The organism is Variovorax sp. J2P1-31 (genome assembly GCF_030317215.1).
Classification (GTDB): Bacteria; Pseudomonadota; Gammaproteobacteria; order Burkholderiales; family Burkholderiaceae_C; genus Variovorax.
Window position 1 is genome coordinate 1,790,848 of record NZ_JASZYA010000001.1, and the last position, 224,886, is coordinate 2,015,733.

Here is a 224,886-nt window from a genome sequence, read left to right on the forward strand (position 1 = left end):
GGGCTCAACGTGCGGGCCGCACCCGCGGCATCGGCTGAAAAGAACACACCGGCGACGGCAACGCGTGCCGCGGCACCGGCGGCCGCCCCAGCGCTGCCCGCGGGCGCGCGCTACACCGCCTGGACCTTCGGCGAGCTGCCCGAGCTGATGGAGGTGCGCCGCGGCGCGCAATCGCTGATCGGCTTCCCGGCGCTGCTCGACGGCGGCGACGGCGTCACGATCGAGGTGTTCGACGAGCCGGCCGTGGCCGCCGCCAGGCACCGCGCCGGCCTGCGCCGGCTGTTCGCGCTGCAGCTCAAGGACGCGCTCAAGTACCTCGAGAAGAACATCCCGGAGCTGCAGAAGATGGCCGTGGCCTACATGCCGCTGGGCACCTCCGACGAGCTGCGCGCGCAGCTCATCGACGTGGCGCTGGACCGCGCCTTCCTGCAGGAGCCGCTGCCCACCGACGAGTTCGCCTTCAAGCGCCGCATCGAGGAAGGCCGCGGCCGGCTGACGCTGATCGCCAACGAGGTGGCGCGGCTGGCCGGCGTGATCCTGGTCGACTACGCGACGGCGGTGCGCAAGATCAAGGACACCAAGGTCCAGCCCGAGGCCACGGCCGACGCGGCCCAGCAGTTGCAGAAGCTGATGGGCAAGCGCTTCGTGATCGACACCCCCTGGCCGCAGCTGCAGCACTTCTCGCGCTACCTCAAGGCGATCACCGCGCGGCTCGACAAGCTGCGCGCCGACCCGGCGCGCGATGCCGCCAAGCTGGCCGAGCTGCGGCCGCAGGAGCAGCGCTACTGGCGGCTGGTGGCCGAGCGCAAGGGCGCGGTCGACGATCGCATGCTGGAATTCCGCTGGCTGCTCGAAGAGCTGCGCGTGAGCTTCTTCGCGCAGGAGCTGCGCACGCCGCAGCCGGTGAGCGTCAAGCGGCTGGACAAGGCCTGGGCCCAGCTGCAGGCATGAAAAAGCCCGCGCGAGCGGGCTTTTTCATGGCGCGGGCGAGGCGGCTCATGGCGTCATATGCGGCCCATGACCAGCAGCACGATCACGACGATCAGCACCAGGCCCAGGCCGCCGCTCGGCCCGTAGCCCCAGTTGCGGCTGTGACCCCAGGTCGGCAGCACCCCGATGAGCAACAGAATCAGGATGACCAGCAGTATTGTCGACATGAACTTCTCCTAAGGGCTTCGTATGGAAGCCCCATGGTCGCCCCGATCGGGGCGCCGGCAAAGGGAAAGCAGCCCCTGTGCCGGTCAGGCCAAACCGACGCGCCGTGTCAGAGCTTCGCCAGTCGCTCCAGCGCATGCACCAGGGTTTCGTCCTTCTTGGCGAAGCAGAAGCGCACCACGCGCTGGTCGAAGCCGCCGCCGTAGAAGGCCGACAGCGGAATCGCGGCCACGCCGATCTCGCGCGTGAGCCACTGGCAGAAGTCGGCTTCGCCCAGGTCGCTCACGGCCGTGATGTCCACGCACTGGAAGTAGGTGCCGGCGCTGGGCAGCAGCTTGAAGCGGGTCTTGGCCAGGCCGGCGGCGAACAGGTCGCGCTTGCGCTGGTAGAAGGCCGGCAGTTCCAGGTAGGGCGCCGGATCGGCCATGTAGCTGGCCAGCGCATGCTGCATCGGCGTGTTGACGGTGAACACGTTGAACTGGTGCACCTTGCGGAACTCGGCCGTGAGCGCGGCCGGCGCGGCCACGGTGCCGACCTTCCAGCCGGTCACGTGGTAGGTCTTGCCGAAGCTGCCCACGATGAAGCTGCGCGCGGCCAGGCCGGGGTAGCGCGCCACGCTCTCGTGCGGCGCGCCGTCGAACACCATGTGCTCGTAGACCTCGTCGCTGATCACCAGCACCTCGGTCGGCGCCAGCAGATCCTCCAGCGCGCGCATCTCGGCGGCGGTCCAGACCGTGGCGCTGGGGTTGTGCGGCGTGTTGATCACGATCGCGCGCGTCCTGGGCGTGATCGCGGCGCCGATCTGGCCGAAGTCGGGCCGGAAGGTGCCCGGCGTGAGCGGCACCCGCACCACCACGCCGCCGGCCAGTTCGATGTTGGGCACGTAGCTGTCGTAGCAGGGCTCGAGCACGATCACCTCGTCGCCCGGATGCACCACGGCCAGGATCGCGGTGATGATGGCTTGCGTGGCGCCGGCCGTGACCGTGATCTCGCTCGCGGCGTCGTAGCGGCGGCCGTAGAGCGCCTCGATCTTGGCCGCCATCGCCTCGCGCAGCGCCGGGATGCCCGGCATCGGCGGGTACTGGTTGTGGCCGGCCGCCATCGCGTGGTTCACCGCCTCGAGCAGCTTGGGATCGCAATGGAAATCCGGAAAACCCTGGCCCAGGTTGACCGCGTTCTTCTCGGCCGCCAGCGCCGACATCACGGTGAAGATGGTGGTGCCGACGGCGGGCAGCTTGCTGGCGATCGCGGGCGTGCGGGCGGAAGAAGGATCGATGCTCATGATGCTCGTGGGTTCGATGATGCGATGTCCAAGGGACACCGCGGAACCGGCTTCGCCGGGCCGCCGGTGTCGCCCCCGGAAGGGGGAAGGCGCGCGCGACACGAAGTGCGCGAAGCCCTCGGGGGAGAGCTTAAAGCTCGTAGTCCTGCTGCTGCCCGCTCAGGGCCTTGGCGATCAGGTTGCGGTCGAGCCGGTCGCTCAGCAGCTCGGCGAACTTGAACACGAAGTTGCGCAGGTAGGCGCTGCGCTTGAAGGCGATGCGCGCGATGTTCTGGCCGAAGATGTGGCCCATGGGCTTGACCACCAGATCGTCGTTGGTGCTGTCGCGCACCGCCATCTCGGCCACGATGCCCACGCCCAGCCCGAGCCGCACGTAGGTCTTGATCACGTCGGAGTCGATGGCTTCCAGCGCGATGCGCGGCGTGAGCTTCTTCTGCGCGAACGCATGGTCGATGCGGGTGCGGCCGGTGAAGGACGGGTGGTAGGTGATGATCGGCTCGGTCGCCAGGTCCTCGAGCGACACGCGCTCCTTGTCGGCCAGCGGGTGGTCCTTGGGCAGCACCAGCACGTGCTGCCATTCGTAGCAGGGCAGGGTCACGAGCTCGGCGTAGTCCCACAGCGACTCGGTCGCGATGCCGATCTCGGCGATCTCGTCGATCACCATGCGCGCCACCTGGTCGGGCGAGCCCTGGTGCAGGCTCACGTTGACCTTGGGATAGGCCTCGCGCAGCCGGGCCACCGGCACCGGCAGCACATAGCGGGCCTGGGTGTGGGTGGTGGCGATCGACAGCGTGCCGCTGTCCTGGGCGCTGAACTGCTCGCCGATGCGCTTCAGATTGCCGACCTCGCGCATGATCAATTCGATGCTCGCGATCACATGCTGGCCCGGCTCGGTCACGCGCTTGAGCCGCTTGCCGTGGCGCGCGAAGATTTCCACGCCCAGCTCTTCCTCGAGTTCGATGATGGCCTTGGACACGCCCGGCTGCGAGGTGTGCAGCGCCTTGGCGGCCTCGGTCAGGTTCAGGTTGCGGCGCACGGCCTCCTGCACGAACTTGAATTGGTGGAGATTCATAACAAATTCCGTCTTATTGTTCTATTCATTATGCCGTATCGGTCTATCGATTTGCGCAAAAAATCAGTTGCGCAAGGCCACCCGTGCCAGCAGATCGATCACCTCGGCCGTCTCTCCCACGGCCGGCACCAAGGAAAACGCCACCTCCGGATGCGCGGACCGCAGCGCGTCGAGCAGCTGCGGAAGGTCTTCGCGCACATGCTTGCCCATGCCCAGGAACAGCGGCACCACGCGCAAGCTGCGCGCGCCGTCCGCGATCAGCCGCGCGGCGGCCGTGGGCAGGTCGGGCTCGACCAGTTCGAGGTAGGCGCAGGCGACGGCCACCCCGGGCTGCAGTTCGCCCATGCGGCGCGCCACGGCTTCGACCGGTTCGCGCCAGCGCGCATCGCGCGAGCCGTGCGCGAACAGCACCACGGCCGATGGTTGCGGGCCGGCCACGCTAGCGCCTGAGCACCAGCCACCCGAAGGCGGCCAGCGAGAGCAGGGTGTAGATCAGCCCCGGCGCGGCCGCCGTGAGCCATGGCATCCAGTTGCTCAGGTTGCCGATGTAGCCGAAGACGTTGTTGAGCAGGAAGAAGCTGATGCCGATCAGCACGCCGCCGAACACATAGCTGGTGATGCCGCTCTGGCGGAAATGCAGGTAGGCGAAGGGCAGGGCCAGCACCACCATCACCAGGCAGGACAGCGGATAGAACACCTTGCGCCAGAACTGGATCTCGTAGCGCTGCGCGGTCTGGCCGTTGGCCTCGAGGTGGTTGATGTACTCGAACAGGTCGAGCGTGCGCATGCGCTCTGGCTTGAGCAGCGCCACCGACACCATCTCGCTGGTCAGCGAGGTCGGCCAGCGGTATTCGGCCACCTGGTCGGTCACGACACGGGCGGTGTTGCCCGAGCGCGTGTCGTACTGCTGGTGCTCGGCGTTGGCCAGGATCCAGGCGCCGTCGACGATGCGGGCGGTCGGCGCCAGCGTCTGCGTGGTCACGAAGCCCTTGTCGTCGAATTCGAAGATGCGCGGCGAGGTCAGCGACCCGTCGCGGTTCATGGCCGACACGTTGACCGCATAGGACATGGTGCCCTGCCGTTCCTTGAGCCATGCACCGGTGGCACCGCCGGCCGCCAGGATGTCGCCCCGGAAGCTGGCCTTGAGCGTCTGGGCGGTCCGGTCGGCCAGGGGCGCCATGTAGTCGCCGACGGCGAAGGTGAGGGCCACGAAGCCCGCGCCGAGCACCAGCAGCGAGCGCAGCGCGCGCCAGGGGCCCAGGCCGCTGGTGCGCAGGATGGTGTACTCGGAACTCTGGGCCAGCCGCGACATCACGAAGATGGTGCCGATCAGCACCGTGATCGGCAGCAGTTCGTAGAGGTGGCTGGGGATCAGCAGCGTCACATAGGCCAGGGCCTGCGGCGTGCCGTAGCCCACGCTGTCGGGCCGGCCGATGTCGCCGAGTTCGTCGACGAAGTCGAAGAAGAAGAAGAGGGCGAGGAAGCCGAGGGTCACGAAACCCACGGACTTGAGCACCTCGCTGTAGATCAGTCGACGGATGGTCTTCACGCGCGCGGCACCGAAGGTGAGGGCACCGCGGCACGGCGCCGCAGTCCCCAGTTGTTGTTGCGTTTGGCGAGCCAGAGGCTGGTGGCCACCAGGATGCCGCCGTGCACCAGCAGCATGAAGGTGCCGATGCCGATGCGCCCGGACCCGATCCAGCTCTGCCCGAGGTTCAGCAGGTTGAAATAGACGACGAAGGCGAACAGCGCGAGCAGCAGATTGCCGCTCCGGCCGGCGCGCGGGTTCACGTTCGACAGCGTGAGCGCCAGCAGCACGAAATTGAAGCCGGCGAACAGCAGGCCGATGCGCCAGGCCAATTCACCGAGGGCGACCGGCGTGCGTTCCATCAGCAGCGTCCGGGTGCTGCGCGCCCGCACCGGCGCCGCGTCGGCCGACGAAGACACGTTGTCGCCGACCTTGGCGCCGTAGGTCTCGAACTCGCTGATCTTCAGGCGCTTCTCGTCGAGCGAGCGCTCCAGGCGCTGGCCGTTGGACAGCAGCAGGTAGCGCGCCTCGCCCACGTCGTCGATGCGGCCGCTGCGCGCCGAGGTGATGATCTGCAGGTTGCGTTCGATCGAGGAGATGAACACGTTGTTGGCGGTGGTGCCGTCGGGCGTGTCCTTGTCGATGAAGAACACGCGGTTGCGGCCCGCCGACTCGCGGAACTCGCCCGGGGCGATGCGTTCCAGGTCGCCGCGGCGTTCGTACTGCGCCCGCATGCCCTGGGTCTGCGAGTTGGCCCAGGGCCATCCCACCAGCGCCAGCACCGCGATCAGCAGCAGCACCGGCCAGGAGAAGCGGAACAGCGGGCTCACGAAGTCGAACAGGCCGCGGCCGCTGGAGAACCAGATCACCATCTCGCTGTCGCGGTACATGCGCGAGAGCGTGCCCACGATGGCGACGAACAGGCTCAGGCTCAGGATGGTCGGCATGTAGCCGAGCACCGTGTAGGCCATCACGAGCAGCACGTCGGACGGGTTCACGCTGCCCTTCGAAGCCAGGCCGAGCGTGCGGATCAGCATCATGGTCATCACGATGGTGACCAGGACGACGAGCGTGGCGCCGAAGCTGCGGGACAGCTCTTTGCGCAGGGAGGAATGGAATAACATCGTCAAGGGAAAGAAAAGGATTATGGACTTTCAACTCAAGACCCTCAGCACCGCCCAGGCGGCCAACGAAAAGACCGATGCCCTGGTCGTGCTTTTCGCCGAGTCAGAACCCTCCGGGGCGCTGTCGAAATCCAGCCGGTCCGATGCGCTGACCGCCCTCATGGAGGACGTGCGCAAGGCCGGTGATCTTCCATCCAAGGCCGGCAAGCTGCTCGCGCTGTACCGGCCGGCGGGCATTGCGGCCCCGCGCGTGCTGCTGGCCTGCGCCGGCGATGGATCGGCCGCGGCCGTGCGCACCGCCGTGCTGGCGGCCGTGCAGGCCGCCAAGGCCCATGCGCCCAAGCGCCTGACCATCGCCTTCGCCCAGGAGGCCACGGCGCCGGCGGTCCGCGCGGCCGTGCTCGCGGCCGCCGACGCCAGCTACGTCTACACCACCACCAAGCCCAAGGCCGACGCGCGCAGCATCCGCCAGCTGGTGCTCGGCGTGGCCGATGCGAAGGCCCTGTCGTCCGCCTTTGCCGAGGCCAGCGCCACCGTGGCGGGCATCGAGCTGGCCAAGGAATGGGGCAATCGCCCGGGCAACCACAGCACCCCGACGCTGCTGGCGGGCGCCGCCCAGGAGCTGGGCCGGCTGCCGCGCATCCAGTGCGAGGTGCTGGGTCCCAAGGAAGTGGCGAAGCTGGGCATGGGTTCCTTCGCCGCCGTGGCGCAGGGCTCGTCCGAGCCGCTGCGCTTCATCGTGCTGCGCTACCAGGGCGCGGCCAAGAGCGCGGCGCCGGTCGTGCTGGTAGGCAAGGGCATCACCTTCGACACCGGCGGCGTGTCGCTCAAGCCGGCGGCCGAGATGGACGAGATGAAGTTCGACATGTGCGGCGCGGCCAGCGTGCTGGGCGTGTTCCGCGCGCTGGCCGAGATCAAGCCCGAGATCAACGTGGTCGGCCTGATCCCTTCCTGCGAGAACATGAACGACGGCAAGGCGCTCAAGCCCGGCGACGTCGTGACCAGCCTGAGCGGCCAGACCATCGAGGTGCTCAACACCGATGCCGAAGGCCGGCTGATCCTGTGCGACGCGCTGAGCTATGCCGAGCGCTTCTCGCCCGCGGCGGTGATCGACATCGCCACGCTGACTGGCGCCTGCGTGGTCGCGCTGGGCGGCGTGCGCAGCGGCCTGTTCTCGTCCGACGACACCCTGGCCGCGGCGCTCTCGGCGGCCGGCGAGCAATCGCAGGACCTCTGCTGGCGCCTGCCGCTGGACGACGAATACGGCGAGGGTCTGAAGAGCAACTTCGCCGACGTCGCCAACATCGCCGGCCGCGCGGGCGGCGCGATCACGGCGGCCAAGTTCCTGCAGCGCTTCACCAGCGCCTTCCCCTGGGCCCACCTCGACATCGCCGGCACGGCCTGGAAGAGCGGCGCGGCCAAGGGCTCGACCGGTCGCCCGGTCGGCCTGCTGGTCAGCTACCTGCTCGCGCGCGCGGCCGACGCCGGTGCACCCGCCGACACAGCGCCGCGCAAGGCCGCCCGCAAGGCACGCGCCACGACGTGACCGAGATCGACTTCCACTTCAACACGCCCGACAAGGTCCACTACGCCTGCCGCTTGCTGCGCAAGGCCGTCGGGGCTCGCGGCGCGCGCGTGGTGGTGGTGGCGCCGCCGGCCGTGATCGAGGCCATCGACCTGGCGCTGTGGCAGGTGTCGCCGGTGGACTTCGTGGCGCATTGCCGCGCCAGCGCGGAGCCGGCCGTGCTGTCGCGCTCCCCGGTGGTGCTGATGGACGGCGATGCTGGTGCATTGCCGCACCAGCAGGTGCTGCTGAACCTGGCCTCGGAGATCCCGGCGGGCTTCGAACGCTTCGAGCGCCTGATCGACATCGTGACCGACGACGAGGACGATCGACTCTCCGCGCGCCTGCGCTGGCGCCACTATGCGGACCGCGGCTACGCGATCACGCGCCATCAGTTCCAGGGGAGCGCCGCGCGATGAACACCCCGCGCATTCCACCGCGCTTCGTGCCCACGCTCACCACGGTGCTCGAAGTGCCCGCGCCGGCGCCGCCAGCGGTGGCCGACGACCCGCGCGAAGCGGTCGCGCTCGGCCCGGCCGCGCGCCTGTCCGAGTTGGAAAGTTTCGCGCTGGAGGAGCAGTTGATGCACCGCGTTCTGCAGCGCATCGACGGGGCGCTCGAGGAGCGGCTCAGCGACGTGGTGTCGGCCGCGGTGCAGGTGCAACTCGACGCCATGGTGCCGCGCCTGCGCAGCGAAATCGAGGCCGTTCTGCGCACGCTGGTGGTCGAATCCCTGGCCCAGGAACTGGGTGAAACACTCGGGTCGAACCCACCCAAAGACGCGTCATCCTTGGGCTAAACTGCGCCCGGTTCGACGGCGCGAGGGCGCTGGAAGACACGGTCCGGCGCGGAATTTGCTCTGCAGGGGTATCCGGTCAGAAGGCCGTTTTTTTACTCTATTCATCCTGTTCTGGAGGTTCCCATGCAATTGAAATGGACTGCGGTCGCACTGGCTGCTCTCACGTTGGTGGCTTGCGGTAAGAAGGAGGAGGCCGCGGCACCCGCTGCGGCGCCAGCCCCCACGGCCGCCGCGCCCGCAGCAGCACCTCCGGCCGAAACGCTGGTCGTGAAGATCGGCCATGTCGCCCCGACCAGCGGCGCCATCGCTCACCTCGGCAAGGACAATGAATTGGGCGCCAAGATGGCCATCGAGGACCTGAACGCCAAGGGCGTGAAGATCGGCGAGAAGGTCGCGAAGTTCGAACTGCTGGCCGAAGACGACGCCGCCGATCCGAAGCAGGGCACCGCGGTCGCCCAGAAGCTGGTCGACAGCAAGGTCAACGGCGTGGTGGGCCACCTGAACTCGGGCACCACCATCCCCGCATCCAAGCTGTACAGCGACGCCGGCATTCCGCAGATCTCGCCGTCGGCGACCAACCCGAAGTACACGCGCCAGGGCTTCAAGACCACCTTCCGCGTAGTGGCCGACGACACGCAACTGGGCGGCACGCTCGGCAAGTACGCGGTCGAGACGCTCAAGGGCAAGAACATCGCCGTGATCGACGACCGCACGGCCTACGGCCAGGGCGTGGCCGACGAATTCGAGAAGGCCGCCAAGGCAGCCGGCGCGACTATCGTGGGCCGCGAGTTCACCACCGACAAGTCGACCGACTTCAACGCCATCCTGACCAAGCTCAAGGGCGCCAAGCCCGACGTGCTGTTCTTCGGCGGCATGGACGCCGTCGGCGGCCCGATGCTCAAGCAGGTCAAGCAGCTGGGCATGAACGTCAAGTTCATGGGCGGCGACGGCCTGTGCACCGCCGAACTGGCCAAGCTGGCCGGCGACGCGATCGGCGAGGAAGTGGTCGTGTGCGCCGAAGCCGGCGGTGTCGACGGCGACTTCAAGGGCCCGCTGGATGCCTGGAAGACCAAGTTCAAGGAAAAGAACGGCGTCGAAGTCCAGATCTACGCACCCTACGTCTATGACGCCGTGCAGGTGCTGGCCGCCGCGATGGTCAAGGCCGGCTCCGCCGAGCCGGAGAAGTACCTGCCCGAAGTCGGCAAGGTCGACTACAAGGGCCTGACCGGCCCGATCACCTTCGACGAGAAGGGCGACATCAAGAACGGCGCCCTGACGCTCTTCACCTACAAGGGTGGCGTGCGCACGCAGATCGCCGTGGTCCGCTGAGCGGCGCTTCGCCGAAAAGAGAAAAGGGCCTTCGGGCCCTTTTTTCATGGGCGCGCCGATGGCCCGCGCGCTCGCGGTGCCCAGGGTGCGGGGCGCGCGGACCGGGCACCTCGCGTTCTGACATCATCGCCATCACCGATCCCTGCCCCACGATGAACTCCTCCGCCCCCGCCCGCGCGCAGAGACTGCGCGATTTCCTTCTCGGCTTCTGGCCCGCGCCGGTGCAGGTCTCGGCACCCGAGCGCTGGCGCGCGCTGGCCGGCGCCGGCGTGGGCATCCTGTTCACGGCCCTGCTCAGCCGATGGTGGAACGGCGCCGGCACGGCCGTGCCCTGGCTGGCCGCGCCGCTGGGTGCCAGCGCGGTGCTGGTGTTCGCGCTGCCCGCGAGCCCGCTGGCCCAGCCCTGGGCCGTGGTCGGCGGCAACACGCTGTCGGCGCTGGTGGGCGCGGCCTGCGCCATGCTGATCCCGGACCCGGCCTGGGCGGGCGCGGTGGCGGTGGCGGCGGCCATCGGGCTGATGTTCGTGCTGCGCTGCCTGCATCCGCCGGGCGGCGCGACCGCGCTGCTCACCGCCATGGCCGCGAGCAGCTTTCATTTCGCGGTCTTTCCGATGCTGGTCGATTCGCTGTTGCTGGCCTTCGCCGGCGTGCTCTACAACAGCCTGACCGGCAGGCGCTATCCGCACACGCAACGGCAGCCGGCCGCCTCGGTCACACCCGTGGCCTCGCGCTTCACCACCGCCGACCTCGATGCGGCGCTGCGCCACTACAACCAGGTGCTCGACGTGAGCCGCGACGACCTCGAGGCCTTGCTGCAGCACGCCGAAGCCGCGGCCTACCAACGCAACTTCGGCCAGCTCCAGTGCCGCGACATCATGTCGCGCGCGCCCTGGACCGTGCAGTTCGGCACGCCGCTCGGCGAGGCCTGGGCCCTGATGCGCGAACGGCGCATCAAGGCGCTGCCGGTGATCGACCGCGCGCAGCGCATCGTGGGCATCGTGACCGTGGCCGACTTCATGCGCCATGCCGACTTCGATCGGCACGACGGCATCGCCGATCGCCTGCGCGCGCTGATCCGGCCCAGCACGCGCACGCATGACGACAAACCCGACGCCGTGGGCCAGATCATGACGCGCGAGGTGCGGGTCGCGAGCGAGCACCGGCCGGTGGCGGAGCTGGTGCCGCTGTTCTCGGACGCCGGACACCACCACATCCCGATCATCGATGCCGACCAGCGCCTGGTCGGCGTGATCACGCAGTCGGACCTGGTGCGCGCGCTGTACCGGGCCGCGCAGCCGGGCGGGTAGCGCTCAGGCCACCGGCTGCAGCGCCTCGGCCAGCGCCCGCACGCTCAGCGGCGCCGAGCCCTCGGCCTTGTTGCTGATCGTGACGTAGACCTTCTGTCCCGCGCGCGCCGTGCCGGTGATGACGCGGGCCAGCGCGGTGCGGGTCTCGACGTCGGGGTCGACCATGCGGTCGAAGGGCTGGTAGAGCTTCTCGGCCTCTTCGTAGCCGTAGGCGCCGTGCAGCGGGTTGACGTTCCAGCGGCACACCAGCGGCCCCGGCCACAGCGCGCGCAGCAGCGGCAGCTGCTCGGCGATGGGCGGCAGCTTGGGGTGCAGGCCGAGGCAGTAGGTGGCGCCGGCGCCGCGCAGCACCTCGACCAGCGCGGGTGTCAGCAGCTCGGGGTTGCGCACCTCGACGGCGATCACGCCGTCGGGTGCCGTGGGCTGCAGCGAGGGCAGGGCGTGCAGCATCGCCGCGAGTCGCTCGAACACCCGCGGCCATTGCGCCAGCAGCGAGACGGGCAGGGGACTCAGCTGGAACACCAGCGCGCCGACGCGCTCGCCGAGGCCTTCGAGCGCGGGCAGCACGAACTCCTGCAGCGCGAGCTCCGGGCTCAGGAAAGCCGGATTCGGCTGCCGGCCCCGTCCCGCTTCACCGCGCACCAGCGCGTCGGTCACGAGCGCCGGCGCCTTGACCACGAAGCGGAAGTCGGGCGGCACCATGGCGGCGAGCTGCGCATACTGGCTCGCGCTCAGGGGCCGGTAGAAGGCGCGGTCCACGCACACGGTGCGCAGCAGCGGATGCCGGGCATAGGCCGTGAGTCCGCGCTTGGCCAGCAGGGCTTCGGAATAGTCGCGGTCCCAGACCATGCCGGCCCAGCCCGGATACGACCAGGTCGAGGTGCCCAACCGCACCAGGGGCGGCAGGCCCGCGGCCAGCGCCTGCAAGGCCGGATCGACGGGTGCGGCCTCGATGGTCGTCGCACGGGAGGCGCGGCGCACCGGCGCGACGTCCGTCGCCGCATCGGGGCGGGAGGGCGGCTCGGCCTTGGCGGCCGGCGGCGCATCGGCGTCGGGAAAGAGCGAATCCTGCATGATCGAAAAGATGCGGCATTCTCGCCGGACCGCGTCCCCGCCATCGGCCACTCGGGGACAATCGTCGCTCTTTCCACGAGCTTCCCACGAGCGCCCACGCCATGTACCTGCCACCCTTCTTCAACGCCAAGGATCGCGCCAGCGCATTGACGCTGATGCGGGAGCACCCCTTCGCCAGCCTGATCTCCAACGACGACACCGGCCTGCCTTTCATCACGCACCTGCCGCTGGTGGTGGACGAGCGCGCCGACGGCGAGCTCGTGCTGCTGGGCCATTGCGCCAAGCCGAACCCGCATTGGCGCTACCTGCAAGCCCGACCGCAGGCGGTGGTGTGCTTCCAGGGGCCGCATGCCTACCTGTCGCCCACGGTCTACCCCGACCTCACGCGCGTGCCGACCTGGAACTACCTGGCGGTGCATTGCACGGTGGACGCCGCGCTGGTCGAAACGCCCGAGGCCAAGGACGCGTTGCTCAAGCGGCTGATCCATGACCACGAACCCGCCTATGCCCAGCAATGGCGCGACCTGGGAGAGGAATTCCAGCACAAGATGCTGGCCGGCATCGTGGGCTTCGAACTGCGCGTGACGGCGCTGCAATGCAAGCTCAAGCTCAACCAGCACCGGCCCGAGTCGCATGCCGCGATGCAGGCGCAGTACAGCGCGGGCTCGGCGGACGAACGCGCGCTGGCCGTCTGGATGCAGCGCCTGGGCATGGTGGCCGGCCCGGAGGCGGGCTGAGATGCGGGTCTTCGGCCTGGTCGGCCTGGTGCTCGCGCTGCTGATCGTGGGCGTGCTGGCCAAGAAGCAGCTGGCCACGCCGCTGGCCGTGGTGCCGGGCCAGGCCGCGCCCGCGGTGCGCGCGCAGACGCAGCAGTTGCAGCAGGACATCCAGAAATCCCTGGATGCCGCCGCCCAGCAGCAGCGCCGGGCCATGCCCGAGGAAGCGAACTGAACGCCGATGAGCCGCGACCTCGAATGGATGCAGCGGGCCCTGGCCGAGGCGCGCCTCGCGGGCGCCGCGGGCGAGGTGCCGGTCGGTGCGGTGCTGGTGAAGGACGGCGTGTGCATCGCGAGCGGCCGCAACGCGCCCGTCGCCACGCACGACCCCAGCGCGCATGCCGAGATCGCGGCCCTGCGCGCGGGTGCCCTGGCGCTCGGCAACTATCGGCTCGACGGCTGCGAACTGTTCGTCACGCTCGAGCCCTGTGCGATGTGTGCCGGTGCGATGCTGCACGCCCGGCTCGCGCGCGTGGTCTACGGCGCGACCGACCCCAAGACCGGCGCGGCCGGCTCGGTGCTCGACCTGTTCGCGCAGCCGCAGCTCAACCACCGCACGCAGGTCGAGGGGGGCGTGCTGGCGGCCGAGTGCGCGGCCGTGCTGCAGGACTTCTTCCAGCAGCGGCGCACGCTGGCGCGCGTCACCGCGCAGCCGCTGCGCGACGACGCGCTGCGCACGCCGGACGTGCGCTTCGCCGGCCTCGATACCGAGCGTTTCGCGCCGCACTACATCGCCGACCTGCCGGGCCAGCGCGGCTGGCGCCTGCACTACCTCGATGAAGGCCCGCACGATGCGCCTGCCACCGTGCTCTGCCTGCATGGACCGAACCGCTGGAGCCACCAGTTCCGCCACCTGATCGGCCTGCCCGGACCGCGCTGGCTGGTGCCCGACCTGATCGGCTTCGGCCGCAGCGACAAGCCCAAGCGCGAGGCCGCGCATGCGCTGGACTGGCACCGCGACCTGCTGCTCGCCTGGCTGGACCGGCTGCAGCCCGGCCCGGTGCTGCTGGCGCACGCGGAAGGCGCGCAGGCGCTGGCGGCACTGCTGCACGCGGCCGCTCCGCAGCGCTTCGTCGGCGTGTCGCCCGTGCCCGAGGCGCCGGATCGCGCGCTGCGTGCCGCCTGGCAGGCACCGTTTCCCGACCGCGGCTACGAGGCCGCGCTGCGCGCCTGGGGACGCGGCGCCGGCGATGCCGCGGGCCCGTCGCCGGCGCAGGCCGCGGCATGGGTCGCAACCGCAATGGGATACTTCGCGCCGTGAGCAAACATATCTACATCTATTCGCCCTCCAGCGCGGTCCGTGACAAGGCCGCTTTCCGTCGTGGCGTGAAGCGCCTGCAGGCGCTCGGCCACGCGGTCGAGATCGACGAGGCCGCGCTGAGCAGCCACCAGCGCTTCGCCGGCGACGACGCCACCCGGCTGGCCGCCATCACGCGCGCGGCCGCCAGCGGCGCCGATGTGGCGTTGATCGCGCGCGGCGGCTACGGCCTCACGCGCATCCTCGATGCCATCCCCTACAAGGCCGTCGCCAAGGCTATTCACCACGGCACCGAGTTCGTCGGACTCAGCGACTTCACCGCCTTCCAGAGCGCACTGCTCGCCAAGACCGGCGCGGTGACCTGGGCCGGTCCGTCGCTGGGCGAGGACTTCGGCGCCGAGGACGGCCCCGACGACATCATGGAAGCCTGCTTCGACGACCTGGTCTGCGGCCAGGGCGAAGGCACGGGATGGCGCATTCCCGCGCGCGACATCGACGCGAGCACGGCGCTGAAGCCTCTGAAGGATGCGGTGCTCTGGGGCGGCAACCTCTCGGTGCTGGTCGGCCTGCTCGGCACGCCGTACTTCCCGGCCATCAACAAGGGCGTGCTGTTCCTCGAAGACGTGCATGAGCATCCCTACCGGCTCGAGCGCATGCTCGACCAGCTGCGCCATGCGGGCGTGCTGGCGAAGCAGCGCGCGGTGGTGCTGGGCCAGTTCACCTCCTTCAAGAAGGTGCCGCACGACCGCGGCTTCGGACTCCAGACGGTGGTCGACCGGCTGCGCACGCTGCTCAAGGTGCCGGTGCTGACCGGGCTGCCTTTCGGCCATGTGCCGACCAAGGTGCTGCTGCCGGTGGGCGCGAAGATCGAGATGGCGGCCGAGGGACGCGAGCTCTTCATGGTCTGGGGCCATCGGCACGGCCATCACCACTGAGGCCGGGGCCCGGCCGCGGGCCGTCGAGCGCCGGCGTCAGACCGTGAAGCGATGGTGGACGCGCGGCCCCATGGTCTGCGGCAGGCCGTGCCTGAAGAGGCGGTTGATCTGCTGCATGCGCCGCTGCGCCGCCGCTTCCCCTTCGGTCGCGGACACGGCCACCAGCACGTCCTGGCGCAGATACCAGAGCGTCTCCAGGTCGCTCGCGAAGCGCACGCGCTGGGCGATGCGCTGGGCGCTCGGCCCGCCGCTGGCTTCAAGCAGGCCCAGCATGGCCGAACGGATCCGCCGCATCTGGCGGTCCGGCGATCCGCGAAAAGTCCGGCCGGCGAGCGTGAAAAAGCGAGAGAAAAGTCCAGCAGACATGGCGCAAAGAGGCGTTTCGACAGCGCTACCTTAAATGTCGCCTCAGCGCCTCACAAGCCAAGAAACCATTGGATATGGTTTAAAACAACATTCGTCACAGTCGCCCGGAGGAGGGCGAAAGAAATGAATTCCAATGGCTTACAGAATTAGGGCGACTTGAGCGCAAAGCCAGGTCTTGACCTGACGGCGCGCCAGGTCACAACTGTTAATCAATCATTCAAAGCGCTGTGCAAGCGAAAGTTTGTACGTCCCACTCACGTCCCGCGATGGCTTTGCCATAATCGGACGGCAATTGCTACCAAAAACTGCACAACATGGGCGCCAATTCGACAGTCATCTTTGCGGACTTGACAGGGAGCACCCGAGTCTTCGAGGCGATGGGGAATGAGCGCGCCACCGACACGGTGACGCGCCTGACCCAGTGGATCGCGGGCGTCTGCGAGGCCCACAGCGGGCGGGTGGTGAAGATGCTGGGCGATGGCGTGCTGGCCATCTTTTCCGCCGCCGACGCGGCCACGGCCGCGGTGCTCGAGCTCCAGCGCAACCACCAGAAACGCCTGCAGGCCTGGCCCATCCAGCTGCGCATGGACCTGCAGATCGGCGTGGCCAACGGCGAAGTGCTGGAGGTCGACGGCGACTGCTATGGCGACGCGGTCAACCTCGCCTCGCGGCTCAGCGATCTGGCGGGGCCGGGCCAGATCTGGGCCACCGCGTCGGTGATCACCCAATTGCGCGAAGGCGAAGTCCGGCACCGCAGCCTGGGCCCGATCAACATCCGCGGCAAGAATGAAATGCCGATCGTGCACCGCATCGATTGGCAGGAAGAGCATTCGGAATTCCTCACCATGCCGGCCGCGCTGGCCCTCAGCGGCCGGGTGCAGGATTCCACCTTCGGACAGATCGAACTGTCGTGGCTGGATGTGCGCTCGATGTTCAGCGCGTCGCAATTGCCGATCCACCTGGGGCGGGTCGACGACGCGCAGTTCGTGGTCAACGACCCCCGCGTCTCCCGGCTGCATGCGCGGATCGAGGCGCGGCAGGGCGGCTGCGTGCTGGTCGACGTCAGCACCTACGGCACCTGGGTCCGCTTCCACGGCAGCGCGGGCGTGAGCGGCGAGATCTCTCTGCGCCGCGACGAATGCGTGCTGCACGGCAGCGGCGAGATCGGCCTCGGCGCGCCGCTGAGCGACTTCACCGCCCCCACCATCTCCTTCAACACCACCGGCGGGAACCTGCTGCTGTCGCGCCGCGACGCGCGCTGAGCCGCGGCCGGGCTACTGCCGGCAGATGCCGAGCACCACCTCCTGCTCGGTGCAGGTGCGCGCCGCCGGCACGACCCTCGCCGCGGGGCGCACGGCCACGCTGGCGCGGCTGGCGATGCAGGCCCGCAGCCGCCTCTCCATCGGCGCGAAGTAACGCCAGCCCTGGCCGAGGGTGGGCAGCGCGAGGCGCACCTGCTTCCACTTCGGATGACCCTTGGCCTGCAGCACGTCGAAGTTGGCGCACAGCGAGTCCGCGAAGTTGACCAGGTTCACCACCGTCGACTTCATGCCGTAGTCGTAGGTGACCAGGTAGGCCTTCACGGTCAGCGTCGGCACATCGGCGGTCAGCCAGCTCGCATAGTTCTCGGCCCGGATGGCGGACGGGAAGTAGGTCTTGCGGGCACGCGCCGATTCCGGCGCCGCCTCGTCGAACTTGAGCAGCTTGATGTACTTGCGCGCCTCGGGCTTCATCTCCGAGAACAGCTTGGCCGGCTGCCCGGCGACGATGATCGCGACGTCGATGGATTTGTCCACGGTGAGCTTGGCCAGGGCCTCCTCGTTGCTCAGGTACTGCCGGTTGGCCGTCGGCATGGGCGCCTCGAACATCAGCTGGTAGAGGGTCCGCGCCGTCAACGCCGTGCCGCTGCCCAGCGGGCCGACGCCGATCCGCTGGTCCTTGATCTGGTGGATGGCGTTGAGCGGCGAATCGGCGCGCACCACGAAGTAGATCTCCTCGTCGTAGAGCGGCATGACCAGGCGCAACGGCTGGATCAGGTTGCCGGCCTCGGCATTGCCGGCCCGGGCTTCGTCCAGGAAGGCCTGGTACACGTCGGACTGCACCAGCGCCAGCTTGACGCCGGGTTCGAAGCGCATGCGCTGCACGTTCTCCGCCGAGCCCTTGGACTCGAGCACCTCCAGCTCCAACCCGGCCGGCTCGGCCACCCAGGTGGCCAGGTCGCGGCCGATCTCGATGTAGGTGCCGGTCTTCGATGCGGTGACGATCTTGTACTTGGCCGGCGGCGCGGCCAGCGCCGCACTCATGCAGGCCATGAGCATCAGTCCTGCCGCGATGGTTTTCAGGGCCATGGGTCGCCTCTTTTCGTAATGACCGGAACGGAACGATCGCCAGGCCTTCGCAGACCTGCCGATGACGTGTGCCTCATGGCTCGCGGCACAGCGACAGCGCCGCCAGCGCCTCGCCGCATCGCTTCGGTGATTCGGTGCCGCCCGGCGCGTCGGCGGCCGGCGCGGCGCGCGGGACGACGGGGGGCTCCGGCGCCGCGACGACCGGCTCGGCACGCGCGCCCAGACCCAGCGCGGCGGCGATCGTTCGCGCCTCGTCATCGGCCCGCGCCGGCGGGCTCGCCTGCGGGAGCGCCGGCAGCGGTGGTGCTGGCTCCGGGTCCGGAACGGCTTCGTGATCGCGCTCGCCCGCGGCCGTGCCGGGGGCCGGCGACAACCCCGCCGAAACGAGCGCCGCCCCGGTCTTCGGCGCGGTGCCGGGCCTGAGAGAGAAGCCGTTCGCGTTCAGCAGCACCGCCGTCAGCGCCGCCAGGGCCGTGACGGCCGCCCCGGCGCCCAGCACACGGCGGGACAGCGAGGAGGGCAGGCGCAAGGGGCTCGCGTGGGACAGGGCCGAAGCCTGCTGCGGCAGTGCGGTGACGGAGGGCGCCTGCACCAGCGCCGGCGGGCCGGGTTGCAGGAACGGGCCGAGCGCGGGATGCGCGGCCTTGGGCTTGGCCGCGGCGATGGCCATCATGGCCTCCAGCACATGGTCGTTCGGCGTGTTCGCCGAGGCCTCCTCGAACCACGAGGCATCGGCAAGGCCGCCGTCGGCGGAAGGATCCTCACCACAGCTGGGGCACACCCGTGCGCTGGGGTTCAACGGCGTGGCGCAATGCACGCAGGACGCCAGTGATGTGTCCGACTTCGCCTGGGGGTTCATGGGGTTTCCTAAGACACGCTCCTTTTGTACACCTAAGTACTCATTTGAACAACACGAAAACCCTGGATACACCGACGATCGCGGCGCAGGTCGATCTCGGGCGGGGCGATGAGGGACGGAGCCAGTCGCTGGCGGGCGCGTTCAGGAACCGGCCGTCGACGCATCGCCGCGTCGCACGCGGCCGAAGCGGCCGTTTTGTCGAAAGCCTGGTGCGCTGAGCGGCCTGAAGCCGTGCGTCAGCCGCCCGGCGTCGCGCCCCTGATCCGGGGCTTCGCCGGCGGCTTGCCTTTGCCGCTGCGGGGCGCGGCATTGGCGGTCGCCACCAGGGCCATCGCCTGCGTCAGCAGCGCCCGGGTGGCGGCATGGGCCGTGGACTCGGCCGCCAGCGACGCCTGCAGGGCCTGGCCGCCGGTTTCCGCGCCGGCGAGCCGCGCCTGCAGCGCGGCGTGGGCGGTGCTCAGCGCGGCCGCCTGCTCATGCGCGGAGGCTGCCATCTGTTCCTGCGCACGCAGCGCCTCGACCGCGTGGTCGCGGGCCTGCGCGAGCTTCGCCTGCGCTTCCGTGGCACGTGCCGCCTCGCGCACGCCACGGGCCACGGCCTGGCGCGCTTCCTCGCGCGCCCGATCGATCTCGAGCAGCGCGCGGCGCTCGACCGCATCGTGGCGCTGCTGCGCTTCCGCCATCGTGGCGTCCTTCCGGGCCAGTTCGGCCGCGTGTTCCGCGTGCAGCGCCTCCTGCCGGCGCTGGGAGGTGGCGAGGGCTTCGCGCAGCGGCTCGACCTGGGCTTCCACGGCGGCCTGACGCTGCTGCGCCGCATCGAGCTGGCGCTGCAATCCGGCGACGGTGTCGTTGCCACGCAGGACCGATTCTTCGAGCGATGCCTGGGTCGACGCAAAGGCCTGCTCGCGGCGCTGGAACTCGGCCTCGGCCACCGTGAGCGCCTCCTCGCGGCGATCCAGGGCGCTGCGCTGCGCCTCGTGGGCCTGGCGCGCGAGCGCGCCGGCATCGCGGCAGGCGAGCGCCCACAGGGCCTGCGCCGCATCGGCAACCTCGGGCGGCAGGCGGTGGCCTGCGGCGCCTTCGGCCGGCGCCCCCACGCCCAGGCGCGCAGGCAGCGTGCGATACCAGGCATCGAGCATCGGGCTCACCGTGTTCGGCGAACCGCTGCCGATCTTCTGCCGCACGCGCTCGATGGTCGGCCGGTCGCCCGCCGCGATCAGCGCATCGGCCGCGGCCCACACATCGGCCTGCTGGACCCCCCTCGAACGCTTCTGCGTCATGGTTTCGCTCCTGGCTCAAAATAGCTCACGATTACTGAAACTTATCGTGACCTGTTAAATTTACACGTAAGATATCATACGTCACACATGCGATTTAATACGAATATGCACGAAAACAGGTCTGGAGGCCGACCATGGGCGATCTGATGGCCCTGAAAAAGCTGCCGGTGCTCGACCCGGGCGAGATCTCGTCGCTGACCGCGTCGGCCGTCCAGGAATTGCTGGAGGAGGGCGAGTCGGCCAACACCGTGGCGACCTACCGCTCCGCGCTGAAATACTGGGCCGCGTGGTTTTCGGTGCGCTACGGTCGGAAGCTCGAGCTGCCGGTCGCCGTGCCCGTGGTGATCCAGTTCCTGGTCGACCACCTCGAGCGCAGCACGCCCAGGGGCCTGGTCACGCAACTGCCGCCGGCGGCCGACCAGGCCCTGGTGGCAGGGCGCTACAAGGGCGCCCTGGGTCCGCTCGCGCTGGCCACGGTGACGCACCGCATCGCGGTGCTCAGCAAGGCCCATCAGACCGCCGGCATGCCGAATCCCTGCGCGACCGAAGCCGTGCGCGACCTGGTGGCCAAGAGCCGGCGCGCGTACGCCAAACGCGGCGTGGTGCAGCGCAAGCAGCGGGCGCTGACGAAGGAGCCGCTGCAGGCGCTGCTCGCCACCTGCGACGACAGCCTCAAGGGCTTGCGCGACCAGGCCTTGCTGCTGTTCGCCTGGTCCTCCGGCGGGCGCCGGCGCTCCGAGGTGGCGGCCGCGGACATGGCGCACCTGGAACGCATCGGCGAAGACACCTATGTCTACACGCTCGGCTTCTCGAAGACCAACCAGAGCGGCGCCGATCGAGCCGAGAACGCCAAGCCGATCGCGGGCAGGGCAGGGCAGGCGCTCACCGCCTGGCTCCAGGCCAGCGGCATCGGCGAGGGCCGGATCTTCCGGCAGGTGCGACGCGGCGGCCACCTCGGCGCGCCGCTGGCCGACGGGTCCGTGCGCGACATCGTCAAGGCGCGCTGCCTGGCGGCAGGGCTCGAGGGCGATTTCTCGGCCCATTCGCTGCGCGCCGGCTTCGTGACCGAGGCCGGACGCCAGCAGGTCCCGCTGGCCGACACCATGGCCATGACCGGGCACCGGGGCGTGGGGTCGGTGCTGGGGTACTTCCGGACGGAAGCGCTGGCGCAGGCGGCCGTCTCGAAACTGATCGACTGAAGGCCGTCCCGCCCGGATCTCAGGAGGTGCCGTCGACGACCGCCGCGCGCGCGGCGCGGAACGAGCGCATGTTGATGGCCGCGGCCGCCAGCGCCAGCAACGCGCCTGTCGCCGCGAGCCCGGCCCAGCCGGCCCGGTGGGCGCCGTAGGCCCCCAGGGCGGCGCCGGCCGAGCCCCCGAGGAAGTAGGCGCCCATGAAGACCGTGTTCAGCCGGCTGCGCGCCTCGGGCCGCAGCGCATAGACCCGGGTCTGGTTCGCCACCAGCCCCGCGCGGTTGCCGAAATCGAGCAGCACCATGCCGGCGATCAACCAGCCCAGGCCGCGCCCGCCGGCCGCGATGAACGCGAAGCCGAGGGCCAGCGCGAGCGCACCCGCCAGGAGCAGGGCGCGCGCATCGAGCCGATCGGCGAGGGCGCCGATGCGCGGCGACGCAGCGATGCCCAGCAGCGCCACCAGCCCGAACGCGCCGATGGCGGCGGGGCCGAAGCCGTAAGGCGGCTGCGCCAGCAGCGCGGCGAGCGTGGCCCACAGCGCGCTGAAGGCGGCGAACATCATGAAGGCGGTGGCGGCCGAGAGGCGCAGCACGCGCTCCTCCCGCACCAGCCGGCCCAGCGAGCGGAGCAGCGCGCCGTAGCCGAGGCTCGTCAGGGTCGAGACCGCGGGCAGCTTCCGCGCGACGATCGCCCACAGCCCCAGGTCGACCAGCGCGGCGGCGAGGAACACGGTGCGCCAGCCCGTGGCCGCGCCGACGAAGCCGCTCGCCGTGCGCGCCAGCAGCAGGCCGGCGGACAGGCCGCCCAGCAGGATGCCCGCGGTGCGGCCACGCAGGGCCGGCGGCGCCAGGCCCGAAACGGTGGGAATGATGATCTGCGCGGTGATGGCCGTCACCCCGACGGCGAAGCTGGCGGCGCACAGCAGCGCGAAGCTGGGCGCCGCCGCACAGGCGAGCAGCGCGACCGCGTTCGCGGCGACGGCCAGCGACGCGAGCTTGCGCGGCTGCTGGCGGTCCGCCAGCGGCACGATCAGCAACAGGCCGATCGCGTAGCCGAGTTGCGTCAGCGTCGCGATCAGGCTGGCCTGCGTGGGCGGGACGCCGAACGAAGAGGCGATCCGGGGCAGCAGCGGCTGGTGGTAGTAGATGGTCGACACCGCGAGCGCGCAGCTCAGCGCCATCAGCGAAACCAGGCGGCCGGAGAGCCCGGCCGCACCGTCGGAGGAGGGCGTCATGCGCGGCCCGCTCAAGCGCTGGGCAGCGCCTGGAGGAGCGCGCGGGTGTCCACGATGCTGTGGGCATAGGTGGGACCGTTGAGCGCGTGCGCGGCGTGCATCATTTCGCGCTGGAACGCGGCGGTGGCGTCCTTCACGAGCGTCACGTGGTAGCCCAGCTCCTGCGCGTAGCGCGCGGTGGTCTCGACGCAGGTGTTGGCCAGCAGGCCCACCAGGATCACATGCGAGATGCCATGCTGCTTCAGCTGGAAATCGAGGTCGGTGTTCGCGAAGCCGCTGGAGGCCCAGTGCTCGTGCACCACGATGTCGCCGGCTTGGGGGCCGAACTCGGGGTGCCATTCGCCGCCCCAGCTGTCCTTGGCAAAGGTCTTGCGGGTCATCAGCAGGCGCTGCGTGGGGCTGGGATGGCACCAGCATTCGTAGTCGCCGGGCTGCCAGCGCCGGTGCGGCACGATCACCTTCTGGATGCCGGCCTTGCGGGTCGCGCCCTGGATCGCGCGCAGGTTGTCCAGCAGGTGCACTTCCTCCGCGATCGGCTGGATCGCGGGCCAGAGCTTGCCGCCTTCGGACAGGAAATCGTTGTAGGGGTCGACGAAGAGAAGCGCGGTCTTGCGCGCGTCGTAGCGTGGGGTGTCCATGGTGGAATTCCTTTCTCGGTGGATGAAGAGCCAGTCGCCTGGCTCGGCCGTGTCGGGAATTTAGGCTTCGGGCTGCCATGGAAAAAGAGAGCGCGCGCAGACGCAGCGTCTCGATCCATCGCACAGTGGCCGCGGGCCGGACGCTAGGGCCGCACCCTCGGCGCCTTCAGCGTGCGCGCGCAAAGGTCGGCGACCCAGTCGATGAACACCCGCAGCTTGACGCTCACATGCCGATGGGGCGGATAGACCACGTACAACGGCCAGGCGCCAGCCGACCATTCCGGCAGCACGGCCGTCAGGGTGCCCGCCGCCAGGTGCGGCGCCGCCATGAACGGGGCGGTGCGCGCGATGCCCAGGCCCGCCAGCCCGGCGGCCAGCATCGCACCGGAGTCGTTCACCGCGACGCTCGACCGCGCATGGACCTCGTACTGCTCCGCGCCCCGCTGCAGCACATAGGTCAGGCGTTCCGAGCCATGCGAGAAGTAGCTGATCGCATGGTGGCGATCGCTCTCGAGGTCCGACGGATGCTGCGGCACGCCGTGCCGGGCCAGATAGGCGGGCGACGCGCACACGATGCGGTCGATCTCGGCGATGCGTCGGGCCACGAGCGAGGGGTCGGCAATCTCTCCCGCACGGAGCACGCAATCCACGTTCTCGCCGATCAGGTCGATGGGCTTGTCGCTCACGCCGACGTCGACGTGGATGTCCGGGTAGCGCGCACAGAAATCGGGCAGCGCCGGGATGAGGATCAGGCTGGCGATCGCCGACGGTGCGTCGACCCGCAACCTCCCGCGCGGCGCGGCTTTGGCGCGCGACAGGCTCGACTCGAGTTCATCGAGTTCGTCGAGCAGGCGCACCGCGCGCTCGTAGTAGGCCGCGCCGTCCGCGGTGACCGTGACCCGTCGCGTGGTGCGGTTGAGCAGTTGCGTCTTGAGCTCTTTTTCCAGCAGCAGCACCAGGCGGCTCATCTGGCCTTTGGGCACACCCACCGAATCCGCAGCCTTGGTGAAGTTGCCGGCTTCGACGACGCGCACGAAGGCCCGCATCGCGCTGAACTTGTCCATGGTCGGTCCTTTGTGCCTCTCTCCGCGCCGGCCGGCCGGGCAGGGGGCGGATCGGAATTATCCGCTCGACGGACCGGGCGTCCGCACGGTTTCCTGGACGCCTTGCCAGCTCGCGGACACGGGCTCGCCCGTCGCCTGCGCAGCGCTGCTGCGGGCACGGCCGCGCAGCGCCGCACGCCGCTTGCGCGCCCAGATCATCACGCCGGTCACGCTGAGCATGGCCACCCCCAGGCCCAGCGCGCTCATCGCCACCCGGCCGGCCGTGCCGGCAATGCGGCCGGTGTGCAGCGGCAGTTGGGCCTGCAGGAACAGGTCGCCCGCGGTGCCCGTGCCCGGCACGCGGTCGCCCAGGTAGGCGCCGGTCTGGGCATCCAGATAGAGCCATGGATTGCCCAGCCCCCAGCTCGCATGGTCGTCGCCGGGCTCGAAGAAGTTCACGCCATAGAGACGGTAGGGCGCGCTGTAGAACACGGCGCCCGCGGGGGCCGACCAACCGCGCCGGACCGCTTCCTGCCGGGCCAGCGCCAGCGCCTCTTCGCGGCGGATGCCCGGCTCGACGAAGCGCGCCACGGGCACGGGTGCACGCAGGGCGAAGATGTCGGGCGTCAGGGTCGACACGCGTTCGACCAGCGGACGCACCACCTCGCGGCGCAGGTTCATGCTGACCGAGGTGATCGCCACGGTCAGCAGCAGCGCCCACGCCCAGAGGCCCCCGGCGCGGTGCAGGTCGAAGGTGCGCTTGTGCCCGCCCTGGCGCCATCGGAAGCTGAAGGACTTGCGCCACGATTTGCGCCAGGCGCGCCGGCCCGGCAGCGAGATGCACAGCGCGAGGAAGCAGTCCAGCACCCAGACCATGGAGACCATGCCCATGAACCAGGTGCCGAGCTCCAGCGCCCCCGCATTGGGGATGTGCAGGCTGTAGTGCAGCTTGTAGAGGAAGGGCATCAGGTTCTCGCGCGACAGCGAGACCGCACCCCACAATCGCGTGCCCTGCACTTCGCCGGTGTAGGGGTTGAGCGTGACCTGGTTGAAGCCCAGCACATGGGGCTGGCCGGTGGCCGGATCGACGCGCGGCACCACCGACACGCCCAGCGCGTGGCCGTCCTCGACCTCCAGCGGCGCGAAGGCCACGCGCAGGCGCGGGTCGGCCGCCTCCAGGCCGTCGACCAGTTCCAGCGCGCCGCGCTTGCGCGCCTCGGGCGAAGGCGCGGGCGCATCGAAGAGCTGCGGATTCAGCCATTCGTCGAGTTCGTGGTCCCAGGAGATCACCGCGCCGGTGAGCCCGGCCACGAACAGGAAGGCGGCCATGAACAGGCCGGCCCAGCGGTGCAGCCGCGTCATCCAGGCGCGCATGCCGGCTTACCAGCGGTAGGTGCCGCTGAGCAGCACGCTGCGCACCGGACCGTAGTAGCAGGCGCTGAGGGGTGAACCACCGCAGGGGTTGGCCACGTAGAGCTTGTCGAACAGGTTGTTCACCTTGAGCTGGAAGCGCCAGTTCGCGTTCGGCTCGTAGCCCAGCGCCAGGTCGTACACGGTGTAGGCCGGCGTCTTGGCCTGGAAGGAATAGGCATTGTCCGGTGCGGTGGGCGATGCGCCGTAGTCGATGGTGCGGCCCATGTAGCGTGCGCCGCCGCCGATGGTCACGCCGCGCAGGGTGCTGTCGGCAAAGCGGTAGTGGGCCCAGATCGACGCCATGTTGCTGGGCGAGGTGGTGCCCCAGGCGTCGCGCGGCCGGGTGCCGGTTTCACCCAGGATGTTGCTGCGCGTCACCGCCGCGTCCATGTAGGTGTAGCTGGCCATCACGGTCAGTTGGCGCGTGACTTCCCACACGCCCTCCAGCTCCAGCCCGCGGGAACGCACTGCGCCGGTCTGTACCGAGTAGCGGCTGTCGCTCGGGTCCTGCGTCAGCACGTTGCGCTGGCGGATGTCGTAGACCGAGGCGGTGAACATGCTGCGGCTGTGGTCCGGCTGGTAGCGCACGCCGGCCTCCACGCTCTTGCCTTCGGTGGGATCGAAGGGCGCGCCCGATTTGCTGGCCTGTGCCGTCGGCTGGAAGGATTCGGCATAGTTTACGAACGGCGTCCAGCCGTTGCCCGCCTTGTAGAGCGCGCCCGCCTGGAAGGTGGTCGCGCCGTTCTTCTGGCGCAGCGCCAGCGTGCCCAGCGGGTCGGTGGTGTCGGTACGGGCCCAGTCGTGGCGGATGCCGCCGCGCACGATCCAGCGCTCGCCCAGGTTGATGCGGTCCTGCAGGTAGACGCCGGTCTGGCGGGCCTTCACGTCGCGCGACCAGGGATCGGTGGGCTCGCTGATCGGCTGGCCGTACTGCGGGTTGCGGATGTCCAGCAGCGGGGCATTGCCCGAGAGCTGGCGGTCGGTGTAGCGGGTCAGGCTGCTGTCGAGGCCGGCCAGCAGGCGGTGCTGCAGGCCGCCGGCCTGCCAGTTCCAGGCCAGCTGGTTGTCGATCGCGTACACGTCCGAATCCAGGCGGCCGCGGTTGGCATCGCGGAACAGCAGGTAGCCGTTGTCGTCGATCTGGCCGCGGGTGTTGATCAGGCCCCGGCCGCGCACATAGGCCGCGTCGTAGTCCATGTGCTCGACGCGCAGGCTCTGGCGGAACACGGCGCCGTTGTCGAGCCTGCGCTCGAACAGGCTGGCGACCGAATACTGCTCGCGCTTGAACTGGTTGAAGTCGGGCTCGCCGGGATAGAAGCCCGGCTGGATCCGGCCCCAGGGGCCGGGGTTGAGCGTGCCGGCGCGCGGATACCACAGGCCCCAGGCCGCACGGTCCTTCTGGTAGTTGGCCAGCACGGTGAGCGAGGTGTCGGCATCGGGCCTCCAGGTGATGGCCGGCGCGATGTAGACGTGATCGTCGGGCGCGAAATTCATCTGCGTGTTGCTGTCGCGCAGGTTGCCGGTCAGGCGGTACGAGAGCGTTTCGCTGCCGGCCAGCGGGCCGCCGAGGTCGAACTGCGCCTGCTTGCGGTCGTGCGAACCGAAGCCGATCGAAAGCTCGTGCAGCGGCTCGCTCGTGGGGCGCTTGGTCACGTTGTTGATCAGGCCGCCGGGCGCGTTCTGGCCATACAGCACCGAGGTCGGTCCCTTGAGCACTTCGATGCGTTCCAGCCCGTAGGGGTCGATGCGCATGCCGATCTTGCTGCCCGAGGCCCGCAGGCCGTCGCGGTACATGCCGAACACCGACTGGTTGAAGCCGCGCACGGTGATCCAGTCGTAGCGCGGGTCCTCGCCGTAGGCCGAGGTGTTGACGCCCGCCACGTAGCGCAGGGCGTCGGTCACGGTCTGCGCGCCCTGGTCGTCCATCTGGTCGCGGGTCACGACCGAGATCGACTGCGGGGTTTCGTTGAGCGCTGCGTCGTCCTTGGCGGCCGACATCGCGCGCCGAGCGGCGTAGCCGTACACCGGGCCCCAGGGCGTTTCGCGGTTCGAGGCCGTCACCAGCACCTCCGACAGGGTGGCCGTGCCGCTGGGCGCGGTTCTGATGACCAGCATGTTCGCATCGCGCACCGCGACCAGGCCGGTGCCGGCCAACAGGCGGTCGATGGCCTGCTGCAGCGTGAAGGTGCCCTGCAGGGCCGCGGCGGACTTGCCCGCCACCAGCGCGGGCTGCACCATCAATTCCAGTTTCGACTGGCGCGCCAGTTCGTTGAGCGCTTGGCCCAGCGGCTGGGCCGCAAGACGCAGCTGCAGCACCGCAGGGGCGGCTGTCTGGGCATGGGCGAGCAACGGCAGCGCACTTGCGGCACCGAAAGCCAGTGCCAGCGAGAGCGTCAGGGGCGCGGGTTGCAGAAAAGGGCGAGGCATGAACACGTACTCCAAGAGAAGAAATGGGAATCCTTCTCATGTAGACGGGCTACCCGGCACGGGCCCTACCTTCCGCGCGCAAATAAATTCAGGAAAGTTTCGATGCAGGACCGCGCTCAGCGCCCGACCACCAGCCACGGCCCCGCTGACGTGGACGCCGCCGTCCCGGCCTTCGCCATCGGATCGGGCACCAGACGCACGGGCAGCACCTGCGGCAGCGCGCGCACGAAGTTCTCCAGGTGCAGCGGATCGAAGGTGCCGGTGAGGCGCAAGGCGGCCACCGCCGGGTCCTGCACCCGCAAACGCGTGGCGCCATAGCGCTCGAACTCGGCCAGGGCCTGGTCGAGCGGCGTGTTGTCGAAACTCACGCGGTTGTCACGCCAGGGAGCAATGCCGGTCGCCGGCACGGCGCTGACGGCACCCAGGCCGCCGTGGGCGTCGCTGGCGATCTGCTCGCCGGCAGTCAGTTCCACCCCTTGCTTCGCCGATCCTTCAGGCGAAGCGACGGGCTCGATCGGTTCGACCCGCACCCGGCCTTCCTCCACCGCCACCCGCACGTCGGACCGACCGGGGGTGCCGGCGGTGTAGCGCACGGAGAAGCGCGTGCCGACGACGGTGATGCGCAAGGGCCCGGCCAGCACCTGGAAAGGGCGACTGGCATCGTGCGTGACCTGGAACACCACTTGGCCTTCGGACAGCCGCACCTCGCGGCGCTGGCGGTACAGCGTCACATCGGTTTGGGTCAAGGTGTCGAGCCGCATCATCGAGCCGTCGGGCAGTTGCACACGGCTTTGCTGTCCGCGCGCGGTCACGTGCTCCGCGCTGTAGAGAGGCTGACGTTGCCAGGAAGCCCAGCCGCCATAGCCGCCGGCCAGCATCAGCAGCACCAGCGCAGGCGCGGCCCAGCGCAAGGGCCGCGCGGCGCGGCCTGGCGCGGAAGGCTTGCCGCCCAGCAGCCCCTTCGCCCACTGGCGCCAGCCGCCGCGGCGGGCAGTAGAAGACCGGGGGAGGGCAGGACTGGACGCCGGCGGCGCGACCAGCAAATCTGACGCCCCGAGCGCCTGCAGGTCCTTTGCCAACTGCGCGTTGAGCGCCGCCAAGCCATCGGCGGGCAGCTGGTCGAGCGTGTCCCAGCTGGCCTGCCACCGTGCATAGGCGGCCCGGTGCGCCTCGTCGCTGGCGAGCCACGCGCGGTGTTGCGCCTGCTCTTCGCGGGACAGTCCCCGTTGCTGGCGCACAAACCAGTCCAGCGCCTGCTCGTCCGACAGAGAGGCCGTGGGGGGCGGGGGCGACAGGTGGCTCATGGTGAAAAGGGCGCTCCTCCCTCGGTAGACGAACGAAACGCGTTCGACCCTACCTCCGGCAGATGAAAATAAAGGCGCGCCTTCATGGCCGGCCCCCGGGCGATACATCGCGGGCGCCGGGCGGCGAGCTTGCCGTCTCCTGCTGCGCCAGGCAGCCGCGGCAGGCTTGCAGACCCATCTTGATGTGTTTCTCGACCATCTTGACCGAGATCCCCATCTGCTCGGCGACCTCGGCGTGTGACAGGCCCTCGAACTTGTGCAGCATGAAGGCCTGGCGACAACGCACCGGCAGCCCGCCGATGGTGGCCAGGAGCGCCTGCACGCTCTGCTGCGATGCCACCGCCACCTCGGGCTCGAACGCCGCGGGCGCCGCCAGACGGCTCAGGGCATCGCCGTCATCATCGTCGCCCTCTTGCGGCACCTCGCCGTGCACGGCACGGCGCACCTGGCTGTGGCGATGGCGATCGATCAGCAGGTTGCGCGCGGTGCGATAGAGCAGGGCGCGCGGGTCGGTGATGTCTTCGCCATTCTTCTGCGCCGCCAACACCCTGGCATAGCTCTCCTGCGCCAGGTCCGCTGCCGTGTGATGGTCGTTGACCGAGCGCCCCAAAAAATGGAGCAGTTCGCGGTAGTAGCGGGTGAACACGGGACGAGATCGAGCAGAACGCGGGGCAGGGGAGGGCCGTCAGGGGAGGCGCTCTTCCGAAAGGGCGCGGCCGGTATTGTGTGGCAAATGCTTATTGTTCTCATCGTGCCGCCGAATCCCGCCGGCGCCCCATGACCCAGGGGGCGCATCGAAGAGGCCTGGCGCGCCGCTGCGCCGGACGTTCGAATCTCACTTTGCGCTGGCGCAAGAACGGTTTGTCGGAGGGTCGGCGCCGCCTACGGCCATTTCCTGCGCAGCATGGCCCTGAGCACGAGATAACCCGCCGCCCAGGCCGCCGCGGGGTCCGAGAAGGGTTCGCTGAAACGCTGCGGCGTGTAGGTCAGGAGTTCGTCCGCGGACTCCTCCTCGTGCAGCAGGATCCAATGAAACTCGCCGAGCTCCAGTTCCTTCACGGCCAATGCGCTGGAGATGCCCGATGTCATCGCTGTCCTTTCCGTAAAGAGCCCAGTCTGACGCCGAGGCCCGACGGGCCTCAAGGCAGATGTTCACACTTGTTAACCCATTCGCACGATGGCGCACATGACTTGGGCAGATCGCGCATTCCGACACACATGGCTTGCGCCCACAGCGCTCGACATGGGGCAGGGCGATCGCCGAACCGCTCGCCGCCGGTCGGGTTCTCAACCCGCGAGCGCGGCTTCGATCGCGGCGATGTCGATCTTCTTCATGGTCATCATGGCGTCGAAAGCCCGCTTGGACGCCGCGCGATCCGGATTCGCGAGCGACGCCGTCAGGATCCTGGGAGTGATCTGCCAGGACAGGCCCCAGCGGTCCCGGCACCAGCCGCACTCGCTCTCCTGGCCGCCATTGCCGACGATGGCGTTCCACAGGCGGTCCGTCTCGGCCTGGTCGTCGGTCGCGATCTGGAAAGAGAAGGCCTCGCTGTGCTTGAACTGCGGGCCGCCGTTCAAGCCGATGCAAGGGATGCCGGCGACGGTGAACTCGACCACCAGCACATCGCCTTGCTGGCCCGAGGGATAGTCGCCCGGCGCGCGATGGACCGCACCGACACGGCTGTCGGGAAAGGTCTGCGCATAGAACCGCGCCGCCTCCTCGGCGGTGCCGTCGTACCAAAGACAGATCGTGTTCTTGGCGGTCATGGTGTCTCCTGAGTTCAGTGAGCCGCAGGCTCGCAGCGGGCGGACAAGCTACTGCGCGCCCGACGGCCTGTCAACGTACGGCCGAGGCGCACATCCCATGGCGCGGAGGAGGGCGATCGGCCGCTGCCCGGCGCCAGGACGCGAGAAAATCGAGGAACGGATCGATCGCGCCGATAGCCAGGCGCCGCGCGTGTGACCTGAGTCCAGGACGCGCAATCGGGGAACTGCACCTGCTGCAGCGAAACCCGCATGGCCTACCCGTACTTTTTTGATGACGAATGCGCTGGTGGATGAACCAGCGTGAACCGAGGTTTTGATTTGAGAACGAAGAGAGCTGCCCGGCGGCGTGGCGATGTCACGCGGCTCATGCGCAGAAGCATGCTTGGCGTCGTGTTGGCGGTGGTTGCCGCGGTCCAGGTTCCGGGTTGCAGCCTGGAACCTTCGGCCACACCCCCATCGGTTTCCGTGGAATCGCCGGCCCGCTCACGGGCCGCCGTCGAAGGTTTCGCACAGTGCCCGCAGCACTTTCCCGGCCCGGCCCCGACGGTCGCGTGGCCCGGCCGCCAGCGGGCCTTGTGTTTCGACGGCTTCGCCGCCCTGTACTCGGGCGAGAGCAAGACGCCGCTCTACACCGTCCAGAAGCTCACGCGCGCCAGCGTCGAAGCCGCGAAAGGCCTCAAGCGCGTGGACCGTTTCTATCCCGAGGCGCGACTGCCCGCGGCCGACCGTGCGCAACTCGCCGACTACGCCGGCAGCGGCTACGACCGCGGCCATCTTTCGCCGGCCGGCGACATGCCCAGCGTGACGGCCAAGGCGCAATCCTTCTCGCTGGCGAACATGGTGCCGCAGGCGCCCCAGCTCAACCAGGGCGCCTGGAACCAGATCGAGCAGTCGACGCGCAAGTACGCGGCGCGCGCGAACGGCGCCGTCTTCGTGTTCACCGGGCCCAGTTTCGATCGGCAGCCGGCCACGATCGGCCCGGGCAATGTCTGGGTCCCGAGCCATACCTGGAAGGTGGTCTACAGCAGCGGCGATGGACGGGCCTGGGCCTACTGGACGGTCAACCGCGGCGGCACGCACAGCCTGCAGCCCATCGGTTATCGGGAGTTCGAGCAGCGCTCCGGGCTGGCCTTGCTGCCGGAGGCGATGCACTAGGACGCGGCCGGGGCCCGGTGTGGAAGGGTCGTGGGGCTTCGAATCCGATCCTCGATCCCCAGGGGACCGGGGAGCACCGTCCTTACGCCTCAGTTATTTAACATAATATACATTGTATTTTTTCCATAGAGATCGCACGGCCGCTTGGCCACGCACGCCCCAATCACGCATTTTGAGATGCCTCCCGCAGTCATTCAGGAGTCGCAATCCACGTTCATGCTTGCGCCTTTTTAAGGTTCCGTTTCAGCATGGAAAGCGCCCGGCGCGCCATCGTCCTGTTCACGGTGATCGCCTGCACGTCGATGGGGTGCACCGCAGTTCCGACGGCTGCATTCACGACGTCGCCAACCGTCCCAGGATCGACCATCGGTCCCGCTGGAAACGACGCCGTTGCCGCAGACGCCGCCGAGCCGCCCCGAACCGTTCTCAGGGTGCTGGTGGGCGTCGATGGCGCCCCACAAAAAGTCGAGCTCAAGTCGTCCAGCGGCCAGGAGCGCTTCGACAAGGCATCGATCGATGCGGCGAGCGGGTGGAGATACGTTCCGGGCAAACGCAATGGCGTGCCGGAGGCGATGTGGATGGACATTCCGGTCACGTTCCGATCCCGCGCTGCGGGGAACGGCCCGTAGCGCGCGCGGGCTCGCCTGAAACAAGCGGCCGCCCCATGCCGGCGCATCGCCGCGGACGGGCCGCCCTCCTCCCTCGCCTCGCGAAGCCGCGCCGACCTGGAATCGAGCGATCAGGCGGGCCGCCCCGGCCCGCCTTTCCTCACCACTGGTAACGCATCGACAAGCGCCCGGTCAGCGTCCGCGTATGGCGGCCGAACTCGCCGAACGCGTCCACGCCGAAGCTCAGGCCCGTCGCCAGCCGCAGCTCGGCCCGCAGCGACAGCAGGCCCAGATCGGACACCGGCTGGATGCCCGCGCCGCGGAAGCTGCCGCCCTGCAGCGTTTGGAACGACGCGTCGACGGAGGTCCGGTTGGCCCGGTCGTGCGCCCAGGCGGCCGAGGTGCGGACCGTCAGCGTCTTGCCGCCCTGCAGCGCGAAGTTCTGGTCCAGCGATGCGCCCAGCTCGGTGCGCGTCAGGGTCACCGAACGGCGGTCGTAGTTCAGCGCCAGGTGCGGCGCCGAACGGCCGTTGGCCTGCTCGCCGTAAGACGGCGTGACCATGTTCTGCACCTGCAGCGCGGCATAGGGCGTGACACCGAAGGACGCGGCCTGGAGCCGGTAGCCGGCCTCGGCGCGCGTGGCCAGGCTGTGCGCGTCGAAGTCCGCGCCGTACGTGGCCTCGATCAGCTCCAGCGCGCGCGTGGTCTTCATGCGGTGCACCGAGTACGACACCGCGGCCGACGCATAGGCCGGGCCGAATTCGTGCGTCGCATAGGCGCCCAGTTGCAGCGCGTTGTCGCGGCCGCTGAAGGCGCGCGTCAGGTCGAAGTCGGCCACCGCGGTGCCCAGGGCGAAGCCGACCCGGGTGTCGGGCGTGACCTGGCGGTCATGCCCCACGGCCACGCCGTAGCTGCGCGCGCTCAGCTCGGCACCGGTGCTGCCCGAATCCACCGTCGTCTTGCTGTTGTCGCCGTAGATCTGCGCCCAGGTGTTGCTGCGCCGGTCGGTCCAGTCGCCGCTGGCCGGGTCGGCCACGAGGGCCGCACGGCTGTTGGCGACGTCGTTGCCGCGTTGCAGCAGCGTCTGGCCGAAGGCGGTGTTCATCTGCGCGCCCACGTTGGTGACCGACGAAGCCGCCGCGCCGCTGACGTTCCAGTAGGCCTGGGCCAGGCGGTCGACCGTCGGCACCTCGACCAGCCGCGCGGTCAGCGCCTGGAAGTTGGGCAGGCCCAGGCCCTGGGCGCCGCCGATCAGCGCGCCGATCCGGTGGCCGTCCGCACCCAATCCCTGCGGGCTGAAGTTGGCGGTCGACGACAGGCCGACCGTGCCGCCCTGCTGGCTGAGGGCGAAGGTCATGATGGCCGTGTGGCCCAGCGCCAGGCGCGAGACGTCGGCGCCGCTGGCGGCGCGCAGGAAGGAGCCCAGCGACGCCGTGCCCGGTGCGATCAGCCCGCCGTTGACGAAGGCCGGCTTCAGCGTGCCCTGCAGCTGCGCCGTGCCGCTGACCTCGAAGGCATCGACCGCCGCCTTGGCATGGTCGACGCGCAGTTCCAGCGCGCCGGTGCCCGACTGCACCAGCGAGCCCACGATGGCGGTGGGGGTGTGCATCGCGCCCGCGCTCTTGAGCAGCCCGTCGTTCTGCAGCAGCCCACCGGCCAGGTCGATCGACGAACCGGCCAGGAGGGTGCCGCCGGCCTGGTTGTGCAGCAGGTTGCTGGCGCCCTGCGCCAGGCTGAAGTTGCCCAGCAGCGTGCCGGCGTTCTTCACCGTGGTGTCGCCGGTCAGTGTGCGCACGGCCATGCCGGCCGCACCGTCGACGGTCGAGACCGTGCCGCTGTTGTGCAGCTCGTTGGTCGGGCCCTCGAACTCCAGCGCCGCGCCGCCCGCGCCGCCGGTCACCGACACGCCCGAAGCGACGTTCACGATCGGGTCGGTCGATGACATGGTCTTGACCGCCACCGCGCCCGCGCCCGTGGCCGAGACATTGGCGCGCAGGTTGACGGTCACCAGGCCGCTGGTGCCGGAGCTGCCGCCCAGGAAGGTCGTGGTGGTGCCGTTGGTCACCACGCCGCCGCCGCCGCGCACCGATTGCGCGACCACGCCGTGCGCGCCCGCGCCGGTGGTGGTGATGGCGGCGTTGACGTTCACCGTCACCGCGCCTGCGTTGCCCGAGCCGGCGGTCCAGCTCGACGTCAGCGCGTCGCCGGTGGAGAGCACCGCCCCGCCGCCACCGCCCACGCTCTGCGCCAGGATGCCGAAGGCGTTGACGCCCGAGGTGCTGATGCTGCCGTTGCTGTCGACCTGCACCGCGCTGGCGTTCGAGCCGGCGGCCGAGCCGCCCAGCTTGGCGGTCGCGGTCGCATAGCCCAGGCCGCCACCGCCGCCGATGCTCTGCGCCACGATGCCGACGGAGCCGTCGCCGTGGGTCACGAGGGTCGCCGCGTTGGACACCGTCGTGGCCGAGGCGCTGCCCGCCGTCGCGCCGCTCAGCCGCACATTGCTCACGCGGCTCAGGCTCACGCCGCCGCCGCTGCCGATGCTCTGCGCCACGATGGCCGGCGAGAGCGCGCCTTGCGTGCTCACGCTGCCGCCGGTGGTGGTCACGGTGGCCTTGCCGCCGGTCCCGCCGCTGCCGCCGGCCGCACCCAGCCGCATGTCGCCGCTGAAGCCGCCGGTGCCGGCGCTCGAGGCGGAACTCAGGCCGCCGCCGCCGCCCACGCTCTGCGCCAGCAGGCCGATGGACTGCACCCCGTAGGTGCTGACGGCCTGTGCGCTGGTGATCTCGACCGTGCCGCCATTGCCGCCGCTGCCGCCGGTACCCCCCAACGTGCCGCTGAGGCTGCCGCTGCTCGCCGACGCCGCGCCCAGGCTGGCGACGCCGCCGCCGCCGCCGATGGACTGCGCCACCACGCCGCTGGCGTTGGCACCCGAGGTGAACAAGGCCGCCGCCGTGCCGTTGAGGCTGCCCGGGTTCAGGTGCACCGACACCGCGCCGCCGTAGCCGCCGTTGCCGCCCGCCCCGCCCAGGTTCAGGCCCGCGCTCAGCGACTGGTCGCTGCCGGCGTTGGCCACCGTGCTGCCGCTCGCGCCGCCGCCGCCGCCCACCGACTGGGCCAGGATGCCGGTCGACAGGTCGCCCAGCGTCTCCACCCGCACGGCGGAATTGACCGTGACCGCGCCGTAGACGTTGCCGCCACCACCCGCCTTGCCGCCCACGCTGGTCGACAGCGAGGTCCCGCCACTGCCGCCGGTGCTGGACGCACTGTTGGCGCTGCCGCCGATGCCGCCGCCGCCGCCGATGGCCTGGGCCACGATGCCCTGGGAATGGCTGCCGGTGGTCAGGATGGCCGCGCCGCTCAGGTTCACCACGGCCGAGAACGCGCCGCCGCCGGTGGCACCCGAGCCGCCCAGGGCCATGCCCAGCGCGTTGTTGCCGCCCGACTGCGCCGTGCTGCTGGACGCGCTCGCGCGACCGCCGCCCCCGCCCACCGACTGGGCCAGGATGCCGGCCGAATCGGCGCCGTTCGTCACGATCGCTGCCGTGTACAGCAGGCTGCCGTCGGCGCGCGTCACGCGCGCGCCGGTGGTCGCGTTGCCGGTCACCGACACGTCGGTGCCGAGGCCGCCGCCCTGGCCGGCACCGCCCAGCGACAGGGACAGCGCCGGGCTGCCGCCGCTGCCATTGCCCAGCGCGGTGGCCGAGGTGGCCGAAGCGCCCGAACCGCCGCCGCCGCCGACCGACTGCGCGACGATGCCGGCCGCGCTGTCGCCGCGGGTGACGACCGCGTTGCTGAAGTTCACCGTCACGCCGCCGCCGTTGCCGCCGGAGCCGCCGTTGCCGCCCAGGCCCATCGACACCGCCACCTTGCCCGACGAGGCGCTGCTGCTGCTGGAGCCGCCGCTGCCGCCGCCACCGGCGATCGACTGCGCCAGGATGCCGTCGGCGCCGAAGCCCTTGGTCTCGATCGCGCCGGCATGCGACACGGTCACCTGGCCGCCGTCGAGCCAGCCGCCGCCGCCCGCGCCGCCGATCGCCATCGACACCGTGGTGTCGCCGCCCGTGGCGGTGGTGCTGCTGGCCGAGCCCGCCAGGCCGCCGCCGCCGGCCACCGACTGGGCCAGGATGCCGTAGGCCAGCGCACCGTCGGTGCGCAGGGTGCTGCCGGCCGCCGTGCCCACCAGCACCGCGCCGCCCGCACCGCCGTTGCCGCCGGTGCCGCCCAGCGCCAGGCCGAGCGCATAGGCGCCGCTGTTGGCATTGCTGCTGGTCGAGCCGCCGATGCCGCCGCCACCGCCCACCGACTGCGCGACCAGCGCCGAGGCCTGGTCGCCGTAGGTCGTGATGTTGCCGGCCTGCGAGACCGACACCTTGCCGCCCGCGCCGCCGCCGCCGCCGCTGCCGCCCAGCCCGGCCGACACGGCCACGCCCTTGGTGGCGCTGGCCGAGTTGGAGCCGCCGCCGCCGGTCGACGCGGCATTGCTGCCCGAGGCGGAACTGCTGCCCGCCGTCGCCGCGGTCACGACCGAGCCGCCCGCGCCGCCGCCGCCGCCCACCGACTGGGCCAGCACGCCGTACGACTGGGCGCCGTGGGTTTCGATGGCCGTGAGGTTGCTGGTGGCGCAATCGCTGCCCGACACCGTGGCGCAGACCAGCACCGTGCCGCCGGCACCGCCGCCCGCCCCCGCGCCGCCCAGGCCCAGCGCGGCCGAGACCGAGCCGCCGCTGCCCGTGGTCGACGAGGCCGAGCCGCCATTGCCGCCGCCCCCGCCCACCGACTGCGCGAAGATGCCGGCCGAACTGTGGCCGTAGGTGACCAAGTTGCCACCGGTGGCGTTCACCTGCACCTGGCCGGCCGCGCCCGCGCCGCCGCCCAAGCCGCCCAGCGACAGGGCCACGCTGGCCTTGCCCGCGTCCGCATTGGCGCTGCTGGCGCCGCCGTTGCCGCCGCCGCCGCCCACCGACTGCGCGAAGATCGCGGCCGACTGCACGCCCGTGTCGGGCCGGTTCAGCGTGCCGGTGACGATGTTGCCGCTGTTGCTCACCAGGACGTTGCCGCTCTGGTTGCCGCCGCCGCCAGCGCCGCCCAGGCTCAGGCCCGCCGCATAGCCGCCGTCGGAGCCCGCGCCCGAACCCTTGGTGCCGTCGGGCGCCGTGCCCGCCGCCGCCGAATTGCTGGTGTTGGTCGGGCCGGAAGTGCTGGAAAGCGCACCCGTCGAGGCATGCGTGCCTTCCGAGGCATCCGACGCCGCCGCGGCCTTGGCCGCGCTCGACGCCGCCCCGCCATTGCCGCCGCCGCCGCCCACCGACTGCGCGAACACGCCGGCCGAATGGTTGCCCAGCGTCGAGATGGTGTTGGCGTTGACCACCGTCACCTCGCCGCCCGTGCCGCCGCCGCCGCCGCTGCCGCCCAGGCCGACCGAGACGGCCGCCTTGCCGCCGCTGTCGGCGCTGCTGCTGGCCGAGCCGCCGTTGCCGCCGCCGCCGCCGATGGACTGCGCGATCACGCCCATGGCCTGCGAACCCTGGGTCTGGATGATGCCGTCGTTGCGCACGTTGACCTGCGCCGCGCCACCGCCGGTGGCGCCCGAACCGCCCAGGCTCAGCGACGCCGAGGCATTGGCGCCGCTGGCGTTGGCGCTCGAGGAGCCGCCATTGCCGCCGCCGCCGCCCACCGACTGCGCGAACACGCCATGCGACAGGTCGCCGCTGGTCAGGATCGTCCCGCTGGTGTAGACGCCCACCGCGCCGCCGACCCCGCCCGCGCCCCCGGCGCCGCCGATGCTCAGCGAGGCGCCGGCGCCGTTGTCGCTCTTCTTGCCGGAAGAATCGGCACCGTCGCTCTGGGTGAACTTCTTCGCCACCGACACGGTGGCCTTGCCCACGGTCGGGCCGACGTAGCTGGTGTAGGCCGCCACGCCCGCCGCCTCGACCGCGCCCGGGGCGCCGTCCGACGAGGTCGACGACGCGCCGCCGTTGCCGCCGCCGCCGCCGATGGACTGGGCCACGATGCCCGTGGACTGCGCACCGTGCGTGGTCAGCGCATTGCGCGACACGACCGCGACCGTGTCGCCGTTGCCGCCGCCGCCGCCGAAGCCGCCGATGGCCACCGCGCCCGCGTACTTGTTGCTGGTGGCGCTGGCGCTGGACGCGCCGCCGTTGCCGCCGCCGCCGCCGATCGATTGCGCCACGATGGCCGCCGCCTGGTGGCCCCAGGTGGTCACGCTGCCGGTGGTGGGCATTGCGACCGGCGCCACGCCCGGCAGGGCCTGGTCGGTGCGGCCTTCGCGCTTGCCGTTGGTGATGAAGTGGCTCGCCGCGGCCAGCAGGTCCTGCCCGAAGGCGGCGCGCAGGTCCGCATAGTTCGCCAGGTACTGGGCCGCGTTGAACAGATCCGGCGCGCGCGTCTCGCGAATGCCGTTGCTCACGTAGTGCTGCAGGCCGCTGGTCGCGTTGTTGCCGAAGGCGTTGATCAGGTCGGAATAGCCGGCGATGTATTCGTAGCCGTGCAAGCCGACCCCCACCGTGCCACCGTTGCTGCCCGCGCCGCCGCCGCCGCCCACCGCCACCGCCATTGAGGCGGTGCCGGAGACGGCGTTGGCCATCGCCGAGCCGCCATTGCCACCGCTGCCGCCGATGCTCTGGGCCAGGATGCCGATCGCCTGGTCGCTGTTGATCGCGCCCGCGCTCGCGGGGTTGGCGCCGGTGGTGATCGCGCCGTAGGACATCACTTCCACCGCCGACGCGTTGCCGCCCGCGGCACCCTTGCCGCCGACCGCGACCGACGCCGAGGTGCTCTTGTTGCTGCCGGCCGAGAGCGAGACGCTGAAGGCCGCACTGTTGCCGCCGTTGCCGCCGCCGCCGCCGATGGACTGCGCCACGATGCCCACCGAGCGCACGCCGGCGGTCTGGATGCTGCCGCGGTTGACCACGTTCACCGCCTGGCCCGCCTGGCCGGTGCCTCCGGTGCCGCCCAGCGCCGATGCCGCGCCGACCGACACCTTCGCGTCCGGATTGCCCGTGGCCACCGTCGCCGACATGGCCGAACCGCCGTTGCCGCCGTTGCCGCCGATGGACTGCGCCACGATGCCGGCCGACTGGTCCATGCGGGTGCTGATCGCGCCGTACGAGGTCACGCCCACCGCGCCGGCCGTGCTGCCCGCACCGCCGGGGCCGCCCATCGACAGAGTCAGGCCCACGGTGGCGCTGGCCGACAGCGCGGAGCTGAAGCCGCCGCTGCCGCCGCTGCCGCCGATGGACTGCGCCAGGATGGCCGGCGAGAGCTTGCCATGGGTCGACAGGTTCTCGGCCGAGGTCACCGACACCGTGCCGGCGCGCCCGCCCGTGCCGCCGGAGCCGCCCAGGCTGATGGCCGGCGCGGCCGCCAGCGCCGCCGCGGCGGACACCGCCCAGCCGCCCGTGCCGCCGCTGCCGCCGATGGACTGCGCCAGCAAGGCGGGCGACTGGTCGCCCTCGGTCGAGACCGTCTTGTCGCCGCCGCTGGTGTTGAGGGTCACCGCGCCGGCGGTGCCGCCATGGCCGCCGCCGCCACCGACCGAAGCCGCCAGGCTGGCGCCCTCGGCCAGCGCGCCCGACACCGCGAAGCCGCCGGTGCCGCCGTTGCCGCCGATGCTCTGTGCCGCCACGCCGGGCGACATTGCGCCGCGGACCGTCACGTTGGCCGCGTTGTTCACCGTCACGCTGCCGGCGTTGCCGCCATTGCCGCCGCCACCGCCCACCGCCACCGCGGCGGCGCCCGTGAGGGCCGCCGCACCCGCGGCCGCGAAACCGCCGGAGCCGCCGCCGCCGCCGATCGACTGCGCCAGGATGCCGGGTGCGTTGCCTGCCGTGGTCGCCGTGACGTCGATCGCGCCGCGGTTGTCCACCTGGACCGCGCCGCCGTTCGAGCCGGCGCCGCCCGCGCCGCCGATGCCGATGCTGACGCCCAGGAACTGGCTCATCGCGGCCGCATAGGCGTAGCCGCCCGAGCCGCCGCCGCCGCCGATGGACTGGGCCTGTAGCGCCGCCGCGCCGCCGCCCGTGGTGGTCAGCGCGCCGCTGTTGCTCACCGTCACGGTGCTGGCGTGGTTGCCCGAACCGCCCGAGCCGCCGACCGCCGCCGCGCCCGCGGCCACCAGGCCCAGCGAAGCCGCCACCGTGTAGCCGCCGTGGCCGCCGCCGCCGCCGATCGATTGCGCCAGGATGGCGCTTGCGGCATAGCCGTGGGTGGTGATGGCGCCGTTGCCGAAGGCCGCGTTGTCCGCGCTGCTCTCGTTGAGCACATGCACCTCGCCGCCGGTGCCGCCGTTGGCGCCCGAGCCGCCCACCGACACCGCCGCCGCCATGTCGGTCGAGGCCGCCACCGTGATCGCCGCGCCGCCGTTGCCGCCGCCGCCGCCGATCGATTGCGCCGCCAGGCCCTGCGAGCCGGTGCCTTCGGTGGTGATGGTGCCGCCCGCGTTGTAGACCCGCACCTGGTTGCCCGCGGTGCCCGAGCCGCCCGCGCCGCCCACGCCCACCGAGGCCGACGAGCCCAGCGCCGCCACGCTCAGGTCCATGGTGCTGCCGCCGCTGCCGCCGCCGCCGCCGATCGACTGCGCCAGCACGCCCTGGGAATGGTCGCCCTGGGTCGCGATGCTGCCGCCGTTGGTGCTGGCGAAGACGTTGCCGCCGACACCGCCGGCCCCGCCCTTGCCGCCGAAGCCCATCGCGAGCGAGCCGACCAGGCTGCCGGACAGGGAGGTGGCATAGCCGCCGGCCCCGCCGCCGCCGCCGATGGACTGCGCCAGGATGCCCGCCGAGGACAGGCCGGACGTGCGGATGGTCGAAGCGCGCGACACCGACCCGAGCTGGGCTTGGCCGACGCAGGGGCTGAAGCCACTGGAGAAGCCGTTGTAGCTGTTGCAGTTGACCGCCACCTCGCCGCCCGAACCGCCCGCGCCGCCCGAGGCGCCGAAGGCCATCGCGCCCGAGGCGCCGAAGATGGCGGTGGAGAAGGCCACCGCGCCGCCGCCCGCGCCGCCGCCGCCGCCGATGGACTGCGCCATGATGCCGGCCGAGGCGATTTCCGCCGTGGCGATGGAGCCCGTGTTGAGCACGCTCACGCGTCCGCCGGTACCGCCGCCGCCGCCCTCGCCGCCGATGGCCAGCGCCGAGGTGTTGCCGAAGATCAGGTTGGTGTGGCCGCGGGCCTTGGCATAGCCGCCGATGCCGCCGCCGCCGCCGATCGACTGCGCCAGGATGCCCATCGCGCCGCCGGCGCTCTCGTTGTTGGCCACGCCCGTGGTGCAGCCGGTGCCGGTGCAGATGTCGCCGTAGTTCTCCACCGCGACCCGGCTGCCGTTGCCGCCGTCGCCGCCGCTGCCGCCGATGGCCGTGGTGTGCTTGCCCGACGACACCGCCATGCCGCCGCTGCCGCCGCCGCCGCCGATCGACTGCGCGTAGATGCCGACGGACGATGCGCCGTAGACCTTGATCGGGCCGTAGTTGTACAGGTAGGCCTCGCCGCCGTGGCCGGCCGTGCCGCCGCTGGCGCCCAGCGCGTTCAGGCCCGCGGCCGCGCCCGCGTTGCCGCCGCCGCCGCCCACCGACTGGATGGCGAAGCCGTAGGCGCCCGCGGGGTTGGCCGCGCCGGCCGAGCCCACCGTCAGCGCGCCCGAGTTCCAGCCCCAGGTCCAGCCGCCGTTGCCGCCATAGCCGCCACCGCCGCCGTAGCCCTTGGTGTTGACGCCCGCATCGCCGCCGAAGCCGCCGATGCTCTGGATCGCGATGGCGGTGCCGCCATCGGTCTGGATGTTGCCCGTGTTGGCGAGCGCGATCGCGCCGCCCGCGCCGCCCGGCAGCCCGCTGCCGCCCTTGGCCTTGCCGTTGGCGGCGTCGCCGCCCTCCCCGCCCTGCCCGCCCGCGCTCTGCGCCACGATGCCGAAGGCCGTGGCGCCGCCCGTCACGTTCAGCGAAACGTGGCTGTTCACGTTCAACGTCCCACCGTTGCCGGCCGCGCCGCCGTCGCCCGCGCTGTACTCGGCCTTGGCGCGGGTGTTGTCACCGCCCTTGCCGCCGGTGCCGCCGTGGCTGAGCACCACGATGGCGGTGTTGGTCACCGCATAGCCCGCGGCCGGCGCATTCGCGCCGAGGTCCACCACCACGGTCACGTTGCCGCCGTTGCCGCCGGCCATGCCGTAGAAATCGCCCGCGCCGCAATGGCCACCGCCGTCGCCGTTGCCGCCCGCACCGCCGGTGCCGCCGGAACTGCCCGCGGCGATGATGGTGCCGGTGGAGGCGCCCGCCGCGGGCGCATAGGTCACCGTGCGGTTGATGGTGGGCCCGGTGGCACCGGCCGAGCCGGGAATCGGACCCCGGTGGCACTTGCCGCCGTGACCGTCGGCATCGATGCCGGCCGCGCCGGCCGCACCCACCAGGAAGGTGCTGTGGGGATCGACGTAGTAGTGAGGCCCGGTGGTGACCGTCTGCGCCGCCACGCCCAGCGGTGCGCAGCAGCACAGCAGCGTCCAGCCCGGGACCAGCAGCCGATGCAGGGGCTTGCCCTGGTCGCTCATCGCGCGGCTCCCGTGACGAAGGTGGCGAGGCCACGGAGGAAGCAGGCGAGAACGGGCGCGGGCTGGAGCATGCGGTGGCTTTTCTACGAAGCGGAGGGGAAGGGCCCCAGAACCACGCCCGCGCAGGCCATCGACACTTCCGTCCATGGCCTTCGCAGGCCATGCTCCGGGTCCACGTGCAACGATTGTTACATGTTTTTAATTAATGTAACCATCTGTGTGTGCTGCCCGCTGCAGCTTTCGCAGGGCCTTCGCAGCCTCGTCGGGCCGCCCTACCACTTGCCCGCGTTGGGCTGCTTGCTGCGCACCGCGGCCGCCAGCAGGTCCGCCGCTTCCTGCCGCTGCGCGCGTTGGGCGAACTGCGTGGCCGTCATGCCTTGCTGGTTCTTCATCAGCGGATCGGCGCCCTCGTCGAGCAGCAGCTTCACGCTCTCGAGCGAGCCGTACATCGCGGCCATCATCAGCGGCGTGGTGCCGTTGGGCGACTGGGCGTCGATGAAGGCGTACTTGTCGAGCAGCAGCTTCATGATCGTCAGCTGCCCGCTCGAGGCCGCATAGTGCAGCGGCGTCCAGCCCGGCTTGTTGATGTCGGCGTCGCGCGCCATAAGCTTGGCGACCAGCTCCTTCTGGCCCTTGATGGCGGCCAGCATCAGCGGGCTCTCGTCGCTGGCGTTGCGCGACTCGACATCCGTCTTGGGCGAGGCCAGCAGCACCTCGATCACCTTCGGCGAGGGCTCGCGGATGGCGATCAGCAGGCCCGTGAGCCCGTTGGCGTCGCGCGTGTTCGGGTCGAAGCCCCGGTTCAGCAGCGACTGCACGCCGCTGGCGTTGTCGGCGCGCACGGCCCGGAAGAAGTCGTCGAATGAGTCGGCTCTGGCCGTAAAAGATGCCAACAGGACAAGAAGATAGAAGAATTTCTTCATGTGATTTCTCAAGCTTTCACGCCCGCGAAGAGCGTTTCGAAATTCCGACTGGTGGCCGCCGCGATCTCTTCCACAGGCAGCTGGCGCAGTTGCGCGATCTGCTGCGCCACGAAAGGCACATAGGACGGGTTGTTGGTCTTGCCGCGGTAGGGCACCGGCGCCAGGTAGGGGCTGTCGGTCTCGATCAACATGCGGTCGAGCGGGACGAAGGCCGCCACGTCGCGCAGGCCCTGCGCCTTCTTGAAGGTCAGGATGCCCGAGAAGGAAATGTAGAAACCGAGGTCGAGCGCGGCGCGGGCCACCTCTGCCGTTTCGGTGAAGCAATGGAACACGCCGCCGGCCGCCGGGCCGGTGCCGTCCTCGCCCTCCTCCCGGAGGATGGCCAGCGTGTCGGCCGAGGCCTCGCGGGTGTGGATCACCAGCGGCATCCGCACCTGCTGGGCCGCGCGGATGTGGACCCGGAAGCGGTCGCGCTGCCATTCCATGTCGGCGATGCTGCGGCCGCCCTTGCGCTCTTCCATCTGGTAGTAGTCGAGGCCGGTCTCGCCGATGGCCACCACCTTGGGCAGCGCGGCGCGACGCACCAGGTCCTCGATGCTGGGTTCGGCGATGTCCTCGTTGTCGGGGTGCACGCCCACGCTGGCCCAGAAGTTGTCGTACTGCGCGGCCAGCGCCTGCACGTCGGCGAATTCCTCGAGCTTGGTGCAGATGCACAGCGCGCGGTCGACCTGCGCGGCCGCCATGGCGGCGCGGATCTGCGGCATCTCCGAAGCGAATTCCGGAAAGGTGAGGTGGCAATGGGAGTCGGTGAACATCGGTACGGCGGCTGCGGAAATGAAGAGGCCATCGCAACGCGCGCGACGAAGGTCGCGCGGCGATGGCTCAGATGGTCTGGGTCGGGCGGTCGGAGGCCATCGAGCCGCCCAGGGCTTCCTCGATGCGGGCCTTGAGCTGACGCGATTTCTCGTCGGCCGGGAAGCGCACGCCGACACCAGGGGCACGGCTGCCGGCCGCACGGGCCGGCGTGATCCAGGCGACCTTGCCGGCCACGGGGTAGCGCTGCGGGTCGTCGGGGAGGGTCAGCAGCACGTAGACGTCGTCGCCCAGCCGGTACTCGCGCGAGGTGGGAATGAAGATGCCGCCTTCGGCGAACAGCGGGATGTAGGCCGCATAGAGCGCGCCCTTCTCCTTGATCGCCAGCTGGATCACGCTGGGCCGTTGGGGCGCGGAGGCGGGGCTGGGGCTGTTCATGGGCGTCGGGCCGAGTTTAGGGTGCTTCGCGCTTCGCTCACAAGCGCTTCCAGCATCAGGCCCGCGTTGAAGGGATGCTCGGCGGTCCGGGCGGCCGCGGCCAGCGATCTGGACCAGCGCGCCAGCGCCACGTTCGAGGGCGCGGGCGGCAGCTCGGCGGCCGCGAAGAAGCGCGGCTCGGCGCCGCTGCCCACGGCCATCAGGTCGTGGCACAGCTTCTGCAGCGCGCCGATGGCCTGCGCCGGCGCCTGGTCCGTCAGCGCCGCGACCTCGCCGCGCTGCATGGCCTTGGGCAGCAGCGACCAGGCCTTGGGCGAAGCACCGCTGCGCGCCAATCTCAAGGCGTCGCTGGGCCGGCCGCCCGCCGCGCGCAGCAGGGCCGGCGCATCGGCGGCCCCCACCTGGTGCGCGACCAGCCAGTCGACCGCCTCGGCGGGTTCGGGCCAGGGCAGCGTGAAGCCCAGGCAGCGGCTGCGGATGGTCGGCAGCAGCTGCCAGGCCGCCTCGCTGGCGAGCACGAAGCGCACGTCGCCCACGGGTTCCTCCAGCGTCTTGAGCAGGGCGTTGGCGGTGATCGCGTTCATGCGCTCGGCCGGATAGACGAACACCACCTTGCCGCGGCCGCGCGCGCTGGTGCGCTGGGCGAAGCCAACCGCCTCGCGCATCGCTTCCACCCGGATCTCGCGGCTGGGCTTGCGCTTCTTGTCGTCGATGTCGGCCTGCGCCTTCTCGTCCAGCGGCCAGCCCAGCTCCATCATGGCCGTCTCTGGCATCAGCACGCACAGGTCGGCATGGGTGCGGACCTCGATCGCGTGGCAGCTGGTGCAATGGCCGCAGGCGCCCTGCTCGGTGGGCGTCTCGCACAGCCAGGCCGAGGCCAGCGCCAGCGCCAGGTCGTACTGGCCCAGGCCGGACGGGCCCTGCAGCAGCCAGGCATGGCCGCGCTGGCGCAGCAGGTCCGCCAGCGGGCGCGCGAGCCAGGGCGACAGCGGCGTCATGCGCGCTCTCCGATCAGCCCGCGCTGGCGCAGCACGGTCTCGACCTGGTGCCAGACCTGGTCGCGCGGCTGGTCGGCATCGATGCGCGCGAAGCGCGGGGCCTTCGCGCGTTCGGCATAGCCGGCCGCCACCTGCCGGAAGAAGGCCACGGGCTGGGCCTCGAACTTGTCGGGCAGGCGCGCGCCGGCCAGGCGGGCCGCGGCGACTTCGGGCCGCAGGTCGAACCACAGCGTGAGATCGGGCTGCAGCAGGGCCTCGCCGCCCGCGGCGCCCTGCCCGGCCTGCGCCCAGCGTTCGAGGGTGCCGAGCACCGCCGGGTCGAAACCGCGGCCGGCGCCCTGGTAGGCGAAGGTGGCGTCGGTGAAGCGGTCGCACAGCACCACCTCGCCGCGCGCCAGCGCGGGCGCGATCACGTTCACGATGTGGTCGCGGCGCGCCGCGAAGACCAGCAGCGATTCGGTCAGCGCATCCATCGGCTGCGCCAGGATCAGGCCGCGCAGGGTTTCGGCCAGCGGCGTGCCGCCGGGTTCGCGCGTGCGGGTGACGGTGCGGCCGGCCACCGTGAACAGCGCTTCGAGCGCGTCGATGTGGCTCGACTTGCCCGCGCCGTCGATGCCTTCCAGCGTCAGGAAAAGTCCGCTCATGGTCCGTTGTTCTTGGGTTTGGGTTCGATGCCGCGCTGGTAGCGGTTCACCGCCCGGTTGTGGTCGTCCAGCGTGGTGCTGAACTGGCTCGAGCCGTCGCCGCGCGAGACGAAGTACAGCGACTTGCTCTGCGCCGGCTGGATGGTGGCCAGCAGCGCCGCCTTGCCCGGCATGGAGATCGGCGTGGGCGGCAGGCCACCGCGGGTGTAGGTGTTCCAGGGCGTGTCGGTCTGCAGATCCTTCTTGCGCAGGTTGCCTTCGTAGGCCGTGCCCATGCCGTAGATCACCGTCGGGTCGGTCTGCAGCGGCATGCCGATGCGCAGCCGGTTGATGAACACGGCCGCGACCTCGGGCCGGTCCTTGGCCTGGCCTGTCTCCTTTTCGACAATGCTGGCCAGGATCAGCAGCTCGTCGGACGTCTTGAGCGGCAGGTCGCTGGCGCGCGCGGCCCAGGCGGCCTCCAGCTTCTTGTCCATGGCCCGCATGGCGCGCTGCAGCACGGCGAAGTCGGTCGAGCCCTTCGAGTAGGTGTAGGTGTCGGGGAAGAAACGGCCTTCGGGGTGCACGCCGGGCTTGCCCAGCCGCGCCATGAGCGCCGCGTCGTCCTCGCCCACGGTCTCGGGCTTGAGCTGCTCGGCCTTGGCCAGCGCGGCGCGCACCTGGCGGAAGTTCCAGCCCTCGACCAGCACCAGGCTGCGCGTGGCCTCCTCGCCGCGCACCAGCATGTTGAGCAGCGTGCGCGGGGTCACGCCGCGTTCGAGTTCGTAGCTGCCGGCGCGGATCTGACGGTCCTGGCCCGAGAAGCGGAACCAGGCGTAGAGCAGCTGCGGCTGCACCCGCGTGCCGGCCGCGGCCACCGCTTCGGCCACGCCGCGCGGCGTGGTGCCGGGCTCCACCGACAGGTCGACGTTGGGGGCCGCGAGGTCGAGCGGGCGGTGGACCCACCACAGGCCCCAGGCGCCCGCGCCCAGCGCGCCGAGCGCGCCCAGAAGAAAGATCGTGAGGAAGAAGCGGCGCAAAGGAATGGAGAAAAGAGGGGCCGGACAAAGCCCTGGAAGCCGAGTCCGCGGGGTAGCCCTGCGGGTCGAACGGATGGCGTGCGGCCATGATAATTCAGCGATGACCTCTGCCCTCCTGAATGGTGTAACTCCCCTCCCCCACCTGGGCGTGATCCGCGCCGAGGGCCCGGACGCCGCGAACTTCCTGCACGGCCAACTGACGCAGGATTTCGCGCTGCTCCAACCCGCCGAGGCGCGCCTGGCCGCGCTCTGCACGGCCAAGGGCCGGATGATCGCCAGCTTCATCGGCGTGCGGCCACGCGCCGACCTGGTGCTGCTGGTGTGCAGCCGCGACATCCTCGCCGCCACGCTCAAGAAGCTGTCGATGTACGTGCTGCGCGCCAAGGTGAAGCTCAGTGACGCCAGCGAGTCGACCGCGCTGTACGGCCTGGCCGGACCGGCCTTGGCGGCCAACGGCGTCGATGCCGCGGCGCCGGTCGGTGCGCGCATCGCGCGTGCCGTGGCCGACGGCGAGGACGAGATCAGCATCGTCCCGCTCTACCCGGCCGACGGCGTGCCGCGCGCGCTGTGGATCGCCCCCGCCGCCGCGCCGGCCCCGACCGGCCCCGCGCTGGACGCCGCGCTCTGGCCCTGGAGCGAGGTGCGCAGCGGCATCGCGACCTTGACCACGCCGGTGCTCGACGCCTTCGTGCCGCAGATGCTCAACTACGAATCGGTGGGCGGCGTGAACTTCAAGAAGGGCTGCTACCCGGGCCAGGAGATCGTGGCGCGCAGCCAGTTCCGCGGCACGCTCAAGCGCCGGACCTATGTGGTGACGGCCGACACGCCGGTCGAGGCCGGGCAGGAAGTCTTCGCCGCCAGCGACGCCGAGCAACCGGTCGGCACCGTGGTGCAGGCCGCCGCGTCGCCCGACGGCCGCTGGGCCGCACTGGTCTCGATGCAGATCGCGGCGCTCGAAGCCGGTGCACTGCATGCGGTGAGCGCACAGGGACCGGCGCTCACGGTCGAGCCCCTGCCCTATCCGCTGCTGGCCGACATCTAGGCAGCGGCGGCCCCATGCAAAAAGGCGCCCGCGGGCGCCTTTTTTGTCAGCAGCAGCGGCCCTTGCCCCCGCCGTAGCGCGCCTGCTCCCGCTCGCGGAAGAAGGCGATCTCGCTCATCGGCGCCTGGTCGGGATGCGTGGCCGCCATGTGCCGCAGGTAGGCGCCGTAGTCGGGCTGGCCCACCATCAGCCGCAGCGACTGCGCGAGCGAGCGGCCGAGGTAGCGGCCCGCCTCCGGCAGGCTCATGCCCGAGTTCAGCATCAGGTGCGCGCCGGCTCGAAGGCTTCGTAGGGCGTCTCGTGCACCGTCGGCCGGTTCACGCGGCGCGCGGCCAGGCAGGCCTTGACGCTGTAGACCAGCACGCTCAGCACCACGAAGATGAACAGCGCGCACAGCGCGGCGTCGAGCCGGTCGTTGAAGACGATGCGCGACATCGCCTCGGGCGTCTTGGCCGGCGCGATCAGCACGCCCTGGGCCAGCCCGTCGGCGTACTTCGCCGCATGCGAGAGGAAGCCGACCTTCGGGTCCGACGAGAAGATCTTGAGCCAGCCGGCCGTCAGCGTGCAGGCCAGCAGCCACACGGTGGGCACCAGCGCCACCCAGGCGTAGCGCTCGCGCTTCATCCGGAACAGCACCACCGTGCCCAGCATCAGCGCCACGGCCGCGAGCATCTGGTTCGAGATGCCGAACAGCGGCCACAGCGTGTTGATGCCACCCAGCGGATCGACCACGCCCTGGTAGAGGAAGTAACCCCAGGCCGCCACGGTGAGCCCGGTGGCGAACAGGTTCGCCGGCAGCGAGTCGGTGCGGCCCAGCGCGGGCACGAAGCTGCCCAGCAGATCCTGCAGCATGAAGCGGCCGGCACGGGTGCCCGCGTCCACCGCGGTCAGGATGAACAGCGCCTCGAACAGGATCGCGAAGTGGTACCAGAAGGCCATCATCCCCGGGCCGCCCAGCGCCTGGTGCAGGATGTGGGCCATGCCCACGGCCAGCGTCGGCGCACCGCCCGTGCGGCCCAGGATGGTGGTCTCGCCCACGTCCTTGGCGGTCTGGATCAGCATCTCGGGCGTCACGACGAAGCCCCAGCTCGAGATGGTCTGCGCGACGGTGGCTGGCGTGTTGCCGACCAGCGCGGCCGGGCTGTTCATCGCAAAGTAGATGCCCGGCTCGATGCACGAGGCCGCGACCAGCGCCATCACGGCGACGAAGGATTCGGCCAGCATGCCGCCGTAGCCGATGAAGCGCATGTGGCGCTCGTTGTCGATCATCTTGGGCGTGGTGCCCGAGGAGATCAGCGCATGGAAGCCCGACACCGCGCCGCAGGCGATGGTGATGAACAGGAAGGGGAACAGGCTGCCCGACCAGACCGGGCCGTTGCCCTGCGCGAACTGCGTGACGGCCGGCATCTGCAGGGTGGGCGCGACGAACACGATGCCCACGGCCAGCGCCAGGATGGTGCCGATCTTGAGGAAGGTCGAGAGGTAGTCGCGCGGCGCGAGCAGCAGCCACACCGGCAGCGTGGCGGCGATGAAGCCGTAGCCGATCAGCATCCAGGTCAGGGCCTTGCCGTCGAAGGTCAAGAGCGCGGCCCAGTCGGGGTGCTGGCTCACGGCCTGCCCGCCGAAGATCGCGAGCATCAGCAGCACGAAGCCGATCACCGAGACCTCGCCGATGCGGCCGGGCCGCAGGTAGCGCAGGTACACGCCCATGAAGAGCGCCACCGGAATCGTCGCGCCCACGGTGAAGGTGCCCCAGGGCGATTCGGCCAGCGCCTTGACCACGATCAGCGCCAGCACCGCGAGGATGATGATCATGATCATGAAGGTGCCGAACAGCGCGATCATGCCCGGCACGATGCCCATCTCCTGCTTGATCAGGTCGCCCAGCGAACGACCGTCTCGGCGGGTCGAGATGAACAGCACGATGAAGTCCTGCACCGCGCCCGCGAACACCACGCCCGCCAGGATCCACAGCAGCCCGGGCAGGTAGCCCATCTGCGCCGCGAGCACCGGGCCCACCAGCGGACCGGCGCCGGCGATGGCCGCGAAGTGGTGGCCGAACAGCACGTTCTTGTCGGTCGGCACATAGTCCAGGCCGTCGTTGTGGCGGTGGGCGGGCGTCTTGCGTTTCGCGTCCAGGCCCAGCACCTTGTCGGCGATGAACAGGCTGTAGTAGCGGTAGGCGATCAGGTAGACGCAGAGCGCGGCCACCACGATCCAGAGCGCGCTGATCGCTTCGCCGCGCGAGAGTGCGACGGTGCCGAGCGCGAAAGCGCCCACGATCGCGATGACGAGCCACACCAGGTGGCGTCGGATGCTTTGCATCGGGTTGTCTCCAGAAAAAAGTTTCTGGAGTGTTCCCGGCCGGGTCGCATCTGCCATCCGTCGGACCGCGCGCTTCGGTGCGCGGTATTGCCTAAGGGATAACCCGAATCACCGGTGCCAGGCTCAGGGGTTGCCGAACTGGCGCGCGTGCTCCACCGCGTATTTGATGAGCTCGGCCTGCCCCTCGATGCCCAGCCGGCGCTTGATGCTCTGCCGGTGCGCCTCGACCGTGCGCACGCTCAGGTCGAGGTCGCGCGCGATCTGCTTGCTCGATTCGCCGCGGCCCAGGGCCGTGAGGATCTCGCTCTCGCGCGGCGTGAGCGTCGGCCGCTGCGCCTGGTTGCGGAACAGCCGCTGCGACACCGCCGGGCTCAGGAAGGTGCCGCCGGCCGTCACCGCCTGGATCGCCGCCACGATCTCCCCCGCCGGCGCATCCTTGAGCACATAGCCGCGCGCACCGGCCTGCAGCGCGCGCTGCACGTACTCGGGGTTGTCGTACATGCTGAGCATCACGATGTGCAGCGCGGGCTGCTGCGCCAGCAGCACGCTTGCAAGTTCGATGCCGTTCATGTCCTTCATGCCCACGTCGGTGAGCACCAGGTCGGGCTGGAGCAGCGCGACCTGCGCGATCGCCTCCTGCGCCGAACCGGCCTCGCCCACGATCGCCAGGCCCGGCAGCGGCCCCAGCCGCGCGCGCAGGCCGTCGCGCACCAGCGGATGGTCGTCGACGAGGAACAGGCGGACGGGCGGGGTTTCGGTCATGCGGCGCGTGCGATTGTGACCGGCGCCGCCGCCACGATGCGGGTGCCGCCCTCGCCGGCCTGCACCTCGAGCGTGCCGCCGATCGCGTCCATGCGCTCGCGCATGTTGCGCAGGCCGATGCCGCGGCGCGGGTCCGCGCTCAGCGCGGCCTCGTCGAAACCGCGGCCGTCGTCCTGCACCACCAGCCGCACGCTGGCCCGGCCGAAGGCCAGCGCCAGCGTGACCTGGCTCGCCTGCGCGTGCTTGTGCACGTTGGTCAGCGCCTCCTGCGCCACGCGGAACAGCGCGGTCTTCACCTCTTCCGGCAGGTCGATCGCCCTGCCCTCGGCATGCACCTGCACGCGCAGCGGCGCCTCGTCGCCGAACTCGTCGCCCAGCCGCTCGAGCGCGGCCGGCAGGCCCAGCGTGTCGAGCAGCGCGGGCCGCAGCCGGTGCGAGATGCGGCGCACCTCCGACAGCGAATCGTTGAGCCGCGCCAGCGCCTTGGGCATGGCCGGTGGCGTGGCCTGCCGGCCGCGCTCGAGCGTGTCGACCGCCGACTCGATCAGCAGCTTGGCCGAGACCAGCGTCTGGCTGATGCCGTCGTGCAGTTCGCGCGCCAGGTGGCCGCGCTCGTCCTCCTGCGACTGCACCACCTGCCGCGCGAGCAGGCGCAGCCGGGCTTCGGACACCCGGTGCTCGCTGAGGTTGAGCAGCAGCCCGCCCGCGCTCACCACGCCCAGGCACACGGCCGCGATGGCCGCGATCCACAGCATGGTGGTGGTGACGTTCTCGCTCACCTGGTGCTGCAGCGACTGCACCGCGGCCTCGACGTCGTCGAGGTACAGCCCGGTGCCCAGCATCCAGTTCCAGCGCGGCAGCGAGGTGATGTAGCCGAGCTTGGGCGCCATCTGCGCGCTCGAGGGCTTGCGCCACTCGTACTCGACGTAGCCGCCGCCCTTCCTCACCTGGCCGACCAGGTCCTGGATGGTGGCGCGGCCCTGCGAATCGCGCAGCTCCCAGAGGTTCTGGCCCTCGAGCTCGTGCTGGCGCGAATGCATCAGCGAGCGGCCGTCCATGTCGTAGACGAAGAAGTAGCCGTCGTTGCCGTAGTCCAGCGCGGCCAGCCGGCGCAGCGCCTCGTTGCGGGTCTGCGCGTCGTCGCGACCGGTGTCGTAGAGCGGGCGCACCGTGCTGACCGCCAGCTCGACGTAGCTGCGCAGCTCGGAGCGCCGCTGCGCGAGCAGGCTCAGCTCGACCAGCGCCCGCTCGCGCGCCGCCAGGTCGCGCTCCTGGTGACGCACCGCGGTGGCCACCAGCAGCAGTGCCACCACGAGCGGCACCACGGCCAGCGTGATGATCTTGGTGCGCAGGCGCATCCGCCGAAACCTCAGGCCAGCGCGCGGCGCATCTCGATGTGGGCGATGCCGGCCTCTTCGAAGGGCGCGCCGTGCGGCGCATAACCCAGGCGCCCGTAGAAGCCCTCGGCGCTGCGCTGCGCATGCAGCGTGATCTCGCGGTCGCCACGTGCCTTGGCCGCAGCCTCGAGCGCGCGCAGCACCGCGGCGCCCTGGCCGCCGCCGCGCAGGTTGCGGTGCACCGCCATGCGCCCGATGCGGCCCACGCCGGGCGCCTCGCTCAGCAGGCGCGCGGTGCCGATCACCCGGCCCAGCCGGTTGCGCGCCACCGCATGCAGCGCCGTCGCATCGTGTTCGTCCCATTCGAGTGTTTCCGGGATGCGCTGCTCCTGCACGAACACCGCGCGCCGGATCGCGCCCGCGCCGCTGCCCAGCGCCTGCCAGTCGCCGGTCTCGATCGTGAACATGGTCTCGCCCGCCTCGTAGGCGCTGAAGATCGCGCGCAGCGCATCGGGCACCGGCCGCGAGGTCTGGGTGGCCGGGTCGGCGAAGACATAGACCAGCTCGCTGGTGACCAGCAGTTCGTCGCCGCGGAACAGGCCGCCGCGGAACACGATCGACGAGGTGCCGACGCGCACGCATTTCATGCCCACGTCGAGCGCGTCGTCCATGCGCGCCGAGGCATTGAATTCGATGGTCGCCTTCTTCACGTAGAGATCGCCCTCGAGCGATTCCATCGAGGCCTCGTAGGGCAAGGCCAGCGCGCGCCAGTAGTCCGACATGGCGGTGTCGAAGTACATCAGGTAGTGGGCGTTGAAGACGATCTTCTGCATGTCGACTTCGGCCCAGCGCACGCGCAGCCGGTGGAAGAAGCGGAAGTCGGCGCGGGAGAGTGTTTCGGTCATGGGTTCAGGGCTTCTTTCAGGGCGTTGGCGGCATCGGCGTGGGCCTGCAGCGCCTCGGGCACGGCGCGGCCCATCTTGACGAATTCGTGGATCACGCCGCGGTAGATCTCCAGGTCGACCGGCACCCCGGCGGCGCGCAGCTTGTCAGCATAGGCGATGCCCTCGTCGACCAGCGGGTCGGCCTCGGCCAGGCCGATCCAGGCCGGTGCGACGCCGTCGACGTCCTCGGCGTTGAGCGGCGCGAAGCGCCAGTCGTCGCGGTCGGCCGGGCTGCGCACGTACTGGCCGAAGAACCAGCTGATCAACGCCTCGTCGAGCAGCGGCCCGCAGGCGAAACGCTCGTGCGAGGCCGTGTCCTGGTGCGCGGTGGTGCCCGGGTAGAACAGCAGTTGCAGCGCGACCGGCAGGCCCGCGTCGCGCGCCATCACCGCGCACACCGCCGCCAGCGTGCCGCCCGCGCTGTCGCCGCCGAGCGCGAGCCGGCCGCCGTCCAGGCCCAGCGAGCCCGCTTCGCGGGCCACGAACTGCACCGCGTCCCAGGCGTCGTCGGAGGCGGTCGGAAACTTGTGTTCGGGCGCGAGCCGGTAGTCGATGGAGACCACCGCGCAGCCGCTGCGCTGCGCCAGCACGCGGCACAGCGTGTCGTGGGTGGCAATGCTGCCGACGGTGAAGCCGCCGCCATGGAAGTACACCAGCACCGGCAGCACCGCGTCGGAAGCCGCGTAGAGGCGCGCCGGCAGCGCGACGCCGTCGCGCGCGGGAATCGTGAAGTCCTCGATGCGCGCCAGCGCGGGCTTGGGCACCTCGAGCACGCCGGCGCCTTTCTCGTACGAGGCCTTGGCTTCGGCCGCGGTCAGGGTGTTCATCGCGGGATGGCCGGCGCGCGCCATGCGCTCGACCACGCTGGCCATCTTCGGGGTCAGCATGCGGCCTCCGGGCGTGCAGCGGTCGTCATCCAGGGTGTTCCCGCCGTGACAACGGCAAGGGTTTTGTTCATGGGCAAGATGGTGTCCTGTTGCTAGATTCAAGCCTCCAAATCGTACCGCCCCCCACGCACCCGCCATGGCCCTCATCCAGTACCTGACCCAGATCCAGTTCGAATTCGGCGCGATCCGCCTGCTGAGCGCCGAATGCGCGCGCGTGGGCATCAACCGCCCGATGATCGTGACCGACGCCGGCGTGCGCGCCGCGGGCATCCTGCAGACCACGCTGGACGCGCTGGGCGACCTGGAGGTCTCGGTCTTCGACGCCACGCCCTCGAACCCCACCGAGGCGGCGGTGCGCGCCGCGGTCGAGCTGTACCGTTCGGGCCGTTGCGACGGGCTGATCGCGGTGGGCGGCGGCTCGGCCATCGATTGCGCCAAGGGCGTGGCCATCGCCGCCACGCACGAAGGCCCGCTCAAGACCTACGCCACCATCGAGGGCGGCTCGCCCAAGATCACCGAGAACGTGGCGCCGCTGATCGCGGTGCCGACCACCAGCGGCACCGGCAGCGAGGTGGCGCGCGGCGCGATCATCATCGTGGACGACCACCGCAAGCTGGGCTTCCACAGCTGGCACATCCTGCCCAAGGCCGCGATCTGCGACCCCGAACTCACTTTCGGCCTGCCGCCCCGGCTCACGGCCGCGACCGGCATGGACGCGATCGCCCATTGCATGGAGACCTTCATGTCGGCGGCCTTCAACCCGCCGGCCGACGGCATCGCGCTCGACGGCCTGGAGCGGGCCTGGGGCCACATCGAACGCGCCACCAGGGACGGCGGCGACCGCGAGGCGCGGCTCAACCTGATGAGCGCCTCGATGCAGGGTGCGATGGCCTTCCAGAAGGGACTGGGCTGCGTGCATTCGCTGAGCCACAGCCTGGGCGGCGTCGACCCGCGCCTGCACCACGGCACGCTCAACGCCCTGTTCCTGCCGGCCGTGATCCGTTTCAATGCCGGCGCCGAATCGGTGCAGAAGGAGCAGCGCCTGCAGCGCATGGCGCGCGCCATGAACCTCGATTCGGCGGGCGACCTGGGCGATGCGATCCGCGACATGAGCCAGCGCCTGGGCCTGCCGGGCGGCCTGGCCGAGGTGGGCGTGACGCCCGACCTGTTCGACAAGGTGATCGACGGCGCGATGGCCGACCACTGCCACAAGACCAACCCGCGCCTCGCGACACGCGACGACTACCGCGAGATGCTCGAAGCCTCGATGTGAGGCAGGCTCTTCAGGGCGCCGGCGCGATCGCCTCGGCGTACTCGTAGAGCAGGCCCAGCAGCTCCTCGCCTTGTTCGTCGGCCGTTTCGGCCGCGGTGTCGATCTCGGCGAAGAACTGGTCGACATTGCGCGCCCCGCCTTCGCCTTCGAGCAGCCGCGCCGCGCGGTGCGCCTCCCAGCGCTCGGCCTCTTCCTCGGTCAGCGTGTCGAGGAAATTGCGCGCGCGGTAGCGAAAGAAGATCTCCTCGAGCCGCGGGTCGTCGAAGCCGGTGCGGGCCTGCGCGAGCGCGGCCGGTGCCAGTTCACGCAACTGGTTGAGCCGCCGCCGGTCGGCGTTGCCCACGAAGCCGCCGTACAGGTCCTCGTCGACGTCGGGCGTGGCCTCCTTGGGCCGCGCGTACACCTGAGGCCAGATCGCGCTCATGTCGGGCAGGCCGGCCGCGATCTCGGCATTGCGCAGTGCGGCCTCGAGGTCGATGTTCCAACGCTCGGCCATGGCCGGCGCCAGTGTCCGGAGCTTGCCCACCACCATCGGCGACTTGTTGAGGTGGATGCCCTTGACCGGCAGGCGCGTCACGCCTTCGGGCAGGTCGGCGCTGCGGGTGAACAGGCGCAGGCGCAGGGTCTCGACGTCGAGGTCGCGCAGTTCCGACGGATCGTGCGCCAGATCCCAGGCGATCAGTTCGTTCTTGTTGGTCGGGTGGCTGGCCAGCGGCCACATCACGGCCAGGCAGCCGCGCTCGGCCGGGAACATGCCCGAGACGTGCAGGAAGGGCCGCGCGGTCTCGCGCGTCGCGGGCAGGCCCAGTTCGTTCGCCACCCGGTCCTTGCGGTGCAGGCCGAAGGCGAAGTCGAACAGCTTGGGCTGCCGGTCGCGGATCAGCCGGGCCAGCGCGATGGTGGCGCGCACGTCGGACAGCGCATCGTGCGCCGCTTCGTGCAGCAGGCCGTTGGCACGCGCCAGGTCGCCGAGCTTGAAGCTGGGCTTGCCGTCTTCCTTCTTCGGCCACGTGATGCCTTCTGGGCGCAGCGCATAGGTCAGCCGCACCACGTCGAGCAGGTCCCAGCGGCCGCAGTCGTTCTGCCATTCGCGCGCGTAGGGGTCGATCAGGTTGCGCCAGAACAGGAAGCGCGTGACCTCGTCGTCGAAGCGGATGGTGTTGTAGCCCACGCCGATGGTACCGGGCTGCGAGAACACGCGCTCGACCTCGGCCGCGAACTGGTGCTCGGGCACGCCCCGCTCGAGCGCGAGCTGCGGCGTGATGCCGGTGATCAGGCAGGCCTCGGGGCTGGGCAGGTAGTCGGGCGCGGGCTGGCAATAGAGCATCAGCGGCTCGCCGACTTCGTTCAGCTCGGCGTCGGTGCGGATGGCCGCGAACTGCGAGGGCCGGTCGCGGCGCGGCACGGCGCCGAAGGTTTCGTAGTCGTGCCAGAGGAAGGTGTGGGAGGCCATGAGGATGCGGAGTCAGCGGTCGTGCAAAGACAAGGAGAATACTTTCATTGGCCGCCCGGGCAGAATCGCCGCCAAAAGGAGACGACCTCATGGACCCCTGGCTCAAAGCGGCGATCGACTACATCCCGACCTGGATGGCACTCCAGATGCAGCTCACGGAGCGCCCCGGGTGCGCCATCGCCATCCAGCACCGGGAGCGCACGGTGCTCGACCTGGCGCTGGGCCAGGCCGACATCTCCACCGGCGCGGCGCTCACGACCCGCCACCGGTTCCGCGCCGCCTCGCACTCGAAGACCTTTGCCGCTGCCGGCATCCTCAAGTTGCGCGAACAGGAGCGGCTGCAGCTGGACGACCGGATCGGTGAGCACCTGGATGGGCTGCATCCCGAGATCGCGAAGGTCCGCATCGCGCAGTTGCTCTCGCACGGCGCGGGCGTCACGCGCGACGGCGCCGACAGCGGACAGTTTGTCGACCGCCGGCCCTTTCTCGATGCGGCCGCGTTGATGGAGCAGCTGGCACAGCCCGCGGTGCTGCCCGCCAACACGCGCTTCAAGTACTCCAACCACGGCTATGCCTTGCTGGGCCTGCTGGTCGAGAAGCTGAGCGGCGAACCCTACGTCGACTGGCTCCAGCGCGAGATCATCGACGCGGCGGGCCTGACGAACACCCGGGCCGATGCCGTGCCCGGCGAGCGGCTCGGCCTGGCCTCGGGGCACAGCGGCAAGGCCCTGCTCGGACATCGCGTGGTGATCCCCGGCGACATGCCAACGCATGCCATGGCCGCCGCTGCCGGCATCGTCAGCACCGCGGCCGACCTGGCGCATTTCTATGCGCAGCTGGCACCCGAGGCCCGGCGCAGCGTGCTCCGCCGTGAAAGCCGCCACGACATGCTGCAACGCCACTGGCAAGCGCCCCACACCACCGTGCCCGGCTGGTACGGCCTCGGCGTGATGCAGGGCAACGGGATCCCCGGCTGGGACTGGTTCGGCCATTCCGGCAGCCTGCAGGGCTACATCACGCGGACCTGCGCGGTGCCGCAGCAGCAACTGACGATCTCGGTGCTGACCAACTCGATCGACGGCTTTGCCTGGCCCTGGGTCGACGGCATCCTCCAGATCCTCCAGCGCTTCGCCACCCATGGCGCCCCGAGCGCCCGCACCCGGGCCTGGTCGGGCCGCTGGTGGAACCTGTGGGGGCCGATCGACCTGGTGCCCATGCGCGACAAGGTGTTCGCCATCTCGCCGACGCTGGCCGCGCCCTTCACCGACGCGACCGAACTCACGGTGCTGGGCAAGGACCGCGCCGTGATGAGCCTGGCCAGCGGCTATGCGAGCCATGGCGAGCCCGCACGGCTCGAGCGCGATGCGCGTGGCGAGGTCAAGGCGGTCTGGCTCGGCGGCTCCTGCCTGCGGCCACGCGCGCAGGTGGCGCGCGAAGTCAGGCGACGCTACGAGGACTGAGGCTCACAACAAGGGCGAGAACAGCCTTGCCACCGCATCGCCGAGTCGGCGCGGAAAGGTCTGCGGCCGGTTCAGGCGCACCGCGGCGGCGCTGTGGAGGTCGGTCTCGAACTGGGCGGTCAGCGGGCGCGCCAGGGCCGGACCGTACACCACCGCCATCACCTCGAAATTGAGGCGGAAGCTGCGGTTGTCGAAGTTGGCGGTGCCGATCATCGCGCAGTGGTCGTCGACCACCAGCGTCTTGGAGTGCAGCATGCGGGCCTTGTACTCCCAGACCTTGACGCCGGCCGTGATCAGCTCGTCGTAGTAGGAGCGCGCGGCCGCGCTCACGATGGCCGAATCGCTGCGCCGCGGCACCAGCAGCCGCACGTCGACGCCGCGCAGCGCGGCGCTGGTCAGCGCCATCAGCGCGGGCTCGCCGGGCACGAAGTACGGGGTGGTGAGCCAGGCGCGCTGGCTGGCCGAGTGGATGGCCTCCACATGCATCCGGTGGATCGCCTCGAGCGGGCTGTCGGGGCCGCTGGTCACGATCTGCGCGGGGATCTCGCCGGCCGTCATGCGCGGCAGCATGTGCTCGAGCGACTCGTCCACCATGCGGCGCGCGCTCTCGCCGGTGGCATAGCTCCAGTCCTCGAGGAAGGTGGTCTGCAGCCAGCGCACCGCGCTGCCCTCGATGCGCAGGTGCACGTCGTGGTAGGCATCGGGCTGGGTGCGCCGGTCTTCCTCGTCGGTGATGTTCACGCCGCCGGTGAAGCCGACGTGCCCGTCGCACACCACGATCTTGCGGTGGGTGCGGTAGTTGGTCACCGGCCGCAGCCGGCGGCCGATGCGCGTGTCGTGGAACAGCGCGACGTGGATGCCGGCCGCATGCATGGGCGCCATGAACTTGCGGCCGATGCGCTTGGAGCCCAGCGCGTCGAGCAGCAGCCGCACCGTCACGCCCTGCTGCGCGCGCTCGATCAGCAGGTCGCGCAGCGCGGTGCCGATGCGGTCGGGCTCGAAGATGTAGTACTCGAGATGAACATGGTGGCGCGCGGCGCGCACCGCCTCGAAGATCGCATCGAAGGTGCGGGCCCCGCCCGAGAGCAGCTGCACGTCGGTGGCGCTCGACACCGGGATGCCGCAGGCGGCCGTGCCCAGCGCCGCCATGTGCCGCAGCGCGGGCGGCGCCTTCTCCGCCCCCTCGCGCAGCAGCGCGATGTCGGCCGGCGCCTGGGCGATGGCCCGGCTGCGCAGCCGCTTGAGTCGCTGCTTCTTGAGCCGCTGGGGCCCGAGGAAGTAATAGACCAGGAAGCCCGCGAAGGGCAGCAGGGCCAACGACAGGATCCAGCTCATGGTGGACACCGGCGCGCGCTTCTGCAGCACGATCCAGATCGACAACACCGCGATGTAACCGCTCCACGCCAGGGAGAGGCCGGTTTTCCATTCTTGGCTGAGTTGGGGAAGGATCAAGGTCGGGCAAAAGAAAAAGGCCGGTAGCGATGCTACCGGCCTTTGGTGTCGTTCCCGGGCCACCGACGGATCGGTGGCGGGATTCGTCAGCCTGCCGCGGCTTCCTCGGGCTCGGGCTTGGCCTTGCCTTCCTTCTTGGGCAGCGGCTGGATGTCCAGCTGCACTTCGCCCTTGTCGTCGAGGTCCACCGTCAGGCGGCCGCCGTCCTGCAGGCGTCCGAACAGCAGCTCGTCGGCCAGTGCACGACGGATCGTGTCCTGGATCAGGCGCTGCATCGGGCGTGCGCCCATCAGCGGATCGAAGCCCTTCTTCGCCAGGTGCTTGCGCAGCGCGTCGGTGAAGGTGACGTCGACCTTCTTCTCGGCCAGTTGCGTCTCGAGCTGCAGCAGGAACTTGTCGACCACCCGCAGGATGACGGTTTCGTCCAGTGCCTTGAAGCTCACGGTCGCGTCCAGGCGGTTGCGGAACTCGGGCGTGAACAGGCGCTTGATGTCGGCCATCTCGTCGCCCGATTCACGGGCGTTGGTGAAGCCGATGGTCGCCTTGTTCATGGTCTCGGCACCCGCGTTGGTCGTCATGATGATGATGACGTTGCGGAAGTCGGCCTTGCGTCCGTTGTTGTCCGTCAGCGTGCCGTGGTCCATGACCTGCAGCAGCACGTTGAAGATGTCCGGGTGCGCCTTCTCGATCTCGTCGAGCAGCAGCACCGCGTGCGGCTTCTTGGTGACGGCCTCGGTCAGCAGGCCGCCCTGGTCGAAACCGACGTAGCCCGGAGGCGCGCCGATCAGCCGGCTCACCGCATGGCGCTCCATGTACTCCGACATGTCGAAGCGCATGAGCTCGATGCCCATGATGTAGGCCAGCTGCTTGGCGGCTTCGGTCTTGCCGACGCCGGTGGGGCCGCTGAACAGGAAGGAGCCGATCGGCTTGTCGCCCTTGCCCAAGCCCGAACGCGCCATCTTGACCGCGGAGGCCAGCACTTCGAGTGCCTTGTCCTGGCCGAACACCACGCTCTTGAGGTCGCGTTCCAGCGTCTGCAGCTTGCCGCGGTCGTCGTTGCTGACGTTGGCCGGGGGAATGCGGGCGATCTTCGCGACGATTTCCTCGACTTCGGTCTTGCTGATGGTCTTCTTGCGCTTGCTCGGCGCGAGGATGCGCTGGGCCGCGCCGGCTTCGTCGATCACGTCGATCGCCTTGTCGGGCAGGTGACGGTCGTTGATGTACTTGGCGCTGAGCTCGGCCGCGGCCTGCAGGGCCGCCACCGCGTACTTCACGCCATGGTGTTCCTCGAAGCGCGACTTCAGGCCCTTGAGGATGTCGACCGTTTCCTGCACGGTGGGCTCGACCACGTCGACCTTCTGGAAGCGACGCGACAGGGCCGCATCCTTCTCGAAGATGCCGCGGTACTCGGTGAAGGTGGTCGCGCCGATGCACTTGAGCTGGCCGCTCGAGAGCGCCGGCTTGAGCAGGTTCGAGGCGTCCAGCGTGCCGCCCGATGCGGCGCCCGCGCCGATCAGCGTGTGGATCTCGTCGATGAACAGGATCGCGTTCGGCTTGTCCTTGAGCGACTTGAGCACGCCCTTGAGGCGTTGTTCGAAGTCACCGCGGTACTTGGTGCCGGCCAGCAGTGCGCCCATGTCGAGCGAGTAGACCTGGGCTTCGCCCAGGATCTCGGGCACATCGCCCTGCGTGATGCGCCAGGCCAGGCCTTCGGCGATCGCGGTCTTGCCCACGCCGGCCTCACCGACCAGCAGCGGGTTGTTCTTGCGCCGGCGGCACAGGATCTGGATCACGCGCTCGACCTCGTACTCGCGGCCGATCAGCGGATCGATCTTGCCGTCCTTGGCCATCTGGTTGAGGTTCTGGGTGAACTGCTCGAGCGGCGAGGCCTTCTCGCTCTTCTCGTTGCCGCCCTCCTCGCCTTCGTTGGAAGGCGATTCGGCGCTGCCCTTGGCGGCTTCCGGCGGATCGCTCTTCTTGATGCCGTGGGCGATGAAGTTCACCACGTCGAGGCGGGTCACGCCCTGCTGGTGGAGGTAGTACACCGCGTGCGAATCCTTCTCGCCGAAGATCGCGACCAGCACGTTGGCGCCGGTCACTTCCTTCTTGCCGTTGCCCGTGGACTGCACGTGCATGATGGCGCGCTGGATCACGCGCTGGAACCCGAGCGTGGGCTGGGTGTCGACGTCGTCGGTACCCGCCACCTGGGGCGTGTTGTCCTTGATGAAATTCGTCAACGACGCGCGCAGGTCATCGACGTTGGCCGAGCAGGCGCGCAGTACTTCCGCGGCACTCGGGTTGTCCAGCAAAGCGAGCAGCAGGTGCTCCACCGTGATGAACTCGTGGCGCTGTTGCCTGGCCTCGACAAAGGCCATGTGCAAGCTGACTTCCAGTTCCTGGGCAATCATGAGATTTCCTTTTGCCTTGCTGTAAATAACTTCTTCTCAAATGGGTCAGAGTCCGATTTATTCAACCGGTTCACTGACACATTGCAATGGGTGGCCGGCCTGGTGCGCCGCCTCCATCACCTGGTTGACCTTGGTGGCGGCCATGTCGCGCGAATAGACACCGCAGACGGCCCGGCCGTCGAGGTGGATCTTCAGCATGATCTGGGTCGCCGTCTCGCGGTCCTTGTTGAAAAATTCCTGGATGACCACCACGACGAACTCCATCGGCGTGTAGTCGTCGTTGAGCATCACCACTTGATACATCTGCGGCGGTGCGGTCTTCTGCGGCCGGCGCTCCAGGACGACTGCATCGCCGTCACCCCGGCCGGGCTTCTGGGCCGGCGGCGTGGTGGGTTTGGAGGGGATTCTGGTTGCCATGAAAATCATTCTATCGAGCGAGCAAGCGCCATGCCGACGCCAGAGGAATTGGTGGCAGCTTTTGCAGAAAACAAGGGCCGGCGAAGCGCACAAATTGCGTTCTGCGCAAGAAAAAACCCCGGCATCCTTGCGGAAGCCGGGGCGGACCGGGCCGGCGCCCCGCCCGGCACAGGGCCGGACGCGCGCCGTCGGCGTTCGGGATCAGCCGTGGACGGCCGCCAGCGCCGCGTTGAGCGTCGCGCTGGGGCGCATCACGGCGTCGCACTTGGCCTCGTCGACCAGGTAGTAGCCGCCGATGTCGGCCGGCTGGCCCTGCACGGCCTGCAGCTCGCCGATGATCTTCTGCTCGCCCTCGGCCAGCGCCTTGGCCAGGCCGGCGAACTTCGCCTGCAGTGCCTTGTCCTCGGTCTGGGCCGCCAGTTCCTGCGCCCAGTACAGCGCCAGGTAGAACTGGCTGCCGCGGTTGTCCAGCTGGCCGGTCTTGGGCGACGGGTTCTTGTTGGTGTCCAGCAGCTTGCCGGTGGCGGTGTCCAGCGTCTTGGCCAGCACCTTGGCCTGGGCATTGCCGGTCTTCAGGCCGAGGTCCTCCAGCGAGACGGCCAGCGCCAGGAATTCGCCCAGCGAGTCCCAGCGCAGGTGGTTTTCCTCGACCAGCTGCTTGACGTGCTTGGGGGCCGAGCCGCCCGCGCCCGTCTCGTACATGCCGCCGCCGGCCATCAGCGGCACGATCGACAGCATCTTGGCGCTGGTGCCCAGTTCCATGATCGGGAACAGGTCGGTCAGGTAGTCGCGCAGGATGTTGCCGGTCACCGAGATGGTGTCCAGGCCGCGGATCACGCGTTCCAGCGTGTAACGCATGGCGCGGACCTGCGACATGATCTGGATGTCCAGGCCCTTGGTGTCGTGGTCCTTCAGGTACTTCTGCACCTTCTTGATCATCTCGGCTTCGTGCGGGCGGTACGGGTCGAGCCAGAACAGGGCCGGCATGCCCGAGTTGCGGGCGCGCGTGACGGCCAGCTTGACCCAGTCGCGGATCGGGGCGTCCTTGACCTGGCACATGCGCCAGATGTCGCCGGCTTCCACGTCCTGCGACAGCAGCACCTCGCCGGTGGCGAGGTCGACGATGTTGGCCTGGCCGGCTTCCGACACCTCGAAGGTCTTGTCGTGCGAGCCGTATTCCTCGGCCTGCTGCGCCATCAGGCCCACGTTCGGCACGGTGCCCATGGTCACCGGGTCGAAGTTGCCGTTGGTCTTGCAGAAGTTGATGATTTCCTGGTAAATGCGGGCGAAGGTGCTTTCCGGGATCACCGCCTTGGTGTCCTTGGGCTTGCCGTCGGCGCCCCACATCTTGCCGCCGATGCGGATCATGGCGGGCATCGAGGCGTCGACGATCACGTCGTTGGGCGCGTGCAGGTTGGTGATGCCCTTGGCCGAGTCCACCATCGCGAGCTCGGGGCGGTGTTCGTGGCAGGCGTGCAGGTCACGGATGATCTCTTCCTTCTTGGTCGAAGGCAGCGTCTCGATCTTCGTGTAGAGGTCGACCATGCCGTTGTTCACGTTCACGCCCAGCTCGTCGAAGGTCTTGCCGTGCTTCTCGAAGGCTTCCTTGTAGAACACGCGCACCGCGTGGCCGAACACGATGGGGTGCGAGACCTTCATCATGGTCGCCTTGACGTGCAGCGAGAACATCACGCCGGTCTTGCGCGCGTCTTCCATCTCGTGCTCGTAGAAGGCGAGCAAGGCCTTCTTGCTCATGAACATGCTGTCGATGATCTCGCCGTCGAGCAGCGACACCTTGGGCTTGAGCACGATGGTCTTGCCGCTCTTCGTGACCAGCTCCATCTTGACGTCGCGGGCCTTGTCGATGGTGAGCGACTTTTCGCCGTGGTAGAAGTCGCCGTGCTTCATGTGCGCCACGTGGGTGCGCGACGCCATGCTCCACTCGCCCATGCTGTGCGGGTTCTTGCGGGCGTATTCCTTGACCGCCTTGGGGGCGCGGCGGTCCGAGTTGCCTTCGCGCAGCACCGGGTTCACGGCGCTGCCCAGGCATTTCGAGTACTTGGCGCGGATGGCCTTTTCCTCGTCGGTCTTGGGATCTTCGGGGTAGTCGGGGATCTTGTAGCCGCGCGCCTGCAGTTCCTTGATCGCGCTGGTCAGCTGGTGCACCGAGGCGCTGATGTTCGGCAGCTTGATGATGTTGGTGTCGGGCAGCAGCGTGAGCCGGCCCAGTTCCGACAGGTTGTCCGGCACGCGCTGGGCGTCGGTCAGCGCCTCGGGGAACTGGCCCAGGATGCGGGCCGCCACGGAAATGTCGCTGGTCGTGACATCGATGCCGACCGGCGCCGTGAAGGCGCGCACGATGGGCAGAAATGCGCGGGTCGCGAGCGCCGGGGCTTCGTCGGTCAGCGTGTAGATGATGGTTGGTTGCGTCGTGCTCATGCGCCTACATCCTTGATTCGTATGGTCTTTGTGTTCACCGGAGTTCACCGGAATTTGCAATTGTCGCCGCTCGCGGGGCGCACCCGCTGTGGGGGCGCCCGATGAGCTTGCCGGGTGCAGGGCGACCGCGCCTTGTCGGGCGTCAGGAAATCGCGTGGGGCCGGCGGGCCGGCCTCACATGTTGTCGATCATCACCTGCCCGAAACCCGAGCAGCTGACCTGGGTCGCGCCCTCCATGTTGCGGGCGAAGTCGTAGGTCACGCGCTTGCTGGCGATCGACTTCTGGAGCGAACTGATGATCAGGTCGGCGGCTTCCTTCCAGCCGATGTGCCGCAGCATCATCTCGGCCGACAGGATCTCGGAGCCGGGGTTCACGTAGTCCTTGCCGGCGTACTTGGGCGCCGTGCCGTGCGTGGCCTCGAACATCGCGACCGTGTCGCTCAGGTTGCCGCCGGGCGCGATGCCGATGCCGCCGACCTGCGCCGCCAGCGCGTCAGAGATGTAGTCGCCGTTGAGGTTGAGCGTGGCAACCACCGAGTATTCGGCCGGGCGCAGCAGGATCTGTTGCAGGAAGGCGTCGGCGATGCTGTCCTTGATCGTGATGTCCTTGCCGGTCTTGGGATTCTTGAAGCGCATCCAGGGGCCGCCGTCGAGCAGCTCGGCGCCGAACTCCTTGGCCGCCAGGCCGTAGGCCCAGTCGCGGAAGCTCCCCTCGGTGAACTTCATGATGTTGCCCTTGTGCACGATCGTGACCGAGGGCTTGCCGTTGTCGATCGCGTACTGGATCGCCTTGCGCACCAGGCGCTCGGTGCCTTCGCGCGAGACCGGCTTCACGCCGATGCCCGAGGTGTCGGGGAAGCGGATCTTGTGGACGCCCATTTCCTCCTGCAGGAATTTGATGAGCTTCTTCGCCTTGTCGCTTTCGGCCTCGAATTCGATGCCGGCATAGATGTCCTCGGAGTTCTCGCGGAAGATCACCATGTTGGTCTTCTCGGGCTCCTTCACCGGGCTGGGCACGCCCTTGAAATACTGGATCGGCCGCAGGCAGACGTAGAGGTCGAGCTGTTGGCGCAGCGCCACGTTGAGCGAGCGGATGCCGCCGCCGATCGGCGTGGTCAGCGGGCCCTTGATCGAGATCACGTAATCGCGCACCGCCTGCAGCGTTTCCTCGGGCAGCCAGACGTCGGGGCCGTAGATCCGGGTCGACTTCTCGCCGGCGAAGACTTCCATCCAGTGGATCCTGCGCTGGCCGCCATAGGCCTTGGCGACGGCGGCATCGACCACCTTGAGCATCACCGGCGTGATGTCGCGCCCGGTGCCGTCCCCTTCGATGAACGGAATGATCGGCTGCTCCGGCACATTCAGCGTGTTGTCGGCATTGACCGTGATCTTCTGACCCTCGGTCGGGACGGTGATGTGCTGGTAGTCGGACATGGGCGGAGGGGCTCCCGGAGAACGTTGATGGCTGGAGGAATTTCCAGCGCTGAAATGGCGGTGCGAAATGACCGCGTAAAGGCCGTAGAATTTTAGACGCAAGCAATGAAATCAAAGGCGCTGTCAACCGCGGCCGGATCGGCTTCGTTGTTTGCAGACCTTCTGCTGGGCGGAAGGCGTTTTCACTAACTTCTCGAGGAATTCCTAAATGAACAAAGCTCTCGCAGTCATGATCGCCGGCCTTTTCGCAGCGGGCGCCTACGCTCAGAATCCGCCCGGCGCGTCGGCTGAACAGTCGGCTGTGACCAACACCAAGCCCCAAGCACGTGCCGATGCCAAGGTCGCATCCAAGCCGGCTGGCCAGGTCAAGGCCGGCGCAGGTGGCGACATCAACAAGACGCCCGAAGGCGGCGCCATCGGCACCGACAAGGCAGCCGTGGCCGGCGAAAAGCGCGCTGAAACGCGCGACAACCGCCGCCGCGCCAAGGACGGCAGCGTGAAGCGCAAGTCGACCCAAGGCGGCACGCCCAACTGATCGACCCGGTCGATTGAAAAAAAGCGTTCTTCGGAGCGCTTTTTTTTCGCCCGCGTCCGGCCCCCGTCAGGCAGGGCGCGCGCGCAATTGCTACGCTTCGGTTTGATCGTCAGAAAGAAGAAAGCTGATTCCATGTCATTGCGTCTCCCCGCCCTCCTCTCGGGGCTTCTCGCGCTCTGCCTGTCCGCGACCGCCGCCCTGGCCCAGGTTCCGCAGATGGACCTGCAGCGCACCCGGATCTCGGCCGGCATGTACCAGATCGACGCGCAGGTCGCGCTCACGCCCCAGCAGCAGCAGACCGGCCTCATGTACCGCAAGGAGATGCCCCAGGCCGAAGGCATGCTGTTCGTTTTCGAGCAGCCCAGCACCCAGTGCTTCTGGATGAAGAACACGCTGCTGCCGCTGAGCGCGGCCTTCGTGGCGGACGACGGCCGCATCGTGAACCTGGTCGACATGCAGCCGCTCACGCTCGATTCGCACTGCTCCGAGGAGCCGGTGCGCTACGTGCTCGAGATGAACCAGGGCTGGTTCGCCAAGAAGAACATCAAGAAGGGCGCCAAGCTGACGGGCGCTCCCTTCCAGGCCCGGCGCTGAAAAAAGCCTGGCCCGCCACCATGCAAAAAGCCGGCACGCGGCCGGCTTTTTGCAGGGGTCACCCGAAGGCGATCAGCCGAAATTCTTTTCGGCGAATTCCCAGTTGACCAGCTTGGCCAGGAAGGTCTCGACGAACTTCGGACGCAGGTTGCGGTAGTCGATGTAGTAGGCGTGTTCCCAGACGTCGACGGTCAGCAGCGCGGTGTCGGCGGTGGTGAGCGGCGTGCCGGCAGCACCGGTGTTCACGATGTCGACCGAACCGTCGGCCTTCTTCACCAGCCAGGTCCAGCCCGAACCGAAGTTGCCCACGGCCGACTTCACGAAGGCTTCCTTGAAGGCGTCGTAGCTGCCCCACTTGGCATCGATGGCCTTGGCCAGCGCGCCGGTCGGTGCGGCACCGCCTTGGGGCTTCATGCAGTTCCAGAAGAAGGTGTGGTTCCAGATCTGGGCGGCGTTGTTGTAGATGCCGCCGCTGGCCTTCTTCACGATTTCTTCAAGCGTCAGGGACTCGAACTCGGTGCCCTTCTGCAGGTTGTTCAGGTTCACGACGTACGCGTTGTGGTGCTTGCCGTAGTGGTACTCGAGGGTTTCCTTCGAGTACTCGGGCGCCAGCGCGTCGAGTGCGTACGGGAGAGGAGGAAGAACGTGTTCCATGTTTTTTGCTCGTGGGTTGGTTGAAGGACTCGGGGATTCTAGAAAGGATTCAATGCCCCTGCGTCGGCGGACGCCGCGTCGTGCGCGATGTCACCGTGAGGTCCAGGGTGCCATCGGCCAGCCGCGCGCGCAGCGCCTCGCCGGGCTGTGCCTGCGCGACGCTCGTGAGCGCCTGGCCCTGCGCATTCTCGAGCCAGGCATAGCCGCGTTGCAGCACCTGTGCCGGATCGAGCAGCCGCAGCCGCGCGGCCAGCCGGTCGAGCCGCTCGGCCTGCGCCTTCGCGCCCTTGGCCCAGGCCGTGGGCCAGGCTTGCTGCACCGCCTGCTGGCGCAGCGCCAGGCGCTCGCGCTGCGCGGCCACGGCATAGCGCAGCCGTTGGGCCTCGTGCGTCAGCCGCATCTGCTGGCGCAGCACCGCGGTCGAAGGCCGGCCCATGCGGCCGGCGGCGAGGTCGAGCCGCTGGCCGAGCGCGTCGAGGCGCCCGCCGACGGCATCGCGCAGCTTCTGCTCGATCAGCTCGAGCGCGCCCAGCCACACCTCGCGCGGCGCCGACACCAGCTCGGCCGCCGCGGTGGGCGTGGGCGCTCGCAGGTCGGCGCAGAAATCGGCGATGGTGAAGTCGGTCTCGTGGCCGATGCCACTGATCACCGGCACCGGGCTCTCGACGATGGTGCGGGCCAGCGCCTCGTCGTTGAAGGCCCAGAGGTCCTCGATCGAGCCGCCGCCGCGCACCAGCAGGATCACGTCGACCGGTGCCGGCATCGCATAGAGCGAACGCAGCGCGCGCACCAGCTCGGCCGGCGCGGCAGCCCCCTGCACCGCGGCTGGCGCCAGCACCACCTGGATGTGCGGCACGCGTCGGCGCAGCGCGGTCACGACGTCGTGCAGCGCCGCCGCCCCCAGCGAGGTGACCAGGCCGATCGAGCGCGGCAGGGTCGGCAGCGCGCGCTTGCGCGCGGGGTCGAACAGGCCTTCGGCTTCCAGCATGGCCTTGCGCTGCAGGAACTGCTCGAACAGCGCGCCCTGCCCGGCCCGCGTCAGGCTCTCGACGATGAGCTGCAGGTCGCCGCGCGGCTCATACACCGCCAGCCGGCCGCGCACCTCGACCTGGTCGCCCTCGCGCGGCGAGAAGTCGACCAGGCTGGCCGCGCGCCGGAACATCGCGCAGCGCAGCTGGCCGCTGGCGTCCTTGAGCGAGAAGTAGCAGTGTCCGCTGGCGGCCCGGGAGAAGCCGGAAATCTCGCCCCGCACCGTGACCGGGTTGAAGCGTGCATCGAGCGCATCGGCGACCGCGTGGCACAAGGCGCCGACGGCCCAGATGCGCGGGCCCGCTCCCGCGGGATTGTCGCGGCCGTTCATGCCGCGGGCGCGCCCGCCGGCGTCACTCTTCCACAGTCGGGTGCCGAGGACCACGCCCCGCACGAAGACGTCCCAGGCACGCACAGGTTGTGGTGCAACTCATTGATTTGAAAGGGGAAATAGCTGCTCAAAATTAAGTCGAATCAATGACAGGGCCTGTTCATGCGGGTCCGGACCCGTTGCCCACGCAGTTAATCACAAAGTTATCCACAGAAACTGTGCGTCGCCGCCTACGGCTGGACCACCGCCGTCGCGACACGCCGCTCGGTGATAATCGCCGCGCATTTGCAGTCCACGGGCCGGAGGGATTCCTTGTTTTCCATCATAGTTGCTGCGGGTTGGCCCATCTGGCCGCTTCTCGCCTGTTCGGTGCTCGCATTGGCGCTCGTGATCGAGCGTTTCAGCAGCCTCAAGACCTCCCGCGTGATGCCGCCCAAGCTGCTCGACGAGGCCATCACGGTCTCGCGCAACACGGTCCCCGGTCCCGACGTGGTGGCCAAGCTCGAACAGAACTCGGCGCTCGGCGAGGTGCTGGCCGCGGGCTTTCGCGCGCTCAACGCCAATCCGCATTGCGCCGAGGACGACCTGCGCGCGGCCATGGAGGCCTCGGGCCGCACCGTGGCGCACCGGCTGGAGCGCTGGCTGCCGGCGCTGGCGACCATCGCCTCGGCGGCGCCGCTGCTGGGCCTGCTGGGCACCGTGATCGGCATGATCGAGATCTTCGGCGCGCAATCGCCGGCCGGCGGCGCGGTCGGCTCGGGCAACCCGGCCCAGTTGGCGCACGGCATTTCGATCGCGCTCTACAACACGGCCTTCGGCCTGATCGTGGCCATTCCCACGCTGATCTTCTGGCGCTACTTCCGCACCCGCGTCGACGAATACCTGATGAACCTCGAGCTCGCCGGCGAGCGCTTCGCCCGGCACCTCAACGCCCTGCGCAAGTGACGCGATGAAGCCCGGCCGCATGCATTTCCGCCACGGTTCGCGCGACGAGCCGGAGATCAACCTGATCCCCTTCATCGACGTGCTGCTGGTGGTGCTGATCTTCCTGATGCTCTCGACCACCTACAGCAAGTTCACCGAGATGCCGCTGCGCCTGCCGGTGGCCGATGTGGATGCGCAGCGCGACCATCCCAAGGAGGTGATCGTCGCGGTGTCGGCCGACGGCCGCTACTCGATCAACCGCAATGTGCTGCCCGACCGCAACGTCGAGACGGTCACGGCCGCCCTGGGCGCCGCGACCGGCGGCAACCGCGAGGCCGTGGTGATCATCAGCGCCGATGCCAGTGCCGCCCACCAGAGCGTGATCACGGTGATGGAGGCCGCGCGCCGCGCGGGCCTGATGCAGATCACCTTCGCCACCCAATCGACCGCGCAGGCGGGGCGCTGACTTGGCGCTGCAGCGCGCCTGGCGCACGCGCGGCCCGCTCGCGTGCCTGCTGTGGCCCGTCTCGCTGCTGTTCGGCGCGCTGGCGGCGCTGCGGCGCGCGCTCTACCGGCTCGGCTGGCTCGCCACCGAGCGCATCGACGTGCCGGTGATCGTGGTGGGCAACGTGGTGGCCGGTGGCGCGGGCAAGACACCCGTGGTGATGGCCATCGTGCAGCACCTGCAGGCCCGCGGCATCGCGGTCGGCGTGATCTCGCGCGGCCACGGCCGGCGCACCGACGACTGCCGCGAAGTCCGCCCCGACAGCGATCCCCGCGACGTGGGCGACGAGCCGGCCCTGGTGCGGCGCGCGACCGGCGCCCCGATGTTCGTGGCGCGCCGCCGGATCGAGGCCGCGCGGGCCCTGCGCGCGGCCTACCCGGCGGTCCGCGTGCTCGTCAGCGACGACGGGCTGCAGCATCTGGCGCTGGCGCGCGACATCGAGATCTGCGTGTTCGACGACCGCGGCATCGGAAACGGCTGGCTGCTGCCCGCCGGCACCTTGCGCGAGCCCTGGCCGCGCCCCGCCGACCTGGTGCTGCACACCGGCGCCCATCCGGCCTTCGCGGGCTACACGGCACGGCGCGCGCTGGCCGACGTGGCACTGCGCAGCGACGGCACGTCCGTGCCGCTGTCGGCCTTGCGCGACCGCCCGCTGATCGCGGTGGCCGCGATCGCCAAGCCCGAAGCCTTCTTCGAGATGCTGCGCGGGCAGGGGCTGGCACCGTCGTCCTGCATCGCCTTGCCCGACCACCATGACTTCGAGGATTGGGCGCCGGTTCCGGCGGCACGGGCCACGGTGCTGTGCACCGAGAAAGACGCGGTGAAGCTCTGGCGCCACCAGCCCGACGCGCTGGCCGTGCCGCTCTGCTTCACGCCCGAGCCGGCCTTCCTCGCGGCACTGGATGCGCAGCTATCATCGCTCGATGGACACCAAGCTTCTTGAACTGCTCGTTTGCCCCGTGACCAAGGGGCCGCTGCAATGGGATGCCGAGCGGCGCGAGCTGGTCTCGCGCAGCGCGCGCCTGGCCTATCCGGTGCGCGACGGCATTCCCGTGCTGCTCGAAAACGAAGCCCGCACGCTCTCCGACGAAGAACTCGGCCTCTGAAGGCCGCCGCGGCGCCGCGGCCCTCCGGTCTTCGCACCTTTCTCCTGTCGTCACCATGCACGTTCCCTTCACCGTCCTGATCCCGGCGCGGCTGGCCTCCACGCGCCTGCCCGACAAGCCCCTGGCCGACATCGGCGGCCTGCCGATGGTGGTGCGCGTGGCCCAGCGCGCGCGCGCCTCGGGCGCCACGCGCGTGGTGGTGGCGGCCGACGACCGCCGCATCGTCGAGGCCTGCGCCGCGCACGGGGTCGAGGCCCTGCTCACGCGCACCGACCATCCGAGCGGCAGCGACCGGCTGGCCGAGGCCTGCACCCAGCTCGCGCTGGCCGACGACGCCATCGTGGTCAACGTGCAGGGCGACGAACCGCTGATCGACCCCGCGCTGATCGACGCCGTGGCCCGGGTGCTGGCGGCGCAGGACGAAGCCGTGATGAGCACGGCGGCCCACCCGATCGGCAGCACCGAGGAGTTCGCCAATCCCAACGTGGTGAAGGTGGTGCTCGACGCACGCGGCCACGCGCTCTATTTCAGCCGGGCGCCGATTCCCTGCTGGCGCGACGGCGCGGCGCTCGAAGGCGCGCCGGCCCTGCCGCGCGACCCGGCGCCGCTGCGCCACATCGGCATCTACGGCTACCGCGCCGGCTTCATCCGGCGCTTTCCGAGCCTGCCGCCGGCCCCGGTCGAAAGCACCGAGGCGCTGGAACAGTTGCGTGCGCTGTGGCATGGCTTTCGCATCGCGGTGCACGTCAGCGCTGACAACCCGGGACCGGGCGTCGACACGCCGGAGGACCTGGCGCGCGTGCGCGCCCTCTTCGCCAGCGGCTGAGTCCCTGTCCCGCGCGGCATTTCGTCACGAAAAACGCATGCTATCCTCGAAGCAACTCCGTCTTGCAGAGGGCCGCTTTGGCGTGCACGGCGTGACAGAAATCTAAGAACCGTCCGAGGACACCATGAGACTGATTTTGTTGGGCGCCCCCGGCGCAGGTAAAGGCACGCAAGCCGCTTTCATCTGCCGCAAATACAACATTCCGCAAATCTCGACCGGCGACATGCTGCGCGCCGCCGTCAAAGCCGGCACGCCGCTGGGCCTGCAGGCCAAGGCCGTGATGGACGCAGGCGCGCTGGTGAGCGACGACCTGATCATCAACCTGGTGAAGGAGCGCATCGCGCTGCCCGATTGCGCCAGCGGCTTCTTGTTCGACGGCTTCCCGCGCACCCTGCCGCAGGCCGACGCGATGCGCGCGGCGGGCGTCAAGCTCGACTACGTGCTCGAGATCGACGTGCCCTTCAGCGACATCATCGAACGCATGAGCGGCCGCCGCTCCCATCCGGCCTCGGGCCGCACCTACCACGTCAAGTTCAACCCGCCCAAGGTCGAAGGCAAGGACGACGCGACCGGCGAGGACCTGATCCAGCGCGAAGACGACAAGGAAGAGACCGTGCGCAAGCGGCTCGACGTCTACAGCCAGCAGACCCGCCCGCTGGTGGACTACTACGCCGCCTGGGCCCAGGCCGAGCCGGCGCTCGCGCCCAAGTACCGCGCCATCAGCGGCGTCGGCACGGTCGACGAGATCACCCAGCGCGCGCTGGCCGCCCTGGGCAACTGATCGAATCCGCCGGGCGGCGCGGGCTCACGCCTCCGGCGCCGCCAGCAGCAGTTCCAGCATCAGGGCGATGCGTGCCTTCACCGGCGTGAGGGCGCCGGCATCGCGCAGCGCCGCATGCGGCGTGGCCAGGATCCGGCCTTCGCTGCAACGGGTGGCACGCAGCACGGCCACGCCTTCCTGTTGCGCCTGCACGGCCGCAGCCTCCAGCGCCTGATGCAGCGAGCCGTTGCCCGTGGCCGCCAGCACCAGGCCCTGCACCGCATCGGCGGCGCCTGAGCGACGTTCCTGCAGCAAGGCCTCGACCAAGCGCCCGCCCGCGCCGGCGTGGCTCATGAGGATCTCCACACGCGGCCAGTCCGCGATGGCCGTCCGCCCGACCCGCGCCAGCCGCGCGGCCGCCTCGTCCTCGCGCGCCGGCCCTGGGCGCAGCCAGCGCACGGCCCCCTCCTCCACATAGCCCAGCGGACCGGCATCGCCCGAAGCGAAGGCGTCGAGGCGGTAGGTGTGGACCTTCTGCACATCCAGGGCGCCGTGCACCGTGCCGGCACAGGCGGCCATCACGCCGGACGCGCCCGGCATCGCGGCCACCGCGATCGCGTCGCGCAGGTTCTGCGGCCCGTCGGGGGCCAGCGCGGTGGCCGGGCGCATGGCGCAGGTCAGCACCACGGGCTTGGTGGGCGCCAGCACCGAGTGCAGGAAGAAGGCCGTTTCCTCGAGCGTGTCTGTGCCGTGTGTGATCACCACGCCGAGCACTTCGTCGCACGCCAGCCACTCGTTGCAGCGCGCCGCCAGCGCCTGCCACACCGCGAAATCCATGTCCTTGCTGTCCAACTGGGCGACCTGTTCGCTCTTCAGCGCCAATCCGTCGGGCAGGGACAGTTGCCGCACCAGCGCCTCCACCCCGATCTGCCCGGCGACATAGCCGAGGTTGTCGCCGGCGGAGGCCGCCTGCCCGGCGATCGTGCCGCCGGTGCCCAGCACCACCACGCAGGGGCTCGTTTCACTTTTTGTCACCATGGCTTGCAAAGTCCGGAAAACTGTTTAAAAATACAGGCACTGGATAAACAGACAGCGCCAAGGAGATTCACCATGCAGTTCGCCGTCAAGCTTACCGCCCGTCAGCAGCAGATTCTGGACCTGATCCGCGCCACCATCGCCCGGACCGGGGCGCCGCCGACGCGTGCGGAGATCGCGGCCGAGCTCGGCTTCAAGTCGGCCAACGCCGCCGAGGAGCATCTGCAGGCGCTGGCGCGCAAGGGCGCGATCGAGCTGCTCAGCGGCACCTCGCGCGGCATCCGGCTCAAGGGCGATGCGCTGCGTTCGCTCAACCAGTCCCGCGACAACCAGTTCTCGCTGTCCCTGCCGGGCATGGCCCAGCTGGCCCTGCCGCTGGTCGGCCGCGTGGCGGCCGGCTCGCCGATCCTGGCGCAGGAACACGTGGACCAGACCTACTACGTCGAGAACACGCTGTTCCAGCACCAGCCCGACTACCTGCTCAAGGTGCGCGGCATGTCGATGCGCGACGCCGGCATCATGGACGGCGACCTGCTGGCCGTGCAGTCCACCAAGGAGGCGCGCAACGGCCAGATCGTGGTGGCCCGGCTCGGCGACGAGGTCACGGTGAAGCGGCTCAAGCGCAACAAGACCGTGATCGAGCTGCACGCCGAAAACCCCGACTACCCGACCATCGTGGTGCAGCCCGGCGAGCCCTTCGAGATCGAAGGCCTGGCCGTCGGGCTCATCCGCAACACGATGCTGATGTAGGCCTCTTCCAAATCCAAACGGCTGCGCCAGGTGGCGGGCGTATGGCATGAGGCCATCACCCTGTCGCAGCCGGATCGACGCAATCCTGCCTGTGTTCAACCTCTGACTTCTGGAGTTCGCATGGGATTCGTTTTGCTCACTTTCGTGGATCTGCTGTCGCCGCTGCAATCGCTGGCCACCCGCTGGATGCCGGCGCAACGCGCACGCCGCGGCAATGGCGGCGGCATCGACCTCCGCTCGGACCTGCACTATGTGGCGGTGCGGCCCTCCTGCACGGCCAAGAACAACGATGCGCCGCACACGGCCACCGCCGCGTCGCGCGTCACGCGCCCGCTCCGCGTGGTGCGCACGGTCGACGCGCAGCAGCCGGGCCGGCGCGCCGGGCGCGTGGTGATCTCGGGCCGATTGGCCGATGTCTGCGCCGAACTCGATCGCCTCGCCGCGCTCGAGGCGGCGGAGAACATGCACAAGCCGCACGCGCTGCACTGAGCGGCAGCGCCAGCGCCGCGGCCGTGGGCCGTCGGCGCGCGACACCCTCCATGGCCCCGTGCATCCGGTTACGGGTGGTCGGTGCCATGGCATGCGCATGCTTTCGGATGACGCGAGGCACAATGGCACGCCATGAACATTGTGATTCTTGACGACTACCAGGACGCGGTGCGCAAACTGCAATGCGCGGCCAAACTCGATGCCTACGCCGCCAAGGTCTATACGAACACAGTCAGGGGCGTCGGCCAGCTGTCGGTACGGCTCAAGGATGCCGACGTGATCGTGCTGATCCGCGAGCGCACCCAGATCTCCAGGCAACTGATCGAGAAGCTGCCCAAGCTCAAGCTGATCTCGCAGACCGGCCGCATCGGCAACCACATCGACATCGGTGCCTGCACCGAACAAGGCGTGGCCGTGGCCGAAGGCAGCGGGTCGCCCCTGGCGCCGGCCGAACTGACCTGGGCGCTGATCATGGCGGCCATGCGCCGCCTGCCGCAGTACATCAGCAACCTCAAGCACGGCGCCTGGCAACAGGCAGGCCTCAAGTCGGCTTCGATGCCGCCCAACTTCGGCCTGGGTTCGGTGCTCAAGGGCAAGACGCTCTGCATCTGGGGCTACGGCCGCATCGGCCGCATGGTGGCGCGCTACGGCCAGGCCTTCGGCATGCAGGTGCTGATCTGGGGCCGCGACCAGAGCCGGGACCAGGCGCGCTCCGACGGCTTCCAGGTCGCCACCAGCCGCGAGGCCTTCTTCGCCGCCGCCGACGTGCTGACCATCCACCTGCGCTTGAACGACCAGACCCGCGGCATCCTGACGCTGGAGGACCTGTCGCGCATGAAGCCGACCGCGCTGTTCGTCAACACCTCGCGCGCCGAACTGGTCGAGCCCGATGCCCTGCTCGCGGCGCTCAACCGCGGGCGCCCCGGCATGGCGGCCATCGACGTGTTCGAAAGCGAGCCGCCGCTGCAGGGCCACGCGCTGCTGCGGCTGGAGAACTGCATCTGCACGCCGCACATCGGCTATGTCGAGCAGGACAGCTACGAGCAGTACTTCGGCCAGGCCTTCGACAACGTCGTGAGCTTCATCCGCGGCAACCCCACGAACATCGTGAACCCGGGCGCGCTGCAGGTCCGACGCTGAGGCGCCGCCCCGGCGCCCGCGCCGCGGGCCCGGTGGCGCCGTTCATTCAGGTCCGCCGCTTGGGCTTGGGGGCGATCTCGGCCTCGGTGGCGGGATCGAAGAGCTGCAGGTCCGGCGGCGCGGTCGGTGCCGGCGTGTCGATGTCGAACGACAGCCAATCCGAGGGCGCCGGCGTCGGCCGCTGCGAAGGGTCCTGCGGCTCCAGCGCCGCCGGCGTCGTCGTGGCGAGCAGCGTGGTGTCGAAGTCGATGATTCCGTTGGCCGCCTCGCGCTGCGCGCGCCCGATGGCCGCCAATTCCGTCTCGCGTGCCAGGCCCTCGTCGAGCGTGCCGTAGATCGACGGCAGCGAGGCACCCGGCACCGTGACCGCGGCGTCTCTCAGCGCATCGGGCTGCGTCTCCTGCATCTCGTGACGTGCCTGCAGGTCGACCGCCAGCATGGTCGATTCCAGCCCCGCATCGTGGGTGTCGAGGAAGGACAGCGGCGTCACCGGCGTCGGCGGCGCGCTGTGGGGGTCGATGACCTCCTTGGCCACCGAGTACAGCAGCAGCAGTTCGCGATAGGCCGCCAGATCGAAACTCTCGTCGCCACCGCGGGCGCCGGGCTTGCGGAAGACCAGCTCCTCGATCAGGCCCAGGGTGTCCGGCCCGGGCCACTCGGCCTCGATGCGCGCCAGGGCTTCGCGGTAGTGCTCGAGGCCGTTGCCCGCTTCGGCGAAATGATCGAACACCGGCACCTCGGCATTGAAGGCGCGCTCGAACTCGCTGGCCACCCGTGCGTAGTCTTCGCGCCGGTCCAGCGAATGGTAGATGCGCAGTAGGTCCAGGTAGGCCAGCGCGCTGGTCTCCGGGTTGTCGGCGATGTGCTCGCTGAGCACCGCGATGGCCTGGTCGTGCTGGCCCAGGGAGACGAAGAAGTCCGACTGCTGCTGCACGTCGAACAGCTCCTCGGTGTTGACATAGCGGGCCGGCGGCTCGGACTGCTCCAGCGACTGCGGCACCGTGTCGTCGAAATGCACGCTGTGCGCCACGGGCTCGGCGACCGATGCGACCGATGCGCTCGCGGCAGACAGGACGGCCGGCCGCAGGTCGGCATTCAGGCTGCCGTGCACCGAGGGCGCGGCGGGAGGCTCGACCGCCTCGGGCGCGATGCTGCTGGGTCCGCCGTCGTCCCGCATCGGCGCATCGCCCCACCACGCGGGCCGATCGCCGCCGTTCCGTACCAGGCGGTACAACAGGGCCAGCGCGATGAGCGCGAGCAGCAACAGCAGCACCAGGATGTAGACCAGCGGATTGGCATAGCGGCTGTCGCGCGCTTCGGCCAGTTCGCTGCGCATCTCCATCAGCATGCGCTGGTTTTGGGCGCTCTGCTCACGCAGCGACTTGAGCGTCGCCTCGAGGGATTGCAGGCGTTCGTTGGCGCGCTGAAGCTCGTCGGGCGGCACCGCAGCCGCCGCGTCGACGGCCGCCGGCGCCGAAGCGCCCTGGGCGGGCGACGGTGCCGCCGCCGACGCACCCGCTGCCGGCGCCGAGGCCGCGGCCGCGGGGTTGCGCACCGAGGCCGGATCCAGCCCTTCGAGTTGCAGGCGCGCGCCGCTGGCCACGGGCTGGGGCGGCTGCACGGCGGCAACGGCCGGCGCGGCCGGCACGGTGGAGGCCACCACGGGCGGCTTGGCGGATGCGACGGCGCGGCGCGGCGCGGCGGCCCGCTGCACGGGCCGGCGGGCCTCGCCCGCGTCCGCGTTGCGATTGCGCACCGTGGCCGGCCGCGGTGCGGGCGCGCGGGCGCGCTCGCGGGGCGCCGACGGCGCGGAAACACCGCTGTCGGCATCGCCGGACGCGGCGAAGGAAGACCCAGCCGCGCGCGCGCCGCCCGAAGGCTCGCTGCGGGCACCGACGGAGGGAAGGGAGCGCGCGACGGCCGTGTCCGCGCCGCCCACGACGCCCACATCGGAAGGCATGTCGGCCAGCAGCACGTACTGGCGCGAGGAATTCATCTGGCAGCCGGCGCGCACGGTCAGTTGCAGCACCGGCTCGTCGACGGGCACGCTCGAGCGCACATGCAGGCGCGCGGTCCCCGGCGAAGCGCCCGCGCCTGCAGATACAGTCACGCGTCGATCGTCGACGCGCGTGCTGCCCTGCAGGAGTTCGACTTCCGCGCACAGCGCATCCCGGCTCTCGCCTTCGGCCAGCGTCACCGGGATCACGAGGTCGAGCGGACGCCCGACCCACGCGGCACCCTGCGGTTGGCCGAGCGTCAATGCGATCGAGGGCAGGGCAAAGCCGAGTAAAAACAGGGGCGCCGCGAGTTTGTGAAAGTGCAAGATGAACCCAGAAGGCAACCTAAAGTAAACACATTTTGACACGTTTGTCACGCTACCCATTACACACCGGATCTTTATCAAAATGATTGTGAACTATTCCAAAGTGGCCGTGGTCGGCGCCGGCGCCATGGGCCGCGGCATCGCCCAGATCGCGGCGCAGGCCGGCAGCACCGTGCTGATTTTCGACACTTTCGCCGGCGCGGCCGAACGCGGCCGCGGCGCCGTGATCGCCCAGTGGCAAAAGCTGCACGAAAAGGGAAAGTTCGATGCCGCCCAACTGGCTGCGCTGGGCGACCGGCTGCACGCCGTCGAGTCCCTCGGCGCCCTCGCCGATTGCGACCTGGTCATCGAGGCCGTGGTGGAAGACATGGCGGTCAAGCGCCAGCTCTTCCGCGAACTGGAAGCCCTGGTGGCCCCGTCGGCCACGCTCGCGACCAACACCTCGTCGCTCTCGGTCACCGCGATCGCGGCCGGGCTCGCGCACCCGGAACGCATCGCCGGCTTCCATTTCTTCAATCCGGTGCCGCTGATGAAGGTGGTCGAAGTCGTCGCGGGCTTCAAGACCGACGCCGCCGTGCTGACGCGACTGGCGGGCTACGCGGGCCAGATGGGCCACAGCGCGGTGCAGGCCCAGGACACGCCGGGCTTCATCGTCAACCATGCGGGCCGCGGCTTCGGCACCGAGGCACTGCGCATCGTCGGCGAAGGCGTGGCCGACTTCGCCACCGTCGACCGCATCCTCAGGGACCAGGCCGGCTTCCGCCTCGGCCCCTTCGAGCTCATGGACCTCACGGCGCTGGACGTCTCGCATCCGGTGATGGAATCGATCTACCGGCAGTACTACGAAGAGCCGCGCTATCGCCCCAGCGTGATCACCGCGCAGCGCCTGGCCGCGGGCGCGCTGGGCCGCAAGACCGGCGAAGGCTTCTACCGCTACGTGGACGGCGCGGCGCAGGTCGCGCCCGAACCCGCAGCGCCCACGGTCGATGTGCTGCCGCCGGTCTGGGTGTCGCCGCGCGCGGCCCGCCGCGCCGAGCTGCTCAAGCTGGTCCACACGCTGGGCGCGCAGATCGAAACCGGTGCCGCGCCCTCCTCGCTCGCGCTGATCCTGATCGCGCCGCTGGGCTTCGACGTGACCACCGTGGCCGCGGTCGAGCGCCTCGATGCGACGCGCACCGTGGGCATCGACCTGATGATCGACGATGCCGCGACCAAGCGCCGCGTGCTGGCCACCAACCCCGCGACCCGGCGCGACATGCGCGATGCGGCGCACGCCCTGTTCGCGCGCGACGGCAAGGCGGTGAGCGTGATCCGCGACAGCGGCGGCTTCGTGACGCAGCGCGTGGTCGGCACCATCGTCAACATCGCGGCCGACATGTGCCAGCAGCGCGTCTGCTCGCCGGCCGACCTCGAGACCGCGGTGCGCCTGGGCCTGGGCTATCCGCGCGGCCCGCTCGCGATGGGCGACCTGTACGGCCCGACCAACATGCTGGAGGTGCTGTTCAACCTGCAGACCGTCTACGGCGACCCGCGCTATCGCCCGAGCCCCTGGCTGCGCCGGCGCGGCGCGCTGGGCCTGAGCCTGATGCACGAAGAAGAATGAAGCCATAGACCGGACCGGAGACAGCATGACCGCCGAACTCAAGAGCACGACCGAAGGCAGCACGATGGTGCTGACCCTCTCCAACCCCTCGCTGCGCAACGCGCTCGATCCGGCCATCTATGCGGCCGGCGTCGAGGCCCTCAACGGCGCCGAGAACAGCGCCGACATCCGCAGCGTGGTCATCGTGGGCGAAGGCCCGTGGTTCTGTGCCGGCGGCTCGCTGCAACGGCTGCAGGCCAACCGGCAGCAGCCCGCTTCGGTGCAGGCCGAGTCGATCGAAGGCCTGCACAACTGGATCGACGCGATCCGCACCTTCCCCAAGCCGGTGATCGCGGCGGTCGAGGGCGCGGCCGCCGGCGCCGGCTTCTCGCTGGCGCTGGCCTGCGACCTGGTGGTGGCGGCGCGCGATGCGGTGTTCGCCGCCTCGTACATCAACGTCGGCCTCTCGCCCGACGGCGGCATGAGCTGGCACCTGGCGCAGGCGCTGCCGCGCCAGCTGGCCACCGAATGGCTCATGGGCGGCGAGCGCATCGCCGCGCCGCGCCTGCATGCGGCCGGCCTGGTCAACGAACTCGCCGACACCGGCCAGGCGCTGTCGGCCGCGCTGCGGCTGGCGGCCCACCTGGACGGCAAGGCGCCCAATGCGCTGGCCAGCATCAAGGAGCTGCTCAACGAGGCACGCGGCAACGCGCTGTCGACCCAGCTCGCGCAGGAGCGCGACCAGTTCGTGCGCAACCTGCACCATCCCAACGCGGGGATCGGCATCGAGGCCTTCCTCGCCAAGCAGAAACCCCGCTACGCCTGACGCTCCACGCGTCGCTCCCGGGACATCTTTGCCCCTTTCAGTCTCCGACAGGACAGACCTATGGACGAGCCCATTCTTACCATCGACGAACGCGAGGCGATCAACAACGGTCGCTGGTTCTCTTCTCTTTCTCCCTCATTGCGACACGACATCCTCCGATGCGCTTACGTCAAACGTCACAAGGACGGCGATCTGCTCTGCGCCCGCGGCGACCCGCCCGAGCAATGGATCGCCTGCGCCCGGGGCGCGGTCCGCGTGAGCTCGACGACGGTGTCGGGCAAGCAGGTGACGCTGACCTATGTCGAGCCGGGCATCTGGTTCGGCGACGTGGCGATGTTCGACGGGGACCGGCGCACGCACGATGCCTATGCGCATGGCGACACGACCACGCTCAACGTGGCGCGCGCCGACTTCCAGAAGATCCTGGCCAACCACGTCGAGCTCTACGAAGCGCTGATGCGCCTGCAGGCGCGGCGCATCCGCCAGCTCTTCGGCCTGGTCGAGGACCTCAACACCCTGCCCTTGCGCGCACGCCTGGCCAAGCAGCTCACGCACCTGGTGCGCAGCTACGGCGCCCCGGCGCTGGACGACGGCAGCCACATGCGCATCGGCCTGCACCTGGCGCAGGAAGAACTGGCCCAGCTGCTGGGCGCCTCGCGCCAGCGCGTCAACCAGGAGCTCAAGGCCATGGAGCGCGAGCACATCATCCGCATCGAACAGGGCGGCCTGGTGGTGCTCGACCGGGCCGGGCTGATGCGCCTGTCCGAAGCCGATCTTTGACGACGAACCCCCTCCCCACCCCATGACCCAGCAGGACTTCAGCAACTTCATCGGCACCCGCGCGGTTTCGCAGCAGCACGCCTTCGACGTCGACACGCTCGCCGCCTGGCTCGAGGCGAACCTCGACGGCTTCAAGGGTCCGCTGACGGTGGAGATGTTCAAGGGCGGCCAGTCCAACCCGACCTACAAGCTGGTCACGCCCACGCAGAGCTACGTGATGCGCGCCAAGCCGGGCCCGGTCGCCAAGCTGCTGCCCTCGGCCCATGCGATCGAGCGCGAGTTCAAGGTGATGAGCGGGCTCGCGGGCACCGACGTGCCGGTGCCGCAGATGCACTGCCTGTGCGAGGACGAATCGGTCATCGGCCGCGCCTTCTACGTGATGGAGTTCAAGCAGGGCCGCGTGCTCTGGGACCAGGCCCTGCCCGGCATGGACACCGCCGAGCGCGGCGCGATCTACGACGAGCTCAACCGCGTGATCGCGGCCCTGCACAAGGTGAAGTTCGCCGAGCGCGGGCTGGCCGACTACGGCAAGCCCGGCAACTACTTCGAGCGCCAGATCGGCCGCTGGAGCAAGCAGTACGTCGCCTCGATCACCGAGCCCATCCCCGAGATGGACCGGCTGATGGAATGGCTGCCCGCCCACATGCCCGCGAGCGCGCGCGACGCATCGATGACCTCGATCGTGCACGGCGACTACCGGCTCGACAACGTGATGTTCCACCCGACCGAGCCGCGCGCCATCGCGGTGCTCGACTGGGAGCTGTCGACGCTGGGCCATCCGCTGGCCGACTTCAGCTACCACTGCATGTCCTGGCACATCGCGCCCGGCGCCTTCCGCGGCATCGGCGGACTCGACGTCGAAAGCCTGGGCATCCCCACGCAGAGCGCCTACATCCGCCGCTACTGCGAGCGCACCGGCCTGACCACGCCCGAGGCGCTGGCGCCCGACTGGAACTTCTACCTCGCCTACAACCTGTTCCGCATGGCGGCCATCCTGCAGGGCATCGCCAAGCGGGTCGAGGCCGGCACCGCCTCGAGCGAACAGGCCGTGGCATCGGGGCGCGGCGCGCGCCCGATGGCCGAGATGGCCTGGGCCTTCGCGAGCAAGGCCTGAGCGCCCGCATTCACCCGTTCACCCCAGGAGACGACCAATGGACTTCGAGTATTCCGCCAAGACCCAGGACTTGCAGAAGCGCGTGAGCGCTTTCATGGACGAGCACATCTATCCGGCCGAGGCCGCCTACACGGCCGAGCTGGCCGCCAACACGGCCGCGGGCAAGCGCTGGAGCGCGCTCAAGACGGTCGAGCAGGTCAAGGAGAAGGCCAAGGCCCAGGGCCTGTGGAACCTGTTCCTGCCGGTCGACAGCGCGGCCGCCTCGGGCTACGAAGGCGCCGGCCTGACCAACCAGGAATACGCGCCGCTGGCCGAGATCATGGGCCGGGTGCCATGGGCCTCGGAAGCCTTCAACTGCTCGGCCCCCGACACCGGCAACATGGAGACCATCGCACGCTACGGCTCCGAAGCCATCAAGGCGCGCTGGCTCAAACCGCTGCTGGAAGGCCAGATCCGCTCGGCCTTCGCCATGACCGAGCCCGACGTGGCCTCGAGCGATGCGACCAACATCGCCACGCGCATCGAGCGCCAGGGCAACGAGTACGTGATCAACGGCCGCAAGTGGTGGATCTCCGGCGCCGCCGATCCGCGCTGCGCGGTCTACATCACCATGGGCAAGACCGACCCCGAAGCGGCCCGGCATTCGCAGCAGAGCATGGTCATCGTGCCGGCCGACGCCCCCGGCATCAAGGTGATCCGCCCGCTCAACGTGATGGGCTACGACGATGCGCCGCACGGCCACGTCGAGATGACCTTCGAGAACGTGCGCGTGCCGGTCGACAACATCCTGCTGGGCGAAGGCCGCGGCTTCGAGATCGCCCAGGGCCGCCTCGGCCCGGGACGCATCCACCACTGCATGCGCCTGATCGGCCTGGCCGAGCGCGCGCTCGAGCTGATGTGCCGCCGCGCCTCGTCGCGCGTGGCCTTCGGCAAGACCGTCGCCTCGCAGACCGTCACGCAGGAACGCATCGCCGAAGCGCGCTGCAAGATCGACATGGCGCGCCTGCTCACGCTGAAGGCCGCCTGGCTGATGGACGTGGCCGGCAACAAGGTCGCGAAGAACGAGATCGCGATGATCAAGGTGGTGGCGCCGTCGATGGCCTGCCAGGTGATCGACTGGGCCATGCAGGTCCATGGCGGCGGCGGCATGTCCGACGACTTCCCGCTGGCCAACGCTTACGCCCATGCGCGCACCCTGCGCTTCGCCGACGGTCCGGACGAAGTGCACCGCAATGCGATCGCCAAGTGGGAGCTGGGCCGCTACGCCGCCGACAAGCGCGAGATCGAGCCACCCGTCACGCGCTTCTGATCCACCTGACGCCATGAAGCCGCCCGCGCCTTGCTGCGCTGGCGGCTTTTTTTGCGGCCGCGCTAGAGCGGCTTCTGCATGAACAGCGCCGAGCCGAAGGCCGGATCGAGCTGGTAGCCCGCGAAGCCTTCGCGCTCGTAGGCGCGCACCGCCGGCGCATTGCCCTGCAGCACCTCCAGCGTGAGCTTGCAGGCGCCGCGCGCCACGGCCTCTGCCTCCACGCGCGCGAGCATGCGCTGCGTGATGCGCTGGCCGCGGTGGCTGGCCGCCACCACCACGTCGTGCACGTTCACCAGCGGACGGCAGGCAAAGGTGGAGAAGCCCTCGATGCAGTTGATCAGGCCGACCGCCTCTTCACCGTCGAAGGCCAGCACGCTGAAGGCCTGCGGCCGCGCCGCGAGCGCGGCCGGAAGCGCCGCCAGCACGGCCTCGCTCAGCGGCTCACCGCCGCCGGCCGGATCGCGCGCATAGGCATCGAGCAGATTCACCAGCGCCGCGGCGTGGACAGGATGGCCGTAGTCGGCCAGGACGATATCGATCACACAGGCTCCAGTCGCCGGGCGTCGGCCGCCGGCATTTCGATTCGAATGGCATCACCGGCGCGGACCTCCCCGCCTTGACACACCACGGCCATCACGCCCGCCTTGCGCACCAGTTCGCCCTGGGCGTCGCGCGCCAGCGTGGCGGCCATCAGGCCGCGCTGGAAGCGGTCGATCTGGCTGCAGGGGTTGCGCAGCCCGGTGAGCTCGACCACGGCGTCCGAGCCGATGTGCAGCCGCGTGCCGGTGGGCAGGTCCAGCAGCGCGATGCCCTGCGTCGTGAGGTTCTCGCCCAGGTCCCCGGGCCAGACCGCGAAGCCCGCGGCCATGAGCTCGTCGAACAGCTCGGCGTGGATCAGGTGCACCTGCCGCAGGTTGGGCGCGCCCGGGTTGCGCGCCACGCGCGAGCGGTGCTGGACCGTGGTGCCCGCATGCGCGTCGTCCTCGACACCCAGCCCCGCGATCAGGCGGATCGCGGGCTCGGTGAACTTGGAGAAGCTGTGCAGCGTGCTGCGGTGCACCGCGCTCACCGTGGCGCCCGCCATCTCAGTCCTCGAGCGTGGCCGCCATGCGCCGGGCGAAGGCGTCGGCCTGCTCGCGGTCGCGCGCCTCCACCATCACGCGCACCAGCGGCTCGGTGCCGCTGGCCCGGATCAGCACCCGGCCCGCATCGCCCAGCTCGGCTTCGGTGCGCCGCGTCTCGGCGGCCAGCGCGGCATTGCCCTTCCAGTCCTGGCCGGGCCGGAGCCGCACGTTGATCATGGTCTGGGGGAACAGCACCACGTCGGACAGCAGCTCGGCCACCGTCTTGCCGCTGCGCTGGCAGGCCTGCAGCACCTGCAGCGCGCTCACGATGCCGTCGCCGGTGGTGTGGCGGTCGAGCGCGAGCAGATGGCCCGAGCTCTCGCCGCCCAGCAGCCAGCCGCGCTTCTCGAGCTCCTCGAGCACGTAGCGATCGCCGACCTTGGCGCGCACGAACTCGACGCCCAGCTTGCGCAGCGCGATCTCCACCGCCTTGTTGGTCATCAGCGTGCCCACCACGCCGACCGGCTTCTCGCCGCGCTCGATGCGCTCGCGCACCATCAGGTAGAGCAGTTCGTCGCCGTTGAACAGGCGGCCGCTGGCGTCCACCAGCTGCAGCCGGTCGGCGTCGCCGTCGAGCGCGATGCCGTAGTCGGCCTGCTGCGCCGTGACGGCGGCCACCAGCGCCTCGGGATGCGTCGCGCCGACGTTCTTGTTGATGTTGAGCCCGTCGGGCGAGACGCCGATGGTGCTGACCTCCGCGCCCAGCTCGTGGAACACGTTGGGCGCCACCTGGTAGGCCGCGCCGTGCGCGGCGTCGACCACCAGCTTCATGTCGCGCAGCGTGAGGTCGTTGGCGAAGGTGCTCTTGCAGAACTCGATGTAGCGGCCCGAGGCGTCGTCGAGGCGGCGGGCCCGGCCGAGGTTGGCCGAATCGGCCCACACCGGCGCCTCCTGCAGCGCGGCCTCGACCGCCAGTTCCCACGCGTCGTCGAGCTTGGTGCCCTGCGCGCTGAAGAACTTGATGCCGTTGTCGGCAAAGGCGTTGTGGCTGGCGCTGATCACCACGCCCAGGCTGGCGCGCTGCGCCCGCGTGAGGTAGGCCACGCCGGGCGTCGGCAATGGGCCCAGCAGCACCACGTCGACGCCGGCCGAGTTGAAGCCCGATTCGAGCGCCGATTCGAGCATGTAGCCCGAGATCCGCGTGTCCTTGCCGATCAGCACCACCGGGCGCTTCTGCGTCTTCTTGAGCACCCGGCCCACGGCATGCGCGAGGCGCAGCACGAAGTCGGGTGTGATGGGGGCCTGGCCGACCGTGCCGCGAATGCCGTCGGTGCCGAAATACTGTCGTGTCATGGTGTCGTCTTGTCTTGGTGATCTTGTGTCCTGGCGTCCTGCACCGCCTGCCGCACGGCCAGCGCCGCGACGGTGTCGCGCACATCGTGCACGCGCAGGATGACAGCACCCTGCTCGGCCGCCAGCAGGGCCGCGGCCACGCTGGGCACCATGCGTTCGCCCGCATGCGCGATGCCGGTCACGGCCCCCAGCGAGGACTTGCGCGACCAGCCCGCCAGCAGCGGGTAACCCAGGTCCAGCAGCGCGCGCTGCCGCGCCAGCAGGGCGAAATTCTGCCTCACGGTCTTGCCGAAACCGATGCCGGGGTCGAGCACGATGCGTGAGGGGTCCACGCGCAGGTCACGCAGACCCTGCGCATGGGCCGCGAGGAACGCGCGCACCTGGGGCACCACGTCGCCCTCCATGGGCTGGGCCTGCATGGTCTGCGGATCGCGGTGCATGTGCATCAGGCAGATGCCGCAGGACGGGTGCTGCGCCACCGCTGCCAGCGCATCGGGTTGCCGCAGCGCCCAGATGTCGTTGACGATGTCGGCCCCCAGGTCGAGCACGGCCCGCATCACCCCGGCCTTGGAGGTGTCGACCGAAATCGGCACGCCCAGGCGCACCGCCTCGCGCACCACCGGCAGCACGCGCTCGAGCTCCTGATCCAGCGGCACGGCGGGGCTGCCCGGCCGGGTCGATTCCCCGCCGATGTCGAGTAGCTCGGCGCCCTGCGCCACCAGCAGTTCGCAATGCCGAACCGCGGCCTGGGTCGAGGCATGGGCGCCGCCATCGGAGAAGGAGTCGGGCGTGACGTTGACGATGCCCATCACGCGGGGCCGCGACAGGTCGATCAGGAAGCGCGTGGTGCGCCAGTTCAAGGCGGCGGTCATCTCGCGGCGCCAGGACGAAAAAACGGGGCCAGAGGCCCCGTCGATCTGCACTGCACCATGTCAGGCCGCAGTGGGCGCCGGATCGGTCGCGACCGCCGGCGTGCCGCCGCTGCCGCCGTTGTTCGACGGCGGGATGCGCGGCGTCCAGTCCTTGGGCGGACGCGGTTCGCGGCCGGCCATGATGTCGTCGAGCTGTTCCGAGTCGATGGTTTCCCACTCGAGCAGGGCCTTGGCCATGGCGTGCATCTTGTCGCTGTTTTCCTCGATCAGGCTGCGCGCCAGCGCGTACTGCTCGTCGATGATGCGACGCACTTCGCCGTCGACCTTCTCCATGGTCTGTTCGCTCATGTTGGTCGTCTTGGTGACCGAGCGACCCAGGAACACTTCGCCTTCGTTCTCGGCGTAGACCATCGGGCCCAGCGCATCGGTCATGCCGTAGCGCGTGACCATGTCGCGGGCGATCGAGGTCGCGCGCTCGAAGTCGTTGCTGGCGCCGGTGGTCATCTGGTGCATGAACACTTCCTCGGCGATGCGGCCGCCGAACAGCATGCTGATCTGGTTGAGCATGTACTCGCGGTCGTAGCTGTAGCGGTCCTGCGCGGGCAGGCTCATGGTCACGCCCAGGGCGCGGCCGCGCGGGATGATCGTGACCTTGTGCACCGGGTCGCACTTGGGCAGCAGCTTGCCGATCAGGGCGTGGCCGGACTCGTGGTAGGCCGTGTTGCGGCGCTCTTCCTCGGGCATGACCATGCTCTTGCGCTCGGGGCCCATGAAGATCTTGTCCTTGGCCTTCTCGAAGTCCTGCATCTCGACCACGCGCGCATTGCGGCGCGCGGCCATCAGCGCGGCTTCGTTGCACAGGTTGGCCAGGTCGGCGCCCGACATGCCGGGCGTGCCGCGGGCGATGATGCTGGCGTTGACGTCCTGGCCCAGCGGGACCTTGCGCATGTGCACGCCGAGGATCTGCTCGCGGCCGCGGATGTCCGGCAGCGTGACGTAGACCTGGCGGTCGAAACGGCCCGGGCGCAGCAGCGCGGCGTCCAGGATGTCCGGCCGGTTGGTGGCTGCCACGACGATCACGCCGAGGTTGGTTTCGAAGCCGTCCATCTCGACCAGCATCTGGTTCAAGGTCTGTTCGCGCTCGTCGTTGCCGCCGCCGAGGCCGGCGCCGCGCTGGCGGCCCACCGCGTCGATTTCATCGATGAAGATGATGCAGGGGGCGTTCTTCTTGGCGTTCTCGAACATGTCGCGCACACGGGCCGCGCCCACGCCGACGAACATCTCGACGAAGTCGGAGCCCGAGATCGAGAAGAACGGCACCTTGGCTTCGCCGGCGATCGACTTGGCCAGCAGCGTCTTGCCGGTGCCCGGAGGGCCGACCAGCAGCAGGCCGCGCGGGATGCGGCCGCCGAGCTTCTGGAAGCGGCCCGGGTCCTTCAGGAAGTCGACGACTTCCTTGACTTCTTCCTTGGCCTCGTCGCAACCCGCCACGTCGGCGAAGGTCACGTTGTTGGTGTTTTCGTCCAGCATGCGGGCCTTGCTCTTGCCGAAGCTGAAGGCGCCGCCCTTGCCGCCGCCCTGCATCTGTCGCATGAAGTAGACCCACACGCCGATCAGCAGCAGCATCGGCCCCCAGCTGACCAGCAGCGTCATGAGCAGCGAGCCCTCTTCGCGCGGCTTGACGTCGAACTTGACGTTGTTGGCGATCAGGTCGCCGATCAGGCCACGGTCGAGGTAGGTGGCGGTGGTGCGGATGCGGCGATCGTCGTTCGTGATCGCCACGATCTCGCTTCCGCCGCCCTGGCCTTCCTGGATGGTGGCACTCTTGATGCGGTTACCGCGGACCTCTTCGAGGAAGTCCGAATAACCGACGCTGCCGGCCCCGGCGGCACCGCGGGTGTCGAACTGCTTGAACACAGTGAACAACACCATCGCGATGACAAGCCAGACGGCAACTTTGGAAAACCACTGATTGTTCAAACGAAGCTCCAGTCAAAAGCGCGTGACAGCGAAATGAAACTTCGCCCAGGTCACGCAATTGATGACCATTTTAGGCTTTTCAAGCCGTGAAACACCGTGATTTCCCGCAAGCAGCCACAGCCGGGGCACGGTTTTGCGCCCCTGCGCAGGTATCAATTCGTGTCGACGGGCTTCAGGCCGATGCCGACCATGAAGGTTTCGGAGGATTTGTCGCGCGAAGCCTTGGGCTTGATCGGCTTCACGGTCTTGAAATTCGCCTTGAACAGCTGGGTCAGCTCGGCGTAGCCGCCACCGTGGAAGAGCTTGGCGACCAGCGCCCCTTCGGGCTTCATGTGCTGGCGCGAGAAGTCGATCGCCAGCTCCACCAGATGCGAGATCCGGGCCGCGTCGGCCGAGGCGATGCCCGAGAGATTCGGCGCCATGTCCGACACGACCACGTCGGCCTTGCGGCCCGCCAGGGCGGCTTCGAGCCGGGCCAGCGCCTCGTCCTCGCGGAAATCGCCCTGCAGGAAGATCACGCCCTCGATCGGCTCCATCGGCAGGATGTCGAGCGCGATGATGGTGCCGTCCAGCGTGCCGGAGGCGGCGCCGCTGGGCGAAAGCCGACGCCGCACGTACTGGCTCCAGGCCCCCGGCGTCGAGCCCAGGTCGACCACCAGATGACCGGGACGGATCAGTCCCAGCGTCTCGTCGATCTCCTTGAGCTTGTAGGCGGCGCGGGCGCGGTAACCCTCACGGGTGGCCAACTTGACGTACGTGTCGTTCACGTGATCGTTCAACCACGCCTTGTTGACCTTGTTGCTTTTCGTCTTGACTTTCATTCGCCTCGATAATACGGGCATGACAGCCATTCAACTTACCCCTGCGCAACGCAAGGTGCATCGCGCCGATGCCCACCACCTCGATCCGATCGTCATGATCGGTGGCGACGGGCTCACCCCGGCTGTCACGAAGGAAGCCGAAGCCGCCCTCAAGGCCCACGGCCTGATCAAGATCCGCGTCTTCTCCGACGACCGCGCGGCCCGCGAAGCCATGCTGGCCCAGCTGGCCGACGAACTCGATGCCGCGCCGATCCAGCACATCGGCAAGCTGCTGGTGCTGTGGCGGCCTAAGGTCGAGAAGGAACGCGTGGTCGACGAAGACCGCATGCCCGGCCCGCGCGACGTCAAGGTGCTCAAGTACAGCAAGCGCGGCGGCCAGCGGCCCGAGATCAAGACCCTGCGCGTGCTGGGCAACCAGCGCCTCACGCCCGGCGGCACCATCAAGCGCGCCAAGCCGCCGCGTCCGCTGTCGGCCAAGAAGCGCAACCAGGCAGACTGAACTTGGCGGCGGTGCAAGGCGCCCGGCGCCATATCCTCTGCATGAAGTGGGGCGCGAAATACGGCCCCGAGTACGTCAACCGGCTCTACGCGATGGTGCGCCGCAACCTCAGCGGCGACTTCAACTTCGTCTGCCTGACCGACGACGGCCAGGGCATCCGCAGCGAGGTGCAGTGCCTGCCGATTCCGCCGCTCGACCTGGAAGTGCCCGCGGGCCAGCCGGACCGGGCCTGGAAGAAGCTCACCACCTTCGAGGCCGACCTGCACGGCCTGCGCGGCACCGCCCTCTTCCTCGACCTCGACGTGGTGGTGGTCGGCAGCCTCGACGCCTTCTTCGAGCTGCCGGGCGAGTTCCTGATCATCCACGACTACGCGCGGCCCTGGCGCACCGAGCGCATCACCGGCAATTCGTCGGTGTACCGCTTCGAGCTGGGTGCGCATGCCGACGTGCTGGCGTACTTCCGCGCCAACATGGACGCGGTGCAGGCCAAATTCCGCAACGAGCAGGCCTATCTGTCGGATTTCATGCATGCCCAGGGCCGGCTGCAGTACTGGCCCGACGCCTGGTGCCCGAGCTTCAAGTACCACGGCATCCCGACCTGGCCGACCAACTACTGGCAGGAACCCTTCGTGCCCGAGGGTGCGCGCATCGTGGTGTTCCACGGCGAATGCAACCCGCCGGATGCGCTGGCGGGCCGGCGCAACCGCGCCTTCCGCTTCATCCGGCCGGCGCGCTGGATCGCCCGCTACTGGACCAGCGCCTGATCAGTGCCCGGTGCGGCGCCCCATGCGCCACAGCAGCACACCGGTGCAGGCCCACTGCGCCAGGTACATGGCGCTGCCCACCGGGTGCCACAGCTTGAGGTTGTCGCGCGCCATGATGCGCGGCGCCACCGCGTACTGCTGCAGCAGGGCCAGCAGCAGCGCGGCCAGCACCAGGCCGATGGCGAAGCGGGTGTTGTCGTCGAAACCCTGGTCGGCCTTCTGGCGCAGGTACATCAGCAGGACCAGGCCGCAGACGATCGCGATCCAGCTCTGGGCCGCGAACAGCTGACCGGCGAAGTTGCCGGCCACCGAAGGGTTGCCCAGCCTGGCGAACAGCATCGGCACCACCAGGAAGCCCACGGTGCTCAGGCTGCCCCACCAGAAGGCGGCCAGCAGCAGCGCGATACGGTCCTTCACGGCGCTCAGACGTAGCTGATCGCGACGATCTCGTAGTGCTTGAGCCCGCCGGGCGCCTGCACCTCGGCGGTGTCGCCCTCCTCCTTGCCGATCAGCGCGCGCGCGATCGGGCTGGAGATGTTGATCAGGCCCAGCTTCAGGTCGGCCTCGTCCTCGCCGACGATCTGGTACTTGACGGCTTCGCCCGTGCTCTCTTCCTCGAGCTCCACGGTGGCACCGAACACCACCTTGCCGCCGGCGTCGAGCTCGGTCGGGTCGATGATCTGCGCGGCCGACAGCTTGCCTTCGATCTCCTGGATCCGGCCTTCGATGAAGCCCTGGCGGTCCTTGGCCACTTCGTACTCGGCGTTCTCGCTCAGGTCGCCCTGGGCACGCGCCTCGGAGATGGCGTTGATCACCCAGGGACGGTCGACCGTCTTGAGGCGATGGAGTTCTTCGCGCAGTTTTTCGGCGCCGCGCTTGGTGACGGGAATGGTGCTCATGTTCTGTTGCTCCAGAAAGCGAAAACGCCGAACGCTGCCGTTCGGCGATGCATGTGGGGAGAGAGGATCAGACGAGGGTTCGTCCGGTCAGCCGGCTCAGGATCGCGAGCGGGCTTGCCTCGGGATTGTATTGCCTCGCCGCGGGCAGATGCAGCGTCTGTTCGAGCATGTACTGGCCCGACATCACGGCATGCGAGGTCTGGTCGGAGAAGCAGACCCAGACCGAGCCGGCCGGGAAAGGCACGGTCTGCTGGGGCGCGTTCTTCTGGTAGTCGAGGTCGGCCTTCATGCCGTCGTGCAGCTGCAGCATCAGGTGGTCGTACTCGCTGCGCAGCGACTTGGTCACGCGCAGCGCGCGCAGCAGCCTCGCCTGCCAGGCCGAATAGGGCTTGGCGCGCGGCAGGAAGCGCTGCGCGACGGTCTCGAAGGGCTCGCCCACGCGCCAGACGCGCGGCAGGCCCTCGGGGTTGGCGTTGGTGAACACCCGCAGGATGCGCTCGCCGTAGTTGGGCCGCGAGGGGAAGGCATCGACGTGCATGCGCTTGTCGTCGGCGCGCCAGGACTGCACGCGCGTCTCGACCTGCGCCGGCCGGTAGCTGGTGGGCGCGAGCCGCAGCGCCGGCGTGTAGTGCGGCAGCAGGCCGTGGATCAGCTGCTGCGCCTGGGCGCGGAAGCGCCCCACCATCGCCGCCGCGGCGCGCTGCACCGCCTCGTCGCCCGCGGCGCCCTTGAGGCGGCCGTCGGCGTCCAGGCTGATGTTGCGCACCTTGGGCGCCAGCAGGCTGGGCGTCAGCAGGCTGCGTTCCTCCGGCAGAAGCTCGAAGCCCAGCCGGGGGAAGTACAGCACCTTGCCGGCTTCCAGTGCCGCGATCCACGCCGCGTTGGGCGTGGCCGCGGCCCAGTCGGCCAGGTCGAGTTCGACGAGCTGCGCGTCCATGCCCGGCCTCAGGCCTGCGCCAGCTGCGCGTGCATCTCCTGCACCGAGATCACACCGAGTTCGTCCATGTGCTGCATGCCTTCGACCGCGGCTTCGGCGCCGAAGATCGTGGTGAAGGTGGTCACGCGGGCCAGCAGCGCCGAGGTGCGGATCTGGCGCGAGTCGGTGATCGCGTTGCGGCGCTCTTCGACCGTGTTGATGACCAGGGCGATCTCGTTGTTCTTGATCATGTCCACGATGTGCGGACGGCCCTCGGTCACCTTGTTGACGGTCGCGCAGGCGATGCCGGCGGCACCGATCGCGGCAGCCGTGCCCTTGGTGGCCGTCAGCTCGAAGCCCAGCTTGACCAGGCCGCGCGCCACTTCCACGGCACGCGCCTTGTCGTTGTTCTTCACCGAGATGAAGACCTTGCCCGACTTCGGCAGCAGCGTGCCGGCGCCCAGTTGCGACTTGACGAAGGCTTCGCCGAAGGTCTTGCCCACGCCCATGACTTCGCCGGTCGACTTCATCTCGGGGCCGAGGATGGTGTCCACGCCCGGGAACTTGACGAAGGGGAACACAGCCTCCTTCACGCTGAAGTACGGCGGCGTGACTTCCTTCGTGATGCCCTGCGAGGCCAGCGACTGGCCGGCCATGCAGCGTGCCGCCACCTTGGCCAGCTGGATGCCGGTGGCCTTGCTCACGTAGGGCACGGTGCGGGATGCGCGCGGGTTCACTTCGAGCACGTAGATGACGTCCTGGCCGTCCTTCTGCTGGATCGCGAACTGCACGTTCATCAGGCCGACCACGTTCAGCGCCTTGGCCATCGCGGCGCTCTGGCGCTTGAGTTCGGCGATGGTGTCGGCGTTGAGGCTGTAGGGCGGCAGCGAGCAGGCGGAGTCGCCCGAGTGCACGCCGGCCTGTTCGATGTGCTCCATCACGCCGCCGATCAGCGTGCCGCCTTCGGCGTCGCGGATGCAGTCGACGTCGCATTCGACGGCGTCGTTGAGGAAGCGGTCGAGCAGCACCGGCGAGTCGTTGCTCACCTTGACCGCTTCGCGCATGTAGCGCTCGAGGTCGCGCTGCTCGTGCACGATTTCCATCGCGCGGCCGCCGAGCACGTAGCTGGGGCGCACCACCAGCGGGTAGCCCAGGGCCGCGGCCTTCTCGAGCGCCTCGGGTTCGGTGCGCGCGGTGGCGTTAGGCGGCTGGCGCAGGCCCAGCTCGTGTAGCAGCTTCTGGAAGCGCTCGCGGTCTTCGGCCGCGTCGATCATGTCGGGCGAGGTGCCGATGATCGGCACGCCGTTGGCCTCGAGGTCGAGCGCGAGCTTCAACGGCGTCTGGCCGCCGTACTGCACGATCACGCCGAGCGGCTTTTCCTTGTCGACGATCTCGAGCACGTCTTCGAGCGTCAGCGGCTCGAAGTACAGGCGGTCGGAGGTGTCGTAGTCGGTCGAGACGGTCTCGGGATTGCAGTTGACCATGATGGTCTCGTAGCCGTCTTCGCGCATCGCGAGCGCGGCGTGCACGCAGCAGTAGTCGAACTCGATGCCCTGGCCGATGCGGTTGGGACCGCCGCCGAGCACCATGATCTTCTTCCTGTCGGTCGGCTCGGCTTCGCACTCGTCTTCATAGGTCGAGTACATGTAGGCCGTGTTGGTCGCGAACTCGGCCGCGCAGGTGTCGACGCGCTTGTAGACCGGGCGCACGCCCAGGGCGCGGCGCTTCTCGCGGATGGCGGTGTCGGTGGTCTTCAGCTGGCGCGCCAGGCGGCGGTCGGAGAAGCCCTTCTTCTTCAGCGCGAGCAGCGTGTCGCGGTCGATGTCGTCCAGCGACTTGGTTTCCAGCTCGAGCTCGATCTTCACGATCTCCTCGATCTGCACCAGGAACCACGGGTCGATCTTGGTCAGCGCGAACACTTCGTCGACGGAGAGGCCCATGGCGAAGGCATCGCCCACGTACCAGATGCGCTCGGGACCGGGCTCGCCCAGTTCCTTCTCGAGCACTTCGCGGTCCTGCGTCTTCTCGTTCAAGCCGTCGACGCCCACTTCGAGGCCGCGCAGCGCCTTCTGGAACGATTCCTGGAAGGTGCGGCCCATGGCCATCACCTCACCCACCGACTTCATCTGCGTCGTGAGGCGCGAATCGGCCTGCGGGAATTTCTCGAACGCGAAACGCGGGATCTTGGTGACCACGTAGTCGATCGAGGGCTCGAAGGACGCGGGCGTGGCGCCGCCGGTGATCTCGTTGCGCAGCTCGTCGAGCGTGTAGCCCACGGCCAGCTTGGCCGCGACCTTGGCGATCGGGAAACCGGTCGCCTTGGAGGCCAGCGCCGAGGAACGCGACACGCGCGGGTTCATCTCGATCACGACCATGCGGCCGTCCTTGGGGTTGATCGAGAACTGCACGTTCGAGCCGCCGGTGTCGACGCCGATCTCGCGCAGCACGGCCAGCGAGGCGTTGCGCAGGATCTGGTATTCCTTGTCGGACAGCGTCTGCGCGGGGGCCACGGTGATCGAGTCGCCGGTGTGCACGCCCATCGGGTCCAGGTTCTCGATCGAGCAGACGATGATGCAGTTGTCGGCGGTGTCGCGCACCACTTCCATCTCGTACTCTTTCCAGCCCAGCAGCGACTCTTCGATCAGCAGCTCGTTGGTCGGCGAGGCTTCCAGGCCGCGCTTGCAGATGGTCTCGAACTCGTCGGGGTTGTAGGCGATGCCGCCGCCGGTGCCGCCGAGCGTGAAGCTCGGACGGATCACGGTCGGGAAGCCCAGCGTCTTCTGCACCGCCCAGGCCTCGTCCATCGAGTGCGCGATGCCGGAGCGGGCCGAGCCCAGTCCGATCTTGGTCATCGCGTCCTTGAACTTCAGCCGGTCCTCGGCCTTGTCGATGGCTTCGGGCTTGGCGCCGATCAGCTCGACCTTGTACTTGTCGAGCACGCCGTTGCGCCACAGGTCCAGCGCGCAGTTGAGCGCGGTCTGGCCGCCCATGGTCGGCAGGATCGCGTCGGGCCGCTCCTTGGCGATGATCTTCTCGACCGTCTGCCAGGTGATGGGCTCGATGTAGGTGACGTCGGCCGTGGCCGGGTCGGTCATGATCGTCGCGGGATTGCTGTTGATCAGGATGACCTTGTAGCCCTCCTCGCGCAGCGCCTTGCAGGCTTGCACGCCCGAGTAGTCGAACTCGCAGGCCTGGCCGATGATGATCGGGCCGGCGCCGATGATGAGGATGCTCTTGAGATCTGTGCGCTTAGGCATTCTTGTTTCCTGCTTTGTGCTTTTCCATCAATGCCGTGAAGCGATCGAACAGGTAGCCGATGTCGTGCGGGCCGGGCGAGGCTTCGGGGTGTCCCTGGAAGCAGAAGGCCGGCTTGTCGGTGCGCGCCAGGCCCTGCAGCGTGTTGTCGAACAGGCTGATGTGCGTGGCCCGCAGGTTGGCCGGCAGCGACTTCTCGTCGACCGCGAAGCCGTGGTTCTGGCTGGTGATGCTCACGCGGCCGTTGTCGAGGTCCTTGACCGGATGGTTCGCGCCGTGGTGGCCGAACTTCATCTTGAAGGTGTTGGCACCCGAGGCCAGCGCCATGATCTGGTGCCCCAGGCAGATGCCGAAGGTCGGGATGCCGGTCTCGATCAGTTCCTTGACGGCGTCGATCGCGTAGTCGCAGGGCTCCGGGTCGCCGGGGCCGTTGGACAGGAAGATGCCGTCGGGCTTGAGCTTCAGCACGTCGGCCGCGGGCGTCTGCGCGGGCACCACGGTGATGCGTGCGCCGCGCTGGGCCAGCATGCGCAGGATGTTCTTCTTGACGCCGTAGTCGAAGGCCACCACATGGAACTTGGGCGTGATCTGCACGCCGTAGCCCGCGCCGAGCTTCCACTCGGTCTCGGTCCACTCATAGGTCTGCGTGACCGACACCACCTTGGCCAGGTCGAGGCCGGCCATGCTGGGCGCGCCCTTGGCGGCGGCAATGGCTTGGTCGATGTGCGCCTGCGTGACGGCCTCGCCGGCGGCCAGGCCGACGATGCAGCCGTTCTGCGCGCCGTGCGTGCGCAGGTGGCGCGTGAGCTTGCGGGTGTCGATGTTGGCGATGGCCACCGTCTTGCTGCGCACCAGGTAGGCGTCGAGCGTCTCGGTCTGGCGGAAATTCGAGGCCAGGAGCGGCAGGTCCTTGATGATCAGGCCAGCGGCATGGACCTTGTCGGCTTCGATGTCTTCCTCGTTGACGCCGTAGTTGCCGATGTGCGGATACGTGAGGGTCACGATCTGCTGGCAGTAGCTGGGGTCGGTCAGGATTTCCTGATAGCCGGTCATCGAGGTGTTGAACACCACTTCGCCGGCTGTGGAGCCGGTGGCTCCGATCGAATTGCCGAGAAAGACCGTGCCGTCTGCGAGCGCCAGGATGGCGGGAGGAAAAGCTCCCTTGAGAGACAAAAGCACTGGGTTCTCCGGATGGATGACGCCCAAAGCGAACCCAAGGTGCCCGACATGCAATGACATGCGATGAAGGGGCGGGCTGCGGCTTTCGTCGAAGGGTAAGCTTGTGTGCGCTGTGGGCGGGGTGTGAGCGGGAAAGCCGCTGATTATAGCCGGCGCGCTGTCACAATCCGGACAAAGCCGCGCTGGCATGCAGACAAATCGCTGCGGCGGCCGCCACATTCAGCGACTCCTCACCGCCCGGCTGGGCGATCCGGATGCGGTGCGAGGCCCGTGCCTCCAGCGCCGCCGAGACGCCCTGCCCCTCGTGCCCCAGCAACCAGGCGCAGGGATGCGGCAGTTGCGCCTTGTGCAACCAGTCACCGTGATGCGAACTCGTCGCCACCAGCGGGACCTCGAGGCCGTCGAGCATTTCGGCCTCCACGCCTTCGATCAGCCGCAGGCCGAAGTGCGCGCCCATGCCGGCGCGCAACACCTTGGGCGCCCACAGCGCGGCCGTGCCCTTGAGCGCCACGATCTGACTGAAGCCGAAGGCCGCGGCGCTGCGCAGCACCGAGCCGACGTTGCCGGCATCCTGCAGCCGGTCGAGCACCACGGTCGGCGCATCGGCCACGAGTTCGGGGCGCATCGGCAGGTGCATCACGAAACCCATGGGCGCGGGCGACTCGAGGCCGCTCACGCCGGCCAGCAGCGCGTCGGCCACGATCAGCGTGCGGTCGGCGGCATCGGTCCATTCGAACTGCGCCTGCGGCCAGAAGGATTCGGTGAAGACCGCGATGGCCGGCCGCACGCCGCGTTGGCGGGCGGCACGGCAGAGATGGTCGCCCTCGAGCCAGACCTTGCCCAGCTTGCGGTAGGCGCCGGGGTCCTGGGCGAGCTTGCGCAGCTCCTTGAGCAGCGGGTTGTCGCGCGACGTGATGTGCTCGGGTGCGGCGTGGCTCATGCGCCGATCCGATCCGGGCCGACCACGACCGCGATCTGCTGCGCGGCCATGCGTTCGAACGCCGCCGCCACGGGCGCGAAGGAACGCCGATGGTGCACGCAGGCGCCATGCAGCTGCAGGGCATCGAGATGGGCGCGCGTGCCGTAGCCTTTGTGGCCGGCAAAGCCGTAATGGGGAAATTCCAGGTCGAGCTCCCGGCACAGCCGGTCGCGGTGCACCTTGGCCAGGATCGAAGCGGCCGAGATGGCCTTGACCCGCGCATCGCCCTTGACGATGGCCTCGGCCAGCACGTCCAGCGTGGGCAGGCGATTGCCGTCGACCAGCACCTTGGCCGGCTTCAGCCGCAGGCCCTCGACCGCGCGGCGCATCGCCAGCATCGTGGCCTGCAGGATGTTGTAGGTGTCGATCTCCTCGACGCTGGCCTGCGCCACCGAGCAGCACAGCGCCCGGGCCAGGATCTGCTCGTGCAGGCGCTCGCGCTGCAGCGCGGTCAGCGTCTTGGAATCGGCCAGGCCGGGGATCGGCCGCCGGTCGTCCAGGATCACGGCCGCGGCCACGACCGGTCCGGCCAGCGGCCCGCGGCCGGCCTCGTCCACGCCGGCCATCAGGCCGGGCGCATCCCAGACCAGGGGGGCCTGTTCAGCCTTCAAGAACTTTCTCGATCGCATCGGCGCAGAGTGTCGGAGTGTCGCGCAGCAGCTCGGCGTGCAGCGCGGTGAAACGTTGTTGCAGGGCCTCGACTTTGGCCGGGTCTTCCAGCCAGCGCAAGGTGGCGGCGGCCAGTGCCTCGGGCGTCGCTGCATCCTGCAGCAGCTCGGGCACGACGAACTCGCCGCAAAGGATGTTCGGCAGGCCCACCCAGGGCTGCAGCTGCTGGCGGTGCATCAGGTGCCAGGAGACCCGGTTCATGTTGTAGGCAATCACCATCGGGCGCTTGAACAGCGCGGCTTCCAGCGTGGCCGTGCCGCTGGCGATCAGCGTGGCGTCGCAGGCCGCCAGCGCGGGATGCGACTGGCCGTTGAGCAGGGTCACGCGGCCTTCCATGCCGCTGGCCTTGAGCGCCGCCTCGACCTCGGCGCGCAGGCCGGGGATCGTGGGGCAGATGAACTGGATTCCGGGCCGTGCCTTCGCCATCAGCGCGGCGGCCGCGAAGAAGCGCGAGGCCAGGTAGCGCACCTCGGAGCGGCGGCTGCCGGGCAGCAACGCCACGACCGGCGCCGCCGGGTCGAGGCCGAGCGACGCGCGGGCCGCGGCCTGGTCGGGCTGCATCGGGATCACGTTGGCCAGCGGATGGCCGACATAGCTGGCCGCCACGCCCTGCTCCGCCAGCAAGGCCGGCTCGAAGGGGAAGATGCACAGCACATGGTCGGCGGCCGCGCGGATCTTCTCGATGCGGTCGGGCCGCCAGGCCCAGATCGAGGGGCAGACGAAATGCACGGTCTTGATGCCGCGTCCGCGCAGTCCGGCCTCGAGGTCCAGGTTGAAATCGGGCGCGTCGATGCCGATGAACAGGCCCGGCCACTCGCGCAGCAGGCGTGCCTTGAGCTGGCGGCGGATGCCGGCGATCTCGGCGTAGTGCCGCAGCACCTCGATGTAGCCGCGCACGGCCAGCTTCTCCTGCGGCCACCAGCTCTGGAAGCCGCGCGCCAGCATCTGCGGACCGCCGATGCCGACGGTCTCGACCTCGGGCCAGCGCGCCTGGAGGCCGTCCATGAGCAGGCCGGCCAGCAGATCGCCCGAAGGCTCGCCGGCGACCATCGCGAAGCGTCGCGCCGCTTTGTTGTCTGCGCTCATGCGCGGCTCAGCGGGCGATGCCGCTGACGGAGCTGCCGAGGAAGCCATCCATCAGCGCCACGTCGGCGGCCGCACCGGGCACCTGGGCGGCCAGCTCGGAGAGCGCGGAACGCGCTTCCTCCAGGGTCTTGCCCTGTCTGTAGATCAGCTTGTGCATCTCGCGGATCGCGGTGATGCGTTCGGCCGAGAAATCCCGCCGGCGCAGACCCACCAGGTTCACGCCACGCACCGCGAGCGGATTGCCGTCCACCACCATGAAGGGGGGGACGTCCTTTCCGATATGGCTCGCAAAGCCGAGCATGGCGTGCGCGCCGATGCGCATGCGCTGCAGGATGCCGGTGAGCCCGCCCACCGTGACCCAATCGCCGATCACCACATGGCCTGCCAGCGTGGCGTTGTTGGCCATGGTGATCTGGTTGCCCAGCTGGCAGTCGTGCGCGATGTGCACGTAGGCCATGATCCAGTTGTCGTCGCCGATGCGCGTGACGCCGGCATCCTGGGCCGTGCCCAGGTTGAAGGTGCAGAACTCGCGAATCCTGTTGCGGTCGCCGATCACCAGTTCGGTCGGCTCGCCGTCGTATTTCTTGTCCTGCGGCACCGCGCCGAGTGACGCGAACTGGAAGATCCGGTTGTCACGACCGATGGTCGTATGCCCTTCGATCACGCAATGCGGACCGACGCTCGTTCCGGCGCCGATGCGCACGTTCGGACCGATCACTGCATAGGGACCGATCGATACCGAGGGATCGAGTTCGGCCTTCGGATCGACGATGGCCGTCGGATGAACCTGCGTCATTGCCCGCGAGAACTTCAGTTGATCTGGCGCATCGCGCACATCAGCGTGGCTTCGCAGGCCAGCTCGCTGCCCACCAGGGCACGGCCCTTGAACTTCGAGATGCCGGCCTTCATGCGCTCGATCTCGACCTCCAGCGTGAGCTGGTCGCCCGGCTCCACCGGCCGCTTGAAGCGCGCGCCGTCGATGGCCGCGAAGTAGTAGACGGTGTTGTCGTCGGGCACGATGTCCAGCGAATGGAAGGACAGCAGCGCCGCGGCCTGCGCCATGGCTTCGAGCATCAGCACGCCCGGCATCACCGGGCGGTGCGGGAAATGGCCGTTGAAGAAGGGCTCGTTCATCGTCACGTTCTTGAGCGCCGTGATGCGCTTGCCCTTCTCCATGGCCGTCACGCGGTCCACCAGCAGGAAGGGGTAGCGGTGCGGCAGGAGCTTGAGAATCTGGTGGATGTCGAGCGTCGTCATGGTTGTTCTATCGTTCAATTTCTTTTTTCTCAAGCGCCTTGAGCCGGTCCCGCAGGCCGTGCAACTGCTTCAGCGTGGCGGCGTTCTTTTCCCAGGTGGCATTGTCGTCGATGGGAAACACGCCCGTGTAATGGCCCGGCTTGAGGATGGAGCGCGTCACCAGCGTCGCCGCCGAGATGTTCACGCCATCGCCCAGCGTCAGGTGCCCCAGCACGATGGCGCCACCGCCCACGGTGCAATGCGCGCCGATGACGGCACTGCCCGCCACCCCGACGCAGCCCGCCATCGCGGTGTGCTTGCCGATGTGCACGTTGTGGCCGATCTGTATCAGGTTGTCGAGCTTCACCCCGTCCTCGATCACCGTGTCTTCCAGCGCGCCGCGGTCGATGCAGGTGTTGGCCCCGATTTCCACGTCGTCGCCGATGCGCACCGCGCCCAGCTGCTCGATCTTGACCCAGGCGCCCTGGTGCGGCGCGAAACCGAAGCCGTCGGCCCCGATCACCACCCCCGGGTGCAGCAGGCAGCGCGCTCCCACATGGCAGCCCTCGCTCACGGTCACGCGTGACTTGAGCACCGTCTGGGCGCCGATGCGCGCACCGCGCTCGATCACGCAGAAGGCGCCGATCTGCGCGCTCGGGTCGACCTCGGCCAGCGGATCGATGACCGCGCTGGGATGGATGCGCGCCGTGTCCGCCGCGGCATGCAAGCGCTTCCACAGCTGGGTCAGCTGCGCGAAGTAGAGGTAGGGGTCGTCGGTGACGATGAAGGATCCGCGTGCCGCCGCGGACTCCCGCATGGCCGGCGACACGATGACGCATCCGGCCTGCGAAGCCGCAAGTTCCTTGCGGTACTTGGGATGGCTGAGGAAGCTCAGCGCATCGGGGCCGGCCGTCTGCAGCGGCGCCAGGCGCTCGATCACCAGCTCGGGGTCACCCTGGAGTTCGCCCCCGAGGGCGCCGACGATGGCTCCGAGCCGCAACACCACGCGCGATGCGGCCTACTTCGCGCCTGCGGCAGGCGCGGTGGCAGCAGCGTTCAGGGCCTTGATCACCTTCTCGGTGATGTCGTGCTTGGGGTTGATGTAGATGGCTTCCTGCAGGATGGCGTCGTACTTCTCCGCCTCCGCCACCTGCTTCACCACGCGGTTCGCCCGGTCGTAGACCTGTTGCAGCTCTTCGTTCTTGCGAGCGTTCAGGTCTTCCTGGAATTCGCGGCGCTTGCGCTGGAATTCGCGGTCCTGGTCGACCAGCGCCCGCTGGCGCGTGGCGCGTTGGCTTTCGGACAGGGTCGGCGCCTCGCGCTCGAACTTCTCCGAAGCCGCCTTGAGCGCCTCGCCCTGGGCACCGAGATCACGCTCGCGCTTCAGGAATTCGGCCTCGAGCTTGGCTTGCGCGGCCTTGGCAGGCTGCGCTTCGCGCAGCACGCGGTCGGGGTTCACGAAACCGATGCGAAAACCTTCCTGTACCTGCGCTTGCGCAGGTGCGGCAAACAGGGCCAGCAACGGAAGCAGGAGCGCGCCGGCTGCGCGGTACGAATGGTTCATTAAAAAGCGGTACCGATCTGGAATTGGATGGTCTGCATTCTATCCTTGTAGATGGGATGCAGCGGGTCGGACAGGTCGTCCTCCTTCTGGGAACGCACCGGCTTCGCGTAGGCGATGCGCAGGGGGCCCAGCGGCGAGATCCAGCTGATGCCCAGGCCCACCGAGGCGCGCAGCTTCTTCTGCGACGACCATTGCAGATCGCTCTGCGTGGTGCGCTCGGTGAACACGTTGCCGGCGTCGAAGAAGCCGTAGAGGCGCAGCGTGCGGTCGTTGCCGGCGCCAGGGAACGGCGTGCTCAGCTCGGCGTTGAAGATCGCCTTCTTGGTGCCGCCCAGCGCCGCCTGGGTGATGCCGTCGCGCGGGCCCAGCGAGTTCTGCTCGAAGCCGCGGATGGAACCCAGGCCGCCGGCGTAGAAGTTCTTGAAGATCGGGTAGACGTTGTCGCCCACGGCCTTGCCGTAGCCCACTTCGCCGTTGATCGCCAGCGTGTACTGCTTGCTCAGCGGGAAGTACTGCTGGTACTGGTAGCTCGACTTGATGTACTTCAGGTCGCCGCCCACGCCCCACTCCACGTTCGCGCGCTGCAGGCGGCCGCGGGTCGGCACCAGGGCGCTGTCGCGGTCGTCGCGTGCCCAGCCGATGGTCAGCGGCAGGCCCCACTTGCTGTCCTCGGCACAGCTGACGATGTTGGTCGCGCTGGTGGTGCACTGGAAGTAGTCGCGGTAGGCCTGCGGCGTGTACTGGGCGACGTTCGAACCCGGCTTGAAGTTGAAGCGCTCCAGGCCGGCGCCGAAGAAGATGGTGTCGACTTCGCTGAACGGCACACCGAACTTGATGTTGCCGCCCTCGCTGACCAGCGAGTAGTCGCCGTCGACCGTGTAGTACGGACGCGTCGTCTGATGGAACAGGCTGAAGGTGCGCGAGATGCCGTCGCTGGTGAAGTACGGGTCGGTGGCGGTCACCGAGATCGTGCGGTAGTACTTGCTGGTGTTGACCTGCAGGCCCAGGAAGTTGCCGGAGCCGAACACGTTCTCCTGCGTGATGCCGAAGGTGAACGACACCTTTTCCGCGCTCGAGAAGCCGGCGCCCAGCTGCAGCGAACCGGTGGGCTTTTCCGCCACGATGACCGTCAGGTCGACCTGGTCGGGCGAGCCGGGCACTTCCTGTGTCTCGACGTTCACGTCGGTGAAGAAGCCCAGGCGGTCGACCCGGTCGCGCGACAGCTTGATCTTGTCGCCGTCGTACCAGGACGCTTCGTACTGCCGGAACTCGCGCCGGATCACTTCGTCGCGCGTGCGGTTGTTGCCGCCGATGCTCACGCGGCGCACGTAGACGCGCCGCGAGGGCTCGGCCTTGAGCGTCAGCGTCACGCGGTTGTTCGTGCGGTCGATCTCGGGCTGCGCCTCGACGCGCGCGAAGGCGTAGCCGAAGGTGCCGAAGTAGTCGGTGAAGGCCTTGGTCGTGTCCGTCAGCTGCTCGCCGTTGTAGGGCTGGCCCGGCTTGATGGTCACCAGCGACTTGAACTCCTCTTCGCGGCCCAGGTAGTTGCCGTCGAGCTTCACGCCGGCGACCACGAACTTCTCGCCTTCGGTGATGTTCACCGTCACGGTCAGGTCCGAGCGATCGGGCGAGATCGCGACCTGCGTCGAATCGATGCGGAACTCGAGGTAGCCACGCGTGAGGTAGTAGGAGCGCAGGGTCTCCAGGTCGGCGTTGAGCTTGGCGCGCGAGTACTGGTTGGACTTGGTGTACCAGCTCAGGTAGCCGCCGCTGTCCTGGTCGAACAGGCTCAGCAGCGTGGATTCGCTGAAGGCCTTGTTGCCGACCACGCGCACTTCGCGGATGCGCGCCGGCTCGCCTTCGGTCACGGTGAAGGTCAGGTTCACGCGGTTGCGCTCGATCGGCGTGACGGTGGTCACGACCTCGGCGTTGTAGAGGCTGCGGCTCACGTACTGGCGCTTGAGCTCCTGCTCGGCGCGGTCGGTCAGGGCCTTGTCGTAGGGACGGCCGTCGGCCAGGCCCACTTCGCGCAGCGCCTTCTGCAGCGCCGCCTTGTCGAATTCCTTGGTGCCGACGAAGTCGACGTCGGCCACCGTCGGGCGCTCCTCCACGATCACCACCAGCACGTTGCCGCTGACGTCGAGCCGCACGTCCTTGAACAGGCCCAGCTCGAACAGCGCGCGGATCGTGGCCGAGCCGCGTTCGTCGCTGTAGGTGTCGCCCACGCGCAGCGGCATCGAGGCGAAGATCGTCCCCGGCTCGACGCGTTGCAGCCCCTCCACGCGGATGTCGCGCACCGTGAAGGGCTCGACAGCCCAGGCGGCGGTGGCGGCGAGCGTGCTGACGATGACCGCGGCCACGCTACGCAGACGGAAGCGACTGATTGTTTTGTTCATGTGTGAATTGGACGGCGCACGAAGGGCCGGCAGGAGTGTTAACCAAAGAGCCCGAAGAGTCGGTTGACGTCGTTGAACAATGCGATGGACATCATCACCAGCAGCAGGGCGACGCCACCGCGCTGAAACCGTTCCATCCATGCGTCGGAGACGCTTTTGCCGGTCAGGCCCTCCCAAAGATAATACATCAGGTGCCCCCCATCGAGGACCGGCAGCGGCATCAGATTGAGCACGCCCAGGCTGACGCTGATCAGCGCGAGAAACACCAGGTACTGGGTGAAGCCGAGGCTCGCGGATTTGCCCGCGTAGTCGGCGATCGTGAGCGGGCCGCTGAGGTTCTTGAGCGAGGCCTCGCCGATCAGCATCTTGCCCATCATGCGGACCGTGAGCGCCGAGACCTCCCAGGTCCGCACCACGCCGCGCCAGACGCCATCGACAGGACCCTGACGCACGGTCAGCATGGCCGGCGGCGCGCCCACGTAGGCCGCGATGCGACCGACCTTGGCCGGGCCTTCGTCGCGCACCTCGGGCGTGACTTCGAGGCTGATGTCGCGTCCGCCGCGCACCAGCTGCCAGGTCTGCGTGCGCGGCAAGCCGCCGTCGACCGAGGTCCGGATCAGCTCGCGCAGCTGCTGGCCGTCGACCACCGCGGTGGGGCCCACGGCGCGCACCAGGTCACCCTGCTGCAAGCCCGCGCGGGCGCCGGCGCCGCCGGCCACCAGCTCGCCGATCTCGGGCCGCGTCAACGGAGAGATCACGCCGATCTTGCGGAACATCTGCGCATCGGCATCCTTGGCCTCGATGCGACTGAGCGGCAGCACCACGGTGCGGGCGGCTTGCGCGCCCTGCCCCGCGATCTCCAGCGTGAGGTCGCGGCCGTCGAGGGCGCCGCGCGTCATGCGCCAGCGCAGGTCCTCGAAGGACTGCACCGGCTCCAGCGCGCCAGCGAAGCCCGCGCGCGCGATGCGCTCGCCACCACGCAATCCGGCCTGCTCGGCCAGCGAAGCGGCCACCGGCCGGCCCAGCACCGCCTCGGGCTCCTGGACCCCGATCCAGTTGACCGCGGTGTAGAGCAACGCGGCCAGCAGCAGGTTGGCGATGGGGCCGGCGGCCACGATGGCCACGCGCGAACGCAGCGGCTGCGTGTTGAAGGCCAGGTGCCGCTCTTCGGGGGCCACCGGCGCTTCGCGCTCGTCGAGCATCTTGACGTAGCCGCCCAGCGGAAAGGCGCCGATGACGAATTCCGTGTCCTGTTCCGGCCGCTGCTTGCGCGGCTTCCAGCGGTAGAGCGAATGGCCGAAGCCGACCGAGAAACGCAGCACCTTGACGCCGCAGGCCACGGCCACGCGGTAGTGCCCGTACTCATGCACGGCGATCAGCACGCCGAGTGCAACGATGAAGGCAAGAACAGTGAGCATCGAGGAACTCCCTGAGGGAATGGCAAGAAGGAAGCGTCAGCCGGCGAAGCGACGCACCGCTGCCTGGGCCACCGAACGCGCCTCGGCATCGAGCGCGAGCAAGTCGTCCAGCGACGCAGGCTTCGAGGGGCGCAAGGCCGCCAAAGTTTCCGTGTTGACCGCATGAATGCGGTCGAAGCGCAGGCGGCGGTCGAGAAAGGCCTCGACCGCGACCTCGTTCGCCGCGTTCAGCACGGCGGTGGTGCCGGGCGCCGCGCGCAGCGCATGCCAGGCCAGCGCCAGTCCCGGGAACAGCGCCGCATCCGGCACTTCGAAGGTCATGGCCGCCATCTGGCGGAAGTCCAGCCGCGCGGCACCGCTCTCGATGCGCTCGGGCCACGACAGGCCGACCGCGATCGGCACCCGCATGTCCGGCGTGCCGAGCTGCGCGATCACCGAGCCGTCGGTGAACTGCACCATCGAATGGATCACGCTCTGCGGATGGATCACCACCTCGATCTGCTCGGGCGTCACGTCGAACAGGTAGCGCGCCTCGATCACCTCGAGCGCCTTGTTCATCATGGTGGCCGAGTCGACCGAGATCTTGCGCCCCATGCTCCAGTTGGGATGGGCGCAAGCCTGCTCGGGCGTGACGTCCTGCAGCGTGCCGGCCTCGCGGGTGCGGAACGGGCCGCCCGAGGCCGTGAGGATGATCTTCTCGATGCGCCGCGGCCAGGTGGCCGGGTCTTCGGGCAGCGACTGGAAAATCGCCGAATGCTCGCTGTCCACGGGCAGCAACCGGGCACCGCCATCGCGCACCGCCTGCAGGAACAGCTCGCCGCCGACGACCAGCGCTTCCTTGTTGGCGAGCATGAGCCGCTTGCCGGCCCGCGCCGCCGCGAGGCACGGGCCCAGGCCCGCCGCGCCCACGATGGCCGCCATCACGCTGTCGACATCGGCGTGCGAGGCGATGCGCTCGAGCGCGTCGGCGTCCGTCAGCACCTCGGTCTTCAGCCCGTTCGCCTGCAGGCGCTCGGCCAGTTGGCGCGCGTGCGTGGGGCTGGCCATGACCGCGAAGCGCGGCTGGAAGCGCGCGCACTGCGCGAGCATGTCCTCGACCTTGGTGGCCGCCGACAGCGCGAAGACCTCGAATTGTTCAGGATGCCGCGCGATGACATCGAGCGTGCTCACGCCGACCGACCCGGTCGAGCCCAGCACCGTGACGCGCTGGCGCTGCATCAGGACCACAACGACGCCAGCATCATGGCGATCGGCAGCGTGGGCAGCAGCGCGTCGATGCGATCGAGCACGCCGCCATGGCCGGGCAGCAGGTTGCTGCTGTCCTTGGCGCCGGCGCTGCGCTTCACCAGCGACTCGACCAGGTCACCGACCACGCTCATCGCGGCCAGGAACACGGCCCCCAGCAACAGCATCCATGCACCGCGCAGGGCCAGGCGGCTGTAGAGGCTCGGCACCTCCGCCTGCAGCGATGCGTCGGCCCAGACCCAGGCCAGGGCCAGCACCAGGACGCCGATCATGCCGCCCCACACCCCTTCCCAGCTCTTGCCGGGACTGATGGAGGGCGCCAGCTTGTTGCGCGTGAAGCGCAGCCCGAAAGCGCGGCCGGCGAAATAGGCGAACACGTCCGCCACCCAGACCAGGACCAGCAGCGACAGCAGGAAATTGATGCCCCAGAGGCGCGCCTGCACCGCCGCGAGCCAGGCCACCCACAGGGCCAGCAGGCCGCCGAGCAGTCGCACGGCACGCGGAATGCGCGGCCAGCCCGGCACCGCGCCGTAGAGCAGCGCCGCGCCGCCCAGCACCCAGGCCGCGCTCGCGACCAGCCAGACGCCCAGCAGGCGCTGCTCGAGCAGGCCCAGCCACCACGACAGCGCGCACAGCACGACCATCTCGAGGCCCAGGAAGACCGAGGTGCGCGGGCCGTAGCCGTTGAGACGGCCCCACTCCCAGGCCGCGGCGCCGATCATCACCAGCATCACGCAGGCGAAGGGCACGTGCGACGGGTAGAACATCGCCGGCAGCAGGATGGCCAGCAGGACCAGCGCCGTGAGAATGCGTTGCTTGAGCATCAGGCGGTTTGCCGCTCGTGCAGCCCTGCGTTCAGTTGGGCCGAGGTCTTGCCGAAGCGGCGCTCGCGGGTCTGGAAAACGCCGATGGCTTCGTCGAGCGCGGCCTCGTCGAATTCGGGCCACAGCTTGTCGCTGAAGAACAGCTCGGCATAGGCGCTCTGCCACAGCAGGAAATTCGACAGCCGCTGCTCGCCGCCGGTGCGGATGAAGAGATCGGGGTCGGGCACGTGGGCCAGCGCCATCGCGCGGTCCAGGCTCGCCTCGGTCAGGGGTTCGCCGCGCAGCGCCAATTGGGCCGCGGCGCGCGCGATGTCCCAGCGGCCGCCGTAGTTGAAGCAGATGTTGAGCACCATCCGGGTGTTGAGCGCCGTCGAGGCCTCGGCCTGCACCAGGCTCGCCACCATCTTCTCGGACAGGCCGCCGCGCTCGCCCACGAAATGCAGCTGCACGCCGTCGGCGCGCAGCTTCGGCACCTCGCGGCCCAGCGCACCGACCATCAGCTCCATCAGGCCGGTCACCTCTTCGACCGGACGGTTCCAGTTCTCGGAGGAGAAGGCGAAGACGGTCAGCACGCCCACGCCGCGGTCGACGCAGGCCTTGACGCAACGCCGCAATGACTCGACGCCCTGCTTGTGTCCCGCCACGCGCGGCAGGAAGCGTCGCGTCGCCCAACGGCCATTGCCATCCATCACGATGGCAATGTGGTGCGGCACCCCGGTGGGCTTGCTGCTCATCAGACCGCCATGATCTCGGCTTCCTTCGCCGCGATCAGCCGATCGATTTCGGCGATGTGCCGGTCGGTGACCTTCTGGATCTCGGCTTCCGCGCGCTTCTGGTCGTCTTCGGAAGCCAGCTTGTCCTTGACCAGCTTCTTGACCGCTTCGTTCGCGTCGCGGCGCAGGTTGCGCGTGGCGATCTTGGCGCTCTCGCCTTCATTGCGGACCAGCTTGGTCATTTCCTTGCGGCGCTCTTCGCTCATGGCGGGCAGCGGCACGCGGATCAGGTCGCCCATCGAGGCGGGGTTCAGGCCCAGGTCGCTTTCGCGGATGGCCTTCTCGATCTTGGCGCCCATGCCCTTTTCCCAGGGCTGGACGCTGATGGTGCGGGAATCGAGCACCGACACGTTCGCCACCTGGCTCAGCGGCACTTGCGAGCCGTAGTAGTCGACGTGGATCGAATCGAGCAGCGCCGAGTTGGCGCGGCCGGTGCGGATCTTGGTGAGGTTGTTCTGGAACGCAGCGATCGACTGGTTCATCTTCGCGTCGGTCGCGCTGCGAATGTCTGCAATGGTCATTTCTTTGCTCCTCAGGCGTGCACCAAGGTGCCTTCGTCCTCACCCATGACGACGCGCTTGAGCGCGCCGTTCTTGAAGATCGAGAACACCTTGATCGGCAGCTTCTGGTCGCGGCACAGCGCAAAGGCCGTGGCGTCCATGATGCCGAGATTCTTTCCGATGGCCTCGTCGAAGGTCAACGAGGCATAACGCGTCGCGTCGGGCACCAGCTTCGGGTCGGCGGTGTAGACGCCGTCGACCTTGGTCGCCTTGAGCACCAGCTCGGCGCCGATCTCCGCACCGCGCAGCGCGGCGGCCGTGTCGGTGGTGAAGAAGGGATTGCCGGTACCGGCCGCGAAGATCACGACCTTGCCCTCTTCGAGGTACTGCAAGGCCTTGGGGCGGACATAGGGCTCGACCACCTGCTCGATGGCGATGGCCGACATCACGCGGGCGATCAGGCCCTGCTTGTCCATCGCGTCGGCCAGCGCCAACGCGTTCATGACGGTCGCCAGCATGCCCATGTAGTCGGCCGTGGCGCGGTCCATTCCGACCGAGCCGCCGGCGACGCCGCGGAAGATGTTGCCGCCGCCGATCACCACCGCCACTTCGACGCCCATGTTCACGACTTCGGCGATCTCGCCGACCATGCGCACGATGGTCGCGCGGTTGATGCCGAAGGCGTCGTCGCCCATCAGCGCCTCACCCGACAGCTTCAGCAAGATGCGCTTGTGGGCTGGGCGGGCGTTGGTCATGGGCGTTTTCCTTTGGGTTGGCGGGGGCGAGTTTAATCAGATCGTGAGGCACCGCGGAACCGGTTCGCCGGCCCGCTGGTGCGGCCCCCGTGAGGGGGTCGACACGCGCGCCACGAAATGCGCGCGTGCCGTGGGGCGCCAGCTTAGGCGGCAGCCTTGGCCGCAGCCACTTGCGCGGCGACTTCGGCCGCGAAGTCGTCGACCTTCTTCTCGATGCCTTCACCGACCACATAGAGCGTGAAGCCCTTGATGGAGGTGTTGACGGCCTTGAGCATGGCTTCGACGGTCTGCTTGTCGTTCTTCACGAAAGGCTGGTTGTGCAGCGAGACTTCCTTGAGGTACTTCTGCACGCCGCCTTCGATGCGCTTGGCGACGATGTCGGCCGGCTGGGGCTTCTTGCCTTCGGCTTCGGCCGTCTTGCGGTCTTCCTCGGCCTTGCCGGCGGCGACTGCGCGCTCTTTTTCGATCAGGTCGGCAGGCACGTCCGACGCCTGGATGGCGACCGGCTTCATCGCGGCGATGTGCATCGCGACGTCCTTGGCGGCAGCGTCGTCGCCGTCGAACTCGACCATCACGCCGATGCGGGTGCCATGCAGGTACGACGCCAGCTTGCCGTTGCCACCGAAACGCTTGAAGCGGCGGAAGCTCATGTTCTCGCCGATCTTGCCGATCAGGCCCTTGCGCACGTCTTCGAGCGTGGGGCCGAAGCCGTCCTGCTCGTAGGCCAGCGCGCCCAGTGCCGCGATGTCGGCCGGGTTGTTCTTCGCGACCAGCATGGCGGCCGCGTTGGCCAGGGCCAGGAAGCTGTCGTTCTTGGTGACGAAGTCGGTTTCGCAGTTGATCTCGATCATGCCGCCGGCTTCGCCGTCGACGAAGGCCGTGACCACGCCTTCGGCGGTGATGCGGCCCGATGCCTTGCCGGCCTTGTTGCCGAGCTTGATGCGCAGCAGCTCTTCAGCCTTTTCCATGTTGCCTTCGGCTTCGGTCAAAGCCTTCTTGCATTCCATCATGGGCGCGTCGGTCTTCGCGCGCAGTTCGCCGACCATGCTTGCGGTGATAGCAGCCATTATTCGTTCTCCGTATTCAAAAAATCAGATCAAAAAAAGGGGCCACAAAGCCCCTTCTTCAAGGCTCGCGAAGACCGCGATCAGGCGGACGCGCCTTCTTCGACTTCCACGAACTCGTCGCTGCCGCCTTCGGCCACGGCCTTGACGACGTCGTTGGCGGCGTTGTTGCGGCCTTCGAGGATCGCGTCGGCGATGCCGCGTGCGTACAGCGTCACGGCCTTCGACGAGTCGTCGTTGCCCGGGATCACGTAGTCGATGCCTTCAGGCGAGTGGTTCGAGTCGACCACGCCGATCAGCGGGATGCCCAGCTTCTTGGCTTCGGCGACGGCGATCTTGTGGAAGCCCACGTCGATCACGAAGATGGCGTCGGGCAGCGCGGTCATGTCCTGGATGCCGCCGATGTCCTTCTCGAGCTTGGCGATCTCACGCGAGAACGTCAGCTGTTCCTTCTTGCTCAGGCTGTCGAGGCCGGCTTCCTGCTGGGCCTTCATGTCCTTCAGACGCTTGATCGAGGTCTTGACGGTCTTGAAGTTGGTCAGCATGCCGCCGAGCCAGCGGGTGTCGACATAGGGCACGCCGGCGCGTTGCGCTTCGGCCGCGACGATTTCACGGGCCTGGCGCTTGGTGCCGACCATCAGGATCGTGCCGCGGTTGGCCGTGAGCTGCTTGGCGTACTTCATCGCGTCCTGGAACATCGGGAGCGACTTTTCCAGGTTGATGATGTGGATCTTGTTGCGATGGCCGAAGATGAACGGTGCCATCTTGGGGTTCCAGAAACGGGTTTGGTGACCGAAATGGACACCGGCTTCCAGCATTTCGCGCATGGTCGTCGACATAGGAATAACTCCAAAGGTTGGGTCTAAAATCCAGCCCGTTTTGCGGCCTCTGCGAACAACTTTTCACGAGGGCACGCAACACCTTGATGGGCTGGTTTGCGAATGTGTCCCGCTCTCTCGGAAACCTTGGAAATACAGGGAAATCCCCGAGAGCGAAACCCAAAGAGTATAGCACGCAGCCACCCTCCTCTCCCCCCTGAGCCTCTCCTTTCCGAACCCACCATGCGCCCCGACCTGCACGACACCCGACTCGCCTTTCAGGCCGGCACCACCGACGCACGCACCGAAATGGAGCACGCGATCGCCATCGCGCAGCAGCCCTCGAACACGCACACCTTCACGCGCACGCTGTTCGACGCGGCGCGTCAGGAGGCCGCCGCGGCCCTGCCCTCGCAGCCGCTGGCCGGCCTGTCCTTTTCGGTCAAGGACCTGTTCGACGTCGCCGGGCAGGCCACCCCCGCCGGCTCGGTGGTGCTGGGCCATGCCCCTGCCGCCCGGGCCGACGCGGTCGCGGTCGCTCGCCTGCGGGCCGCGGGCGGCGCGCTGATCGGCCGCACCAACATGAGCGAGTTCGCCTTCTCCGGCGTGGGCGTCAACCCGCACCACGGCACGCCGGCCAACGCCAGCGATGCCGTGACGCCGCGCGTCCCGGGCGGCTCCTCGTCGGGTGCCGCGGTGTCGGTGGCCACGGGCGCCGCCTTCATCGGCCTGGGTTCGGACACCGGCGGCTCGATCCGCATCCCGGCCGCGCTCAACGGCATCGTCGGCTTCAAGAGCACCGCCCGCCTCGTGCCCGCCACCGGCGCGCTGCCGTTGTCGACCACGCTCGATACCGTCTGCGCCATGACGCGCTCGGTGCGCGACGCGGTGCTCGCGCACGAGGTGCTGGCCGCGCGCCGCGTCACGCCCGACACCCGCGCGCTGGCCGGCTACCGGCTCGCGGTGGTCAAGGACCTCTTCCTCGAAGGCATGGAGCCGGCCGTCGCGCGCGCCTTCGAACGCGCCCTGATCGCCTTGCGCGCGGCCGGCGCGCACATCGACGAGATCGCCCTGCCGGCACTGGCCGAGCTGCCGTCCATCAACGCCACCGGCGGCTTCTCCGCCGCCGAGTCCTATGCCTGGCACCGCCTGCTGCTCGAGCGCAGCGGCGCCGGCTACGACCCGCGCGTGGCGCAACGCATCCTCAAGGGCGCCGGGATGAAGGCGCACGAGTACATCGACCTGCTGCACGCGCGCCGCGACTGGATCGCCCGCATGGAGGCCGCGCTGGCCGGCTTCGACGCGCTGCTGTCGCCCACCGTGCCGATCCTCGCGCCGCCGCTGGCCAGCGTCGCCCCGGGCGAGGCGCGCGATGCCGAGTTCTTCCGCGTCAACGGCCTGCTGCTGCGCAACCCCTCGGTGGTCAACATGCTGGATGGCTGCGCGATCTCCATTCCCTGCCAGGCCGCGGGCGAGGCGCCGGTCGGCCTGATGCTGTGGCACGCCGCGCTGCACGACGACGCGGTGCTCGCGATCGCCGCCCACGCGGAGCGCGCGCTGCAACAATAGGGCCCTCGCTCTTTCCTGCGCGCGCCGCCTCCCGCGGGGCCGCGGGGACATGGCCGACTCCATCCCCCAACAAAGAATTCATGAAAATCGCGATCGTGGGCGCCGGCATCATCGGCGTCACCACCGCCTGGGAACTGGCCAGCGACGGGCACGAGGTGTCCGTTTTCGAGCGCCGCGGCGCCGCGGCCGAGGAATCGAGCTTCGCCAATGCGGGCCTGGTCGCCCCCGGCCACATCACGCCCTGGGCCGCGCCGGGCCTGCGCTTCAAGGTGCTGCGCGCGCTGCTGTCGAACCCGGGCGAGCTCAAGCTGCGCTGGCCGCTGAAGGGCCGCGACCTGCGCTGGCTGGCGCAATGGCAGCGCGCCAGCCGTCTCGAGACCGAGCTGGCCAACCGGGCGCGCCTGCAGCGGCTGGCCTTCTACAGCAGGACGCGCCTGCACCAGATCACCGAGGCGCGCGAACTCGGCTATGAACGCAACCAAGGCTGCCTGGTGCTGCTGCGCTCGCGCCGCGACCAGAAGCAGGTCCAGCCGGGGCTCGAATGGCTGCGCGCGGCCGGCAGCGCGTTCCGCGAGGTCGACGCCGACGAGGCCCGGCGCATCGAGCCGGCGCTGAGCACCGACACCGACCTGGCCGGCGCCATCCACCTGCCCGACGACGAGGTCGCGAACTGCCGCCAGTTCGCGCTGCTGCTCAAGCGCGAAGCCGAATCGCTGGGCGCGCGCTTCCATTTCAATTGCGACATCGCGCCGCTCTCGCGGGCCGCGCCGCGCTCGCTGGCGCTGTCGGCCGGCTCCGACGCCATTCCCTTCGATGCGGTGGTGGTGTGCGCGGGCGTGGCCTCGGCCGCGCTGCTGCGACCGCTGGGCCTGCGCATTCCGCTCGCGCCGGTCTACGGCCATTCGGTCAGCGCCAACATGCGCGAGCCGCTCAATGCGCCACGCAGTGCCGTGGTGGACGAGCGCTACAAGGTGTCGATCACGCGCATGGGCCTGCGCGTGCGCGTGGCCGGCAGCGCCGAGCTCGGCGGCTCGCTCGACACCATGAACCCGGCCGCGCTGCAGACGCTCTACAAGGTGCTGCACGACTGGTTCCCCGGCGCCGCCACGCTGCAGGCCGGCATCCAGCAATGGAAAGGCGCGCGCCCGATGCTGCCCGACGGGCCGCCGGTGATCGGGCCCAGCGGCGTACCGGGCGTCTGGCTCAACCTGGGCCACGGCGCGAGCGGCTGGGCCCTGTCGTGCGGCAGCGCGCGCGTGCTGGCCGACCGGATCGGCGGGCGCGATGCGGGCATCGACCTCGAAGGCCTGGGCGTCGAACGGCTCAGTCTCTAGGATTCCAGCGGCGCAGCTGCTCGGGCGTGGCCGGCTTTTCGACCGGCAGTTCCGGCGGCCGCAGGCGCTGCACGACCCCTCCGAGCAGCGCGGGCACGATCCACACGAAGCACAAAAGACACAGCGCGTAGCCGGCCATCACCAGCCAGCGCAGCACGAGCGAGGTCTCGTCCAGCGGCACCTCGAGCCAGCGGATCACGCCGATGCCGTAGCCCGCGCCTGCCGCCCAGGCGAGGTCGCGCAGGCGCAGCCACCGGCGCCATTCCGCGAGCAGGAAGCTGCCCCACACCATGGCCAGCAGGCCGGCGGCCCAGCCCAGGGCCGTCATCCACGCCAGGGTCGCGAGCACGAGCACGGCCAGCCCCGCGAACAACAGCAGCACCACCCAGCCAAGGCTCTTGAGCATCATCCGCCGATGATAGGCAGGCGGCGCACCGGCGGCCCCGGGCGGCACAATGGATCGATGCAACGCATCACCTCCGCCACCGCCGCCGGGCTGTTCGACATCGCCGCCACGCGCCGCATCGAACAGGCGGCGGCAAGCGCCCTGCCCGCCCACACGCTGATGCAGCGCGCGGGCCTCGCGGTGGCACGGCTCGCGATGGCCCTCGCGCCCCATGCGCGCACGGTCTGGGTGGCCTGCGGACCGGGCAACAACGGCGGCGACGGCTTCGAGGCCGCGGCGCAACTGCGGCGCCGGGGCTTCTCGCCGGTCGTCACCTTCGCGGGCGACGAAGGCCGACTGCCGCCCGATGCGCGTGCATCGCTGCAGCGCGCGCGCGATGCGGGCGTGCTCTTGGCACCGCAACCGCCCGTGGCCTGCGAACTGGCCATCGATGCGCTGCTCGGCATCGGCGCCTCGCGGGCGCCCGAAGGCGCGATGGCCGACTGGCTGCGGCAGATGCATGCGGGCGGCCAGCCGGTGCTCGCCATCGACGTGCCGTCCGGGCTGGACGCGGACACGGGCGTCCTGTCCTGGACCGGCACGCCGGCGTCATCGGTCCGCGCCTGCCTGAGTTTCCTCACCCTCAAACCCGGCCTCTTCACCGCACAGGGACGCGATGCCGCGGGCACGGTCTGGTTCGACGACCTGGGCTGCAGCGACCACACCGAGCGGCCAATCTCGCGCCTGGCCGGCGCGCCCGCAACCGGCGCGCGGGCGCATGCATCGCACAAGGGAAGCTATGGCGACGTCGCGGTGATCGGCGGCGCGCCGGGCATGGCGGGTGCCGCCCTGCTGGCCGGCTCGGCGGCGCTGCATGCGGGCGCGGGCCGGGTGTTCGTGGGCCTGCTCGACCCGGGCGCCGCGGCGGTCGACGGCACACAGCCCGAGCTGATGCTGCGCGACGCCCATGCGCTGGACGTGTCCGGCATGGCGGTGGTCTGCGGTTGCGGCGGCGGAACGGCCGTGCGCGCGTGGCTGCCGCGCGTGATGGCGAGCGCCGCGGCGCTGGTGCTCGACGCCGATGCGCTCAATGCCGTCGCCGCCGACGGCGACCTGCAGCAACAGCTGGCGGCGCGCGCCACGCGCGCACAAGCAACCGTGATCACGCCGCATCCGCTCGAGGCGGCCCGGCTGCTGGGCTGCACGGCCGGCGCCATCCAGGCCGACCGGCTGGCGGCCGCGCGCGCGCTGGCCGCACGCTTTCAGGTGGTGGCGGTCCTCAAGGGTTCCGGCACCGTGACGGCCGATGCGGCCGACGGGCCCGTGGTCATCAACCTCACGGGCGATGCCCGGCTGGCCACGGCCGGCACCGGCGACGTGCTGGCCGGCATGATCGGCGCCGCGCTGGCCGCCCGGCAGCCGGCCTTCGACGCCGCGCACGAAGCGGTCTGGCGGCACGGCCGCATCGCCGACACCTGGCCGGCCGATGCGGCGCCGCTCACGGCGGGCGCGCTGGCCCGCCGCGCGCCCGCCTGAGCCTTCTTTCCTAGCCGCGCCCGACGAAGGGCATCTTCGTCGCCATGATGGTGTGGAACAGCACGTTGGCTTCGAGCGGCAGGTTCGCCATGTAGAGCACCGACTGGCCGACGATATTGACGTCGATCAGCGGCTCGATCGCCATCTCGCCGTTGGCCTGCGGCACGCCCTTGGCCATGCGCGAGGCCAGGTCGGTCATGGCGTTGCCCACGTCGACCTGGCCGACCGCGATGTCGTACTTGCGGCCGTCGAGCGAGGCGGTCTTGGTCAGGCCCTGCACCGCATGCTTGGTCGCGGTGTAGGCGATCGAGTTGGGCCGCGGCGCGGTGGCCGAGATCGAGCCGTTGTTGATGATCCGGCCGCCGCGCGGCGACTGGTTCTTCATCACGCGGAAGGCCTGCTGGATGCAGAAGAACATGCCGGTGAGATTGATGTCGACCACGCCCTGCCATTGCTCCGGCGTCCAGTCCTCGAAGGGACCGGGCGGATTGCCCACGCCGGCGTTGTTGAACAGCAGGTCGACGCGGCCGAAGCGCTCGACCGTGGCGGCGAACAGCGAGGCGACCGATTCGGCCTTGGCCACGTCGGTCGGCACGGCGAAGGCACGCGCGGCGGCGCCCGACTCCTCGGCCACCTGCTCGAGCGGCTCGAGCCGGCGGCCCGCGAGCGTCACGTTCCATCCGTCGGCCAGCAGGGCCAGCGCGGCGGCGCGGCCGATGCCGCTGCCGGCACCGGTCACGATGGCGGTGCGGGGTGTTGCTTGGGTTTGCGTCATGTCATGTCTCCTTGTTCATCGGCGCGGCTTGCGCCCCTTCATCTTGTTGGCGGCCTTCTTCACGGCCGACTTGAAAGCCTGCATGGCCGACTGCGGCCCGGCTTCGACGCGCTCGGGCACGTCGGGCGCCACCGCCTCGGCGGCCTTGCCGCGCGCACCCCGCTTGGCCGAGGCCTTGGCCGGCGCGCCACCGGACGACGGCGCACCCTTGTCCTTGGCGTTGCGGGCGGGCAGTTCCTCGCCCTCGCGCACCAGGCGGAAATCGATCTTGCGGCCGTCGAGGTCGACCCGGCTCACCTGCACCCGCACGCGCGTGCCGATGGCATAGCGGATGCCGGTGCGCTCGCCGCGCAGTTCCTGGCGCATCTCGTCGAACTTGAAGTACTCGCCACCGAGTTCGGTGATGTGCACCAGGCCCTCGACGTACATCGCGTCGAGCGTGACGAAGATGCCGAAGGAGGTGGCCGAGCTGACCACGCCGCCGTACTCCTCGCCCAGGTGCTCGCGCATGTACTTGCACTTGAGCCAGGCCTCGACGTCGCGGCTGGCCTCGTCGGCGCGGCGCTCGTTGGCGCTGCAATGCAGCCCCGCGGCCTGCCAGGCCTGCACTTCCTTGGTGGGCGCAACCGTCGCCTTCTGCGGCTTCTCGGTCGGCGCCTTGACGCGCGAGGCGAGCCGCTTGGCCAGCTTGGCATGCGCCTCGCCCGGCGTCGGCAGCATCGGCAGCGTGTACTTCTGCCGGTTGAGGATCGCCTTGATCACGCGGTGCACCAGCAGGTCCGGATAGCGCCGGATCGGGCTGGTGAAGTGCGTATAGGCCTCGTAGGCCAGGCCGAAGTGGCCGCTGTTGATCGGCGTGTAGATCGCCTGCTGCATCGAGCGCAGCAGCATGGTGTGGATCTGCTGCGCGTCGGGCCGCTCCTTGGTGGCCTCGGCGATGGCCTGAAACTCGCCCGGCTTGGGATCGTCGGTGATGCTCAGGCCCACGCCCATGGCCTTGAGGTAGCCACGCAGGATCTCCTTCTTCTCCGGCGTCGGGCCCTCGTGCACGCGGTACAGGCCCGGGTGCTTGCTCTCGTTGATGAAGTCGGCGCTGCAGACGTTGGCCGCGAGCATCGCTTCTTCGATCAGGCGGTGCGCCTCGTTGCGGGTGCGCGGCACGATCTTCTCGATGCGGCCGGCATCGTCGCAGACGATCTGCGTCTCGGTGGTCTCGAAGTCCACCGCGCCGCGGCGGCTACGCTGCTTGAGCAGCGCCTTGTAGACGTCGGCCAGGTTCAACAGGTCCTTCACGCGGTCCTTGCGCTTGGCCGCTTCCGGGCCGCGCGTGTTGCCGAGGATGGCCGCCACTTCGGTGTACGTGAAGCGCGCGTGGCTGTACATCACGGCCGGGTAGAACTGGTAGGCGTACATCTCGCCATCGGCCGCCACGAGCATGTCGCAGACCATGCACAGCCGCTCGACCTCGGGGTTGAGCGAGCACAGGCCGTTGCTGAGCTTCTCCGGCAGCATCGGGATCACCCGGCGCGGGAAGTAGACGCTGGTCGCGCGGTCGTAGGCGTCGATGTCGATCGGCGAACCGGTGTGCACATAGGCGCTCACGTCGGCGATCGCCACCAGCAGCCGCCAGCCCTTGCCGCGGCCGACCTTGGCCGGCTCGCAGTACACCGCGTCGTCGAAGTCGCGCGCGTCCTCGCCGTCGATGGTCACGAGCGGCACGTCGGTCAGGTCGACGCGGCCCTTCTTGTCGGCCGGACGCACCTTGTCGGGAATGGCTTTCGCCTCGGCCAGGCCGGCCTCCGAGAACTCGTGCGGCACGCCGTACTTGCGCACCGCGATCTCGATCTCCATGCCGGGGTCGTCGATCTCGCCCAGCACTTCCTTGACCCGGCCCACGGGCTGGCCGAACAGCGCGGGCGGCTCGGTGAGCTGCACCACCACCACCTGCCCCACCTTGGCGGGACCGGTCGCGCCCTTGGGGATCAGGACGTCCTGACCGTAGCGCTTGTCTTCGGGTGCGACGAGCCAGATGCCGCCTTCGTGCAGCAGGCGGCCGATGATCGGCTGCTCGGGACGCTCGACGATCTCGACCACGCGCCCCTCGGGGCGACCGCGCCGGTCCTGGCGCACGATGCGCGCCTTGACGCGGTCCTTGTGCAGCACCGCGCGCATCTCGTTGGGCGGCAGATAGATGTCGGCTTCGCCGTCGTCGCGTTGCACGAAACCGTGCCCGTCGCGATGACCTTGCACGGAACCCTCGAATTCATCCAGCAAGCCGCTGGGATGGCCATTATTTTTGATATGATCTCCTTCTTTCCTGAAATTCAAAACATCGCTGCTTCGGCAGTCATGTGGGCCCAGATGGCGGAATTGGTAGACGCACTAGTTTCAGGTACTAGCGAGTAACATCGTGGAGGTTCGAGTCCTCTTCTGGGCACCAAGTTTAAACAGACCTTTACCAGGTCATCCGATTGAAGCCACCGGTCTCCGGTGGCTTTTTTCATGGCCGCTCGAAACGCGATCGAGCGTGCCGCGTGCGCAAGCTGAGCCTGCACATCTGAAATACGCACAAAAATTTTCGCGTCGAAGCCCAACTTGGCGAAAAGTGCCTCGTTTTTTGAGTATGATCGCAGTCTTCGCTGAGAAGCGATGCATAGAAGCTTCGGCAGATATGACGCCCAGATGGCGGAATTGGTAGACGCACTAGTTTCAGGTACTAGCGAGTAACATCGTGGAGGTTCGAGTCCTCTTCTGGGCACCAAATTCACACTGACCCCCGCCAGGTCATTCAAGAAAAGCCACCGGTCTCCGGTGGCTTTTTTCTTGCCTGCTTGAATCAGCGACAAGGCCATCAGACCGGCAGCGCGATCAGGTCATGGCCCTCGACGCCCACGATGCGTGCGCGCGTGAACTCGCCGACCTTCAGCGTCTTGCTGATCTTCTCGGGCGGCAGCAGCCGCACGGTGCCGTCGATCTCGGGCGCGTCGGCGTAGGTACGGCCCACACCACCCTTGCGGCCCAGGCCCGGCGCGGAATCGACCAGCACCTGCATGGTCGCGCCGATGCGCCGACGCAGCTTGGCGGTCGACACGGCCTCGGCCACCTCCATGAAGCGGGCGCGGCGCGCCTCGCGTTCGGCCTCGGGCAGCATGCCCGGGATGTCGTTGGCGGTCGCACCCTCGACCGGGCTGTAGGCGAAGCAACCCGCGCGGTCGATCTCGGCCTCGCGGATGAAGTCCAGCAGGTGCTCGAACTCCTCTTCCGTCTCGCCGGGGAAGCCGGCGATGAAGGTGCTGCGGATCACGAGCTCGGGACACACCTCGCGCCAGCGCGCGATGCGCTCGAGGTTGCGTTCGCCGCTGGCCGGCCGCTTCATGCGGCGCAGCACGTCGGGGTGGCTGTGCTGCAGCGGCACGTCGAGGTAGGGCAGCACCTGGCCGCTCGCCATCAACGGGATCACTTCGTCGACGCTCGGGTACGGGTAGACGTAGTGCAGGCGGACCCAGGCGCCGTAGGGCTCGGCGATCTCGCCCAGCGTGCGCACCAGTTCCAGCATGCGCGTCTTCACGGGCTTGCCGTCCCAGAAGCCGGTGCGGTACTTCACATCCACGCCGTAGGCCGAGGTGTCCTGGCTGATCACCAGCAGTTCCTTCACGCCGCCTTCGAACAGGGCCTTGGCCTCGCTCAGCACGTCGCCCACCGGCCGCGACACCAGGTCGCCGCGCATCGACGGGATGATGCAGAAGGTGCAGCGGTGGTTGCAGCCTTCGCTGATCTTCAGGTACGCGTAATGCCGCGGCGTGAGCTTCAGGCCGGCCACGCCGAAGGCGTTGGGCACCAGGTCGATGAAGGGGTCGTGCGGCTTGGGCAGGTTGGCGTGGACCGCGTCCATGACCTCCTGCGTCGCATGGGGGCCGGTGACGGCCAGCACGCTGGGATGCATCTGGCGCACCAGGTTGCCGCCCTCCTCGCCCGCCTTGGCGCCGAGGCAGCCGGTCACGATCACGCGGCCATTGGTGGCCAGGGCTTCGCCGATGGTGTCCAGGCTTTCCTTGACGGCATCGTCGATGAAGCCGCAGGTGTTGACGATCACCAGGTCGGCGCCCTCGAAGGTCTTCGAGGTCTGGTAGCCCTCGGCGCTGAGCCGGGTCAGGATCAATTCGGAGTCCGTCAATGCCTTGGGGCAGCCAAGGCTCACAAAGCCGACCTTGGGGGCGGCTTGCGGGACGGTTCGTTCGGGGGAGACAACTTCACTCATGGGCCTATTGTCCCAGTTAAACCAGGATCCCACCGACGTGAAGCGCAGGCAAGGTGTCGATGAGGTCGATTCAGGGCCGCTTGATGCCGAAGGCGCCCAGCACCTGCTCGGTGTTCTTCTGCATCTGGTCCTGCATCTGGTCGAAGATGCTCTTGGACTGCTCGACGTAGTTGCCCATCAGGCCCTGCAGCATCGGCGACTGGATGGTCATGAAGCGGGCCCACATCTCGGGCGTCAGCTCCTCGGCCTTCTCGGTCAGCTGGGCCTGCATGTCGGTCAGCGCCTGGATGTTCTTCTCGAGATAGGGACCCATGTAGCCCTGCATGGCCTGGCCGTAGAAACGGATGATGCTGGCCAGCACCGGCTCGGTGAACATCGGCGCCCCGCCCGCCTCGGCCTCGAGGATGATCTGCAGCAGGATGCTGCGCGTCAGGTCTTCGCCGGTCTTGGCATCGCGCACCACGAAGGAAGCGCTCTGCATCACCAGCTGCTTGACCTCGGCCAGCGTGATGTAGGTGGAGGTGTTGGTGTCGTAGAGCCTTCGGTTCGGGTACTTCTTGATCACTCGCTGGACCGGTTTGTCGCCGGACTTCTTGCTCTGCACTGAGGACTCCTTCAGGTGTTCACGCCGGAGGCGCGCAAACGATTCTAGGGAGCGGTTTTGCTGCACCGCGCCAAGGTTTACCCTGACCGAGCGGACAGATCTCAAAGCTCGGTCGCGTACTCGGCCCCGCACACCCTGCACAGCGCGGAATCGGGCCGCTCGTCGCTGGGTTGCCGGTAGTGCAAGGGGCTCTTGATGGCCGTGAAGACCCAGCACCGCGGGCAGTGCGGCTGGTCGGCCGCCGGCAGGTAGGCCCGGGCTCGCTGTTCGGCGCGCTCGCGGGTCACGGGCGCGCCCTGGCGCAGCGCGCGCGCGACGTCGGCCGCGGCCATGGTGTCCGTCCGGCCGCTGGCCTGGTCGCTGAGGCCGTAGACCACGCGCGCGAACTCCAGCGGCGCATGACGCAACAGCGCCGCGACACGCGAGGCGTCGCTCGACGGATCCGCCACCAGCGCGGGCAAGTTGGTCACGACCAGAACCTCAAAGAATGTGAATCAAGGTACCACAGACTGCGGCGGGCGGGCCATCCAACCAAAGCGGGAGGCCGCGCCTGAAGAACAGCCGAGCGGCCATCCTCGCCATTGCCGAATCCAAGGAATGAATTGACGCCAATGCGTTCGGCAATAAAAAAAGCCTTCCAAATCTATTGATTTGGAAGGCTCTCTACCAATGGTTAATTGGTAGGCGCGATTGGATTCGAACCAACGACCCCCACCATGTCAAGGTGGTGCTCTAACCAACTGAGCTACGCGCCTAGATGTCGTTTTCGAGAAGCATCTATTGTAGCATCCAAAATGAGCGTTTTCAGCGGCGACGTGAAGATCTCACGCCATTCACTGAAGAAACCACCTTGAGCACCTGCGTCAGGCGCGCGGCGTCCGAGATCTCGACGGTGAAGGTCATCCATGCCGTGCCCTTGATCGACTGGGTCTGCACCCCGATCACGTTCATCTTCTCGCGCGCGAACACATCGGAGATGTCGCGCAGCAGGCCCTGGCGGTCGGCCGCCTCGACCGCGACGTCGACCGCATAGAGCGCGGCCTCCTCCGCCTTCGGACGCCCCCACTCGACCTCGATCACGCGCTCGGGGTTGTGGCCCGCCATCGTGCGGAAGTTGCTGCAGTCGCGGCGGTGCACGCTGACGCCGTGGCCGCGCGTCACGAAGCCGCCGATCGCATCGGGCGGCACCGGCCGGCAGCACTTGGCCAGCTGCGTCATCAGCGAAGACACGCCCACCACCAGCACGCCGCCCTTGGAGGCCTTGTCGCTGGCGCGGGACTTCTTGAGCTGCACGCCGTCGTCCGCGCCCGGTGCGGGCTCGGGCGGGCGCAGCAGCATCTCGATGTTGCGCAGCGAGAACTCGTCCTTGCCCACCACCTCGAACAGGTGGTCGGCCGACTTGAAGCCCAGCTGCGAGGCCAGGTCCTCCAGCCGCGTGGAGGTCTTGCCCTCGCGCTGCAGCAGTTTCTCGACCGCCTCTCGGCCCTTGGCGATGGTCTCGTGCGTGACCTGCGCATTGAACCAGGCGCGCACCTTGGCGCGCGCGCGGTGGCTGGCCAGGTAGCCCAGTTCGGCGTTGAGCCAGTCGCGCGAGGGGCCGCCCTCCTTGGCCGCGATGATCTCCACCGTCTGGCCGTTCTGCAGCGGCGTGTTGAGCTGCACCATCACGCCGTCGATGCGCGCGCCGCGGCAGCGATGGCCCAGGCTGGTGTGCACCGTGTAGGCGAAGTCGACCGCGGTCGCGCCCTGCGGCAGCTCGACGATCGCCGCATCGGGCGTCAGCACATAGATGCGGTCTTCGAACAGGCCCTGGCCCTGCTGGCCGCCCGACAGGTCGCGCTCCCAGGCCAGCAGCTGGCGCAGCACCGCGATCTTGGCGTCGTACTCGCCGCTGGCCCAGACACCCGCGTAGCCCTTGTGGCCCGCTTCCTTGTAGGCCCAGTGCGCCGCCACGCCGTGCTCGGCATGGTCGTGCATCTCCTCGGTGCGGATCTGGATCTCGATCGGCTTGCCGGGCTTGCCGTCGGCCGGCTTGCGCACCACGGTGTGCAGTGACTGGTAGCCGTTGGGCTTGGGCCGGGCGATGTAGTCGTCGAACTCCTCGTCGAGCGGCTGGAAATGCGAGTGCACCCAGGCCAGCGCGGCGTAGCAATCCTTGACGTCCGACACCACCACGCGCAGCGCGAGGATGTCGAAGACCTGCGCGAAGTCCAGCGACTTGCCGCGCATCTTCTTCACGATGCTGTAGATGTTCTTGGGCCGGCCCTGCACCTTGGCCTGGATGCCCTCGCCCTTGAGCTCCTGCTCGAGCTGCAGCCGCAGCTGTTCGACATAGCCTTCGCGCTCGACCCGCTTCTCGTCGAGCAGCCGGGCAATCAGCTTGTAGGTCTCGGGTTCGAGAAAGCGGAAGGACAGGTCCTCGATCTCCCACTTGACCTGCCAGATGCCCAGCCGATTGGCCAGCGGCGCGAAGACCTGCAGCGACTCGCGCGCCACGTTCTCGGCCACCGGCTCCTTGGTCGCCGCGGCATAGCGCAGCGTCTGCAGCCGCGAGGCCAGCCGCAGCATCACCACGCGCAGGTCGCGCGAGAACGCCAGCAGCATCTTGCGCACGTTCTCGGTCTGGGCGCCGTTGCCGTCGGCCGCATGCGCGCCGGCCGTGGCCGAGCGCGCCTGCTTCTGCACATGGACCAGCTTGGTGGTCTCGACCGCCAGCGCCGCGAAGTTGTCGCCGAAGACCTTGGCGATGACTTCCTGCGGGCGGTTCAGGTGCTGGCAGGAATAGACCAGGTAGCTGGCCGCCTGCATGGCCTCGGAGCCGCCCATGGCGGCCACGATCTTGGCCACCGCATCGGCATGCGCGAGCGTGTTCTCGCCGGTGTCGAGGGTCTCGTCGGCGATCAGCGGCTCGGCGAAGGCGCGCGCGCGCCCCAGCATGTTCTCCATGACCGGCGTGCGCTCGGCCGTCGCCGCCGACAGGGGGTAGTCGACCACGGTGGCTTCGCCGCCGGCCCGGGCCGGCACGGGGGAGGAATCGCGCTTCACGTATCGAACAGGAAAGAAGTGACGGCCGCGCTCTGCGCCGGCGCCACGAAGGTGGGTGCGTGGCCCACGCCCTCGAATTCCACGAGCCGGGCACGTGGCCCGCGTTGCGTCATGGCGAGCGCGGTCGGGGGCGACAGCAGATCGGATTGGGCGCCGCGCGTGAGCAGCGTCGGCGCGGTGATGGCGTCGTAGAGCGCCCACATCACGGCTTCGCCCTGCGCCGCGGCCTCGGGCGTGATGGCGCGGAAAGGCACGGCGATGGCCGGGTCGTAGTGCAGCACCAGCGGGCCGTCGGCCGGTGCATCCACCGACGACAGCTTGGCCGAAGCGTCGGCCGTGCGCTGCGCCGCGGGCGCGACCATGTGCTGCGACAAGGCCAGCCATTGCGCGGGCGTGTGCGGACCGAAGCTCTGCGAGATCGCCCACATCGCGTCGGCGGCTTCCTGCAGCGACGCGAAGCGTCCCGTCTTGCCCAGGTAGAGGCCGATGCTCTGCAGCGCCCCGGCATCGATCGTCGGGCCGACGTCGTTCAGCACCAGCCGGTGCACCGGCGCGGGCAGCGGCAATTCGCGGTGGCCGGCCAGGATCAGGCCGATCAGGCCGCCCATGCTGGTGCCCACATGGTCGAAGCGTTCGATCGGCGCCTGGCCGTGCAGCTGCATCAGCAGCGCGACCATGTCCGCCGCATAGAGCGGCAGCTGGTAGCCGTCGGGGTCGCGCAGCCAGTCGCTCCGGCCGCGCCCGACCACGTCGGGGCAGACCACGCGCACCCGGCCATCGGCGCGCGCGAGGATCGCCTGCGCGAGCAGGTCGAAGTCGCGGCCCTGGCGCGACAGGCCATGCACGCACAGCACCACATGCGGGCTGCGGTCGTCGCCCCACTGCCAGTACGCCATGCGGTGACCGCCTTGCGCATCGGCGCACGGCACAAAGGACAAGGTCGGTTCAGTCATGAGCGGGGGGCGAATTCGGGGTCGGATAATCGGCTCGTTGCATCCTAATTCATCCGGAGATTGATCATCATGCTCAAAGGCAAGACCGCCCTTGTGACGGGGTCCACCAGTGGCATCGGGCTGGCCATCGCCAAGGCGCTGGCGCAGCAAGGCGCGAACATCGTGCTGAACGGTTTCGGCGACGCCGAAGCCCCGCAGCAGCAGATCGCCGCGCTCGGCGTGGAAGTGGCTTATCACGACGCCGACATGAGCCAGCCGGCGCAGATCGAAGCCATGATGGCCTTCGCCGCCCAGCGCTTCGGCCGCGTCGACATCCTGGTCAACAACGCCGGCATCCAGCATGTGGCCAAGGTCGAGGACTTCCCGGTCGAGCGCTGGGACGCGATCCTGGCCATCAACCTGAGCAGCGCCTTCCACACCACGCGGCTGGCGATCCCGGCGATGCGCGAGGCCAACTGGGGCCGCATCCTCAACATCGCCTCGGCGCACGGCCTGGTGGCCTCGGCCCAGAAGTCGGCCTATGTGGCCGCCAAGCACGGCATCGTGGGCTTCACCAAGGCCGCGGCCCTCGAGCTCGCGACCACCGGCGTCACCAGCAATGCCATCTGCCCGGGTTGGGTGCTGACGCCGCTGGTGCAGAAGCAGATCGACGACCGCGCCGCGCGCGAAGGCATTTCGCTGTCGCAGGCGCAGAACGAACTGCTGGGCGAAAAGCAGCCCTCGCTGCAGTTCACCACGGTGGAACAGCTGGGCGGCCTGGCGGTGTTCCTGTGCTCGCCGGCGGCCGACCAGGTGCGCGGCGTGGCCTGGCAGATGGACGGCGGCTGGACGGCGCAGTAACCCGCGCTTCGATCGACTACTTGAGCTGCACCGCGCCCGAGACGCTCACCACGACCGAAGTCTTGCCGGCCTCGATCGGCACCGGCGCGTCGGCCGACATGGCCTTGGCCTGCATGGCCATCATGCGCGGACGGATCGGGCCGCCCTCGTTGGCGTTGACCGAGACCTCGCGCAGCGTGTAGCCCGAGAAGCCGAAGCCCTGGGCCAGCTCGGTGGCCTTCTGCTTGAAGGCCTCGATGGCGATGGACTGGGCCTCGGTCTCGACCTTGGCGCGCTGCTCGCGGCTCAGGCCGAAGCCGACGTTGCCCACGGTCAGCGTGCTGATCCGGCCGGCGGTCTGCGTGATGCGCGGGAAGTCGCGGCCTTCGAGCACCAGCTCGGTCGAGCCCTGCCAGCCGTTGATCTTGCCTTCGCGGGTGTAGCGCGGCGACAGGCTGAAATTGCCGGTGCGCACGTCGAGCTGGCCGGGCTGCGCGTTCTTGCGGGCTTCGGTCAGGGCGGCGTCGAGCGCGGCCTTGAGCTGGTTCTGCACCGTGGCGGCATCGGCTGCGTCACGCGAGGTGCTCAGGGTCATGCTCAGCAGGTCCTGCTGCACCTCCACGGTGCCGCTGGCGGACAGCTGCAGCACGTTCTGGGGCGGCGGGGTGTCGGCCATGGCGGCCACGGCGGCACAACCCAGTACGGCCAGCGCCGCGATCGATTTCATTGCGTTCAAGAGTTCCCCTTGGTTTTTGGAAGGACAAGGACGGCCCCGGGCACCGGGGCGTCGGGGCATCGGCTCAGGGCCGCTGACTGCGCGGCAGCGTGAGCTGGCGTGAATTCCCCAGTGGCACGGACGGATCCGAGACCACGGGCTCCACGGCCCTGGGTGCATCGTAGCGCGGCGCCCATTGCTGCCGGACCTGGCTGCGCAGTTCGGCGAGCTCGGAGGGCGTGAGCCGGCGGCCGGCGGCGGCCTCTTCCCGCTGCATTTCCTCGCGCTGCGAGGCCCGGTGGCTCTCGACCGCCCGGCGCATCTCGGAGCGCGTGGCGCCGCCGGCCTGGAGGATGCCGTTGGGCGCCGCCCACGACGCGAAAGAGGTCGAGGCGATCAGCAGAACCGGCAGCAGTTGGACGATGGATCTCATGGGTGGCGAGGAGCGGGAACGCCGCCACTTTGCCACTAAGATTTGCCCGCGCCAGGGCTGCACAGCGAATGTAGGCAAGTTGTGTAACTTAGTGTCAGACAAGCACATAAAGCCCCCGTATGGGCGGCCAACGGCATCAGAATCGCTACTGTTACAAATCACCGTTGTAGAAATGAATCAGACTCCTGCCCGTACCGACAAGGTCGTGATCGTCGACGACGATGCCCGCATCCGCGACCTGCTCCGCCGCTACCTGACCCAGGAGGGTTTCGAGGTGATCGTCGCGGAGGACGGCAAGGCCCTCAACCGCATCCTGCTGCGCGACACGGTCGACCTGATCGTGCTCGACCTGATGATGCCCGGCGAAGACGGCCTGTCGGTCTGCCGCCGCCTGCGCGCGGCCAACGACCGCACCCCCATCATCATGCTGACCGCTAAGGGCGAGGACGTGGACCGCATCGTCGGCCTGGAGGTCGGCGCCGACGACTACCTGGGCAAGCCCTTCAACCCGCGCGAACTGCTGGCCCGCGTGCACGCGGTGCTGCGCCGCCGGCCGCCGCTCGAGGCGCCCGGTGCACCCTCGACCGACAACGAGACCGTCAACTTCGGCCCCTTCAGCTTCGACCTCGGCTCGCGCACGCTCAAGAAGGACGGCGAAGAGCTGTCGCTGACCACCGGCGAGTTCGCGATGCTCAAGGCGCTGGTGCGCCATCCGCGCCAGCCGCTGTCGCGCGAAAAGCTCGCCCAGCTGGCACGTGGCCGCGAATTCGAACCCTTCGACCGCAGCCTCGACGTGCAGATCTCGCGCCTGCGCAAGCTGGTCGAGTCGGATGCCGCCGCGCCGCGGTACATCCAGACGGTGTGGGGCGTGGGCTACGTGTTCGTTCCGGACGGTACGACCTGAAGCACGGCTGATGTACCCGGAGGCCACGGGCCCGAACACCACCCAACCGACGCCGCTTTCCGACGACGGGCCGCAGGTCACGATGCCCAGCCCGCTCGAGGGCATGGCGCAGGCCCGGCGTCACCTGGGGATCAAGCTGGGCCTGAGCCTGTTCTGGCGCACCTTCTTCCTGCTGGCGCTGCTGCTGTTCGGCTGCACCTTCGCCTGGCTCCAGTCCTTTCGCGCGCTCGAGTACGAGCCGCGCGCCATTCAGACCGCGCACCAGATCGCCTCGCTGGTGAACCTCACGCGCGCGGCGCTGGTGTATTCCGACGCGATCACCCGCGTCTCGCTGATCAAGACCCTGGCCGACCAGGAAGGCGTGCGCATCCTGCCGCGCGAACCCAACGACCGCTTTGAGCCCTACACCAGCGGCACGCTCGACCAGCGCGTGACCGAGGAGCTCATCGACCAGCTGGGCGAAGGCACGACCGTGGCCAGCCGGGTCAACGACGAGCCCGGCCTGTGGATCGGCTTCACCATCGAGAGCGACACCTACTGGCTGCTGCTCGACCCGACGCGCTTCAGCCGCGTGGGCGGGCGCACCTGGCTGGTCTGGCTGATCACCGCGATCACGCTCTCGCTGGCCGGCGCGGCGCTGATCACGCGCTTCATCAACCGCCCGCTCAAGCAGCTGTCGCGCGCCACGCTGCAGGTGCGCGAGGGCGAGTACGAGGCGCACCGGCTCGACGAGCGCGCGCGCACCAACGAGATCCGCGCGGTCAACATCGGCTTCAACCGCATGGCCGACCAGCTGGCCAAGATCGAGCAGGACCGGGCCATCATGCTGGCCGGCATCTCGCACGACCTGCGCACGCCCTTGGCGCGGCTGCGGCTGGAAACCGAGATGAGCGTGGCCGACGAGGATGCGCGCGAGCACATGGCGGCCGACATCGCGCAGCTCGACGCGATCATCGACAAGTTCCTCGACTACGCCCGGCCCGACCACGTCGACTTCCGGCCGGTGCTGCTGCGCGACGTGATCGATGCCTGCACCTATGCGGTCCAGGACCATGACGATATGCAGATCAAGGTCGACGTGCCGCCCGACCTGCGCGTGATGGCCGACGAGGTCGAGCTGCAGCGCGTGATCTCCAACCTGGTGGAGAACGCGCGCCGCTACGGCCGCACGCCCGCCACCGGCGTGGCCGACGTGACGATCCAGGCGCAGGCGCACGACGAGGCGGTGCTGATCAAGGTGCGCGACCACGGCGCCGGCGTCGCGCCGGCCATCCTGTCGCAGCTGACCAAGCCCTTCTTCCGCGGCGACACCGCGCGCACCTCGGCCGCCGGCGCCGGGCTGGGCCTGTCGATCGTGGCCAAGAACATCGAGCGCATGGGCGGCACCTTCGCGCTCACCAGCACGCCGGGGCGCGGCTTCGCGGCCCATATCCGGATGCCGCGCGCCATGCCCAGCAAGTCGCTGGGGCTCAACGGCAAGAAGAGCTGAGCGCTCCGGCTAGCGGTGCAGCAGCGCGATCGCGCGCGCTTCCATCGCCCTGCCCTCGCCCACCGGGCCCAGCTTCTCGGCCGTCTTGGCCTTCACGTTGACCTGCTCCGGCGCCAGGCCCAGCGTCTGCGCGATGCGCGCGCACATGGCCGGGATGTGGGGTGCGAGCTTGGGCGCCTGCGCGATCACCGTGCTGTCGACGTTGCCGATCTGCCAGCCCGCGGCGCGCACGCGGCGCGCGGCCTCGGCCAGCAGCACCGCCGAATCGGCACCGCGGAACTGCGCGTCGGTGTCGGGAAAATGCCGGCCGATGTCGCCCAGGCCGGCCGCGCCCAGCAGCGCGTCGGTGATCGCATGCAGCAGCACGTCGGCGTCCGAATGGCCCAGCAGGCCGGTGCTGTGCGGCACCTCGATGCCGCCCAGGATCAGCTTGCGGCCGGCCACGAGCTGGTGCACGTCCCAGCCCTCGCCCACGCGGATGTCGAAAGAGGGTTTGGCGGCGGTGCTCATGGGGTTCCCGGGTTGCGGCGCGCGAGCAGCACGGCTTCGGCCAGTGCGAAATCCTCGGCGTAGGTGACTTTGAAATTCTGGGCGCTGGCCGCGACCAGCAAGGGCTCCAGGCCCAGCGCCTCGACCGCGCCGGCTTCGTCGGTGACGGCATCGCCGCTCCTGTCCAGCGCGTCGAGCAAGAGGCCGATGCGGAACATCTGCGGCGTCTGCGCCAGCCACTTGTCGGTGCGCGCCAGGGTGTCGGTGACGCGGCCCTCGGCCGAGGCGATCTTGAGCGTGTCGGCCAGCGGGTGCGCGAGCAGGCCGCCGACGGCATCGCGTTCGCAGGCCGCGATCAAGGCTTCGACCTGCGCCGGCGTGATCAGGCAGCGCGCTGCATCGTGCACCAGCACCCAGTCCTGCAGCCCGGCGCCGGCCTGGCACAGCGCCTGCAGGCCCGCATGCACGGTGGCGGCGCGGGTCGGCCCGCCGACCGGCAGCAGCTGCTCGCCCGCGGCCGGGAAGCCCGGCAGCTGCGCGGCCACCTCCCTGTCGTCGGCCGCGACCACCAGCGCCAGCGTGGCGAAGCGGCCGGCCAGCGCGCGGAAGGCATCGAGGGTGTGCGCGACCATCGGCCGGCCGGCGATGCGCCGGTACTGCTTGGGGCCGTCGCCGCCGGCGCGGCTGCCCGAACCGGCGCAGGGAATGAGGACGTGGAGGCGAGGGACAGGGGGAACGGTCATGAAGAACGCAGGGACGCTCGAGAAGCGCCCAGCAGCAAAGAGGCCGCCATTCTAGAATCGACCGTCTCACACCCCTCGCCCGTCGGCGCGGGGTGTTCTGCATTTTCCGAAGCACTTCATGGACCTTCCCGTTCTCACCGCCGGCAAGCGATTCACGCTGCCGCGCCCCCCGCTGTCGGCCGACGCGCTGCTGCTGGCCGAACTGGCCGAGCGCGAGAAGAAGGCCGGCCGTGCGACCGCGATCTTCACCGCCGACGCCAACGACGCGCAGCGCCTCATCGACGAGATGGTGTTCTTCGCCCCCGGCCTGCGCTGCGCGCTGTTCCCCGACTGGGAGACGCTGCCCTACGACAGCTTCTCGCCCCACCAGGACCTGATCAGCGAGCGGCTGGCCACGCTGTGGCGCATCAGCCAGAAGGAGGCCGACGTCATCCTGGTGCCGGCCACCACCGCGCTCTACCGGCTGGCGCCGCCGGCCTTCCTGGCCGGCTACACCTTCCACTTCAAGACCCGGCAGAAGCTGCAGGAATCGAAACTCAAGGCCCAGCTCACGCTGGCCGGCTACAGCCATGTGACGCAGGTGGTGAGCCCGGGCGAGTACGCGGTGCGCGGCGGGCTGATCGACCTGTTCCCGATGGGCTCGCTGGTGCCCTTCCGGGTCGACCTGTTCGACGACGAGATCGACTCGATCCGCACCTTCGACCCCGACACCCAGCGCAGCCTGTACCCGGTGCCCGAGGTGCGGCTGCTGCCGGGCCGCGAGTTCCCGATGGACGACGACGCGCGCGCGCGCTTTCGCAGCCGCTGGCGCGAGCTGCTCGAGGGCGACCCGACCAAGAGCCGGATCTACAAGGACATGGGCAACGGCGTCGCGACCGCCGGCATCGAGTACTACCTGCCGCTGTTCTTCGAGGAGACGGCGACGGTGTTCGACTACCTCGGCGGCGAGGCCACGGTGGTGCTGCACGGCGAGCTCGAGCCGACCTTCCAGCATTTCTGGCAGGATGCGGCCGAGCGCTACCGGCTGGTGCGCGGCGACCCCGAGCGGCCCGCGCTGCCGCCCGATGCGCTGTTCCTCAACGCCGAGCAGTTCTATGCGCGCGCCAAGCCGCACGCACAGCTGGCGATCCGTGGTTCGGCCACCGACGCGCCCTATGCCGAGTTCGACGTGCTGCCGCCCTTCGCGGTGGTGCGTGGCGCCGAGGACCCGCTGACCCGGCTCAAGGACTACATCCGCGCCACGCCCAGCCGGCTGCTGCTGATCGCCGAGAGCGACGGCCGGCGAGAGAGCCTGCTCGACTTCCTGCGCGCCAGCGGCGTGAGCCCGCCGTCCTTCGATTCGCTGGCCGAGTTCGAGGCCGACGGCGCCGAGAAGATCGGCATCGCCACCGCCGCGCTGGCCTCGGGCTTCGCCTGGCGCGAGCGCGGCATCGACTTCGTCACCGAGACCGAGCTGTTCGCCGCCGCGCCGACCGCGCGCCGGCGCAACAAGCGCCAGGAACAGGTCAGCGACGTCGAGGCGCTGATCAAGGACCTGTCCGAGCTCAAGGTGGGCGACCCGGTGGTCCACACCGCGCACGGCATCGGCCGCTACCGCGGCCTGATCAACATGGACCTGGGCCAGGGCAAGGATGCCGAGGGCCAGCCGCTGCTGCAGGAGATGCTGCACCTGGAGTACGCCGACAAGGCCACGCTCTACGTACCGGTGAGCCAACTGCACCAGATCAGCCGCTACACCGGCGTCAGCGCCGACGAGGCGCCGCTGCACAAGCTGGGCTCGGGCCAGTGGGAGAAAGCCAAGCGCAAGGCCGCCGAACAGGTGCGCGACTCGGCCGCCGAGCTGCTCAACATCTATGCGCGCCGCGCGGCCCGCCAGGGCCATGCTTTCCGCTACTCGGCCGCCGACTACGAGGTCTTCGCCAACGACTTCGGCTTCGACGAGACGGCCGACCAGAAGGCCGCGATCCATGCCGTGATCCAGGACATGATCTCGCCGCAGCCGATGGACCGCCTGGTCTGCGGCGACGTGGGCTTCGGCAAGACCGAGGTGGCGCTGCGCGCCGCCTTCATCGCCATCACCGGCGGCAAGCAGGTCGCCTTCCTCGCGCCCACCACGCTGCTGGCCGAGCAGCACTACCAGACGCTGGTCGACCGCTTCAGCAAGTGGCCGGTCAAGGTGGCGGAGATGAGCCGCTTCCGCTCGGCCAAGGAGATCGGCACCGCCGCCAAGGGCCTGGCCGACGGCAGCGTCGACATCGTGGTCGGCACCCACAAGCTGCTCAGCGAATCGGTCAAGTTCAAGAACCTGGGCCTGCTGATCATCGACGAGGAGCACCGCTTCGGCGTGCGCCACAAGGAGGCGATGAAGGCCATGCGCGCCGAGGTCGACGTGCTCACGCTCACCGCCACGCCGATCCCGCGCACGCTGGGCATGGCGCTCGAGGGCCTGCGCGACCTGAGCGTGATCGCGACCGCGCCGCAGCGCCGGCTGGCGATCAAGACCTTCGTGCGCACCGAAGGCAACGGCGTGATCCGCGAGGCGGTGCTGCGCGAACTGAAGCGCGGCGGCCAGGTCTACTTCCTGCACAACGAGGTCGAGACGATCGAGAACCGGCGTCAGAAGCTGGAAGAGATCCTGCCCGAGGCCCGCATCGCCGTGGCCCACGGCCAGATGCCCGAGCGCGAGCTCGAACGCGTGATGCGCGACTTCGTGGCCCAGCGCTACAACATCCTGCTGTGCTCGACCATCATCGAGACCGGCATCGACGTGCCGACCGCCAACACCATCGTGATGAGCCGCGCCGACAAGTTCGGCCTGGCGCAGCTGCACCAGCTGCGCGGCCGCGTGGGCCGCTCGCACCACCAGGCCTATGCCTACCTGATGGTGCCCGACATCGAGGGCCTGACCAAGCAGGCGGCGCAGCGGCTCGACGCGATCCAGCAGATGGAGGAGCTGGGCTCGGGCTTCTACCTCGCCATGCACGACCTGGAGATCCGCGGCACCGGCGAGGTGCTGGGCGAGAGCCAGAGCGGCAACATGATGGAGATCGGCTTCCAGCTCTACAACGAGATGCTCAGCGAGGCGGTGCGCGCGCTCAAGGCCGGCGAGGAGCCCGACCTGCTGTCGCCGCTGCACGTCACGACCGAGATCAACCTGCACGCGCCCGCGCTGCTGCCCGACGACTACTGCGGCGACGTGCACCTGCGGCTGTCCTTCTACAAGAAGCTCGCGACCGCGCGCACGCCCGACCAGATCGACACGCTGCTCGAAGAGATCGTCGACCGCTTCGGCAAGCTGCCGCCGCAGGCGCAGACGCTGATCGACACCCACCGGCTGCGCGTGCTCGCGCGGCCCTACGGCGTGGTCAAGGTCGATGCCGCGCCCGGCGTGATCCACATCAGCTTCAAGAAGGACCCGCCCATCGATTCGATGGCGATCATCCACCTGATCCAGAAGAACAAGCACATCAAGCTGGCCGGCAACGACAAGCTGCGCATCGAGCGCGAGCTCAAGGAGCCCAAGGACCGGGCCCAGATGGTGCGCGACGTGCTGCGCAGCCTGGGGCAGCCGATCGTCAGGGAGAGTGCTGCACCGGTCGTATAAGTGCGCCGCACTTATATAATTGGCGATGTAATTTTCCTGGAGGTCCACCGTGTCGCAAGTCACCATCTACCTCGACGACGAGTCCGAGAAGGCCGCCCGCGCCGCCGCTGCTGCGGCCAACCTGCCCCTGAGCCGGTGGTTCGCCCAGTTTGCGGAGCGCGAGAAGCAACGCGGAAAGACCGGCTGGCAGGCCTTCTTCGCCGAGGCCGACAAGCAGAAGGCCGCGTGGGACGAATTCCCTCTGACCGAAGAAATGCACAAGGACCTGCCACCCGATACGCCAAGGGAATCCTGGTGAAGTACCTGCTGGACACCAACACCCTCATCTACGCGTTCCGCGGCGTCGGTGAGGTGCGCGCCCGGGTGGACAGCACATCCGATGCGGACATGCGTCTGTGCGCCATCAACCTGTTCGAACTCGAGTTCGGCTTCGCGAAATCGCGCGATCCGCGCCCCCAGCGCGCGCTGCTCGACCAGTTGGTGCAACGCCTCGGTGTCCTGCCGCTGGACAGCGCCGGCGCGGAGGCCGCCGGGCGCATCAAGGCCTATCTACAACAGGCGGGCACACCGATCGGCCCCTACGACCTGCTCATTGCAGGCATCGCCATGGCGCACAACCTGATCGTCGTCACCCGCAACGTCAACGAGTTCGCGCGCGTGCCCGGCCTGCGCGTCGAGAACTGGTACCACTGAATGACCCTCGCTCCTCTCCCCTCCCCCGGCCTCGTCCTCCAGCGCGTCCCATCGACGCTGAAGCTGGCCGACTTCCGACTGATCGCCTTCGATATGGACTCGACGCTGATCAACATCGAATGCATCGACGAGATCGCCGACGCGGTCGGCAAGAAGGCCGAGGTGGCGGCGATCACCGAAGCCACGATGCGCGGCGAGATCAAGGACTTCAAGGAAAGCCTGCGCCGCCGCGTGGCGCTGCTGCGGGGCGTGCCGGTCACGGCGCTGCAGCAGGTCTACGACGAACGGCTGCGGCTCAATCCCGGGGCGGCGGAGCTCGTGGGCGCGTGCAAGACCGCGGGCCTCAAGGTGCTGCTGGTCTCGGGCGGCTTCACCTTCTTCGCCAACCGGGTGAAGGAGCGGCTGGGCATCGACTTCGCGCGCTCCAACCTGCTGGCCGAGGCCGACGGCCACCTCACGGGCGAGGTCGTGACGCAGAGCTGGGGCGACATCTGCGACGGCGCCGAGAAGCGCCGCACGCTGCTGGAAGTCGCCTCGCTGATGGGCATCACGCCGCAACAGTGCATCGCCGTGGGCGACGGCGCCAACGACCTGCCGATGATGGGCGAGGCCGGCCTGTCGGTGGCCTTCCACGCCAAGCCCAAAGTGCGCGAGCAGGCCATGGTCGCGATCAACGAAGGCGGCCTGGACCGCCTGCTCGAAGTGGTGCGCTGAGCGGCGGCCTAGCGCGGATAGGGGCGGTGCAGCGCCACGTCCGGGTTGAGGCGCACGCCGAAGCCCGGCTTGTCCAGCGCCGAGGCCTTCATGCGGCCGTTGACCGGCACCGGCTCGTCGAGCAGCTGCGGATGGAACATCGGCACCACCTGGTCGGCCTGCGGCGCCATCATCAGGAACTCGGCGAAGGGGCTGTTGTGCCGCGTGATCACGAAGTGGTAGCTGTAGACCGATGAGCCGTGCGGCACCACCAGCTTGCCGTGCGCATCGGCCAGGCTCGAGATCTTGAGCAGCTCGGTGATGCCGCCGCACCAGCCGACGTCGGGCTGGATGATGTCGCAGCACTGCATCTCGAGCAGCAGCCGGAAACCCCAGCGCGTGGCCTCGTGCTCGCCGGTCGTGACCATCAGGCCGCGCGGCACGTTGCGGCGCAGCTCGGCATAGCCCCAGTAGTCGTCGGGCGGCAGCGCCTCCTCGATCCATTTCAGGCCGTGTTCGTTGCGCGCGGCCGTGGCCAGGCGCGTGGCGTATTCCAGGTCCAGGCTCATCCAGCAGTCGAGCATCAGCCAGAAGTCGTCGCCGACCTTGGCGCGCATGTCGCCGAGCATGTCGAGGTTCTTCTTCAAGCCCTCCTCGCGCTCGGCCGGCCCGTGGTGCAGCGGCATCTTGCCGCCGATGAAGCCCATCTGCTTGGCCAGATCGGGCCGGGCGCCGGTCGCGTAGAAGGTCAGCTCGTCGCGCACCGGGCCGCCCAAGAGCGCGTGCACCGGCTCCTTGCGCACCTTGGCCAGCAGGTCCCACAGCGCGAGGTCCACGCCCGAGATGGTGTTGATCACGATGCCCTTGCGGCCGTAGAACAGCGTCGCGTTGTACATCTGGTCCCACATGCGCTCGATGTCGGTCACGGGCGAGCCTTCGAGGAAGCGCGCCAGGTGCTTCTCGACGATCCAGCAGCCCAGGTCGCCGCCGGTCGTGACAGAGAAGCCCACCGTGCCGTCGCTGGCCTCGATCTCGACCACCAGCGTGCCCAGCACGTTGAGGCCGAAGCTCTGGCGGCTCTGGCGGTAGGCGGGGTACTTGCTCATCGGCGTGGCGATGTGGTCGTCGATCCAGTGGTCGGCGCCCTGGTCGTGGTAGTCGGCGCCGCCGCCGCGCACGGTGAAGGCGCGGACGTGGCGGATGGTGGGCATGCTCATGGCGGGGTTCCTTGTGTACGGGGTGAGAGGGGTCAGTGCTGCGTGCGCAGCCCGGCGGTCGGCGAGCGCAGCATCAGGAAGAGCAGCGCGCCGATCAGCGTGGTGAAGGCCAGCAGGTTGAGTCCGGCGCTGGGCGAGGCGAAGGCCTGCTCGGCCCAGGTCTTGACGTTGGGCGCGACGAAGCCGCCCAGCGCGCCCAGCGAATTGATCAGCGCGATGCCGCCGGCCGCGGCCGCGCCGCCCAGGTAGGCGGTGGGGAAGCTCCAGAACAGCGGCTGCACCGCGATGAAGCCCGCGGCCGCGAAGCACAGCGCGAACAGCGCCATGACCGGCGAGGCCGCATTGACCGACACCGCGATGCCCAGGCCCGAGACGGCCAGCGTCACGAGGGCGATCAGCGCGTGTTTGCCGCTGCGTTCGGCCAGGCGCGGGATGAACCAGGCCGCGGCCAGCGCGCAGACCCAGGGAATGGCAGTGACGAAGCCCACTTCGATGCCGACCTTCTTGCCCAGCAGCGCCGCGACCTGCGTGGGCAGGTAGAACACCACGCCGTACACGCTGACCTGGATCAGGAAATAGATCACCGACAGGAACAGCACGCGGCCGTTGGTCAGCGCCTTCCACACGGTGCCCGGGCCGTGCGCGTTCTTGTGCTGTTCCTCGGCGTGGATCGCGTCCGTCAGCAGCTTGCGCTCGGTCGCGGACAGCCACTTCGCGTCGGCCGGCTTGTCGTCGAGGTACCAGTAGGCCCAGACGCCGACGATCGAGGCCAGCACGCCCTCGACCAGGAACAGCCATTCCCAGCCCTTGAGGCCCCAGACGCCGTCGAGTTCCAGCAGCAGGCCCGACAGCGGGCTGCCGAAGATGAAGGCCAGCGGCGCGCCGAAATAGAACATGCCCAGCACCCGGGTGCGCGACTGCGCGGGGAACCACTGCGTGAGGAAGTAGATGACGCCCGGGAAGAAGCCGGCCTCGGCCACGCCCAGCAGGAAGCGCAGCGTGTAGAACAGCATCTCGGTGTGGGCGAACATCAGGCCGGCCGAGACCAGGCCCCAGGTCACCATGATCCGGCACATCCAGACGCGCGCGCCCACGCGGTGCATGATCAGGTTGCTCGGCACCTCGAACAGCGCATAGCCGATGAAGAAGATGCCGGCGCCGAAGGCGAGCATCGCGTCCGACAGGCCGGTGTCGAGCTGGAAGGCCTTCTTTGCGAAGCCGACGTTGGCGCGGTCCAGGAAGGCCAGCACGTACATCAGCAGAAGAAAAGGCACCAGGCGCCGGATCGCCTTGGCGACCACGCTGTCGAGGGCGGTCTGCGCCGCGGAAGGAAAGCTCATGGTTGTCTCCTGAGGGTGGGCCGCCGGCGTGCCGGTGCCCGAGCGCCCACGGCCACGCGGGCGCCCTGTGAAAGGACGAGGTTTGTCGAAGGGGAAGAGGAGCGACGCGGCCCCAGGCCGCGGCGCCGCGCCGTCAGTAGGTCGCGCGGCCGCCCGAGGCGTCGAACACGCTGCCGGTGGTGAACGAGCATTCCTCGCTCGCCAGCCAGCCGATCACGGCCGCGATCTCGTCGACCGCGCCGAAGCGGCCCATCGGGATCTTCGACAGCATGAATTCGATGTGCTGCGGCGTCATCTGGTCGAAGATGGCGGTGCGCACCGCGGCCGGGGTCACGGCGTTGACCGTGATGTTCGACTTCGCCAGTTCCTTGCCCAGTGACTTGGTCAGGCCGATCACGCCGGCCTTGGAGGCGCTGTAGGCCGAGGCGTTGGGGTTGCCTTCCTTGCCCGCGACCGAGGCGATGTTGACGATGCGCCCGTACTTCCCGGCCAGCATGTACGGCACCACGGCGCGGTTGCAGTGGAACAGGCCGTTGAGGTTGACGTCCATCACCTGGCGCCATTGGTCGACCGGGTACTCGGCCAGCGGCACGTTGGGGCCGGTGATGCCGGCACTCGCGACCAGCACGTCGATGCCGCCCAGCGCCGCGGCCGCCTGCGTCGCCGCGGCTTCGACCTGGGCCCAGTCGGCCACGTCGACCCGGATGCCGGAGGCCTTGGCCCCCAGCGCCGCCACGGCCGCATCGATGGCCGGCTGGCTGATGTCCCAGAGGCTGACGCTGCCGCCTTCCGCGACGAAGCGGGTGGCGAAGGTCAGGCCGATGCCGGCGGCGCCGCCGGTGATGACCGCGCGGCGGCCTTCGAAACGCTTCGGGTAAACGGTGCTCATGTCTGCATGTCTCTGATGTTGTGGATGGCCGCACTGTAGGCCTGCGCCTCATTGCGTTCCAATCAATTTTTCAGGGCTACCATTTCCGAAATGGAATACCGCTTCGACAACCCCTCGATCGCCCCGCGGCTGGTGAACCGGCTGCGGCTCAAGCACTGGGCGCTGCTGGCCGCGCTCGCCGACACGCCCGTGCTCGCGCATGCCGCCTCGGCCATCAGCGTGACCCAGCCCTCGGCCACCAAGATGCTGGCCGACATCGAGCAGGCCTTCGAATTCCCGCTGTTCGAGCGCCATTCGCGCGGGCTGCGGCCCACGCCGCTGGGCGACGAGGTGGTGGCCTATGCGCGCCAGTCGCAGGCCGGGCTGGCGCGCTTCCTCGAGGCGCTGGAGGTCAAGCGCCGCGGCGGCCACGGGCAGCTGGTGGTGGGCGCGATCATGGGCGCGGCACCCGACGTGGTGGCGCGCGCGGTGGCCGACATCAAGCAGCGCCGGCCCTTGTTGAACATCCGCATCCTGGGCGAGACCAGCGACCAGATCGGCGAGCTGCTCGAGCGCCACGACATCGAACTGGCCGTGGGGCGCCTGTCCACCTTGCGCCAGCGCCATGCCTTCGACTTCGTGCCGCTGGCCAACGAAGTGATGCAGATCGTGGTGCGCCGCGGCCACCCGCTGCTGCGCCAGCGCCAGCTCGGCTTCGACGCGCTGATGGCCTGGCCCTGGGTGCTGCAGCCGCTGACCAGCCCGGCGCGCCAGCTGCTCGAGGACGAGTTCGCGGCGGTGCGGCTGGGCACGCCGGCCAACATCGTGGAATGCGCCTCGGTGTTCGCCACGCTGCAGCTGCTGCAGACCAGCGATGCGGTCGGCGCGCTGCCCGAATCGGTGGTGCGCGACCATGTGAATGCACGCCTGCTGCGCGTGCTGCCGGTGGCGATCGGCAAGGACCTGAAGGGCTTCGGCGTGCTCACGCGCAACGGCGAAGCCCTGTCGGAGACGGCCGCGGACTTCGTCGCCTGCCTGCACCGCTATGCGCAGCCGGCCGACGGGTCCGCGGGAGGGGCCTAGGCTTCGGGATCCTCTTCGCTGTCGGCGCTGTCAGCGCGGCGCTCGGACCCCGCTGGCCGCGGCGGCCGCTGGGCCGGCCTGGCCAGCAGCTCGATGTAGAACTGCTTGCCGCCCGCCGTCGCCACACCGTCGATCAGTGCGGTGATGGCCGTGAATTCGACCACTTCGGCGGATTCCTTGTCGGTGCCGAAACGGGTGTCGAAGGCCCAGAAGTCGCTGCCCTCGGGCAGTTCGCGGCGGCGTTCGCGCTTGATGTACTTGCGGATCTCGTGCTTGATGGCTTCGAGGAGACGGTCGGGGTGCTTGCCCTCGACCTGAAGCTGAAAGGTTTTTCTCATGGGTGATCGTAACGCGCCGGCCGCGCGCGCCTGTGTACAGTCGGTGCCTTCAACGAAAGCAGGTGAGATACATGGCGCGCGCGAACGACTGGGCAGGCAAGGTGATGGCTTTGATCAACGGCGGCAACGCTGCGGCGGCCATCGCGCAGATCAAGGTCGCGCCCTCGGTCAAGGACCTGAAGGCGCTGCAGACCATCATGACGCTGTCGAAGATGAAGGGCCGCTATCCGAACGTGGACGCGGCCGTGGCGGACAACCTGGACCTGCTGGCCGCTCCCCGCCTCCACCGTTCGCCGTAAACCGTCCTCAGAGCGCCTTGCCCAGGCGCGCGATGCCTTCCTCGATCTTCTCGAGGTTGGCGGTGGCGAAGCTCAGGCGCAGGGTCGCGAGGTCGGGCTTCTCGGCGAAGAACGGCGCGCCGGGCACGAAGGCCACGAGCTGCTCGATCGCCTTCTTGGCCAGCACGTTGGCATCGGCCAGCTTGCCGTTGGCGCCCGTGAGCCGGGCCCAGAAGAACAGGCCGCCGCCGGGCTGCGTGAACTCGATCGCATCGCCCAGTTCGCGCTTGAGCGCCGCGCCCATGGTCCGGGCGCGCTCGCCGTAGACCTTGCGCACGTTGGCCAGCGTGTCGGGCATGCGGCCGCTCTTGAGGTACTGCGCGGCCGTGGCCTGTGCGAAGGTGCTGGTGTGGGCGTCGCTGAACTGCTTGCACATCGTGGCCTTGGCCAGCAGTTCGGCCGGCGCGATCATCCAGCCGATGCGCAGGCCCGGGCTCAGCACCTTGCTCAGGCTGCCGCAGTAGGCCACCAGCTCGCGGCTGCCGGGCACGTCCTTGCTCAAGGCCATGATCGAGGGCGGCGGTGCCTCGCCGAAGTACAGGTCGCCGTAGGGGTCGTCCTCCACCACCAGCGTCTGGTACTTGACCGCCAGCTCCAGCACCTTCCTGCGACGCTCCAGCGGCAGCGTCGCGCCGCTGGGGTTGCCGAAGGTCGGGATCAGGTAGACGAACTTGGGCTGGTGCTCGGCGATGAGCTTTTCCAGCTCGTCGGTCTTCACGCCGTGGGCGTCGATCGGGGCGCTGATCACCTGCGCGCCGTAGAGGCGGAAGCACTGGATGGTCGCGAGGAAGGTCGGGCCTTCGACGATCACCTTGTCGCCGGGCGAGATCAGCGTCTTGCCCAGCAGGTCGAGCGCCTGCTGGCTGCCGGTGGTGACGATCAGGCCGCCGGGCGCCACGTCCACGCCCTTGCCCTGCATGAAGGCGCTCAGTTGCGTGCGCAGCGGCTCGTAGCCTTCGGTGGCACCGTACTGCAGCGCCGCGCCCGGTTCCTCGCTCAGCGCCTTGGCGCTGGCTTCCTTGAGGCCCTCGACGTCGAACATCGCGCTGTCGGGGAAACCGCCCGCGAAGCTGATGATGCCGGGCGTGCCCAGCAGCTTGAAGAGTTCACGGATGGCGGAGGTTTCGACGTTGTCGAGGCGGGAGGCGAATTGCATGGAAGGGGCTCACTTTCTGGCCGCCATTGTCGAACGAACCGGGGCAGGGTGGGAAGCCTGGTTACTACCCAAAGATAGTGAATTGACTTTACTATTCTGAGGTAGTAATCTCGGCTTACCACTTCAGAGTAGTAACCATGCCCTACCCCCTCGAAACCAGCCAGCAGCTCAGCGCCGTGCTGCGCGCGCTGCGCCAGTCGCGCCAGCTCACGCAGGCCGAACTGGGCGAGCAGCTGGGCGTGAACCAGAAGCGCATCGCGCGCATCGAGGCCGCGCCCGGCGTTACCAGCTTCGACCAGATCTCGCGCCTGGTGGCACTGATGGGCCACCGACTGGTGCTCGAAGAACTTCCCGCGGCCGAACCCGCCCCCACTGCGGCGCGCCAGACGCCAGGAGACAACCCATGGTGAGCCCCAAGAAACGTGGCCGTGGCGCACGCCACCCGCATCCGCTGGTCGTCTGGACCAACGGCCAGACCGTGGGCGAATGGTCGGTGCGCGAAGGCGAGCACCGCTTCCAGTACGCCGAGGCCTGGCTGGCCTCGCCCGCGGCGCGCCGGCTCTCGCTGTCGCTGCCGATCACGCCCGGCAACCTGCCGGTGCGCGGGCCGGTGGTGCAGAACTATTTCGACAACCTGCTGCCCGACAACGACAGCATCCGCCGCCGGCTGCAGGGCAAGTTCGCCACGCCCAGCACCGAGGCCTTCGACCTGCTGACCGCCATCGGCCGCGAATGCGTGGGCGCGGTGCAGCTGCTGCCGCCGGGCGTGGAGCCCACGGGCTTCGACCGCATCGAGGCCGAGCCGCTGGACGACGCGGGCGTCGAGCAGGCGATCAACGCCTCGCTGGCCGCGGGCCGGGTGCTGGGCCAGCGCGACGACGAGGCCTTCCGGATCTCGATCGCCGGTGCGCAGGAAAAGACCGCGCTGCTGCGCCGTGGCGACGGCTGGTTCCGCCCGCTGGGCGCGACGCCGACCACCCACATCCTCAAGCTGCCGCTGGGCCTGGTCGGCAACATGCAGGCCGACATGCACGGCTCGGTGGAGAACGAATGGCTCTGCGCGCGCATCATGGCCGCCTTCGGCCTGCCGACCGCGCACTGCGACATCGCCACCTTCGGCCAGCGCAAGGCCTTGCTGGTGCGGCGCTTCGACCGCGCGCTGCAGAACGCCGGCAGCGACGCCGAATGGATCGCACGGCTGCCGCAGGAGGACTTCTGCCAGGCGCTGGGCGTGCCGGGCGCGCAGAAGTACGAGGCCGACGGCGGTCCGGGCATGCGCGACATCCTGCGCGTGCTCGACGCCAGCGCCCATGCGCTCGAGGACAAGACCGCCTTCGTCAAGGCGCAGATGGTGTTCTGGCTGCTGGCCGCGACCGACGGCCATGCGAAGAACTTCTCGATCTTCCTCGAGCGCGGCGACGGCTACCGGCTCGCGCCCTTCTACGACGTGCTGTCGGCCTGGCCGATCATCGGCAACGGCGCGAACCAGCTCGCGCGCCAGAAGGCCAGGCTCGCGATGGCGCTGCGGGCCAAGAGCGCGCACTGGGGCCTGGCCGACATCCAGGCGCGGCACTGGGACGGCGTGGCCAGGCTGGCCGGCCTGGGCGATGCGCGCGCGCTGTGCGAAGCGCTGATCGACCAACTCCCGGGCGTTCTGCACACGGTCGAATCGGAACTGCCGAAGGACTTCCCCGCCGCGCTCGCAGAGGCCATCTTCGACGGCATGAAGAGCACCGCGCAACGCCTCCACGACACCGACACGGCCGACTGAGCACGCCATGAAAAAAGAGAACATCGCCCCCTTCTTCGCCACGCTGCAGGCGGTCAACCCCGAGCCCGAGACCGAGCTCGAATACAGCACGCCCTTCGAGCTGCTGGCGGCCGTGCTGCTGTCGGCCCAGGCCACCGACGTGGGCGTGAACAAGGCCACGCGCCGGCTCTATCCGGTGGCCAACACGCCGCAGGCCATCCTCGACCTGGGCGTCGAAGGGCTGGAGGGCTACATCAAGACCATCGGCCTGTACCGCAGCAAGGCCAGGCATCTGATCGAGGCCTGCCGCATGCTGGTCGAGCTGCACGGCGGCGAGGTGCCGCGCACCCGCGCCGAGCTCGAGGCGCTGCCGGGCGTGGGCCGCAAGACGGCCAACGTGGTGCTCAACGTGGCCTTCGGCGAACCCACCATCGCGGTCGACACCCACATCTTCCGGCTCGGCAACCGCACCGGCCTGGCGCCGGGCAAGACGCCGCTCGAGGTCGAGCTCAAGCTGGAAAAGCGCATCCCGCCCGAGTACCGGCTGCATGCGCACCACTGGCTGATCCTGCACGGGCGCTACGTGTGCGTCGCGCGCAAGCCGCGCTGCTGGGAATGCGCGGTCGCGCGCTACTGCGACTTCAAGCCTAAAACACAGGCCCCCGCGAGCGCCTGAGGTCGTCCTGCCTCACAAGGCCTCGGCCTGCGTGTCCGCAGCCAGCCGCTGCGCCGGCTTGCGCCCGAACAGCCAGAACATCGCGGGCGTGAGGAAGGTGTCGAGCAAGGTCGCACCGACCAGCCCCGAGAAGATCACCACCGCCACCGGATGCAGCACCTCGGTGCCCGGGCGCTCGGCCTCGAACAGCAGCGGCGCGAGCGCGAAGGCCGTGACCAGCGCGGTCATCAGCACCGGCGCCAGCCGCTCGAGCGAGCCGCGCACGATCAGCGCGGGGCCGAAGACCTCGCCCTCGAAGCGCATCAGGTTCACGTAGTGGCTCACCTTGAGGATGCCGTTGCGCACCGAGATGCCCGCCAGCGTGATGAAGCCCACCAGCGCCGCCACCGACAGCGGCTGGCCCGACAGCCACAGCCCCACCACCGCGCCCACCAGGGCCAGCGGGATGTTGACCATGATCAGCGCCGCCAGCACGGCCGAGCGGTAGCGGCCGTAGAGCACCACGAACATCAGCGCCAGCGACACCATCGACAGCAGGCCGACGCGCCGTGACGCCTCTTCCTGCGCCTGGAACTGGCCGCCCAGCGTGATGAAGTAGCCCTCGGGCAGGCGCGTCTGCGCGACCGCGGCGCGGATGTCCGCCACCACCTCCGACAGCGCGCGGCCCTGCGCATTGGCCGACAGCACGATGCGCCGGCGCCCATCGTCGCGGCTGATCTGGTTGGGGCCGTCGCCGTCCTCGATGGCCGCGATCTTCGACAGCGGGATGCGCCCGCTGGGCGTCTCGATCAGGATGCGGCCCAGGCCCTCGATCGAGCGCGCGTCCTCGGGCAGGCGCACCACCAGCGCGAAGCGGCGTCCGCCCTCGACGATCTGCGCCACCTTCTCGCCCTCGACCAGGCGCTGCAGCGCGGTCAGCACCTGCGGCACCGGCACGCCGTACTGCGCGGCCGCCGCATAGTCGATGCGCACCTTGATCTGCGGCGCCAGCACCTGCTTCTCGATCTCGAGGTCGGCCACGCCCGGAATGGCCGCGAGCCGCGCACGCAGCGCATCGGCCTGGCCGCGCAGCACATCGAGGTCCTCGCCGAAGACCTTGATCGCGATCTGCGAGCGCACGCCCGAGAGCATGTGGTCGATGCGGTGCGAGATCGGCTGGCCGATCGACACCGCGGCCGGCAGGTTCGCCAGCCGCGCGCGGATGTCGGCCGCGATCTCGGCCATCGGCCGCTCCAGCTTGGCGGTGGGCAGCAGGCCCACGTCGAGCTCGCTCACGTGCACGCCTTCGGCGTGTTCGTCGAGTTCGGCGCGCCCGCTGCGCCGGCCCACGTGCGTCACCTCGGGCACCTGGCCCACCAGCACCTCGGCCTGCCGCGCGAGCGCCGCGCTCTCGGCCAGCGTCACGCCCGGGTTGAGCCGCAGGCCGACCAGGAAGGTGCCTTCGTTGAAGGGCGGCAGGAAGGTGGTCGGGAAGAAAGGCACGGCCGCGCCCGCCGCCAGCACGGCCAGCGCCGCGCCCCACAGCAGCGCCTTGGGCCGGGCCAGTGCGCGCTCGAGTCCGCCGCGGTAGCGTGTCTTGAGCCAGGCCAGCACGCGCGTGTCGCCATGGTCGAGCGTCTTCATCCGCGGCAGCAGCCAGGAACTGAGCACCGGCGTGACCGTGACCGACACCAGCAACGAGGCCAGCGTCGACACGATGAAGGCGATGCCCAGCGGGATGAAGAGCTTGCCCTCCAGCCCCGGCAGCGCGAACAGCGGCACGAACACCAGCACGATGATCACGGTGGCGTAGAGGATGCCCGAGCGCACCTCCATCGAGGCCTTGGCCACCAGGGCCAGCAGGCCCATGCGCTCGGCTTCGGGCTTGCGCCGGTCTTCCTTGAGGCGCCGCAGGATGTTCTCGACGTCGACCACCGCATCGTCGACCAGCCCGCCGATCGCGATCGCCAGCCCGCCCAGGGTCATGGTGTTGATCGACAGCCCGAAGTAGCGGAACACCAGCGCCGTGACCAGGATCGAGACCGGGATGGCCGTGAGCGCGATCACCGTCGGGCGCAGGCTGCCGAGGAAGAAGAACAGGATCGCCGCGACGAAGACCGAGGCGCCGATCAGCTTGCCCTGCAGGGTGGAAATCGAGGCCTCGATGAAGGTGGCCTGGCGGAAGGTCACCTGCGGCGCCTCCATGCCCGCGGGCAGCGAGGCCTTGAGGCCGGCCAGGGCCTCCTCGATCGCGCGCGTGAGGCCGATGGTGTCGGCGGTCGGCTGCTTCTGGATGCCCAGGATCACGGCCGGCTTGCCTTCGAAGCCCGCGTCGCCGCGCCTGATAGCCGCGGCGAAGCTCACCTCGGCCACCTGGCGCAGCAGCACCGGGCGGCCATCGCGCGCGGTGAGCGCGAGGCTGCGCAGGTCGTCGAGCTTGGAGCTGCGGCCCAGGTGCCGGATCAGGTACTCGCGGCCGTTGAGTTCGAGGAAACCGCCCGAGGTGTTGGCCGAGTAGCCGCGCAATGCCTCTTCCAGCTGCGCGTGCGTGATGCCGAGCGCGCGCATGCGCACCGTGTCGGGCTGCACCTGGAACTGCCGCACCTCGCCGCCGATCGGGATCACCTGCGCCACGCCCTGCACGGCCAACAAACGCGGCCGCAAGACCCAGTCCGCGTACTCACGCACCGCCATCGGCGAAATCTTCGCCGTGTCGACCGGAATCGCGATCTGCATGATCTCGCCCATGATCGAGCTGATCGGTCCCATGCGCGGCACCACGCCGGTGGGCAACCCCTCCTCCATCGACGACAGCCGCTCCGACACCAGCTGCCGCGCGCGGAAGATGTCGGTGCCCCAGTCGAAGGTCACGTAGAGGAAGGACAGCCCCGCCGACGAGACCGAGCGCACCGACTCCACGCCCGGCAGGCCGTTCATGGTCGTCTCCAGCGGGAAGGTGATCAGTTGCTCGACCTCCTCCGCCGCCATGCCGCCGGCCTCGGTCATCAGGGTGACGGTCGGCTTGTTGAGGTCGGGGAACACGTCCACCGGCGTGCGCGACAGCGTGAACGCGCCATAGCCCATCAGCACCACGCTGACGATCAGAACCAGCAGCCTGTTGCGCAGGCTGTTCTCGAGTAGCCACTTGAACATCGGTGGCCTCTCAGCGGATCTGGTTGAGCAGGGTCGCGCCCTGCGTGACCACACGCTCGCCCGCATGCAGGCCCGAGGTCACGGCCACGTTGGCGCCATCGAGCGCCTCGTGCACCACCACGCGCGGCACGAAACGCTCGGGCGCGGTCTTGACCCAGACGATGGTCTCGTTGGCGGCGTTCTTCATCAGCGATGCGGCCGGCACGGCCGCGCCGTGCACGCGCTCGCGGGTCTGCACCACGACCTTGACCGGCTGGCCGATGGACAAGGCCGCGAAGACTGTGCCCTGGGCCGCGAAGCTCAGCGGCAGCGCCTGGTCGCGCAGCGCACGCGAGGCACCGACGAAGCGCAGCGGCAGCCGTTCCTTGCCCTGCGCCACGAAGGCGCTCTCGATCCGCGCGGGCAGCGCGCCGTCGAAGGCCAGGGCCTCGACACGCAGCCGCAACGGATCGACGATCTCGAACACCAGCTCGCGCGCATCGACCACCTGGCCCAGCACCGCGTTCACCGAAGCCACCACGCCCGTGACCGGCGCGACCAGCGTGTCGCGCGTGTCGAGGCCGGCACCGAGTGCGGCGACGCGCGCGTCGAGCGATGCGACCTCGCTCTCGACCGCCTCGATGTCCTTGCGCGGCACCGTGTCGGCCAGCTCGCGCAGCCGCGCCAGGCGCTTGTGGGCCAGCGCGCGGCTGGCGCGCAGCTCGGCCACCTGCGACAACTGGTTCGACCGGTCGAGCGGATCGCTCGACGGCAGGACGATGGCCAGCACCTCGCCCTTCTTCACGGCCTGGCCGGGTGCGGGCAGCCCGCGCGGCCCCGCTTCGATCCGGCCCGCGCGCAGCGCCTGCACGCGACCGCCCGCGTTGGGGTCCATCGCCACCATGCCGTTGAGTTCGACGGTGCGCGGCAGTTCGCCCTCGGCCAGCGTGAGCGTGCGCAGGCCGATCTGCCGCTGCGAGGGCTTGGGCAGGAAGACGCTGCCATCGGGCTTGCGCTGCGGCCCGTTCGGGTTGGCGGCGGCGGGCGCCTCGCCGTGGTCGTGGCCGGCGTCGGCATGGGCCGGTGCGGCGGCGAGCAGCGCGAGGGCCAGCAGGCTGGCGCAGAGGATGGGAGGACGCGCGTTCATGCGGCGGCTCCCGAACGCAGTGCGCGGCGCGTGCCGAAGGCAAGCAGCGCGAGCACGGCGGCGCCAGCGGCGCCCCACAAGAGCAGCGTCTTCGTGCTGCGCCCGCCATGCGTTTCCTCGGCGTGCGCGTGCGCTTCGGCTTCCAAGGTGCCTTCGAGCTGCGCCGAAGCGGCAGACGTCGCGACCTTCACACGCACGGGCACCGGTCCGTGGTCCGGCGCCGCATCGAGCGTGACTTCGAATTCGCCTGCGCCATGCGCGCTGGCCGGCAGCGTGCGACCGCCTACCGCGACTTCCAGCGTCGCGCCTTCGACCGGCCGGTTGTCGACCGCATGATCGAGGTACAGCGTGAGCAGCTTGCCGCTGAGCACGCCGACCAGCTCGAAGTCGGCCGAGGTGGCGGTGAAGCGGCCGGGCGTGGCGTCGGCGGCGGCCGTGGCCGGCGCGGGCGCTTCGTCGTGGTCATGGCCTTCGTGGGCCAGGCTCAACGCGGGCAGGGAGAACAGGAAAGCGAGCGCGAGGCGCAGGCCCCGGCGCAGGAAAAAGCGATTCATGAGGATGTCTAGCAGATGCATGGGAAAGAAAGGGAAGGAAAGGCGGGTCATTCGGGCAGCAGGCCCAGGGCCTGGCGCCATTGCGAGACGGCCAGGGCCAGCGCCACTCCGGCCGCGGCGCTCTGCTGCTCGGCCTCGAAGACCTCGAGTGCCACGCGCAGCCGGTTGGGCAGGTCGGTCTCGCCCAGGCGGAAGGACTTCTCGTAGAAGCCCAGCGTCTCGCGCGACAGCACGGCGCGCCGCTCGGCCGCATCGCGCGCGAGCCGCGCCGAAGCCACCTGCTGCCGCGCCGACGCGATCTCGTCCACCGCGCGCTCGCGTTCCAGCGCGAGCTGGATCTCGGCCTCGGTCTGGTCGGCCGATGCGGCACCGAGCCGCGCCGCATGGCGGTCGGACGAGCCGAAGGGAATGCGCAGGCCCACGGTCAGCGACTGGCCGTAGGCCTCGCCGGTGCCGCCGCGTTCGCGCGATGTCGCGAGCGTGAGCTCGGGGTTGGCGCGCGTCTGCACGCCCGCCAGCTCGCGGGTGCGCCGCGCCACTTCGGCCTTGGCCGCGAGTTCGCGCAGCAGCGGATGCGCGGCCAGTGCCGCCTCGGTGTCGCGCTGCGGCAGGGGCTCGGGTGCCGCCGAGAGCGTGGGCACGGCGGCGCCGGTCAGCGCGCGCAAGGCCTGCGCGGCCCGTGTGCGCGCCGCCTGCGCCTGTGCCATCTCGGCTTCGGCGGTGGCGCGCAGGCCGTCGGCCTGGTGCTGGTCGGCACGGGCCAGATCACCGGCCCGCACGCGCTTCGCCACATCGTCGGCCAGTTGGCCGGCCTGGGCCAGACGCGCCTGCACCACGCGCAAGCTCTGGTCGGCCGCCTGCACCGCCCACCAGGCCTCGCGCACCGCGGCGACCGCGCGCCATTGCGCGGCGTCGAGCCGGCTGTCGAGCGCGCGCTGCTCGGACTCGGCCAGGGCCCGCGTGCGCTCGCGCTCGCCCGGCAGCCACAGCGGCGCGGCGATGCCGGCCACGAGTTCGCGTTCACCGCGGTTCGACTGCGCGCGGTCGGACTTGTAGGAAAGCTCGAGCGATGCCGGCTCGGGCGTCCAGTGGCCGGCCGCGCGCAGCTGCGCCTGCGCCGCCTGCCGGCGCTCGGGCGCGACGACGGTCTCGGGCAGCCGCGCCAGCGCGGCATCGACCGCCTGGCGCAGGCTGAGCGGCGGCGGCTCGGCCGTGGCGGCCAGCGCCGGCAGGGAAAAGACAAGGGAAAGGGCAAGGGCCGGCCAGCGGCGCCTCGCACCCCGGACGGTCCAGGGCGTGAAATTCATGATCAACCTCGTTGGCTGCGGGCAGGCGCCCGCGAATCGAAACCAAGCGACGAGGTGCCGCGCGCTGCCTCGGCAGCACGCGATGGATGGCTATCCGCCTCGCCGCGAACTCAGGCGAGGTGGGAAGTGGGTGGGCGCAGGGGGTGGTCGGGCACGCGGTCCGGCACGTAGGGCTGTGCGCCGATACGGACCGGTTCGCCCGCCAGCGTGGCGGTGCCCTGGCCGCCGATGCTCAGGGCGGCGGGCGTGCCGTGGCAGGTGGCGCAGTCGGGGTGGTAGCCGGCCTGCGCGGCGTCGGCATCCGGGGCGGCCTGGTCCGCCGCGGTGTGGCGGTGCTCGTGGTGGCCGAGATGGCGCACGTCGCTGCCGCGTTCGTGCGCGCAGACCGTGCCCGCCGCCGCCCAGAGGGACTGCAGCGAGAGGACACACATCACGAACAGGAGCACGGCGCGGCGCATGGCGGCGGAGTCTATCGAAGGGGCAATGGCCCCTGGCCTTGTGGGCCTGCATCGGTGGCCTCCGGCGCGGCATCGGCCACCTCGATGCACTGCCAGCTGCCCAGCACGATCTCCCGCGTCGACCAGTCCGCCGCCCGCTCGGCCACACGCACGCCCTGCTGCAACAGCCACACCGCGCGGATCACGCCCGCGTGCGTGACCCACAGTGCATCGCGTTTCGAGCGCCGCCAGTCGTCCCAGGCCGCGCCCACGCGCTGCATGAACTGGCGCGTGCTCTCGCCGCTGCCGCCCGCGCGCGCATCGGCGAAATCGTGCATCCAGGCATCGATGTCGGCACGCGCAATGGCGCTCCACGGCCGCGTTTCCCAATCGCCGAAACTCATCTCGGCCAGGCGCAGGTCGGTTTCGAAACGGCCCTGTGCGGGGCGCAGCGCCTCGATCGCCGAAGCCAGCGCGCGGCAGCGCTGCAGGGGCGAACAGTGCAGCGCGAGGCCATCCGGCAAGTGCGCGGCAACGGCTTGCGCGGCCGCCAGGGTCAAGTCGGCATGCGCTGCCAGATCGGTCGCGCCATAGCAGAGGCCGGGCTCGGCCACGACCGGTGCATGGCGCAGCAGCCAGAGCTTCACAACCGTGCCGCCAGCGCGAGGTAGATCGCGAGTTCGGCGAGCTGCTGGGTCGCGCCCAGGCCGTCGCCGGTGAAGCCGCCCAGGCGGCGGCGCAGCAGCCGGACCATGAACAGCGCGACCAGCGCGGCCGCGACCAGGGCCGCCGCGCCATTCAGTCCGCCGACCATGCACAACAAGGCCGCGGCCGGCAGCGACCACAGCAGCGCGATGCCCACCGAGGCGCCGCTCACCGCATCGGCCAGCGGCTTGGCCTTGCCGCCTTCGCCGCCGACATAGGGCGCCGCGCGCATCACGGCCAGCGGCGCGAGTCGCGACAGCACATGCGCGGCCAGCACCACGGCACAGGCCGTGAGCGCGCCCTGCCCCGCCAGCGTGGCGAGCAGCGCGACCTTCAGGCCCAGCGCGAGCACCAGCGCGATCGCGCCGAAGGCACCGATGCGCGAGTCCTTCATGATCTCCAGCGCCCGCTCGCGCGATGCCGAGCCGCCCAGGCCGTCGACCACGTCGGCCAGGCCGTCTTCGTGGAAGGCGCCGGTCACCAGCACCGTGACGACGGTGCACAGCACCGCGGCCACCATCGGCGGCCACAGCGCGAGCCCGCCCGCCAGCGCCAGGGCGCCGATCAGCCCCACCACCCAGCCGACCGCCGGGAAATGCGCCGCGCTGGCGCGCAGCATCGCCGGGCTGTAGCCCACCCACTGCGCGAGCCGGCCGGTGACCGGGATGCGGGTGAAGAACTGCAGGGCCAGCAGGAAGTGGCGGACGCCGTTCACTTCATTGCCTTGAGACGCCGGCCGCTTCGAAGCTCGCCATCTCGCGCAACACAAGGCAGGCCGATTCCAGCAGCGGCCAGGCCAGCGCCGCGCCCGAGCCTTCGCCCAGACGAAGTTCCAGCCGCAGCAGCGGATCGAGCCCGAGGTGGGCCAGCAGCAAGGCATGGCCCGGCTCGGCCGACACATGCGCGGCCACGCAACGCTGCACCACGTTCGGCCGCAGCGCCTGCGCCACCAGCACCGCGGCGCTGGCGATGAAGCCGTCGAGCACGATCACGCGGCGCTCCTCGGCCGCCTGCAGCACCGCGCCGACCAGCGTCGCGAGCTCGAAGCCGCCGAAGGCGGCCAGCGCGTCGAGCGGCGCGGTGGCCCCGGCATGCAGCGCCAGCACCTCGCGCAGCACCTGCGCCTTGCGCGCGCGGCCCTCGGCATCGAGGCCGGTGCCGGCGCCGGTGCAGGCCTCGATGTCGTGGCCGACCAGGCGGGCCAGCAGCAGGGCCGCGGTCGAGCTGTTGCCGATGCCCATCTCGCCCAGCAGCAGCGCGTTGCCCGGCAGCTCGCGCACGATGGCCCGGCCGTTGGCGATGGCCTCGGCGCACTGCGCGGCGCTCATGGCCGGGCCCGCCGACGCGTCGGCCGTGCCGGGCGCGATCTTGCGCAGCAGCAGTCCGTCGCGCGGCGCGAAGTCGCGGCGCACGCCGCAGTCGACCACCGTCAGCGCCAGGCCGTGCTGGCGCGCGAGCACGCTCACGGCCGCGCCGCCGGCCAGGAAGTTCTCGACCATCTGCCAGGTCACGTCGCTGGGATAGGCCGACACGCCACGCGCCGCGAGGCCATGGTCGGCCGCGCAGACCAGCATCTGCGGCTGCGCCAGCACCGGCGCCTCGCTGCCCAGGATGGCGCCGATGCGCAACGCCAGCGCCTCGAGCCTGCCCAGCGCGCCCAGCGGCTTGGTCTTGTTGTCGATCAGGTGCTGCAGGCGCGCGGCCAGCGGCGCGTCGTGCAGGTCGGGAATCTCGGGAAGGGTCGTCATGGGCTCAATCGATCAGGGAAGACAGCACACCGGGCGCGAAATGCGCGTCGATGAAATCGGCGAGGCCGTCGAACACGGCGTCGAGCGTGGGGGCGGTGGCGCCAAACAGCGCCTGCAGCGCGGCCGGGTCCTCGAACAGCCCGTGCAGGTACAGGCCCAGCACGTTGCCGGCCTCGTTCTGCCAGGCCAGGCCGTCGGGCATGGCGGCATGCGCATGCTCGCCGGCCGCGGCCATCGCGGGATGGGCCTCGGTCTGGCCGTGGTGGATCTCGTAGCCGCGCACGGTCACGCCCGAGAGCGCCGACCAGGCGCCCGTCAGCGGGCCGAAGCGGGCCTCGCGCTGGCGCACCGTCTTGTCGGGCGCGAACACCGTGACCAGCGGCAGCAGCCCCAGGCCGGGCGCGTTGCCGTCGATGCCGTGCGGGTCGATCAGCGCCTCGCCCAGCATCTGCAGGCCGCCGCAGACGCCCAGCACGCGGCCGCCGCGCGCCGCATGCGCGGCCACGGCGCGGTCCAGGCCCTGCGCGCGCAGCCAGGCCAGGTCGCCGCTGGTGTGCTTGGAGCCCGGCAGCACGATCCAGTCGGCATCGGCCAGTTGCGACGGACTGCGCACCCAGCGCAGGCGCACGCCGGGCACGTTCTTGAGTGGCTGGAATTCGTCGAGGTTGCTCAGCCGCGGATAGGCGATGACCGCGACGGTGCAGGTCACCTCGCCGCTCGCGGTGCTGCGGTCGTCGAACACGCCGTCCTCCTCGGGCAGGCCGTGCTGCCACCACATCGGCAGCGTGGCGACGGTGGGCACGCCGGTCAGCTGCTGCAGGGTCTCGGGGGCCGGGGACAGCAAGGACGCATCGCCACGGAAGCGGTTGAGCACGAAACCCGCGAGCAGGGCCCGGTCGGCCTCGGGCATCAGGGCCCAGGTGCCATAGAGGTGGGCGAAGGCGCCGCCGCGGTCGATATCGGTCACGAGCAGGCAGCGCGCCTGCGCATGGCGGGCCACGCGCAGGTTCACGATGTCGCTGCCCATGAGGTTGATCTCGGCCGGCGAGCCCGCGCCCTCGATCACCACCACGTCGTTCTCGGCCCGCAGGGCATCGAGCGACTGCGCGATCTGTGGCCAGACCCGTTCGCTGCGGCCGCGCCACGGCAGGCCGGTGAGTTCGGCGCTCACCTGCCCCAGCAGCACCACCTGGCTGTGGGTGTCGCGCTCGGGCTTGAGCAGCAAGGGGTTCATGCGGACCTCGGGCACCGCGTTCGCGGCCAGGGCCTGGAAGTACTGGGCGCTGCCGATCTCGCCGCCCCGATTTTCCGCCGGGCCGCCCCAAGGAAAATCGGCCCCCTCGGGGGGCAGCGCAGTGCGCGCAGCGCCAAGCGTGGGGGCCACGACCCTCGCGTTGTTGCTCATGTTCTGGGCTTTGAAGGGCGCCACCTTGAGGCCCTGGCGCGCGTACCAGCGGCACAGGGCCGTGGTGACCCAGCTCTTGCCCGCGCCGCTGGTGGTGCCGAGCACCATCACGCACTTCGCGCGCGCGTTCCCGCCCGTATCCCGTTGATTCATGCCCGCATTGTCGCGGAGGACGCCCCCAAGGCGCCGCCGCCTACAGCGGACAGGGTGTCCGGGTCACAGCGATCCGGCACCGCGTGAGACGCAGGCGGCGCGGCGGCCCGGTACCTTCACGGCATCACGACTCGAGCCGTCTCATCGATGCCGATCCTCCGCGACATGGCGCTCACCGTCCAGGAGCGCGCGCCCGGCCAGTTCCACTGGGTGCTGCTCGAAGCCTTCGAGGGGCACCATTCCGATGCGCTGCACTACCGCCGCTGGCGGGTCGCGCCGGCGCCGCAGCACAGCTACTCCAGTGCGCTGGCGCTGGGCGTGGCCGAGCTCAGGCGCATGGGCGCGACCGAAGACGCGACCGGCTGATCGCCGCCCCACCCGCCGCCCAATGCGCGGATCAGGCCCACGGTGGCCTGGTACTGCGCGGACTTGACCTGCAGCGCCTGCCGGCGGTTGCGCAGCTCGCTGCGGCGCGCGTCCAGCAAGTCGAGCTGGCTCACCAGCCCGTTGCGGTAGCGCGAGTCCGACAAGGCGGTCGCGCGCTGGGCCGAGGTCACGGCCCGGCCCTGCACCGTCGACTGCGCGTCGAGCAGGCGCAGCGAGGCCAGCTGGTCCTCCACCTCGCGGAAGGCCGTCAGCACCTCGGTGCGGTAGCTCGCGAGCGCGCCGTCGAGCTGGGCCGAGGCGCTCTGCACGCCGGCCTCGCGCCGGCCGCCATCGAGAATGGGCAGCGACAGCAGCGCGCCGATGCCCCATGAACGGGCCGACCACTTGAACAGGTCGCCCAGGTCGCTCGAGGCATAGCCGCCACCGCCGGTCAGCGCGATGTTGGGGAACCAGGCGTTCTGCGCCACGCCCACGCGGGCCTGCGCCGCCATCACGGTGCGCTGGGCCGCGGCCACGTCGGGCCGGCGTTCGAGCACGGTCGAGGGCAGCCCGGCCGGGATGCTGGGCAGCGCGCTGGTCCACGCGGTCGGCGGCAGGCTGAAGTCGGAAGCGACCTCGCCCAGCAGCACCGCGAGCGCGTGTTCGGCCACCGCGCGCTGGCGATCGAGCGCCAGCGCATCGGATTCGGTCGATGCGAGTTCGGTCTGCACCCGGGCCACGTCGAGCTCGGCCAGGTCGCCCGCGCGTTCGCGGCGTTCGGTCAGGTCCAGCGTGCCGCGGTAGGCCTCGACGGTCTCGCGCACCAGCGTGCGTTCGTCGTCGATGGCGCGCAGCGCGAGGTAGCTCTGCGCGACCTCGGCCTGCACCAGCAGCTTGGCGCTCTGCAGCAGCGCCTCGCGCGATTGCGCATCGAGCGCGGCCGCGTTGCTGGCGCCCGAGAGCTTGCCGAACAGGTCGAGCTCGTAGGAGACGCTGGCGCCGGCGTTGAGCAGCGTCGACGGGCGGTTGCTCTGGTTGCGGTCCAGGCCCTGGCCGCGGCTCGCGCCGCCGTTCAGGCCGACCTGCACCGAGCGGTCGGCATCGACCGTGCGGGCCAGCGCGCGCGCTTCGGCCAGCCGGGCCGCGGCCTGCTGGATGCTGGTGTTGCGGGCCGCGGCGCGGTCGACCAGTTCGTCGAGCACAGGGTCGTTGAAGACCCGCCACCAGGCGCCGTTGGCCTGGACCGGCGCGCCGGCACGGGCGGTGGCGGCCTGTTCCTTGAACTGCACCGGTGCCACCGTGGTGGGGGCCTGCACGGCGCTCGAGGCGCAGCCGGCCAGCACCAGGGCCGCGACCAGCGGCAGCCAGGCGGCGCGCAGCGCCCCCGCTGCGAGAGAGATGGAGCTTGTCATGATGAAGATTCCTGTTGCCTGTGAGGAGCCACGGCTCACTCGTGGGGATGGCGCGGTGCCGAAGGCTGCGGATGCAGCGCACCGCCACCGCCGACATGGGACACCGAGAGGTCGCCGGCCGGGGCGAAGGCCTCGACGTCGTGCGGCACCTCGCCGTGCTGCTTGAGCTGGCGGTTGCCCGCCAGGCGGCGCAGCACCACGTAGAACACCGGCGTGAGGAACAGGCCGAAGGCCGTCACCCCGATCATCCCGGCGAACACCGCCACGCCCATCGCGCTGCGCATCTCGGCGCCGGCGCCGGTGGAGAGCACCAGCGGCAGCACACCCATGACGAAGGCCAGCGAGGTCATCAGGATCGGGCGCAGCCGCAGGCGGCTGGCCTCGATCGCGGCCTGGATCGGCGTGCGCCCGGCGAACTCGAGCTCACGGGCGAACTCCACGATCAGGATCGCGTTCTTCGCACTCAGCCCGACCAGCACGATCAACCCGATCTGGGTGAAGACGTTGTTGTCACCCCCCGAGATCCACACGCCGGTCATCGCGGCCAGGATGCCCATGGGCACGATCAGGATGATCGCGATCGGCAGGGTCAGGCTCTCGTACTGCGCGGCCAGCACCAGGAACACCAGCAGGATCGCCAGCGGGAACACCAGGAAGGCGGAGTTGCCGGCCAGGATCTCCTGGTAGGTGAGCTCGGTCCACTCGAAGCTGATGCCCTTGGGCAGCGTCTCGGCGGCGATGCGCTTGATCGCGTCCTGTGCCTGGCCCGAGGAGTAGCCGGGGGCCGGGCCGCCGTTGATGTCCGCCGCGAGGTAGCCGTTGTAGCGCATGGCGCGTTCCGGGCCGAAGGTCGAGTTGACCTTCATCAGCGCCGACAGCGGCACCATCTCGCCGGTGTTCGAGCGCACCTTCAGCAGGCCCACGTCTTCGGCGCGCGCACGGTACGGCGCATCGGCCTGGACGCGCACCGAGTACGTGCGGCCGAACTTGTTGAAGTCGTTCGCGTACAGGCTGCCCAGGTAGATCTGCATGGTGTCGAAAATGTCGGTCACCGGCACGCCGAGCTGGCGCGCCTTGGTGCGGTCGATGTCGGCGTAGAGCTGCGGCACGTTGACCTGCCAGCTGGTGAACATGCCGGCCAGCTCGGGCGTCTGGTAGGCCTTGGCCATGAAGGCCTTGACCGCCGAGTCCATCTGGTCGTAGCCCAGCGAGGCACGGTCCTCGATCTGCATCTTGAAGCCGCCCGTGGTGCCCAGGCCCGCCACCGGGGGCGGCGGGAACATCACGATGAAGGCGTCCTGGATGCTCGCGAAGGCGCCGTTGAGCTGGCCCGCGACCGCACCGCCGCTCTGGTCGGCGCGCTTGCGTTCGGCAAAGGGCTTGAGCGTGACGAACACCACGCCCGAGTTCGAGCTGTTGGTGAAGCCGTTGATCGACAGGCCCGGGAACGCGATCGCGTCTTCCACGTTCGGGTTCTTCTTGACCAGCTCGCCCATGCGATGGATCACGTCCTCGGTGCGGTCCAGCGTGGCGCCGTCGGGCAGCTGGGCGAAACCGATCAGGTACTGCTTGTCCTGCGCCGGCACGAAGCCGCTGGGCACGGCCTTGAACAGGCCGAAGGTCACGCCGATCAGCGCGAGGTAGACCACCAGCATCAGCGCCTTGCGGCCGATCACGTTCTTGACGCCGCCGCTGTAGGCCTCGGAACCGCGATGGAACAGCTTGTTGAAGCCGCGGAACAGCCAGCCGAGGTAGCGGTCCATGAAGCGCGTGAGCGCGTCCTTGGGCTGGTCGTGGCCGCGCAGCAGCAGCGCTGCCAGTGCGGGCGACAGCGTGAGCGAGTTGATCGCCGAGATCACGGTCGAGATCGCGATGGTCACCGCGAACTGCTTGTAGAACTGGCCGGTCAGGCCGCTGATGAAGGCCAGCGGCACGAACACCGCGACCAGCACCAGCGCGATCGCGATGATGGGCCCCGACACCTCGCGCATCGCGCGGTAGGTCGCGTCACGCGGACTCAGGCCGGCCTCGATGTTGCGCTCGACGTTCTCGACCACCACGATCGCATCGTCCACCACGATCCCGATCGCCAGCACCAGCCCGAACAGGCTCAGCGCGTTGATCGAGAAGCCCAGCACGTGCAGCATCCCGAAGGTGCCGATCACCGACACCGGCACGGCCAACAGCGGGATGATCGACGCGCGCCAGGTCTGCAGGAACAGGATCACCACCAGCACCACCAGCACGATGGCTTCGAGCAGCGTGTGGACCACCGATTCGATCGAGGCCCGCACGAACTGCGTCGGGTCGTAGGCGATGCGGTATTCCACGCCCTCGGGCATGCTCTTGGCGAGCTCGTCCATGGTGGCGCGCACGTCGCGCGAGATGTCCAGCGCGTTCGAGCCGGGCGACTGGAACACACCCATGCCCACGGCCGGGTCGTTGTTGAGCAGCGAACGCAGCGAGTAGTCGGCCGCGCCCATCTCCAGGCGGCCGATGTCGCGCAGCCGGGTCACGGCGCCGTCGGTGCCGCTCTTGACGATGATGTCGCCGAACTCTTCCTCGCTCTGCAGCCGGCCCTGGGCATTGATCGACAGTTGCATGTCGACGCCCGAGAGGCCCGGCGAAGCGCCGACCACACCGGCCGCGGCCTGGATGTTCTGGCCGCGGATGGCCGCCACCACGTCGCTGGCCGACAGGCCGCGCTGCGCCACCTTCTGCGGATCGAGCCAGACGCGCATCGCGTAGTCGCCGCCGCCGAAGATCTGCACCTGGCCCACGCCCTGGATGCGCGCGAGGCGGTCCTTGACGTTGAGCACCGCGTAGTTGCGCAGGTAGTTGATGTCGTAGCGGTTGTTGGGCGAGACCATGTGCACGACCATGGTCAGGTCGGGCGCGCTCTTGATGGTGGTGATGCCCAGCCGGCGCACCTCCTCGGGCAGGCGCGGCTCGGCTTGCGAGACGCGGTTCTGCACCAGCTGCTGCGCCTTGTCGGGGTCGGTGCCCAGCTTGAAGGTCACGGTCAGCGTCATCACGCCGTCGGTGGTCGCCTGGCTGCCCATGTAGAGCATGCCTTCGACGCCGTTGATCTGTTCCTCGAGCGGCGTCGCCACCGTCTCGGCGATCACCTTGGGGTTCGCGCCCGGGTACTGGGCCCGCACCACCACCGAGGGCGGCGCGACTTCCGGGTACTCGGAAATCGGCAGCGCGCGCATGGCGATCAGGCCGGCAATCAGGATCAGCACCGACAGCACGCCGGCAAAGATCGGCCTGTCGATGAAGAATTTGGAGAGGTTCATGGTGTTCTTTCTTCTACGAAGCGTCGCGGTTCCGGGCTCAGCCGGCCGCGACCTTGGCGGCCGCCTGGAGCTTGGCCTGGGCCGCGTCCATCGGCACCGTGGCCGGGGCCACCAGCGCGCCGGGGCGCACGTGCTGCAGGCCGTTGACGACCACGCGCTCGCCCGCCTTGAGGCCGGCGCTCACCACGCGCAGGCCATTGGCCGGCGCGCCCAGCGTCACCTCGCGGTACTCGGTCTTGTTGTCGGCATTGACAACCATCACGAACTTCTTGCTCTGATCGGTGCCGATGGCGCGTTCGCTCACCAGCAGCACGCTGCTGGTGTGGGCCTGGCCCATGCGGATGCGGGCGAACTGGCCGGGGATCAGCGCGCCGTCCTTGTTGTCGAAGGCGGCGCGCACGCGCACCGTGCCGCTGCGGGCGTCGACCTGGTTGTCGATCAGCTGCAGCTTGCCTTCGAAGGGCGTGCCGGCGCTCGCGGCCGTGCCCATCTGCACCGGGATCTGCTCGATCGGCATGCGGCCGTTGGAGCCGCCCGCGATGTCCTTGAGCGCCTTGCCCACGATCTGCTCGTCGGCATCGAAGCTCGCGTAGATCGGGCTCACCGAGACCAGCGTGGTCAGCACCGGTGCGCCGGGGCCCGCGGCCACCAGGTTGCCCACCGTGACTTCCAGCTTGCCGATGCGGCCGGACACCGGCGCCCGCACCTGGGTGTAGCCCAGGCTCAGGCGCGCGGTCTGCAGCGCGGCCTGCGCGGCGCGCAGGTTGGCTTCGGCTTCGCGGCCGGCGTTGGTGCGCTCGTCGAGTTCGCGCTGGGCGATGGCCTTCTCGTCCCACAGGCGCTTGGCGCGTTCCTGCTCGCTGCGGCTGAAGGCCGTGCGGGCCTGGGCCGAGGCGACCTGCGCTTCGGCGCGCTCGACCTCGGCCGCGTAGGGCGCGGGGTCGATGGTGATCAGCAGGTCGCCCTTCTTCACCAGCGTGCCTTCCTTGAAGTGCACCGACTGCACGGCGCCCGCGACCCGGGAGCGCACGTCGACGCGCTCGACGGCTTCGAGCCGGCCCGAGAACTCGTCCCAGGCCGTGATGTCGGTCTGCACCACGGCGGCGACGGACACCGGCGTGGCCTGCGGGGCGGCCGCGGGCGTGTTGGCTTCGGCCTCGATCGGGCGCAGGCCGAACACCGCGGAGACGATGGCCGCGGCCGCGGTCAGCGCGGTGACGGCGGGCCAGACACCGCGGCGGGCGACGGTGGCGAGGGGCTTGGCGGAGGGGGTGGCGAGTGGCTTGGTCATGATGTGTTCCGTCCTCTTGGGATGTTTCTGGAGATGCGAAGCGCCACCCGGCGCGGTACGTCGGGCGACAAAAGGGCTGGCGGCCGGGGTCGCCGGCTGCCGAAATCGGTTCAGTGGGGTTCAGTGCCGGTGCGCTGCGTTGCAGTCACCGGCCAGCGCCTAGTGCGGCGGTTGCGGCGCGACGGGTGCGCGCGTCGCCTCGAAGAAGTCGCGGAACTGCTGCGTCACCGCACCGGCGCCCGGGCATTCGGAGCCCGTCGCGGGATCGGTCAGCGCGTCGGGCCAGCCCTCCGCGCAGCTCAGCACCTCGCTGCGCACCGGGATGCCGGCGCCCTCGAGCCGCTTCGCATAGGCCACGGCCTCGTCGCGCATCGGGTCGTCCTTGCCCACCAGCACCAGCGTGGGCGCGAGGTCGGCCAGGCGGCGCGAGGAACCCGGCACCGCGTACGGATGCTCGGCATCGCGCGGACAGCGCAGGTACTTCTGCCAGCCCTCGGTGTACTTGCAGCCGGTGGCGTCGCCCGTGGCCTCGCGCAACGAGGCGGTGCCGGCGCAGGGGTCGAGCATCGGCGACAGCAGCACCTGGCCCGACAGCGGCGGATGGGCCCGGTCGCGGGCGATCAGCGCCAGCGAGGCCGCCAGATTGCCGCCGGCCTCCTCGCCCGCCAGGTAGACGCGGGCGCCCTTGCCGGCCAGCTTAGTGCGCTGCTTGTAGAGCCACTCCAGCGCCTCGTAACCCACCTCGATCGCATCCGGGAAGGGATGCAGCGGCGCCAGCGGATAGGCCATCGACACCACGGTCGCGCCCGCGCTCACCAGCATCCGCGCCACGCTGCGGCCGTCGTCGAGGTCGCCGCAGGCGAAGTTGCCGCCATGGAAGTGCAGCACCAGCGGGCGGTCGGTCTCGGCGCCCGCGCCGCGCTGGCTGCGCACGCCGTAGGTGCGGGCCGCCACCGGTTCGCGTCCGGGCAGCTCGATGGTGATGTCGCTCTCGACCGCCTGCAGTGCAGCAGTGGCCGGCAGTTCGGTGGCGCTTGGCGATGAACGGGTGGACATGGTGAACCTGTAGGCGGAGGTGGAAGAACGATGGGATTAATGTACGGGCCAATGGCAAGCCTGAATCGGGCACTTTGCCACCTCACCGTTTCCATCGGAACAACAATGAGGCCTCGTGTGCGTGTGAGAATTCCCTCACGCAGCGGGGGCTGCGCCCCCCATAAAGACAGAGAGAGGAAAGTCCCATGGATCAGATCCAGGCCATGCGGGTGTTTGCGCGCGTCGTGGAAACCGGGAGTTTCACGCGCGCGGCCGATTCGCTGGCCCTGCCCAAGGGCACGGTCACCAAGCAGATCCAGGCGCTGGAGGCGCGCGTGCGCGTCAAGCTGCTCAACCGCACCACGCGCCGCGTGACGGTCACGCCCGACGGCGCCGCCTATTACGAGCGGGCCTCCCAGCTGCTGACCGACCTCGACGACCTCGACGCCAGCATGACCAACGCGCAGGCCAACCCCTCGGGCCGGCTGCGCATCGACGTGGGCTCGTCCACCGCCACCCTGCTGCTGATCCCCGCGCTCGACACCTTCTACGCGCGCTATCCCGACATCCAGATCGACATGGGCGTGAGCGACCGGGTGGTGGACCTGCTGACCGACAACGTCGACTGCGTGATCCGCATCGGCGAGATCACCGACCAGTCGCTGGTGGCGCGCCGCATCGGCCAGCTGCCGCTGATCGCGGTGGCCTCGGCCGCCTACGTGAAGCGCTATGGCGCACCGCAGCATCCGCGCGACCTGGAGCGCAACCACCGCGTGGTCAACCATTTCTTCGGCAACACGCGGCGCATGTTCCCGATGGAGTTCAACAAGGACGGCGAGCACTTCGAGCCGGCCGCGCCCTACAGCCTGGCGGTGAACGAGAACATCGCCCACACCGCGGCCGTGGTGGCCGGCCTGGGCGTGGCGCAGATGGCGACCGTCATCGCCCGGCCCTACCTCGACAGCGGCGAGCTGGTCGAGGTGCTGGCCGACTGGGCGCGCGACCCGCTGCCGATCTACGTGGTCTACCCGCCCAACCGCCACCTGAGCGCCAAGGTGCGGGCCTTCGTCGACTGGGCGGCCGAGCTGTTCGCCCAGAACCCGCAGATGCAGCGCGGCTGAGTGCCGCTCAGGGCGGCGGCGAGCGCAGCGCGCGCCGGGGCGCGCTCACCCCCGCCAGCACCGCGCGGCCGCTGCCGCCCGCGCAGTGGTCCAGCGCCTGGCGCAGCGCGGTGTCCACGCTGCGCAGCGAGATGCCCTGCCGGCGCGCGACCTCGGGCCGGCTCAGTTCGTCCAGGCGCAGCCCGAGCAGCACCGCGCGATGGCGGCGCGGCAGCCTGGCCATGGCCCGGTCCACCGCGGCCAGCTCGGAGCGGTCGGCGGCGATGTGCTCGGGCCCCGGCGCGGGGTCGGCCACATGGTCCAGCGCATCGTCCGCGAGGCCGGCGTACTGCCACGGCCGTTGGCTGCGTATGCGGTCCATCGCGGCATTGCAGGCCACGCGGTAGACGTAGGCCTCGGGGTTCTGCACCGCGGCGCGAACGTCCATCTCGCCCAGGCGCAGCCAGGCGTCGTGCAGGCATTCGCTGGCCAGCGCCGGGCAGCCCAGGTGGCGCAGCAGCCGCGCGGGCGTGCGCCCGCGCGCGGCCGGGCAGGGCGCGCGGACGGTTCGCGGTGCGTTCCCAAGCAGCCGGCGTGAGCCGTCACCGGGTCATCCTGCAGATGCTGCTCTGCGGTCTGGCCGCGCCGGCCTGGGGAACGGATGAGGCGCTGCACGCCGCGCCGGGCCCCGTGGACACGGCGCGCGGCACGCTCGCATCGGCGGCGGCGTCGTGGTTCGATTTCGACATCCCCGCCCAGCCGCTGGCCGCGGCCTTGAACGCCTATGCCGACACCACCGGCCAGCCGGTGCTGCTGCCCAGCGAGGTCATCGGTCGCCGCTTTTCGGCGGCGGTGCAGGGCCGCCATTCGGCCGCGACGGGACTGCAGATCCTGCTCGAGGGTTCGGGCCTGGCCGCGGACCGGCGCAGCTCCCCATGGGGCCAGACCTTCGTGCTCAAGGAGAACCTCGCCACTGCCCCCGCGCCGCCACCGCAGCCCGGCATGGCGGCGCTGTTCGGCGCGGAAGGCTATGCGGGGCTGGTGCAGGCGCGCGTCTGGCAGGCGGCCTCGTTACATCGGCGCAGCGAGCGCATATCGGCAGACGCCGCATGGCCTTTGCTTGTCGCGCCCGCGCGGGCTTCCTACACTCGGGCGCGTGCACACCTCCTCTGCGTCCTGCCGTCCTCTCGACGGCCCGCGCCCGTCCCTCGCGACGGGCCTGCCGCGTGGACGCCACATGGCGGGCACGGCGGATCTCCGGCCGACGGCCGGACATCCCTGAGCCCGGCGGTCCGCCCCTTTCTCCTCCTTCGCGCAAACCATCGACCGCCGGGCATCCGCCCCGCGCGGTCGCGGCCGTCCCGTGGGTTTCGGGGCCGCCGCATGCGATGGACCGCCGCGCGTTCGTTCGAAGCAATGCGCGCGCCGTCCGTCACCGAAAGAGACAAGACGATGCAGAACATCCAATCGATCCTGGCCGTGACCGACCTGTCGATCGACGGCAACCTGGCGATGGAGCGCGCCGCGCGCCTGGCACTGGCCCACGGCGCGACGCTCAAGCTGATGTATGCCGGTCCGGCCGGCAGCCCGCCGCGCCTGGGCGCCGCCAGTCACCTGGCCCAGCTGGCGCGCGAGATGAACAGCCGGCTGGGGCTGGCGATCCGCACGGTCGAGCAGGCCGTCAACAGCGTCGCGGACATCGCCGACGAAGCCCGGTCCGTGGATCTGCTGGTGCTGGCCCATCGCCGCGACCGGACGCTGGGCGCGCGCCTGCTCGGCCAACCCGTGGAACGGCTGCTGCGCCAGTGCCGCTGCCTGGTGCTGGTCACGCGCGTGCGGCCGCGCCGCCACTACGAGCGCATCGTGGTGGCGGTCGACCTGGGCCCCGCATCGCAGCGGCTGCTCGAACTCGCGGGCCGCTTCGATGCGCAGGCCGAGATTGCGCTGTTCCACGCGCTGGGCGAAGGGCACGAGGCCAAGCTGCGCTACGCCTCGGTGTCCGAAGCCGTGATCGATGCCCACCTGCGCGAACGGCTGCACCGGGCCCGCGCGCGCATGGCCGGGCTCGGCCGGGGCTCGGACGCACGGCGCAACCGCGTGATGTCGGCCATCGGCCGTGGCGACCCGGCGCGCCAATTGGCGATCCAGCAGGACTACCTGCGCGCCGACCTGGTGGTGATCGGGCGGCAGCGGCGCTCGCCGCTCGCGGAATGGCTGTGCCCCGGCACGGCGCAGCGGCTGCTGGGCTGCGTCGGCAGCGACGTGCTGGTGGTGCCGGAAGACGCGGTGGCCGCGACCCGGCCGCGCGCGAAGCAGCGGCTGGACGCCGAGCGCGCTGTCGGCTTTGGCTGACGGGCATCGGCGCGATGGCCTGAAGCGCGCGGGCCCCGGAAGCTGCGACCTTGGTGCTTTCCCGTTTGGAGACCCGCATGACGAACAGCCCCGCCACCCCGCAGAAGCCCGCCACCCTGCACGAGGAGCCCGAGATCACCCAGGAGGAAGCGGTGCCCAGCGACGGCAAGGACACCGAGGGCGAGAAGCTCATGAAAAAGGTGCGCAACCCCAAGCTCGACCAGGCGCCGGGCGAGGAGCGCACCGAGGACTGACTTGCTTACTTGAGCTTGTCCTTGGCCAGCTCGAGCGCCGCCACCGCGCATTCCGCGTCGGTGCTGCCGGCCGGTGCGCCGCCCACGCCGATCGCGCCGATCACGTCGTTGCCCGCGCGGATCGGCACGCCGCCGGCCAGCAGCAGGAAGCCGGGGATGTCGTTGAGGAACTGGGCGCCCGGGTTCTTCTGGGCGTTCTCGCCCAGGTTGGCCGTGGGCGCGCGGGTCGAGGCCGAGGTGAAGGCCTTGGCGCGGCTGGCTTCGACGGTGTGCGGGCCGGCGTTGTCGGCGCGCAGCACGGCGCGCACCAGGCCCGCGCGGTCGACCACGGTGGCCGTCACGTTGACGCCCTTCTGCGTGCAGGCCGCCACGGCCGACTGCGCGATTTCCTGCGCGAGGGCCAGCGAGATGTTGCGCTCCTGCAGGACCTGGGCCTGGCCCAGCAGCGGGGCGGCGACGAGTGCGGCGGCGATCAGAAGACGGGAGGTGTTCATTTGGATTTCCTTGAGGCGAAGCCGGGACATCCGGCTCAGCAGGGAATCTAAATTTCGCGCCCCGCGCTGAACAGCCGTGGCGCTACCCGCGCGGCTGGGTAGTTCTACCCAGTCGCTGCGCCCTCAGGGCGACAGCACCGCGCGCACCATCTCCGCCACCGAGCCCGTGCCGAGCTTGAAGGCGATGCCGGCGCGGTGTTTTTCCACGGTGCGTGGCGAGAGTTCGAGCCGGCGCGCGATCTCCTTGGTCGACAGGCCGTCGGCGATCAGCCGCAGGATCTCGTCTTCGCGCGCGCTCAGCTGCTCGAGCTTGGCGCTGGCCTGCGTGCGCTGCGCCTGCAGCGCCGCGCTCTCCTCGAGCCGCGCCATGCCGGCCTGCACCGCCTCGAGCAGGGCCTGTTCGTCCACCGGCTTGGTGAGGAAATCCACCGCCCCGCCGCGGAACGCACGCCGGCACACCGACACGTCGCCGTGGCCGGTGATCACCACCACCGGCAGCGGCTGCGGATCCGCCTGCAGCCGCTCGAGCAGCTGCAGGCCCGAGAGCCCGGCCATGCGCACGTCGGTCACCACGCAGCCCTGCGCACCGACCGGCTCGCGCTGCAGGAAGGCGGCCGCGCCGTCGAAGGCCTGCACCGCATAGCCCAGGGTGCGCAGCAGCAGCGCCAGGGCCTCGCGCACGTCGGCGTCGTCGTCGATCAGGAACACCGGGTGCGTCATCGCGCGGCCTTCCTCAGCTGCACGGTGAAGACGCTGCCCTCGCCCGGCGTGCTCTGCGCCTCGATGCGCCCGCCGATGTTCTCCACCAGCCGCTCGCACAGCGACAGGCCCAGGCCCATGCCGCCCTCCTTGGTGGTGAAGAAGGGCTGGAACACGCGCGCCAGCTGCTCGGGCGCGATGCCCGGGCCGTTGTCGATCACCGCGACCTGCGCGCCAGCGGCATCGGATCGCGTGCGCACCGTGATGCGCGCGCCGTCCTGCCCCGCCAGCGCCTCGGCCGCGTTGCGCACCAGGTTGTGCAGCACCTGCTCGACCGAGATGGCGTCGATGCGCACCACCGGGCCCGCGGGATCGAGCACCAGTTCGAGCGCGATGCCGCGCGCGCGCAGGTCGGCCTGCACGAGTTCGGCCACGCCCTCGACCAGCGCATTGAGCGCCACCGCTTCCACCGCCGGCTCGCGCTGGCTCACGTAGGAACGGATGCGCTCGAGGATGTCGCCCGAACGCCGCGCCAGCCGCACGTTGGCCTGCAGGATCGGCACCATCGCCGCCGCGTCGGCGCCCTGCTCGATGAGCCGCAATCCGGCCTGGCTCTGGCTGAGCATCGCGGTCAGCGGCTGCGTGAGCTCGTGCGCGATGCCCGAGGCCATCTCGCCCAGCCCGTTGACGCGCATCGCATGGGCCAGCCGCAGTTCCTGCGCCTGGCGGGCCGCCTCGCGGCGCGCGCGCCGCACGCGCTGCACGCTGCCCGCGGCCCACAGCAGCGCCGCGCCGCCGATCGCCAGCGCGAGCAGGCCGCCGGCCGGCAGCAGCTCGGCCCAGCCCAGGCGGCGGCTCAGCACCAGCTGCAGCGGCTGGCTGGTGCTGCCCAGGCCCTGCGCGAAACCCAGCGCGCGCGGCCAGCCCTCGTCCGCGTCGGCGGGCCGGCCGCCGAAGACCGTGCCGTGCGCATCGGTGAGCCACGCGGCCGTGTGCGCGGGCGCCAGGCCGTCGGGCGCGATCAGTTGCGCCGCGTCGATCTGCAGCACCAGCGCGCTCAAGGGTGCATCGCCGATGCGCTTGACCATCGCGTAGCCCGTGCCCACGGGCGCGTCGAGCATGGCGGCCTTGCCCGCGCCCAGGGTGGCCGCGCGCTGCGCCACGAGCTCGAGCCGCACCGGCGCGGCGCCGGCGTCGCGGGTCGAGGCCAGCACCTCGGGTGTGGGCGAAAGGCGCACCAGGTCGATGGCCACGATGCGCGGATAGAAGGTCCGGATGGCCGAGGCCACGGCGCGGAAGGTGGCGCGCTGCGGGTCGTCGAGCTGCGCGATCGCGTGCAGATTGGTCAGGTGCGCATCGTGCTGGCCGACCCGCTGCGCGATCGTGCGATGCAGGGTGCGCGCTTCGTCGTCGAAGCGCTGGCCCAGCTGGTGGAAGCGCCAGCCCGCGAGCAGCGCGGCGCCCAGCACCATGAGCAGCAGCCAGGCGGCCAGCCAGCGCCAGGACGGCCATGCCGCCACCGGCGCCGCCGGCACGGGGGGTGCGGTCAGCGCAACGGTCTTCGCGTCAAGGGTGTTGGAAAGGGCCATGGGCAGGCGATGGTACGCAAGCCCGCGGGCAGTGTCGATGCGGAGGCTCAGCCCAGTTCGCGCACTGCGGCGCGCAGGGCCTCCTGCGAGGCCGGCGGCAGCACCGCCAGTCGCAGCGCCTCGGGCAGGCCGAAGGAGGCCGCGTCGCGCACCTTGACGCCCCGCGCGCGCAGCGCCGCGGCCAGGGCCGGTACGGCGTCCTCGGCCGGGCGCACGCCGAAGAAGTTGCCCACGCTGGGCAGCACCGTCCAGCCCAGGTCCTCGCACAGCGCCTGCTGGCGCGCCTTCCAGGGCCGCAAGGTCGCGCGGCAGCCTGCCAGCCATTGCTGCGCCTCGGGCCGGGTCCAGGCTTCGAGCAGGGCCACGCCATGCACGCCGGCCGGCCACGAGGGCGCCATCTGCAGCAGCGCCTCGTGCAGCGTGCGGTCGGCGCGCGGCGCGATCGCGTAGGCCGCGCGGATGCCGGTCAGGCCCATCGCCTTGTTGGGCGTCCAGAGCTGCCAGACGCGGTCGCGCTGCGTGGCGTCGAGGTCCAGCGCGCCGTCGAGGCGCAAGGGTTCGTAGGCCAGGTCGAGCACGCCGCAGGCCGCCGGCGGCAGCGCATCGATGCCCGCGCCGAAGGCCGGCTCGGCCTGCCCCAGCGGGCTCGAGGGTTCGCAGTACCAGTGCAGCGCCGCGGGCTCGACCGGCGCGCCCCGCGCCACCGCCGTCAGCCCCCAGGCGCGCGCCGCGCGGCGGTAGTCGCCGTAGCTGTGCGGCGGCAGCACCACATAGCGGCCACCGCGGGCGGCGAAGGCCGCGGTGATGCGGAAGATGAACTCGCTGGCACTGGCCGCGACCACGATGCGCGAGGCGTCGACGCCATGGAAGCGGCCCAGCGTCTCGCGCAAGGCCGTGTAGTGCGGGTCGGGATAGTGTTCGGCATCGGCCGCCTGCAGGGCCGCCAGCGCGGCCGGGCATGGGCCGCAGGCATTGCCGTTGCTCGAAAAATCGTGGGCCGGCACGCCCAGCGCATCGGGGCCGCCGTGCACGATGGGCGGGAAGGAGGAAGAAGACATCGGGCCGAGGATACGCAAGCGCGCCTCAGCAGCGGATGGCCACCGCGGCCACGGCCGCCAGCACGGCCATCACGCGCACCGCGCGGCCGCCCCGCCGTGCCGCCATCGGCAGGTCCGCCGGTTCCGGTGCACGCCCCTCCGCATTGAGCACATAGACGCCCGGCTTGCCCAGCCGCACGCCCAGCCGCAGCGCCATCGCCGCCATCGGCCAGCCGCTGTTGGGCGACGGCGTGCGCGCCGCCTCGCGGCACAGCGCAGCGCTCGGCCATGGCCCGTGCAGCAGCAGCGCCGTGAGCCGCGCGGGCACCCACGACAGCACGTCGTCGGCATGCGCGGCCCACTTGCCCGCCCATTCCCAGATGCGGCCGCCGCGCTCGCCGCGGTAGCCCCACATCGCATCGGCGGTGTTCGCGAAGCGGTACAGCGCGGCGCCGGGCAGGCCGCCCAGCACGAACCAGAAGATGGGCGCGACCACCGAGTCGTTGAGGTTCTCGGCCAGCGACTCGATCGCGCTCTCGCGCACCTCGGCCGCGCTCAGCGCGCTCACGTCGCGGCTCACCAGGCGCGCGAGTTGCGCCCGGCCCGCATCGAGCGATTCGACCAGCGCGGCCTCGACCGCCAGCACTTCGTCGCGCAGCATGCGCCACGCCAGCAGCGGCTTGAGCAGCAGACCGAGCAGCAGCGCGGCCAGCACCGATGGCAGCTGGGCGGCCAAGCGCTGCAGCAGGTAGGCGACGAGCACCACGACCCCGGCGCCCACGCACCAGGCCAACGCGCCCGCGATGAAGGGTTTGGCCCGCGGCGCTTCGGCCGTGCCTGCGAGCGGCGCGATACGCCGGCCCGCCGCGCCCAGGTAGCGCCCCATCCACACCACCGGATGCCAACGCGCGGGCGGCTCGCCGAAGGCATGGTCGATCCACAGTGCCAGCAGCAGCGCGGCGGCCATCGCGACCGCGGCCGTCATGCGCGCGCCTCCGCGGCGGCGGTGCGGCGGCCGCGCCGCCATTGCGCGATCGCACCGAAGGCCAGCAGCAGCGCCACGCCGAACGCGGCCCACAGGCGCTGCACCACCGGCGGCACGGGCGGCGGCGTGGGTGTGACCGCGTCGAGGCGCAGGCCCTGCACGCGCTGGGGCGCGTCGGGGTCGGCGGGCGCCTCGACCGCGGCGGGCGGCGCCACTTCCACCGGCCGCACCGGGGCATTGGCTGAAGGCACGGCCGCGGGCGCCAGCACCGCCTGCGCGAAGCGCTGCACCCCCGCATGGCGCTCGACCAGCCCGCTGGCCTTGGCGGCCTCGGCATAGGCCCGCGCGAGTTCGCGCCGGGTCGCGGCATCGGGCCGCCAGTAGTCGAGCCGGACCGCGTCGAGCATGCGTTCGAGCGTCTGCGCGAAGGCCGCGCGGTTCGCGCCCTCGAGCCAGGCGCGCGTACCGAGCCGGTAGCGGTCGCGCACGTACACATCGTGCAGCGACTGCCACTGGTCCTGCCGCACGGTCCCAGGTGCGGTCACCTGCCACCCCCAGAGGAACTGCGCGGTCTTGAGCACCTGCAGCGTGCCGCTGTAGCCCTCGGCCTGCTGGGCGGCGATCCATTGCGGATGCAGGTAGCGGGTCTGCATCTCGCGCGCGATGGCGCCGGCGGCGGTGTCGGTGCGCACCACGCCGCCCTCGCCCGCCGCGTTGCGCAGGTTCTGCACGTAGAGCGCCGGGTCCTTGCCCGTGAGCTGGCGCACCGCCTGCGCGATGCCGCCCAGGTACTGGAAGGGGTCGTCGTTGGTCAGCACGCCGTAGAGGTTGGAGGTGCGCGACATCAGCGCGGCATCGACCTGCCGCAGGTTGTCGGCATAGGCGCCCTGGCGCAGCGCGCCCTCGAGGCCGGCACCGTAGGCGTGGCCCATGCGGTCCATGTAGAGCTGCGCCATCTGCGCATCGCCGCCCGCGCGGCGCTGGCCGGTCCAGAGCGCGGTCGCGAGCGCGGCCTCTTCCAGCCCGGCGCCGTAGCTGCCCTGCGCGTTGGAGAAGATGCGCGCCGTCGACCAGCGCCGCGCCTCGTCGGCCGAAGCGCCCTGGGTGCGCAGGCGCTGCACCATCGCCGCGCTGTGGCGCGCGACCGCGTTGTCGGCTTCGTCCAGGGCCGCGACCTGCCGCACGGCCTCGTCGATCCAGCGCATCACGGCCGGGAACTGGTCGCGGTAGGAGCCGGTCACGCTCAGCAGCACGTCGATGCGCGGCCGCCCCAGCGTGGCCCTGGGCACGATGTCGATGCCCACGATGCGGCCACCTTCGTCCCAGCGTGGCTGCACGCCCAGCGCATGGAAGACCTGGCTTTCCATCATCCCCTGGTGGCGCAGCGTCTCGCCGGCCCAGAGCGTGAAGGCGATCTTCTCGGGTGCGCGGCCGCCATGCGTTCTCGCGTGCTCCGCGACCCACGCGTCGAGCGCGGCCGCGCCGACCGACCAGGCGGCCCGCGTCGGCACGCGGCTGGGGTCGAAGCCGTGGAGGTTGCGCCCGGTGGGCAGGCTGTCGGGGTTGCGCACCGGATCGCCGCCGTAGCGCGAGGCCAGGTAGCGGCCGTCGAGCGCGGTCAGCAGGCCCGCGGTCTCCTGGTTGTCGGCGAGCAGTGCATCGAGCCGTTGGGCGCGCAGCGCGAGCGCCCGCAGGGACTCGACCGCGGCCGGACCCTGGCCTTGCGCGGCCGCGGCCTCCGGATCGCGCACCGCCAGTTCGAGCCAGCGCGCCGAGGCCGACGCCAGGAGCCGGTCGCCTTCGACGAACACCGCCTCCTCCGGGTCCTCGCCCAGCGCGGCCAGCAGCGGCTGGCGCAGGATCTGCAGCAGCGTGAGCCGGCGGCGCTCGGGGGACGGCGTCTCGCCGAAGGTGGCCAGGCCCAGGGGCTGCGCGGTCTGCGCGAGTTCTTCCAGGTAGGGATGCAGCACCGCGACGAAGCCCGCGAAGTCGGCGCGCAGGCGCGCGGGCGTCCATTGCAGGTCGCGCTCGTAGTGCTGGGCGATGAACTCGGTCGCCAGCTGCGCTTCGAGCGCGCGCTTCACCGGGCCCGGCGCCAGCGTCTCCCAGTCGTGCAGGCGCTCGTGCATGGCCTGCACGCCGGGCCGCAGGCCGGCCGGCGAGAACAGCGGCGTCGAATGGCTGACCATGGTCGCGCGGCCGCGGCGCTTGGCGGTGGTGGCTTCGCCGAGGTTGTCCATCACGTAGGGATAGACGTTGGGCAGGTCGCCCAGCGCGAGCAGCGGATCGTCCTGCGCCGACAGGCCGCGCTCCTTGCCGGCTGACCATTCGACCGTGCCATGCGTGCCCACATGCACCACCGCGCCGGCACCGAAGGCGGTGCGCAGCCAGAGGTAGGTCGCGAGATAGCTGTGGCTCAAGGGCACGGCCGAGCGGTGGTAGACCTGCGCGGCCGGGTCGCGCACCGTCGTGCCGGGCTCGAAGCGCGGCGGCTGGCGCAGCACCACCACGTTGCCGAAGCGCACGCGCGGGATCACGAAGGCCGGCGCGCCGTCGACGGTGCGCAGCAGGGTCGACGTTTCGGGCGGCCCCCAGTAGGCCTCGATGCGCTGCTGCGTGGCGGCCGGCAGCGCGCGGAACCAGGCGAGGTAGCGCGCCAGCGGCAGGCTCGCGGCCAGGTCCCGCGCCAGCAGCGGCTGCAGTGCGTCGCTGCGGTAGTAGGCCTGCATCGTGGCCTGCACCTGCGCGATCAGCGCCTCGCTGCCCGGCGCGCCGGTACGGTAGCCGGCCGCCTGCATCGCGCCCAGCATGCGGTCGATGCTGCGCGGCACGTTGAGGAAGGACGCACCGAAGTTCGCCTCGCCCGGCGGGTAGTTGTAGACCAGCATCGCGACGCGGCGCTCGGCCGGCGGCGTGCGCTGCAGCCGCAGCAGCGCGGCCGCCTTGTCGGCCACCGCATCGATCTGCGCGGGCAGCGGCCGCAACGTGCCGGTGGCCGGATCGCGCGCCGAGACCAGCATCGCGTCGGTCATGCCCGCGAGCTCGCTGGGGCTGTAGTAGGAGGCGACGTCGCCGGGCGCGAGGCCGTCGGGGCTGGCCTCCCACTGCGCGGCGCTCATCGCCAGCGCGGGCAAGGTCTGCAGCACCGGCACGCCGATGCGTTCGAGCTCGGCCTTGCGCTCGTTGGGGTTGAACACCAGCGCGGCATTCACGATCAGGTCGGCGATGCGGCGCGTACCGCCGTCGGCGGCCGTGGCGTGGGTCATGCGGAAGTAAAGGTCGGCCTGCTGGCGCGGGCCGTAGAAGGCATAGGCGCGCAGGCCGCGCTGGCCGAGGCTGTCGATCAGCCGGTCGAGCCAGGCCGTGTCGTCGCCGGTCAGCGTGGCGCCGTTGACCGCAATGGCCACTGTGCCGCCGGCCGCGGCGGGCAGTGTGTCGAGCGCCGCGATGTCGCCTTCGACGCGCGGCCAGCCCGGGTGGTAGAAGCCGGCCAGCGGCAGCTCGACCGGCGGCGGCAGGCCGGCCATGTCGCCGACCCGGCCCAGTGCCGTCATGGCCGATGCGATGTTCGCCGCGCCGGAGAAACGCCAGTAGGCGCGCAGCCGCTGCGCCCAGGCCGGGTCCACGCCGCGCTCGGCCGCCAGCGGCGCGGCGCCGAGGGCTTGCCCCTTCGCGACCGGGCCGAACTCGCCGATCAGCACATAGGGCGTGCCGCTGCGCGCGACCATCTCACCGAAGCGCGCGGCCGCGGCCTGCGCCACGCTCGCGTGCGGCGCATCGACCACGAGCAGGCGCGCGCCCTTCAAGGCCGCGGCCAGCGTCTCGGGCGTGTCCCGCGCGGCCGACACCACCTGCAGCGCGAGGCCGGCCTCGGCCGCGGCGCCCTGCAGCCGCGCGAGGCGCGCGGGCGAGACCAGCGGCGTGCTCAACAGCACGACATGGGATGGCGAAGGCTGCGCCAGCACCGGCTGCAGCCCGCAAAGGAGCAAGCACACGGCCAGCCACCAGCGCATCACTTCGAACCCTGCACCGGCGTCGCGTCGGCCGGCACGTAGACCATGGTGCCGTCCTTGAGCCGCCAGGCGGTGCCGGCCTTCTCGCCGTCGCCCTGCCCGGTCGCGCCGCTGGCCTTGAAGCGCGTGAGCTTCTGGCCTTCCTTGGTGAGGATCTCCATGTCGGGCTGGCCCTCGTGGCGGATGATCGTCAGCTTGTCCTGCGCGAAGGGGTTCATCGGGTTGTCGATCACCGCGATCATCAGCATGCCGATCACGACCAGGAACACGTCGATCAGGTTGATGGTCGACAGCACCGGGTCGTCGTCCTCGGCGTCGAGGCTGTCGAGAATGCTGAAGCGGCGACGCGTCATTCGGAAACCTCCGCGCTCCGCGCTGCGGTGCGAGCTTGCTTGGGGCGGCCCGGCGCTGCGCATTCGGAAACCTCCGCGCTCCGCGCTGCGGTGCGAGCTTGCTTGGGGCGGCCCGGCGCTGCGCTCATACGAGTGCGTCGCGTGCGTCCAGCACCGTCACCAGTTCGCGCATCAGCCAGCGCCGGCGCACGGTGTAGACCACGAAGGTGATCGAGGCCGAGGCCAGCGCCACGATCACGGCCGCGAAGGCCGGTGCCAGGCTCTGGGCCACGCCCTGCGACTGGCCCGAGGCCACGGCGACCAGCGCGGGGCCCATCGGGATCATGGTCGCGATCAGGCCCAGCATGGGCGCGACGCGGCTGCACAGGCGCACGCCCTCGAGCGACTTGAGCACCGCCAGCTCCATCTGTTCCTGGCCCTGGTCGGCCACCGCGCGCAGCACCAGCACCCGTGCGGGGTCGCGCCGGCGCTGCAGCCCTTCGACCGCGAAGGCGCCCAGGCTCCACACCGCGTAGACGAAGGACAGCAGCACGCCCAGCGTGACCGGCCAGAGGAACAGGCGCGCGAGCTCGGACAGCACGCTATCGAAGGCCAGCATCAGGGAGTCTCCTTTTCTTCCGCGGCATCGAACAGCGCCGAGGCCGCGCCCCAGCGGTCGTCGAACACCAGCGATGCCAGCGGGGCGCGCTGCGCCCAGCGTTCACGCTGCAGCATCGGTTCGTCGTAGAAGCCGTGCACCGGCCCCAGGCACAGCAGCGCGATGGGCTCGGCGCCCGCGGGCAGCCCCAGCAGCGCCGCGACCTGCACCGGATCGAACAGCGAGACCCAGCCCATGCCCAGCCCCTCGACGCGCGCGGCCAGCCACAGGTTCTGGATCGCGCAGGCGGCCGAGGCCAGGTCCATCTGCGGTAGGGTGCGGCGGCCGAACACATGCTGCTCGCGGCCGTCGGCCAGCGTGACGGCGATGAGTTCGGCCGCATCGAGAAGGCCCTCGACCTTGAGCCGCATGAATGCGTCTTCGCGCTCGCCCAGCGCCTGCGCGGTGCGCACGCGCTCCTGCTCGACCAGCGCATGCAGCTGCGCGCGCAGGGCCGCGTCGCGCACCCGGATGAAACGCCAGGGCTGCATGAAGCCCACGCTGGGCGCGTGATGGGCCGCTTCGAGCAGCCGGCGCAGCAGCTCGGGCGCGACCTCGCCGCCCGCGAAGTGCCGCATGTCGCGGCGCTCGCGGATCGCGCGGTAGACGGCCTGCGCCTCGTCGGCCTCAAATGGCATCTTCACGCGTCGCACCCTGGCCCTCTCTTCCAGGAACACCGCGGAACCGGCTTCGCCGGGCCGCCGGTGTTGCCCCCTGCAAGGGGGAGGGAGGCCACACGAAGTGGGCAAGCCTGGGGGTGTGCAACATGTCTAATCTTCGATGCCGCGCTGCGCCGGGATGCCGGCCTTGAACGCATGCTTGACCATGGTCATCTCGGTCACGGTGTCGGCCAGCTCGATCAGTTCGGGCGGGCAGCGGCGGCCGGTGAGCGCCACGTGCACCTGCTTGGGCCGCTCGCGCAGCGTGGCCAGCACGTCGTCCAGCGGCAGCCAGCCGTAGATCAGCGGGTAGGTGATCTCGTCGAGCACCACGAGGAAGTACTCGCCCGACAGGATGGAGGCCTTGGCGCGCAGCCAGCCGTCGCGCGCGAGCTGGCCCGAGCGCTCGAGGTCCTGGCTCTTCCAGCTGAAGCCGTCGCCCAGCCCTTCGATCGGGATGCCCAGGTGCTCGAACATCCGGTGCTCGCCGAAGCGCGCGGTCGGCACCTTCATGAACTGCCAGATCTTCACGGCCTTGCCGCGGCCGTGCGCGCGCAGCGCCAGGCCGAAGGCAGCCGTGCTCTTGCCCTTGCCGTCGCCGGTGTTGACGATCACGATGCCGCGGCGTTCGCCCTCGGGCTTCTCGTAGGGCTTGGCGCTGGGTGGGGTCTCGATTTGCATGTTGGTTTCCTAGGCGGTCGAATTCGAAGGGCGGGAATGCGGGTTGCCGGACGCAGAAGACGCAGAGGTTTCGCAGAGGACGCGGAAGAAGACATTCAAAGACTTGTCTTGGTTTTCCTTTTGCGCCTTCTGCGAAACCTCCGCGTCTTCTGCGTCCGGCTGTCCGATCCCGATCCCGTATGTCATGTCGGCAACGCAATCCATTGTTCCGCCACGCGATGCACGCGAACACGGTGCTCGAACACCTGCTCGAGCGCTGCATGGGTGGCCGGGTCGCTGCAGCCGCCGTGGTGCACCATGCGGCCGCGGTCCATCACGACCAGCGCATCGGCGGCCAGCGCCATCGAGAGTTCGTGCAGCACGCTGACCACGGTGCGGCCCTCGGCCACCAGCGCGCGCATGGTCTGCATCCAGTCGGACTGGTGCGGCGGGTCGAGGTTGGCCAGCGGCTCGTCCATCAGCAGCACCTCGGCCTCGACCGCGAGCGCGCGCGCGAGCAGCACGCGCTGGCGTTCGCCGCCCGAGAGCTGGCCCAGCGGACGGTCGCGCCAGTCCCAGGCCTGGGTGCTGCGCAGCGCGCGCTCGACCGCGGCGCGGTCGGCCTCGCTGGGCGGCGCGAGCCAGCGCTGGTGCGGCATGCGGCCCAGCATCGCGAGGTCGTAGACCAGCAGGTCGTCGGCGCTGCTCTCGCCCGCCCCACCCTGCCCCAGCCACGACATGCGTCGCGCCCGCACGCGGCCCGGCAGGCCGTGCAGCGAGGCGTCGAACAGCCGCACCTCGCCACCGTGCGGCAGCAGGCCCGCGAGCACGCGCAGCAGGGTCGACTTGCCGGCGCCGTTGGGGCCGACGATGCTGGTCCAGCGGCCGGCCGCGATGGCCAGGTCGATGGCGTGCAGCACCGGCGTGCCGCCCAACGCGGCGTCGACCCGGCGCGCTTCGAGGGCCGCGCTCACCGGATGCCTCCGCGTCCGCGCCGGTGCATGAGCCACAGCAGGTAGCTGCCGCCCAGCACGGCGGTGAGCACGCCCACCGGCAATTCCTGCGGCGCGATGAGCCAGCGCGCCAGCAGGTCGGCCGCCATCAGCAGCAGGCCGCCCATCACGGCCGACAGCACGATCAGCCAGGCATGGGTGGTCTTGACGATGGAGCGCACCAGGTGCGGCGCGGCCAGGCCGACGAAGGCGATCAGCCCGGTCTGGGCCACGGCCGTGCCGGTGGCCAGTGCCAGCACCGCGACCAGCGCCGCGCGCATCGCGCCCAGCGGCAGGCCCAGGCTGGCGGCGGTCGCCTCGCCCAGCGCCAGGCCGTCGAGCACCGGGGCCAGCGCCCAGGCCGCGAGCAGGCAGATGGCGCCGAGCCCGGCCATCACCGCGCAGGCGCTCCAGCCGACCAGGCCGGTACCGCCCAGCATGAAGCCCTGCAGCGCCTGCAGGATGTCGGCCGAGCCGATGGTCACCAGGTCTTTCGCGGCGCCCAGCACCACGCCGACGATCACGCCGGCCAAGAGCAGCCGCAGCGTCTGCTGCACGCCGCGCGCGAGCATCAGCGTGAGCAGCACCGCCAGCACCGCCCCCACGAAGGCCGCGCCCGTGAGGCCCAGGCGCACCAGCCACTGCGTGGCCGACGGCGAGGCCCCGAACAGCGCGAGCGCCAGCGCCACGCCCAGCGAGGCGCCCGAGGCGCTGCCCAGCAGGTAGGGGTCGGCCAGCGGATTGCGGAACAGCCCCTGCGCCACCGCGCCCGCGAGGCCCAGCAAGGCGCCGGCCAGCCAGGCGCCCAGCGTGCGCGGCAGCCGGATCTCCTGCACGATCTGCAGTGCGATGGGGTCGTGGCGCGCGGCCAGCACGCTCTCGAAACCGGTGCTGCCGATGCCCACGCCCAGCAGCAGCAGGGCCGCGCACAGCAGCATCAGCACGGCCGCGAGCAGCCAGATGCGTTGCCGGTGACGGATCATTTCGGCGCCTTGTCGGCCAGGCAGCGGGCCATGATGCGCGCGGCTTCGCCCATGCGCGGGCCGGGCCGCACCAGCACGTCGGACTCCTCCGGCGCGAAGCGGCAGATGCGGCCGTCGCGCACCGCGCGGATGCTGGCCCAGCCGGGGCGCTGCTCCATGCCCGCGGCGCTGCGCACGCTGACCATGATCAGGTCGGGATTGGCGCGCACCACGAACTCGGGGTTGAGCTTGGGGAACGGGCCCAGCGCCGCGGGCACGATGTTCTTCACGCCCAGCCGCGTCAGCGTCTCGCCGATGAAGGAGCTCTCGCCCGCGCCGTAGGGGCCGCTGTTGACCTCGAAATACACGCGCGTGGCCTTGGCCGCGGGCGACAGCGACTGCGCCGCCGCCGACACGCTGGCGTCGATCGCGCGCCAGACGCGCTGCGGGTCGTCGGCCTGCAGCACGCGGCCCAGCTGGTCGAGCACGCGCTTGACGTCGGCATGGGTCTTGGGCTCGAGCACCAGCACCTTGAGGCCCAGGGTTTCGAGCCGCTGCGTGACGCGCGAGGACTTGGCCAGCAGCACCACGTCGGGCTTGAGCGCGACGATGGCCTCGACGTTGGGATCGATGCCGCCGCCGAGCTGCGGCAGCGCGCGCACCGAGGCCGGCGAATTCGAGTAGCGGTCGACGCCGATCAGCCGCTCGCAGGCGCCCAGCGCGCAGACCGATTCGGTGAGCGAGGGCAGCAAGGTGACGATGCGCTGGGGCGCGCGCGGCAGGCTCACCTGCACGCCGCGCTCGTCGGTGATCTCGATCGGCTGCGCGTGCGCGAGGCCCGTCAGCAGGAGCAGCAGCCAGGGCAGCCAGCGCTTCACGTCGGTTCCTTCAGGGTCAGCGGCAGGCCTGCTGCCATCAGCGTGACGCGATCGCATTCGGCCGCGACGTCCTGGTTGAGCCGGCCCAGCGCATCGACGAAGGCGCGCACCTCGCGGCCCAGCGGGATCACGCCCAGGCCGATCTCGTTGCCCACCAGCACCACCGGGCCGCGCGCCGCGCGCAAGGCGGCCCGCAGCGCCGCGATGGCCTGCGCCGCATCGTGGGCCGCGCCCTCCATCGGCATCGTGAGGTTCGTCAGCCACAGCGTGAGGCAGTCGACCAGCACCATCGTGCCCGGCGCGCTGTGGGCCGCGAGGGCCTCGGCCAGCCGCACCGGCTCTTCGACGGTGCGCAGGCCCGGCACGCGCTCGGCACGGTCGGCCTGGTGGCGCGCGATGCGTTCGCGCATCTCGTCGTCCCAGGCGGTGGCGGTGGCGATCAGCACGGCGTCGTGCGCGGGCGAGGCGGCCAGCCAGGCGGCGGCGCGCTCCTCGGCGCGGCGGGACTTGCCGCTCTTCTGGCCGCCGAGCAGGAATTCGCGTTCAGCGGTCGTCATGCGGGAATCCGATCGGCGCGGCATCGAACAGCCGCGCGGTGGCTTCGGGACTGGAGGCGAACCAGGCGTGGAAATAGCTCGCGCGCAACGTGCCGCGCACATAGACCGCTTCGCCGCCGGCGTCGGTGTTCGGGCGCGTGGTGCGCGCCGCCACGGGCTGCGGCGTGTCGCAGAGCGAGTAGTGGAAGGTGTGGCCGCGCAGGCTGTGCCCGGCCAGTGCCAGCTGCTGAGGCCCGAGGGCCGCGAGCCGCTTCTGCACCGTCACGCGGCCCGGCAGCAGGCCCCACATCGCGTGGGATTGGCCGTCGGCCGTGACCAGCGTGTCGTACAGGGCCATCATGCCGCCGCACTCGGCCCAGACCGGCTTGCCGGCCGCAACATGCGCGACCAGTGCATCGCGCAAGGGCGCGCAGGCGGCCAATTGTTCGGCATGCAGTTCGGGGTAGCCGCCGGGCAGCCAGACCGCATCGCATTCCGGCAAAGCATCGCCGGCCAAAGGCGAAAAGAATTCAAGGCGTGCCCCGAGTGAACGCAGCACCTCGAGGTTGGCCGGATAGACGAAGGCGAAGGCGGCATCGTGCGCGATCGCCACGGTGCGGCCCGCGAGCAACGGCGCAATCGCTTCGGCCGCAGGCGCCTCGAAGCAGACTTGCGGCAACTGCGCCACCGACAGCCGCCCCAGCGGCGTGGCCGCGAGCGCGTCGGCCGCCGCATCGAGCCGGGCCAGCGCATCCTGCGTCTCGTCGGCCGCGACCAGGCCCAGGTGCCGTTCGGGCAGCGTGAAATCCTCGCCCTTGGGCAGCGCGCCCAGCCAGTGCGCGGGATCGCGCAGCGCGCCTTCGAGCATGCCCGCATGCCGTTCGCTCGCCACGCGGTTGGCCAGCACGCCGAACCACGGCAGGCCGGGCTGGAAATGCTGCAGGCCATAGGCCAGCGCACCGAAGGTGCCGGCCATGGCGCGCGCGTCGATCACCGCCAGCACCGGCAGGCCGAAATGCACCGCCAGGTCGGCCGCGCTCGGCGTGCCGTCGAACAGGCCCATCACGCCCTCGACGATCAGCAGGTCCGCCTCGCGCGCCGCGGCATGCAGGCGCGCGCGGCAATCGGCCTCGCCGTTCATCCAGAGGTCCAGCGAATGCACGGGCGCCCCGCTGGCCATGGCGAGCCAGCGCGGATCGAGAAAATCGGGCCCGCACTTGAACACGCGCACGCGCCGCCCGGCGCGTGCATGCAGGCGGGCCAGCGCGGCCGTGACCGTGGTCTTGCCCTGCCCGGAGGCGGGCGCGGCCACGAGCACGGCGGCGCAGGTGGCGCTGTGGCTTACTGGGGCGACCACTTGAGCCCGAGGTAGGCGCTGCGGCCCGCGGTGGCGTAGATGCGGGCGAAGGAATAGTCCTTGTCGCCCGCGTTGTCCAGCCGGCCGATCAGCGTCAGCGAAGGCGTGAGCTTCGTGCTCGCGACCAGGTTGAGCACGGTGTAGCCGCCCAGGCGGCGCAGGTTGGCGGCATCGTCGTAGCGCATGCCCGAAGTTTGCACCTCCGCGCCCAAGGTCCAGCCGGCGACCTTCCAGTCGGCGCCCAGCATGCCGTGGCGGCGCGCGCGGCGGGCCAGCAGCTTGTCGGTGCCGAGGTCGCGCGGGTCCTGGAAGTCGGCCGAGGCGCGCAGCGTCACGTCGCCGATGCGGTGGCCGGCGGTCAGCGTCAGGCCCTCGTACTCGGCGCGCGCGGTGTTGGCATAGCAGCCGAAGCTCGAGAGGCAGCCGCGGGCGCTGCCGTCGTAGGTGATCAGGTTGCGCACCTTGTTGCGGTAGACCACCACGCCGGCGTTGCTGGCACCCGAGGTCCAGTTCAGGCCCAGCTCGACGTTGCGGCTTTCCTCGGGCTGCAGGCTGGCCACGCCGTACTCGCTGAAGCGCTGGTAGAGCGTGGGCACGCGGAAGGCGGTGCCGACCGAAGCGGTGGCACGCCATTGCGGCGTGATCGCATAGCCGTAGGCCGCGCTGCCGGTGGTCTTGGCGCCGAACTCGCTGTCGTCGTCGCGGCGCGCCTGCAGCTGCACCGTGTGCGGGCCCTGGACGAAGCCGTAGCCCAGCGACACCGCGTCCTGCGAACGATCGCGCGCCAGCAGCTTGGCCGAGGCGGTGGCGGCGTTCTCCAGATCGTCCTCGCGGCGCTCGAGCGCGGCCGTGAAGCGGTGCGCGCCGAAGTGCAGCTCGTTCTGGAACAGGTAGCCGCGCAGCGCGGTCTCGGTGCGGTAGAAGCTCGGGTCGGTCTGGTAGGTGGTCTTGCTGTCGGTGACCTGCAGCCGCGTCGTGTAGTTGTCGGTCCACTTGGCGATCCAGGACACGCCCGCGGTGCGCAGCGTGTTGGTCGAGATGTCGTCGGGGAACACGGCCGGCGGGCGCGCGCCCGATTTCGAGGCGTCGTACTGCGCCTCGATGTCGCTGTAGAGGAAGGTGCCTTCGAGCCGGTGCGCCGGATTGATCTGGAAGCCCAGGCGCGCATTGGCCGCGGTGCTGCGGTAGCCGTCGCGGTCGGGGCTGGTCCAGCCGTCGGCCGCGTACTGCGCGGTCTTGACCGGGTTGCGCTTCTCGAGCGGCTGGATGTTGAAGCCGTCGCTCTCCTCGTGCGAGACGCCCAGCGAGTAGTCGAAGGCGCCGTTCACGCCCGCCGTCCCGCTCAGGCCGGCCTCGGCCTTGCGCAGCTTGTTGCTGCCGATCGCCACGCCGACGAAGGGCGTGGCCGGGCCTTCGCCGCGCTTGGTGAACAGCTGGATCACGCCGCCGATGGCATCGGAGCCGTAGACCGCCGCGGCCGGGCCGCGCAGGACTTCGATGCGGTCGATCTGCCCCAGCGGGATGCCTTCCCAGCCGGCGCCGCCGGTGGACTGCGAGTCGATGCGCACGCCGTCGATGTAGACCGCGGTGAAGCGCGACTCGGCGCCGCGGATGAACACGCTGGTGGTGTTGCCGATGCCGCCGTTGCGGCTGATCTCGATGCCGGGCAGGCGCGCCAGCACGTCGGCCACGCCGGTGGCGCCGCTGCGCTCGATGGTCTCGCGGTCGACGATGGACACGTCCGAGGTCAGGTCCGACAGCGGCTGCGCCACGCGCGTGGCCGTGACCACGGTCTCGGGCAGCGACTGCTGCTGGGCCAGGGCCAGGCCGGGCCATGCCACGGCAATGGCCGCGCTCAGGGCGGCCAGCGGCAAGGCGGCGCTGCGCACACGCACGGACACCGGCGCGCGGGCGCCGTCGGGAGAAAAACGATTCTTCATGGGGACGAACTTGAGAACAAAACCCTGTCCGGCTTCCCCGCCGGACGTGTGGGCGTCACGAAGGCGGCCGCGCATCACGCGCACCCACCCTCTCCTCGTTGGCCGGTATCCGGGCTGGCAGAACGACTGTCGTCGCCTTCCCAGGCGCCTGTTTCAGGGCGCCCAGTGGCTGAGTGACGAAAGCGGCGCGCGTGAATGCGCCGTCTGCTGGACCGTTGCGGGGGCAGCGCAGGCTGACCGCGGCTCGAAGAGCTCTGGTTCCTGCTTCCCGTTGAACTGCGCCGCGTGAACCGCGGTGCGAGCACCAACGCGGGCGATTCTAAGGCGCCCCTACAATCTGCAGCCATGTCCGCACAGAGCCCCATCGATCAGATTGCCGAGCGCGTTGAACGTCTGCTCGTGCGCCACGAAGAAATTCAGCGCACCAACACGCTGCTGCAGGAACAGGTCGATGCGCTGACGCGCGAACGCGACGCGCTCAAGTCGCGCCTCGCCGCCGCACGCACGCGCATCGACGCGGTCCTGGAGCGGCTGCCCCTCGACCCGCCACAGGATCCCGCCACCCCATGAAACAGCTCGAAGTCCAGATCATGGGACAGAGTTACCTGCTCGGCTGCCCCGAAGGCGGCGAAGCGCAGCTGCGCGAGGCGGTCGAACGCGTCGACCTCGCCATGTGCAAGATCCGCGACGCCAACAAGGTGAAGGCCCGTGACCGCATTGCGGTGCTCGCGGCGCTGAACCTGGCCTTCGACCTGGGCCAGCAGCCCGAAGCGGCCGAAGCCCCTGCGCCCGCCGAGCCCGAAGCCGCGCCCGCCGCCCTCGGCGCGCACGATGCCGAGCGCGCCGCGCAGTTGCTGCAGCGCCTCGACCAGGCGCTCGCGCGCGACAACCACCTGCTCTGACAAAAAGCCCGCGCGGTCACGCGGGCGGGGTCGATGCAGGCGTAAAATCACGCCTGTCTGCAGTGCGCGTCGGGCTTAATATTTCCTTGTTCCAATGCTCTCCGGAGCCGGGCTTGGTACATCGCTTGACGGGCGTGATCATCTCGCGTCAGATGAACCCGAAGTCCTGCTGCCCTCGCCCACCTGAACCCTGGTTCAGGATGCGGGTCCGGCGCACCCCACTGCAGACACCTTTTTTCCTGGCGACGGCCCCTTGATCGGGGCCGTCGTCTTTTCTGCCCCGCACCGCCCATGCCGCTCGAACCGCTGTTGATCGTGGAACTCGCCCTGCTGGGCATCGGCAGCGGCTTCCTCGCCGGGCTGCTGGGCATCGGCGGCGGCATGGTGATGGTGCCCTTCATCACCATCATCCTCGGCCAGCGCGGCGTGGCGCCCGACCTGGCGGTGAAGATGGCGATCGCGACCTCGATGGCCACCATCGTCTTCACCTCGGTCTCGAGCGTGCGCGCGCACCACAAGCGCGGCGCGGTGCGCTGGGACATCGTCAAGCGGCTGTCGCCCGGCATCGTGGTCGGCAGCCTGGTGGGCAGCCTGGGCGTGTTCGCGCTGCTCAAGGGCACGGCGCTGGCGATCTTCTTCGCGCTGTTCGTGGGCTTCTCGGCCACGCAGATGTTCCTCGACAAGAAGCCCGCCCCCACGCGCCAGATGCCCGGCACCGGCGGCCAGTTCGCCGCGGGCGGCGTGATCGGCTTCATCTCGGGCCTGGTCGGCGCGGGCGGCGGCTTCATCAGCGTCCCGTTCATGACCTGGTGCAACGTCGCGATCCACAACGCCGTCGCCACCAGTGCGGCGCTGGGCTTCCCGATCGCCGTGGCCAACGTGGTGGGCTATGTCCTCAGCGGCACCACGGTGCAGGGCCTGCCGGCCGGCGCCTTCGGCTACATCTGGCTGCCGGCGCTGGTCGTGATCGCGGCCTGCAGCGTGTTCACCGCCCCGCTGGGCGCCCGGGCCGCGCACAGCCTGCCGGTGAAGAAGCTCAAGCGGGTGTTCGCCAGCGTGCTGTACCTGCTGGCCGCGTACATGCTCTGGAAGGGTCTCGGCGGCTGAGCCACCGATCCGGCGCGCAAAATCATTCATTCCTGCGGGCGGCCCGGACCGTCCGCCCAACTAGGAGCAAGCCATGGGCGCACAGTGGAAAGCAAAGCACAAGGACCTGGCCGCCAATGCCAAGGGCCGGATGTTCGGAAAACTGGCCAAGGACATCATGATCGCGGCGCGCAGCGGCGCCGACCCGGCCTCCAACGCCCGGCTGCGGCTGGTGGTCGAGCAGGCGCGCAAGGTCTCGATGCCCAAGGAAACCCTGGACCGGGCGATCAAGAAGGGCGCGGGCCTGACCGGCGAGGCGGTGCATTTCGAGCATGTGATCTATGAAGGCTTCGCGCCGCACCGGGTGCCGGTGATGGTCGAATGCCTGACCGACAACGTGAACCGCACCGCGCCCGAGATGCGGGTGCTGTTCCGCAAGGGCCAACTGGGCACCTCGGGTTCGGTGGCCTGGGATTTCGACCACCTCGGCATGATCGAGGCCGAGCCGGCCACCGCCGGTGCCGATCCCGAGCTCGCGGCCATCGAGGCCGGCGCGCAGGATTTCGAGCCCGGCCATGAGGAAGGCGCGACGCTGTTCCTCACGGCCCCGGCCGACCTCGACCTGGTGAGCCGCGCGCTGCCCGCCCAGGGCTTCACCGTGCTGTCGGCCAAGCTGGGCTACAAGCCCAAGAACCCGGTCGATCCGGCCAGCCTGAGCGCGGCGGACCTGGAAGAAGTCGAAGTCTTCCTGGCCGCCATCGACGCCAACGACGACGTGCAGAACGTGTACGTCGGGCTCGCCGGCTGAACGACCGGCCGCGCGAGGCTCAGGCCTCGAGCTCGGCGGTCTCCAGGAGGTCGAGGGCGCGGATGTCCTCGGACAGTTGTCGAAGCCGCGTCCACGCACCGGCTTCGCCGTTGGCGATGGCCAGCAGCAGTTGGGCGTACTCGTCGGTCATGGCGGTCCACTGTTCGAATCTGCTGTCCATGTCTCGGCTCCTGCTGCTTTGGGAATCACAGCTTGGAGACAGAGAATGCAAAGTGCGTGCCACGGCCTGCTGCGGACAGAACGCACTGTAGGCCCCAGGTAAGTCATTGCCATGACTCGACGGCGCCCCGTGGGGGCGATGTACCCGTCACGTTACGAAGAAAAGCTTCGTACCCGTAACACCAAAGACAACACTGCGCCGCGGGTCGTTCAACGACCGCGGAGGCGGCTGGCCGCCTGCCACAGGCCCGACTTCGCGCTGTCGCGCCAGGCCTGGGCGCCGATGGGCGCGGGCGCCATGCCGAAGCGGCCCAGCACGCGGCGCGAGGCGTGGTTGAAGTTGAGCGCGCGGCGCCAGGCCATCGACTGGCGCGTGTTGAAGATGATCGACATCGAGATCGACACGTCGTCGGGCCCGTTGCGCACATGGTGGCCCGCGACGAAGGGGATGTGGATGGCCTCGCCCGGCTGGAAGGCGAAGCAGGTGCCGAGCGCGTCGGTCTCCTTCGACCAGCTGAGCCGCGTGTTGGCATAGGACACGTAGGCCTCGCGCTGCACCGCGGTCACGACCCGCTCGTCCCATTGCGGGAACACGGTCACCTCCTTGCTGCCGCGGAACTGCATCAGGAAGGTCGAATAGCGGTCGATGTGGAAGGGTGTGACGCTGTTGGGCGAGGCGATGAACAGGTAGAGCTGGGGGTCGACCGCCTCGGTGCCCACGCCGTGGCGGCGCATCAGGCTCTCGACGTCGCCGATCAGTTCGCGGTGCAGCGACGCGAAGGACGGATCGATCTCCGGTCCGCTGACCATCACGTAGGAATCGCTGACCCGGATGTTCTCGATGGTCTCCTCGATGCTGCGCTCGGCCGGCTTGCGGCTGAAGGTGCCCTCGAAGTCGTCGCCCTCCTTGAGCCGGCCCATCGAGTACATGACGCGCTTGGGCGGCAGGGCCGGGATCACGCGCGCCAGGTTCTCCAGGCTCAGCGCCGGATGGCCCATGAGCTTGTGCTGGAACTTGAAGGCCTCGCGGTCGAAATGCTCGAACACCGCACCGTCCTCGAAACACTGCATCGCCCACTCCAGTTCTCGCTTGCCGGGGCATGGCGCCGCGCGGCTGCGCCGGATGGCGCGGGCTGGAATGTAGTCCTTTTTACTAACTGCAACAAGTTATTTCGGCACGCCCGCGCCGCGCGGTTCGGTTCAGTCGTAGACGATCACGGCCTTCCCGGCCTCGGCCTGCGCGGTCCAGCTCGCGAGCGCGGCGTCGTTGGGGAAGAACTTGGCGCGCTCGCCCAGTTCGAGCTCGACCTTGGCGCCGCCGCGCGCCATCGTGAGCCGCACCGGCAGGCCCTGGCGCAGCTCGCCCACCTCGCTCATCTCGATGCGCGGCGGGAAATCCTTGACCAGCTGCGCGATGTCCGGCGCCTTGCCGTTGACCGCCACGCGCAGGTAGCGGCCGAAGCGGCAGCGCGCGCTCGCCAGGTCCCAGACCTGCTGCACCTGGAAGCGGGCCTCGAAGCCGTTGCGCCCGGGCTGCAGGCGCCCGCTGACGATGACCAGTTCGTCGTCTTTCAACGTGTTGCGGTTGGCGTTCATCACCGCCTCGTCGGCGGTGGCGTCGATCGCGCCCGACTTGTCGTCGAGCTTGAAGATCGCGAGCCGGCCACGCTGGCCGTTGATCACCCGCATGTCGCTCACGATGCCGGCGATCACCTGCGGCTCGCGGCCGTCGAGCAGGTCGTCGATCTGGCGCTTGCAGAAGCGCCGCACCTCGTGCGCCACCTCGTCGAACAGGTGGCCCGAGAGGTAGAAGCCGACGGCGGTCTTCTCGTAGGTCAGCCGCTCCTTCACGCCCCAGGGCGTGGCGTCGACCAGTTCGGGCTCCTGCGAGGCCGAGCCGTGCTCGCAGTCGCCGAAGATGTCGACCTGCGAGGCGTTGGCGGCCGTGGCCGCGGCGAATTCGAAGGCCCGGTCGAGCGAGGCCAGCAGCGACGCGCGGTTCTGCTGGATCGCGTCGAAGGCACCGGCCTTGATCAGCGCCTCGACCGTGCGCTTGTTGATGCGCTGGCGGTCGATGCGCACGCAGAAGTCGTAGAGGCTCTTGAACGGCCCGCCCTCCTCCCGCGCCCGCACCACGGCCTCGACCGCCAGCTGGCCGGTGCCCTTGACCGCGCCCAGGCCGTAGCGGATCACCTTGTCGGTCACGGGCTCGAAGCGGTAGTTGCCGCGGTTCACGTCCGGCGGCTCGAAGGTCATGCCGAAGTTCTTGGTGGCGTCCTCGAACAGCAGCTTGAGCTTGTCCGTGTCGTCCATTTCCACGGTCATGTTGGCGCAGTAGAACTCCGCCGTGTAGTGGACCTTGAGCCAGCCCGTGTGATAGGCCAGCAGCGAGTAGGCGGCCGCGTGCGACTTGTTGAAGCCGTAGCCCGCGAACTTCTCCATCAAGTCGAAGATCTCGTCGGCCTTGTCCTGCGGGATGCCGTGGGTGGCGAGCGCGCCCGCGCGGAATTTCTCGCGGTGCTCGGCCATCTCCTCGAGCTTCTTCTTGCCCATCGCGCGGCGCAGCAGGTCGGCGCCGCCGAGCGAGTAGCCGCCCAGGATCTGCGCGGTCTGCATCACCTGCTCCTGGTAGACCATGATCCCGTAGGTCTCGGAGAGCATCTGGGCCACGGCCGGGTGCGGGTACTCCACCGTCTCACGGCCGTGCTTGCGCGCCACGAAGCTGGGGATCAGGTCCATCGGGCCCGGGCGGTACAGCGCATTGAGCGCGATCAGGTCTTCCAGCCGGGTCGGCCGCGCGTCCTTCAACATGCCCTGCATGCCGCGCGATTCGAACTGGAACACCGCCTCGGTCTTGCCGTCGGAGAACAGCCGGTAGGTGGCGGCGTCGTCGAGCTTGATGTCCTCGTAGTTGAAGTTCTCGCGGCCCTTGTGGCGCTTGACGATGAACTCGCGCGCGATCTCCAGGATGGTCAGCGTGGCCAGGCCCAAGAAGTCGAACTTGACCAGGCCCACGGCCTCCACGTCGTCCTTGTCGTACTGGCTCACGGCCGATTCGCTGCCCGGCTGCTGGTAGAGCGGGCAGAAGTCGGTGAGCTTGCCGGGCGCGATCAGCACGCCGCCGGCGTGCATGCCGATGTTGCGGGTCATGCCCTCAAGCTTCTGCGCGAGCTCGACCAGCATCCGGACTTCCTCTTCCTTCTCGATGCGCTCCTTGAGCTGGGGCTCCATCTCGATGGCGTAGTTGTTCTTGTCGCCCTCGATCTTCTTCTCGGGCGGGTACTGCAGCGTGACCGACATGCCGGGCTTGTTCGGGATCAGCTTGCTCACGCCGTCGCAGAACATGTAGCTCATGTCGAGCACCCGGCCCACGTCGCGGATCGCGGCGCGCGCGGCCATGGTGCCGAAGGTGGCGATCTGGCTCACGGCGTTGCGGCCGTACTTGTCCTTCACGTAGTCGATCACCCGGTCGCGGTTGCCCTGGCAGAAGTCGATGTCGAAGTCGGGCATCGAGACGCGTTCGGGGTTCAGGAAACGTTCGAACAGCAGCGCGTACTCGAGCGGGTCGAGGTCGGTGATCTTGAGCGCATAGGCCACCAGCGAGCCGGCGCCCGAGCCCCGGCCCGGCCCCACCGGGCAGCCGTTGGCCTTGGCCCACTGGATGAAGTCGCCCACGATCAGGAAGTAGCCGGGGAAGCCCATCTTCAGGATCGTGTTGATCTCGAACTCCAGCCGCTCGACGTAGCGCGGCCGCTCGGCATCGCGCTTGGCCGCATCGGGATAGAGGTGCTTGAGCCGGACCTCCAGGCCGTCGAAGGACTCCTGGCGGAAGAAATCGTCGATCGGCATGCGCACGCCTTCGGAGACGAAGGGCGTCGGGAAGTCGGGCAGCTGCGGCTTGCCCAGCACCAGCGTGAGGTTGCAGCGCTTGGCGATCTCGACCGTGTTGGCGATCGCGCTGGGCACGTCGGCGAACAGCGCCTCCATCTCGGCGGCCGACTTGAAGTACTGGTCGCGGGTGAACTTGCGCACGCGGCGCGGGTTGCCCAGGATCTCGCCCTCGGAGATGCAGACGCGCGCCTCGTGCGCCTCGTAGTCCTCGGCGGTGCCGAACTGCACCGGGTGCGTGGCGACCACCGGCAGCTTGAGCCGCGCGGCCAGTTGCACCGCGGCGATCACATGCGGCTCGTCCTCGAGCCGGCCGGCGCGCTGGAGCTCGATGTAGAAGCGGTGCGGGAACAGGCCGGCCAGCTGCAGCGCGAGCTCGGCCGCGCGTTCGGCCTGGCCCTGCAGCAGCGACGCGCCAAGCGGCCCGGCCTGCGCGCCCGACAGCGCGATCAATCCGCCGTTGAGTTCCTCCAGCCAGGCCAGCTTGCAGGCGGCCTGCGACTGCCCGCGGCCGACGTTCTGCGTCCAGGCGCGGGCCAGCAGCTCGGACAGGTGGAGGTAGCCCTCGGTGTTCTGCACCAGCAGGATGATCCGGGTCAGCGCGCCGGGCTCGGCGCCCAGGCCCTCGATGAAGACTTCGGCGCCCAGCACCGGCTTGATGCCGGCGCCGCGCCCTTCCTTGTAGAACTTGACACCGCCGAACAGGTTGTTCAGGTCGGTGATGGCCAGCGCGGGCTGGCGGTCGGCCTTGGCGGCGGCCACGACTTCGTCGATGCGGTTGGTGCCGTCGACGACGGAGAATTCGGTGTGCAGGCGCAGATGGACAAACATCGCGCCATTGTAGGAAGCCGGGCCGCCCGCGCCGGGAGCGGGCGGGGTCGCATTGTGCTAGGGCGTGCCGTCGACGCCCAGCCGCGCCGCCAGGTCGGCCAGCGCCTTCCAGCCGGCCTCGCCCAGTTCGATGTGCGTGGCATGGCGCGCGCGGTGGCGCGCCTCGTACTCGCCCGGGTACTGCACGCCCTCCTCCGCGCCCCGGCCCGGCTGCGGCGGGCAGGACAGCAGGTAGTCGATGAAGGCGCCGGTCTCCTGCGCCTGCCAGGCCGCCGCGCCCGCGCGCGCCGGGTCGAACACCAGCGCGAACAGGTTGTTGGTCGCCAGGCCGCCGCGCGGGTGCGCGGGCTGGATCGTGCCACCGCCCGACAGCACGCCGGCCAGCAGTTCGGCCACCACGCCCAGCGCATAGCCCTTGTGGCCGCCGAAGGGCAGCAGCGCGCCGGGCGGGTCGGCGAACATCACGGCCGGGTCGGTGGTGGGCCGGCCCTGCCCGTCGATCAGTGCGCCGGGCGGCGCCGGCTCGCCTTCGTCGGCCAGCACGCGCGCCTTGTTGAGCGCGATGGTGCTGGTCGCCATGTCGACGATCAGCGGCGGCCGGCCGTCGGGCAAGGGGCTCGCGAAGCACAGCGGGTTGGTCGTCATGCGCGCCTCGGCGCCGCCGAAGGGCGCGACCATCGGCGGCCTTTGGGTCACGTTGGTGAAGGCCATCAGCACCATGCCCGCGGCCGCCACCTGCTCGCCGTAGTGGCCCATGCGGCCCAGGTGGTGGCTGTCGCGCAGCGTCACGATGCAGTGGCCGTGCCGGCGCGCGGCCTCGACGGCCGAGGCCATGACCTCCCGGCCCACGAACTGGCCGAAGCCGTGGTGGCCGTGCCAGGCCTGCAGGCTGCCGCTGTCGTGGAGCAGCTCGGGCCGCGCGCTGCCGTCGAGTCCGCCGTCGGCCAGCGCCTTGGCGTAGCCCGGCAGGATCGAGATGCCGTGGCTGGCGTAGCCCACGCGGTCGGACTCGACCAGGTGCAGCGCCACGGCCTGTGCGATGTCCTCGGGCACGCCCTGCTTGCGCAGCAGGCTCTCGACGAAACGCAGGGCGGCGGGAATGGCGAGGCGGATGCTCATGCGGTGGTCTTCCAAAAAGGTGGCGCCGGACGGGCAAAGGCCCATGCTAGGCCGTTCGAAGACGCCCCGGCTTGCGCCAGGTCAAGAAGCGGTGCCGCGGCCGGGCGGCCGGGCGGCCGGCGCTTCTACAATTCCGCCCGTGCTTCCCATCCTCAACATCGCCGCCTATCTCTTCAGCGCCATTGAAGACCCCCTCGCCCTGAAACCCGTGCTGCTGGCCAGCGCGCAGGCCCGCCAGCTGATGGGCACCATCCTGCTGGCGCCCGAGGGCATCAACCTGTTCCTGGCCGGTGCGCCGGAGGAAGTGCGGGGCTTCGTCGCCGAACTGCGCGCCGACCCGCGCTTCGCGACGCTCGAGACCAAGGAAAGCTGGTCCCACACGCAGCCCTTCCGCCGCATGCTGGTGAAGGTCAAGCGCGAGATCATCCGCATGGACCATCCCGCGATCCAGCCGGCCGCGGGCCGCGCGCCGGGCGTCGAGGCCGAGACGCTCAAGCGCTGGCTCGACCAGGGGCACGACGACGCCGGGCAGCCCGTGGTGCTGCTCGACACGCGCAACGCCTTCGAGGTCGACCACGGCACCTTCGAGGGCGCGATCGACTGGCGGATCGAGAAGTTCACCGAATTCCCGCAGGCGCTGCTGGACCACCGCGACGAGCTCGCGGGCAAGACGGTGGTGAGCTTCTGTACCGGCGGCATCCGCTGCGAGAAGGCCGCGATCCTGATGCGCGAACAGGGCGTGGAGAACGTGCTGCAGCTCGAGGGCGGCATCCTCAAGTACTTCGAGACCATCGGCGGCGCGCACTACCGCGGCGACTGCTTCGTCTTCGACGGCCGCCGCACGCTGGCGCCCGACCTCAGCGCGACCGGCAACGCGGCCAGCGCGCGGGCCGCGGAAGACCCGGACCTGGCGCTCAAGGGCTGATCAGGCCGGCGTGGTGCCCGTGTCCGGCGCCGGACTCTGCACCTGGAACGGATGCCCCGGCAGCGGGATGAACTCGGTCTCGCCCGGCACCTGGCCCATGCGCTGGGCGGCCCAGTCGTCACCGGCCTGCAGGATGCGCTCGCGCCGGCTCGAGACGAAATTCCAGGTGATGTAGCGCGGGCCGTCGAGCGGCTCGCCGCCGACCACCATCAGGCGCACCGCGGTGTCGGCGCTCAAGGTCGCGCCCTGCCCGGCCGGCAGCGAGGCCATGGTGTGGGCCTCGACCGCCACGCCGTCGATGCGCACATCGGCGTCGACCGGATACACCGCCAGCTCGGGCGCCAGCGCGGGCAGCGCGAAGGAAGTCCCCGCGGGCAGCGCGATGTCGAGGTAGAGCGTGGGCGCGAAGGTCTTGACGGGCGAGCGCAGTCCGAAGGCCTCGCCGATCAGCACGCGCAAGCGCGCACCCTGTTCGTCGGCTTCGGGAATCGCGTCGGCCGCGGTGTGCGTGAAGCTGGGCTCGACCTCCTCGAAGGCCTGCGGCAGCGCGGCCCACAGCTGCAGGCCGTGGTTCACGTAGTCATCCCCACGCAGGCGCTCGGGCTTGCGCTCCGAATGCACGATGCCGCGCCCCGCGGTCATCCAGTTGATGGCGCCGGGCAGGATCTCCTGCACGCTGCCGAGGCTGTCGCGATGCATCATCGCGCCCTCGAAAAGATAGGTGACGGTGGCCAGCCCGATGTGCGGATGCGGGCGCACGTCGTGCTGGGTGTCGGGGGTTTCGGTGGCCGGCCCGAAATGATCGAAGAAGACGAAGGGACCGACCGACCGGCGCTGCGCGGCCGGCAGCAGGCGGCGGACCTTGAAGCCGCCACCGAGGTCCTTGTCGTGGGGGCGAAGCAGCGTGGGTGCGGTCATTCTTTTCTTTCCTTCATCGTGTGCGTGCAGCGGTCACCTGGGCCACGCGTTCGCCGAAGGCGCGCGCGGTGTCGAGGTCGCCCCTGGACATCTCGGCCGGGCTCGCGTCGGAGGGCGAGACCGTCAACAGGCCGCCGTAGCCGCCCACGTAGTTGAGCGCATCGCGGCGCGCGGCCTTGTCGTTGGCGGGATGGATGCCCATGCTGATCCACAGGCCGCCGTGCTGCATGGCCAGGGTCCAGAGGTAGCCCATGGTCGCGACCTTGTCGCCGTTCATGGTCGCGCTGTTGGTGAAGCCGGCGAAGAACTTGTCCTTCCAGCCTTCGGCGTACCAGACCTTGGACGAAGCATCGGCGAACTTCTTGAACTGCCAGCTCACGCCGCCCATGTAGGTCGGCGAGCCGAAGACGATGGTGTCGGCCTCGGCCAGGGCTTCCCAGCCGCCGGCGGCCAGGTTGCCGTCGGCATCGATGGCGATCAGTTCGGCGCCCGCCCCGTCCGCCACCGCCTGCGCCACGCGCTGGGTGTGGCCATAACCGGAATGGAAAACGACGGCGATGCGGGGCATGGGGCGATCCTCTCGAAAAATAAAACGCAGCTTAGCGCTTGTCGATGCTCAGCCGGCCCGGACCGAAGGCCCAGACGACCAGCAGGCCGCCGACCACGGCGATGTTCTTGAAGAACATCAGCTGGTTCACGAAGGCCTTGTCGGCCGGCATGGCCCAGTAGTTGTGGAAGGCGAAGGTCGCGACCAGCGTGAACAGCGCGATGCCGATGGCGGCCCAGCGCGTCTTGAAGCCGACCAGCAGCGCCAGGCCCAGGCCCAGTTCGACCAGGATCGCGACCACGGCCGCGACCTGCGGCACCGGCAGGCCGACCGAAGCGATGTAGCCCACCGTGCCGGCGAAGCCCATGAGCTTGCCGAAGCCGGCGGGCACGAACAGCGCGGCCAGCAGGATGCGGCCGACGAGCGCAGCGACGTCCTGGCTGCCGGTGGTGGAGACGCCCGTCGGGCGGGTGGTGGTGATGGTGGACATGAAGGACTCCTCGGTTTTGAAATAGGAAGGGACAGACGAAAAAAAGGGCCGCACCGGAGCGGCCCCGGGGGAATCAGGCGGCGAGATCGAACACCAGCACTTCGGCATCCTTGCCGCCGGCCAGCGCCAGCTGCGCCTCGCCTTCGAGCATCGCGGCGTCGCCGGTCACCAGCTTGCGGCCGTTGACCTCGAGTTCGCCGCGCACCAGGTGCACATAGCTCTTGCGCGCCGGGTCCAGCGTCAGTGCCGCCTTCTCGTCGCCATCCAGCAGACCGGCATAGAGCCGCGCATCGGCATGCACCGTGACCGAGCCGTCGCTGCCGTCGGGCGAGGCCACCAGGCGCAGCCGGCCACGCTTGTCGGCCGCGTCGAACTGCTTCTGCTCGTAGCCCGGCGCGATGCCGCGCTCGTTGGGCAGCAGCCAGATCTGCAGGAAGTGCGTGGTCTCGTCCTTCTTGTGGTTGAACTCGCTGTGCATCACGCCGCGGCCCGCGCTCATGCGCTGGACGTCGCCCGGCGGAATGCTCTCGATGTTGCCCATGCTGTCCTTGTGCGCCAGTTCGCCCGACAGCACGTAGCTGATGATTTCCATGTCCTTGTGGCCATGGGTGCCGAAGCCGGCGCCGGCCGCGACGCGGTCTTCGTTAATCACGCGCAGGTTGCCGAAGCCCATGTGGGCCGGGTCGTGGTAGCCGGCGAAGGAGAAGCTGTGGAAGGACTTGAGCCAGCCGTGGTCGGCGTAGCCACGCTCCTGGGATTTGCGAATCGTCAACATCGTTGAACTCCTGGGCCCTGGGGCCTCTTTCGAAGAGCCGCGCCGTGTGCGCAGCGGATGCATGTAACTTTAGGACGCCACATCGACCCTGCAGTGGCCCGCTTTTGATGGCACCATTCAATTTTTTTGAATGACCTTCAGACCATGCCCAACGCCCGCGACGTGCTGACCCCGGAAGCCCTGGCCATGCTGCAGACGGTGGTCAGCGCCGGCAGCTTCGCGGGCGCGGCCCGGGTGCTCGACCTGGTGCCCAGCGCGCTGAGCTACCGGGTGCGCCAGATCGAGGACGCTCTCGACGTGCTGCTGTTCGACCGCAGCGCGCGCCAGGCCCGCCTCACCGAAGCCGGCGCCGAGCTGATGCGCGAGGCGCCCCGGCTGCTGGGCGACCTCGAAGCCGTGGCCAACCGCGTCAAGCGCGTGGCGACCGGCTGGGAGCCGCTGCTGACCATCGCCATGGACAGCGTGATCGCGCGCGACCCGATGCTCGACCTGGTCGGCGCCTTCTACGCGCTCCAGCCGCCGACCCGGCTCAAGCTGCGCGACGAGACCCTGCTGGGCACCATCGAGGCGCTGGCCAGCGGCGAGGCCGACCTGGCCGTGGGCTCGGTGCTGGATGCGGCCGCCCTGGGCTTCACCGCGCCCTCGATCCGCACCCGGCTGCTGGGCGAGCTGCGCTTCGTCTATGCGGTCGCGCCGCACCATCCGCTGGCCGCGCTGCCGCAGCCGCTCAGCGATGCCGCGCTGCGCGGCCACCGCGCGGTGGCCGCGGCCGACTCCTCGCGCGCCGGCCCGCGCATGACGGTCAACCTGATCGGCGGGCAGGACGTGCTGACCGTGCCCACCATGCAGGCCAAGCTGTCGGCCCAGCTGCACGGCCTGGGCGGCGGCTTCCTGCCCGAGCCCATGGCACGGCCCTACATCGAGGCCGGCCACCTGGTCGAGCTGCGCACCGAGCGCGTCCAGCCCGTGGGGCAGATGCACCTGGCCTGGCGCGTGCGCAGCAATGCGCAGCCCGGACGCGCGCTCGAGTGGTGGCTCGCGCAGTTCGAGCACGAGGGCACGCGACGCGCCCTGCTCGAGCGGCATCGCGGCCGCTGAACGCCCCGCAAGCCGATGTAGAGTCAGCTGCCCAACCGTCATCGTCCCGTCATCGAACGCCTTCCAGAAAGAGACCTGCCATGACCACCACCCTGCCCGCCGACCGTCACCGAAGCACCGCCACCGGCCCCCGTCACTTCGCCATCGTCGGCGCCGGCATGGCCGGCGTGGCCTGCGCCCGCACGCTGCTGCAGGCCGGCCACGAGGTCACCGTGTTCGAAGCCGAGGCCAGCGCCGGCGGCCGCATGGCCAGCGAATCCACCGCCTTCGGCCGCTTCGACAGCGGCGCCCAGTACTTCACCGTGCGCGACGAGCGTTTCGCGCTGGCCCTGCAGACCGCCACCAAGATCTGCCGCCCCTGGAGCGCCAACCTCGTGCGCGTGCTCGACCCCCACGGCCGCGTGGCCGAGGCCGCCCTGCCCGCGCGCGACCCGCACTACGTGGCGCAGCCCGGCATGGACGCGCTGGTGGCGCACTGGGCCGAGCCGCTGGGCAAGCGCCTGGTGACCGGCGCCCAGGTCCTGCAGATCGAGCCCGACGCGCTCGACCGCAGCCGCTGGCAGCTGCGCACCGAGGGCGACGCGGCCCCCGTCCATTCCGGCTTCGATGCCGTGCTGCTGGCCGTGCCGCCCGCGCGTGCGCGGCTGCTGCTGGGCCGCAGCAAGATCGCGCCCACGCTGGAGCGCAACATCGCCAAGGTGCAGGCCTCGCCCTGCTGGACCCTGATGATCGCCTTCCCCCAGGCCAGCCAGCCCACGCTGCCGCACCTGGGCCCGCAATGGAATGCGGCGCGCAGCACCCACCACCGCGTGGCCTGGCTGGCGCGCGAATCGTCCAAGCCCGGCCGCGAGCCGGTCGAACGCTGGACGCTGCAGGCCAGCCCGACCTGGTCGCAGGAACACCTGCGCGACGACGCCTCGCGCGTCGAGGCCAAGCTGCTGCGCGCCTTCTCGGAGATCACCGGCATCCACGCCACGCCCAGCTATGCGCGCGCCCGCTGCTGGCCCGAGGCCCAGACCCAGGCCCCGCTGGGCAAGCCGCACCTGTGGGACGCCAAGGCCCGCATCGGCCTGGCCGGCGACTGGTGCATGGGCCACCGGGTCGAGGACGCCTTCCTCTCGGGCCTGTCGCTGGCCCTGGCGGTGATCTAAGGCCCGCCCGCCGACCGCATGCGCGGCCGCTTCGCACCCTCCCCGACCGGCCCGCTGCATGCGGGCTCGCTGGTCGCCGCGCTGGCCAGCTGGCTCGACGTGCGCGCCCGCGGCCCGCAGGCCCGGTGGCTGGTGCGCATCGAGGACGCCGACACCGAACGCTGCCTGCCCGGCATGGGCACGCACATCCTGCAGCAGCTGGCGGCCTGCGGCCTGCGGCCCGACGAGGCGCCGGTCTGGCAGACCCAGCGAAGCGCGCGCTACGAAGCCGCGCTGGCCGCGCTGCGGGCGCAGGGCCTGGCCTATCCCTGCGGCTGCTCGCGCAAGGACATCGGCGAGGCGCTGGCGCAGCGCGGCCAGGCGCCCGAGCGGCACGGCGAGCGCGTCTACCCCGGCACCTGCCGCGACGGCCTGCACGGCAAGCCCGCGCGCGCCTGGCGCTTCGCCACTTTCAAGGTCGATGCAGAGCTGCGCTGGACCGACCGCCGGCTGGGCCCGCAGCGGCAGGACGTGGCCGGCGAGGTCGGCGACTTCGTGCTGCGCCGCGCCGACGGCCCCTGGGCCTACCAGCTGGCGGTGGTGGTGGACGATGCCGAGCAGGGCGTGACCGACGTGGTGCGCGGCGAGGACCTGGCCGACAACACGGCGCGCCAGATCCTGCTGCAGCGCGCCCTCGGCTTCCCCACGCCGAGCTACCTGCACACGCCGCTGGTGCGCGGCGCCGACGGCGACAAGCTGTCGAAGCAGAACGGCGCCACCGCGCTCGACACCGGCACGCCGCAGGCCGCCCTGGCCGCGCTCGACCGGGCCGCGCGCGTGCTGGGCCTGTCGGCCACCCCGGCCCTGAATTGCGCGGCCGCGCTGGCCGGCTGGGTGCCCGAATGGCGCGCTCTCTACAATTCGCGGCCCTCATGAACTTCCCCGACACCGTGCCCCACGACCTCCCGCCCAGCGAAGACGCGCCCGCCACCGACGACGGCGCCCCCGACGCGTCCCTACCGCATCCGCTGCACCGGCGCCTCAAGAGCTTCGTGAAGCGCGCGGGCCGCACCACCGACGGCCAGGCGCGGGCCTTCGCCGAACTGGGGCCGCTGTTCCTGCTGCCCTACACGCCCGAAGCGCTGGACCTGACGGCGGCCTTCGGCGGCCGCGCCGCCCCGACCGTGCTCGAGATCGGTTTCGGCATGGGCGAGGCCACGGCCCACATCGCGACCGTGCTGCCCGAGACCAACTTCCTCTGCTGCGAGGTGCACGAACCCGGCGTGGGCGCGCTGCTCAAGCGCATCGGCGAACAGTCGATCCCGAACATCCGGATCTGCGCGCACGACGCGGTCGACGTGCTCGACCACATGCTGCAGCCCGGCACGCTGGCCGGCGTCCACATCTTCTTCCCCGACCCCTGGCACAAGAAGCGGCACAACAAGCGCCGCCTGATCCAGGCCGAGTTCGTGACCAAGCTGGCGCAGCACCTGCAGCCCGGCGGCTACATCCATTGCGCCACCGACTGGCAGCCCTACGCCGAGCAGATGCTCGAGGTGCTGTCGCAGGAGCCGCTGCTGCGCAACACGGCCGAGGCCTATGCCGAGAAGCCGCACTACCGCCCGCTGACCAAGTTCGAGAACCGCGGCCTCAAGCTGGGCCACGGCGTCTGGGACCTGGTGTTCCGGCGCGCCTGAGGCGCGGCCGCTTCAGTCCTCGAGGCGGAAGCGGAACGGCACCTGCACCAGGTGGCGCACGGCGCGCCCCTGGGCGTCGCGCGCCGGCTCGTAGCGCCACTGGCGCACCGCTTCCACCACCGCCGCGTCGAGCAAAGGATGCGGGCTGCGCAGGATGCGCACGGTCTCGGGCACGCCCCGCGTGTCGATGAAGAAGCTCGCCACCACGGTGCCATCGATGCCGCGCTCGGTCAGCGCCGCCGGAAAGACCGGCGCCGGCCGGCGCAGCGGCACGGGCAGCACGACGGCCGCCGGGGCCGGCGGCGGCGCGGGGGCGACGCTGACCATCGGCGGTGCGGCCTGCTCGACGGCGATCGTCGGCGGATGCCCGACCGGCCCCGAGGACGGCGCGAGCATCTCGTCGTCGGTCGGGGGCTTGCGGGGCATCGTGCAGCCGGCCAGCACGATGGAGAGCAGGAGTGCCGAGAGGATCGGCGTCGGGCGTGAGGGGGATGGCATTCCCCATTATCGGAAGGCGGGCGGCGCGGCTGCCGCTTCAGGCCGGGCCGCGCCGCTCGGCCGCCAGCAGGGGCATGCGGATCGTGAAGCGCGTGCCGCCCCGCGGCGAGCTGTCGGCGGAGATCTCGCCGCCCTGGCGCTGCACCAGCATGTGCACGATCGACAGGCCCAGGCCCGAGCCGCCGGTGGCGCGCGAGCGCGAGTTGTCCGAGCGCTGGAAGCGCTGGAACAGGTTCTGGCACACGTCCTCGGGCAGCCCGGCGCCGGCATCGCTGATGCTCAGCACCGCCATGCCCGCGCCGGTGTCCGCGCGCAGCCGGATGCCCAGCCAGGCGCCGTCGCGCGCATAGCGCAGCACGTTCTCGGTCAGGTTGGAGATCACCTGGCGCATCCGGTCCGGATCGGCATGGACCCAGACATGGCCCTGGCCGATGTCCAGCTCCGGCGCGATGCCGTGCTCGGCCAGCCGGCTGGCGTAGCCGGCCACGGTGTCCTGGACCAGCACCGCCAGGTCCACCCGCGCGGTCTGCAGCGACAGGCCGCCGGCATCCGCCATCGACAGCATGTGCAGGTCGTCCACCAGCCGCCCCAGGTGCTCGACCTGGTCCAGCAGGGTGCGGAATTCCGCGCCGTCGGCCGGGATCACGCCGTCGCACACCGCATGCAGGCGCGCGCGCAGCACGGCCAGCGGGGTGCGCAACTCGTGCGAGACCGCCGCCGCCGTGGCCTTGCGCTCGCGCTCGAGCTGCTCCAGCGCATCGGTCATGTGGTTGAAGTCGTTGACCATGTCGGCCATCTCGCCGCGTTCCCGGCCGGGCTCGGCGCGCACCGAGAAATCGCCCAGCGCCACCCGCTGCGCGGCCTCGGCCATCGAGGCCAGCGGCAAGGTGACGAAGCGCGACACCCAGAAGCCCGCGGCCAGGCCGAAGGGCAGGCACACCAGCAGGCCGATCAGCAGCGACCATTTCTCGCCGAACAGCAGGTCGCCGCGCCAGTACTGGCCGTAGATCTGCATGGCGCGCGGGCTGTCCTCCAGCGCGCGGTCCTGCAGCACGTCGAGCTCCTGCTGCACGTTCTCCGGCAGGCTGCCGTAGAAGCCCCGGTACTGCAGTTCGGAGAACAGCATGACGCTCGCCCCCAGGATCGCGATGGTGACCAGCACCGTGGCGGCGATCCAGAGACCGAAGCGGATCCAGATGCGGTCTAGGGGCCGGGCCATAGGCGGTAGCCGATGCTGCGCACCGTCTCGATGAGCCCCTCCTGGCCCGCGTCCTGCAGCTTGCGCCGCAGCTTGCTCAGGTGCGAGTCGATCACCCGGTCGAGCGCGTCGCTCTCGGGCAGGCAGGTCTCGATCAGGTGGCTGCGCGAGAAGCAGCGGCGCGGCTGGCTGGCCAGGCAGGCCAGCAGCCGGAATTCGGTGAGGGTCAGCGGCAGCGGGTGCAGCGTGCCGTCGTCGTCGACGGTCGAGGCGCCGTGGGCCTCCATGTCCACCACCAGGCGCCCGACGCGGATCGGCGCCGCGCGCACCTCGGCCGGACGGGCCCCGGTGCGGCGCAGCACGGCGCGCACCCGCGCCACCACCTCGGCCGGGCTGAAGGGCTTGACCACGTAGTCGTCGGCGCCCATGCGCAGGCTCAGCAGCTTGTCGACGTCGTCGGCCAGCGCGGTCACCATGATCACCGGGGTGTCGCTGTCGCTGCGGATGGCCTTGAGCACGTCCACGCCGTCCATGCCGGGCAGGTGGATGTCGAGCAGCACGATGTCGGGCCGCAACTGCCCGAACAGGCGCAGCGCCGAGGGGCCGTCGACCGCGCGCTGGGTGCGCATGCCGTCGCGCTGCAGGTAGGCCACCAGAATGTCGGCGATGCCCGACTCGTCCTCGACGACCAGCGCCAGCGGGCCGGGGTCGGAGGCCGTGCGGGGGGGGATGGGGGGCGCGGCGGGTCGGGGGTCGGTCACGGGGAAGCGGGGGCGCAAACGCGTTGAGGCTCAGGAAGCCGCGATTATCCCTTCCGCCGCCTCCGCGCGCGCAGGGCCCCGGAACGCCCCTTTCCCGGCCTCGTCTCCACGCTTTCTCCACACAAACTGCAAAGCCACGCAAAGTGGGCGCGGTCCAATCCCGGGTGCCTTCCTCACGCCCCGCCGTTTTGCCCCGTCCATTTCCCGCCGCCCCGCTCCGTGTCTGCCAGGCCCTGCTGCTCTGCGGCCTGGCCGGGTGCGGCGCCGTGGCGGTGCCGCCGCTGCCCGACAGCGTTCCGGCGGCCTGGCGCCAGGCCCCGCCGGCGGCCGACCGGGCGCTCGCGCCCGACCTGCACAACTGGTGGAAGGCGCTGGGCGACCCGCAACTCGACGCGCTGGTCGACCGGGCCCTGGCGCAGAACCTCGGCGTGGCCCAGGCCCGCGCCCGGCTGCGCGAGGCCCGGCTGCTGGCCGGACAGGGCAATGCGCAGTTCAAGCCCGCCCTGTCGGCGAGCTCGCGCTCGGTGCAGGACATCTCCGCCACCGACACCTATTTCCAGGCCAGCCTGGACGCCGTCTGGGAGCTGGGTCTGTTCGGCGGGCGCGAATCGGCCGAGAAGGCCGGCCAGGCCGGCATCGACACGGCGACGGCCAACAGCATGGACGCGCGGGTCAGCACGGTGGCCGAAGTGGTGCGCCGCTACACCGACCTGCAGGCCGCGCGCACCCAGCAGGCGCTGCTCGACCGGGTCGTCGCGCTGGACCGGCGCACGCTGGAACTGATCGACCTGCGCCGCCGCCAGCAGCTCGGCGCGCCCGACGACCAGCACCAGGCCATGGCCCGGCTGGCCCAGGCCCGCGCCCAGCAGACCCAGCCCCGGCAGGCGGCCGACCGCGCGGCCCAGAGCCTGGCCGTGCTACTCGGCCAGGCCGAACCCGACAGCGCCTGGACCGCCCAACCCGCCGCCGCGCCGCGCGCCCCCCTGCCGGCCTTCGCGCTGCAGCAGGTGCCGGCCGACCTGCTGCGCTACCGCCCCGACGTGCGCCGCGCCGAAGCCGAAGTCCTGAAGACGGCCGCCGCCCTGGGCAGCGCCACCGCCGCGCTCTACCCGCGCGTCACGCTGGGCGCCTCCTTCCTGTACGCGTACAACCTCACACAGCACCGGCCGCGCAGCACCGTCGACGACGTGCCCGCGATCGGTCCCGCCATCGACATCCCGCTGTTCGACTGGGGCCGCCGGCGCGCCGCCGCCGACGCGCAGCAGGCCGCGCTCGATGCCTCGCTGCTGAACTACCGCCAGACCGTGCTCGAAGGCGTGGCCGATACCGAATCGGCCCTGGGGGCCCTGCAGCAGGCGCGCGAGAACAGCGACCGGCTGCGGGAAGCCCAGCAGGCGCTGGAGCGCAGCATGCAGTCCCAGGCCACGCTGGTCCGGCTGCGCCTGGGCAGCGAGCTGGACCGCATCGCCACCGAGCGCGCGGCGCTGCAGGTCGCGCTGGAGCAGGCCAGCGCCGACAGCAGCCAGACCCTGGCCTTCATCGCGCTGTACAAGTCGCTGGGCGGCGCCCCGCTGCCGGTCGACGAGGAGACCACGCCCCTGGTCAGCGCCATGCCGTGGCAGGAGCGCAGCCGATGATCGCGCTGGCGCGCAAGACCATGGTCTACGAATGGCGGCGCTTCGCGCCCGCCGTCTTCGCCGTCGGTTTCTCCGGCGTGCTGCTGGCGGTGCAGGCCGCGCTGGTGCTAGGCATCTTCGGCAGCGCCTCGATCTACGTCACGGCTTCCTCGGCCGACCTCTGGGCCGGCTACCCCGGCACGCAGAGCGTCAACTTCGGGCGCGACATCGGGCCGGACATGGAGATGTACCTGCGCATGGACCCGGACGTGGTCGAGGTCGAGCCCTACCTGTGGGTCGAGGGCGACTGGCACGGCACCACGCGCACCGGCGGCGTGCCGGTCTTCGTCTCGGGGATCCGCACGCAGGAGAACGCCATGATGTTCTCGCACCTGCTGCCGCTGTCGCGGCGCGCCCAGTTGCGCGAACCGAACGCGGTGATCGTCGACCGTTCCGACCTCGACCAGCTGGGCACCACGGTCGGCGGCCATGCCTGGATCAACGGCCACCGGGTGCAGGTGGTGGCGGCCCTGACGGGGCTGCGTGCGCTGGGCGGCGTCAACGTGCTGGCGTCGCAGGACACGGCGCGCCGGCTGCAGCCCACCGATTCGGCCGGCGGCACGCCCTACTTCGTGGCCCGGCTGCGCAATCCCTCACTGGCCGTCGCGGCGCAGGCGCGGCTGGCGGCCGTGCCGCCCGGCTTCGGCCCGCTGACCGTCTGGACCGCCGAGACCTTCGCCAAGCGCTCGCGGCTCTACTGGATCTTCGACACCGGCGCCGGCATCGCCGTGCTGTTCATGGCCGCCATCGTCTGCCTGGTGGGCGCCGTGCTGACCAGCCAGGCGCTGATGGCGGTGGTGGCGTCGTCGGCGCGCGAGTACGCGATGCTCAACGCGCTGGGCGCGAGTCTGCGCGCGCTCAGCAAGGTGGTGCTGGAGCAGGCCTGCTGGATCGGCGGCATCGGCCTGCTGATGGGTGCCGCGGCCAGCGCGCTGCTGCTGTGGGTGGCTTCGCGCTACGACGTGCCGGTGAGCATGACCTGGACCGTCGCCATCGGCTGCGCGGTGCTGGTGATGGGCCTGGCCGTGATTTCCGGGCTGTTCGCCGTGCGCGGCCTGCAACGCGCCGAACCGGCCATGCTGCTGCGATGAAAAGCCCCGCCCGCCCCCACGCCAGCCCCAGCCTGGAAGCCCGCCAGGTGAGCAAGTCCTTTCTCTCGGGCATGGTGCGCGTGCACGTGCTGCAGGCCCTGTCGATCGACATCTACGGCGGCGAGCTGACGCTGATCTCCGGACCTTCGGGCTGCGGCAAGAGCACGCTGCTGTCGCTGCTCAGCGGCCTGCAGTCGCCCGACGCCGGCCAGGCCTGGGCGCTGGGCGAAGACCTGGGCACCATGACCAAGCGCCAGCTCGAGCATTTCCGCCTGCAGCACACCGGCTTCGTGTTCCAGGGCTTCAACCTGTTCGCGGCGCTCACCGCCCACGAACAGGTGCAGCTGCCGCTGGGCTACCTGGGCCTGGACAAGCGCCGTTCGGCCGCGCTCGCGCTGCAGGCGCTCGACGAGGTCGGCATGGCGCACCGGGCCGGCGCCTACCCCGCGCAGATGTCGGGCGGCGAGAAGCAGCGCGTCGCCATCGCACGTGCGCTGGCCAAGGAACCGCAGCTGCTGTTCGCCGACGAGCCCACCAGCGCCCTCGACGCCGAGAACGGCCAGAAGATCATCGACATCCTGCACCGCATCGCCCGCAACCACGGCACCACCGTGCTGTGCGTGAGCCATGACCCGCGCCTGGTGCGGCACGCCGACCGCGTGCTGACCATGGAAGACGGCCTGATCCGCAACGACTGGCAGTCCGCCGGCACCCCTCTTTCCGCCGTGCCCACGGCAGTCTCCGCATGAAGTCCTCCCTGTCCCGATACGCCCTGCCGGCCTCGATGCTGGCGCTGGCCCTGGCCATCGCCGGCTGCTCGGACCATGGCAGCACCAGCGTGGCCGCCGCCGCGCCGGCCCCGGGCCCGCGCGACGTGGCCATGGCGCGCGGCAAGGTCGAGGTCCAGGGCGGCCTGCTCGATCTGCTGCCGCAGCAGGATGGCGTGGTCGAGAGCGTGGGCGTGCGCGAAGGCGACGAGGTCAAGCGCGGCCAGGTGCTGCTGAAGCTGGCCTCCGACCAGGCCCGGCTCGACGTGGGCATGGCCGAAGCCGAGCTGAAGCTGGTCCAGGCGCGCCAGCGCGCCCAGTCGGCCCGCCTGCCCGCGGCCCGCCAGCTGGCGCTGCGCACCGGCGAGGCCGCCAAGGCCGGCGCGCTCGATCCGCAGCGCGCCGACGAGGCGCTGCAGGCCCGCCACGACATCGAATCCGCGGTCGCCGTGCTCGAGGCCGAGGCCGCGGTGGCGCGGCAGAAGCTCGCGCAGGCCGAACGCGCGGTCCAGCGCCAGACCCTGACCTCGCCGATCGACGCCCGCGTGCTCCGGCTCCAGGTGCAGACCGGCTCGCGCGTGGCCTCGCAATCCACGCGCCCGGTGCTGGTGCTGCTGCCGCACCGCCCGCTGACCGTGCGCGCCGAACTCAACGAAGCCTATGTCGCCAACGTCAAGCCCGGCATGCGCGCCAGCGTGCGCCTCGACGGCGACACGCAGGGTGCCGCCGCGCAGGCCGCCTACCCCGCGCGCGTGCTGCGCGTCAGCCAGGCCTACGGCACCAGCCGGCTCGACGACGACGCGACCGCACGCAACGTGCGGGTGGTGGAGTGTTTTCTGGAATTCGACCCGCCGGTGCCTGTGCTGCGCCTGGGTCAGAACGTGAGGGTGAGTTTTCATGAATAAGGTCATCAAGATCCGGCCATCGGCCACGACCCTGCATCGCAACGCCCCGTCCCCGGGCTGGACGGTGCAATGCGACTTCGACGGCACCATCGCCGTCGACGACGTCACCGACACGCTGCTGCAGCGCTTCGGCCGCCCCGGCTGGGAAGCGCTGGAAGCCGCCTGGGAAGCCGGCGAGATCGGCTCGCGCGAATGCATGAAGGGCCAGGTCGCGCTGCTCGACATGAGCGCCGCCGAACTCGACGCCCACCTCGACGCCTTGCCCATCGACCCGCATTTCGCCGCCTTCGTCGAAGCGGCCCAGCGCCGCGGCATGCCGGTGCAGGTGGTCAGCGACGGCATCGACTACGCGATCCGCCGCATCCTCGGCCACCATGGCCTGGGCACGCTGCCGGTGATGGCCAACCACCTGGTGCAGACCGGCGAGCGCAGCTGGCAGCTGCAGTCGCCCCATGCCAGCGCGGCCTGCGTGCGCGCCAGCGGCAACTGCAAGTGCGAGCGCCTGGCCGAGCAGCGCCCGGTGCACGGCAAGGTGCTGTTCGTGGGCGACGGCAGCTCCGACTTCTGCGTCTCCGGCAAGGCCGACTTCGTGCTGGCCAAGGCCCGCCTGATCACCTACTGCCAGGAACAGCACATCGCCCATGCGCCCTACGAGCACTTCGGCGAGGCGCTCGCGCTGATGGAAGACATCACGGCGCCGGCCCGCATGACGGCATAGCGGCAGGCGCGCGGCGCCGGGCCGGCCTCGCGCCCGCCCGCCCGTCCTGCGCCGCACGAAGGTATTTCCATGAGCCCGGACATCTGCATCACCCCCCACGAATTCTTCCTCCCCGGTCACGGCGCCCATGCGTCCACCGGGGTCCTGCTGGTGCACGGCCTGACCGGCACGCCCAACGAGATGCGGCTGCTGGGCAAGGGCCTGCAGCGCGCGGGCTTCACGGTCTACGGCGTGCAGCTGGCAGGCCACTGCGGCACGCAGGAGGACCTGGTGCGCACCCGCTGGCAGGACTGGGCCGCCACCGTGCACGCCGGCGCCGACCGGCTGCGCACGCAGGTCGATCGCCTGGTGGTGATGGGCCTGTCGATGGGCGCGGTGCTGGCGCTGGAGCTGGCCGAGGAACGGCCGGAAGTGGTCGATGGCGTGGGCGCGCTGTCCACCATGTTCTGGCACGACGGCTGGAGCATCCCCTTCTACACGCGGCTGTCCTTCCTGCTGCGGCCGTTCCGCGCGCTGGGCATCGGCCGCGACCGGCTGTTCATGGAACAGCCGCCCTACGGCATCAAGGACGAAGCGCTGCGCAAGCGCGTGGTCGAGCAGATGCAGTCCGGCGACAGCGCCGCCGCGGGCCTGCCCGGCAACCCCTGGTACTCGATCATCGAGATGCGCGCGCTGTCGGACCAGGTGCGGCGCCAGCTGGGCCGCGTGCGCGCGCCCTGCCTGGTGGTGCATGCCACCCACGACGACATCTCGAGCCTGGCCAACGCCCGGCTGATCGAGCGCAAGGTCCAGGGCCCGGTCGAGATGGTGCTGCTGCAGGACAGCTACCACATGATCACCATCGACCGCGAACGGCGCACCGTGACCGCGCGGGCCGTGGACTTCGCCACCCGCATCGCCGCGGCGCGCGGCGCCACCCTGCCGCAGCCGGCCGACACCTACGCCCACGGCGCCAACGACGGCTCGCTGGCCACATGAGCAGCGAACTGACGCCGCTGGTGCTCACGCTCTGGGTGCTGAACGTGCTGGTCGACAGCGGCGGCCAGCTGGCCTTCAAGGCCGCCGCCGGCGACCCGCGCGCGGGCGACGGCCTCGCGCGCTGGGCCTTCATGGCGCGCCGACCCTGGCTCTGGGTGGGCGTGGGCTGCTATGTGGCCGAGTTCGTGCTGTGGCTGGCCTTCCTGTCGCTGGTGCCGCTGTCAGAAGGCGTGCTGCTCGGTTCGATCAACATCGTCGCGATCATGATCGCCGGCCGCTATCTGTTCGCCGAGAAACTCTCTCGCATGCGCGTCGCAGGCATCCTCTTGATTTCTATCGGCGTGACGATCGTCGGCTGGCACGGAGGCTGAAATGGCTGACAAACGACGTTTCTACGTGATCGGCTTCCTGATGCTGATGGCCTTCGACACGCTGGCGCAGATCAGCTTCAAGGTCGCCGGCACCCAGGCCCTGCCGCTGGAGTTCAGCGCCGACTGGCTGCTGCGGGTGTTCGGCCAGCCCTGGATCTACGGCGCCTTCATCGGCTACATCGGCGCCTTCTTCGCCTGGATGACGCTGCTCAAGCACGCGCCCATCGGCCCGGCCTTCGCCGCCTCGCACCTGGAGATCGTGTCGGTGCTGCTGCTGTCCTGGCTGCTGTTCGACGAGCGCATCGGCTGGCCACAGATCACCGGCGGCCTGTTCATCATCGCGGGCATCGTCTGCCTGGCCTTCAGCGAAGAGCAGGACGCCGCGCCCGAGACCCTGCACGCGACGCCCCCGGACATCCTGGCCGGCGCCGCGCGCGGCCCGCATGGCTGAACGCCTGGCCGACGTACCGCCCACGGCGGGCCTGCCGCTGCGCGCGGGCGATCTCGCCTGGCCCGGCACCGACGCCGACCTGGCATCGGCGCTCGCCCGCTTCCTCGGCGTACCGCAGGTGCAGATCGAATGCTCGGGCACGGCCTGCATGGTGGTGGCGCTGACCGCGCTGAAGCGGCTGGCGCTCACGCGCACCGAGGTGGTCGTGCCGGCCTACACCTGCCCGCTGGTGGCGCTGGCGGTCGCGCATTGCGGCCTGCAGCTGCGGGTCTGCGACCTGCAGCCCGGCACGCTGGACCTGGACCCGGTGCACCTGCGCCAGCTCTGCGGCCCGCACACGCTGGCGGTGGTGCCCACGCACCTGGGCGGACGCCTCACCGATGTGGCCACGGCCCAGGCCTGCGCGCGCGCGGTCGGCGCCTGGACGCTCGAGGACGCGGCGCAGGCGCTGGGCGCACGTGTCGGCGACCGGAGCGTGGGCGCCCACAGCGACATGGTCTTCTTCAGCCTGGCCGTGGGCAAGGGCCTGACGCTGTTCGAGGGCGGCGCGCTGGTGGTGCACGACCCTGCCTTGCGGCAGGCCTGCGCGCAGGTCAGCGCCGAGACCGTGCCACGGCACCGGGGCTGGGAACTGCGGCGCTCGATCGAACTGCTGGGCTATGCGCTGTGCTACCGGCCCGCCGGCCTGGGCCTGGTCTACGGGCGCCCGCTGCGCCAGGCGCTGAAGCGCGGCGACTGGGTGGCGGCCGCGGGCGACGATTTCGATCCGCAGATCCCGCTGCACCGCGTGGGCCGCTGGCGCCAGGCGGTGGGCGTGCGCGCGCTGGCACGCCTGCCCGATTTCCTGGCCCAGGGCACGGCGCGCGCGTTGCGGCGTCGTGAACAGCTGACGCGCGTCACCGGCCTGCCGCTGCTGGGCGACAGCCCTTCGGTGCCCGGCGCGGCCGGCACCTGGCCGGTGCTGATGGTGTGGATGCCCGGCGCCGCGCAGCGCGACGCGGCCATCCGCGCGCTCTGGGGCGCAGGCTGCGGCCTGAGCCTGCCCTTCGTGCACGCCCTGCCCGACTACCCGCGCTATGCGCGCGTGGTGCCGGCCGCCGAAGCCGGGGCGCTGCCCCATGCACGCGCGCTCGCGGGCCGCCTGCTGGCGATCAGCAACAGCCCCTGGCTCGACGATACGCGCTTCGAACAGGTGTGCACGGCGCTGGCCCGCTTCAGCCGCTGAGCGCGGCCTCGCGCGCGCGCAGCGCGGCCTTGCGTTCCTCGATGTAGTTGCGCGTCAGGGGCACGGCCTCCTGCCGGCGCGCCAGCTGGATCTGGAAGATCGCGATGTCCTGGTAGCGGAAGGCGGTCTCCGACATCGACAGGTAGAACTCCCACATGCGGCAGAAGCGCTCGTCGTAGAGCGCCAGCGCCTCGTCGCGCCGGGCCATGAAGCGCTCGCGCCACAGCCGCAGCGTGCGCGCGTAGTGCAGCCGCAGCACCTCGATGTCGGTCACCACCAGGCCCGCGCGCTCGATGGCCGGCGTGCATTCCGACAGCGAGGGCAGGCTGCCGCCGGGAAAGATGTATTTCTCGATCCACGGGTTGTTGAAGTCCGGCACGTCGGAGTTGCCGATGAAGTGCAGCAGCATCACGCCGTCCTCGGTCAGCAGTTCGCGGCACTGCCGGAAGAAGGCGTCGTGGTTGCCCCGGCCCACGTGCTCGAACATGCCCACCGAGACGATGCGCTCGAAGGGGCCCTGTGTGGCGCGGTAGTCCTCGAGCCGGTAGTCGAGCGCGGCGGCCGCGGGCGACGCGGCGCCCAGCCGCTGCGCGGCCTCGAGCTGTTCGGTCGACAGCGTGACGCCGCTCACATGGCCCGCGCCGGCCACCTCCGCCAGGTAGCGCGCCAGTCCGCCCCAGCCGCAGCCGATGTCGAGCACGCGCTGGCCGGGCTCGACCAGCAGCTTGGCCGCGATGTGCCGTTTCTTGGCCAGCTGCGCGGCCTCGAGGCTCTCGTCGCCGGTCTCGAAATAGGCGCAGGAGTACTGCCGATCGCTGTCGAGGAACAGGCGGTAGAGCCGGTCGTCGAGGTCGTAGTGATGGGCCACGTTGGCGCGCGACCGGTTCGGCCGGTTGCGCTGCAGCAGCGGGCGCAACGCCATGCGCCAGCGGTCGAGCAGCTGCACGAAGGGGCCGGGCGGCACGCCCTTGGCGTCGCGCAGGAACAGCTCCAGCACGTCGTAGACCGTGCCCTCCTCCACCTGCAGCCGTCCCTGCATGAACAGCTCGCCGAACTGCAGGTCGGGGTCGCGCAGCAGGGCCCAGACGGCGCGCCGGTCGGTGAAGCGGATGCCGGCGCGGGGCAGGCCCCCGTCGCCGAAGACCAGCGTCTGGCCATCCGGCAGCCGCACGCTCAGGTGGCCTCGGCGCACCAGCGGGCCGAAGGCCCGGCGCAACAGGGCCGCGGTCGATCGATCGAACATGAATGCCTCCCGATGTCTGGGGTGGAAGATGCCACCGCGCCGGCTCCAGGCCGGCATTTTCCGCAAAGCCTAACCGACGCGCGCCATGTGCTCCAGCAGCCGCTGGTTGAACGCATGCTGGCCGGCCTGCCAGTCCGCGAGCTGCACCGGATCGATGGCCGTGTCCTGCCCGTCCTGCGCGCTGAGCCAGCGCTTCCAGGCCGTGCGGTAGCGATAGGCCGAGACTTCGCCGGTGACGTCGCTGCCCACGATCTGCCCGCCCAGAGCCTCGAGGATGCGCAGGGCTTGCGATTCCAGCAGCCGCCCCTGGTCCCAGTTGGTCCGCACGACCTCGGGGGCGAACACGTCCTTGTCGATCGAGAGATAGGTCGGTGCGGGCTGCTCGCGCAGTTGCCGCGCCAGCGCCTCGCTCAGGGCTTCGGTGTCGGCGAAGGTGCGGAAGGCCGCGCCCAGGCCCAGCCAGCGCGACCAGCCGGTGTCCACGCCCACGCTCCAGTACTGCAGCTTGCCGGCGCGCAGCGGCTTGAGCTGGTTCTCCCAGGCATGGCGCCAGCCGATGTCGCCCGAGGTGATGCCCACCACCAGCACCTGGCGGATCTCGGGCAGCAGCGCCACGCGCCGCACCCAGGAGCCGCAGTGCACGCCGAAGGGGAAGCGCATGTTGTCGGGATGGTTGTCGAACACCACCACGCGCAGGCTCGCGCGCTCGCGGCCGCGCGCGCTGCGCGCCACCAGCGGCCAGCTCAGGTGGTGGAAGTCGCCGCTGCCCATGAACACCGTGCCGTGGCGCTCGAACGCCGGCAGCCGGGCATCCAGCGCCTTCGCCAGGTCGCGCATCACGCCCAGGCCGCAGCCGAAGCGCAGTGCCTCCTGCCGCTCCTGCAGGGGAATGCGCAGCTCGCCGGCCAGCGGGCCGATCGAATCGTCGAGGTCCAGCACCACAGGCGGCAGCGCGGTCATGGCGTGCCCTCGTGCCACTGGCGGTCGCTTTCGAAGTGGCCCGCGAAGCGCTTCGCGAGCCGGCGCAGCAGCGGGTTGCGCACGTACACCGCATGGCGGGTGAAGGTGAAGCGCGCGCCGAGCTGGGCCTTGACCTCGGGATCGGTCCAGCCCGCGACGTAGTGCGTGAGACCGCGCTCGATCGCGTATTCGAGGTTGACCATCCAGCTCACGAAGTACAGGTTGCACTCGCGCGCCGCCGGGTAGGAGAAGCCGATGTACTTGTCGACCAGCTTGCCGCCGGCCTCGAAGCAGAGGTTCCAGCCGACCAGCACGCCCTCTTGCCGGTATTCGAACACGATGCCGCCCGCGGACGCGTCACGCAGCACGCGCGCGAAGAAGGCGCGCGTGAGCCGGTCGAAATGCACCTCGCTCTGCGCGTACACGGCTTCGTAGAGCCGGTAGTAGTCATCGATGGCGGCGTCGCTCTCGAAGGCCTCGCCGCCCGTGGGCAGGCGGCGGATCTCCAGCCCGGCGCGGCTGCGCAGCTTGCGGCGCAGGTTCTGCCGCCGGCTGGACGACAGCCGCCGCAGGTAGGCATCGATGTCCGGGAAGTCGATGGGCACATAGGCCAGCGCCTGCCCTTCGACCAGCACGCAGCCGGCCGCCACGCAGACCTGCACCAGCGCCTCGGCCTGCCGGTTCTCGGCCTCGTCGAGCAGCGGCGATGCGGCCGGGATGTCCTTGACGATCAGCAGCCGGTAGCGCGAGCCCCAACGCTGCAGCAGGCCGATCAGCCAGGCGGCCGGCGCCGCGCCGCGCGGCACCAGGGCGTATTCCGACACCGTGGTGCCGACGAAGACCGTCTGGATGCGCAGCCAGCGCGACCAGTGGCGAAACAGCGGCAAGGCCTTGGCGCGCTGCTTGAGCGCGTCGTCGGCCGTGGTCAGCAGATCGAAGGCGGCGGTGAACACCGGCGCCTCCGGCGCGCTCTCGACCACCGCGAAGCCTTCGGGCGGATGCGCGGCGAAGGCCGCGATCAGTGCGTCGGGTTCGAGTTGATGGGCGAACTGCACAGGCGCTGGAAGCCCGTCAGCTGCGCTTGGCGCGCGTCAGCAGCTGGTCGAGCAGCACCATGGCCTGGTCGATCTCGGCGCGCGAGATCTCGAGCGAAGGCGCGAAGGTGATCACGTTCTTGTAGTAGCCGCCCACGTCCAGCACCAGGCCCATCTTGCGGCCTTCGAATTCCAGGTCGCCCGACAGGCCGATGTCGACCATCTTGTCGAGCAGCGCGCGGTTGGGCGTGAAGCCGTCCTCGGTGCAGATCTCGGCGCGCAGCGCCAGGCCCATGCCGTCGACGTCGCCGATTTCCTTGTGGCGCTTCTGCAGCTCCTTCAAGCCTTCGAGGAAGTAGGCGCCGCTGTCGCAGACCTGCTTGCCGTAGTCGATCTCGGCCGTCATGCGCAGCACTTCCAGGCCCAGCGCCGTGCCCAGCGGGTTGGCGGCGAAGGTGGAGTGCGTCGATCCCGGCGGGAACACCTGCGGGTTGATCAGCTCTTCGCGCGCCCACAGGCCGCTGAGCGCGTTCAGGCCGTTGGTCAGCGCCTTGGCGAAGACCAGCACGTCGGGCTGCACGCCGAAGTTCTCGATCGCCCAGAGCTTGCCGGTGCGCCAGAAGCCCATCTGGATCTCGTCGACCACCAGCAGGATGCCGTGCTCGTCGAGCACCTTCTTCAGGCCCTTGTAGAAGTTCGGCGGCGGCACGACGTAGCCGCCCGTGCCCTGGATCGGTTCGACATAGAAGGCCGCGTATTCGCACTGGCCGGTCTTCGGGTCCCAGACCGCGTGGTACTCGTTCTCGAACTTGCGCGCGAACTCGCGCACGATCGAATCCGAGTACTCCTCGGCCGTCATGCCCTTGGGGCGACGGAAGGGGTACGGGAAGGGGATGAACTGCGCGCGGTCACCGAAGTGGCCGAAGCGGCGGCGGTAGCGGTAGCTGGAGGTGATGCTCGAGGCGCCCAGCGTGCGGCCGTGGTAGCCGCCCTCGAAGGCGAACATCAGGCTCTTGCCGTTGCTGGCGTTGCGCACCACCTTGAGCGAGTCCTCGATGGCCTGCGCGCCGCCGACGTTGAAGTGCACGCGGCCGGCGCGGCCCCACTTCTTCTCGGCGTCCTGCGCGATCCACTTCGCCAGTTCGATCTTGGTCGGGTGCAGGTACTGGCTGGCCACCTGCGGCAGCGTCTCGAGCTGGCGCTTCATCACGTCTTCGAGGCGCTTGTTCTTGTAGCCGAAGTTCACGGCCGAATACCACATCTGCAGGTCGAGGTAGGGCGTGCCCTCGGCGTCGTACATGTAGCTGCCATCGCAGCCGGAGAAGATCTTGGGCGGGTTCACGTAGTGAACGGTGTCGCCAAAAGAACAATATTTCGCCTCGTCAGCCAGCAGCTGTGCACTCATGGAAAAGGAACTCCAGAACTCGGAACATTCGGCGGCGGTGTCACGGCCCATGCCGTGGCGCCGAACGCCGTCAGGCCATTCCGGGCAGGACGCACCGGTGATGGATGGCGGGAGTCTGCGCGGGCAACCTTGAAGGACTGTTGCGCGTTTGTGTGCGGCTTGTGGAGAGACGGATGGAGGCCCGGGCTAGCCGGCCGCGGCCTGCAGCGCCTCGAAGGAATGGATCTCGATGCGCCCGTAGCCCACCGTGAGCACGCCCTGCGCGGCCAGCGCGTGCAACTCCTTCGACAGCGTCTGGCGCGTCACGCCCAGCATCATCGCGATCGCCTCCTGCGGCAGCGCGATCTCGCGGCGCATCTGCGGCGACTGGGTCACATCGCCCCGGGCCAGCGCCAGCAGCCGACGCGCCACGCGCGAGCGCAGGTCGCGCAGCGTGGCGTTCTCCATCAGGTCGTAGAGGCCACGCACGCGGTGGGCCAGCAGCAAGGCCATCGCCTGGGCGAAGGCCAGCTCGCGCATCTGGCGATCGAAGGCGGCGCGCGGCACCACCAGCACCGCGGCGTCTGCCAGCGCCGTGGCATCGTGGGAGCGCAGCGAGCCGTCGATCAGCGCGATCTCGCCGAACCAGTTGCCGGGCTCGAGCAGCGCGAGGATCGCCTCGCGGCCGTCCTGGCGCAGGGTCGACACCTTGATGAAGCCGCTGGCCAGGCCGTAGAAGCCGCCCGAGATGCCGTCGCCGCCGTCGCCCTGGCGGTAGAGCATGGTGCCGCGCGCCAGGTGGTGCACCTCGGCCACGGACAGCAGGGCGTCGCGCTGCGCGCGCGGCAGCGCGGCGAACCAGGGGTTGGCCTCCATCGCATCGCGGTGGGCGGCGGTCACGTGGGTCGGGGCGCGCAGGGCCATGGTGGCGGGGCGGTGGGGTGCCGCCCGGGGGTAAACGAGAGGGTCAATTGTTCTCCATTTGACAGTTGAATGGCACCCGCCTGCCTAAAGTGAGCCTCGGCCCCCACGGCCCCAAGGAGACACACGAATGAATCAACGAGCGACCTTCGTCCGCATGCAGGACAGCACGCGCGAAGACTGGCAGACCATCGGCGGCGAATTCATGCAGTTCGCGGGCGGCCTGCCGCAGCGCGTGGTGCGGCACCTGCAGATCCTGCAGGGCGACTACGGCGGCTTCCCGGTCGACCGCTACACCCACTCGCTGCAGACCGCCACCCGCGCGCTGCGCGACGGCCGCGACGAGGAGTACGTGGTGTGCGCGCTGCTGCACGACATCGGCGACACGCTGGGCACCTTCAACCACCCGGACATCGCGGCCGCGATCCTGCAGCCCTTCGTGAGCGAGGCCAACCACTGGATGGTGCAGCACCACGGCATCTTCCAGGGCCACTACTTCTTCCACCACCTGGGCATGGACCGCGACCTGCGCGAGCGCTACCGGCAGAGCCCGCACTACGAGCGCACGGCCGAGTTCTGCGAGCTCTACGACAACCCCGCCTTCGACCCGAAGGGCGAGACGCTGCCGATCGAGGAATTCATGCCGATGCTGCAACGCCTGATGGCGCAGCCGCGCCAGAGCGTCTACAAGTCGGTGCTGCAGAAGCCCGCCGACGCCATCGCCTGAACCCAAACGAAGGAACCCCCATGAACGCCACCACCCCCTCCGAAATCCAGCAGCTCGTGTCCGCCGAGGAATGGCAGCTGCGCGTCGACCTCGCCGCCTGCTACCGCCTGGTCGCGCTGTACGGCTGGAGCGACCTGGTCTTCACCCACATCAGCGCGCGCGTGCCCGGCCCCGAGCACCACTTCCTGATCAACCCCTACGGCCTGATGTTCGACGAGATCACGGCCTCCAGCCTGGTCAAGGTCGACCAGCAGTGCAACAAGGTGATCGAGTCGCCCTACCCGGTCAACCCGGCCGGCTTCGTGATCCACAGCGCGGTGCATGCGGTGCGCGAGGACGCGCAGTGCGTGCTGCACACCCACACCCGCGCGGGCATCGCGGTCAGCGCGCAGAAGAACGGCGTGCTGCCGATCAGCCAGCAGTCGACCTTCGTGCTGGCCTCGCTGGCCTACCACGGCTACGAGGGCGTGGCGATCCGCGACGACGAGAAGGCGCGGCTGCAGGCCAACCTGGGCGAAGCCAACTTCCTGATGCTGCGCAACCACGGCCTGCTGACCATCGGCAAGAGCGTGGCCGATGCCTTCCTCTCGATGTACACCTTCGAGAACACCTGCCAGATCCAGATCGCCGCGCAATCCGGCGGCGGCGAGCTCACCCAGGTCGACCCGCGCATCGTCGAGGGCGTGGGCCACGCGATGAAGGTGCAGACCGGCGGGCTCGGCGGCGCCTTCGTCTGGCCCTCGCTGATCCGCAAGCTCGACCGCATCGACCCCGGCTACCGGAACTGAGCGCCGCATGGACGGCACCGTCGTCATCACCCGCGCGCTGTTCGGCGCGCTGGCGCTGGTCATGTTCGGCCTGGGCCTGTCGCTGTCGCTGGCCGATTTCCGGCGGCTCGCGCAGCACCCCAAGGCGGTGGCCATCGCGCTGCTGCTGCAGGTGGTGGGCCTGCCGCTGGCCTGCTACGCCATCGTGCTCGCCTTCGGCATGCCGCCGGTGTTCGCGGTCGGCCTGATGCTGCTGGCCGCCTCGCCCGGCGGCATCTCGGCCAACCTGTTCTCGCACCTGTTCGGCGGCAACGTGGCGATGAACATCTCGCTCACCGCGGCCAACACGGTGCTGTCGATCTTCACGCTGCCGCTGATCGCCAACTGGGCCATCGCGCACTTCATCCAGAGCGGCCAGCTGGTGCCCATGCAGACCGGCAAGCTGCTGGAGGTGGTCGCGATCGTGCTGGTGCCGGTGCTGATCGGCATGGCCGTCGCCTCGCGCCGGCCCGCTTTCGCGGCCCGCATGGAGAAGCCGTTCAAGGTGTTCAGCGCCGGGGTGCTGGCGGTGGTCGCGGTGCTGGCCATCGCCAAGGAATGGAGTTCGATCTCGGTCGCCTTCGCCCAGATCGGCCCGGCGGTGCTGCTGTTCAACCTGCTGAGCCTGGGCGCGGGCTACGGCCTGAGCCGCGCGGCCGGGCTCGACCGGCCACTGGCCACCGCCATCAGCTACGAGATCGGCATCCACAACTCCACGCTCGCGATCTTCGTCGCGCTCAGCGTGCTGGGCAGTTACCAGCTCGCGCTGCCGGCCGCGATCTACTCGGTCGTGATGTACCTGACGGCGCCGCTGTTCGGTCTGCTGCTGCGGCGCGGCGCACGCGGGGCGCGAACGGCCCCGGCGGCGGTCGCGCCGAACTGAGCCGCCGTTTCAGCGGTACAGCGGCGAGACCGTGTCCTCGTTCGGGATGCCCTCGATGGGCGCCTCGGCCGTGCCGACCATGCGGCGGGTGAAGGACTCGACCTTCTCGCGCGCGCCCTGCGGGTCGGCGATCCACTCCGCATAGAACGCATAGGGGCAATCGGCCACGCCCTGGTCGCCCTCGTGCGAGTTGATCAGCCCGGTGTAGCCGCGGTGCAGCAGCTTGAAGAGGTGGTTCTCCGACTGGCCGTGCCGGCGGAAATCGCGGATCAGCGACTTGCTCAGCGCGGCGTACTGCACGCCCATCTCCTCCTCGCCGCATTCGCCCAGCGTGCGGCCGTCGAAGCCGATCAGCGCCGAGTGGCCGAAGTACGAGTACACGCCGTCGAAGCCGGCCGCGTTGGCCACCGCGACATAGCTGTTGTTGGCGAAGGCCATGGCCTTCGACATCAGGATCTGCTGCTCCTTGGCCGGGTACATGTAGCCCTGGCAGCGCACGATGAGCTCGGCCCCCTTCATCGCGCAGTCGCGCCAGATCTCGGGATAGTTGCCGTCGTCGCAGATGATCAGGCTGATCTTCAGCCCCTTGGGCCCCTCGCTCACGTAGGTGCGGTCGCCCGGGTACCAGCCCTCGATCGGCACCCACGGCATGATCTTGCGGTACTTCTGGACGATCTCGCCCTGGTCGTTCATCAGGATCAGCGTGTTGTACGGCGCCTTGTACGGGTGCTCTTCATGGCGCTCGCCGGTCAGCGAGAACACGCCCCACACCTTGGCCTCGCGGCAGGCCGCGGCGAAGATCTCGGTCTCGGCGCCGGGCACGGTGGCCGCGTTCTCGAACATCTCCGCGCGGTCGTACATGATCCCGTGCGTGCTGTATTCCGGGAAGATCACCAGGTCCATGCCGGGCAGCCCGGACTTCATGCCCACCACCATCCTGGCGATGGCGCGGCAGTTGTCGAGCACCTCGGCCCTGGTATGGAGGCGCGGCATCCTGTAGTTGACGACCGCGACACCGACGGTGTCCTTGCTGCTGGAAATGTCGCCGTGGATCATGGCGTGGCTCCTGTGGATGGATCGGGTGCTGCTGCGATGCGCCGATTCTGCGAAGCGGTCCCGCCGGCTTGAATACGTCGATTGACGTAGCGCTGCAGGGACTTGGGGCCTGTCCTAAGCTCGGGCGGTTCGTCAATTTCTTTGCGCAACCCGCCTGCGCACA

Annotated in this window: 209 protein-coding genes, 3 tRNA genes, 1 pseudogene and 1 riboswitch (1 of these 214 only partly in view); of the genes and pseudogenes, 78 read left to right on the forward strand and 135 right to left on the reverse strand. The window is 69.9% G+C overall.

The genetic code is table 11. From position 1 onward, the window contains the following. Positions 1–951, forward strand: the end of a protein-coding gene (gene hrpA / locus QTI20_RS08295) for an ATP-dependent RNA helicase HrpA (RefSeq protein ID WP_503011824.1). 3,048 nt of this gene lie to the left of the window's left edge; only the last 951 of its 3,999 coding nucleotides appear in the window; its start codon lies beyond the left edge, outside the window; its stop codon occupies positions 949–951. Positions 952–1,004: 53 nt separating this feature from the next. On the opposite strand, the gene QTI20_RS08300 is transcribed toward hrpA, so the two are convergent. From QTI20_RS08300 to lptF, 6 genes are all read right to left on the reverse strand, one after another. Continuing rightward, the gene (locus tag QTI20_RS08300) at positions 1,005–1,157 is read right to left on the reverse strand and encodes a DUF3309 family protein (protein ID WP_183026925.1); all 153 of its coding nucleotides are present in this window, start codon (positions 1,155–1,157) and stop codon (positions 1,005–1,007) included. Positions 1,158–1,264: 107 nt separating this feature from the next. Continuing rightward, positions 1,265–2,437 carry a pyridoxal phosphate-dependent aminotransferase gene (locus QTI20_RS08305; protein ID WP_286548533.1) on the reverse strand — a complete coding sequence of 391 codons (1,173 nt, stop codon included), beginning with the start codon at positions 2,435–2,437 and terminating at the stop codon, positions 1,265–1,267. Positions 2,438–2,567: 130 nt separating this feature from the next. Further along, entirely contained in the window at positions 2,568–3,509 is a 942-nt protein-coding gene (locus QTI20_RS08310) for a CysB family HTH-type transcriptional regulator (protein ID WP_286548531.1), read from the reverse strand. 63 nt (positions 3,510–3,572) lie between these two features. After that, entirely contained in the window at positions 3,573–3,947 is a 375-nt protein-coding gene (locus QTI20_RS08315) for a sirohydrochlorin chelatase (protein ID WP_286548529.1), read from the reverse strand. 1 nt (position 3,948) lies between these two features. Beyond that, a complete protein-coding gene (gene lptG / locus QTI20_RS08320) occupies positions 3,949–5,058 on the reverse strand; it encodes an LPS export ABC transporter permease LptG (protein WP_286548528.1) in 1,110 nt (369 codons plus the stop codon). Next, positions 5,055–6,161 carry an LPS export ABC transporter permease LptF gene (lptF, locus tag QTI20_RS08325; RefSeq protein WP_286548526.1) on the reverse strand — a complete coding sequence of 369 codons (1,107 nt, stop codon included), beginning with the start codon at positions 6,159–6,161 and terminating at the stop codon, positions 5,055–5,057. The genes lptG and lptF overlap by 4 nt, the downstream gene beginning before the upstream one ends. A 22-nt stretch (positions 6,162–6,183) precedes the next feature. On the opposite strand from lptF, the gene QTI20_RS08330 reads away from it, so the two are divergent. The 5 genes from QTI20_RS08330 (at position 6,184) to QTI20_RS08350 (ending at position 11,160) form a co-directional block, all read left to right on the forward strand. Then, the gene (locus tag QTI20_RS08330) at positions 6,184–7,707 is read left to right on the forward strand and encodes a leucyl aminopeptidase (RefSeq protein ID WP_286548524.1); all 1,524 of its coding nucleotides are present in this window, start codon (positions 6,184–6,186) and stop codon (positions 7,705–7,707) included. Then, positions 7,704–8,144 carry a DNA polymerase III subunit chi gene (locus tag QTI20_RS08335; protein WP_286548522.1) on the forward strand — a complete coding sequence of 147 codons (441 nt, stop codon included), beginning with the start codon at positions 7,704–7,706 and terminating at the stop codon, positions 8,142–8,144. The genes QTI20_RS08330 and QTI20_RS08335 overlap by 4 nt, the downstream gene beginning before the upstream one ends. Beyond that, complete coding sequence (locus tag QTI20_RS08340; protein ID WP_286548520.1) at positions 8,141–8,524, forward strand: hypothetical protein; 384 nt, start codon at positions 8,141–8,143, stop codon at positions 8,522–8,524. Before QTI20_RS08335 ends, QTI20_RS08340 begins: the two co-directional genes overlap by 4 nt. 123 nt (positions 8,525–8,647) lie before the next feature. Then, on the forward strand, positions 8,648–9,853 hold the full coding sequence (locus QTI20_RS08345) for a branched-chain amino acid ABC transporter substrate-binding protein (protein WP_286548518.1): 1,206 nt from the start codon (positions 8,648–8,650) through the stop codon (positions 9,851–9,853). Positions 9,854–10,005: 152 nt separating this feature from the next. Continuing rightward, positions 10,006–11,160, forward strand: a complete 1,155-nt coding sequence (locus QTI20_RS08350) for an HPP family protein (protein ID WP_286548516.1) — start codon at positions 10,006–10,008, stop codon at positions 11,158–11,160. A 3-nt stretch (positions 11,161–11,163) separates the two neighbouring features. Here QTI20_RS08350 and QTI20_RS08355 read toward each other — a convergent pair whose 3' ends face one another. Beyond that, positions 11,164–12,234: a DUF72 domain-containing protein gene (locus QTI20_RS08355; protein WP_286548513.1), complete on the reverse strand. Its 1,071-nt coding sequence runs from the start codon at positions 12,232–12,234 to the stop codon at positions 11,164–11,166. A 101-nt stretch (positions 12,235–12,335) separates the two neighbouring features. Between QTI20_RS08355 and QTI20_RS08360 the strand changes: the two genes are divergently transcribed. Genes QTI20_RS08360 through QTI20_RS08375 form a run of 4 tightly spaced genes read left to right on the forward strand, consistent with a single transcriptional unit; the run spans position 12,336 to position 15,203 of the window. Then, on the forward strand, positions 12,336–12,971 hold the full coding sequence (locus QTI20_RS08360; RefSeq protein ID WP_286548511.1) for an FMN-binding negative transcriptional regulator: 636 nt from the start codon (positions 12,336–12,338) through the stop codon (positions 12,969–12,971). A gap of 1 nt (position 12,972) precedes the next feature. Further along, complete coding sequence (locus QTI20_RS08365) at positions 12,973–13,185, forward strand: hypothetical protein (RefSeq protein ID WP_286548509.1); 213 nt, start codon at positions 12,973–12,975, stop codon at positions 13,183–13,185. A 6-nt stretch (positions 13,186–13,191) separates the two neighbouring features. Beyond that, positions 13,192–14,271 (forward strand): tRNA adenosine(34) deaminase TadA, encoded by a 1,080-nt coding sequence (tadA, locus tag QTI20_RS08370; protein ID WP_286548508.1) that lies wholly within the window; start codon positions 13,192–13,194, stop codon positions 14,269–14,271. Further along, positions 14,268–15,203: an LD-carboxypeptidase gene (locus QTI20_RS08375; protein WP_286548505.1), complete on the forward strand. Its 936-nt coding sequence runs from the start codon at positions 14,268–14,270 to the stop codon at positions 15,201–15,203. The genes tadA and QTI20_RS08375 overlap by 4 nt, the downstream gene beginning before the upstream one ends. A gap of 36 nt (positions 15,204–15,239) precedes the next feature. Here QTI20_RS08375 and QTI20_RS08380 read toward each other — a convergent pair whose 3' ends face one another. Continuing rightward, a complete protein-coding gene (locus QTI20_RS08380; RefSeq protein WP_286548503.1) occupies positions 15,240–15,476 on the reverse strand; it encodes a hypothetical protein in 237 nt (78 codons plus the stop codon). A 407-nt stretch (positions 15,477–15,883) separates the two neighbouring features. Here QTI20_RS08380 and QTI20_RS08385 point away from each other — a divergent pair, with 407 nt between their 5' ends. Beyond that, complete coding sequence (locus QTI20_RS08385) at positions 15,884–16,831, forward strand: adenylate/guanylate cyclase domain-containing protein (protein WP_183026941.1); 948 nt, start codon at positions 15,884–15,886, stop codon at positions 16,829–16,831. 12 nt (positions 16,832–16,843) lie between these two features. On the opposite strand, the gene QTI20_RS08390 is transcribed toward QTI20_RS08385, so the two are convergent. Then, the gene (locus QTI20_RS08390) at positions 16,844–17,917 is read right to left on the reverse strand and encodes a TAXI family TRAP transporter solute-binding subunit (protein ID WP_286548502.1); all 1,074 of its coding nucleotides are present in this window, start codon (positions 17,915–17,917) and stop codon (positions 16,844–16,846) included. Positions 17,918–17,990: 73 nt separating this feature from the next. Then, positions 17,991–18,776: a hypothetical protein gene (locus QTI20_RS08395; RefSeq protein ID WP_286548501.1), complete on the reverse strand. Its 786-nt coding sequence runs from the start codon at positions 18,774–18,776 to the stop codon at positions 17,991–17,993. 44 nt (positions 18,777–18,820) lie between these two features. On the opposite strand from QTI20_RS08395, the gene QTI20_RS08400 reads away from it, so the two are divergent. Further along, positions 18,821–18,994 carry a hypothetical protein gene (locus tag QTI20_RS08400; protein WP_286548499.1) on the forward strand — a complete coding sequence of 58 codons (174 nt, stop codon included), beginning with the start codon at positions 18,821–18,823 and terminating at the stop codon, positions 18,992–18,994. Positions 18,995–19,012: 18 nt separating this feature from the next. Here QTI20_RS08400 and QTI20_RS08405 read toward each other — a convergent pair whose 3' ends face one another. Beyond that, on the reverse strand, positions 19,013–20,056 hold the full coding sequence (locus QTI20_RS08405; RefSeq protein WP_286548497.1) for a DNA-binding protein: 1,044 nt from the start codon (positions 20,054–20,056) through the stop codon (positions 19,013–19,015). Positions 20,057–20,202: 146 nt separating this feature from the next. On the opposite strand from QTI20_RS08405, the gene QTI20_RS08410 reads away from it, so the two are divergent. After that, positions 20,203–21,255 (forward strand): site-specific integrase, encoded by a 1,053-nt coding sequence (locus QTI20_RS08410; RefSeq protein WP_286574174.1) that lies wholly within the window; start codon positions 20,203–20,205, stop codon positions 21,253–21,255. A gap of 19 nt (positions 21,256–21,274) precedes the next feature. Here QTI20_RS08410 and QTI20_RS08415 read toward each other — a convergent pair whose 3' ends face one another. The 9 genes from QTI20_RS08415 to QTI20_RS08455 form a co-directional block, all read right to left on the reverse strand. Next, positions 21,275–22,483, reverse strand: coding sequence for an MFS transporter (locus QTI20_RS08415; RefSeq protein ID WP_286548493.1), 1,209 nt, complete (start codon positions 22,481–22,483; stop codon positions 21,275–21,277). Positions 22,484–22,494: 11 nt separating this feature from the next. Beyond that, positions 22,495–23,121 carry a cysteine hydrolase family protein gene (locus QTI20_RS08420; protein ID WP_286548492.1) on the reverse strand — a complete coding sequence of 209 codons (627 nt, stop codon included), beginning with the start codon at positions 23,119–23,121 and terminating at the stop codon, positions 22,495–22,497. A gap of 143 nt (positions 23,122–23,264) precedes the next feature. Further along, entirely contained in the window at positions 23,265–24,185 is a 921-nt protein-coding gene (locus QTI20_RS08425) for a LysR family transcriptional regulator (RefSeq protein WP_286548491.1), read from the reverse strand. A 57-nt stretch (positions 24,186–24,242) separates the two neighbouring features. Continuing rightward, positions 24,243–25,538 (reverse strand): PepSY-associated TM helix domain-containing protein, encoded by a 1,296-nt coding sequence (locus tag QTI20_RS08430; protein WP_286548489.1) that lies wholly within the window; start codon positions 25,536–25,538, stop codon positions 24,243–24,245. A 6-nt stretch (positions 25,539–25,544) separates the two neighbouring features. After that, the gene (locus tag QTI20_RS08435) at positions 25,545–28,004 is read right to left on the reverse strand and encodes a TonB-dependent siderophore receptor (RefSeq protein WP_286548487.1); all 2,460 of its coding nucleotides are present in this window, start codon (positions 28,002–28,004) and stop codon (positions 25,545–25,547) included. 116 nt (positions 28,005–28,120) lie between these two features. Further along, entirely contained in the window at positions 28,121–29,308 is a 1,188-nt protein-coding gene (locus QTI20_RS08440; RefSeq protein ID WP_286548486.1) for a FecR family protein, read from the reverse strand. Between the two features lie 82 nt (positions 29,309–29,390). Beyond that, positions 29,391–29,954 (reverse strand): RNA polymerase sigma factor, encoded by a 564-nt coding sequence (locus QTI20_RS08445; protein ID WP_286548485.1) that lies wholly within the window; start codon positions 29,952–29,954, stop codon positions 29,391–29,393. Positions 29,955–30,190: 236 nt separating this feature from the next. Further along, positions 30,191–30,397 (reverse strand): hypothetical protein, encoded by a 207-nt coding sequence (locus QTI20_RS08450; RefSeq protein WP_183026949.1) that lies wholly within the window; start codon positions 30,395–30,397, stop codon positions 30,191–30,193. Between the two features lie 198 nt (positions 30,398–30,595). Further along, positions 30,596–31,075 (reverse strand): VOC family protein, encoded by a 480-nt coding sequence (locus QTI20_RS08455; protein ID WP_183026950.1) that lies wholly within the window; start codon positions 31,073–31,075, stop codon positions 30,596–30,598. A gap of 378 nt (positions 31,076–31,453) precedes the next feature. Here QTI20_RS08455 and QTI20_RS08460 point away from each other — a divergent pair, with 378 nt between their 5' ends. Further along, on the forward strand, positions 31,454–32,230 hold the full coding sequence (locus QTI20_RS08460; RefSeq protein ID WP_286548484.1) for a DNA/RNA non-specific endonuclease: 777 nt from the start codon (positions 31,454–31,456) through the stop codon (positions 32,228–32,230). A 302-nt stretch (positions 32,231–32,532) separates the two neighbouring features. Beyond that, positions 32,533–32,859: an energy transducer TonB gene (locus tag QTI20_RS08465; RefSeq protein WP_286550965.1), complete on the forward strand. Its 327-nt coding sequence runs from the start codon at positions 32,533–32,535 to the stop codon at positions 32,857–32,859. Positions 32,860–32,998: 139 nt separating this feature from the next. Here the strand turns inward: QTI20_RS08465 and QTI20_RS08470 are convergent, their stop codons facing one another. From QTI20_RS08470 to mltG, 7 genes are all read right to left on the reverse strand, one after another. Continuing rightward, complete coding sequence (locus QTI20_RS08470; RefSeq protein ID WP_286548483.1) at positions 32,999–43,393, reverse strand: autotransporter outer membrane beta-barrel domain-containing protein; 10,395 nt, start codon at positions 43,391–43,393, stop codon at positions 32,999–33,001. Between the two features lie 272 nt (positions 43,394–43,665). Further along, the gene (locus QTI20_RS08475; protein WP_286548482.1) at positions 43,666–44,328 is read right to left on the reverse strand and encodes an ankyrin repeat domain-containing protein; all 663 of its coding nucleotides are present in this window, start codon (positions 44,326–44,328) and stop codon (positions 43,666–43,668) included. Further along, a complete protein-coding gene (locus QTI20_RS08480) occupies positions 44,325–45,131 on the reverse strand; it encodes a TatD family hydrolase (RefSeq protein WP_286548480.1) in 807 nt (268 codons plus the stop codon). Before QTI20_RS08480 ends, QTI20_RS08475 begins: the two co-directional genes overlap by 4 nt. Positions 45,132–45,198: 67 nt before the next feature. Then, complete coding sequence (locus QTI20_RS08485) at positions 45,199–45,567, reverse strand: PilZ domain-containing protein (protein WP_219217638.1); 369 nt, start codon at positions 45,565–45,567, stop codon at positions 45,199–45,201. Further along, positions 45,564–46,565: a DNA polymerase III delta subunit-related protein gene (locus QTI20_RS08490; protein ID WP_286548478.1), complete on the reverse strand. Its 1,002-nt coding sequence runs from the start codon at positions 46,563–46,565 to the stop codon at positions 45,564–45,566. The genes QTI20_RS08485 and QTI20_RS08490 overlap by 4 nt, the downstream gene beginning before the upstream one ends. Further along, positions 46,562–47,209: a dTMP kinase gene (tmk, locus tag QTI20_RS08495; protein ID WP_286548476.1), complete on the reverse strand. Its 648-nt coding sequence runs from the start codon at positions 47,207–47,209 to the stop codon at positions 46,562–46,564. Before tmk ends, QTI20_RS08490 begins: the two co-directional genes overlap by 4 nt. Then, positions 47,206–48,228 (reverse strand): endolytic transglycosylase MltG, encoded by a 1,023-nt coding sequence (gene mltG, locus QTI20_RS08500; protein ID WP_286548474.1) that lies wholly within the window; start codon positions 48,226–48,228, stop codon positions 47,206–47,208. Before mltG ends, tmk begins: the two co-directional genes overlap by 4 nt. 100 nt (positions 48,229–48,328) lie before the next feature. On the opposite strand from mltG, the gene ygfZ reads away from it, so the two are divergent. Continuing rightward, a complete protein-coding gene (gene ygfZ, locus QTI20_RS08505; protein WP_286548473.1) occupies positions 48,329–49,270 on the forward strand; it encodes a CAF17-like 4Fe-4S cluster assembly/insertion protein YgfZ in 942 nt (313 codons plus the stop codon). Positions 49,271–49,316: 46 nt separating this feature from the next. Here ygfZ and QTI20_RS08510 read toward each other — a convergent pair whose 3' ends face one another. The 6 genes from QTI20_RS08510 to QTI20_RS08535 all read right to left on the reverse strand — a co-directional run bounded on the left by QTI20_RS08510 (position 49,317) and on the right by QTI20_RS08535 (position 55,525). Next, positions 49,317–49,517, reverse strand: coding sequence for a YbdD/YjiX family protein (locus QTI20_RS08510; RefSeq protein WP_259651808.1), 201 nt, complete (start codon positions 49,515–49,517; stop codon positions 49,317–49,319). A gap of 14 nt (positions 49,518–49,531) precedes the next feature. Further along, positions 49,532–51,595, reverse strand: coding sequence for a carbon starvation CstA family protein (locus tag QTI20_RS08515; protein WP_286548472.1), 2,064 nt, complete (start codon positions 51,593–51,595; stop codon positions 49,532–49,534). 123 nt (positions 51,596–51,718) lie between these two features. Further along, positions 51,719–52,357, reverse strand: a complete 639-nt coding sequence (locus QTI20_RS08520) for a response regulator (protein WP_286548470.1) — start codon at positions 52,355–52,357, stop codon at positions 51,719–51,721. Then, positions 52,354–53,715, reverse strand: a complete 1,362-nt coding sequence (locus QTI20_RS08525) for a cache domain-containing protein (RefSeq protein WP_286548469.1) — start codon at positions 53,713–53,715, stop codon at positions 52,354–52,356. The genes QTI20_RS08520 and QTI20_RS08525 overlap by 4 nt, the downstream gene beginning before the upstream one ends. Before the next feature lie 11 nt (positions 53,716–53,726). After that, positions 53,727–54,599 carry a YbgC/FadM family acyl-CoA thioesterase gene (locus QTI20_RS08530; RefSeq protein WP_286548468.1) on the reverse strand — a complete coding sequence of 291 codons (873 nt, stop codon included), beginning with the start codon at positions 54,597–54,599 and terminating at the stop codon, positions 53,727–53,729. Next, a complete protein-coding gene (locus QTI20_RS08535) occupies positions 54,596–55,525 on the reverse strand; it encodes an alpha/beta hydrolase (protein WP_286548467.1) in 930 nt (309 codons plus the stop codon). Before QTI20_RS08535 ends, QTI20_RS08530 begins: the two co-directional genes overlap by 4 nt. Before the next feature lie 136 nt (positions 55,526–55,661). Here QTI20_RS08535 and gbd point away from each other — a divergent pair, with 136 nt between their 5' ends. Continuing rightward, a complete protein-coding gene (gene gbd / locus QTI20_RS08540) occupies positions 55,662–56,798 on the forward strand; it encodes a 4-hydroxybutyrate dehydrogenase (protein ID WP_286548465.1) in 1,137 nt (378 codons plus the stop codon). A gap of 10 nt (positions 56,799–56,808) precedes the next feature. On the opposite strand, the gene sbcB is transcribed toward gbd, so the two are convergent. Beyond that, the gene (sbcB, locus tag QTI20_RS08545; RefSeq protein WP_286548464.1) at positions 56,809–58,251 is read right to left on the reverse strand and encodes an exodeoxyribonuclease I; all 1,443 of its coding nucleotides are present in this window, start codon (positions 58,249–58,251) and stop codon (positions 56,809–56,811) included. 89 nt (positions 58,252–58,340) lie between these two features. On the opposite strand from sbcB, the gene QTI20_RS08550 reads away from it, so the two are divergent. Then, positions 58,341–59,711, forward strand: coding sequence for a serine hydrolase domain-containing protein (locus QTI20_RS08550; protein WP_286548463.1), 1,371 nt, complete (start codon positions 58,341–58,343; stop codon positions 59,709–59,711). Between the two features lie 3 nt (positions 59,712–59,714). On the opposite strand, the gene cls is transcribed toward QTI20_RS08550, so the two are convergent. The 5 genes from cls to icd form a co-directional block, all read right to left on the reverse strand. Next, positions 59,715–61,163 carry a cardiolipin synthase gene (gene cls, locus QTI20_RS08555; RefSeq protein ID WP_286548462.1) on the reverse strand — a complete coding sequence of 483 codons (1,449 nt, stop codon included), beginning with the start codon at positions 61,161–61,163 and terminating at the stop codon, positions 59,715–59,717. Positions 61,164–61,249: 86 nt separating this feature from the next. Further along, entirely contained in the window at positions 61,250–63,571 is a 2,322-nt protein-coding gene (gene clpA, locus QTI20_RS08560) for an ATP-dependent Clp protease ATP-binding subunit ClpA (protein WP_286548461.1), read from the reverse strand. A gap of 57 nt (positions 63,572–63,628) precedes the next feature. Further along, positions 63,629–63,988: an ATP-dependent Clp protease adapter ClpS gene (gene clpS, locus QTI20_RS08565; RefSeq protein ID WP_183023649.1), complete on the reverse strand. Its 360-nt coding sequence runs from the start codon at positions 63,986–63,988 to the stop codon at positions 63,629–63,631. A gap of 201 nt (positions 63,989–64,189) precedes the next feature. Beyond that, positions 64,190–66,427, reverse strand: a complete 2,238-nt coding sequence (locus tag QTI20_RS08570) for an NADP-dependent isocitrate dehydrogenase (RefSeq protein WP_286548460.1) — start codon at positions 66,425–66,427, stop codon at positions 64,190–64,192. Between the two features lie 174 nt (positions 66,428–66,601). Then, positions 66,602–67,861: an NADP-dependent isocitrate dehydrogenase gene (gene icd / locus QTI20_RS08575; protein ID WP_286548459.1), complete on the reverse strand. Its 1,260-nt coding sequence runs from the start codon at positions 67,859–67,861 to the stop codon at positions 66,602–66,604. 229 nt (positions 67,862–68,090) lie between these two features. Here icd and QTI20_RS08580 point away from each other — a divergent pair, with 229 nt between their 5' ends. Together QTI20_RS08580 and QTI20_RS08585 are read left to right on the forward strand one after the other, a co-directional pair. Beyond that, positions 68,091–68,396, forward strand: a complete 306-nt coding sequence (locus QTI20_RS08580) for a cell envelope biogenesis protein TolA (protein WP_286548458.1) — start codon at positions 68,091–68,093, stop codon at positions 68,394–68,396. Positions 68,397–68,528: 132 nt separating this feature from the next. Next, positions 68,529–68,990 (forward strand): DUF192 domain-containing protein, encoded by a 462-nt coding sequence (locus QTI20_RS08585; RefSeq protein ID WP_286548457.1) that lies wholly within the window; start codon positions 68,529–68,531, stop codon positions 68,988–68,990. Positions 68,991–69,062: 72 nt separating this feature from the next. Here QTI20_RS08585 and QTI20_RS08590 read toward each other — a convergent pair whose 3' ends face one another. After that, on the reverse strand, positions 69,063–69,644 hold the full coding sequence (locus QTI20_RS08590; protein ID WP_183023644.1) for a superoxide dismutase: 582 nt from the start codon (positions 69,642–69,644) through the stop codon (positions 69,063–69,065). 49 nt (positions 69,645–69,693) lie between these two features. Further along, positions 69,694–71,004 (reverse strand): exodeoxyribonuclease VII large subunit, encoded by a 1,311-nt coding sequence (gene xseA, locus QTI20_RS08595; protein WP_286548455.1) that lies wholly within the window; start codon positions 71,002–71,004, stop codon positions 69,694–69,696. 312 nt (positions 71,005–71,316) lie between these two features. On the opposite strand from xseA, the gene QTI20_RS08600 reads away from it, so the two are divergent. The 6 genes from QTI20_RS08600 to adk all read left to right on the forward strand — a co-directional run bounded on the left by QTI20_RS08600 (position 71,317) and on the right by adk (position 75,146). Next, a complete protein-coding gene (locus QTI20_RS08600; RefSeq protein WP_183023642.1) occupies positions 71,317–71,949 on the forward strand; it encodes a MotA/TolQ/ExbB proton channel family protein in 633 nt (210 codons plus the stop codon). Positions 71,950–71,968: 19 nt separating this feature from the next. Next, positions 71,969–72,394 carry an ExbD/TolR family protein gene (locus QTI20_RS08605; RefSeq protein ID WP_286548452.1) on the forward strand — a complete coding sequence of 142 codons (426 nt, stop codon included), beginning with the start codon at positions 71,969–71,971 and terminating at the stop codon, positions 72,392–72,394. 1 nt (position 72,395) lies between these two features. After that, on the forward strand, positions 72,396–73,376 hold the full coding sequence (gene lpxK / locus QTI20_RS08610; RefSeq protein ID WP_286574175.1) for a tetraacyldisaccharide 4'-kinase: 981 nt from the start codon (positions 72,396–72,398) through the stop codon (positions 73,374–73,376). Next, the gene (locus tag QTI20_RS08615) at positions 73,357–73,539 is read left to right on the forward strand and encodes a Trm112 family protein (protein WP_183023640.1); all 183 of its coding nucleotides are present in this window, start codon (positions 73,357–73,359) and stop codon (positions 73,537–73,539) included. The genes lpxK and QTI20_RS08615 overlap by 20 nt, the downstream gene beginning before the upstream one ends. Before the next feature lie 55 nt (positions 73,540–73,594). Next, complete coding sequence (gene kdsB / locus QTI20_RS08620) at positions 73,595–74,365, forward strand: 3-deoxy-manno-octulosonate cytidylyltransferase (RefSeq protein WP_286548449.1); 771 nt, start codon at positions 73,595–73,597, stop codon at positions 74,363–74,365. A gap of 124 nt (positions 74,366–74,489) precedes the next feature. Beyond that, the gene (gene adk, locus QTI20_RS08625) at positions 74,490–75,146 is read left to right on the forward strand and encodes an adenylate kinase (protein WP_183023638.1); all 657 of its coding nucleotides are present in this window, start codon (positions 74,490–74,492) and stop codon (positions 75,144–75,146) included. A 24-nt stretch (positions 75,147–75,170) separates the two neighbouring features. Here adk and QTI20_RS08630 read toward each other — a convergent pair whose 3' ends face one another. Continuing rightward, on the reverse strand, positions 75,171–76,163 hold the full coding sequence (locus QTI20_RS08630; protein ID WP_286548448.1) for an asparaginase: 993 nt from the start codon (positions 76,161–76,163) through the stop codon (positions 75,171–75,173). A gap of 72 nt (positions 76,164–76,235) precedes the next feature. Here QTI20_RS08630 and lexA point away from each other — a divergent pair, with 72 nt between their 5' ends. The 3 genes from lexA (at position 76,236) to QTI20_RS08645 (ending at position 78,539) form a co-directional block, all read left to right on the forward strand. Then, positions 76,236–76,910, forward strand: a complete 675-nt coding sequence (lexA, locus tag QTI20_RS08635; RefSeq protein WP_286548447.1) for a transcriptional repressor LexA — start codon at positions 76,236–76,238, stop codon at positions 76,908–76,910. A gap of 120 nt (positions 76,911–77,030) precedes the next feature. Beyond that, positions 77,031–77,399 (forward strand): hypothetical protein, encoded by a 369-nt coding sequence (locus tag QTI20_RS08640; RefSeq protein WP_286548445.1) that lies wholly within the window; start codon positions 77,031–77,033, stop codon positions 77,397–77,399. A gap of 132 nt (positions 77,400–77,531) precedes the next feature. Further along, positions 77,532–78,539, forward strand: a complete 1,008-nt coding sequence (locus tag QTI20_RS08645; protein ID WP_286548444.1) for a D-2-hydroxyacid dehydrogenase family protein — start codon at positions 77,532–77,534, stop codon at positions 78,537–78,539. A gap of 46 nt (positions 78,540–78,585) precedes the next feature. Here QTI20_RS08645 and QTI20_RS08650 read toward each other — a convergent pair whose 3' ends face one another. After that, positions 78,586–80,799, reverse strand: coding sequence for a type IV pilus assembly protein FimV (locus tag QTI20_RS08650; RefSeq protein WP_286548443.1), 2,214 nt, complete (start codon positions 80,797–80,799; stop codon positions 78,586–78,588). 145 nt (positions 80,800–80,944) lie between these two features. On the opposite strand from QTI20_RS08650, the gene QTI20_RS08655 reads away from it, so the two are divergent. From QTI20_RS08655 to QTI20_RS08675, 5 genes are read left to right on the forward strand one after another with little or no spacing between them, the layout of a single operon-like run. Then, positions 80,945–82,465, forward strand: a complete 1,521-nt coding sequence (locus QTI20_RS08655) for a 3-hydroxyacyl-CoA dehydrogenase (protein WP_286548442.1) — start codon at positions 80,945–80,947, stop codon at positions 82,463–82,465. A gap of 25 nt (positions 82,466–82,490) precedes the next feature. Next, complete coding sequence (locus QTI20_RS08660; RefSeq protein ID WP_286548441.1) at positions 82,491–83,270, forward strand: oxepin-CoA hydrolase, alternative type; 780 nt, start codon at positions 82,491–82,493, stop codon at positions 83,268–83,270. A 60-nt stretch (positions 83,271–83,330) separates the two neighbouring features. Continuing rightward, complete coding sequence (locus QTI20_RS08665) at positions 83,331–84,050, forward strand: Crp/Fnr family transcriptional regulator (RefSeq protein ID WP_183023630.1); 720 nt, start codon at positions 83,331–83,333, stop codon at positions 84,048–84,050. Between the two features lie 22 nt (positions 84,051–84,072). Continuing rightward, positions 84,073–85,164, forward strand: coding sequence for a phosphotransferase (locus QTI20_RS08670; RefSeq protein ID WP_286548440.1), 1,092 nt, complete (start codon positions 84,073–84,075; stop codon positions 85,162–85,164). 37 nt (positions 85,165–85,201) lie between these two features. After that, complete coding sequence (locus QTI20_RS08675) at positions 85,202–86,473, forward strand: acyl-CoA dehydrogenase family protein (RefSeq protein WP_183023628.1); 1,272 nt, start codon at positions 85,202–85,204, stop codon at positions 86,471–86,473. 62 nt (positions 86,474–86,535) lie between these two features. Here the strand turns inward: QTI20_RS08675 and QTI20_RS08680 are convergent, their stop codons facing one another. The 6 genes from QTI20_RS08680 to QTI20_RS08705 form a co-directional block, all read right to left on the reverse strand. Beyond that, the gene (locus tag QTI20_RS08680) at positions 86,536–87,015 is read right to left on the reverse strand and encodes a GNAT family N-acetyltransferase (protein WP_286548439.1); all 480 of its coding nucleotides are present in this window, start codon (positions 87,013–87,015) and stop codon (positions 86,536–86,538) included. Next, entirely contained in the window at positions 87,012–87,557 is a 546-nt protein-coding gene (locus QTI20_RS08685; RefSeq protein ID WP_286548436.1) for an MOSC domain-containing protein, read from the reverse strand. Before QTI20_RS08685 ends, QTI20_RS08680 begins: the two co-directional genes overlap by 4 nt. 1 nt (position 87,558) lies before the next feature. Next, positions 87,559–88,890 carry a phosphoglucosamine mutase gene (gene glmM, locus QTI20_RS08690; RefSeq protein WP_286548435.1) on the reverse strand — a complete coding sequence of 444 codons (1,332 nt, stop codon included), beginning with the start codon at positions 88,888–88,890 and terminating at the stop codon, positions 87,559–87,561. Further along, positions 88,887–89,762 (reverse strand): dihydropteroate synthase, encoded by an 876-nt coding sequence (gene folP, locus QTI20_RS08695; protein ID WP_503011351.1) that lies wholly within the window; start codon positions 89,760–89,762, stop codon positions 88,887–88,889. The genes glmM and folP overlap by 4 nt, the downstream gene beginning before the upstream one ends. Positions 89,763–89,822: 60 nt before the next feature. Beyond that, the gene (gene ftsH, locus QTI20_RS08700) at positions 89,823–91,742 is read right to left on the reverse strand and encodes an ATP-dependent zinc metalloprotease FtsH (protein ID WP_183023623.1); all 1,920 of its coding nucleotides are present in this window, start codon (positions 91,740–91,742) and stop codon (positions 89,823–89,825) included. 152 nt (positions 91,743–91,894) lie between these two features. Further along, the gene (locus QTI20_RS08705; RefSeq protein WP_286550962.1) at positions 91,895–92,563 is read right to left on the reverse strand and encodes an RlmE family RNA methyltransferase; all 669 of its coding nucleotides are present in this window, start codon (positions 92,561–92,563) and stop codon (positions 91,895–91,897) included. 19 nt (positions 92,564–92,582) lie between these two features. Between QTI20_RS08705 and QTI20_RS08710 the strand changes: the two genes are divergently transcribed. Continuing rightward, positions 92,583–93,062: a YhbY family RNA-binding protein gene (locus tag QTI20_RS08710; protein WP_286548432.1), complete on the forward strand. Its 480-nt coding sequence runs from the start codon at positions 92,583–92,585 to the stop codon at positions 93,060–93,062. Between the two features lie 41 nt (positions 93,063–93,103). Next, a complete protein-coding gene (locus QTI20_RS08715; RefSeq protein WP_286548430.1) occupies positions 93,104–93,826 on the forward strand; it encodes a glycosyltransferase in 723 nt (240 codons plus the stop codon). Here the strand turns inward: QTI20_RS08715 and QTI20_RS08720 are convergent, their stop codons facing one another. The 21 genes from QTI20_RS08720 to rpsB form a co-directional block, all read right to left on the reverse strand. After that, positions 93,827–94,243, reverse strand: a complete 417-nt coding sequence (locus tag QTI20_RS08720) for a DUF4149 domain-containing protein (protein ID WP_286548425.1) — start codon at positions 94,241–94,243, stop codon at positions 93,827–93,829. It abuts the gene before it with no gap. 5 nt (positions 94,244–94,248) lie between these two features. After that, complete coding sequence (gene greA, locus QTI20_RS08725) at positions 94,249–94,725, reverse strand: transcription elongation factor GreA (RefSeq protein ID WP_183023618.1); 477 nt, start codon at positions 94,723–94,725, stop codon at positions 94,249–94,251. A 67-nt stretch (positions 94,726–94,792) separates the two neighbouring features. After that, positions 94,793–95,662 (reverse strand): Kdo hydroxylase KdoO, encoded by an 870-nt coding sequence (kdoO, locus tag QTI20_RS08730; RefSeq protein WP_183023617.1) that lies wholly within the window; start codon positions 95,660–95,662, stop codon positions 94,793–94,795. Positions 95,663–95,670: 8 nt separating this feature from the next. Beyond that, entirely contained in the window at positions 95,671–98,898 is a 3,228-nt protein-coding gene (gene carB / locus QTI20_RS08735) for a carbamoyl-phosphate synthase large subunit (protein ID WP_286548424.1), read from the reverse strand. Beyond that, positions 98,891–100,075, reverse strand: coding sequence for a glutamine-hydrolyzing carbamoyl-phosphate synthase small subunit (gene carA / locus QTI20_RS08740; RefSeq protein ID WP_286548422.1), 1,185 nt, complete (start codon positions 100,073–100,075; stop codon positions 98,891–98,893). Before carA ends, carB begins: the two co-directional genes overlap by 8 nt. Before the next feature lie 160 nt (positions 100,076–100,235). Continuing rightward, positions 100,236–101,015, reverse strand: coding sequence for a TrmH family RNA methyltransferase (locus QTI20_RS08745; protein WP_286548420.1), 780 nt, complete (start codon positions 101,013–101,015; stop codon positions 100,236–100,238). Then, positions 101,012–101,683 carry a ribonuclease HII gene (gene rnhB / locus QTI20_RS08750; RefSeq protein ID WP_286548418.1) on the reverse strand — a complete coding sequence of 224 codons (672 nt, stop codon included), beginning with the start codon at positions 101,681–101,683 and terminating at the stop codon, positions 101,012–101,014. Before rnhB ends, QTI20_RS08745 begins: the two co-directional genes overlap by 4 nt. Further along, positions 101,655–102,809: a lipid-A-disaccharide synthase gene (gene lpxB / locus QTI20_RS08755; protein ID WP_286548416.1), complete on the reverse strand. Its 1,155-nt coding sequence runs from the start codon at positions 102,807–102,809 to the stop codon at positions 101,655–101,657. The genes rnhB and lpxB overlap by 29 nt, the downstream gene beginning before the upstream one ends. A gap of 7 nt (positions 102,810–102,816) precedes the next feature. Further along, entirely contained in the window at positions 102,817–103,605 is a 789-nt protein-coding gene (gene lpxA / locus QTI20_RS08760; protein WP_286550960.1) for an acyl-ACP--UDP-N-acetylglucosamine O-acyltransferase, read from the reverse strand. A 14-nt stretch (positions 103,606–103,619) separates the two neighbouring features. Next, positions 103,620–104,066, reverse strand: a complete 447-nt coding sequence (fabZ, locus tag QTI20_RS08765; protein WP_183023611.1) for a 3-hydroxyacyl-ACP dehydratase FabZ — start codon at positions 104,064–104,066, stop codon at positions 103,620–103,622. A gap of 7 nt (positions 104,067–104,073) precedes the next feature. After that, the gene (gene lpxD, locus QTI20_RS08770; protein ID WP_286548415.1) at positions 104,074–105,051 is read right to left on the reverse strand and encodes a UDP-3-O-(3-hydroxymyristoyl)glucosamine N-acyltransferase; all 978 of its coding nucleotides are present in this window, start codon (positions 105,049–105,051) and stop codon (positions 104,074–104,076) included. Positions 105,052–105,063: 12 nt separating this feature from the next. Beyond that, positions 105,064–105,609 carry an OmpH/Skp family outer membrane protein gene (locus QTI20_RS08775; protein WP_183023609.1) on the reverse strand — a complete coding sequence of 182 codons (546 nt, stop codon included), beginning with the start codon at positions 105,607–105,609 and terminating at the stop codon, positions 105,064–105,066. Continuing rightward, entirely contained in the window at positions 105,609–108,005 is a 2,397-nt protein-coding gene (gene bamA / locus QTI20_RS08780; RefSeq protein WP_286548413.1) for an outer membrane protein assembly factor BamA, read from the reverse strand. The genes QTI20_RS08775 and bamA overlap by 1 nt, the downstream gene beginning before the upstream one ends. Before the next feature lie 38 nt (positions 108,006–108,043). Next, complete coding sequence (gene rseP / locus QTI20_RS08785) at positions 108,044–109,423, reverse strand: RIP metalloprotease RseP (RefSeq protein ID WP_286548412.1); 1,380 nt, start codon at positions 109,421–109,423, stop codon at positions 108,044–108,046. Between the two features lie 36 nt (positions 109,424–109,459). Continuing rightward, positions 109,460–110,641: a 1-deoxy-D-xylulose-5-phosphate reductoisomerase gene (gene ispC / locus QTI20_RS08790; protein WP_286548411.1), complete on the reverse strand. Its 1,182-nt coding sequence runs from the start codon at positions 110,639–110,641 to the stop codon at positions 109,460–109,462. Beyond that, positions 110,641–111,492, reverse strand: coding sequence for a phosphatidate cytidylyltransferase (locus QTI20_RS08795; RefSeq protein ID WP_286548410.1), 852 nt, complete (start codon positions 111,490–111,492; stop codon positions 110,641–110,643). The genes ispC and QTI20_RS08795 overlap by 1 nt, the downstream gene beginning before the upstream one ends. Next, complete coding sequence (gene uppS / locus QTI20_RS08800) at positions 111,492–112,226, reverse strand: polyprenyl diphosphate synthase (protein ID WP_183023604.1); 735 nt, start codon at positions 112,224–112,226, stop codon at positions 111,492–111,494. Before uppS ends, QTI20_RS08795 begins: the two co-directional genes overlap by 1 nt. Beyond that, positions 112,226–112,786: a ribosome recycling factor gene (gene frr / locus QTI20_RS08805; RefSeq protein WP_286548409.1), complete on the reverse strand. Its 561-nt coding sequence runs from the start codon at positions 112,784–112,786 to the stop codon at positions 112,226–112,228. Before frr ends, uppS begins: the two co-directional genes overlap by 1 nt. Before the next feature lie 11 nt (positions 112,787–112,797). Continuing rightward, positions 112,798–113,520 carry a UMP kinase gene (gene pyrH / locus QTI20_RS08810; RefSeq protein WP_286548407.1) on the reverse strand — a complete coding sequence of 241 codons (723 nt, stop codon included), beginning with the start codon at positions 113,518–113,520 and terminating at the stop codon, positions 112,798–112,800. Between the two features lie 143 nt (positions 113,521–113,663). Next, positions 113,664–114,587 (reverse strand): translation elongation factor Ts, encoded by a 924-nt coding sequence (gene tsf / locus QTI20_RS08815; protein ID WP_183023601.1) that lies wholly within the window; start codon positions 114,585–114,587, stop codon positions 113,664–113,666. 80 nt (positions 114,588–114,667) lie between these two features. Continuing rightward, the gene (rpsB, locus tag QTI20_RS08820) at positions 114,668–115,423 is read right to left on the reverse strand and encodes a 30S ribosomal protein S2 (protein WP_286548405.1); all 756 of its coding nucleotides are present in this window, start codon (positions 115,421–115,423) and stop codon (positions 114,668–114,670) included. A 222-nt stretch (positions 115,424–115,645) separates the two neighbouring features. Here rpsB and QTI20_RS08825 point away from each other — a divergent pair, with 222 nt between their 5' ends. Together QTI20_RS08825 and QTI20_RS08830 are read left to right on the forward strand one after the other, a co-directional pair. Then, the gene (locus QTI20_RS08825) at positions 115,646–116,971 is read left to right on the forward strand and encodes an amidase (protein ID WP_286548404.1); all 1,326 of its coding nucleotides are present in this window, start codon (positions 115,646–115,648) and stop codon (positions 116,969–116,971) included. A gap of 80 nt (positions 116,972–117,051) precedes the next feature. Next, positions 117,052–118,305: a D-amino acid dehydrogenase gene (locus QTI20_RS08830; RefSeq protein WP_286548402.1), complete on the forward strand. Its 1,254-nt coding sequence runs from the start codon at positions 117,052–117,054 to the stop codon at positions 118,303–118,305. Here the strand turns inward: QTI20_RS08830 and QTI20_RS08835 are convergent. Continuing rightward, entirely contained in the window at positions 118,295–118,714 is a 420-nt protein-coding gene (locus tag QTI20_RS08835; RefSeq protein WP_286574177.1) for a hypothetical protein, read from the reverse strand. The genes QTI20_RS08830 and QTI20_RS08835 overlap by 11 nt on opposite strands. Before the next feature lie 54 nt (positions 118,715–118,768). On the opposite strand from QTI20_RS08835, the gene QTI20_RS08840 reads away from it, so the two are divergent. Then, positions 118,769–120,226: an NAD(P)H-hydrate dehydratase gene (locus QTI20_RS08840; protein ID WP_286548398.1), complete on the forward strand. Its 1,458-nt coding sequence runs from the start codon at positions 118,769–118,771 to the stop codon at positions 120,224–120,226. Positions 120,227–120,236: 10 nt separating this feature from the next. On the opposite strand, the gene QTI20_RS08845 is transcribed toward QTI20_RS08840, so the two are convergent. Together QTI20_RS08845 and rnr are read right to left on the reverse strand one after the other, a co-directional pair. Continuing rightward, complete coding sequence (locus QTI20_RS08845; protein ID WP_286548397.1) at positions 120,237–121,001, reverse strand: SDR family oxidoreductase; 765 nt, start codon at positions 120,999–121,001, stop codon at positions 120,237–120,239. Between the two features lie 15 nt (positions 121,002–121,016). Beyond that, positions 121,017–123,275: a ribonuclease R gene (rnr, locus tag QTI20_RS08850; protein WP_286548396.1), complete on the reverse strand. Its 2,259-nt coding sequence runs from the start codon at positions 123,273–123,275 to the stop codon at positions 121,017–121,019. Positions 123,276–123,356: 81 nt separating this feature from the next. Here rnr and QTI20_RS08855 point away from each other — a divergent pair. Beyond that, positions 123,357–123,441 (forward strand) — tRNA-Leu (locus QTI20_RS08855). A 236-nt stretch (positions 123,442–123,677) separates the two neighbouring features. Beyond that, positions 123,678–123,762, forward strand: a tRNA-Leu gene (locus QTI20_RS08860). A gap of 90 nt (positions 123,763–123,852) precedes the next feature. On the opposite strand, the gene rimO is transcribed toward QTI20_RS08860, so the two are convergent. The 6 genes from rimO to QTI20_RS08890 all read right to left on the reverse strand — a co-directional run bounded on the left by rimO (position 123,853) and on the right by QTI20_RS08890 (position 129,861). Next, positions 123,853–125,259: a 30S ribosomal protein S12 methylthiotransferase RimO gene (gene rimO, locus QTI20_RS08865; protein ID WP_183023593.1), complete on the reverse strand. Its 1,407-nt coding sequence runs from the start codon at positions 125,257–125,259 to the stop codon at positions 123,853–123,855. A gap of 70 nt (positions 125,260–125,329) precedes the next feature. After that, the gene (phaR, locus tag QTI20_RS08870; protein WP_286548395.1) at positions 125,330–125,863 is read right to left on the reverse strand and encodes a polyhydroxyalkanoate synthesis repressor PhaR; all 534 of its coding nucleotides are present in this window, start codon (positions 125,861–125,863) and stop codon (positions 125,330–125,332) included. 101 nt (positions 125,864–125,964) lie between these two features. Next, positions 125,965–126,333, reverse strand: coding sequence for a hypothetical protein (locus tag QTI20_RS08875; protein ID WP_286548394.1), 369 nt, complete (start codon positions 126,331–126,333; stop codon positions 125,965–125,967). 208 nt (positions 126,334–126,541) lie between these two features. Further along, positions 126,542–126,618, reverse strand: a tRNA-Val gene (locus QTI20_RS08880). 49 nt (positions 126,619–126,667) lie between these two features. After that, on the reverse strand, positions 126,668–128,809 hold the full coding sequence (locus QTI20_RS08885; protein WP_286550959.1) for a RelA/SpoT family protein: 2,142 nt from the start codon (positions 128,807–128,809) through the stop codon (positions 126,668–126,670). Between the two features lie 95 nt (positions 128,810–128,904). Then, positions 128,905–129,861: an alpha/beta fold hydrolase gene (locus QTI20_RS08890; protein ID WP_286548393.1), complete on the reverse strand. Its 957-nt coding sequence runs from the start codon at positions 129,859–129,861 to the stop codon at positions 128,905–128,907. A gap of 69 nt (positions 129,862–129,930) precedes the next feature. Here QTI20_RS08890 and QTI20_RS08895 point away from each other — a divergent pair, with 69 nt between their 5' ends. Further along, positions 129,931–130,701 (forward strand): 3-hydroxybutyrate dehydrogenase, encoded by a 771-nt coding sequence (locus QTI20_RS08895; protein ID WP_286548392.1) that lies wholly within the window; start codon positions 129,931–129,933, stop codon positions 130,699–130,701. A 16-nt stretch (positions 130,702–130,717) separates the two neighbouring features. Here the strand turns inward: QTI20_RS08895 and QTI20_RS08900 are convergent, their stop codons facing one another. Continuing rightward, a complete protein-coding gene (locus QTI20_RS08900; protein WP_286550957.1) occupies positions 130,718–131,407 on the reverse strand; it encodes an SIMPL domain-containing protein in 690 nt (229 codons plus the stop codon). A 73-nt stretch (positions 131,408–131,480) separates the two neighbouring features. Then, positions 131,481–131,828, reverse strand: coding sequence for a hypothetical protein (locus QTI20_RS08905; protein ID WP_286548390.1), 348 nt, complete (start codon positions 131,826–131,828; stop codon positions 131,481–131,483). A 172-nt stretch (positions 131,829–132,000) separates the two neighbouring features. Here QTI20_RS08905 and ompR point away from each other — a divergent pair, with 172 nt between their 5' ends. Together ompR and QTI20_RS08915 are read left to right on the forward strand one after the other, a co-directional pair. Next, a complete protein-coding gene (ompR, locus tag QTI20_RS08910; RefSeq protein ID WP_183023587.1) occupies positions 132,001–132,732 on the forward strand; it encodes an osmolarity response regulator transcription factor OmpR in 732 nt (243 codons plus the stop codon). Between the two features lie 82 nt (positions 132,733–132,814). After that, a complete protein-coding gene (locus QTI20_RS08915; RefSeq protein WP_286550956.1) occupies positions 132,815–134,221 on the forward strand; it encodes a sensor histidine kinase family protein in 1,407 nt (468 codons plus the stop codon). Positions 134,222–134,230: 9 nt separating this feature from the next. Here QTI20_RS08915 and ispF read toward each other — a convergent pair whose 3' ends face one another. Together ispF and ispD are read right to left on the reverse strand one after the other, a co-directional pair. Then, complete coding sequence (ispF, locus tag QTI20_RS08920) at positions 134,231–134,731, reverse strand: 2-C-methyl-D-erythritol 2,4-cyclodiphosphate synthase (RefSeq protein ID WP_286548388.1); 501 nt, start codon at positions 134,729–134,731, stop codon at positions 134,231–134,233. Beyond that, entirely contained in the window at positions 134,728–135,453 is a 726-nt protein-coding gene (ispD, locus tag QTI20_RS08925) for a 2-C-methyl-D-erythritol 4-phosphate cytidylyltransferase (protein ID WP_286548387.1), read from the reverse strand. Before ispD ends, ispF begins: the two co-directional genes overlap by 4 nt. Before the next feature lie 118 nt (positions 135,454–135,571). On the opposite strand from ispD, the gene mfd reads away from it, so the two are divergent. Genes mfd through serB form a run of 4 tightly spaced genes read left to right on the forward strand, consistent with a single transcriptional unit; the run spans position 135,572 to position 140,464 of the window. Further along, positions 135,572–139,057 carry a transcription-repair coupling factor gene (gene mfd, locus QTI20_RS08930; protein WP_286548386.1) on the forward strand — a complete coding sequence of 1,162 codons (3,486 nt, stop codon included), beginning with the start codon at positions 135,572–135,574 and terminating at the stop codon, positions 139,055–139,057. 49 nt (positions 139,058–139,106) lie between these two features. Beyond that, positions 139,107–139,355, forward strand: a complete 249-nt coding sequence (locus QTI20_RS08935; protein ID WP_286548385.1) for a hypothetical protein — start codon at positions 139,107–139,109, stop codon at positions 139,353–139,355. Beyond that, the gene (locus QTI20_RS08940; protein ID WP_286548384.1) at positions 139,352–139,750 is read left to right on the forward strand and encodes a type II toxin-antitoxin system VapC family toxin; all 399 of its coding nucleotides are present in this window, start codon (positions 139,352–139,354) and stop codon (positions 139,748–139,750) included. The genes QTI20_RS08935 and QTI20_RS08940 overlap by 4 nt, the downstream gene beginning before the upstream one ends. Next, the gene (serB, locus tag QTI20_RS08945; protein ID WP_286548383.1) at positions 139,751–140,464 is read left to right on the forward strand and encodes a phosphoserine phosphatase SerB; all 714 of its coding nucleotides are present in this window, start codon (positions 139,751–139,753) and stop codon (positions 140,462–140,464) included. An 8-nt stretch (positions 140,465–140,472) separates the two neighbouring features. On the opposite strand, the gene rhmD is transcribed toward serB, so the two are convergent. From rhmD to QTI20_RS08960, 3 genes are all read right to left on the reverse strand, one after another. Further along, a complete protein-coding gene (gene rhmD / locus QTI20_RS08950; RefSeq protein ID WP_219218153.1) occupies positions 140,473–141,660 on the reverse strand; it encodes an L-rhamnonate dehydratase in 1,188 nt (395 codons plus the stop codon). Positions 141,661–141,692: 32 nt separating this feature from the next. Next, complete coding sequence (locus tag QTI20_RS08955) at positions 141,693–143,000, reverse strand: MFS transporter (protein ID WP_286548380.1); 1,308 nt, start codon at positions 142,998–143,000, stop codon at positions 141,693–141,695. Between the two features lie 133 nt (positions 143,001–143,133). Further along, positions 143,134–143,889 carry an SDR family NAD(P)-dependent oxidoreductase gene (locus QTI20_RS08960; protein WP_286548378.1) on the reverse strand — a complete coding sequence of 252 codons (756 nt, stop codon included), beginning with the start codon at positions 143,887–143,889 and terminating at the stop codon, positions 143,134–143,136. A 90-nt stretch (positions 143,890–143,979) separates the two neighbouring features. On the opposite strand from QTI20_RS08960, the gene QTI20_RS08965 reads away from it, so the two are divergent. Further along, positions 143,980–144,951 carry a LysR family transcriptional regulator gene (locus QTI20_RS08965; protein WP_286548376.1) on the forward strand — a complete coding sequence of 324 codons (972 nt, stop codon included), beginning with the start codon at positions 143,980–143,982 and terminating at the stop codon, positions 144,949–144,951. On the opposite strand, the gene QTI20_RS08970 is transcribed toward QTI20_RS08965, so the two are convergent. Beyond that, positions 144,948–145,289: a DUF6172 family protein gene (locus QTI20_RS08970; protein WP_286548375.1), complete on the reverse strand. Its 342-nt coding sequence runs from the start codon at positions 145,287–145,289 to the stop codon at positions 144,948–144,950. The genes QTI20_RS08965 and QTI20_RS08970 overlap by 4 nt on opposite strands. Before the next feature lie 71 nt (positions 145,290–145,360). Between QTI20_RS08970 and QTI20_RS08975 the strand changes: the two genes are divergently transcribed. Beyond that, positions 145,361–145,588, forward strand: coding sequence for a hypothetical protein (locus QTI20_RS08975; protein WP_183023574.1), 228 nt, complete (start codon positions 145,361–145,363; stop codon positions 145,586–145,588). A gap of 7 nt (positions 145,589–145,595) precedes the next feature. On the opposite strand, the gene QTI20_RS08980 is transcribed toward QTI20_RS08975, so the two are convergent. Next, entirely contained in the window at positions 145,596–146,783 is a 1,188-nt protein-coding gene (locus tag QTI20_RS08980) for an aminotransferase-like domain-containing protein (protein ID WP_286548374.1), read from the reverse strand. Positions 146,784–146,920: 137 nt separating this feature from the next. Between QTI20_RS08980 and QTI20_RS08985 the strand changes: the two genes are divergently transcribed. The 3 genes from QTI20_RS08985 to nth are packed head-to-tail and all read left to right on the forward strand — an operon-like array spanning position 146,921 to position 149,209. Beyond that, on the forward strand, positions 146,921–147,193 hold the full coding sequence (locus QTI20_RS08985) for a helix-turn-helix domain-containing protein (protein ID WP_286548373.1): 273 nt from the start codon (positions 146,921–146,923) through the stop codon (positions 147,191–147,193). After that, complete coding sequence (locus QTI20_RS08990; protein WP_286548371.1) at positions 147,187–148,554, forward strand: type II toxin-antitoxin system HipA family toxin; 1,368 nt, start codon at positions 147,187–147,189, stop codon at positions 148,552–148,554. Before QTI20_RS08985 ends, QTI20_RS08990 begins: the two co-directional genes overlap by 7 nt. A 7-nt stretch (positions 148,555–148,561) precedes the next feature. Next, complete coding sequence (gene nth / locus QTI20_RS08995; RefSeq protein WP_286548369.1) at positions 148,562–149,209, forward strand: endonuclease III; 648 nt, start codon at positions 148,562–148,564, stop codon at positions 149,207–149,209. Between the two features lie 12 nt (positions 149,210–149,221). Here nth and QTI20_RS09000 read toward each other — a convergent pair whose 3' ends face one another. The 9 genes from QTI20_RS09000 to QTI20_RS09040 form a co-directional block, all read right to left on the reverse strand. Then, positions 149,222–152,341 (reverse strand): efflux RND transporter permease subunit, encoded by a 3,120-nt coding sequence (locus tag QTI20_RS09000; RefSeq protein WP_286548368.1) that lies wholly within the window; start codon positions 152,339–152,341, stop codon positions 149,222–149,224. 10 nt (positions 152,342–152,351) lie between these two features. Further along, positions 152,352–153,467, reverse strand: coding sequence for an efflux RND transporter periplasmic adaptor subunit (locus tag QTI20_RS09005; protein WP_286548367.1), 1,116 nt, complete (start codon positions 153,465–153,467; stop codon positions 152,352–152,354). Further along, positions 153,464–154,072, reverse strand: a complete 609-nt coding sequence (locus QTI20_RS09010) for a hypothetical protein (RefSeq protein ID WP_286548365.1) — start codon at positions 154,070–154,072, stop codon at positions 153,464–153,466. The genes QTI20_RS09005 and QTI20_RS09010 overlap by 4 nt, the downstream gene beginning before the upstream one ends. Continuing rightward, positions 154,069–155,328, reverse strand: a complete 1,260-nt coding sequence (locus tag QTI20_RS09015) for a TolC family protein (protein ID WP_286548364.1) — start codon at positions 155,326–155,328, stop codon at positions 154,069–154,071. Before QTI20_RS09015 ends, QTI20_RS09010 begins: the two co-directional genes overlap by 4 nt. Before the next feature lie 110 nt (positions 155,329–155,438). Further along, entirely contained in the window at positions 155,439–155,786 is a 348-nt protein-coding gene (locus QTI20_RS09020) for a hypothetical protein (protein WP_286548363.1), read from the reverse strand. A gap of 11 nt (positions 155,787–155,797) precedes the next feature. After that, complete coding sequence (locus QTI20_RS09025; RefSeq protein WP_286574179.1) at positions 155,798–156,412, reverse strand: histidine phosphatase family protein; 615 nt, start codon at positions 156,410–156,412, stop codon at positions 155,798–155,800. After that, positions 156,409–157,185: an adenosylcobinamide-GDP ribazoletransferase gene (gene cobS, locus QTI20_RS09030; protein ID WP_286548361.1), complete on the reverse strand. Its 777-nt coding sequence runs from the start codon at positions 157,183–157,185 to the stop codon at positions 156,409–156,411. Before cobS ends, QTI20_RS09025 begins: the two co-directional genes overlap by 4 nt. A gap of 1 nt (position 157,186) precedes the next feature. Then, positions 157,187–158,218 (reverse strand): nicotinate-nucleotide--dimethylbenzimidazole phosphoribosyltransferase, encoded by a 1,032-nt coding sequence (gene cobT / locus QTI20_RS09035; protein WP_286548359.1) that lies wholly within the window; start codon positions 158,216–158,218, stop codon positions 157,187–157,189. A gap of 4 nt (positions 158,219–158,222) precedes the next feature. Next, a complete protein-coding gene (locus QTI20_RS09040; protein ID WP_286548358.1) occupies positions 158,223–159,776 on the reverse strand; it encodes a cobyric acid synthase in 1,554 nt (517 codons plus the stop codon). A gap of 147 nt (positions 159,777–159,923) precedes the next feature. Between QTI20_RS09040 and QTI20_RS09045 the strand changes: the two genes are divergently transcribed. Beyond that, positions 159,924–160,142: a hypothetical protein gene (locus QTI20_RS09045; protein WP_286548357.1), complete on the forward strand. Its 219-nt coding sequence runs from the start codon at positions 159,924–159,926 to the stop codon at positions 160,140–160,142. Here the strand turns inward: QTI20_RS09045 and QTI20_RS09050 are convergent. From QTI20_RS09050 to QTI20_RS09065, 4 genes are all read right to left on the reverse strand, one after another. Beyond that, the gene (locus QTI20_RS09050) at positions 160,070–161,554 is read right to left on the reverse strand and encodes an efflux transporter outer membrane subunit (RefSeq protein WP_286548356.1); all 1,485 of its coding nucleotides are present in this window, start codon (positions 161,552–161,554) and stop codon (positions 160,070–160,072) included. The genes QTI20_RS09045 and QTI20_RS09050 overlap by 73 nt on opposite strands. Positions 161,555–161,589: 35 nt before the next feature. Next, complete coding sequence (locus tag QTI20_RS09055) at positions 161,590–164,853, reverse strand: efflux RND transporter permease subunit (RefSeq protein WP_286548354.1); 3,264 nt, start codon at positions 164,851–164,853, stop codon at positions 161,590–161,592. A 37-nt stretch (positions 164,854–164,890) separates the two neighbouring features. Next, a complete protein-coding gene (locus QTI20_RS09060; RefSeq protein WP_286548350.1) occupies positions 164,891–166,144 on the reverse strand; it encodes an efflux RND transporter periplasmic adaptor subunit in 1,254 nt (417 codons plus the stop codon). A 159-nt stretch (positions 166,145–166,303) separates the two neighbouring features. Continuing rightward, complete coding sequence (locus QTI20_RS09065) at positions 166,304–167,200, reverse strand: alpha/beta hydrolase (RefSeq protein WP_286548348.1); 897 nt, start codon at positions 167,198–167,200, stop codon at positions 166,304–166,306. A gap of 185 nt (positions 167,201–167,385) precedes the next feature. Here QTI20_RS09065 and QTI20_RS09070 point away from each other — a divergent pair, with 185 nt between their 5' ends. Continuing rightward, complete coding sequence (locus QTI20_RS09070) at positions 167,386–168,300, forward strand: LysR family transcriptional regulator (protein WP_286548347.1); 915 nt, start codon at positions 167,386–167,388, stop codon at positions 168,298–168,300. A gap of 7 nt (positions 168,301–168,307) precedes the next feature. Here QTI20_RS09070 and QTI20_RS09075 read toward each other — a convergent pair whose 3' ends face one another. Next, the gene (locus QTI20_RS09075; RefSeq protein ID WP_353621758.1) at positions 168,308–168,868 is read right to left on the reverse strand and encodes an RNA polymerase sigma factor; all 561 of its coding nucleotides are present in this window, start codon (positions 168,866–168,868) and stop codon (positions 168,308–168,310) included. Here QTI20_RS09075 and QTI20_RS09080 point away from each other — a divergent pair. Then, positions 168,853–170,631 (forward strand): universal stress protein, encoded by a 1,779-nt coding sequence (locus tag QTI20_RS09080; protein ID WP_286574181.1) that lies wholly within the window; start codon positions 168,853–168,855, stop codon positions 170,629–170,631. The genes QTI20_RS09075 and QTI20_RS09080 overlap by 16 nt on opposite strands. A 77-nt stretch (positions 170,632–170,708) precedes the next feature. After that, a complete protein-coding gene (locus QTI20_RS09085) occupies positions 170,709–170,885 on the forward strand; it encodes a hypothetical protein (protein ID WP_286548344.1) in 177 nt (58 codons plus the stop codon). A 5-nt stretch (positions 170,886–170,890) separates the two neighbouring features. Here QTI20_RS09085 and QTI20_RS09090 read toward each other — a convergent pair whose 3' ends face one another. The 16 genes and pseudogenes from QTI20_RS09090 to QTI20_RS09165 all read right to left on the reverse strand — a co-directional run bounded on the left by QTI20_RS09090 (position 170,891) and on the right by QTI20_RS09165 (position 188,676). Next, positions 170,891–171,379 carry a GlcG/HbpS family heme-binding protein gene (locus QTI20_RS09090; RefSeq protein ID WP_286548343.1) on the reverse strand — a complete coding sequence of 163 codons (489 nt, stop codon included), beginning with the start codon at positions 171,377–171,379 and terminating at the stop codon, positions 170,891–170,893. Between the two features lie 123 nt (positions 171,380–171,502). Beyond that, a complete protein-coding gene (locus QTI20_RS09095) occupies positions 171,503–172,099 on the reverse strand; it encodes a response regulator transcription factor (protein WP_286548341.1) in 597 nt (198 codons plus the stop codon). Beyond that, a complete protein-coding gene (locus QTI20_RS09100; protein ID WP_286548339.1) occupies positions 172,096–173,667 on the reverse strand; it encodes a sensor histidine kinase in 1,572 nt (523 codons plus the stop codon). The genes QTI20_RS09095 and QTI20_RS09100 overlap by 4 nt, the downstream gene beginning before the upstream one ends. A 47-nt stretch (positions 173,668–173,714) precedes the next feature. Next, complete coding sequence (locus QTI20_RS09105) at positions 173,715–174,725, reverse strand: aminotransferase class I/II-fold pyridoxal phosphate-dependent enzyme (protein ID WP_286548338.1); 1,011 nt, start codon at positions 174,723–174,725, stop codon at positions 173,715–173,717. 25 nt (positions 174,726–174,750) lie between these two features. Further along, on the reverse strand, positions 174,751–175,689 hold the full coding sequence (cbiB, locus tag QTI20_RS09110; RefSeq protein WP_286548337.1) for an adenosylcobinamide-phosphate synthase CbiB: 939 nt from the start codon (positions 175,687–175,689) through the stop codon (positions 174,751–174,753). Continuing rightward, positions 175,686–179,684, reverse strand: coding sequence for a cobaltochelatase subunit CobN (gene cobN, locus QTI20_RS09115; protein WP_286548335.1), 3,999 nt, complete (start codon positions 179,682–179,684; stop codon positions 175,686–175,688). Before cobN ends, cbiB begins: the two co-directional genes overlap by 4 nt. A 17-nt stretch (positions 179,685–179,701) precedes the next feature. Next, positions 179,702–180,055 (reverse strand): DUF2149 domain-containing protein, encoded by a 354-nt coding sequence (locus QTI20_RS09120; protein ID WP_183023543.1) that lies wholly within the window; start codon positions 180,053–180,055, stop codon positions 179,702–179,704. A gap of 124 nt (positions 180,056–180,179) precedes the next feature. Next, positions 180,180–180,653 (reverse strand): MotA/TolQ/ExbB proton channel family protein, encoded by a 474-nt coding sequence (locus tag QTI20_RS09125; protein ID WP_286548333.1) that lies wholly within the window; start codon positions 180,651–180,653, stop codon positions 180,180–180,182. Beyond that, positions 180,653–181,330, reverse strand: a complete 678-nt coding sequence (gene bluB, locus QTI20_RS09130) for a 5,6-dimethylbenzimidazole synthase (protein ID WP_286550954.1) — start codon at positions 181,328–181,330, stop codon at positions 180,653–180,655. The genes QTI20_RS09125 and bluB overlap by 1 nt, the downstream gene beginning before the upstream one ends. 132 nt (positions 181,331–181,462) lie before the next feature. Further along, entirely contained in the window at positions 181,463–182,032 is a 570-nt protein-coding gene (gene cobO / locus QTI20_RS09135; protein WP_286548332.1) for a cob(I)yrinic acid a,c-diamide adenosyltransferase, read from the reverse strand. Between the two features lie 182 nt (positions 182,033–182,214). After that, positions 182,215–182,922: pseudogene (locus QTI20_RS09140) on the reverse strand (ABC transporter ATP-binding protein); the annotation flags it as partial. A 59-nt stretch (positions 182,923–182,981) separates the two neighbouring features. Further along, positions 182,982–183,986 (reverse strand): FecCD family ABC transporter permease, encoded by a 1,005-nt coding sequence (locus tag QTI20_RS09145; protein ID WP_286548328.1) that lies wholly within the window; start codon positions 183,984–183,986, stop codon positions 182,982–182,984. Further along, on the reverse strand, positions 183,983–184,843 hold the full coding sequence (locus QTI20_RS09150) for an ABC transporter substrate-binding protein (RefSeq protein ID WP_286548327.1): 861 nt from the start codon (positions 184,841–184,843) through the stop codon (positions 183,983–183,985). Before QTI20_RS09150 ends, QTI20_RS09145 begins: the two co-directional genes overlap by 4 nt. Next, the gene (locus QTI20_RS09155; RefSeq protein WP_286548325.1) at positions 184,840–185,400 is read right to left on the reverse strand and encodes a bifunctional adenosylcobinamide kinase/adenosylcobinamide-phosphate guanylyltransferase; all 561 of its coding nucleotides are present in this window, start codon (positions 185,398–185,400) and stop codon (positions 184,840–184,842) included. Before QTI20_RS09155 ends, QTI20_RS09150 begins: the two co-directional genes overlap by 4 nt. Continuing rightward, positions 185,387–186,736, reverse strand: coding sequence for a cobyrinic acid a,c-diamide synthase CobB (locus QTI20_RS09160; RefSeq protein WP_286548324.1), 1,350 nt, complete (start codon positions 186,734–186,736; stop codon positions 185,387–185,389). The genes QTI20_RS09155 and QTI20_RS09160 overlap by 14 nt, the downstream gene beginning before the upstream one ends. After that, complete coding sequence (locus tag QTI20_RS09165) at positions 186,721–188,676, reverse strand: TonB-dependent receptor domain-containing protein (protein ID WP_286548323.1); 1,956 nt, start codon at positions 188,674–188,676, stop codon at positions 186,721–186,723. Before QTI20_RS09165 ends, QTI20_RS09160 begins: the two co-directional genes overlap by 16 nt. 83 nt (positions 188,677–188,759) lie before the next feature. Beyond that, a riboswitch (cobalamin riboswitch) is annotated at positions 188,760–189,000 on the reverse strand. 21 nt (positions 189,001–189,021) lie between these two features. Between QTI20_RS09165 and QTI20_RS09170 the strand changes: the two genes are divergently transcribed. The 4 genes from QTI20_RS09170 (at position 189,022) to QTI20_RS09185 (ending at position 191,472) form a co-directional block, all read left to right on the forward strand. Continuing rightward, entirely contained in the window at positions 189,022–189,246 is a 225-nt protein-coding gene (locus QTI20_RS09170) for a DUF904 domain-containing protein (RefSeq protein ID WP_183023534.1), read from the forward strand. Then, complete coding sequence (locus tag QTI20_RS09175) at positions 189,243–189,578, forward strand: cell division protein ZapA (protein ID WP_286548322.1); 336 nt, start codon at positions 189,243–189,245, stop codon at positions 189,576–189,578. The genes QTI20_RS09170 and QTI20_RS09175 overlap by 4 nt, the downstream gene beginning before the upstream one ends. 291 nt (positions 189,579–189,869) lie before the next feature. Beyond that, on the forward strand, positions 189,870–190,685 hold the full coding sequence (locus QTI20_RS09180; RefSeq protein WP_286548321.1) for a sulfite exporter TauE/SafE family protein: 816 nt from the start codon (positions 189,870–189,872) through the stop codon (positions 190,683–190,685). Between the two features lie 73 nt (positions 190,686–190,758). Then, positions 190,759–191,472 carry a YebC/PmpR family DNA-binding transcriptional regulator gene (locus QTI20_RS09185; RefSeq protein WP_183023531.1) on the forward strand — a complete coding sequence of 238 codons (714 nt, stop codon included), beginning with the start codon at positions 190,759–190,761 and terminating at the stop codon, positions 191,470–191,472. A gap of 19 nt (positions 191,473–191,491) precedes the next feature. Here the strand turns inward: QTI20_RS09185 and QTI20_RS09190 are convergent, their stop codons facing one another. From QTI20_RS09190 to QTI20_RS09205, 4 genes are all read right to left on the reverse strand, one after another. Further along, positions 191,492–191,653, reverse strand: a complete 162-nt coding sequence (locus QTI20_RS09190) for a hypothetical protein (RefSeq protein WP_286548320.1) — start codon at positions 191,651–191,653, stop codon at positions 191,492–191,494. 209 nt (positions 191,654–191,862) lie between these two features. After that, complete coding sequence (locus QTI20_RS09195) at positions 191,863–192,723, reverse strand: cupin-like domain-containing protein (protein ID WP_286548318.1); 861 nt, start codon at positions 192,721–192,723, stop codon at positions 191,863–191,865. 129 nt (positions 192,724–192,852) lie between these two features. Then, complete coding sequence (gene dnaE, locus QTI20_RS09200; RefSeq protein ID WP_286548317.1) at positions 192,853–196,371, reverse strand: DNA polymerase III subunit alpha; 3,519 nt, start codon at positions 196,369–196,371, stop codon at positions 192,853–192,855. A 57-nt stretch (positions 196,372–196,428) separates the two neighbouring features. Next, positions 196,429–197,484: an Ldh family oxidoreductase gene (locus QTI20_RS09205; protein WP_286550953.1), complete on the reverse strand. Its 1,056-nt coding sequence runs from the start codon at positions 197,482–197,484 to the stop codon at positions 196,429–196,431. Between the two features lie 145 nt (positions 197,485–197,629). On the opposite strand from QTI20_RS09205, the gene QTI20_RS09210 reads away from it, so the two are divergent. Further along, positions 197,630–198,415 (forward strand): sulfurtransferase, encoded by a 786-nt coding sequence (locus QTI20_RS09210; protein WP_286548316.1) that lies wholly within the window; start codon positions 197,630–197,632, stop codon positions 198,413–198,415. On the opposite strand, the gene QTI20_RS09215 is transcribed toward QTI20_RS09210, so the two are convergent. The 4 genes from QTI20_RS09215 to QTI20_RS09230 form a co-directional block, all read right to left on the reverse strand. After that, positions 198,416–199,333, reverse strand: coding sequence for a pirin family protein (locus tag QTI20_RS09215; RefSeq protein WP_286548315.1), 918 nt, complete (start codon positions 199,331–199,333; stop codon positions 198,416–198,418). Positions 199,334–199,346: 13 nt separating this feature from the next. Next, complete coding sequence (locus QTI20_RS09220; RefSeq protein ID WP_286548314.1) at positions 199,347–199,901, reverse strand: flavodoxin family protein; 555 nt, start codon at positions 199,899–199,901, stop codon at positions 199,347–199,349. Positions 199,902–199,932: 31 nt separating this feature from the next. Next, on the reverse strand, positions 199,933–200,370 hold the full coding sequence (locus tag QTI20_RS09225) for a DoxX family protein (RefSeq protein WP_286548313.1): 438 nt from the start codon (positions 200,368–200,370) through the stop codon (positions 199,933–199,935). A 73-nt stretch (positions 200,371–200,443) separates the two neighbouring features. Then, the gene (locus QTI20_RS09230; RefSeq protein ID WP_286548311.1) at positions 200,444–201,145 is read right to left on the reverse strand and encodes a pirin family protein; all 702 of its coding nucleotides are present in this window, start codon (positions 201,143–201,145) and stop codon (positions 200,444–200,446) included. A 144-nt stretch (positions 201,146–201,289) separates the two neighbouring features. Here QTI20_RS09230 and QTI20_RS09235 point away from each other — a divergent pair, with 144 nt between their 5' ends. The 4 genes from QTI20_RS09235 to trmB all read left to right on the forward strand — a co-directional run bounded on the left by QTI20_RS09235 (position 201,290) and on the right by trmB (position 205,070). Beyond that, positions 201,290–202,243 carry a LysR family transcriptional regulator gene (locus tag QTI20_RS09235; protein WP_286548309.1) on the forward strand — a complete coding sequence of 318 codons (954 nt, stop codon included), beginning with the start codon at positions 201,290–201,292 and terminating at the stop codon, positions 202,241–202,243. A gap of 80 nt (positions 202,244–202,323) precedes the next feature. Then, positions 202,324–203,394: an NAD(P)/FAD-dependent oxidoreductase gene (locus tag QTI20_RS09240; protein WP_286548308.1), complete on the forward strand. Its 1,071-nt coding sequence runs from the start codon at positions 202,324–202,326 to the stop codon at positions 203,392–203,394. Between the two features lie 18 nt (positions 203,395–203,412). Beyond that, positions 203,413–204,309, forward strand: a complete 897-nt coding sequence (gene gluQRS, locus QTI20_RS09245) for a tRNA glutamyl-Q(34) synthetase GluQRS (RefSeq protein WP_286548306.1) — start codon at positions 203,413–203,415, stop codon at positions 204,307–204,309. Next, a complete protein-coding gene (trmB, locus tag QTI20_RS09250; protein WP_286548305.1) occupies positions 204,306–205,070 on the forward strand; it encodes a tRNA (guanosine(46)-N7)-methyltransferase TrmB in 765 nt (254 codons plus the stop codon). The genes gluQRS and trmB overlap by 4 nt, the downstream gene beginning before the upstream one ends. Before the next feature lie 12 nt (positions 205,071–205,082). Here the strand turns inward: trmB and QTI20_RS09255 are convergent, their stop codons facing one another. Genes QTI20_RS09255 through QTI20_RS09265 form a run of 3 tightly spaced genes read right to left on the reverse strand, consistent with a single transcriptional unit; the run spans position 205,083 to position 207,497 of the window. After that, positions 205,083–205,568 carry an energy transducer TonB gene (locus QTI20_RS09255; protein ID WP_286548303.1) on the reverse strand — a complete coding sequence of 162 codons (486 nt, stop codon included), beginning with the start codon at positions 205,566–205,568 and terminating at the stop codon, positions 205,083–205,085. A gap of 37 nt (positions 205,569–205,605) precedes the next feature. After that, positions 205,606–206,787 (reverse strand): sensor histidine kinase, encoded by a 1,182-nt coding sequence (locus tag QTI20_RS09260; RefSeq protein WP_286548301.1) that lies wholly within the window; start codon positions 206,785–206,787, stop codon positions 205,606–205,608. Further along, entirely contained in the window at positions 206,772–207,497 is a 726-nt protein-coding gene (locus QTI20_RS09265; RefSeq protein WP_286550951.1) for a response regulator, read from the reverse strand. Before QTI20_RS09265 ends, QTI20_RS09260 begins: the two co-directional genes overlap by 16 nt. Positions 207,498–207,715: 218 nt before the next feature. Between QTI20_RS09265 and QTI20_RS09270 the strand changes: the two genes are divergently transcribed. The 9 genes from QTI20_RS09270 (at position 207,716) to QTI20_RS09310 (ending at position 215,709) form a co-directional block, all read left to right on the forward strand. Then, on the forward strand, positions 207,716–209,164 hold the full coding sequence (locus tag QTI20_RS09270) for an efflux transporter outer membrane subunit (protein ID WP_286548300.1): 1,449 nt from the start codon (positions 207,716–207,718) through the stop codon (positions 209,162–209,164). Further along, positions 209,161–210,294 (forward strand): ABC transporter permease, encoded by a 1,134-nt coding sequence (locus tag QTI20_RS09275; RefSeq protein ID WP_286548298.1) that lies wholly within the window; start codon positions 209,161–209,163, stop codon positions 210,292–210,294. The genes QTI20_RS09270 and QTI20_RS09275 overlap by 4 nt, the downstream gene beginning before the upstream one ends. Further along, positions 210,291–211,043: an ABC transporter ATP-binding protein gene (locus QTI20_RS09280; RefSeq protein ID WP_286548297.1), complete on the forward strand. Its 753-nt coding sequence runs from the start codon at positions 210,291–210,293 to the stop codon at positions 211,041–211,043. Before QTI20_RS09275 ends, QTI20_RS09280 begins: the two co-directional genes overlap by 4 nt. Beyond that, positions 211,040–211,966, forward strand: coding sequence for an HlyD family secretion protein (locus tag QTI20_RS09285; protein WP_286548296.1), 927 nt, complete (start codon positions 211,040–211,042; stop codon positions 211,964–211,966). The genes QTI20_RS09280 and QTI20_RS09285 overlap by 4 nt, the downstream gene beginning before the upstream one ends. Beyond that, positions 211,959–212,684, forward strand: coding sequence for an MtnX-like HAD-IB family phosphatase (locus tag QTI20_RS09290; RefSeq protein ID WP_286548294.1), 726 nt, complete (start codon positions 211,959–211,961; stop codon positions 212,682–212,684). Before QTI20_RS09285 ends, QTI20_RS09290 begins: the two co-directional genes overlap by 8 nt. Before the next feature lie 69 nt (positions 212,685–212,753). Further along, positions 212,754–213,662 (forward strand): alpha/beta hydrolase, encoded by a 909-nt coding sequence (locus tag QTI20_RS09295; protein WP_286548293.1) that lies wholly within the window; start codon positions 212,754–212,756, stop codon positions 213,660–213,662. Then, positions 213,659–214,033 (forward strand): EamA family transporter, encoded by a 375-nt coding sequence (locus tag QTI20_RS09300; RefSeq protein WP_183027033.1) that lies wholly within the window; start codon positions 213,659–213,661, stop codon positions 214,031–214,033. Before QTI20_RS09295 ends, QTI20_RS09300 begins: the two co-directional genes overlap by 4 nt. Before the next feature lies 1 nt (position 214,034). Beyond that, the gene (locus tag QTI20_RS09305; protein WP_286548291.1) at positions 214,035–214,484 is read left to right on the forward strand and encodes an EamA family transporter; all 450 of its coding nucleotides are present in this window, start codon (positions 214,035–214,037) and stop codon (positions 214,482–214,484) included. After that, the gene (locus QTI20_RS09310) at positions 214,477–215,709 is read left to right on the forward strand and encodes a DegT/DnrJ/EryC1/StrS family aminotransferase (RefSeq protein ID WP_286548289.1); all 1,233 of its coding nucleotides are present in this window, start codon (positions 214,477–214,479) and stop codon (positions 215,707–215,709) included. Before QTI20_RS09305 ends, QTI20_RS09310 begins: the two co-directional genes overlap by 8 nt. Here the strand turns inward: QTI20_RS09310 and QTI20_RS09315 are convergent. The 5 genes from QTI20_RS09315 to QTI20_RS09335 all read right to left on the reverse strand — a co-directional run bounded on the left by QTI20_RS09315 (position 215,699) and on the right by QTI20_RS09335 (position 221,254). Then, positions 215,699–216,952 (reverse strand): SAM-dependent methyltransferase, encoded by a 1,254-nt coding sequence (locus QTI20_RS09315; RefSeq protein ID WP_286548287.1) that lies wholly within the window; start codon positions 216,950–216,952, stop codon positions 215,699–215,701. The genes QTI20_RS09310 and QTI20_RS09315 overlap by 11 nt on opposite strands. Positions 216,953–217,021: 69 nt before the next feature. Beyond that, positions 217,022–217,912: an arginase family protein gene (locus QTI20_RS09320; protein WP_286548285.1), complete on the reverse strand. Its 891-nt coding sequence runs from the start codon at positions 217,910–217,912 to the stop codon at positions 217,022–217,024. Further along, positions 217,909–218,967, reverse strand: coding sequence for a GNAT family N-acetyltransferase (locus QTI20_RS09325; protein ID WP_286548283.1), 1,059 nt, complete (start codon positions 218,965–218,967; stop codon positions 217,909–217,911). Before QTI20_RS09325 ends, QTI20_RS09320 begins: the two co-directional genes overlap by 4 nt. A gap of 16 nt (positions 218,968–218,983) precedes the next feature. Beyond that, positions 218,984–220,351: an aspartate aminotransferase family protein gene (locus QTI20_RS09330; RefSeq protein WP_183027028.1), complete on the reverse strand. Its 1,368-nt coding sequence runs from the start codon at positions 220,349–220,351 to the stop codon at positions 218,984–218,986. Between the two features lie 186 nt (positions 220,352–220,537). Then, on the reverse strand, positions 220,538–221,254 hold the full coding sequence (locus tag QTI20_RS09335) for a Crp/Fnr family transcriptional regulator (protein ID WP_286548282.1): 717 nt from the start codon (positions 221,252–221,254) through the stop codon (positions 220,538–220,540). A 127-nt stretch (positions 221,255–221,381) separates the two neighbouring features. Between QTI20_RS09335 and QTI20_RS09340 the strand changes: the two genes are divergently transcribed. From QTI20_RS09340 to QTI20_RS09350, 3 genes are read left to right on the forward strand one after another with little or no spacing between them, the layout of a single operon-like run. After that, positions 221,382–221,978 (forward strand): HD domain-containing protein, encoded by a 597-nt coding sequence (locus tag QTI20_RS09340; RefSeq protein WP_286548280.1) that lies wholly within the window; start codon positions 221,382–221,384, stop codon positions 221,976–221,978. A 20-nt stretch (positions 221,979–221,998) separates the two neighbouring features. Continuing rightward, positions 221,999–222,766, forward strand: coding sequence for a class II aldolase/adducin family protein (locus tag QTI20_RS09345; protein WP_183027025.1), 768 nt, complete (start codon positions 221,999–222,001; stop codon positions 222,764–222,766). Positions 222,767–222,773: 7 nt separating this feature from the next. Then, complete coding sequence (locus QTI20_RS09350) at positions 222,774–223,667, forward strand: bile acid:sodium symporter family protein (protein WP_286548279.1); 894 nt, start codon at positions 222,774–222,776, stop codon at positions 223,665–223,667. Positions 223,668–223,676: 9 nt separating this feature from the next. Here the strand turns inward: QTI20_RS09350 and QTI20_RS09355 are convergent, their stop codons facing one another. Further along, the gene (locus tag QTI20_RS09355) at positions 223,677–224,723 is read right to left on the reverse strand and encodes an aliphatic amidase (protein ID WP_286548278.1); all 1,047 of its coding nucleotides are present in this window, start codon (positions 224,721–224,723) and stop codon (positions 223,677–223,679) included. Between the last annotated feature and the right edge of the window lie 163 nt (positions 224,724–224,886).

Coding starts and splice junctions, on each gene's coding strand:
- QTI20_RS08980 (WP_286548374.1), bottom strand. CDS start 146,783: ATGCAATTCGCCTCCCGCCTCGACAACGTCGAAACCTCCGCCATCCGT.
- ispD (WP_286548387.1), bottom strand. CDS start 135,453: ATGACCGTTCCCCCTGTCCCTCGCCTCCACGTCCTCATTCCCTGCGCC.
- serB (WP_286548383.1), top strand. CDS start 139,751: ATGACCCTCGCTCCTCTCCCCTCCCCCGGCCTCGTCCTCCAGCGCGTC.
- QTI20_RS09215 (WP_286548315.1), bottom strand. CDS start 199,333: ATGACCGCACCCACGCTGCTTCGCCCCCACGACAAGGACCTCGGTGGC.
- QTI20_RS08675 (WP_183023628.1), top strand. CDS start 85,202: ATGGACTTCGAGTATTCCGCCAAGACCCAGGACTTGCAGAAGCGCGTG.
- QTI20_RS09300 (WP_183027033.1), top strand. CDS start 213,659: ATGAGCAGCGAACTGACGCCGCTGGTGCTCACGCTCTGGGTGCTGAAC.
- ispF (WP_286548388.1), bottom strand. CDS start 134,731: ATGAGCACCGCCGCCAAACCCTCTTTCGACATCCGCGTGGGCGAGGGC.
- QTI20_RS08585 (WP_286548457.1), top strand. CDS start 68,529: ATGTCATTGCGTCTCCCCGCCCTCCTCTCGGGGCTTCTCGCGCTCTGC.
- QTI20_RS09345 (WP_183027025.1), top strand. CDS start 221,999: ATGAACGCCACCACCCCCTCCGAAATCCAGCAGCTCGTGTCCGCCGAG.
- QTI20_RS08405 (WP_286548497.1), bottom strand. CDS start 20,056: ATGACGCAGAAGCGTTCGAGGGGGGTCCAGCAGGCCGATGTGTGGGCC.
- QTI20_RS09240 (WP_286548308.1), top strand. CDS start 202,324: ATGACCACCACCCTGCCCGCCGACCGTCACCGAAGCACCGCCACCGGC.
- QTI20_RS08915 (WP_286550956.1), top strand. CDS start 132,815: ATGCCCAGCCCGCTCGAGGGCATGGCGCAGGCCCGGCGTCACCTGGGG.
- nth (WP_286548369.1), top strand. CDS start 148,562: ATGAAAAAAGAGAACATCGCCCCCTTCTTCGCCACGCTGCAGGCGGTC.
- QTI20_RS09305 (WP_286548291.1), top strand. CDS start 214,035: ATGGCTGACAAACGACGTTTCTACGTGATCGGCTTCCTGATGCTGATG.
- QTI20_RS08515 (WP_286548472.1), bottom strand. CDS start 51,595: ATGCAAAGCATCCGACGCCACCTGGTGTGGCTCGTCATCGCGATCGTG.
- lexA (WP_286548447.1), top strand. CDS start 76,236: ATGCAGTTCGCCGTCAAGCTTACCGCCCGTCAGCAGCAGATTCTGGAC.
- QTI20_RS09055 (WP_286548354.1), bottom strand. CDS start 164,853: ATGAACCTCTCCAAATTCTTCATCGACAGGCCGATCTTTGCCGGCGTG.
- QTI20_RS09095 (WP_286548341.1), bottom strand. CDS start 172,099: ATGACGCACCCGGTGTTCCTGATCGACGACGACGCCGACGTGCGCGAG.
- QTI20_RS08905 (WP_286548390.1), bottom strand. CDS start 131,828: ATGAGATCCATCGTCCAACTGCTGCCGGTTCTGCTGATCGCCTCGACC.
- QTI20_RS08745 (WP_286548420.1), bottom strand. CDS start 101,015: ATGAGCCACGCCGCACCCGAGCACATCACGTCGCGCGACAACCCGCTG.
- QTI20_RS09320 (WP_286548285.1), bottom strand. CDS start 217,912: ATGACCGCGCTGCCGCCTGTGGTGCTGGACCTCGACGATTCGATCGGC.
- rnhB (WP_286548418.1), bottom strand. CDS start 101,683: ATGCGATCGAGAAAGTTCTTGAAGGCTGAACAGGCCCCCCTGGTCTGG.
- QTI20_RS08605 (WP_286548452.1), top strand. CDS start 71,969: ATGCATTTCCGCCACGGTTCGCGCGACGAGCCGGAGATCAACCTGATC.
- QTI20_RS08965 (WP_286548376.1), top strand. CDS start 143,980: ATGGAATACCGCTTCGACAACCCCTCGATCGCCCCGCGGCTGGTGAAC.
- trmB (WP_286548305.1), top strand. CDS start 204,306: ATGAACTTCCCCGACACCGTGCCCCACGACCTCCCGCCCAGCGAAGAC.
- QTI20_RS09125 (WP_286548333.1), bottom strand. CDS start 180,653: ATGCTGGCCTTCGATAGCGTGCTGTCCGAGCTCGCGCGCCTGTTCCTC.
- gluQRS (WP_286548306.1), top strand. CDS start 203,413: ATGCGCGGCCGCTTCGCACCCTCCCCGACCGGCCCGCTGCATGCGGGC.
- cbiB (WP_286548337.1), bottom strand. CDS start 175,689: ATGACGGCCGCGGTCGCGATGGCCGCCGCGCTGCTGCTGGCACTGTGG.
- bamA (WP_286548413.1), bottom strand. CDS start 108,005: ATGAACAAAACAATCAGTCGCTTCCGTCTGCGTAGCGTGGCCGCGGTC.
- QTI20_RS09005 (WP_286548367.1), bottom strand. CDS start 153,467: ATGAACGCGCGTCCTCCCATCCTCTGCGCCAGCCTGCTGGCCCTCGCG.
- QTI20_RS08975 (WP_183023574.1), top strand. CDS start 145,361: ATGGCGCGCGCGAACGACTGGGCAGGCAAGGTGATGGCTTTGATCAAC.
- QTI20_RS09050 (WP_286548356.1), bottom strand. CDS start 161,554: ATGACAAGCTCCATCTCTCTCGCAGCGGGGGCGCTGCGCGCCGCCTGG.
- pyrH (WP_286548407.1), bottom strand. CDS start 113,520: ATGACCAACGCCCGCCCAGCCCACAAGCGCATCTTGCTGAAGCTGTCG.
- QTI20_RS09090 (WP_286548343.1), bottom strand. CDS start 171,379: ATGAACACCTCCCGTCTTCTGATCGCCGCCGCACTCGTCGCCGCCCCG.
- sbcB (WP_286548464.1), bottom strand. CDS start 58,251: ATGGCCTCCCACACCTTCCTCTGGCACGACTACGAAACCTTCGGCGCC.
- QTI20_RS08470 (WP_286548483.1), bottom strand. CDS start 43,393: ATGAGCGACCAGGGCAAGCCCCTGCATCGGCTGCTGGTCCCGGGCTGG.
- QTI20_RS09175 (WP_286548322.1), top strand. CDS start 189,243: ATGAAACAGCTCGAAGTCCAGATCATGGGACAGAGTTACCTGCTCGGC.
- QTI20_RS08485 (WP_219217638.1), bottom strand. CDS start 45,567: ATGAACAGCCCCAGCCCCGCCTCCGCGCCCCAACGGCCCAGCGTGATC.
- QTI20_RS08670 (WP_286548440.1), top strand. CDS start 84,073: ATGACCCAGCAGGACTTCAGCAACTTCATCGGCACCCGCGCGGTTTCG.
- QTI20_RS08970 (WP_286548375.1), bottom strand. CDS start 145,289: ATGAGAAAAACCTTTCAGCTTCAGGTCGAGGGCAAGCACCCCGACCGT.
- QTI20_RS08715 (WP_286548430.1), top strand. CDS start 93,104: ATGAAGTGGGGCGCGAAATACGGCCCCGAGTACGTCAACCGGCTCTAC.
- QTI20_RS08340 (WP_286548520.1), top strand. CDS start 8,141: ATGAACACCCCGCGCATTCCACCGCGCTTCGTGCCCACGCTCACCACG.
- QTI20_RS09010 (WP_286548365.1), bottom strand. CDS start 154,072: ATGACCCGCCTTTCCTTCCCTTTCTTTCCCATGCATCTGCTAGACATC.
- QTI20_RS09355 (WP_286548278.1), bottom strand. CDS start 224,723: ATGATCCACGGCGACATTTCCAGCAGCAAGGACACCGTCGGTGTCGCG.
- QTI20_RS08300 (WP_183026925.1), bottom strand. CDS start 1,157: ATGTCGACAATACTGCTGGTCATCCTGATTCTGTTGCTCATCGGGGTG.
- QTI20_RS08430 (WP_286548489.1), bottom strand. CDS start 25,538: ATGCGCGCCTGGATGACGCGGCTGCACCGCTGGGCCGGCCTGTTCATG.
- QTI20_RS09310 (WP_286548289.1), top strand. CDS start 214,477: ATGGCTGAACGCCTGGCCGACGTACCGCCCACGGCGGGCCTGCCGCTG.
- QTI20_RS08835 (WP_286574177.1), bottom strand. CDS start 118,714: ATGATGCTCAAGAGCCTTGGCTGGGTGGTGCTGCTGTTGTTCGCGGGG.
- QTI20_RS08435 (WP_286548487.1), bottom strand. CDS start 28,004: ATGCCTCGCCCTTTTCTGCAACCCGCGCCCCTGACGCTCTCGCTGGCA.
- QTI20_RS08330 (WP_286548524.1), top strand. CDS start 6,184: ATGGACTTTCAACTCAAGACCCTCAGCACCGCCCAGGCGGCCAACGAA.
- QTI20_RS08365 (WP_286548509.1), top strand. CDS start 12,973: ATGCGGGTCTTCGGCCTGGTCGGCCTGGTGCTCGCGCTGCTGATCGTG.
- QTI20_RS08345 (WP_286548518.1), top strand. CDS start 8,648: ATGCAATTGAAATGGACTGCGGTCGCACTGGCTGCTCTCACGTTGGTG.
- QTI20_RS09155 (WP_286548325.1), bottom strand. CDS start 185,400: ATGACGACCGCTGAACGCGAATTCCTGCTCGGCGGCCAGAAGAGCGGC.
- QTI20_RS09105 (WP_286548338.1), bottom strand. CDS start 174,725: ATGTCTTCTTCCTCCTTCCCGCCCATCGTGCACGGCGGCCCCGATGCG.
- QTI20_RS09280 (WP_286548297.1), top strand. CDS start 210,291: ATGAAAAGCCCCGCCCGCCCCCACGCCAGCCCCAGCCTGGAAGCCCGC.
- QTI20_RS08530 (WP_286548468.1), bottom strand. CDS start 54,599: ATGACCGAAACACTCTCCCGCGCCGACTTCCGCTTCTTCCACCGGCTG.
- ompR (WP_183023587.1), top strand. CDS start 132,001: ATGAATCAGACTCCTGCCCGTACCGACAAGGTCGTGATCGTCGACGAC.
- QTI20_RS08900 (WP_286550957.1), bottom strand. CDS start 131,407: ATGAAATCGATCGCGGCGCTGGCCGTACTGGGTTGTGCCGCCGTGGCC.
- icd (WP_286548459.1), bottom strand. CDS start 67,861: ATGTCCGACTACCAGCACATCACCGTCCCGACCGAGGGTCAGAAGATC.
- carB (WP_286548424.1), bottom strand. CDS start 98,898: ATGCCTAAGCGCACAGATCTCAAGAGCATCCTCATCATCGGCGCCGGC.
- QTI20_RS08305 (WP_286548533.1), bottom strand. CDS start 2,437: ATGAGCATCGATCCTTCTTCCGCCCGCACGCCCGCGATCGCCAGCAAG.
- QTI20_RS09185 (WP_183023531.1), top strand. CDS start 190,759: ATGGGCGCACAGTGGAAAGCAAAGCACAAGGACCTGGCCGCCAATGCC.
- greA (WP_183023618.1), bottom strand. CDS start 94,725: ATGAGCACCATTCCCGTCACCAAGCGCGGCGCCGAAAAACTGCGCGAA.
- QTI20_RS09295 (WP_286548293.1), top strand. CDS start 212,754: ATGAGCCCGGACATCTGCATCACCCCCCACGAATTCTTCCTCCCCGGT.
- QTI20_RS09165 (WP_286548323.1), bottom strand. CDS start 188,676: ATGAAGAATCGTTTTTCTCCCGACGGCGCCCGCGCGCCGGTGTCCGTG.
- ispC (WP_286548411.1), bottom strand. CDS start 110,641: ATGCAGCGCCAGCGCGTCACGGTGCTGGGCTCGACCGGGTCGGTCGGC.
- QTI20_RS09020 (WP_286548363.1), bottom strand. CDS start 155,786: ATGCGCCGCGCCGTGCTCCTGTTCGTGATGTGTGTCCTCTCGCTGCAG.
- QTI20_RS08490 (WP_286548478.1), bottom strand. CDS start 46,565: ATGACGCCGCTGTCGCCCTGGCTCGCGCGCCCGCTGGCGGACCTGCTG.
- QTI20_RS08885 (WP_286550959.1), bottom strand. CDS start 128,809: ATGGAGAACATGCTGGGGCGCGCGCGCGCCTTCGCCGAGCCGCTGATC.
- cobT (WP_286548359.1), bottom strand. CDS start 158,218: ATGACGACCCTTCCCGAGATTCCCGACCTGCACGACGCGCCGCTGGCC.
- QTI20_RS09085 (WP_286548344.1), top strand. CDS start 170,709: ATGACGAACAGCCCCGCCACCCCGCAGAAGCCCGCCACCCTGCACGAG.
- QTI20_RS08655 (WP_286548442.1), top strand. CDS start 80,945: ATGATTGTGAACTATTCCAAAGTGGCCGTGGTCGGCGCCGGCGCCATG.
- QTI20_RS08795 (WP_286548410.1), bottom strand. CDS start 111,492: ATGCTCAAGCAACGCATTCTCACGGCGCTGGTCCTGCTGGCCATCCTG.
- QTI20_RS08985 (WP_286548373.1), top strand. CDS start 146,921: ATGCCCTACCCCCTCGAAACCAGCCAGCAGCTCAGCGCCGTGCTGCGC.
- QTI20_RS08665 (WP_183023630.1), top strand. CDS start 83,331: ATGGACGAGCCCATTCTTACCATCGACGAACGCGAGGCGATCAACAAC.
- QTI20_RS09195 (WP_286548318.1), bottom strand. CDS start 192,723: ATGCAGTGTTTCGAGGACGGTGCGGTGTTCGAGCATTTCGACCGCGAG.
- xseA (WP_286548455.1), bottom strand. CDS start 71,004: ATGAACGGCCGCGACAATCCCGCGGGAGCGGGCCCGCGCATCTGGGCC.
- QTI20_RS08310 (WP_286548531.1), bottom strand. CDS start 3,509: ATGAATCTCCACCAATTCAAGTTCGTGCAGGAGGCCGTGCGCCGCAAC.
- QTI20_RS08570 (WP_286548460.1), bottom strand. CDS start 66,427: ATGAGCACGACGCAACCAACCATCATCTACACGCTGACCGACGAAGCC.
- QTI20_RS08615 (WP_183023640.1), top strand. CDS start 73,357: ATGGACACCAAGCTTCTTGAACTGCTCGTTTGCCCCGTGACCAAGGGG.
- lptF (WP_286548526.1), bottom strand. CDS start 6,161: ATGTTATTCCATTCCTCCCTGCGCAAAGAGCTGTCCCGCAGCTTCGGC.
- QTI20_RS08685 (WP_286548436.1), bottom strand. CDS start 87,557: ATGGCGGGCGCCACGGTGAGCGCGGTGCACCGCAGCACGCTGCACAGC.
- QTI20_RS09015 (WP_286548364.1), bottom strand. CDS start 155,328: ATGAATTTCACGCCCTGGACCGTCCGGGGTGCGAGGCGCCGCTGGCCG.
- QTI20_RS09285 (WP_286548296.1), top strand. CDS start 211,040: ATGAAGTCCTCCCTGTCCCGATACGCCCTGCCGGCCTCGATGCTGGCG.
- rpsB (WP_286548405.1), bottom strand. CDS start 115,423: ATGTCGACGACCATGCGCGAAATGCTGGAAGCCGGTGTCCATTTCGGT.
- QTI20_RS08890 (WP_286548393.1), bottom strand. CDS start 129,861: ATGACTGAACCGACCTTGTCCTTTGTGCCGTGCGCCGATGCGCAAGGC.
- QTI20_RS09040 (WP_286548358.1), bottom strand. CDS start 159,776: ATGAATCAACGGGATACGGGCGGGAACGCGCGCGCGAAGTGCGTGATG.
- QTI20_RS09170 (WP_183023534.1), top strand. CDS start 189,022: ATGTCCGCACAGAGCCCCATCGATCAGATTGCCGAGCGCGTTGAACGT.
- QTI20_RS08415 (WP_286548493.1), bottom strand. CDS start 22,483: ATGACGCCCTCCTCCGACGGTGCGGCCGGGCTCTCCGGCCGCCTGGTT.
- cobO (WP_286548332.1), bottom strand. CDS start 182,032: ATGCAAATCGAGACCCCACCCAGCGCCAAGCCCTACGAGAAGCCCGAG.
- QTI20_RS09340 (WP_286548280.1), top strand. CDS start 221,382: ATGAATCAACGAGCGACCTTCGTCCGCATGCAGGACAGCACGCGCGAA.
- QTI20_RS09290 (WP_286548294.1), top strand. CDS start 211,959: ATGAATAAGGTCATCAAGATCCGGCCATCGGCCACGACCCTGCATCGC.
- QTI20_RS08425 (WP_286548491.1), bottom strand. CDS start 24,185: ATGGACAAGTTCAGCGCGATGCGGGCCTTCGTGCGCGTCGTCGAAGCC.
- QTI20_RS08710 (WP_286548432.1), top strand. CDS start 92,583: ATGACAGCCATTCAACTTACCCCTGCGCAACGCAAGGTGCATCGCGCC.
- QTI20_RS08420 (WP_286548492.1), bottom strand. CDS start 23,121: ATGGACACCCCACGCTACGACGCGCGCAAGACCGCGCTTCTCTTCGTC.
- QTI20_RS08360 (WP_286548511.1), top strand. CDS start 12,336: ATGTACCTGCCACCCTTCTTCAACGCCAAGGATCGCGCCAGCGCATTG.
- QTI20_RS08480 (WP_286548480.1), bottom strand. CDS start 45,131: ATGTTCACCGACTCCCATTGCCACCTCACCTTTCCGGAATTCGCTTCG.
- uppS (WP_183023604.1), bottom strand. CDS start 112,226: ATGAGCAGCAAGCCCACCGGGGTGCCGCACCACATTGCCATCGTGATG.
- QTI20_RS08465 (WP_286550965.1), top strand. CDS start 32,533: ATGGGGTGCACCGCAGTTCCGACGGCTGCATTCACGACGTCGCCAACC.
- clpA (WP_286548461.1), bottom strand. CDS start 63,571: ATGATTGCCCAGGAACTGGAAGTCAGCTTGCACATGGCCTTTGTCGAG.
- QTI20_RS09000 (WP_286548368.1), bottom strand. CDS start 152,341: ATGTTCAAGTGGCTACTCGAGAACAGCCTGCGCAACAGGCTGCTGGTT.
- QTI20_RS08450 (WP_183026949.1), bottom strand. CDS start 30,397: ATGACATCGGGCATCTCCAGCGCATTGGCCGTGAAGGAACTGGAGCTC.
- QTI20_RS08845 (WP_286548397.1), bottom strand. CDS start 121,001: ATGACGCAAACCCAAGCAACACCCCGCACCGCCATCGTGACCGGTGCC.
- tsf (WP_183023601.1), bottom strand. CDS start 114,587: ATGGCTGCTATCACCGCAAGCATGGTCGGCGAACTGCGCGCGAAGACC.
- QTI20_RS08355 (WP_286548513.1), bottom strand. CDS start 12,234: ATGCAGGATTCGCTCTTTCCCGACGCCGATGCGCCGCCGGCCGCCAAG.
- tadA (WP_286548508.1), top strand. CDS start 13,192: ATGAGCCGCGACCTCGAATGGATGCAGCGGGCCCTGGCCGAGGCGCGC.
- tmk (WP_286548476.1), bottom strand. CDS start 47,209: ATGAGCGGACTTTTCCTGACGCTGGAAGGCATCGACGGCGCGGGCAAG.
- QTI20_RS08960 (WP_286548378.1), bottom strand. CDS start 143,889: ATGAGCACCGTTTACCCGAAGCGTTTCGAAGGCCGCCGCGCGGTCATC.
- QTI20_RS08660 (WP_286548441.1), top strand. CDS start 82,491: ATGACCGCCGAACTCAAGAGCACGACCGAAGGCAGCACGATGGTGCTG.
- QTI20_RS08525 (WP_286548469.1), bottom strand. CDS start 53,715: ATGCGCCTGCGCACCAAGATCATCACGCTGGCCGTGGTGCCGCTCGTG.
- glmM (WP_286548435.1), bottom strand. CDS start 88,890: ATGACACGACAGTATTTCGGCACCGACGGCATTCGCGGCACGGTCGGC.
- bluB (WP_286550954.1), bottom strand. CDS start 181,330: ATGCCATTTGAGGCCGACGAGGCGCAGGCCGTCTACCGCGCGATCCGC.
- QTI20_RS09315 (WP_286548287.1), bottom strand. CDS start 216,952: ATGTTCGATCGATCGACCGCGGCCCTGTTGCGCCGGGCCTTCGGCCCG.
- QTI20_RS09230 (WP_286548311.1), bottom strand. CDS start 201,145: ATGTTGACGATTCGCAAATCCCAGGAGCGTGGCTACGCCGACCACGGC.
- QTI20_RS08895 (WP_286548392.1), top strand. CDS start 129,931: ATGCTCAAAGGCAAGACCGCCCTTGTGACGGGGTCCACCAGTGGCATC.
- mfd (WP_286548386.1), top strand. CDS start 135,572: ATGGACCTTCCCGTTCTCACCGCCGGCAAGCGATTCACGCTGCCGCGC.
- frr (WP_286548409.1), bottom strand. CDS start 112,786: ATGACCATTGCAGACATTCGCAGCGCGACCGACGCGAAGATGAACCAG.
- QTI20_RS08380 (WP_286548503.1), bottom strand. CDS start 15,476: ATGCTGGGCCTGCTTGAAGCCAGCGGCGGGCCGAGCGCCCAGCGCATC.
- lpxA (WP_286550960.1), bottom strand. CDS start 103,605: ATGACGCAGGTTCATCCGACGGCCATCGTCGATCCGAAGGCCGAACTC.
- QTI20_RS08460 (WP_286548484.1), top strand. CDS start 31,454: ATGCTTGGCGTCGTGTTGGCGGTGGTTGCCGCGGTCCAGGTTCCGGGT.
- QTI20_RS08535 (WP_286548467.1), bottom strand. CDS start 55,525: ATGCTGACCCCGAAGATGGCCAGCGTGGTCGAGCGCATGGCGCGCGCC.
- QTI20_RS08550 (WP_286548463.1), top strand. CDS start 58,341: ATGGACCCCTGGCTCAAAGCGGCGATCGACTACATCCCGACCTGGATG.
- QTI20_RS09220 (WP_286548314.1), bottom strand. CDS start 199,901: ATGCCCCGCATCGCCGTCGTTTTCCATTCCGGTTATGGCCACACCCAG.
- QTI20_RS08830 (WP_286548402.1), top strand. CDS start 117,052: ATGAAAATCGCGATCGTGGGCGCCGGCATCATCGGCGTCACCACCGCC.
- kdoO (WP_183023617.1), bottom strand. CDS start 95,662: ATGGACGCGCAGCTCGTCGAACTCGACCTGGCCGACTGGGCCGCGGCC.
- QTI20_RS08395 (WP_286548501.1), bottom strand. CDS start 18,776: ATGAACCCCCAGGCGAAGTCGGACACATCACTGGCGTCCTGCGTGCAT.
- QTI20_RS08590 (WP_183023644.1), bottom strand. CDS start 69,644: ATGGAACACGTTCTTCCTCCTCTCCCGTACGCACTCGACGCGCTGGCG.
- QTI20_RS08645 (WP_286548444.1), top strand. CDS start 77,532: ATGAACATTGTGATTCTTGACGACTACCAGGACGCGGTGCGCAAACTG.
- QTI20_RS08440 (WP_286548486.1), bottom strand. CDS start 29,308: ATGAGCCACCTGTCGCCCCCGCCCCCCACGGCCTCTCTGTCGGACGAG.
- rhmD (WP_219218153.1), bottom strand. CDS start 141,660: ATGAGCATGCCCACCATCCGCCACGTCCGCGCCTTCACCGTGCGCGGC.
- QTI20_RS08630 (WP_286548448.1), bottom strand. CDS start 76,163: ATGGTGACAAAAAGTGAAACGAGCCCCTGCGTGGTGGTGCTGGGCACC.
- QTI20_RS09350 (WP_286548279.1), top strand. CDS start 222,774: ATGGACGGCACCGTCGTCATCACCCGCGCGCTGTTCGGCGCGCTGGCG.
- QTI20_RS09065 (WP_286548348.1), bottom strand. CDS start 167,200: ATGTCCACCCGTTCATCGCCAAGCGCCACCGAACTGCCGGCCACTGCT.
- QTI20_RS08455 (WP_183026950.1), bottom strand. CDS start 31,075: ATGACCGCCAAGAACACGATCTGTCTTTGGTACGACGGCACCGCCGAG.
- gbd (WP_286548465.1), top strand. CDS start 55,662: ATGGCCCTCATCCAGTACCTGACCCAGATCCAGTTCGAATTCGGCGCG.
- QTI20_RS09070 (WP_286548347.1), top strand. CDS start 167,386: ATGGATCAGATCCAGGCCATGCGGGTGTTTGCGCGCGTCGTGGAAACC.
- kdsB (WP_286548449.1), top strand. CDS start 73,595: ATGCACGTTCCCTTCACCGTCCTGATCCCGGCGCGGCTGGCCTCCACG.
- dnaE (WP_286548317.1), bottom strand. CDS start 196,371: ATGTTTGTCCATCTGCGCCTGCACACCGAATTCTCCGTCGTCGACGGC.
- QTI20_RS08410 (WP_286574174.1), top strand. CDS start 20,203: ATGGCCCTGAAAAAGCTGCCGGTGCTCGACCCGGGCGAGATCTCGTCG.
- QTI20_RS08640 (WP_286548445.1), top strand. CDS start 77,031: ATGGGATTCGTTTTGCTCACTTTCGTGGATCTGCTGTCGCCGCTGCAA.
- QTI20_RS09145 (WP_286548328.1), bottom strand. CDS start 183,986: ATGATCCGTCACCGGCAACGCATCTGGCTGCTCGCGGCCGTGCTGATG.
- folP (WP_503011351.1), bottom strand. CDS start 89,762: ATGACCGCCGCCTTGAACTGGCGCACCACGCGCTTCCTGATCGACCTG.
- ygfZ (WP_286548473.1), top strand. CDS start 48,329: ATGACCTCTGCCCTCCTGAATGGTGTAACTCCCCTCCCCCACCTGGGC.
- QTI20_RS09180 (WP_286548321.1), top strand. CDS start 189,870: ATGCCGCTCGAACCGCTGTTGATCGTGGAACTCGCCCTGCTGGGCATC.
- QTI20_RS09100 (WP_286548339.1), bottom strand. CDS start 173,667: ATGGCCCTTTCCAACACCCTTGACGCGAAGACCGTTGCGCTGACCGCA.
- QTI20_RS09060 (WP_286548350.1), bottom strand. CDS start 166,144: ATGACCAAGCCACTCGCCACCCCCTCCGCCAAGCCCCTCGCCACCGTC.
- QTI20_RS09275 (WP_286548298.1), top strand. CDS start 209,161: ATGATCGCGCTGGCGCGCAAGACCATGGTCTACGAATGGCGGCGCTTC.
- QTI20_RS08385 (WP_183026941.1), top strand. CDS start 15,884: ATGGGCGCCAATTCGACAGTCATCTTTGCGGACTTGACAGGGAGCACC.
- QTI20_RS09335 (WP_286548282.1), bottom strand. CDS start 221,254: ATGGCCCTGCGCGCCCCGACCCACGTGACCGCCGCCCACCGCGATGCG.
- clpS (WP_183023649.1), bottom strand. CDS start 63,988: ATGGCAACCAGAATCCCCTCCAAACCCACCACGCCGCCGGCCCAGAAG.
- QTI20_RS08825 (WP_286548404.1), top strand. CDS start 115,646: ATGCGCCCCGACCTGCACGACACCCGACTCGCCTTTCAGGCCGGCACC.
- QTI20_RS08990 (WP_286548371.1), top strand. CDS start 147,187: ATGGTGAGCCCCAAGAAACGTGGCCGTGGCGCACGCCACCCGCATCCG.
- QTI20_RS09330 (WP_183027028.1), bottom strand. CDS start 220,351: ATGAGTGCACAGCTGCTGGCTGACGAGGCGAAATATTGTTCTTTTGGC.
- QTI20_RS08840 (WP_286548398.1), top strand. CDS start 118,769: ATGCAACGCATCACCTCCGCCACCGCCGCCGGGCTGTTCGACATCGCC.
- rimO (WP_183023593.1), bottom strand. CDS start 125,259: ATGAGTGAAGTTGTCTCCCCCGAACGAACCGTCCCGCAAGCCGCCCCC.
- QTI20_RS08510 (WP_259651808.1), bottom strand. CDS start 49,517: ATGAGCCTGCCGGAGGCGGGCCGCTACCTCGGCCGCTCGCTCGCGCAG.
- QTI20_RS08955 (WP_286548380.1), bottom strand. CDS start 143,000: ATGAGCTTTCCTTCCGCGGCGCAGACCGCCCTCGACAGCGTGGTCGCC.
- lpxB (WP_286548416.1), bottom strand. CDS start 102,809: ATGAGCGCAGACAACAAAGCGGCGCGACGCTTCGCGATGGTCGCCGGC.
- fabZ (WP_183023611.1), bottom strand. CDS start 104,066: ATGACGACGCTCGACATCCACCAGATTCTCAAGCTCCTGCCGCACCGC.
- QTI20_RS08350 (WP_286548516.1), top strand. CDS start 10,006: ATGAACTCCTCCGCCCCCGCCCGCGCGCAGAGACTGCGCGATTTCCTT.
- QTI20_RS08390 (WP_286548502.1), bottom strand. CDS start 17,917: ATGGCCCTGAAAACCATCGCGGCAGGACTGATGCTCATGGCCTGCATG.
- QTI20_RS08775 (WP_183023609.1), bottom strand. CDS start 105,609: ATGAACCATTCGTACCGCGCAGCCGGCGCGCTCCTGCTTCCGTTGCTG.
- QTI20_RS09260 (WP_286548301.1), bottom strand. CDS start 206,787: ATGGCCCGGCCCCTAGACCGCATCTGGATCCGCTTCGGTCTCTGGATC.
- QTI20_RS09045 (WP_286548357.1), top strand. CDS start 159,924: ATGCCGATCCTCCGCGACATGGCGCTCACCGTCCAGGAGCGCGCGCCC.
- QTI20_RS09190 (WP_286548320.1), bottom strand. CDS start 191,653: ATGGACAGCAGATTCGAACAGTGGACCGCCATGACCGACGAGTACGCC.
- adk (WP_183023638.1), top strand. CDS start 74,490: ATGAGACTGATTTTGTTGGGCGCCCCCGGCGCAGGTAAAGGCACGCAA.
- QTI20_RS09120 (WP_183023543.1), bottom strand. CDS start 180,055: ATGACGCGTCGCCGCTTCAGCATTCTCGACAGCCTCGACGCCGAGGAC.
- QTI20_RS08520 (WP_286548470.1), bottom strand. CDS start 52,357: ATGACCGAAACCCCGCCCGTCCGCCTGTTCCTCGTCGACGACCATCCG.
- QTI20_RS09235 (WP_286548309.1), top strand. CDS start 201,290: ATGCCCAACGCCCGCGACGTGCTGACCCCGGAAGCCCTGGCCATGCTG.
- rseP (WP_286548412.1), bottom strand. CDS start 109,423: ATGCTCACTGTTCTTGCCTTCATCGTTGCACTCGGCGTGCTGATCGCC.
- QTI20_RS08705 (WP_286550962.1), bottom strand. CDS start 92,563: ATGAAAGTCAAGACGAAAAGCAACAAGGTCAACAAGGCGTGGTTGAAC.
- QTI20_RS08580 (WP_286548458.1), top strand. CDS start 68,091: ATGATCGCCGGCCTTTTCGCAGCGGGCGCCTACGCTCAGAATCCGCCC.
- QTI20_RS09225 (WP_286548313.1), bottom strand. CDS start 200,370: ATGTCCACCATCACCACCACCCGCCCGACGGGCGTCTCCACCACCGGC.
- QTI20_RS09255 (WP_286548303.1), bottom strand. CDS start 205,568: ATGCCATCCCCCTCACGCCCGACGCCGATCCTCTCGGCACTCCTGCTC.